Raw genomic sequence first — 228,760 nt, forward strand, 5'->3', positions numbered from 1 at the left:
GAGCGGCCTTGGTTTGATCTACAGGGGGTGACACTTCGTAGCTCAACCCTTCCCCTTGCGCACTGTCGGTGCCACCGGCAGGCGGCTCTGCTGCACTGGCAGCCATTGCACACAGTGCCCAACCCAGCCCCAGGCAAACGTTTGCTTGTTTACGTCCTTTGTTCAACCCCACTGCCCTGCTCCTTCACTGTTTTAGTTTTTCTAACGCGCGCAGCCGTCCGTCCCCGATAACTTTCGGTGGAAAACACGGGTGTGGCTGTACGATTTCCCCTGGAGGGAATAACCAGTCACTGCCCTGAAACCGCTCTCTGTCGCGGATGCTCAGGTGGATGAGTGAACGCTGGGCGTTGAGTTAGCAGGTTGTATGCCATGTGATTATTGTCATTGGATTCATTGGCTTGGGATGCGGACAATGCCAGAAACTGACCAATTGATCCACTTCAGAGCACCTGATCTGTGCAGCGTGCGCAATTTGGGAGCGCTGCCAAGCCAAACGCCTGTATTGGCAAACGCTCTGCATCAGGGGTGTGACTGGCCGGCAAGCCATTGCACGAAATCCATGACCCAGTATTCATCCGCGTGATGAGGCAATACCGCCACATATCCTGTTTGCGCCACGCGTATGTGAGGCAGGGGTGCGATCAGCTTGCCGCTGGCCAAGTCAATGTCCAGCATAGGCAGAGGGCCTATGCCGATGCCCAGCCCATCCTCAACGGCCTGCCGGGTGATAAAAAAGTGGTCAAACACTTGCCGAGGGTGGCCCAGCAGATGATGAAGCCCTGCGGCATCAAGCCAATGCTGCCATTCGCCAGCGCGGGTTTCAGTGGCCAGCAAGGTATGGCCTTCCACATCAGCCGGTGTGAGCACTGGCCTTTGTGCGAACAGCGCGGGGCTCATGATGAGGGTATCGGCCTCTTGCAGCACCGGAATTATCTGGTGGCCTGGCCAGGCGTGGTGCCCTGCGCCTCCTCGGCGAATGGCCACGTCCACGCCACCGCGCAGCGCTTCCAGCACCGTAGAGACGGTAGTGACCACCACCTCGGTCTCAGGGTTGGCGGCATGGAAGGCTGGAAGGCGTGGAATCAACCAACGCATGGCAAAGCTGGTCGGTGCGCTGACCCTGAGAATACGGCGCACGTTCGGGCGACCACAGGCTTGCAGCGCCACGGCAACACGATCGAAGGACAGCCGCACCTCCTCCGCCAACACTTTGGCCATGGGCGTAGCAACCATACGCCGCCCCTCCTTGATAAACAGGCGCTGCCCTAGCCAGCGCTCCAAGGTAGCGACCTGACGGCTGACAGCGCCGTGTGTAATGCGCAGTTCAGCGCCCGCTTCGGCATAGCTGGCCGCACGGGCAGCCACTTCAAAAACGCGCAAAGTGTTCAGCGGGGGCAGGTCACGCATGGCAGGTACCCGTGAGAAAAAGGAACGGTACCCGTGATTCTAAAGGTTCTGGTTCGTGGACGCTCACGGGTATAGCCTTTTGCGTGCAGCGACGGCCTCAAGCTGCGAACACGCTCAGCCCGGAGGACACCTTTGCCTACCCTCGCCCCCACGCTCGATAACACTCAGAAAAAGCGCAGTTTAGGCGGGGCCTGCCTGGCTCACGCGCTGCACGATGGCTATACCGATGGCCTCTATGCCTTTCTACCGCTGTGGCAGGCTGAGTTCGGCTTGTCGTATGCAGCCTTGGCGATGGTAAGGGCGCTCTACTACGGCACCATGGGTGGCCTGCAGATTCCGGCGGACCGTGCCCTGCGCAAGGTGTCGTCCCGTGCGGCGCTGGTGCTGTCTACTCTGGTGGCGGCGGCCGGCCTGGCCATGATGGCGCTGCCGTTGGGCTTCCTCGGCCTGTGTGTAGGGCTGCTCCTGGCGGGGGTAGGTTCCAGCATCCAGCACCCGCGTGGGTCGATGCTGGTCAGCGATACCTACGGCCAAGACGCACGTCGCCCATTGGGGCTTTACAATTTCGCCGGGGACCTTGGCAAGGCCATTGTGCCAGCGGCGGTGGCGCTGCTGCTGCCGCTGCTGGCGTGGCGCCCGGTGTTGGGGCTCATGTCACTGCTGGGGCTGGTCGTGGCAGCGTTGCTGGTGCCCCTGGCGCCCGCTACCCCGGTGCACCCTGTAGCTAAACGTAGTGCTGCGCCAGGCGGCCGAGGCGGCTTTCGGCTGCTGTCTGCGATCGGAGCGCTGGATACCGCCACCCGTATGGGTTACCTGCTGTTCCTTCCTTTTCTTATTCAGGGGCTGGGTGGCGGCTCGCCCACGGTGGGCATAGCATTGGCACTGCTGTTCATAGGCGGGGCACTGGGCAAGGCCACCTGTGGCTGGCTTGGGGAACGGTTGGGTGTGGTGGGCGGTGTGATGCTCACAGAAACCGCCACGGCCTTGTTGATCATGGCCACGTTGTACACGTCGCTGCCTGCCACACTGGTGGTGCTGCCGCTGCTGGGTGTCGTGCTTAACGGCACCTCGTCCATCCTCTACGGCACGGTGCCGGAACTGAGTGATGGCGACACGGGCCGGGCGTTCGCGGTGTTCTATACCAGCGTGATCGGTGCCGGCGGTATCGCCCCCATTTTCTACGGCGCCATCGCCGACCACAGCAGCCAGACCACCGGCCTGCTGGTAACCGCTGCCACCGCCGGGGTGATTGTGCCCCTGGTGCTGCTGTTGCGCCCAGCGCTACAGGCCGCGCAGGCCTTTACGACCACGAGTGCGTTAAATGGATAGCCCACTGATGTTGGTTACCGGAGGCAGCCGCGGTGTTGGGGCCGCCATCGCCCGGCTCGCCGCTGCACGCGGGTATGACGTGGTCATCAGTTATGTGTCGGACTCGACGGCCGCCGAAGGTGTCGTGGCTGATATCCATGCGCTGGGTGGTCGTGCGCTAGCGGTGCGCGCCGACAATGCCGTGCCAGACCAGATCCACGCACTGTTCGCGGCCATCGACCAGGCATTCGGCCGCCTGGACGTACTGGTCAACAATGCGGGGGTACTGGCCCGCCAGTCCCGGTTCGAAGACCTGGCCCACGACCGTATGCAGCGGATCTTCGCCGTCAACGCCATCGGCCCTATGCTGTGCGCCCAGCAGGCCGTCAAGCGTATGTCCACGCGGCATCAGGGCCAGGGCGGGTCGATCATCAACCTCTCTTCGGCCGCCGCCCGGCTAGGCAGCCCGAACGAATACGTGGACTACGCCGCCTCCAAGGGCGCCTTGGAAACCTTCACCACCGGCCTGGCCAAGGAGGTGGCCCGCGAAGGCATACGGGTAAACTGCATTAGGCCAGGGCACATCTACACCGACATGCACGCCAGCGGCGGCGAACCCGGGCGCGTGGACCGGGTGAAGGACTCCATCCCCATGGGCCGGGGTGGCCAGCCTGAAGAAGTGGCACAGGCCGTGCTGTGGCTGGCCAGTGCCGAGGCTTCGTTTATTACAGGGACATTTTTGGATGTGACGGGGGGGAAGTAGCGTAACGGCACACAGCAGAGCGTTCGTTATACCCCGTCCTCAACCTAGCGAGGCCGCTAACCACTTCAGTGCGTCGATGCGAAGCTCCAATGGCAGTTGCCGCGTTACATCGATAAGGTGGTTTCGATGTACACCTTCCATGTTGGCAAGCCCTTGAATGGTCCCGCATTTCAACTGTGGATCGGTCAGCGTGGCTGTTGCCATCACCAGCTTATTCAACTGCTTCTCCATCAAGGCAGGAAGTACCGGACCGAAACTCCGGACAACAGCACTTCTGTTTTCTTCAGAGTTCATCCCCACGGCCTTGATTACCAATACATCAAGCTGGTCAGGGCTTAGTGCGCTGGCGCCCTCACCTTCCAAGACCGTGGCCATCGCACGGCTTTGGATTGTTTCATCACGGGCATCCAAAAGCGCTTGGAACATGAGCGCTGCCTGGTCGACAGTGAGCGATTTCCAGCCATTGCTTAATGTCGCTATGGCTTGGAGAGCATTGTCTTCTTGGGCGCGCGCTGAATCGAGCGCAGAGGTGACCACCCTATCTCGGCTTTCATCGCTCAAGGCGTGAAGGCTGGCCCCAAAACTACCTACGACATGGACACGTCCTTCATGTACTGCAAGCGCCAAGGCATCGCTTACCAGCCTTTCATGCAGGCTCCTCACATTGTCATTGTCCGACGGCTGCAACGCCGAGGCGCAAGTAGCCATAAGGTTGGCCTTGCTAGGGCTGGAGAGCTGGGGCATGGCAGATACGAGCTTGCTCAACACACTGGCATAGTCATCAGGGGCCAGGCTGGACATACCCCTGGCCACGGCATCCAATGCCAGCACTTGGTGTTCGTCGGTGTCTCTCAGAGCCAACGCGCCATCTACGAGCGCCATCTGCACAGCAGCGTCGAACCTGTGTAAATGCGGGCCTAATGCGGCAATAGCATTGTCCCGGTACTCGTCTTCCTGAATGCTTAAAGCGGCTTGGGCGAGCTGCTTGCATTGGCCTGGCGTCAGGGCATCCATGCCTTCAGCTATCCCGCAAATCGCGTTGCTCTTGGCCTCATCGCCTGTCATCTGTACAACTGCATCAACCAGGTCTTTCACGCAGTCGGCATGTAAAGCTTCCAGGCCCTGACCAAAGTTCTCTAAAGCCTGGCTAATGCCCTGAGCACTCATATCCGTTATCGTATCGACTAGGCCAACGTGCTGTTCATGGCTGAGCCTATGAAGCCCTGGCCCCATAGCGCCTATCATCATACTCAGATTTTCTTCCATATTACGGTCGTTGAACGTTACAGCGAAGTCCACCAGATGGTCTGCCTGGTGCTCGTCCAACGCCGATAGCCGCTCTGACCAATACGTGAACTGCACCAGTTTATCGAGGTCATCTTCGAGAGCCGAATCAGCATTGAATGCAGCTTTCTTTGCTTCTGCAGCGACCATTCTCAATAACTGAACAGGCAGGAACTTTACGTCTGATATGGGCAACTGATGCACCTCAGCGATCATCCGCCGTAGCTTCATATGGCTTCGTGCAAGTTTTTTGTCGTTATTCAGTACAGCATGTGAGTATGAATTAACGGTATGTTGCTCTCGGTTGGCTATGAGAGCGTCCATCGACCGCGTGGCTTCTGCTCGATCAGGGTTATTATGAATCTCACGCATGATTGCCAGTTGCAATTCAGGAGGTAACCGCATGAGCTCAAAATTGGACGGGGGCATTGGCCGTCTTGGTGTTCCCTGTGGTGGCGCCTGGTGAACATACCCTGGAGCGTTTGGTTGCGGCCCCTGATGGCCTGCGCCAGTGGCCACAGGCTCTGCCGGCTGATCTAGCAAGATCTGGCGATCACCGGGAAAGCGGGGGAACTGAACAGCCATTTGCCTGCCTCTTGTTTCAATAGTGATGGGGCTAACCGGTGTAGGTGGTTATTGGACAAGATGCAGTTCCCTGACGCTACCTATAAGCTTTTTACAAACCGGTAAGCACACAGCAACCCCAGCGCCCTAGGTCCATCGCCGTAACAGCACGCCCTGCATGATGGGTTGCTGGTCAATGGTTTCCAATGACTGAAGAAACGCTGGCCGCATGTTAGCCAAGTACTCCCGTGTACCGCTCCATCGGGTCACCACCGCTGCCAGCAGTTCTGGCCCACCCGGTGCCTGAGGCTGCCAATCGTCACCGCTGGTAAACAGGTCGCTGAATACGGCCCACTGCTGATACAGGCTCTGACGTGCGCCTTCTGCCAGCAGGGCCAAGGTGGCCTCGTCCGCCGCCGGCAACCATCGTTCCGGGTAATCGATCACGCCGATGGCCGAATAACAGTTGCTTGCAATAAAGATCAGGCTGCGCACCTGCTGAGCGCGGGTGGGACCATGGGCCGATAGCAGGCCGGAGCCAGAGTATTTCAGGCCCAGCCCTATGAGGATGGCGGCACTTTCCGTCAGCACCTCGCCCTCGGGTGTGAGCAGTGTAGGCACCTGGCACAACGGGTTGACCCGCTTGAGCCAATCCGTGCCTGTGCCCTGCTCCCATGAACTGGCAGCTACCCATTCGTAGTGAACCTGACACTGCTGCAACGCCGCCTCGATGGCCACAGCGCCCGAACGATTTGCGCCAAACAGTGTGTACATGGAGGTCACTCCGGCGTGAAAACCTGAAGCATAGAACAACGTGAGCCCGAGCCCGTGTTGCTGCTTCCTGCCCACGCATGGCAGAAACCCCTGTGGGCGTTCGCGCAGCGCGGGCGTAGCGCGGGTGCAGCGCGGGGGCAGCGAAGCGAAGCGGGCGAACCGGACAGCCGCCACACCGCAGCGCTCACAGATTCCCGGCCTCCGCCTTCGGCTGCGACCAGTCCTACACCCTTCTACGCACGGCAAGGTTAAGCGCCGACAGCCTCCGCATGAGTGCTCAACAGCTCAGCCAACGCTTCGGCAGCCGGCCCCAGGGCTCGCTCACTGCGCGAGATAATACCGATACACCGGTTCAACGCCGGTTCCTCCAAGGGGATACAGGCCAGGGTTTCGTGCCCTTGCACAGCGGACTCTGGCAGTAGGGTCATGCCTAGCCCCTGCTGTACCAAGGCGATGGCCGTGGACATGTAGTTGGCTTCGATCTGACGATGCAACCGCAAGTGGCGGTCCTCGAACAACCGCTCCACCTGCATGCGCACACTGCTGTCGCGCCCGGTCAGGATCATGGGCTGCGCGTCCAGGTGTGCCAAGGTAAGAGGCCGGCCATCGTTAAGCGGATGGTCCAGCGGCAGCAATAGGCAGATACGGTCCACGAGCAACGGTTCAAACCGGAGCCCGGCGGCACTTCGGGGCGCCACGCTGAGGCCGAAATCCACACCACCGGCGCGCACCTGGTCTTCCACTTGCTGGGCGACCACATCGCGCAGGCGTACCTCAATGCCGGGGTGAAGGTGGCCGAAATGCTTGAGGGCCACGGGCAGCAGGCTGGAGCACAGCGAGGGTAAGGCCGCCAGTTCAACCGTTCCCCGCCTGAGCGCCGCAAGGTCACGGTTGCTAGCGACCAGGTTGTCCAGGTCCAGCAGCAGTTGCTCCATGTGCGGCAGGTTCTGGCGGCCGGCTTCGGTCAGCTCCAGGTGGCGAGGGCCGCGGTCCAGCAGGGCCACGCCCAGCCACTGTTCCAGCTGTTGAACCTGCACGGTCAGTGCCGAGGGCGAGAGATGAAGCTGTGCGGCGGCTTTGGCGAAGTGGCCTGCGTGAGCCACGGTGACAAAGGCACGAATGGACTGGATCGCGTTTTTCATTTTGTTTTCTCGAACGTGCCGGGCTGCATATTTCAATTTACAACATGGCAGTGGCGTTCCAATACTCGGCACACAACAATAAACCAGCCTTCGGTAGCCCAGCGCCCGCAAGGCCTTACGGAGAGCTGCCATGCTCGCGTTCGCCGGTCTCGTGACCATTGTCTGCCTGCTTGTGGCTGTGATGAGCAAGCGCCTGTCCCCACTGGTTGCCCTGATCGCGCTACCGATCATTGCCGCCCTGCTTACTGGCTTCGGCCTTCAGACCAGCGCCTTCATCATTACGGGCATCAAGAACGTGGCGCCTGTTGTAGGCATGTTTGTGTTCGCCATTCTGTTTTTCGGGGTGATGACCGATGCCGGCATGCTAGATCCCATCATCGACCGCATTCTCAAAACCGTTGGCACGCGGCCCACGCGCATTGTGTTTGGCACCGCCCTGCTGGCCTTGCTGGTGCACCTGGACGGCTCGGGCGCAGTGACCTTCTTGGTGACCGTACCGGCCATGCTGCCCCTGTACACCCGCCTGGGCATGGATAAGCGCATTCTGGCCTGCGTGGCGGCCATGGCGGCCGGGGTCAACTTCCTGCCTTGGACGGGGCCGGTGCTGCGTTCGTCGGCAGCGCTGCATGTGCCTGTGAGCGAGCTGTTCCAGCCGCTGATTCTGGTGCAACTGGTAGGGCTAGCGTTCGTGTTCGCCTGCGCCTGGGGATTAGGGTTGCGCGAAGAGCGCCGCCTTGGCCTGGGGGCGGGCATGTCGGCCAGTGAGGTGATGCCACAGCGCACCCTGACACCGGAAGAAGAAGCCCTGCGCCGCCCCACGCGGTTTGTGGCGAACCTGGTGCTGACCGTGGTGGTGATGGCCGTAATGATCGCGGGCTGGGTGGACCCGGTCGTGATGTTTATGGTGGGGACAGTACTGGCCCTGTGCCTGAACTACCCCAATGTGGACGCCCAGCGTGCCCGCATCGATGCCCACGCCAAAACGGCCCTCACCATGGCCAGTATCCTGCTGGCTGCGGGGGTATTCACCGGCATCATGCAAGGCACCGGCATGCTTAAGGCCATGGCCGAGGTGGGCGTAGGTGCGATACCGCCGGGCCATGGTTCACTGATTCCGGCGGTGGTGGGCTTTATCTCCATGCCCCTGAGCCTGCTGTTCGACCCAGACTCCTACTACTTCGGGGTAATGCCGGTGATCGCAGAGGTGGGGCGCTCGCTGGGTATCAGCCCACTGCAAGTGGCGCAGGCGTCGTTGCTGGGGGTTCACACCACCGGCTTCCCGGTCAGCCCGCTCACCCCGGCGACCTTCTTGCTGGTAGGCCTGTGCAAGATCGACCTGGCCGATCACCAGCGCTTTACCATCCCGTTCCTGTTCGCCGCTTCAGTGCTGATGACCCTGACGGCCCTGCTACTGGGAGTGTTCTGAATGAAAACCCTGAGAATTGGCTGCGGTGCCGGCTATTCCGGCGACCGTATCGAGCCTGCAGTGGAACTGGCTGAAAAAGGCGACCTGGACTACCTGGTGTTCGAATGCCTGGCCGAACGCACTATCGCCCTTGCCCAGCTGGACCGGCTGAGCAACCCCAAAGGCGGCTACGACCCCCTGCTACTGGAGCGCATGCGCCGGGTGCTGCCGTTCGTTCATGGCTCGGCCGGGCGCGGACGCCGCTTGCGAGTGATCACCAACATGGGCGCGGCCAATCCGGCCCAGGCGGCCAAGGCCGTGGCCGAGCTGGCCACGTACCTGGGTTTTACCGGCCTGCGGATAGTGGCCCTGCGTGGTGACGACGTACTGGCCACCTTGCAGGCCAACCCTGAGTACAGGCTGGACAATGGTCAATGCCTGGCCGACCTGGGCAACCGACTCGTCTCTGCTAACGCTTACTTGGGTGTCGACGGCATCGTAGGGGCGCTGGCAGCGGAGGCTGACATCGTGATCACTGGCCGTGTGGCCGACCCGTCCCTGTTCCTGGCGCCTCAGATATTCGAGTTCGGCTGGGCGCTGGATGATTGGGCAAGGCTGGGCCAAGGCACGTTGACCGGACATCTGCTGGAATGTGCGGGCCAGATCACCGGTGGCTATTTTGCCGACCCCGGCCGTAAGCACGTACCCGACCTGGCCCGCCTGGGCTTTCCCATCGCCCAGATTGATAGTAGTGGCCAGGCCACCCTTACCAAGGTGCACGGCAGTGGTGGACGTATCGACCGGGCAACCTGCACCGAGCAGGTGCTGTACGAAGTGCATGACCCAGCGTGCTACCTCACCCCCGACGTGAGCGCAGATTTCAGTACGGTGGACTTTCGGGAAACCGGTGAAAACCAAGTGCTGGCGTTTGGTGCAACAGGCCAGGCCAAGCCTGAGCACCTCAAGGTGTCGGTAGGGTTTCTGGATGGCTGGATCGGTGAAGGGCAAATGGCCTATGGCGGTCCCAATGCTGTAGCGCGTGCCCAACTGGCTGGGGAGATTGTCCAGGAACGGCTTCGTTTGATGGGCGTGCCTGTTCAGGAAGTGCGGGTAGACCTCATCGGCATGAATGCCCTCTATGGCGATACATTGACCAGTGGCTGTGAACCCAGCGAAGTCCGCCTTCGGGTAACGGCTCGCTGCGCGACGCAGGACCAAGCAGGGCAGATCGGTAATGAAGTGGAAACGCTGTACACCAACGGCCCGGCCGGCGGCGGCGGTGCCAGCAAGCAGGTGCGTCACGTGGTGGCGGTGGCGTCCTTGCTGCTGCCACGTTCGGCGGTTGCGCTGGAACTAATTGAGGAGGTGTCCTGATGAAGGTATCAACGCTGGCTGACTTGGCCCATGCTCGAACGGGCGACAAGGGCGACACGTCCAATATTTCGGTGATTGCCTACCGCGCCGAAGATTACGCATTGCTCCGGGAGCGTGTGACCGCAGAGGCGGTGGCCGCGCATTTCAAGGGCCTGCTGGGCCCAGCCGCTTCCCAAGTGAGGCGTTACGAGCTGCCCCAGCTCAATGCGCTGAACTTCGTGCTACCAGGCATGCTCAAGGGCGGGGTAACCCGATCGCTGGCCCTGGACGCCCACGGCAAAACCCTAGGCGCGGCGTTGTTGGCGCTGGCGTTATAGCGAGCGCTCAGGCTCAGATGCCACCCCCGCCAAGCGAAGCGTGTCTCGCCCGCCTCGCTTGGACGCATACAAGGCGGTGTCGCCCTCCTCGATCAAGGCCGCCAGGCTGGCTGGGGGCGACAGAAACTGGCTGGCGCCAATGCTCAAGGTCACCGCCGCCGGAGTGGCATGGGCCTGCAGCGCGGCCTGGTTGAACTGGTCGCGCAACCGGTTGCCCACGGCCAGTACCTGCTCCAGCGAAGCCTGCTGCCACAGCAAAATGAATTCATCACCGCCCAGGCGTGCCGCCAGGCCGCCCTGTGGTAATACCGTGCGGATCAATTGGCTGAGCGTTACCAGCAGCCGATCACCTGCCGCATGGCCGAACAGGTCGTTCACCAGCTTGAAGTTGTCGATATCGATCAGCAGCATGGCGCCGGGGCTAGCATCACTGGCCTTGCTTAGCTGCGCGGGCGCCTGCGTCTCTAGCGCCCGGCGGTTGTACAGCCCTGTGAGAGGGTCATGTGCCGCGATTCGGGCCATCCGGGTTTCCCGGCGGTAGCGCTCGGTACCGGTCATGGACAGGGCGATGAGCATGATCGCCATCGCCCCTTCTACCAAAGACACCTGAATGATCAGGCCACCAAAAGTGGCCAGGTCGATCAGGGTGCCAGGCGTCAGGGCAATGACCACCTTGAGGCCATAGAACAGGCCATGGCCCAGCAACACATAACGCAGTTGCACGGCCCCTTCACTCAAGGAGCGACCGTGGGGGCGCAATAGCGCGCTGGCGCGCAGCATCAACACGGCCACCAGGGAAGAGTTCGCTGCCAGCATGAGCTTGGACCACCACGGTGCAGCGGGGAGCAGCAGCAAAGCGCACCAGCCCGCAAAGATGAGGTACCAGGCCCGAGACAGGCGCGTGCGCGTGAACCGTGCAACGCCCAGCAGAAACAGCCAGTGGGCCACGACCAGCAGGCCATTGGCAAACCAGATGCCCAGGGTCAGCAGCCCGCTGAGGCGCAGCAGCGCCAGGGTCGAACCTACCGTGATCGTGGCAAACCCTGCGCTCCAGAACAGCAGCGACGGCTGGCGCACGGTGCGCCACTCCAGCCCTAGGTACAACGCAGCGGCGGCTGCCAGTGCGACAGTCAGGGTCAACAAGGTTGGGGGGTCGAGCAGCATGGAGGGCGTGCCTGATAGCGTTGCGCTTGAAAGCAGCAGTGTAAGCGTTCAGGCGAGGTTTTCAGAGAGGTAATCGTCGAATGGATGTCTATGTGCCACTACTTATCCACTTCCCCTCCCAAGGCCTGCCTGGACCCTGCGATGAGCAGGGCCAAGGGAGGCACAGTTGCCGTCAGTATTTCCAGGTCACTGAAGCGGTGAGGTTGCGCGGTGCGCCGTAGCTGGCAGCCGTCTGGCTGTAGAGCGAGCGCAAATACTTGCGGTCGGTCACGTTGTTGAAGTTCAGCGCAGTGCTCCAGTGACTGTCGATGTCGTAGCTGGTCAACAGGTCCACCACGGCGTAGGCATTCTGGCGAATGTCGCTGTTTGCCGTGTTCTCGATACCACTCTGCCAGCTCACGCGGGTGCCCACGTGGGCCTTGGGCAGCCAAGGCAGGCGGTAGCTGGCCAAACCGTGGAAGCTGTGGGTGGGCACGTACTTGCGGGTGTGATCGCCGTCTTCGTCGTCGATGCGCACGTAGGTGTAGCCGGCCAGCAGATCCAAGCCGGGGTAGGCTTCGCCGGAGGCTTCCAGTTCGATGCCGTGGCTCTTGTAGTCCACGGGGTTATATACGCTTTGGCCACCAATGAAGCCCAGGTACTCGCCCACATGTTGCTGGCTGGTCTTGAACACGGCGGCAGTGAGGTCCAGCCGGTTGTCCAGCAGGCTGCCTTTCACGCCCGCCTCCACGCTCTTACCTTCCATGGGCTCAAGCAGCGCGTTGTCTACGCCCACTACATACTGCGGGGTGAAGATCTTGGTCCAACTGGTGTAGGCCGCCCATTCCTTGTTCAAGTCGTACACCAGGCCGGTGTAAGGAGTGACCTTGCCGTGTTCACGCGTGTCATGGGCCGCGCCATAGTTCAGGCCCGAGCCGTCGGCACTGAGCATGCGCGCACCCACGATCCAGTGCAGGTCATCCGTGAGGCTGAATCGCGTGCCGGCGAACAGGCTTTTCTGGGAGTCCTCGAAGTTCTGGGTGTTGCCATCGCTGGTGAACGTAAATGAAGGGTGCGCTGACTGGCCAGCCAGAATGCCTGCGAAGGAGGTGTTGAAATAGCCGCCGTCGACCGAGTCGTATTCACGCGCCTTCTGGTGAGTACGCCCATAGCTGGCGCCTAACGTGAGCGAGTGCTCGCGCCCGAATAGCGTGAATGGGCCAGACACTTTCGCCTCGCCTACCAAGTGGTGAGCCTTGCTGGAAGTATCTGCCGCGAACACCAGTGCATCGTCATCCTGCACACCGGCCACGTAGAACATGTTGGTGTCCTGGTATTCGGTAATGCCCGTGGCGGTCAACGTTGCGTTCCAGCCATTATCGAAGGCGTGGGTCAGCTCAGCGAACACCCGTTGAGTGTGCATGTTCCAGTAGGTCCAAGGCTGGCCTACGTTGGAACTGCGGCTGCTGTAGTGGATGGGGTTGCCACTGTCATCGACCAGGGGCAGGTTACCCCAGGTGCTGCCGTTGGAATCACTGTTGTGCTGGGAAAAGCCCACGGTGAGGGTATCCCGCTCGCTCAGGTCGAACGCCAGCAGGCCGGCGGCCACGTTGCGTTCGTGGCTGTAGCGGTCCATCCATGAATTGCCTTTGTCGTGGGCATAGATAAAGCGCCCACGCACATTGCCTGTGGGGGTAAGCGGCCCGGATACGTCCACATCTACCCGGCGACTGTCCCACGAACCCACGCTGGTGCCCACCTGGGCCTGGAACTCCCGGGTTGGGCGCTTGCGCACAAAATTGACCGTGGCCGAAGGGTTGCCGGTGCCGCTCATCAAGCCATTGGCGCCGTGCAACACGTCGATCTGCTCATACTCGGCCAGGTCCTGCTCACCGATCAGGGTGAACTGCGAGAACGGCATGCCCACCCCATCGTATTCGAACGTGGTGATGTCAAAGCCCCGCGAGGTGAATTCTGTACGGTCGCTTTCGCTCTGCTCCACCGTCACCGACGGCGCCGAACGCAGGGCGTCCTTGATCCCGTTGATCTTGAAGTCGTCCATCTGTTGCCGGGTGACGGTGGTGATGGCCTGGGGGGTCTGCTTCTTGGTCATCCCCAGCTTGGTGGTGCTCGAAGACGGCGCGCCGCGATAGCCTACGGTTTCAGTGTCGTCCTGGGCAGAGGAGTCTTGAACCTGTGTGGTGGGCAGGGTAACAACGTCATCATCGGCAGCGAAGGCCATAGGCATGGCGCTGCAGGCACCTGCAAGCAACAGAGTGGCACGGAGGCAAGGTTTCAAGGGCGCGGGTCTCAAGGGCGATAAGGTAGGCCGCGATTCTGAAACAAAATGTGAATGAGAACCAGATACGTTAGCGAATATTTTTACATTTTTTTCACATCCGCTTTCCGGGAGCATTAGCTGTACTGCAAAGGCGACATCTGGCCTATCACAGGACGACAGGTCATAGGCTTACACGATCTACATAAGCTTCAAAAAACCAGTCAGGGATAGCTTCTGCTCGGTACTTGGTGCCGTTCACCGTTCAGCTCTTGAGTTCCGCTTATTCGGCGAACCGCAATCACTTCCCCTACCGTTACTTTGCGCCGAGGCTTTGCTTTAGCAACGATCGTTTTGACGCCCGTTGATGACATTCGGACAAGATCTCCGGCAGCCACGCGTAAGACCTCACCACGGCTACCAAGCGCACGGACATACGCGACCAGCGTAGCCCTCTGCGCAAGCTCTGGGACGCCACGCTCTAATGCGTCCATATCCGACTCGGAGAGATCGATAGGTAGCACACTCATAAAAGGTTTCTCCCAACCAGAGGCATCAGCATAACGCCAAGTTTTTTCTTGCAAAAGGCTGCCCATGTTACTTCAAAAAACCAGGCGCTATGCCAAACGTGCTAAACGCCTTCCACCACCACAATCCTCGCCACCCCTGCCCCCTCGCGGTAACTCAAAGCTTCCTGATATTCAGGCGAGTTGTAGCACGCCACCGCCTGCTCGTAGGTATCAAACTCGATTACCACTACACGCTGGGGGGCAGGGCCGTTTTCCATCGCCTGGGAACGGCCTCCTCTGGCAAGGATGCGACCGCCATATTTAGCGAAGGCGACGGGGCCACGGGTGGTGTATTCCTTGTATTGCTCAGGGTCGGTCACGTCGACCTGTGCGATCCAATAGCCTTTCATTAACGGTGCCTATGCGTTTTGTCTTGGAACAGGGTATGCCAGAAAACAGCACTTCTGGCACGTCGGAACGGCCATGTCGTCCGATAGCATAGACACTCTTCTCAATGATTACCCCCCCTCGGCATCTGGGTGCTGATACCGAGGGGAAAGGGCTCAAGTCTTGAACCGGCGCACCAGCCCGTTCAATTCATCAGACAGCGACGTCAGGTGAGTAGCCTCGCCGCGTGTGGCTTCAGCCAGTTCTGCAACGCGCTGGGCGCCGCCGTGGATGTCGCCGATATTGCGGTTGATGTCTTCAGCCACCTGGTGCTGCTCCTCCGCCGCCGTTGCAATCTGGGTATTCATGTCCCGGATAACGTCCACCGATTCACGGATGCGCTCGAAGCTACCCCTTGCTTCACTGATCGATTGAACAGTGTCCTTGGACATGCGCAGGCTGGCATCCATCTGATCGCCCATGGACTGGGTACGCCGGGCGAGGTTGCCCAGCAACGTGTCGATCTCGCCAGTGGAATCGGCCGTGCGCCGTGCCAGCGCTCGAACTTCATCCGCTACCACGGCAAAGCCCCGTCCTTGGTCGCCCGCTCGGGCCGCTTCGATGGCAGCGTTTAGCGCCAGCAGGTTGGTCTGCTCGGCAATGGAGCTGATGGTGCTAAGGATGGACTGAATGTCACTGCTTTCTTGGCGAAGCTGGCGCATGGCATCGGCAGACACTTCAATCTCGCCACTCAACCGCCCTACCCGTTCCACGGCCTGGTCGATCTGCATCTGCCCGTCCCGCACCTGGCGCTGGCCGTTGTCCGCCGACTCCGCTGCCTGGCTGCACGAACGCGCCACTTCGTTGGACGTGGCAACCATTTCGTGGAACGCCGTGGACACCATATCGACCGCTACACGCTGCCGGTCGGCCGTCTGCGCCAGGTCTTCGGCCACCTTGATCGAATCTTGGGAGGACTGGTGGATCTGCCCGGACGCCTGGCCAATGCGCTGGATCATGCTAGCAATGGCGCCAAGGAACCGGTTGAACCAACCGGCCAGCTGGGCCGTTTCATCCTTGCCTCGCACCTCCAGGCGCTTGGACAAATCCCCCTCGCCCTGGGCAATGCCTTCCAGCCCTGTGGCTACCGCATGGATCGGACGTACCAGCAGGCCGGCGAACACACCGCCCGCGATGGCAAAGGCCAGTGCACTCACCACAGCGATGACCACAATCAGCCAAGTCAAGGACACCGCGCTTTGCATCACCTCAGCTTTGGGCACTAGGCCGATGAAGCGCCAGCCCAGCTTGTCCGACGGGAAAATATTAGCCAAGTAGGGCTGGCCGTCCAGCGTCACCTCCGTCAGGCCCCTTCCCTGCTTGTCCAAGGTTTCGTAGGCGCCGCCCAGCGCCGACAACTGCTTGAAGTTGTGATCCGGCTGTTTAGGGTCTACCAGTACGGTACCGTCTTGGGTGGCGAGCATCACGTAGCCGTTGTCACCCAGCTTGATCTGCCCAACCAGGTCGGTCAGCTGGCGAAGGGACACATCGATACCGACCGCGCCCATGGGCACCCCTTTCGGCCCGTCGACCGTGCGCACAATGCCAAGCAGCACGACTTTGTCAGGCGCCCAGTAATACGGCGCGGTGTGCACCACCTGGCCTGGTTTGGCCATAGCTGCCTGGTACCAAGGGCGCTTGCGAGGATCATAGTCGTCCAGTTGCCCGTCCGGTTTGGAGGCATAGCCACCGTCTACGCTGCCCAAGGACGCGTATGCGTAGGCTGGATGGGACTTGAGCATCTGGTCCAGTATCGGTAATGCCTGGCCATCCTGATCACCTACCGTGCGATCGTTGGCCATGTAGCGTGACAAATGCCCCTCAAGCCCCTGGAAGGCAGGGTAGTTCGCCAGCAACGTGATGTTCTGGTCGATGCCTTCGAAAAACAGCTGCATTGCTGTTTCGACCTGGCGGATTTCCCGCCCGCTGTTGGTTTCGAACCCCTCACGCGCATTGTCCCGAAGGTTGAACACCACGACCGCCGCGACCAGTACTACAGGTAACGCGGCGATCATGGCAAACGCCAACACCAGCTTCTGCTTGATTTTCATGCAGCCATCCCCAAACGTGCAAAGGCCAACCCCTTGCGCTAAACCCTATTGCGGTAGGCCGATAGGCCGGTGGTGAGGTTCTTCTGCCACCTCGGGGCTGGGCACATCCCTTGTGTCGCTTGTTAACGCCATCGGCGGCACACGCCAAAAGCATAGGTAAGCCGAGATGAAATTTGTCAGCTTTCGTACTTGAGACCGCGGGATAAATCGGCCAGCTCTTGGCAATTGTTCCAAAAACACAAGCGCAACACGGCCGTGCAGACCGGCGGCTATTGAGGCGAACAAGATGCCGCGCTAATATTTAGCGTGAAAAAGGCACTTTGATATCACGCTCCTTCTTTTGTCCGCCTGCCCCGGATGTGCACCGATGACCCAGCCTGCTCCTACCCCTATCAACGAAGCCGCCCGGCTGCGCCGCCTGGCGAGCCTGTGCCTGAACGAGCAGGCCCAAGACCCTGTGTTCGAGGACCTGATAGACCTGGTACAGGCTTACTTCAAGGCACCTATTGCGCTGATTTCAATCCTTGAAGGCCAGCACCAGTGGTTCAAGGCCAGCCGGGGTACGTGCGTAAAGCAGACACCAAGGGAGATGTCTTTTTGTGGCTACGCCATTCTGGACGACGATGCCTTTGTGGTGCCTGATGCCACGCTGGATGAGCGCTTCCAGGGCAACCCGCTGGTAACGGGCTCGCCCTATATTCGGTTTTACGCCGGCATGCCTTTGAAAACCGAAGACGGCTTGGGCCTGGGTACGTTGTGTGTGATCGATACCCAGCCACGGCCCCCTTTGAGCCCCACCGATATCGGGGTATTGAAACGGTTTGCTTCACTGGTAATGCACAGAATCACCGGGCTGCGGACCACTACCTTCTATGACCAGCACACGGGGTTGCTGAACCCGTTGCGCCTGGAGCAAGACATTGCGGCCCGGCGCCACCAGCCGCTGCAGTCGCTGGTGGCCATCGATATGGTGGCGCCGCAGATGCTCAACGACATTGTGAAAGCCTTGGGTTATGAGTTTTCACTGCACTTGATGCGGGCGATGCATGCCGAACTCATCAAGCTGCTACCGGCTCAAACACCCCTTTACCGGATGAGCCACACCCGGATCGGTTTTTTCATGGAAGGCGGCCCCAGCGCTGCCAGCAATGCGCTATTTAACAGTATCGCGCAGCGCTTCAAGCGGCCCTTGATGTGTGAGGGCATTCCTATCCAGACCCAGATCGGCATCGGCGCTATTGAGCTGGATTACCAGCAACCCGGCATGCCTAACTGGGTACGCAAGGTGATTGGGGCTTCGGATGACGCCCGTGTTAATGGCAAAGGCTGGGCCTGGTATGAGGCAGGCCTGGGCCGGGCGCAGCAGCGCACATTCCTGCTGCTGAGCGCATTGGCAGAGGCCTTGCAAAGCCCGGATCAACTGCGCCTGGCCTACCAGCCACGCTTCGATACACACAGTGGCCAGATGCTTTCGGCTGAGGCATTGCTGCGCTGGGAACACCCGTTCCTAGGCGAGGTAAGCCCCGGGGAGTTCGTACCGCTGGCTGAACGAACCTCCATGATTCGCCCTTTGAGCCTGTGGGTCATTCGCCATGCAGTGGCCCAAGCCCTGAAGTGGCACCGGGCAGGCAACAGCTTGAAGGTGTCAGTAAACGTGTCCGCCGAAGACCTGGATGGCCCCCACTTCACCGACACCTTGCTAGGCCTGCTCGCCGAGAGTGGCTTGCCGCCGCGCCTGCTGGAGCTGGAGTTTACCGAAAGCGCTTTGTGCAGAAGCCCCGAACAGGTTAGAGAGCAGCTGGAACGGCTGCGCTTGATTGGTATTGATGTGGCCATTGATGACTTCGGGACGGGCTACAGCAACTGGACCTACCTGCGACAACTCCCTGCCACGGCCATCAAGCTGGACCGCTCGCTGATCTGCAACATCACCCAGGATGAAACAGACCGTCGGCTCGTGGAAACCCTTATTGGGCTGGGGTCACGACTGGGGTATCGCATTGTGGCTGAGGGCGTTGAGACTGCTGCCACCCTGGACCTGCTGCAGCAGGTAGGCTGCCACGAGGTACAGGGCTATCACCTGGCGCGGCCCATGGAGTTGCAGGCCTTCGAACGGTGGCGGGCCCAGCGTGCATACCGCGCCACCAGCGCCACTGCCCTATAAAGCCTGCCGGTCGACGCCGTTAGCCCTGAACAGCCACGAGAACGCCTGCTCAAGGGTGGGGGAAGCCGTCTCCAGAGGGGCAGCGGCCATCTGCTCTGAGGTTCGTTGAAACAGGGCCTTCACACCTGGGAGCACCGCCACGGGCATATGGGCGGCCTGAAGCTGACGCTCGGCCTCCTCGACCTCCTTCAGGCGGCGAGGCGCGTGCACCACGTGGGTACGGATCAAGGTGCCTAGAAACGACCGGAGGCTGGCCTGGTCAATGTCGCTCAGTGCTTCGTGCAACTGGTCCGTCACGCCCTGCTTTTCCGCCGCCATGAAACACTCTATGGTCAGTGCTTCCAGCCCCTTGGTGAACACGCTGCGCAGAATCTTCAAGGCCGCCGCATCGCCAGCCGCGCCGCCTTCAACCTGCTTTAAGGGCGCACCTGCGCAGGCATAGAGGTCCAGGGCCTGGGCAATTCCGGTACCGGCCCCGAGAAGGCTGGTCTTTTCATGGGTCAGGGCGATCGCCCCCAGGATGGCAACGTCCACATAGGCAATGCCACGCTCAGACGCGATGCCAGCGGCCTGCCGGATCTTGGCAGGGTCCGCCGTTGTCATGTCCACATACAGGGCCCCTGCTGGCATAGCTGCAAAAGCCTGCTCTGCCACGGCCAGCGACACGGTCCCAAATACGCACGACACCACCGCCTCGCAGCTAGGCACCGCCTCGGCAATCGATGTAAACAGCGCCAGCTCATGCTCGTTAGCGAATGCCACGGCCCGCGAGGAAGGCTTAAGGTCGCACAGCACAATCTCATAACCCGCAGCTGCCCATGGGCGTGCATAGGTCAGGCCGACTTCGCCAGCACCGATGATTGCAATCTTCATTGTTTATCGTCCACTTCAATGGGCGGCATAGGCGCCTTTGTAGGTTCCGGCAGCAATTTGCGCCAGCATGTCGGCTTCTTTGCGCTCTGTTGCCAGGCATTGCTCCAGCAGGGTATGCGCCTGGGCTGCGGGGAAGGCCACGATCCCGTCATGGTCCCCTACCACGATATCCCCCGGTGAAATGATCAGGCCGCCGATGCTGACGGGTACATTGATATCACCCGGCCCGTTTTTATAAGGCCCCCGATGGTAGCCCGCACGCGCGAACACCGGGAAACTGCCCCGGCCAATGGTCGCCAGGTCGCGGATAGCGCCATCCACCACTACACCCACCGCTCCGCGCTTCTGGGCGATGGCGGCCATGATGTCCCCCATCAGCGCCCGGCTCACATCCCCCCCTCCGTCTACCACCAGCACGTGCCCAGGGCCTATGAGTTCGAGGGCCTGGTGAATGGCACGGTTGTCGCCCGCAGGCACTTTCACGGTCAGGGCGATGCCTGCCATGGTGCCCTCGATGCGGTGGAACGGCTGCAAGGGCGCCCCCGGCAGCCGATCCAGGCAATCGCTAATGATCGAAGTGGACGTGCGAGAGAACGCTGCCACCAGTGTATCGATATCGGGAATTGAAGCAGTCAGGGTCATGGGTACGCCTCGGGTAGCAGATAGTTCGAGGATAGAGCCGTATGGGAATAGAAAAAGCGATATTATGGGATGCCCATACATGCCCAGCAGGAATGAACATGATCAACTTGCGGCAGCTCCTGACACTTCACTGGATCGAGCGGCTAGGCACCTTTGAACGCGCCGCTGAGCAACTCAATACCACGCAGTCGGCCATTTCCAAACGCGTGCAAGAATTGGAGGCCTCCACTGGGCTCAAGCTGTTCGACCGCTCACAGCGTGGCGCGCGGTTGACCACTGCCGGAGAAGAGCTTCTGGTCATTGGGAGGGAAATGCTCGGCCTAGCCGACCGCATCACGGCCTTGAAAGACGGCACTCACGTCACCACACGCCGGCTCAGGCTTGGCGTGACAGAACTGACTGCCTGGACGTGGCTGCCTCGGCTGGTCACCCGGTTAGTCGCTGATTACCCCGGCCTTACGGTGGCACCTGAAGTGGACATGAGCCGTAACCTTCACGAGCGGCTGATGGATGACCTGATAGACCTGATCATCATCCCCGACACGTTCACGGCACCTGAGGTAACGAGCCTGCCCCTGGCCCATGTGGAAAATGCCTGGATGGCCGCCCCTGGGCTTATCCCTCATTCAGGGACGGTATCACTGGCCGAGCTGGCCCGATACCCGATGCTGGTGCAGGGTAAAAAGTCCGGCTCTGGCCTGTTCGTCAACACCTGGCTGAGGGCACGGGGCATTGACCTGCCCCAGACGCTGTCCTCAGACAGCCTGATGGCCATGCTGGGCCTGACCAGCGCTGGGCTGGGCGTGACCTACCTGCCGCTGGAGTGCTTCCGGCCGTTCGTGGATGACGGCAAACTCACTGTCATCCACACTGAACCCGAGCTGCCGCCTGTTCCCTACATGGCCATGTACCGCAACGACCGCCCCTCGTCTTTTGTAGCAGAGGTGGCGGCTTTAGCAGCAACGCTGTGCGACTTCTCTACCCAGCTGCAGCGCTAAGCTCCTTGGGCATCGCTTCTGCGCGTATTACGCCTGGGCAGGCGCTGTTTTTGCAGCCGGTTCGGAAATGGTCAGTACAAAGGCCAAAGCAGCCAATGAGCATACGCCCAGGAACAGGAACACGGCGGTCCAGCTATAACTGTCCAACAACAGGCCGGCCACCAGCGGCGCCATGGCACCACCAGCCTGGCCCGCCGTATTGACCACCGAGGCGGCTACCGGGTATGTGGTGCGTGTGGTCAGGCTCATGGAATAAACGGAAAAAGACGAATACCCCACGTTCAGCAAAAAACCGGTCCCGAACAGTAGCAGGCTCACCGCGAGCAGGCCATTAGGCGCGTACACCAGAGCGATCATCATGGCGCAGGTGGCCACGGCACTGATCATCATGGTGGGCTTTCTACGGCGGGCCAGCAGGGTGTCAGACAGCCAGCCGCCTACGATATTGCCCAGCACGCCGCCTACAAAAGGCAGTGCAGCCACAAACCCTACCTGCATCAGTTCAAAATGCTTCACTTCGCCCAGGTATTTAGGCAGCCAGGCCAGCAGCACGTTGACCACACCTGTCATCAACAGGTAGCCCAGGCCGCAACCCCACACGTTCCAGGACCTGAACACCGAGCGCGATGTTTCCAAGGGGGCAACCGGTTTATAGCGCAAGGCTTTGTCCCACGCACCGAAGTCCTTGGGTGCCTGCACTGGCCCGCTGCGCGCTGCGGCCTGGCCTTCGATATGCTCGGCTTCGGCCTCGTTGACGCGCTTGGATGAGCGCGGCTCGTTGGGCACCATCCACCACCACACCAGGGTCATGATCACGCCAGGGATGGCAAAGGCGATGAACATGGTGCGCCAGCCGTCCAGCAGGATCAGCGCCGCCCCAATGGGCGGGGCAATCACTGCGCCCATTTTGGCCGCCGATAGAAACGCACCCGTGGCCGTGCCCTTCTCTCCTGGCGGGAACCAGCGATTGATGGTGCTGAGCATGGACAAGGGCAGCGCCGCTTCCGCCAGGCCAAGGGCTGACCGGTAGACCTTTAGCAACAGGAAATTATGGGCTGTTCCAATCAGCAGCGTGACCACGGAGGTGGCTGCGATAGACACCGGCGCCACTAGCCGAACGCCCAGGCGGCTGAGCACGAAGCCTGCTGGAATCTGCCCTAGGGAATAGAACAGAAAAAAGGCACTTACCAGCAACCCGGCCTGCGCATTGGTGGCCCCAAACTCTTTTTGTATGTACGGCAATGCGATGCCGATATTGGCACGGTCTGCCGCAGCCAGCATGTACACCAGCACAATGACCCCAAGCACCACCCAGCGGTATCTGGACTGCTTGACCTGAGTTACCGCTGCCGCTTGATCAGTTACCTGAGTGGTCGCAAATTCCGCCATAGGGCCCTCCCTTTCTTATGTTTATTGGACCCCGCTATAGTCAGCGTTTGCCGACAATATAAAAGCGATAAATAAGCACAGTTTTCTATTCCCCTCTGGAATAAGAGTACGGTGCTTGTGGTGCCTGGGTAGGCGCATCTTCTGGCCAGCGCGGCATCAATGAAGGCGTCCGGGGCTGCCGCCAGCAAGCACTCGGGCAAGTCCGCCTTTTTGGGCGAACAGGAAACAGTGAAACGCCTTGGCCGCAGTGCGATAGTTGATCGCGGCCATGGCGTCTAGGGCAGGCACCACGGCCAGCGAAGCGCGCGCCATCACCGCTCCAGGAGGGTCCAGTGCCAGGCGATAGCCCACCCTCATGCCTCGGTCATGGCCGACCATGGGAAGTGGACGCCGCCCGTCCATATACGCCTCCGTGCTTGCAAGGTTGTCAGAAAGGCCCTGCCCGCGCCTGCTTTTGACACGGCAGCCGCGGGTAGGTTATCCAGTAAAGGGCCTTCCTGCCTATTACACTCTGGAGACGCTGGATGCTAACGCTTGCCACCCTGCCCAAGATCATTACCTTCGACTGCTACGGTACCCTGGTTCAATGGCACCATGCCGTGCAGCAGGCCGCCGCTGCCCTTCTCGAAAGGCACCAGGGAGCCACGCCTCCACACGCGCAAGCTTTGGCATTAGCTGACCGGCTACGGGCGATCACAGTCGAGCGCCAGCAGCAGTCCCCGTTTTGTACCTATGACAATGTACTGTGTACGGGCCTTGAGCAGGCGCTTGAGGAAGCCGGGCACACGGCCACGGCCCAGGACATGAACACCCTGCTGGCAATCCTAGGTAGGATCCCCCCTCACCCGGAGGTGCCCGATGTGCTGGCTTGCCTGCGTGAGCGTTACCAGGTCGCGATCATCAGTAACACCACTGACCAACTGATCGGCGGCACGGTGAGCGCTTTGGGTACGCCTATCGACTTTGTGATTACGGCAGAGCAGGCACAGGCGTACAAACCCGACCACCGACTGTTCCTTCATGCGCACGAAGTGATGGGGGTTACCAAAGAGCAAACGATCCATGTCGCCATGGGCCAGTTCTCGGACTTGAAAGTGTGTAAGGAACTGGGCATCCGCTGCGTGTGGATTAACCGCAAGGGCGAACCGCTCAATGCGGACTGGCAGCCTGATGCTGTCTTGAAAGACTTGTCCGGGCTGCCAGCACTGCTAACGCCATGAGCCTGTGCCCAACCTAGCCACAGATGATTTTCGGGCACTGGCCAATGCCACTATGGGGCCCGTCCGCGTAACTGGCGCCAGCACAGGCCATCAGCACTGAGAAAACTACGATGCTTACTTTTTTCATGATGCACCTCATGTTTAGGTAGTGGTAAGGCACACAACCGTGCCTGCTCACTAGGTGGCGAGGCCCTCCTATTCAGTTCCCTCAGAGTTAACCCTATGCTTCACAGACAGCTGATCCGGCGCTTGGACCTGCTCACTCTCCAGCTTTTCGTGGCGGTCCACGAGGAAGGCACGCTCACCCGTGCAGCGTCGCGTGAGGCCATTGCGGTGTCGGCCGCCAGCAAGCGCTTGATGGAGTTGGAGGGCGCCCTGGGTATCGCCCTGTTTTCGCGTACCGCCAAGGGCATGGCGCTGACAGCTGCCGGAGAAACACTGCTGCACCACGCGCGTCGCATGCTGGCCGAGGTAGACAAAGTAGGCATCGAAGTTGGCGAACACCTCCAAGGCCTGAGGGGGTATGTGCGCATGTTGGCCAACCTTTCGGCCATTATCGAGTTTCTGCCCGAGGACCTGCACCGCTTCGTGTCGACCCATGACCAGGTTAAGGTCGACCTGGAGGAGCGCCCCAGCAACGGCGTTGTGGACGGGATCATCGACGGCGTGGCCGACCTGGGTATCTGTTCCATGGACAGCGACACCCAAGGCCTGTGCAGTGTGCCGTATCGCACTGATCGGCTGGCGGTGGTCATGCGCGGCGATCACCCTCTGGCCCATCACACCCAGGTGGCCTTTGCCGACACCCTGGCGTACGACCACATCGGGCTGCATGCAGCCAGTTCAATCAATCAGCGGGCTCACGCAGCCGCCAGAGCGCTGGGTACACCCCTACGTGTGCGCATTCATGTACCGGGGTTCGATGCAGTGTGCCGCATGGTCCAAGCCAACATGGGCATCGGGGTGTTGCCGCACAGGGCCTACGAGCTGTTCGGCCAAGGCCTGGGGCTGACGATGGTGGGGCTGAGTGACCCTTGGGCCCACCGCACCTTGATGTTGATAGCCCGGGAGCGCCATGGCCTGTCACCGGTGAGCCGCCTGCTGTTCGACCACCTGCAATCACCGCAACCTCTTTGAGGGCGTTCGCAAAGCGCGAACGCCTTTTTCCAATGCACGGTTGGCACCTTGCGCGTAGAAACCTCTAGGCTTGGGTCAAATTCCAAGAACCATCGAGGTTGCGCCATGACTGCACTGAGCGGTATCCGTGTGATTGAAATCGGCACGCTTATAGCGGCCCCCTTCGCCGCACGCATGATGGCCGAGTTCGGGGCCGAGGTGATCAAGATCGAAGCCCTTGGCCAAGGCGATCCCCTTCGCAAGTGGCGAAAGCTGCACGAAGGCACCTCACTCTGGTGGTACCTGCAATCGCGAAACAAGAAATCCCTGGCACTGAACCTTAAATCGGCCGAAGGCATCGAGATCGTCAAGCACTTGGCTGAAAGCGCTGATGTGCTGATCGAAAACCTGCGCCCTGGCGCCTTGGAAAAGCTGGGCTTGGGCTGGGATGTATTGCATGCGCTGAACCCCAAGCTCACCTTGGTACGCATCTCTGGCTACGGCCAGTCCGGCCCCTACCGTGACCGACCGGGTTTTGGGGCCATCGGCGAAGCCATGGGCGGTATTCGCTACACCACCGGCAACCCCGATACGCCCCCTGCCCGTGTAGGCGTGAGCCTAGGTGACTCGCTGGCCTCCATGCATGCAGTGATGGGCGCACTGATGTCCTTGCTACGGGTCAAGAGCGGCCAAGGCGACGGCCAGGTCGTTGACGTGTCCCTGGCCGAGAGCGTGTTCAACGTCATGGAAAGCCTGGTACCCGAATACGCCATGCTGGGCCACGTACGCGAGCGCAGTGGTGGTGCCTTGCCCGGCATCGCGCCTTCCAATACCTACCCCACCGCAGATGGTGGCTACGTGGTGATCGCGGGCAACAGTGACCCCATTTTCAAGCGTTTGATGACCGCCATTGGCCGCCCGGACCTTGCCGAGCGCCCGGCCTTTGCTCACAACGATGGCCGCGCCCGTGAAAGCGACCTGCTGGACCAGGCCATCAGCGAATGGAGCGCCAAGCGCCCTGTCACCCAGGTGCTCGAGGCCTTGGAACAGGCACAAGTGCCTGCTGGGCGTATCTATTCGGTGGCCGACATCGTGGCCGACCCCCACTACCAGGCCAGGGGCATGATCCTGGACACCGAACTACCGGGCGGTGCAGCGGTGAAAATGCCCGGCATCGTACCTAAGCTGTCGGCCACACCAGGCGTTGTGAATTGGCAGGGGCCAACTCTGGGGCAGCATACACAGGCTGTACTGGCCGACTTGGGCCTAAGCGACAGCGCTATTCAGCGGCTGAAAGACGAAGGGGTGGTGCAATGATCACCGATTATTCAGAGCGCCTGATCGTCCAGGAAGTTGCACCGCGGGACGGCCTGCAAATCGAACCAACCTGGGTGGGCACTGCAGACAAGATCAAGCTGATCGACCAGCTTTCATTGGCCGGCTTCACCCGGATCGAGGCCGGGGCCTTTGTGTCGCCCAAAGCTATTCCGGCCCTGCGCGATGGTGAGGCGGTGTTTCAAGGCATTACACGCCGGCCAGGGGTTGTTTATGTGGCGCTGATCCCCAATCTGAAGGGCGCGCAACGGGCGCTTTACGCCAAGGCAGACGAGCTGAACCTGGTGCTTTCGGCCAGCCAGAGCCATAACCTGGCCAACATGCGCATGACCCGAGAGCAGTCGATGACAGGGTTTGCAGAGGTAGTGGCCCTGGCGAAGGACCAGGGAACGCGACTCAATGGCACCGTCGCCACCACCTTTGGTTGCCCGTTCGAAGGGCCCATCGACGAAACCGTGGTGCTGCGCCTGATCGACGCCTACCAGGCCTTCGGCCTACAGGGCGTGACCCTGGCTGACACCACCGGCATGGCCAACCCGCGCCAGGTGTATCGGTTGGTCACGCAGGTGCTCAAGCAACTGCCCTCAGCGGCATTGACCCTGCATTTCCACAATACCCGCGGCCTGGGCCTGAGCAACGTGCTGGCGGCGTACGAGGCAGGCGCCCGGCGGTTCGATGCCTCCCTGGGGGGGCTGGGCGGTTGCCCGTTTGCACCGGGTGCCTCTGGCAACATCTGCACCGAAGACCTGGTGAACCTGTGCGACGAAATGGGCATCGAGACGGGCATCGACTTGCCGCACCTGATCGAGCTCTCCCGCACCCTGCCCGCCTTGCTCGGCCATGACATGCCAGGGCAAGTGGCGAAGGCCGGGCGCAATCAAGACCTTCACCCGCGGCCCTCAGCAGTGGCGTGAGCGGGGCCAGGCGGCCACAGCCGCCTACCAGACAACAACAAAAATAGAGCAGCCCACCGGGGGCTCGCCTGGAGAACACCCATGTCCGCATCTCTAGTTTCAGAAGGCCGTGGCGCCGCTGCCGTGGCCGACAATGAGAAAGCACTGATCGCAAAAGTGGCGTGGCGCCTGATGCCGCTGATCATGGTCTGCTACCTGTTCGCCTTCTTCGACCGCATCAACATCAGCTTTGCCAAGTTCCAGCTGCAAGCTGACCTGGGCCTGAGCAATACCGCCTACGGCCTGGGTGCAGGGCTGTTTGTGGTGGGTTATGTACTGTTCGAAGTGCCGAGCAATATCATGCTGTACAAGGTGGGCGCCCGGCGTTGGATAGCGCGCATCATGATGTCCTGGGGCGTCGCTACGGCACTAATGGTCTTCGTTACCGCAGAGTGGCAGTTCTATGCGCTGCGCTTTTTGATCGGGGCCATGGAGGCCGGTTTTGCCCCAGGTGTGCTCTATTACCTGACCCTGTGGTTTCCCCAGCATTATCGCGGCCGCATTACCTCCACGCTGTTCCTGGCCTCCGCCTTCGCCGGCCTGATCGGTGCGCCGGTGTCGGGGCTGGTGCTGGGCCATATGGACGGTTTGCTGGCCCTGCGCGGCTGGCACTGGCTGTTCCTGCTCGGTGGCCTGCCCTGCCTGGGGCTGGGCCTGCTGGTGCTGTTTACCCTCAAGGACCGCATCGCAGATGCCCACTGGTTGACCGACACCGAAAAAGCCTACCTGGCCAGCCGTATCAGCGACCACGCCCCCCAGCAGCACGGCTCGTTGCTGTCAGCCGTCAAGCTCCCAGGCTTTCTGATGCTGGGCCTGATCTACTTTCTGATTCAGGTGGCCTCCTATGGGCTTAACTTCTGGGCACCCCAACTGATTCGCAGCGCCGGCACAGAAAGCCCTACAATCATTGGGCTATTGACCGCCATCCCTTACATTTTCGGCGCCGTGACCATGGTAGTGGTTGGGCGGTTATCCGACGCGACCGGCGAACGGCGCAAATTCGTGGGCGGCCTGGTGGTGATGGGCGCCTTGGGCTTCTTCAGCGCCGGCGTGTTCGCCAGCCATACGGTGTCGCTGACTGTGTCGCTGGCGCTGCTGGGCAGCGGCATCATTGCCTCTATCCCAGCCTTCTGGGCCCTGCCCCCTAAGCTGTTGGCCGGTGCAGGCGCAGGGGCGGCCGGCGGCATCGCGCTGATCAATACCCTGGGCCAGTTCGGCGGTATCGTCAGCCCCGTGATGGTGGGTTACATCAAGGACCTCACAGGCAGCACAACACCGGCGCTGTATGTGATCGGTGGCACGTGCCTGCTGGCCGGCGCCCTGCTGATGTGGGGGTTGCCGCAGGCGTTGAGGTCGCTGGACAACCGATAGCGGCGTGATTTTTGACCAGGCCGGCTTGCCGTGCGCTGCCCTGAGCTTGCCAGCCGCACCCTAGGCGGGGGCTAGCCGAACGTCCAGCAAGACGCATGTGCTTACGGCCTCACCTTGAAGGGGGCACAGCATAGTTTTATGAAAGCCTCATGAAAATACTCGAAAAATGGGAACCGGTTCGCGGAAATCGCCATACAGGGACTTCTAACGGACGAGATTTTCCAACATGACAGTGACTGATCACAGGCTGATAAATAGCAATAGGCTTCTCCTCGCCCACCCTGTACAGGCCTAGCCATTGGATTCGATCACGACCCCTCAGGTCCGGGCCAACTACACCGACGCACTGACAGCCAGCTCACAAACTGGTCAGCCGACGGCCGCTAATGGAGCGATGCCTTCATCAATGCCGTAACGCCTGGGCAACACGTTTGTGCCTATGCACTTACCCAGGGACACCTCACGGCTATTTTTACAACCTGCCAGCACTCAGGCTACCTGTCCCCGCCTGCTGCTCAGGAATAGACAAAGCAACAACCCAGTGAGCGAACACTTATGAATTACCGCAACCCCCATTCGTTTTCACAGCCTTTTGCTGGCCGTACATTCTTTAAGCCAGAACATGAGGTTTCTCACACACCAGCCGCGACAGAAACGCCACCTCGCCTTGAGGGTACATCTGTGGCACAGCCTGCCAGGCATGTTGGGGCTACTGGAACCTCTTTAGCCGCGCGCGCGTACGGCAGACGCCCAAATCAAATTGGAAGCGTTTCGGGCAGGGCGAGCACTGAGCGAAGCCGACCGTGAACGCTTCGATGGCGTGCGTAGCACTGTTGATCATGCTTACAACCGCTGGCGCACCGCGTCAGAAGATGTGGATCTACCTGCCTTCGACGATGATGTCGCCAATCGAATCATCGAGTTGACTGAGCACGGTTACACGGGCAACCGCTTGGAAACACTGGAACAGAAGGGCAAGAAACTGGATGAGTGGGCTGATGCGACTGTAGGAGCGGCCAAGTCCACGCCTTTTGCCATAGCAAGCGCACTAACCGACTTGGTGCCTGCCCTCAGTGGCGGCGCTCTAGTGACAGACACCTTTACCAAGGGTTACATCGTAGGTAGCATCAGCGCGATCTTCGACACGGCCGGTGGTGAAGCCTTAAGCCGGGCAATACACGATGCCTACTGGTTACGTATCAACAAAGCGGACCAAACCCCTTCGCTCAGTTATGACCCAGAAGCCAATAAGGTGCATATCGTTCACCACCAAGGTGAAATGTCCACAGCCATGCAAAAGGCCGTGGAGAACCTTGATGCCGAGATTGGCTTGGGCAAAAAGGTAGGCCAGGCCGCTTTGTCCTTCCAAATCAGCTATACCGCGCGCAACGTGGCCCGCATCTTCATATCCCCGCTTGCATCGCTTGTGCTAAGTGAAGCCACCGTGTCCAAGATTGACACAGGCGTGGCGGCTGCTGGCGGCATGATGGCGGGCGCCGGTGCCTACCTGGGGCTAGGCCATTTTGCCCATAAAAACGGGATAGCCGATTTTTCAGCGCTTTTAAGCCGACGTGACTTCATTGACCGCCTGGATCAGTTGGAGAAGACCAGCCTGAACCATCAGGCCAAAAATGCCTTGGTACGGGCCTCGAAAGTACCGATCGACATCATGACCGATGGCACTAGCGCTTTGCAGGCGGTATTCGCTCTGGAAAACCTGCTGGCCGGAGCCGTCCCATTAGCAGGTGGCATCGCCTCGATCTTTATTACCAAGACCAAGCTCGCCACGTCTCTTGCGCTTCAAAACTATTCGACGGCGAGCAGGCTGGCGCTGACTCAACTAGGGGGGGCTGTGGTTATGTTACCGGTACTGGGGCTGTGGCCAGCGGCCTCCATTATCACTAACCATTACAAGAAGCCGGCGGCTGACGTGATCCACAAGCGGTTCCACCAACAACCTGTAGGTGTCAGCGGGTCCGGGGTGGTCGACTTTGGGGCGGGAGAGCTATCTGGCCCGCGCGCCAAAGGGGCAGTGCCGCGTACTGCCATGAAACAGCAACGCAGAGACGCTGTGGCGTTACCTCCCCAGCTAAGCCGGCGTTCATTCGAGTTATTGCCACGCGAAGAGGTATAGGCTCATGCCTTAAAGCAAGACGCTGACCCGCCTGGAACGCTTATGTGTTGTCTATCCAGAGCTGGGTCAGCCTAATAGACGGGCTGCCTCCATGGCTGCCGCAATGCGCGCGGCAGGTAAGGCCCGTTAAAGGCCTAGGTCGCTCAAGCCAGGGTGGTCATCCGGCCGCCGCCCCAACGGCCAGTGGTACTTGCGCTCGGCCTCGGTGATCGGCAGGTCGTTGATGCATGCAAAGCGCCGCTGCATAAGCCCGTTAGCGGCGAACTCCCAATTCTCGTTACCGTACGAGCGGAACCAGTTGCCCGAGTCATCATGCCATTCGTAGGCATACCGCACGGCAATACGGTTGTCCGTAAACGCCCACAGCTCCTTGATCAGCCGGTAGTCCAGTTCCTTGCGCCACTTGCGCTCAAGGAAGGCTTGAGCTTCGGCACGGCCGTTGACGAACTCGCTACGGTTGCGCCAGTAGGTATCTGGCGTGTAGGCCAGGGCTACCTTGGCGGCATCCCGTGAATTCCACCCGTCCTCGGCGCCTCGCACTTTCTGGAGCGCGGTTTCCCGAGTGAAGGGTGGCAACGGCATGCGTTTTTCTTCTGTCATGTCTAGGCCTCAGAATGGCTTGTACGGCAGGAATTTGCCGTCCAGGGTGATCACGGCACGCGCCCCGCCTTCCGGGTCTTCGACCTTCTTGATATCGAGCTTGAAATTGATCGCGCTGATGATGCCGTCGCCAAATTCTTCATGCACCAGGGCTTTAAGGGTGGTGCCATACACCTGAATCATTTCGTGAAAGCGGTAAATGGTGGGGTCACTGGAAACGTCTTCAGCCTTACTACGCATCGGTATGCTTTGCAGTTGGCCCACAGCATCGGCGCCTAACCCAAGCCGCTCTACCACTACTTCGGCAACGGCGTGCGGCAAAGGATGCTTGCCGAGTAAAGCGGCGGTCACGTAGACCACGCTCAACCCCGTGCCCTCGGCCAGCGAAGCCCACGTAAGGTTTTTCGCAACCTTGGCTTGCAAAACGTGTTGGGTAAGGGTGTCGCGTGGTGAACTGGAGCTATCGCTGTGGGGCATGTCCATTCTCCTAGGCTATGTACGAAATATTCTGACACTCGGTGATGCTGCGTTGAGCACAGCATCATGCTTGCGCTTTATAATAGCCAGGACTCATTTGTGATGATCTCCATAACCTGACCTTATGGTGAAACGGTGCTGTTACGTCATGTCCGATACTTGCTGGCTATCGCCGAACACGGCTATTTCACCCGTGCTGCCGAAGCGCTGCATGTCTCCCAGCCTGCCCTTTCACAACAGGTTCGGCAGCTGGAAAGCAATTTGGGCGTAATGCTCTTTGATCGGAGTGGGCGAACCATTGTGCCCACCGATGCAGGGCGCGTGTACCTGGAGCACGCGCGCCGTGCTCTTATGGAGCTGGACGCCGGCAGCCGTGCGATGCTGGATGTCAACGACCTGTCCAAGGGCCAGCTGCGCCTGGGCGTGACGCCAACCTTCAGCGAATACCTGGTAGCGCCTTTGATTGACCGCTTGGGTGAGCCTCCCGCTAGCTTCCAATGACCTGCCACCCTTGCGATTTGCCTTGTTGGCAAAGGGCTTCGCCACGCGCACGTTGATAGATGCCTGGTGCCAGGCGCTGGCGTTCAAACCGCAGGTTATGCTGCAAGCCGATTCCATTGCCATCGTGCTTAAGGTGGTCAAGCAAGGCCGCCTGGTGACCATTCTTCCTGAGGCAATAGTGCGTCATCAAACCGGTTTGCGCACTATGGCTACTCTCCCACCGCTTCCAAGCCGCGCCGTGGCGCTGTTACGCAGAAAAGGCGCCTACCAAAGCACGGCTGCGGTGGCCTTTGCGAAACTGCTTGATGAATGGGTGACGCCTGGGGAAAGCCCACCCCGACGGTAACGTTTCACCTGGAGGGTTTATCCATCAGCTCAAGCAAGTCGTAAGCCGCATCCACCCGTGCAGCAATGGGATAATTGCGGTTGGCCAATATCACCACGGCGACCCGGCGTGTTGGTACAAACAGCGCATAGGCCCCGAAGCCATTGGTAGAGCCTGTCTTGTTGAACAAGCGAGCGTGGTGCGTTGATACCGGCGATGGCAGCCAGTCGACCCGATGGGGTTCCAGTGCCATGGCAGGCGTGTTGCCGGCGAGCAACGTGGCCTTGGGGAGCGGGTAATCATAGCTTTCCCATCCCAGGCCTTGCGTCATAGGGCCACTGCGATAATACCCCTGTTGGGCGATGAGCATCGCTTGGGCCAGAGGCATTGGCAACGCGCCTGGGTCGAGGTTGGCTTCTACAAAGCTCAGCAGGTCACCTGCGGTGGTCTTGATGCCATACGCCTGTTCGGAATAGACGCCGGGGTTCACGCGCAGGGGTTCATCCTGTTTGCCGTGCCCCCAGGCGTAATGGCTTTGGGCGGCTGCTGGCACTTGAAGGTAGGTGTGCTCCAGCTTCAATGGCGTGAGCACCCTGCGTTGCAACGCCTGAGCATAGGGCGCGTTCAAACGTTGTGCAGCGAAGGCACCAAACAGGCCGATGCTGGCGTTGGAATAGAGCCGCTGGCTTCCAATAGGGAACCGTGGCTGGAACCCCTTGTAGAACGCAATGGCCTGGCGCTCGTCATCAATGCCCTGAGGAAACTGCAAGGGGAGCCCGCCAGCGCTGTAGGTGGCCAATTGGAGTAATGTAGCGCCGCCAATAGGGCTGCCTGCCAAGGCGGTGTTTACCTGCGCTGTCGGCGCCTGCAGTTGCAGGTGGCCTGTCACCGTGGCATAGGCACCCAGCGTAGCGGCGTAGGTTTTACTCAGGGAGCCAATTTCAAACAGGGTGTTGGCATCCACGGGCTGGCCGCTGCGGCGGTCGGCTACACCGAAGTAATAAAACCGGCGGGCGGTTCCCGGCCCGCTGAGACCTATGGCGAGCCCCGGCAGGTCTTGAGCCTTGATGAGGGCGCGAGCGATCGCTGTGACCTGGGTGTCGATGCCCGGCGTGCCCTCGCTGGCACCCGCAGTTAGCGGCACAAGCAGCATAAGCTTAACTAGCAGAAAGCGGTTCATGAACAGAGGATTCCAAAGGTTTCAGGCCGCCGTACTGAGGCGCTTTCAGGGGTACTGCAGCACGGCCTTCAACCTATCCAGGTTGTGCTCGACCCAGCTCCGGTCGATGGCGCCCCAGTCACGGATTCGGTAGCAGCCGCTGTGATTGCGCGCCCCTTGGGCCTGCTCGAATTCACACACAATATCCAGCTCTGCCAGGGCGGCCAAGGTGTCCTGGGCGGTGCGCCTCGGCATACCCGTTACCTCTGTGAGCGCAGGGATGCTGCTCGCCATGCCACTGTCGATCAGATAAGCCACGTACAGGCGGCGATAGAAACTGGTGCGGGTTTTACTGGCATCCATGGGCAACGTCCGGTCAGGTGGCGAGGTCACGCCAGGTAAGGTAGACCCGCAGGTCGAATTCCAGCTGGTGGTAGCCAGGCTGCATGTGTTCACAGAGCTGATAGAACGCCTTGTTGTGGTCGGATTCCTTCAGGTGCGCCAGCTCATGCACCACAATCATTTTCAGAAACTGTGGTGCGGCCTCCTTGAACAAGGCGGCAATACGAATTTCTTTCTTGGCCTTCAGCTTGCCGCCCTGAACACGGGAGATGGCCGTGTTCAGCCCAAGGGCGCGATGGGTGAGGTCCAGACGGTTATCGAACAGCACCTTGTCAGGACTCGGCGCGTTGCGCAGGTACGCCTGTTTGATGTCTAGCACATAGCCATACAACGCCTTGTCGCTTTGTACCCCATGCCGTTCGGGATAGCGCTGTTGCAGGTAATCACCCAGGCGTTGCTGGTCGATCAGCTGGCGCACCTGGGCTTGCAGGGCGGCGGGATAGGCTTGCAGGTATTTAAGCGGGGGCATGGCGGCAACGGGGCTTGAAATGGCAGGTGCTAGTGTATCCCAGGTGTTCACACGGCCCTAGCCAAAGTGGCGTAGGCGGCTCTGGGCTGCCCACGCAAAGCCTTACACTACTGAACAACATGCACTCAACAATCGCACGCCACCCCAGTGCCGGAAGTGCGCCCACTGTCGCTGTCATGTGCCAATGGGAGCCCTTCGTCCAGCCAGCCGGTCACGCCGCCGATCATTTCCTTCACCGCGTAACCCAGCTGTGCCAAGCGCACGGCGGCCTTGTGTACGCCATTGCAATGGGGCCCGGCGCAGTACACCACAAACAGCGTGTCGCCCGGGAACGCGGACAGGCGCTCGGCCGTAAGGGTTTGGGTAGGCAGGTTGATAGCCCCCGGCACGTGCCCCGCCGCAAAGGCTGCAGGGTTGCGCACATCGACCAGCACGTAATCAATGTCGCCCGCCTGCTGGCTGTGGTAGACATCCGAGCAATCGCTTTCAAAGCGTAAACGGTCGTTGAAGTGTACGTAGGCTTCAGCCGGTGAGGCGGCAAGGGTTTGCGAAATCAGGCTAGGCATTGTGGGGCGTTCCTTGGGCATGGATGTGGCGTTACCTTAGCGCTGTGGCATGCCGTGAGGCATAGGCCCACTGGACATTAACCGGTAGTTTCACGCCAACAGGCTTTACCTAGGGCGGCGGCACACGGGACGTGCTCTGCCGCCGCCTCACAGACAGCCCAACGGCTAAACGTTGTGCTCAGCCGTCATTGCCTTATGAAAGCGCCCGCGCAGGCGAGTGGCTTCCAGCTCCGTTTCCAGTAGCATGCCACGCAGGTCCCGGTAGCGTGTGGGCGCCTCGTCGAGCAGATGATGGGCCAATGCGCGATGGCGCTGCTCCAGCGGTACAGGTGCCTCGTCATACGGCTTGCCCATTTGCACCGCAATGAAGCGCCCAATCCGCTCACTGCGCTGGTCTTCATTTCCCGGTTGTTCGAGGCTGTAGCGCAAGTGAGTGAGCTGCCGGTACAGCAGGTCGTCCTGCTCCAGGTCCTTGTCCAAACCGACCAGCACATCGCGTAGTTTTCGACCATCTTCCAGCGACAGCCCCCCCTCCCCCTGCACCTTGACGGCAGCATAGGTGCGCAGTTTGATGTCCAGCCGCTTTTGCACCATGGCCAAGTGCGGGTCGAGCATGGTCTTCATCATGTTCTCTGGCTCGCCGGCCTCGTTCTGGGCAAACCACTGCGCCACATGGGTTTTACTGAGCGCGGTGCGCTGAGCGTTCCAGGTGTCCCGGCTTGCCTGAGTTGCACGTTTAACGCTACCGCTCGCCAATGAGCTGCCAAACGCTTTGGCCGCTGACAGCCTGGCAGCGGTGTTTTCCCTGCGCTGGGTAAGCTGGGCTTTGATGCGCTCACGTTTGCCGGGCTTTTCCCCACGCTTTTCCCGTGTAGCTTCGGTATCGGCGGTGTAGGTATAGCGGCCAGTGAAGCGCTTACCGGTTTCCCCAGCAATACGCTCAAGCAGGTCCTGGCGGCAGGCTTCGCGGTGGTAGAGGTGTTGGTGGAAATCGGTCCGCAGCTCCAGGCCTGCCAGCGGCCCGGACTGGGCATCGTTCAGGCATAGCAGGTCCGCGCTGGCCAGAAAGTGGCGGTCCAGCTCCAGGTCGTCTTTCTTGAAATACCCTTCATAGCGGTGATGGCGGCCGTGCCCGGATAGAAACTGGTGGGAGCTGGCCCCCATCATTGCCCCACCCACGGCCCCCAAAGCGATGACTGTGCCAAGCGTAGCGGGTTCGGCCAGGGCCACCGCGCCGGCCCCAACGGCCGCTACCATGCCCACCTTGGCCAGGGTGCCGGCCGTGTAAATGCCGCTGCCAGCCAGAAAACCTTTATTCCAGTCTCGGTAGTTGTCGTAGAAGCGCTGGTGCTGGTTGAGCTTTTGTTCGAGAAAGTCGCCGTAGTGCTTCAGTGGTCCTGTGCGCTGTGCTTCACTCAGGCCCTGATGGGCGGAGAGTGTTTCCTCCCTTTCAGCCCTGAATGCTTTGGCCTTGGCCGCTGACTTGTGCACCATGTAAGCGCCCAGGCCCACGGCGCTGCCGGCGGCCAGCGGACCAAGCGCAAAGGTTCCGGCAATGCCGGCGGCAGCAGTGGCCGCTGCTGGCCCTGCGGCACCACTGGTTGCGATGAACGCCGACTTAGCCCCGGTTTCCAGCCCTACCTTGGCGGCGATGGCTGCGCCGGAGGACAGCGAAAACACACCCACCTTCCCACCATCGGCGTTTTGCTGCCGCGAGAAAGCCAGTGCGTCCAATTGCTGTTCCACCTGCAAACGCTGAATGCCTTCCGGCCCTTGCACCCCCTCACTGTGCACAGGCTTGAGTTGATCTAGGCGTTCAAGCAACTGCGCCTTGAGCTTACCCAAACGCTTGTGCTCATGGCGTGCGCCGTGAATTTCTTCCACACCGGCTTTCATGGCCAGCAGTGAAAACGGCAACAGTGCCCCGCCGACACTGACGCCCATGGCGAAATCGGCTACGCCATGTGGAGTGCCCTGCTCTTTGACCCATTCCAATGGGGCATGAGCCAGGGCCTGTGCCTCTTCACTGAATTGCTTGGCCACTTCCTGGCCACCCCCCTTCATGGCCTGTACCAGGTAACTGATCGCGGCATAAAGCCCATGGATGGCCTCGTCCACGTCCACCACAATGGCGCCGCCACCATGGTCATGGCCGTGGCTGTGACCTTCCTCATGCACATGGGCCGCAGGGGCCGCGGCCTGCGGGCCCTTCCACACGGCGTGCAAATCGTCTGCGCCTCGCAGAACGCTCTCGCATGCCCCACGAAGCGGCCAATCCCGAGGCGCTTGTTCAAGCAGCCGGTGAATGTCCTCAGCCAAGATAACGCTGCGATTAAGGGCATCAAGCCCTTCTTCCACTAGGGGCTGCTGCCCGCAGGCCCTGGTCGCAGCGTTTACAGGGCGAGGGCGTTGAAGGTCGGCCCGGCGAGCATTGATCAATTTGCCCAAAGCGAAGGCCAACTGTCGCGAGTGAAGGTTGCGTGCCCATTCCTCACCCAAGGCGGTGCCCAAGTGGGCCCCACGGGTGGTAAAGCCTCGCACCTGATCGAAGGTGGCCTCGCCAGTGTGGGCAACGCCCGAGCTGGTGGTGGCTTCGAGGGTGAGCTGGGGGGCTTGGTCAGGGCGGTCGATATGGTGGTTGAGCCGCTGAATGAAGTCGGTATTTGAGGTGAGGCGCATGGCAGAGAACTCCAGCCAACAGGGGCATGAGATGCAGTTAGCGAACACCTCTGTGTTGTTACTATATAACATATAGTTCCATTACTTTTTTGCAGGGGCCTAGCCGAGCACGCCTGGAACACTTGTGCTAAAGCTGTACTCAGCCGAGTGGGAACCAACTTCTAAATGCCGACCACACACCCTGCGCAAACGGTAACAATTCTCATTAATAAGTAGAAGGTATCCGTTGTGCACGTGGTTTTGCCTATTTTCTCTAGGCCATTCAGGACGACACATGAGCATCAAAGCCATCAACCACCTGCTTCACTCGCTGGGCCAGCGTGACCGCGTCGGCAATCTTGCCTTAGGCAACAACGGCTGTGCCGGCATGGCCCTGGCAGACGGCACGTCCCTTTATTTCGAATGGTGCGAGCCGCAGCAAGCCCTTCACCTGTACACGCCCTTGAGCAGCCACGGGCGACTGGGCGCTACCAGTGTGGACGAAGCAAAACTGTACCGGGCCTTGCTGAGCTTGAATTGCCTCTCACCGGGCCCTGTTGTAGCCATGCATCCCCAACACGCACAGGTCTATCTCCAGATGCGGTTTTCAGCCCAAGAGCTGGACACAGAAACCCTCGATGCTGCCATCAATGAATTGACGGCCTGCCGTAATAGCGCGCGTCAGCACTTGGCGAGCCAAGGCATGCGGCTGTGACAACAGTATTGATTCAAGGAGATGCATTTTGACGTACACCTTCAACCTGGCACGCCTCGTACGTACCCAACCTACCGTGGTCAATGACCCTGAGCTAGGCCATCCACTCATAGGCGCACGTGCCGAACCCAGCCAGCCTATCGGCCAGGCCAGCCGCACTCACCGGCAGGCAGCGCCCTCTTCCAGGCTAGGTGCTCAGTTGATAACGGGCAGTATTCAACGCCTAAGCGACGCCGCCGCAGGCGTGGGCCAATGGCTACCAATGATGGGGCGACAGCACGCGCGCTCCTATCGCCCGGTAGGTGGCGAAGCGGGCGATCTCGAGCTGGCTGAACGCCCTGCTACACCGGCACAGGCCGCCGCCAGCTACGGCGAGCTGGATCATGCGCTCAAACAAGACGTGGATGACGTGCTGGCCAACAGCTTCAACTGGCACAAAGCCGGAACCGAAACCGGCAAGGCCCTTACCCGAGGCGCCGTAGCTGGCGTGGCTGTGTACGGTGCCTACACCGCAGTAGATGCCCTTATCCAGGCCAAGGCGCCTAGCGACCAGCAGGGCACTGCGCGGGGCCTGACCGCCATGGGCATGCTCACGCCGGTGTACCAGGAAGGCAAGGAGCTGCTCAATGGCGTGCGCGAGGCCGTCACCACCAAGGCTAAGCTCAGCTACCCTGAAGCCCTGGAAAAAACCCACCTACGGCGACAGGCGCAGAATGCGGCCTACCTCAAGACACTGCCCGAACACATCCAGACGAGTTGCCGCAAGATCGACATCTTCTTGCTACAGGCCTTCGCCGCCGCCAAAAAAGGCGACAAGGTCAATTACGGGCTGATCCGAGGCATGATGCATTGGCGGCAGGACTTCATGATTGGCCGGCCTATGAAGACCCAGGAGGTCCAGGCGGTCAAGACCGATGCAGGGCGGGCCGACCTGCTGGCACGCATGCAGCACCAGCTGAACCGTTACCCCCCGGAACTGCGCGACAAGCTCAGCGGCTTTACCTTGGGTATTGCTGCGCGCTCCCTGGAGCGTGAGCTGCCCACCGAATACACGGCCGACGCAGGCTTCAACGTGCTTACCCTTAAAGACAGCGACGACTGGCACCGCTGGGCCGAAGTACCTTCGGTGAACAAGCAGATGATGATGTTGGCCGGCGCACCCGGCACGGGCAAAAGCCGCTATGCCGAGCATGTGCTGCCCGAACTTCTAGGCCTGCCGGTGCAAAGCCTGGTGATGCCAGACAAACAGGCCGGGGGCATCAATGCCCTGATGGCCAAGGAATGGTCCGCCTTGGAGCAAGACGAATTCGTGACCGCCGACACCGATGCCATGGGCAAGATCGGTCTGCTCCTCAACCGTGCCAACTGCACCAACCCGATCCTGTTGCTGGACGAAGCCGACCTTGACGACATGGACGGCATCAAACGCCTCACAGACCCTAGCCGAAAGCAACTGGAAGCCATCGCCCTCGAAACCCTGCTGGATTTTTCCAACGTCACCATCCTGATGGGCACCAATGCGCTGCGCCGTGGTGCCAATACGCCCGTGGACGGCGGCGCTGGCGAACTGGAGCCGGCACTGGCCGACCGCCTGGAGATGGCTGTGTTCGAGGGCACCGATGCCCTCACCAAACGCGAAGCGGCCATAGGCGCCTACCACGGCTGGGCAGGGATGTATTGCTTGCCGGTCAAAGGCGGGGATGGTGCCCTGCTGGACCGTGATCAGCAAAACCGCCTACAGGGGTTGTTCAAGGGCTGCCTGGATTACATCGTTGAGTCGCACCACAACAAAGCAAAGATCCCTGGTGCGCGGATGCAGGTACCCGTGGCGTCCGTGGTCAACTTTATTGCGTGGCGCCTGATGGGCGAGAAACATGGGCAGATGCCACCGCTACAGCCCGACCAGATCCGCACCTACATCGACCAGTTCTACAGTTTGCGCATGAGCGGCCCACGGCAGCAGCCTGTTGCTGATCAGGACCTGGAAACGGTCGCAGAATCCTCACAGATGGCCGAGCAACGGGCAGCTTTGGTGCGCGATCAAGCCCAGCATTAAGCACGGCTGCCATGAGCCATTAAAACCACAGCCAGGGAGCAGATGTGTTGCCTGCCGCAACGCTCAGCTTCCTGGCCTTACAGGCCTTCTCCTCTCCTCTAGCTCCCGCACACTTACCTCTCCCTTTTCGACCGGCGGCCCGCCCTCATCTCGCACTTGCCTTACGCCTGGTGTAGATTTCGAAATATCGTTTCATAAATACAAAAACCGCCGCGAGACAGCGGCTTCAGGAAGGCCAATGAGCTTCTTTCCCGCCCCGCCCATCACTGAAACAACGGTGTTCACACGGCTACCGGACCGTTACCGCCAGCCTCGCCAAACACGCTGGGCTGATGCCAACCGCCAAGGGCGGATTATCGATTCGTTTCTGGAAGGCCCGTCTTTTGACCGGGACGGCAACCTGTATGTCACCGACATCCCCTATGGGCGGATCTTCAGAATCAGCCCATCAGGCGATTGGGATTTGGTCTGCCAGTACGACGGCTGGCCCAACGGTTTGAAAATCCACCGCGACGGCCGGATTTTCATTACTGATTACAAGCGCGGCATCATGGTGCTGGATGCGCGCAGCGGTGAAATCAGGCCGTACCTGGAGTCGGCAGGCTCAGAAGGCTTCAAGGGTGTAAACGACCTGGTATTTTCCCCAGCAGGCGACCTGTACTTCACCGACCAAGGGCAAACCGGCCTACAGGATCCCTCCGGGCGGGTGTACAAATTGGACAGCGGCGGCACCCTCACCTGCCTGCTCAACAACGTACCCAGCCCCAATGGCATTGTGTTCGACCCCGCGCTCAACCATCTGCTGATCGCCGTCACACGGGCCCAGCAGGTGTGGCGCATTCCCTTGGGCAATGGCTCGATCATCGGCAAGGTGGGCCTGTTCGCCCAGTTGCATGGTGGGCTGGGCGGCCCCGATGGCCTGGCCTTGGATGCAGACAGCAACCTGTACGTAGCCCATACCGGTTTCGGGTCCGTTTGGCGGCTTTCAAAGGTAGCCGAGCCTCTTGCCAGGCTCGTGTCATGCGAGGGCATCAGCAACACCAACCTGGCCTTTGGCGGCCCTGGCCATTCCACCCTTTACATCACCGAATCCGAATCCGGTTCGATATTGAAGGCACCTGCCCCTGTCGCGGGCCTACCGATGTTCTCCCACAGCTGATGCTCCCTCACAGCTGACGCCCCGTGTTTGGACAATAACCATAAGAGAGTCGACCATGACCCAAGACGTGACGCTACTCCCCCCGCTGACTGACCAAGAGGGCGAACAGGTGCTGCGGCGTGTGCTGCTGCGCATCGTGCCCTTTATTTTCGCGTGCTACGTGATCAGTTACCTGGACCGCACCAATGTTGGCTTCGCGGCCATCAGTATGAACAAGGACCTGGGCCTGACGGCCACCATGTTCGGCTGGGCGGCAGGCCTGTTCTTCCTGGGTTACTTCATGTTCGAAATCCCCAGCAACCTGCTGATGCAGCGCTTTGGAGCACGTATATGGATCGCGCGCATCATGATCACCTGGGGCCTGATCTCCATGGGCACGGCGTTCGCCACAGGCCCGGTCAGCTTCAGCATCATGCGTTTTTTGCTGGGCTTGGCAGAGGCCGGCTTCACGCCCGGGGTTTACCTGTACTTCACCTATTGGTTTCCCGGCAAATGGCGCGCAAAAGCCACTGCAGCCTTCCTGCTGGGGATTCCCACGGCCAATATCTTCGGCTCACCGCTGTCGGGCTGGTTATTGGACATGCATGGGGTGCTGGGCCTGAAGAACTGGCAGTTCCTGCTGGTGGTCGAAGCGCTTCCAGCGCTATTGCTGGGGCTGGCCTGCCTGTTCGTGCTGGTGGACCACCCGGCCAAGGCCCGGTGGCTGACGGACCGCGAAAAGGCCTGGTTGTCTGACCGCCTGCGCCGCGAGCAACAAACCATCAGTGCATCCCATGGCAGCAGCTTGCGTAGCGCGCTGACCAACCCCAAGGTGTTCGTGCTGGCCGCCATCAACTTCTGTTGCATCGTAGGCTCCATCGGGATCGGCCTATGGATGCCGCAAATCATTAAGAGCTTGGGCATGGCCAATGGCACCGTCGGGCTAGTCGCTACCCTGCCCTATATCCTGGGGGCGATTGCGATGACGGTGTGGGCCCGCCTGGCCAATCGGTCGCAACAGCGCCTGCCCTATGTGGTAGGCGCCCTGGCGTTCGCGGCGCTGGCATTGGTAGGCGCCGCCCTGGCTGACGACCCAGTGCTGAAGATCGCCTGCCTGGCGGGCACGGTTGCCAGCATTCTGGCGTTCCAGGCCACGTTCTGGGCTATCCCTTCTACGTTCTTGACTGGCCGCGCGGCAGCAGGCGGCTTGGCGCTGATCGTGTCTATCGGCAACCTGGGCGGGTTCGCTGGGCCGTTCCTGATCGGGATGATCAAGGATGCTACCCAGTCCTTTTCAGCACCGTTCTACGCGGTGGCCGCCGTGTTGCTGCTGGGTACATGCCTGATGCTGTGGCTGGGAGACCCGGCGCGCCAGCAGCCTGTGACATCGGGCACACGCCAACCCAAGGGCAACGTGACAGCCGGCTAAGGCGATAAAAGTAACGTATCAATAGGCGAACAACTGTCGCCCGGCCTTGCCTTCAGGCATCAGCCGGGCGATTGGCGCACATTGGAACAGGCGGCCTTAATCTTCGAACTCGCAGCCTGTGTGCTTCAGCGATTCCAGTACCCAGGCACGGCTGTTGGTACCGTCGGCGATCTGCTGCATCTGCTTGAGCTCAGCCTCGTGCTTGGCAGCGGCCCGCCCATACACGGCCTCTACATGGTCGTAGGGCACGCACAACAGACCGTCGTCATCACCGATCACCAGGTCGCCTGGTTCGATCACCATGCCGTCAATGGCAATGGGTACGTTGATTTCCCCTGGCCCATCCTTGTACGGCCCGCGGTGGGAGATACCGGCTGCAAACAACGGGAATGTCCCGGCGCCAATGCTCCCAGCATCCCGAATGGCCCCATTGATCACAATGCCAGCCACGCCACGTTTCTCGGCATAGGCCACCATCATTTCGCCAATCAGCGCATTGCTCAGGTCCCCGCCAGCATCCACCACGATGACATCGCCAGGTTCGGCGATATCAATGGCGTAATGCAGCATCAGGTTGTCGCCGGGGCGGGCTTTAACGGTCAGTGCAGGGCCTGCCAGAACACCCTCACGGTGCATGGGGCGCAGGCGGGCGCCACCGGCGGTCATGCGGTGCATGGAATCGCTCACATTGGCGACAGGCACATCGCGGTAGCGCGAAACCCACTGTGCGCTGACTTTACGTTCGGCTTTGAGGACGCGGAATCCGATAGGCATGGGCATTTCTCTTGAAGTTATAGGGTGCCAATGAGCTAGGCTCAGGATTTTTAGAATGGCATTTCATTTAATCCACAGCAAGCACCTTGCTCGCGGTTTCATCCCCGCCGGTCATGGAAAAAACTTCTTTGTTGAAATGGCGTTTCATTATGCTAGGTTAAAGCACAGGCCTTTCACTAGCTCAGGTGAGCCTGCGCTCGTCGCCATAACAACAAGGTGAACACCCTATGACCCGCAAGATATTGATCACTGGCCCCGCGCTTACCCAGGACGCCATTCAGCACGCCGCGAGCCTGGATATCCAACTCATACCCACCACACCTTACCTACCAGTTGATGAGCTTGTTGCGATCATTGCCCAGGAACAGCCCGATGCCATCATCGTGCGGCAGGGCAAGCTGACCAGGGAGATGATCCAGGCGTCTTCGGCGCTCAAGGTTGTTGCCAAGCACGGGGTGGGTTACGACAGCATTGATATCCAAGCCGCTGCCGAGCGCGGCGTACCTGTGACCATCGCCTTGGGCGCCAACGCGCAGTCGGTGGCCGAGCAGGCCTTTGCGCTGATGTTCGCCGTAGCGCGGCAGACAGCGACCCTCGATGCGCGCATGCGCCAAGGCCACTGGGACAAAGCCACGGCCAATGGCATGGAGCTGTCGGGCAAGACGCTGGGCCTGGTGGGGTTAGGGTCCATTGGCGGTATCTTGATGGACCTGGTCGCCCCCCTGCGGATGAAGGTCAGGGTATACGACCCTTACCTGCAAGCCTTGCCGGCGCGGGACCACGTGGAACGCGAAACCAGCTTCGAGCAGTTGTTGGAAAGCTGCGATGTGATCAGCCTGCACTGCCCGCTTACCGAGCAGAACCGCAACCTTCTGAGCACCGAGCAGTTCCAGCGCATGCGCTCCAATGCCATCCTGATCAACACTGCGCGTGGGGAACTGATCGACACCCCAGCACTGGTCGAGGCGCTGCGCACTGGCCAGATCGCCGGTGCCGGGCTGGATACGTTCCACCCAGAGCCGCCTGCCGCAGACAGCGCCCTGTGGGGCCTGACCAACCTGGTCGCGACACCTCACATAGGGGCTAATACCACCGAAGCCCGTGACCGGGTGGGCCTGCTGGCCGTGCAGCAGATTGCAAGCCTGTGGAACAACCAGGCCCTTGACCCACGCTGCATCGTCAACCGGCACTTGCTATAGGCCCCAGCCCCTGAAACCCGTGCCAGCCCTACCTGCTGCACGCTTGATCTCCAGCAAAAACAACTATAGGAGAACACCATGGCCCTACAACAGGCGCCCCACGCCGTCAGTGAACTGGAGCGCACCACCATGCGCCGCGTCGCCTGGCGGCTGCTGCCCTTCCTGATCCTGTGCTACCTGATCGCGATCATCGATCGCGGAAACATCGGGATGGCCTCGCTGCAGATGAACAAGGACCTGGGCCTCACACCTGCCATATTCGGGTTCGCCAGCAGCTTGTTTTTCGTGTCCTACTTTCTGGTGGAGGTGCCCAGCAACCTAGCCTTGCAGAAATTCGGCGCCCGTATCTGGATCGCGCGAATCATGATCACGTGGGGGCTGATCTCAGCGGGCACGGCCTTCGTGCAAGGCGCCAATTCGCTGTACGTGATGCGCTTCCTGTTAGGCGCGGCAGAGGCGGGCTTTTTCCCAGGGGTGCTGCTGTATATGACCTACTGGCTGCCTTCTGCCTACCGTGGCCGCATGGTTGCCATTTTCATGGTGGCCATTCCCGGCGCCAACTTCATCGGCTCCCCCCTGTCCGGGCTATTGCTGTCTCTGGATGGGTGGATGGGCATGCGGGGCTGGCACTGGCTCTTCCTGCTCGAAGGCATTCCGGCTGTGCTGCTGGGTATCGCCTGCCTGTTCGTGTTGACGGACCGGCCTGAACAGGCGAAATGGCTCACCACCGAACAACGCCAATGGCTGACAGGCCGGCTGGATGAAGAGCGCCAGCGCAAATCCAACATCGGCCACCTGTCTTTGTGGAAACTGCTCAAGCACAAGGACATCTGGGTCATGGCCCTGATCTATTCTGGCGCCTCGGCAGCGGGCAGCACCATGAGTGTATGGGCGCCTCAACTGCTCAAGACCTTTGGGCTGAGCAACCTGGAAATCGGCCTGGTGAATGCGATTCCCTACGGCATTGCGTCGGTGGCGATGATCCTGTGGGGCCGCAGTTCCGACAAAACCAACGAACGCCGCTGGCATACCTCTGCGACCTTGTTACTGATTGCTGCAGGATTGCTGTTGGCCTTGGTTACCTCGTCGCTGCCTGCCACGGTAGTGCTGCTCACGATGGTGCTGGTGGGGGCCTATTCCATGAAAGGCCCGTTCTGGGCACTGGTATCCACCTGGCTGTCGAGTACTACTGCAGCGGCGGGCCTGGCGGCCATCGGCGCACTGGCCAACCTCATTGGTGGCGGCCTTATGGTCAACGCCTATGGAGCCATTCATGAGGCTACCGGCAGCTACGCCATCGCCATGCTGCCGCTGGCTGTGCTCTGTGCAGTGGGCGGGGTCGCCGTGCTACTGATGGGCCGCCATCGCCAGCGTACGCCGGCCGAGCACCGTGAGCCGCTCAAGGCAGGCTGATGGGACAGCGCAGGTTGCCCTTCAGCACACCTCGCATTTAACGGGAGTGGCCCACTACGCATGGGCTCACTCCCTTTTTTTTAAGTCCAACCTTGCCCTGTGCCAGGGTAAGGTGAGCTACGAACGGACCTTGACCCATGCCCATCACCCGCCGCCGTTTTGTGCTAGGCGCCGCCTCTGCGGGCGCCCTGGTTTCACTCAACGCCCTGGCCAGCTATCGGTTCTCCAGTGGAGACAACCTGTCTAGCCTGGTGCCACCGCCTGGCAGTGTGGATTGCCACATGCACCTGTATGACGACCGTGTGCCTGCTGCGCCAGGGGCCACCTTGCTTCCTCCCAATGCGTCTTTGGAAGACTATGGCCAGATACAGGCACGCCTTCACCTCAAGCGCATGGTGATCGTCACGCCTTCCACTTACGGCACAGACAACCGCTGCATGCTGGAAGGCTTGCGAAAGGCAGGCGGCAACGCGCGGGGAGTGGCGGTGGTAGATGCGGCAGTGTCGGACGCCACCTTGCAGGCCATGCATGCTGAGGGTGTGCGAGGCATTCGCTTCAACCTGAGCTACGGCGGCGCCAGCCTTGATGACCTTGAGCCTTTGGCAGCCAGGGTCAATGAGCTGGGCTGGAACGTTCAGGTAGTGGCACCTGGCACCCAGCTGGTAGACCTGGAACACCGGCTGGCCCGATTGCCCTCGCGGCTGGTGATCGACCATATGGGCCATGTGCCACAGCCCGAGGGCACAGCATCGGCCGCCTTCGCCACCCTTACCCGGCTTTTGGACAACCAGCGCACTTGGGTCAAGTTGTCTGGCCCCTATATCCGCTCTAAGGAAGGCCCGCCCCGCTACGCAGATGTAAGCCAGGTGGCGATGGAGCTGGTGCGTATCAACCCACAACGGATGCTATGGGGCAGCGACTGGCCTCACCCCACCCTGGCCACGGATAAACCCAACGACGCTGGCCTGCTCGATCTACTGCTGCAATGGGCGCCAGACGCACACCCGCGTGAACGCATACTCAAGGACAACCCGGTGGCCCTGTATGGGTTCACATGACCTTGGCGCAAGCATCATCCTGGGTTAGGCCGAGATTCCATAGCAGGCCTACCCCCCAAACTGCGGGTGAGGTCTTCGGCAATTTCGACAAAGGTGTCGCGCAAGGTGTTTGCATACTCGGCCGTTAACCGGGTAGAAGGGCCTGACAACACGATCGCCCCCACCAGTTCCTTCAGAGGCCCGTAGATGGGCAGCGCCATGGAGGACGCATGGGGGTCTGTGGCACCAGTGGAATAGAAAGGCTCCAGCCCCTCCACAAAGCGGCTGTAAGGGGTACGCAATGCTTCGGCACTGGCGGCCTTGTCCATGGGGCGCATGTCGCCGGGCTGCAGGTGCAAGCGTAGCCGGTGCGGGGAGTTGACCCGGTACTGGCACAGCCGGTAGGCCCCGTGACGTACGTAGAATGAAGCGGTTTCCCCTGTTTCATCCGTGAGCCGGTGAAGCCTGGGCACCACGTGCCTTTCCAGGTCCAGTGCATCCTGGTACACCGCATTCAGCCGCATGACCTCACTGGCAAGCATGTACCGGCCATCTGCCAGGCGCGTGATAAAGCCATGGGTTTCCAGGGACACCATCAGCCGCATGATGGTGCTCTTGACCAGCCCGGTACGCTCGGTGAGTTCCACCAGGCCCAACGCCGAATCCCCCAGTTTGAAAGCACAAAGCACGGTCAGCACCCTGTCAGCTGAGGCGACGCCGTTGAGTGCGGGACGGGGGCGGGTCTTGACCATCGATAGCTCCAGGCAGCAGCAGGCAGGATCGCAAAGGCTGCCATTATCCGATAGCACTGGGCGGATAGCTACACAACGCGTGCCCTAGGCCTCGGCGGGCGTATGTTCCCGCTCGGCCTTGAGGGCATCAAACGCCTGCTGTGCCTGCTCTACCTGCTGTTGATGCAGCACCGACCAGTTGAACAGTGCCGCAAACGGCTCCTGTAAAGACCGCCCTAGCGGGGTAATTGAATACTCCACCGCGATGGGCGATGACGTAATCACCCGCCTGGCCACCAGCCCATTTCGCTCCAGCCGCCGAAGTGCTTCGGTCAGTGCCTTGTGGGTGATGCCACCTAGGCGTCGCTTGAGCGCATTAAACCGCGAGGGCTTGGTGCATACCACGGTCAGGATAAGCACCGACCATTTGTTCGCGATCTGCTCCAGCACCGGGCGAGTGGCCAGCACTTGGGCACAGAGGTGGTCGGGTATATCGGTCATCGGAGTTTCCATGGGTATACCTAGGCTCTTCAAAGTGCGTAATTGACACTTAGTATACGAAATATATCGTAGTCGTCTGTACACACTGGAGGATGACCCATGGCTAGGTTGAGTGGAAAAACAGTATTGGTGACTGGTGGTAACAGCGGGATCGGCTTTGCAACGGCCAAGCGTTTTATCCAGGAGGGGGCACGGGTATTTATCACCGGTCGCAACCCGGACTCGCTCAACAACGCCCTGGCTGAACTGGGCGAGCAGGCGCAGGGCATACAGGCGGACGTGACCCGGCATGAGGACGTGGGCCTGATTGTCCAGGCCCTTGAGCACGCTGCGACGCCCCTGGACAGCCTGGTGATAAGCGCCGGCATGTCCGAATGCGCATCGCTGGCCGACACCACGGCCGAGCATTTCGATAAAACCTTCAATGTGAACACGCGCGCGCCGCTGCTTATCCTGAAAAGCGTTCTACCGCTGATGACCCAAGGCGCCAGCGTGGTGCTGGTAGGGTCGATCGCTGGCTTTATCGGTACACCGGGGTATGGCACCTACGGCGCCAGCAAGGCCGCGCTGCGGCGCCTATGCCCGAACCTGGACAAACGAGTTGGCCGACCGGGGCATTCGGGTAAACGTGATAAGCCCCGGCCCTATTGATACGCCAATGATGGCGGCCGCGTCTGACGAGATCAAAGGGTCACTACTGAACCTTATCCCTCTCAAACGCCTGGGCAAACCAGAAGAAGTGGCCGCCGCAGCGCTCTTCCTGGCCAGTGATGAAAGCAGCTTTGTAGCAGGTTCCGAACTGTGCATCGATGGCGGTATGGCCCAAGTGTGACTCGACAGCCCTATAGATGCTGGAACGCCCGCTGCCAGGCCGCGGGCGTTTAAAAGCAGCGGTCATTACCCGTGGGCAATCCCAGCTTCAGGCACCTTGCCCCACCCCCCTATGTGCTCTGCCAAGCCGCTGCCATTTGATCGTTGAAGTCCTTGAAAAACGCTCCGTAAGCGCCGTTCTGTTCGGCGTAACGCAAGGGCTTGACCCGCTCTACCAGAATTTCATCCGCCTCAGGCGACTGTTGGAAAATAGCCATAACCTCTTCTATGAACGCCTTCAACGGCATGGCCTGAGGGTCACTGGCCTGGTGTTCACCCGTTAATTCAGTTTGTACATAAGGCGGTGCCAGTTCGTGAACACGTACAGCAGTGTCTTTCAACTGGTAACGCAGCGACTCTGTGTAGGAATGCAAACCCGCTTTGGTGGCGCAGTAGCTAGGCGTAAGGGCCAGCGGCAGGAAGGCCAGGCCTGAGGTAACGGTCACAATGGTGGCATGGGGCTGTTGGAGGAAATGCGGTAGCAGCCACCCGTCCAGGCGAATGGGGCCCAGCAGGTTGGTGGCCACCGTGTCTTCAAGGGCCGTAGCGCCTTCGCGCAAGGATTCTGTACGCATGATGCCCGCGGAATGAATCACCCCATTCAAGCGTGGATAGCGAGCGATCAAGTGCTCGGCCACGCGCTGGGTGTCTGCCGCATCGGTGATATCGAGCACTGCGTGCTGCAACCCTGGAGCGGCCTCCACAGCCTGCTTCAAGACCGACTCGCGGCGCCCGGCGATAATCACCTCGTTGCCCAAGGCCAGGAACGCCTTGGCCAGTTCATAACCAATGCCACTGCCGCCACCGGTCACCAGAAGGGTATTGCCTGTTGTTTGCATGGGGGTTTCCTGTGTGAGGAAGAACGATACGCTCTGTGCCGAGCGACCTGAGCTACCATAGGTTTCTTTGCCGCAGCCGAGAAGTACGCACCCAAAAGTGCCCTACTTACCGCCAGGAAACCAAGCCCATGAACACCCCGTTGAAACCCGCTTCCCGCCCTCCGCAATGGCCCCACGGCAACAACAAGGCCGACCCGCAGCTGGATCAATTGGTGCGTGAGGTCATCAGCCGTATTGCGGACAAATGGACGATGCTGGTGATTGAAGCCTTGGCTGAACAGGGCTGCCTGCGGTTTACCCAGCTGGCGGCCGAAGTGGGCGATGTCAGCCAGAAGATGCTGACTAAAACGGTACGCCAGATGGAAGCCGATGGGCTGCTGCTGCGAACCGTATACCCCGTGGTACCACCGAAGGTGGAATACCGGCTGACCGAGATGGGCATGAGCTTGGCCGAGGCGTTTTGCGGCGTATGGTTATGGGCGGAGCAGCACCGGGAGACCATAGAGGCGTCGCGTAAGGCCTACCAGGTGCAGGTTGAAGCACAGGCGGCTTCGGGGGCGGTTTAGATAACCGCCCTTTGGAACAACGGCCGGATTCAGGGGCGCCGCACCTAAATGCGGAAGCCACCCACCAACCGCTGCAACCGCGCGGCCTCGGCCTCCAGCGCCGTGCACGCGGCCAGCGTGGCCTCCAGGTTATCCACGCCCTGCTGGTTAAGCAGGTTGATTTCGCTAATATCGACGTTCAGCGTTTCAACGACCGAGGTCTGTTCTTCGGTGGCAGTGGCCACCGATTGGTTCTGCCCGTCGATTTCGCCAATGCGTTCGGTCACATTGCCCAGGCGCTGGCCGGCCTGTTCGGCCACCTCCATGCTGTGAGCGCTCTGGCGCTGGCTTTCCTGCATCAGGGCCACGGCGTCGCGTGAGCCGTGTTGCAGCTCCTCGATCATCTGCTGGATCTGCTGTGCCGAACTCTGGGTGCGGCTGGCCAGCGAGCGCACCTCATCGGCCACTACCGCAAAGCCACGGCCGGCCTCACCGGCACGGGCGGCCTCGATGGCCGCATTGAGCGCCAACAGGTTGGTCTGCTCGGAGATCCCTCGGATCACGTCCAGTATCTGGCCGATGTTGGCGGTCTTGCCGTTAAGGGCTTCGATGTGTTCGCAGCTGGTGCCGATCTTGGCCGACAGCGCTTGCATGGCCTGCATCGCCTCGTCAAGCACCTGGCGGCCCTCCTCGCCCTGGGTGCGGGCAATGCTGGCCTCGCCTGAGGCGTGAGCGGCATTGCGGGCGATTTCCTCGGCAGCAGCGCCCAGCTCGTTGATGGCCGCCGCCACGCTGGTGGTGCGTTGCGCCTGCATGTCGGACTGTTGCATGGACGACTGAGAGGTTTCGAGCACCCGTCGGGTACCCTGGCTCAGCTCACCGGTACTATGGGCAACATCACGGATGGAGGTATGGATACGCGTCACGAACTTGTTGAAGGCCTTGGCCAGGGCGCTGAACTCATCACGGCCTGTTACCGGCAGCCGACGGGTCAGGTCACCTTCGCCTTCGGCGATATCATCCATGGCCCGGGTGAGCTCATGCAGTGGGCGCAGTAGCACCCGGATCAACAGCCCCAGCAGCAGGATGATAGCCACCACGGCAACCAGCGTGGCCACGATGGCAAGGTTGCGTGCTTGAGTGACAGGGGCATAGGCCTTGGCCTGGTCGATGGACAAGCCCAGGTACCACTTCACCGAGGGCAGGCCTTGGACGGGTGTAAAGCTCACCAGGCGCGCGTCACCGCCCTGGGTAGTCTCGTGAAGCCCCTCCCCCAAGTCAGGCGTTTGCTCGGGGAACACATCCTTGAGGTTTTTGAGCACTTGGTCGGCGTGGCTGCTGACCAGGACCTTGCCATCGCCATCGACCAGGAAGGCCTCACCCAGGCCACCCACGTTGAGCGAGGTAATAATGGCCACCAGGGCGGACAGGTCGAGGTCTCCCCCCACTACGCCGGCCAGCTGGCCCTCCCGTATCAACGGCGCGGCGATAGTTACGCCCAGCTGTTTGGACGAGGCGAAGATGTAGGGCGGTAGCAGCACCGTCGTGCCGGCTGCAGTAGCTGCCTGGTACCAAGGGCGCTTGCGTGGATCGTAGCCGGCCGGAAGCGGCTGAGCGGGCCGGTTGGTGAAGGTGCCGTCTGCGGTACCCAGGTAGGTAGATTGGAAGTTACTGGTGTAGGCCTTCTGCTCAAGCATGCCGACCAGTTGTTCAGGCGAGCCATCCCGCGCCAGGGCCTGGGTTTCAGCCTCGATGAGCTTGATTCGCGCGTCCAGCCAGTAGGCAATATTACCGGCGGTGACGCGACCGGTTTCGGAAAGGTTGGCCCGCAGGCTCTGGTCGATCGCTTGGCGCTGCAGGTAGGCATTGAAGCCTGCGGAGGCGGCCAGGGCGATGATAATGACGATGGCGGCAACGCCGAGAATCTTCTGGCTGAATTTAAGCTGTTTGGTCATGGTGCGCCTTGAAGCGTAGAGCAGGCTCGCCAATACATGGCGCGATACTGACCTGTCGGCGGCCTTTGAATTTTCTTGAGAAACCTCCTATGTAGAGGATTTGGGCGGCCCTTCGGAGCAGGCCGCCGTGAACATCGCGTGAGCTTGCCTACCTGAGCAATAGACAAACCCACGCTCTACGCCTAGGTGGTTAAACGGTATGTGATGACGTGTCGGCAGGTACGCCCACCAACTCCACTGCTTGATGTGTGTCTGCTACCGCTGGCGTATCGGCTACTATCAGGTTCTCGGCACTGAACACCTTCGCAAAATTCCCTTCCAAGCTGATCTCGAAACGATGGCCCTGGGCATCGGCATCGAAGTCCTTCAGGTACGTGCGATCGTTCCCCTTGTCGTACACCAGTTTCAGCGTGCCATCAGTGCCGTCGCCCAGCCCGGTATAGCCTAGCGCCGCCACATCAACCTTATCTTGCGTGGTGTCGAACCCCTTGATCAGATCGTTATCGCCACGGACGCTATCGCTCTTGTCCAGGTAGCGGAAGGTATCCGCTCCTTTTCCGGCTATCAACAAGTCGTCGTCACCGTGGCCGATCAATATGCCCCCCTCGCTACCGGCGATGAACGTATCGCGGTAGTCATTGCCGGTCAGGGTAGCGTTTTCTCGGTCGACCGTTTTATCACCTGCAAAGATGAAGCGGTCCACATCCAGCAGGCCGTTAACGCCGCTGTCATAGGTCGTCAAGTGCAACATAAAACGGTTGCCCTGCTCATCGGCCTCAAATGACTGCACAACAACCTGCCCCAAGGCTTTATCGAAGGTATAGCTCAGGGTGCCGTTGTAACCGTCGCCTAGCCCTGTGAAGCCCAGGCGAGACACATCCAGCAGGTCGCTGCCGACTTTGAAGAACCTCACCAGGTCCGTGCTGGCGGTGCCATTGGCATCGTTGATGAAGCTATCGCTGACCTGATCGAACTGCACTGTGGTGCGAGACTGGCTAGCGTAGACCGTGTCTGCCCCGGCACCGCCGTCGAAGGTATTGGCATATTTGGCTGTAGAGATGACGTCATCGCCGTCGGTGCCGGTCACGTGCCACTCTTTTTCACTTTGAAAGTAAGGAAACTTTGCGCCCGGCGCGATCGTGTAGTTGAGCGCGAAGTTGCCCGTATTCAGCGCCGAGTGATCGCCCGCCAGGCGCACTTCGAACGCGTTGCCGTTGGCGTCCTTGTCCAGTGAATAAACGTAGGTCACGTCTTCCTTTGCGTCGTAACGCACGGCCAGGTCACCGTTGCGCCCATCGCCCACCCGTTCCAGGCCCAGAGCGGTGAGGTCGAGCACGTCACTGTCGTCGCTGAAGTGCTCGATCAGGTCGGAATGCGAGCCCGACGCGTCGTAGTAGCTGTCGGAAAGCGCGGTGTAAACAAACTGGTTGTGTGAAGAAAGGTATACGCCGGGGTGCGAGATCAGCGTGTCGGCGCCCGCACCACCGATGAAGGTATCGGAACCGCCCACGCCGTTGATCGTGTCGCTGCCGGCGCCACCGATCAGGACGTCCCGCTCGGCGGTGCCAGTTATGGAGTTGTCACCGCTGGTACCGATGAAGGTGGTGTACACAGGGCGGTTGATCTGCTGAATGTCATCGTCGTTTACAGTGGGCATGGGAGGGCTCTTTGATCTGCTAAGGGTGGCCGAAAGCGACTGCCATGCATGCAGGTGGCCAGGAAATTCGCGCGCTGCTGCTCAAGCAGCTTTGCCCGCAAAAAGGCTCGTTAGTTCCTCTGGCCGGTGGTCTGACCTTTTGGTGCAGCACATGCAGGCCGATGGCCGGTACGGAAAAACCTTGCCGAACCGCAACTCATGTAATACTGTAAAAATGTACAGTATAAAACCTGAATTCACCTGACGCCGCCCCTGAGCGGTTTTGACCGGCTATTTGCGGTGACACTATGTCCTTTACCATCCTCGGCTCCCTGGCGTCCTCTACCATTCCCCTCCCGCTGTTCGCCTGCCGCGTTCCTGCAGGTTTTCCTTCTCCCGCTGCGGATCACTTCGAAAAGCACATCTCCTTGGATGAGTTGTTCGACATTCGTGCCCCGCACATCTACCTGGTGAAGATCGAAGGCGACAGCATGAACGGCGCCGGCTTGTTTACGGGTGACCTGGTGATTGTGGATCGAGGCCGTGAGGCCCGGCATGGTGACATCGTGATTGCGGCGCTGAACGGGGAACCGGTATGCAAGCGACTGCACCATAAGGGCCGTGAACTGATTCTCCAGTCTGAAAACGCGGCCTACCCCGCGCGCTACATCCTGGAAAGCGATGAAATGACCATTTGGGGCGTGGTTCGCTACAGCGTGCGCGACCATGCGTACGCCTGAACCCACCTTTGCCCTGGTGGACTGCAATTCGTTCTATGCATCGTGTGAGAGGGTTTTTCGGCCGGACTTGGCCAAGACGCCGATTGTGGTGCTTTCGAACAACGATGGGTGTGTAATTGCGCGCAGCTACGATGCCAAGCCCTTCGTCAAAATGGGTGCGCCCTACTTCCAGATCAAAGACACGCTGAGCCGGCACGGAATCAAGGCGTTCAGCAGCAATTACGCGTTGTACGGGCAGATGTCCGAGCGCGTCATGACCCTGATCGAAAGCATGGTGGCCGGCTGCGAGGTGTACAGCATCGACGAGATTTTCTGTGACCTCACTGGCCAGCCCGGCGACCTGACAACGTTTGGCCGCTCCATCCGCGAGCGGGTAATGATGGCGACGGGTATTCCGGTAGGCGTGGGCATCGCACACACCAAGACCCTGGCCAAGCTTGCCAACCACACGGCCAAACGCCTGCTGCAGCATACGGGCGGTGTGGTGGACATTTGCGACCCGTTCAAGCGTGATTGGGTACTGCGCAATACGGCCGTTTCCGAGGTATGGGGAGTCGGTGGACGTCTAACCGCTCACCTGCAGGCAATGGGTATCCAGTCGGCCATGGACCTGGCCAAGGCCGATCCGGTCACGCTTCGAGCGAAATTCAGCGTTGTACTGGAGCGCACCGCCCGCGAGCTGGCCGGTGTCTCCTGCCTGGCCCTGGACGACCCCGACCCACCCAAGCAGGAAATCTGCTGCAGCCGCATGTTCGGCACCCGGCTCACCGAGCTGGCCCCCCTCAAGGAAGCGGTGGCCACCTACACCGCGCGGGCTGCTGAGAAGCTGCGTGCTCAAGGGTCCCTGTGCAAGAAAATGCGCATCAGCATCAAAACCGGCATGTTCAACCCGGATGAGGCCAAGTATGCGAACGGCGTACTGGTTGAGCTGCCCTACCCTACGCACGACACGTTGCTGATGACCAACGCGGCCACCTATGCCGTGGAGCGCATTTTTCGTGACGGGTACAGGTACAGCAAGGCCGAAGTGCTGTTGCTGGACTTGCGGCAGCCTGGTGAATATACGGACGACCTGTTTGCACTCACCCAGCCGAAGAAATGCGAGCAGTTGATGAATACGCTGGACAGCATCAATGCGCGCTGGGGCCGGGGTACGTTGCGGGCGGCTACGGTGCCGATAGCGCCGGACTGGGGAATGCGTCGTGAGTTTATGAGCCAGAGCTATACGACGCGGATGGACCAGTTGTGGACGGTAAGCGCGCACTAATATCGCAGCAGCCCAGTGAAGGCGCAAATGGACCAAGTGTGGAGGGTATTCCATCCATGAATCGATGGCCCCGTATCTATGTGAGCTAGGCCGTGTACGAAATGTTCTGACGCGAAGATCAGGCCGAGCCGCGTAGGTCGATGGGTGATTTTGAGTGGTACGCAGTGGACAGCACTTAAAATTTATAGCTCATGCTTTATCCGGCTAACAGCAAGCGTAGCTTGCGCTTTATCTATTTCATTCCTATTGGCTGATGCCTGACAAGCACCAACTTCATTGGCAATAACTTGCCTAACGCTGCCAGCCTTATGCAGCATTCTCTCGAACAAGGCAATAAGTTCAGCAGGATTCAACTGACCCAACCGTTCCCTACACCACAGCATCAACATATTATTAGACTCGACAATCGAAACCAGAATAGGCGGACCCACCTCATCAATATCGTTTTTCGCAAGTAGCTTCCAGCCTAGCAAAGGATATATGTCAACAGGTAAAACCCCAAGGCTCGCAGCCATCAATAGCTCACGGTCATTCAGCGGCGTCAACTGCAACCGTAAATACTTTAACTCAATTAAAATTGCCTGACCATTACCCATGCTCGGCATGCTTACATTCAAATATCTCAACAGTGGGCCAACCAGCGTTTCGAATTCTTTTATGCTCACAAATCGTACCCCAATAACTTTAGTTAACCTGCGATATTCCGAGCAAAACTACCTCCATTACAATATCCATTTAAAAAAACGGCACCAAAACATGAAAAACTGGCTTTCCCGGAATTCAACGCCCTCAACATTCAACTTCTACGGTTCCAATTGCTGTCGTGCCAAACGAACTCCCTGTGCTTGCCGCTCATAATGATCACGGTCTACTGTGTTCTCCACAACATCGTTTGGCTGGTCCTCATTCTGATACCTCACTCCCAGATTCCTGATGCCGTGGTGTTTATTTCGCAATCCAATTTCGGGGCGTTGCGAAATAACCTCTTGATACGAGGGCGTATTGTGCAGTTGATTGATTCGCGCTACGCGATGGCTATCCAAAGCTTGTACATCGCCGATGTCCTCTATTTTTATCCTAGGGCTCATCCCGGGATAGTGCACATTCAATACGCTGTTTGGCAAAGGTAGAATTTCAGCATTGTTAACAAGGTGTGCTTTAGCGAAAGTAGGCCAGGCATCAACGACCACTGCCGCCCTAGGCTCCCGGATATCACCAATGATATTAAATTGATGGTCGGGCTCATTGGCGGCAGCGTAAGTGAAGACTGGACGTTCGAGGCCCATATTAGAGAGGTATACCATCGCCAACGCTGAGTATTCAGAACAGGCGCCGGCTTGGGCTGACAACGCAGACTTCGCAAGGCCGTTATTGTCCCCGCGGAAATCCGTGTTCCTGACATGTCGTGCGGCTATGGATCTGTAATAGCTTTCCCCAGCCGAAAGCATGAAATCGTTTTTTAGATTCCCTGCACCATAAGAAAGATTTTCTTTTACGGCATCAATTACGCTCTGCGCTGTGCGCAAATCACTCATGGTTGAAGATGAAACAATGACGGTCTCGCCACGGTGATTTCCTGGCATTGCCTCCCAAAGCTTTACGGTTTGAGGATCATTTTGACATACCGCTGCCGGTCGTACGGGTATTGTAGGAAACATTGTAGCTCCATACTAAGTGCCACATTGACTGAGTGTTTGAATTGGACATTGGATGCTAAGCGTCAAGCCTTTGTGTAGCCTACAGTGGAAAACAGGTTCCTTAATCAAAAAAGCAGCAGACCGGCGGTTGATTTTCTATGCCACATAAATTGGCAAATTCAAAGCGCGTCATGAGCCCTATCAAAGGCATGGCGGCCGGTTTCGAGGTGTACAGCATCGACGAAACCTTTTGCAGCCTCACCGGCCAACTGATTGACCTGACCGTGTTGGGGTACTGCACAACACGGCTGTGTGCGAGATATGGGGCATCGGTCACCGCCTGGCGGCTCACCTGTAGTCGATGGACATAAAGTTTCCACATGAAGTCGGCGTCAAGCGCAAGGACGCGCGTCGTGTGTTCTGGTCTGGGTGCGACTACAGTGTGCGTTAGGTAAGCTGAAAAAAACATGTTCATGCAAGCTATTTATCAGGCTGAATCTGCAGAGGTGTCATATGGATATTTTGAATACGCTTCGTTCATTTATCAAGGTTGATGATTCAGCGGCTCAAGCCACTCAAGAAGCCGCTCAAAAAGATGTTAAGGATTACTTGGATATTCTCATGCGATTAGGCGAAATCAAAGCTGAGTACCTGAAATTGAAAATAGTCGAGGCGCTGCGTTCATTAGCCACCTCTGAAAACGAGGCAGTGCCAATTGAAAGTATACTCGAAACCTCCTCTAAAATTTACGCCACAACAAAAATAGAAATTGACGCAGTAAAAACGTGATTACTCCTCTTATTTCGGAAATATCACCAGGCTTGGAAGGTGATCGAAAAAAAGCATGGATTCGTTGATCGAGAATTTAATCTCAGGTTTTCTGGGTGGACCAAAAAGCCCTGAGGATACCAAGGAACACTTTTTTGTATATGCTGAAGGGCTCTCGCTAATAAGGCTTGACGTGTATCTGTGGGAACAAAAAATTAATTTTTCCGCACTTGGTCAAAATAGTCTCGGCAGTGTGCTAGTGATGACCTACTGTAAATCTGCGATTAATGCAGAGAAAATAAATTTGAATACATTTATTACTCTATACCAATATCAATTCGCCGGAACTGAAAGCGCCATGGATGCGAATGAGTTCAACAGAATCAAACAAATCTTTTATTTTCTTCGTACCGGAAAAAGCGGGCTGATCCCTGGACTGAAAAATTAGCGATGCCGGCTAGGCCATCTACGAAAATATCCTCCGAGTTTCTTGATAGCCTGCCATATAGTGTGGTCGCCATTGTCTTGGACCGCCTGCGGCTCCATTAGCCCGGGCGGGGCTTCGCGGACCCGCGGTTTCGTCAGCTCAGGTACTGCCACCTTTCGACGCGATCAGGTGTACACGGAAGTGAAGGTGGGTGACCTTCTGTCTGTCCCTGCGGGTGTCGATCACCGCTTTGAACGGTTTAGCGAAGACTTTAGGACCTGGGTAATTTTCTTTGGTCAGGTGCACCCCGTGTCAGGTTCTGCCAAATCGGATGGTGCACCATGAGTCCTGCCGTTCTGGTACTAAGCCCAACCATGCCAGCGTTGGTTGGTCAGGTCGGTATTCGTGCCCACTGGGCGTCTTTTGATGTTGCAACAATCAGCAACCGAGTCATGTCAGCGGGCGACAACCATAACGTTCGTTGGCTTTTTAGCGTCAGGCCAAAGGGTCATCAAAGGTCAACACTCAATTTGGGTCCTCTTTAAAGCGAGCGCCTATGAATAGGAAAGCTACCCAATTAAAGAAATAAGGATCCAATTCGTAATTGCTCAATAATCTATACACCCGCTGGTTGCAGAACAAAGCCGCACTACACTGGGCTCTGCATGAAATTGGCCGAAACCATTTCAGCCCGCCACCAATAGAACCAGTAAGGTTGCGCCCATCAAGGACTGATGGACGGCGTGAATACCCCGACGCTACATGGCGGCGCTCGTAGAGCCTGCAGGTGACTGCTTGCCAATGAAGGTCAAGACTGCGAAGCACTATCCCAGTGCTACACCTGTAACGACCACGCTACCGCGTCGGCACCCGCTGGCAACATCATTGGGCATTCAAGGTCCGAGGCCGCACGAAAAATCGCCTCGGCCACATCCTGCTCCTCGGTCACACCACCTGAAGCCGCTTGTTTACGCAGGTTCGCCATGGCCTGTTCGGCGAAGCCTGCATAGGCAGCCGGGAAGCCTCCACCTGCAGCGATCTCGGCGCGGGCGGTATTGCCGAACTCGGTACCGGGCGCCTGGCCCGGCAGCACGACCCGCACACGAATACCCAACGGTTCAAGTTCCAAGGCGGCGCATTCACTCAACGCATTAATAGCAGCCTTGCTTGCACGGTAGATCGACAGCAAGGGCAACGGTCGATAGGTGGTACTGGACCCTACATTGATAATCACCCCCGCCCCCTGGGCGCGCATACCCGGCAGCACTGCCTGCATCATTGCCACTACGCCAAAGGTGTTGGTTTCGAAGACCTGGCGTACCCGTTCCAGCGGCGTGCCCTCAATGGCGTTAGCCCAACCAATACCCGCGTTGTTGACTAGCACATCGACCGCACCACTGGCCTCAATAACGCTCGCGATACTGTCGGGATTCGTGACGTCCAGTGGAAGGACTTGCAACCGATCGCAGGGCGCTAACGTATTGGCAGAAGGGTCACGAAGGGTCGCGATCACCCGCCAACCTTGCGCCAGGAAATAAGCAGCCGTCGCTCGGCCGAAGCCTGTGGAACAGCCTGTGATCAGTACAGTTTTCATAGTGAGTGTGCTCGTTTCAAGGGAGACCCTACGATAGGTCCGCGCCCCTGAGCGTGCTAGCATCGAGCGTCCGCCTTTTATGGGTGATAGTCCGACAGTGAACGACCCTCTGGCTCAAGTAATTGAGTTACTCCGCCCCCGCGCGGCCTTTTACAAGCTGGTGACTGGCCGTGGCGACTGGGCGGTACGGCCACCCGCTGGGCAGCCCTTCTATGCGGCGGTCCTGGACGGCCAGCCACAGCTATCAGTCGCCGGCGAACGCCCCGTTCTATTAGGGCGCGGTGATTTCGTGCTCATCCCGGCCGCACGGCATTTCTTGATGAGCAGTTCAGCGCAGGCAGACGACCAAGCGTTGAGTGACCCTGCGGAGTTGGGCCCTGGTGTTTTTCACATTGGCGAGCCCGGCCCGTTCGACACCCGCCTGCTGGTAGGTTACTGCACCTTCGACTCCGACGACACCGCCCTGCTGATGTCATTACTGCCCGGTTTGGTGGTAGTGCGTGGCGACCCTCGCTTGAGCACCCTGGTCGAGTTGCTGGACGAGGAAGCCCGTGCCGAACGCCCTGGGCGTGATGCCATCCGCTCACGCCTGCTGGAAGTGCTGCTGATCGAAGCGTTTCGCGCAACCACCGCAGCAGCGCCACTACCCGGCCTGCTCCGTGGGCTGGCGGATGCCAGGCTCGCCCAGGCATTGCGCTGTGTGCATGAGCAACCTCAGCGCCCTTGGACTGTTGCAGACCTGGCGCGCGAGGCCGCCCTCTCCCGCTCAACCTTTTTTGAGCGGTTCAATAGAGAAGTCGGCATGGCGCCCATGGAGTATGTGCTCAGTTGGCGCATGGCGTTAGCCAAACGGCTACTGCTGGAGCGCGTGCTCAGCCTGGACGAGGTCGCCCTTCGCGTCGGCTACAGTTCATCGAGCAGCTTCAGTGCGGCCTTTATCCGCCGTGAAGGGCAGGCGCCGGGGCGTTACGCGCGGCAGAAGGCGCACGCTTAATGTCCGGTTAAGCCCCTTCAGATCAGGCGCCGAACGCACCGTCAATGGTATGCATGGCGCCTGTCACAAAGCCTGCTTCTGGGCCTGCAAGCCAGGCGACCATTCCAGCGACTTCTTCAGGGCGGCCATGGCGCTTGATTGCCATAAAGCTGTGCATCAGGTCCCTCATCGGGCCGTTCTCGGGGTTGGCATCCGTGTCAATCGGGCCCGGCTGTACGATATTGATCGTAATACCGCGGGGGCCAAAATCCCGAGCCAGCCCTCTCGCCATGCCTTGCAACGCGGATTTGCTCAAGGCATAGGCGGCCATGCCCGGCAATGGCATACGGTCGCCGTTTACCGAGCCGATAACAATAATGCGCCCGCCTTCGGGCATGTGCCGCGCGGCTTCCACTGAGGCATGGTAAGGGGCATGCACATTGATGCGAAGCAAGCGATCAATGGCGTCGGAGTCCTGTTCCAGGGCGTCGCCAAAAATAGCGATCCCGGCGTTGACTACCAGTATGTCCAGAGGGCCGCTCTCCCGCACTCGGTCAATCACTGCATCCCGGTCAGCGCTGTCAGTTACATGCGCGCTTGCACCAGTTTCGGCAGCGAGCACGCTCGCAGCGTCAGGCGAACCTGAGTAGGTGAACGTTACCTTTGCCCCCTGCGCTGCAAACCGTTTTACGATCGCCGCGCCGATACCCCTGCTCCCGCCCAGCACCAGTACTGTTTTGTTTTTGAAAGCTGACATGGACATGCTCCTGATTAATGTAATTCATGCTACAGTAATCGCCCATTACGCTGTCAAACACTTTTGTAAGAATGACTACAAAAAAAGTATCCACCCGTGGCCGCCCCCGCCAATTCGACCCTGATCACGCACTGGTCACCGCACAGCGCCTGTTTCATGCCAAAGGGTACGATGGCGTTGGCGTCGCAGACCTGACCAAGGCCTTGGGCATCAACCCTCCGAGCTTCTATGCAGCGTTTGGCAGCAAGGCGCAGTTGTACCTGAAGGTACTTGACCGGTACGCCCTGACCGGCGCCATACCGTTAATGCATATTCTCGAAGCAGACCGCCCCCTCGCGGTCTCACTCTCGCAACTGCTTGAGCAGGCTGCCCACAGCTACGCTGCGGACCCCTTAGCCGCAGGTTGTCTGGTGCTGGAGGGCACGCGAAGCAATGATGTGGAGGCGCGAGAGGCTGCCTGCGGCTTTCATCGCGCCGCCCAGGAGGTCATTCGAAACAGCATTGCAGCGCATTATCCGATGGAGGCAGACCGCCTGGCAGACTTCGTCTGCACCACCATGGTTGGGCTATCCGCAAGTGCACGCCATGGGCAGAACCTGGAACGGCTTCTGGCGACGGCACGGCTCGCGGCTGTGGCCATTACGCAGGTTCTTCCTGCCTAAACCACTTCGAAGTGGAGAAGGCTGATGGCCAACCTGGCCTCACGCAACGCATCAACGGGTGCTGAGGTTGCGTGTAGGGTAGTAAAACCCAAACCAGGGAAACTTTCAGCAGGTTCAGCCCCTGTTTGCCCCCTGCTCAACCATCAGTTTCGCTCGCCATTGCCGCCAGTTCAAAGGCAGGCCACCTGGGTTGTTCGCGGCATAGTTGTGGAAGGCATGCAAGAACTCCAACCGGTCCTTCAATAGCGGCCGTTTGGGACCTGCGCCTCGGTCCACATCCGTCATGTTGTAGTCGTAGCCCAGCTTGGCCATACGATCGATGATGGTCTGAGCAGAATAGTGCTGTGCGTTCTTGAGCATATCCATCATGGTCATAGCGGTAGTGGTACGGCCGCGCCCTCCCAGGCAATGCACCACAATGGCTTCGTTCGCCTGCAGGCAATGGCGCATGACGTCTACCAACTGGTCCGTTGCTTCGGGGCTGGGCCGGTTGTGGTCGGTAACGGGCACGCGACGATAGGTGGCGCCGGCCGAATTCACTATTTGTTCTTCGGTCTGAATATGCAAACCCTTCAACGTTGTCGTTTGCGGGTCATCCTTGGTCCCTTTCACATAGGCGGCATCCACCAGTGTTACGGCGTCTTTTTGCTCAAGGTCCTTAAAAAGGGCTTGCTCGCGTGCGCTTTGCTCCGCCTTGCCCAAGCCTGGATGAGCCCAGTCCAAAGGCCCACGGAACGTGACGGGCAAACCATTGATCACGGCATGGGGCTCTTCGCGCAAGTCCAACACCGTAAGCGGCCCACTTCCCAGCGCCTCGCGAATAATGTTGACCTGCTGTACAGAAGAAATCCGCTCACAACCTGCTAACTTCAAGTCGCTCAGCCCACCTTTTTCCATCTCCTCAGGCAGCGAGCTCAGGTCAGCCGTTGTGCGGAAATACGCCATTTTGCCGTTCTTGGGCGGTGGCATTTTGTCGATGGCCATCACGCATTGGTCGTCGGCTTCTCGGGCGGGCACTGCATAGTTCAAAAAGGTGCGGTTAAGCCCCGAGGGTGCCCGCCCACCTGCCGCAACCGGGTGCTGAGTTGAGGTGGAGGTAGGTTCAGAGCGAGCCAGGTCTACGGAGGCCTCACCTTCAGGGCCCTGCAGTTGAGCGCTTAGAAGGTCAAAGCCGGACTTACCCGTGGGCCGAGCCTGAAGGGTCAAGGTACTGGCTGGCAGCGGGTTTCCCTTGGTCACATTTGCGCTGGCCGACGGCTTGATTGACGCCTTGTAGACCACGCGCTCAGGGCTGGTGGAGTGGAGTTGGAAGGTTTCATGGCGCAAAGCGTCGCGCACCAGTGAAATAATTTTCTGCCCGTTTTTATCGGTTCGGGCTTCGGCATCCCTCAATCCCAGAATAGCGTTGTCACTGAGCCGGGAGGGTGAGAGTTTGGAGGGGTGATCAGCCTGGGCCTGGGCGGTTGCCCCTTGGGCAGGCTCGGGGTTGTTTAGCGTTAGAACGGCGGGGGCAGGGGTACCTTTTAAAGAAATCATTATTGGACCTTTTTTCTTATGAGCATACGGGCCGCGTGTAGCGGCTGGGGTCCATGTGTGGTCGTCAGGCTTCGTGAGTTCCAATTGAGGTTTAGCAACCTGTCAGAAGCATTGCAGAACCCTGGCTTGTTAGGCCAAGCGCCTTGTATGAGCGCGTTCCAATTCAAGCAAACCTTAACCAACTTAAACTAACTTAATAAAATTTAGTATGCGTAAATTTCAGAACCACACATTGCCCTAAAATGGAAAAAATTAGTTAACGCGCTGTTTACTTCTATATTAACATTGACACCGAAAGGCCGAGGAAGGCCGCTCACACATTGCAACTAAAGCCTAAACTCTAATTATTGACAAGGACGCAAACACTTATGCAACAAACCACCCAGCCTGCCCCCTTAGCCACTGGCGAACTGATTGAAACGTTCCGCCAAGGCAAGGCGTTCCTGATCTTCGTTCTGATACTGGCCCTTGCGTTTTTGGGTATCGCCGCATTCGTATTTTATTTGAGCATGGCCTTTCCCATGAGCGACAGCGGTTCGGTCAGCCTTCACACGGCCCAAGGCATCGCGCTCAACTTCGATTCAAGGCAGGCACTGCTGTATTTCACAACAGGCTTTTTGATTGTTGTAGGGTTGATCCTGCTCGGTATGTACGCGTGGCAGAAAAAGCTGCGCAATACGGATTACGAGGTGTATGAGCATGGCCTTGTACGTATCACCAACGCACAACGCACCTACACCCCCTTTGCTGAAATAGAAGACCTGTACCTGTTCAGTTCCGGGCAAGTGGCCTTTACCGGGGCGATCACGAACCTGGCCTATCGCCGTAATGCCGTCGAGCCGTTTCATCGCGTCATCCCAAGCCTCAAAGGCTTTTACAGGTTCCAGGCGCTGGTTCGTGAGCTGCATGTACGCGCGCGGCTACCGCGGGTGGTGCAAACCCTGGAGTCCGGCGGCTGCGCAGTGTTCAACTGCATTGACTCAAAACAGGTGTGGCGCAAGCGAATGGGCGGCAACTTCCTCAACATCACCACGGCACCCATTTACGTGAGCCGGGATTTCATTGAGTACCAAGGCAACAGCGTGCCCCTGTCATCGCTGCGTACCGTTGACCTCAACGCATGGACTGAAAAGGTGGTAATCCAGGCCGAGAATGGCAAGCCTATCCTGTCTACCATCGCTACCGGCATCTTGAGCCATGACGTGTTTCTCAATACGCTCGATGTATTGATGGCTGCCGAGGCGCCTGCGCCCCTCACGTCCGCCCCGCGTAATGATCAATCAACCTGTTCAGCAGAATTGCCAGCACAATGATCACGCCGGTGATTGCCATCTGGTAGAACGACCCCAGCCCCAGCAGGTTGAAAATATTGCGCAGCACCTGCAACAGCATCACCGCCACCGCCGTGCCCAGCACGCTGCCCCGGCCGCCGAACAGGCTGGTGCCGCCCAGCACCACGGCGGCGATGGCGTCCAGCTCAAGGCCCTGGGCGGCAGTGGGTTGGCCTACGTGCAGGCGTGAGGTCATCAGTACACCGCCGAACGCCGCCAGCACTCCGCAGATGGCAAACACCCCGATGGTCACCGCCCGTACGGGTACGCCGGACAGCCGTGCAGCCTCCAGGTTGCCGCCGGTAGCCAGCACGTATTCCCCGAACACGGTGTAGCGCAGCACCAGCCAGGCCACCAGGGCGATGGTCAGGAACACCAGCCCCAGCACTGGGAAGGCAATGCCGGCGCTGGGCAGGATGTCCACCATGGCCGAGCCGATGCGGGTAAAGCCTTGGGGCAGCCCGCCGATGGGTGCGCCATCGGACGCCAGGAAGGTCATGCCACGAAGGGACACCAAGCCGGCCAGGGTCACGATAAAGCTGGGCACTTTGCCAAACACGGTGATGCTGCCCATCAGGGTGCCGATCAGCAGGCCTGCTACCAGTGTGGCCGGCACGGCGAGCCAACCGCTCACCTGCTGCTGGAGCAGCACCGACACCAGTATGCCGCCCAAGGCACACAGGCTGCCCACGGAGAGGTCGATGTTGGCGGTGAGAATTACGAAGGTCATGCCAATGGCCACGATCCCCACAATGGCCCCTTGCTGGAACAGGTTGGCGATGTTGCTGAACGTGAGAAAGTCCTTGGACAGAAAGGTCGCCACGGCCACGGCAAACAGGAAGATAAACACGAAGTTGTAGCGCATGCCCCACGCCAGCACGGTGTTGCGCTGGAATGCGGGCAGCATGGCAGGTGATGACGGCAAGTGTTTGCTGGTGGTGGTCATGATTCAGGCCCTTGTTCCCATGAGAATGGCATGCTCGATCTGATCGCGGCTGGCTTCGGCGGGGTCGAAGCAGGCTACGTTGCGGCCTTCGTGCATCACCCAGATGCGGTCGCAGTTCACGTACAGCTCTTCCAGTTCGCTGCTGGCCACCAATACGGCGGCGCCCTCCTCGGCCAGGGACCGGGCCAGCGCGTACAGGTCGGCTTTGGCGCCTACGTCCAGCCCTCGGCTGGGTTCGTCGAGCAACAGCAAGCGGGCGCCATCGATCACCCACTTGGCCATTACCACCTTCTGCTGGTTGCCCCCCGACAACTGCCGCACCGGCTGCTCCAGCTGGCCAAACCGCGTGTTCAGCCGCTTGAGCACTGGCTCGCTGCGCTGCCGGGCCTGTGTATGGGAAAACCAGGTGAGGTGGCGGGTGTGTACCAGGGTGGCGTTTTGGTAGATGGAAGCATCCAGCAACAGCCCTTGGGTCTTGCGGCTTTCCGGCACCAGGCCTACCCCCCGGCTGATGGCCTGCCGTGGGCTGTGAACGCTGTAAGGCTGGCCGAAAAGGTGTACCTGCGCCTCCACCTTGCTGGCGCCAAACAGCCCCATCAACAGGCTGCTGCGACCGGCACCGTTCAGGCCGGCCAGGCCTACGATCTCGCCCTCGCGCACCTCCAGCCCTTGCACGTCCAGGCCTTGTGCCCCCTGCAAGCGCGTGACCTGCAGGGCCAGCGCCGGGCGAGGTGGCGTACGTGCGGCCCGCTCCAGTAACTCACGGTGTTCTCCCACCACGGCCGCTACCAAGGCAGTGTCGTCCACTTGGCTCAGCGCCAAGGTTTCCAACGTGCGCCCGCCCCTGAGCACCGTTACTCGGTCACCGATCTCCCGAATTTCGTTCAGCCGGTGGCTTACATACAGCACGGCCACGCCGCTGGCGGTGACCTCACGAATCACCTGGAATACCTGTTTCAGCTCGGTCTCGTTCAACGCTGCGGACGGCTCGTCCATTACCAGCACCCGCGCTTCGCAGGTCAGCGCCCGGGCAATGGCCGCCAATTGCTGGTTGGCGATGGACAGGGTTTCCACCCGGGCCGACGGGCTGAACGTGGCGCCCACCCGGGCCAGTGCCTGCTTGACCTTGGCCGTGCGACGGGCACGTGACACCAGGCCGAACCGGTGCGGCGTATACCCCAGCATCAGGTTTTCTTCCACGGTCATCTGCCCCACCAGGTCCAGCTCCTGGTAGATCATGGCAATGCCCGCCTCCCGCGCCTGTTGCGGGCGCTTGAACGAACGCACGTGCCCGCCCACGCACAGCTCGCCGCCGTCCGGGCGGTGGGCCCCGGCCACGATCTTGAGCAAGGTGCTCTTGCCCGCACCGTTGGCGCCTAGCAGGCAATGCACTTCACCAGGGGCTAGGCACAGGCTGGCATCGGTGAGCGCCACCACGTTCGGCGGAAAGCGCTTGGACAGGTGCCGCAGTTCCAGGGCCAGTTCAGTCATGGGGCTGCTCCAGCAGAAAGCGGGCGGTGGCGGCATCCGTGGCCAGCACATTCACATAACCGGCCCGCAGGCAGGCCAGTGCCACCCGGTGCTTGGCTTCGCCCACACAGACCGCCATGGACCACGCCTTGTCACGCAAGGCCTCGGGCCGCAGCCCCAACGTGCGCGCATCCAGCTCGGGCATCACCACCTGGCCGTTGGCGTCTACGAAACGGCCCATGATGTCGCCCACGGCCCCGCGTTGGGCGAGCGCTTTGAGCATGGCTTCGTCCACGTAGCCGGACTCCAGCAGCACCGAGCGGTTGGACAATGCCCCTGGGCTGAAGCACGCCAGCGGCGCTTGCTCGCCCAGGCGCAGCACGCCAGCAATGATCGGGTCCTGCTCCAAGGCCTCGCGGGTATGGGCGTTGCCCAGAATGGCAGGCACCGGCAACAGGGTGGCACGGCCCCGGGCCGCCTGGGCGAAGCGTTCGGCCACGTTATGGCTGGGCTCGCCGACCGAATGGGTACTGATGGCGCCGTTGAGCAGCACCACGTTAAGGGCCTCGTTCCAGCAGGGGGTGAGCCACTGGGCCATCTTGGTGAGGGTACGCCCCCAGGACACACCGATCAGTTCGGGCGCGGGCTGCAGGTTGCACAGGTAACGGGCTGCGGCCTGGGTCACGGTATTCAAGGCGCTGGCATCGTTGTCGTCCGCGACCACCAAGGCTTCGCGCAAGCCATAGCGGCGTTGCAATTCCGCTTCCAGGGCGGGCAGGCGGGTGGTGCGGGCCACGATTTCAATGCGCACCACGCCGGTATCACGGGCCTCCCGCAACAGCCGGCTTACCTGCCAACGGGTCAAGCCGGTTTCCCGGGCAATGTCGCTCTGGTTTTTCTCCAAGTCATAGAACAGCTTGGCCACCTGCACCATCAGGTCCTCGCGCTGGGTCTCGTTGGGCATGCGCGGGGCTGCGGTATCGGCCTCGGGGGCTTTGGTCCAATCGTTCATGCGGCGGGCCTCACACTGCTCACGGCGGCCGGCAAGGACCGGCACGTAATAGGCGCCACGCTTTCCGTGGCCTGGCGGTAACGCGCCAGCAGCTCCACATAACAGTCGTGGGCTGCAGGGTCTGGCTCAATCAAGGTGCCTTGGGTGGTGAAGGCCGTGGCTGCTTCTTGCAGGGTGCCGAACAGGCCGAGGGCGCAGGCAGCCGCGGCGGCGGTGCCAATCAACGTCAGGTTGTCATGGCTCACCATCTCAAAGGGCACGCCGGTGGCGTCCACGGTGGCTTGCAGCCAAAGGGGGTTGTTCTGAAAGCCGCCCGCCGCTACCACGCGGGTGATGTCGATGCCCTGGGCGCGCCAGGTCTCGAACACGTTGGCCGAGCCCAGGGCAATGGCTTCCACCGAGGCACGGTACAGGTCCTGACGGCCATGGTTCAGGGACAGGCCCAGGATCGCCCCGCGCATATCAGGGGCACGATAGGGTGTACGGTTACCCATCCAGTAGTCCAGTACCAGCAGGCCGGTGGAGCCAGGCCGCAACGCCTGCGCCTCTCGGATCAACGCCTGGTGCCCCGCCGCGTCCAGGCCAAACATGCTATGAGCCAGCCAGTGCAGGATTGAACCGGCAGACACCTGCCCGCCCTCCATCAGCCACTGGCCGTCCAGCAAGGCATTGGGGTAAGGCCCCCAGATGCCCGGCACGTCAATACGCTGGGGGGTGTGCATCAGCTGCACCACCGACGTACCCCCAATAAAAAGCAGCTCGCCCGCGCCAGTGGTGCCCGCGCTGAGCATCGCCACATGGGCGTCGATGCCGCCTTGCGCTACCAGGGTATCGTGGCTCAGGCCCAGGTGGCGGGCGGCGTCGGCGCACAGGGGGCCAATGGGGCCGCCTACCGGGATCACCTCCTGAGGCAGCTTGGCCCCCAGTTCCGGCACGCCCAGTTGTTCGTACAGCTCCAAGGGAAAACGCTCACGCTGGGTGTCGTAGTTCCATTTGCAGCTGGCATTGAGCCGTGAGGCGACCCAGCGCCCGGTCAGGCGGAAATTGAGCCAGTCCACCGCTTCGCAGATACGCTGTGCCGAGGCATACACCGTTGGTTCGTGGCGGGCCAGCCACATAGCCTTGGGCACCAGCCACTCCACGGCATCGCCGCCATGGTTGACCATGGGATGGCGCACCTGCGCGGTGTAGGCGGACTCCTCGCCTGCACGGCAGTCCATCCACAGCAGCGCGGGCCGCAGTGGCTCACCGCTGGCGTTGGCCGCCACCACCGTGGACGCCGTGGTGGCCACACACACGGCGCTCACCTTAGGGTGCCCGGCCTGGGCCATCAGCTGCCGGCAGGCATGCCCCAGGGCGGCCCACCAGTCCTCGGGGGCCTGCTCCGCCCAACCAAGCTGCGGGTAGTGCGTGGCGTACGGCGCTTGCGCCACCTGTACCAGTTTGTGGCTGTGCAGGTCATACAGCCCGGCCCGTACACCGCCGGTGCCGAAGTCCAGGCCCAGTAATAGGCTCATCGATAACACTCCTGCAGTGGCTGCTTGTTATTGTTCAAGGGCGGAAAATCACCTTCGCCGCCACCTCGCTGCGGTCTGCATACCGCTTGAACATACCAGGCAGTTCGGCCAGGGGCAGGTCGTGGGTGACCATGAACTGCCATTTCAGCTCACCCGACGCCAGCTTGGCGATGGAGGCTGTCCACTCATCCCCTGGGAACGGCGCCGAGAACGAATTCCAGGCCCCATGCAGGGAGATTTCCTGGCGCAGGAACCAGGAAAAAGTGGCAGTACTGATAGGCACATCAGCCACCGGAATACCAATAAACACCACATGCCCACCCGCCTTGGCCAGCTGCACCGCCTGGTTGATGGCGCTGGGGTGGCCCGCGGCCTCAACCACCAACTGGCAGCGCGGCAAGGCAGCGTCGGCCGTACCGCTAAGCAGGGTGTGCGTGGCGCCGGCTTCCCGGGCCATGGCCAGTTTTTCTTCCGCGATATCGATGGCCACGATTTCATTGGCGCCCATCAGCCGCAGCCACTGGATCACGAACAGCCCGATGGGCCCGCACCCCACTACCGCGCCGTTCTGGCCGGCCTTGAAATCACTTTTCCAGATGGCGTGCAGGGCGATGGCGGCCGGGTCCACCAGGGAGGCGGCCACCGGGTCCATGCCCTGAGGCACCTTGATCAGGTTGGTAAGGGGCACGTTCACGAACTCGGCATAGGCCCCATCCCGGCGGCTGCCAAAGTAGTCGTACTGCTCGGAGCGTGAGGGGAAGCCTCGCTGGTACTGGTCGCTGGACACGTCCGGAATCATGGGTGGCACGGTAACCAGCTCACCCACGGCATAGCCTTCCACGCCCTCCCCGATCTGCTCGATAAAACCGGCGAACTCATGGCCGCAAATCAGCGGCATGCGGTGCGCGCCTTTGCTCAGCATCCGCGGAATGTCCGAGCCGCACACCCCGCAGGCCGCCACGCGCACCAACGCATGGCCCGCTTTCACTTCTGGCTTGGCCACCTCTTCCACACGGATATCACCTGGCTTGTACATGACAGCAGCTTTCACATTGAAACCCTCTTGGTTGAACGGCGTGTCACCGGTGCACGGTCATTGGGCCGGGCGGTATTCGCCGAAGGTGGACGTGTGGTTGACCTGGCCCGCGTTGGCCTTGGTGAGCACCTGGGTGCCGGCGTCCACAAAGGGAGGAACAGCCTGGCCAGCGACGAGCTTGCGGGCGGTGTCGATGGCGACCTGGCCCAGGTAGGTGGGGTCATTCAAGGCAGTGGCCACGTACTGATCGCCATTGCCGATGGCCTCGATGGCTTCAGAGAGCCCATCCACTCCCGCCACCAGCACATCCTGGCGCCCCCGCTCCTTCAGCACCTGCAAAGCGCCCATGGCCATGTCATCGTTATGGGCAACCACCGCGTTGACATCCGGGTTGGCCTGGAGCAGGTCCTGCATGGCCGTTACCGCGTTGGCGCGCATGTATTCGCTGTAGGGGCCTTCAATAAGGGTGAAGCCGCTGCCGTCGAACGCCTGGTGAAAGCCCTTGCGCCGCTGCTGCATCACCGTCCCACCCGCATCCCCCTGAATCTCGATAACTTCGCCGCTGGTAACGCCCTTGGCCTTAAGGGCAGCCAGCAAGGCACTGCCAGACAGGTTCCCCATCTTCACGTTGTCTCGGCCAATGGTAGTCGCCACCTCGCCGTTGATGGCCCGGTCTACTGCGATCACCGGCACATGCCGGGCCTTGGCAGCCTCCAGTGATGCACCGACGGCGTCCGGGTTCACGGGGTTGATGATGAGCACGTCGACTTTCTGGGTGAGCAAGTCTTGAACGTCGTTGTTCTGCTTGCTGATGTCCCCGTTGGCGTCGAGGAACACCAGGGTGTCACCGCCCTGTGTGGCCGCTTGCCGCGCGCCATCGCGCAGTTGAACGTAAAAGGGAGATTGCAGCGTGACCTGGCTGAACCCGATTTTTAGATCCTTGGCCTGGGCAGGCAGCGACCCGGCCAGGGCAGCAGATAACACAAGGGCCAAGGCCGTAGCGCGACGAATATGAGCGGTACCGCGAGGGAGCAGCAGCATAGTGAAAGCCTCTTTTTTATTGTTGTAGGTCGGCAATGGCCCGGCTAGGGGCCTGCACATGTGATGTGTATTCACATTTGTGAAAGGAGCCTAGTCGCGGTGTTGAGGGTGGTCAAGGCGAAGGGTGCGGGTTTTTTGGGGCTTGGCTAGAACGGGGGATTACCGAGCAGGGTAATCAGATCACCTCGGCGGGTGTCCGCTGTCCATACCGCAGAAGCGTGAAAGGGCTTTCAAGGTGTCAGCAAAGCTGTGCTGACACTCATCAAAGTAGACACTCAGTTTCGGGTGAGCGGCCCTCCCCCATTCGAAGGCAGGCACCGTGTGAACGATCATGTGTTTGAATTCGCCAACGGTTTCTGTGCCTGAAAACTCGCAACGAAAGACGGGAATGCACATGAACAGGCGTTGCCGTTTTACGGCAGGGATGGCGCCCAAGAGTGAATGATAGGTGCTAGGCACCGCCATAGCGTGCGTGAACCCGTAGTGGTTTTGGTCAAGCTCGTAAACGGTTGGCCTGCTTGGCTCTAAACATTTGGGTGCTTGATCCATCACGGCAATAGCAAAATCGCGATCTACTCGATTTTCGGCTGCAACTGTAAGGTCTTGTGCAAAACCGCTTTTAAGTGAGTAGTGATAGGTTTTCTTGGGTAACGTATGCTGAAAAAAATAATAACCCCCCTCACGCGTTTCGATAGCGTGAAAGCACAGGGCGATGTCTTGTTTGCTGAGCATGGAATTCCCTTTGGCGTTTATTCTAAAAAACTGCTGAAGCGGATTATTGCTGAATTCGGAGCCTAATCTGGAATCATTATTCATCGCTCTCCCGATTCAGGAGATAGGCGAAGAAATCTGAATAGCGGCCCCATACATCCGGTGCATTGTGAAAGCGCATGTAATTCAGGTTCTCGACTTCAACAGCGTCGCACCATATCACAGCTGGGGTATTGAAAACGTCTAGTACAATAATGCTCACCGGCGGTTCAGCCAGCACGACAAGCCCCTTCCTAAGGCCAACCGCATTTCGTATTCTTAATGTTTCATCGACAACATTCGTAGCAGCACCAGCCGCTGCAATTTCATGGTGGCTTATACCTCCAAGCGAACCACCGCTGTAAAATTCTGCTATCGACTTGAAGTCCTGGGGGAGTTCCAAACCGAGGGCAGATTCGATGGAGAGCAGAGTGTTTTGAGTACAGCCTTCGTTGCCGTACAAACTCAGGTATTGGCTTTTCAATCTCTCAATATCGGACATAAATCCACTTGATTACTGACAGCGTGTGACGCCTATAACCTAGGCTATAGAATTTATGATTCAGGCTAATATAGGTAGCCCCTATCGTTTACCTGCACCCTACTCTCACAGTTTTTCAGAGGGCAGCCACTCTGTTTCTATTCTATATTCGTTACCCAAACCCAATAGACCAGGACACATGCAAATCACATAGACATTAATTCGACAATATGCACTAGCAATTGAGAAAAGCAAGAAAATTCATCATACACATTATCGAATACTTGCCGATCCCTTACCTGAAAAACGCCAGAGCGCTTCTCGAAGACATATATATCCATATCGCTGTCCCCAAGAATCAGGTAGTCTTTCATCCACTCCAAATCCCTCCAATTTAGATTGACTTCCACAAATCCCAGGTTTTGGCCGGAACCGTCCAATAGTTGGGTACGGCAGGTTGAATATAAAAACACACCGTTTTCTGCAAGCCCATTGTGAATTTTCAGAAAATCCAATTAGTCGGAGGGTGGTAAGCTTCCCAGTTCTTTCTGGCACTCTTCAGAAAAGCGCAATGTTTCATCGAGGCCTGCACCTTCAGGAAGGGGTAGGAAATTTTGCAAAATATTCAATACAGCATCAAACTGTGCCATTATAGAACCCCAACTGGAGGCGCAATATCAACGTCATTTATCGGGCGCTTAAATATCTCAAAATCAGCGTGAGCAATACGGCATACATCGAGAATGTGCCTAGCGCTTATTGAGATGACCAAGCGGTGATTTTTGGCTAGGCCAAAGTCATGAACCCCTGGTTCTCCGGTGACTTTCAGCCATAGAAAAGCCGGAAGCACATCCAGGTTATTGAGTTCGTCAAACAGGTCGGATCTTGAGACCTCAACCTTATCCAGTTTGAAGCCAGACAGGTGGGCACTGATGAGCTTATCACCTAGGCTTTTTGAAACAATAAAACAAGGAAAGGCTTCAAGAAGCTCATCACCGAGCCAGCCTTGAAATTCGTATTCCAGCTTATGTACAACGGGTGGGTGCTGGGAAGTGTCCATGACGGTATTCTCGCCAAGCCCACCCGCAACTTCAGGATCAACATAGTAAAAAATACGTCCTCCAAGGCTATGATTAGTCACGTAAGCCTGCAAACATTAAGGCACCCTGAGAATCTATTAGTATTAAACTTGAGCATTTGATAAAACCTTCAAAAACTATTTGGCCCTTTAGCACTTCAACTTTTTCAAACTACTAAGCTCCACCTGTATGTAAAACGGCCGAATAGCAAGGTTACTGAGAGTTGCCAGGATCTCGAAGCTTGGTATCCTCTAAAAATATGGACATCCATGTATCCATTGTTTCAAATATATCCATGCCACGTTCCGGGGTAAACGGCTCCTCGTGCCACCAAATAAGTCCGTTATTTTTTGCAGTGCTGTCGATATCAAGCGCAATATAATCGCCACCGCCATTGGAAAACAAGGCAAGCCAACTTTCCGCAAACTCTGTATCCTCTTCGTCCATGCCATCTGAAATAAAAAACATGTCCTCTAACGCGGCTGGCCCCATCGATCTGGCCGCATAGAAGGTGAACCCATCATGTACACTATTGTAAAAATCCGCCAACCTTCCCTGTATTCCAAACTTGCCTAGCATTTTCTCCTTCGGCGTAGCGCTAATCGGTGCACCGCCCATGGAGTAATAGAGGCCATTTGAGTCATGGAAAACATAAATCAAATTGACTGTACTATCCTTTAGAATTGCAGTGCCCAACAGCCCTACATCTAAAAGAGAAGTCACCCAAGGAAATTCGTTTTTAAAAAGATGCCAAGTATCCGGAAATCTAGGGGGGTCTGTACCGCGAATGCCAAACCCCTCCCAACCCTCAGGGATCACTAACCCTTGTGGTAGTTCGCTAAGGGAGAGATAAACGTCCTTGCCAGCGAAATCGGCTTTAAATTGCTGGACTATCTCTTCTGTGTTCATAACTGCGCTCCAGCCTATTTATCGACTTTCAAGATCAATACCAGTACAAAATACAGCTTCATACTGCTTGAAATAACCATTCGTTGGAATTAGAGTTTTCTAAAAAAATCCCCATCCACGCATCCATAACAGGCCAGACTTCCACATCACAATCTGGAGAATTTTGATCCTCATGCCACCAAATATAAAAATCAGTAGACGAGTCATTCCTTACCATAGTGATATAGTCGCCCATACCGTTAGAAAATATGCCGACTTGGTTATCAATATCATCTGTATCATCTTCACGCAAATCGTTGATACTTGCGAAATCCTTGATGCTCGATGGACCCATGGATCGATCTACATAAAAGAAAAATCCATTGTGCAACTCATCGTAAAAATCCTTTAGCTCTGAGGGCAAATTAATATCACTGCTCACCTCAACATACTTAAGCGACAACCCACCAAAATATATACCAATATTCTCATCTTCTGCGTAAATGTAAGCCAAGTAAAAATCATTATTATCTGATATAACTGCCGTACCTAAAACACATTCTCTTAGCCATTTGAGCACAGTTGGTAGTCTTGAGGCGTAATCATTCCATTTTGCCGGAAACCATGAACTGAGCGTATCACCAACACCAAAACCACTCCATTCATCAGGGATTACCAGGCTGGATGGTAAATCTGAATGGCTAAAATATATCTTATGATTTGGAAGCTTTGAAATGACCAGCTTTTTTAGCTCATCAATTAAATCTGCTTTAGCCATATCAGTGCTCTCCGAGTAAACCATAAATATAATTTTGTATCTCCGGCATTAGCTTTTAAGCTCTGACGATCATACCAGACTTGAAGTCCGGATCAACTTCGATATAGCCTTTTTTGTATAGCTTACATTTGGGAAAAGAATTTGCACTCTTGGATGTATTCGCGGTTCCGCTTAGCCCGACAAGATTAGGTTCATAGTTCAAAACTAAGACCTGATCCTCAAATGAAAGCCTAGCGAATCCATCCATTTTAGTTATTGTCTTTATAGGAACAATATGATCAGCATGTAGCGAACTGGTAATTTTAAGACCGGGAAGCCTGGATCATCCATAGGAAGCATCACTTCTTCGTTCACCTTTTGTCTAATGTCCATCGTTACCAATACCCCGTTTTCTGCCCGTGTCGGTGGGCTCGCGGTGTATCGAAAGCAGCCGGTCGCCCTTGCCGTAGTCGTACGTCTGGCGTCCGTCCTCGTTTACCTTGGCCAGCAAGCGGCCAATGGTATCCCGCTCACACCCAGTCACCCGCTCGGGTCGATTGTCCCGCTCCCCAAAGTTGATCTCTTCCATCTCGGTCAGGTACCCGCCTGCGTTGTAGGCAAAGCGCCGGGTGAGCTGGTCGATGCGCTGTTCCTCGATCAGGCGGTCGGCTGCATCGTAGGCAAAGCGGTAGGTGGCGGTGTTCTCGTTGCGCAGGCCTATGAGGCGCTGGACCTCAGGGTGCTGCAGGCTCAGTACCTCGCCTCAGGCTTACGCTCAGGGTGGTGGTCTGGCCCAGGACGTCGGGGATCGCTGGTGACAAAAATCAAATAATGTTTCATCCACTCCAAGTCCTTTCAATATTCGGAGGGAACGAGCTTTCCTGTTCCGGTTGGCAGAAAAACGCAAGATTTGGCTAGGGTCTGTACCACTAGGCAAAAATGCGCATCTTAGGCAACTTGATATAAGGCTGTAGACAGATACCACTCCCAAAAACTACGACGCTGTTCGGGATCTCCGTTTCTATCCAAACCGCCGGCGAATGCAGAGGCCACTAAGTAACTAGGCTTAAATGCTTCAGGATCTAGCTCATAGTCATCTGTATCATCTGACAGGTCTAAAAATAAATCATCCGTTGCCGTCACAATGGTATTTGCAGCGGCATGCCCAATAAACATGGCGGGGTACTCATGCGGCTCATACGATTGGTTTTCTACAATATCGACGTAAAACTCATCTCTTATAGCAAGCCCGTCGCCTTGAGAAATTATGCCTGTTGCAACCTTGTTAGCTACATCCAAAATTTCTTTGAGCTCATTGTCGCTACTGAATTTTGTTAACCATATGGATGCACCATAAATCACGCAAAGAGAGTCTAATTTCGTGAGTTTTAATTTTTTCTCATCAACAGTAGAGTCTTGCGTAATGCTTCCCCATAATAGTCCTCTTGATTTTAGAGAGATTTCTCCAGCGGGCGAATTTTGCAACTGCTCAAGCGCCTTTTTAATAAGGGCTTCTGATTTTTCGTTCATTCTGACCTCGTCATTCTATTGATCACTCCTTCGGATTTAAAATTATCATTACCACGGAAAATTACTAAGAACAGGATTATATAAGCCGGCAGAGTTACTGTAAATACCAATACTAATCGTCTAGCCCGCTTTCAATACAGACTTATTAATAAATAAATACTTACCAGAAAACTCCGACTGATCTCAATCGTGCAAACCGTGATCATCCAAGATATTCAAGGCCATGTCCGCAGCGCCTCTAATATCCTCATTTTTCGATTTTTTCGAAATGCTAATTCCTGGCCGCAATAACTCATCAGCAAATGCCGCGGCTGATTGAGTACACCAGTATCTAACCCCATCAGAAACGTGCTCATCTTCGAGAACAATTTTCAATGACTCAACCACATCACTTTTTTGCATTTATAAAAGAAGCCCTCTACAAGTTGATAAACACCCAAACCGTCTCCATCACCGAAAGATCTCAGAAAAAGCATAATCGCTTTTTCATCGGGATCAGAAATAAAATAACGTCTTGCGCTATCGTATCTATCTATTAAATCCTGCGTGATATTTTCGTCATTAGGCATTGGCTGATGCTGCTGTAGAAAATTTAAAGCTTCGCTTTTATTCATTATTAATACCCCAAAATCTTTTATCTTTAGCTATCAACTCACTAAATTTCCTAATTATAATAGTTTCTTTCGTAATTCGCATTGGGTGAAATTTGCCTAACGTCATACGCATCTCTAGCTAGATATTGCCTTTTTAATCTTACCAAGCATAGGCGGTCAGGCCTAGGACATCAATAACAGCGACTAGGTGGTGGCGGTTGACGTGGCGGTAGTAGGTACTCTTGTTCGAGTAGTCCAATAAGCGTTCCAACTGGGCCAGGGTGTTCCACTACAGGTATTTGCGCTTGAAGGTGGAGTGCTATCGGGTTTAGCTCATAAGAAAGTTGAGAAACCTGAATCAACTTAAACTAAAATTCAGAACCCTGCTGTTTTTCAAATTCATCATCAGTTGCCTCAAGTATTTGTTCTACATCACGCAACTCAATTTTAAATTTTTCAATATCTGCTCCCTGAGAATAACTCGAACCAAATGGGAGCTCATAAAAATCAGCTTTTAGATTTTCGTCTTTAACAACCTTCAACACTGACCTTATCAAATCTGCATGAGCTTGATAATCTCCGTCAAATATTTCAGTCTCCAACAATGGGTGTGCGGTGCTACAAGCGCTTTTTATAGATTGCAGCGAAACATTGAAATCCGCTGAAAACGCAACAGATTTTTTGCGCTTGGCACTTCATCAAGGACCACCACAATAACAGACATTACCACTCCTCAGTACAATTGGGCTTATAGCTTAACCAAGATATTTTTCTCCAATTTACGCCATGCCATCATTCGAATGCTCAGCACGGGTAGCAGGATAATTTTTTTATAGGTTGTGCATACATCAAAATGTAGACCTTTTCGCGACAAACGGCCCTAGGTTAAATATTAGAGAACCCTATGGCGCTGAGCTTGCCGCTAATTTACAGATAGGGGAGAAGCTTTCGCAATAGATAGGCGAACAAGTCTAATACCTTACTGACAGTCATCAATTCGCGTACAGTTTCATCGGTAGCATGGCGACGGCGCATGTGCTAGGCCAGCATGACTTGCCAAGAAGGCCGCAGGGGATCGGCATCGCTGACCAGGCGGGCGAACTCGTCGTCCACGAAGGTGAGCGGGTTGCCATCGGACAGGGCCGACTTGGTTATGTTGCCTTTTTCGTCCAAATCGATGACACACCGATCACCCCTGTACTGGCTCTGCAGTCCTTGGCGCAGCCCTGCCACAATGACCAATGGATCTTCATGAAACACGATCTAGCATAAGGTCGACCATATATTCAAAAAGACCCAAAAAACTATCAAATTCTTCATACACATTATCAAATGCTTGTTTATCTCTTACTTGATATGAATTGCTGGCAATATCTAGGACATATACATCTTGGTCACTATCCCCGAAAAAGACATATGCACTCATCCACTCTAATTCTCGGGACAAAACATTCATCTCAACAAAGTCCAAGGAGCACCCATTATCCCCTGCAATTTCGATTGGCCTGGTGGAATAAAGAAATACACCTTCAACAACTAAACCGTCAAATTTTTTCAAAAAAAACAAATATTGATCTGGAGGTGTTAGGCCAAGGTCATTTTTACATCTAGCCAAAAAAATTGCGAGGTCAGCTTCAGTTGCCCCTTCAATGAATCCATAGCCATACTCCTTGCATTTGGAGGCTATTACATTTAACTTATCAAAAAAGTCATTCATGCTATTATCCTAAATTGGCGGCGGTGGATATACTTCGACGTCGATCATTGGCCAACTTTCACTTTCACTTTCCCCATGCTTTAGACTTCTCTACAGCACGCTCTTCATAGAATCTTACCTGGCAACCTACATTATTTACGTACAATGATTCCTAGAAAGATCTCTTCAAAGCCATATCAAAATAGTACTCTAAAAAATCGTTAAAATTCTTCCACTGTGGGATTAATTTTCCGCTTTTGAAATCTAATAACTCTTGTCCTACTGATAAGCCAACCACCTCTTCAGTTTCCTTGTTATAGAAAAATCCGTTTTCGCCCTCAAAACTATCCAATGGAATATATTCGCGCGGCAAACCTAGTACTTCATGAGTACTTTTTATTGCAATATCAAAATTGGTATTTTTCGAAAACCAACCAATATGGTAAATCTCCTTGCCACGACCTATGAATGTAGGCCCATCTTCTACGTGCATATAAAACTGAGAGAAATCCGAATCCAAATCTACGTTAAGGTTCACTAATTCACTTTTATATTCCGTACTTTCATCGTCACACCACCAACCTTTGGCTTTAAAAAAACATACAAGATCATTAGATATCATATTTTTATCCAGAGTTTAAAGAAGGGTTAATATTTCTGAAATTTCTTTTGTAGTCATTGATTGACCACACTTCTTCCATTAAACGTTTTAGTCAATATAAAAATATTCTTTGCTTACCGGGTTGATCTGCCATGCACCACTTGGTGGCTCACAGCTACGCAGGCCAATTTCTGTAGCCGGATCGCAGGTGGACTCTTCACCTTCGCCGATCTGGCCCTAATGCCAGTCTACGTAAGGCTGTTGTTTGCATAGGTGTATGCTGATTTCACCGCACACCCTGTTCACGATGCAAATGAGACTCGAGGCCTAAATAAATTACTTCCTATATAAACCTTCACCCGGATCTGCTCTCAAGTAAAATCTCCCTACACTCCTTGATTTTGGGCCTTTTCGATAAAAATATCCATCAAATCTCCTTGAATACTATCTCCATCATAGGTGAGAGAAAAATCTCCATCTATATTGTCTGGAAAATGCACACCGTCTATTGTTCCAAAAATCACTGAAGCCGTATCTGCAATCACTAATTTTAAGAAATTTATCACTTCGTACTTATCTTTATCTGAAAGCTTTGCGAGTGCAGCCCTCGCCTTTCCGTAAGGGCCATTATCAGAATTTACCGGTTTGCTTAAAGAAGCAGAATATTGATTAAAATTTCTCTCTAGAAGCTCTGCATATATAGCTTCAATTAATTTTTGATCAGCGTCCATTGAGACTTAACTCTTTTTTGGAGATTAGCAAACAGTGCTATTCTAATTAGTCTTACTCCCCTCGGGCATAATTACAACTAAAGCTTATTTCTATGACATACCATTATAAATATCGTGCAAATCAGCGCCAGCTGTTAATTCTGCTGAATTTTCTCCTTTATACAGCAAAGATAGTTCTCCTATTTTCTCGCCGCTCTCAATTGCCCGCACTCCATCCAGCACACAGAAAAATCCAAAAACCGCTTCCTCTACTGATTTTTTTATAATCAAATCAATCATATCTTTATCAGCTTGCTTTTGTCGATTATAGTATTTTGAGATATATACGAGCTTTTGATCCGGCTTTCTACCAGGCGGAGAAGTTATGACGTCAATGGTATCCGATATGGCGGCATCGCTCACAACAAGCTTGATCAATGATACAAATTCTTCAGAAGTCATTTGATTCCCTTATTTCAAAAATGCTTTCGGGAAAATCTTTTACTTAAGCTAATTAGATTCTAATTTTAGAACCAAGCAATTTATTATAAACCCCAAGGCTTTAATATGCCTCACTAAAAGTCCCTCTGCGCGCCCATGAAACTTCCTATAATCAGAGGTACCAACCTATGCACTGTATCATGTAGCGCAATAGACTAAGATATAGCTGAGCTAGCCTTGCAGAGTTTAAATAACGTAATTTAACCGCTGCGCCCCTCGAAACCAATAGCTAATCCATACTAAAAATCCATTAACATTCCAGCTCTTCTAAAAACCCCAGAAAACTTTCCGCAACAGGCAGATACTCTTCTGTATCCATAAGCCAAAGCCCAATCTTACCTTTATCAGACCCCACAGTTTCTAACAAAAATAATCCCCTCCCTCATCAAAAGCGAATGATATTTTCCCCGACAAAAGTGGAAAATCGCTTATCAGCTCTTCATAAGCCAATTCGACAGGAATTTTACCGTACCTAATAGGGACGAAACCTGAAAGCAGTAATGAGTTAGGCTCATTTTCCTCCAAGTCCCCACCATTCTGGCCATATAAAAAGAAACAAAATCATTTGGCAATTTAATTTTAAGATTTCTTCCAGATTATTGATATCAACAATCGCAAGATCAGGTTGCGAATGTTTTAGATTTACCAGCATGGATCGTGCTTACCAAACCGCATAAAATTCTCATTCTCTCCGAAAAACAGAATATTGTTTTTAATTTTACGAATCGGCGCTATTCTCTTCAACAAACTCTGGAGCCGTTTCAAAACCCTTTGTTAAGATATCTAGAAAACTGTCAAAGCCATGGCATATAAAATACAGATTGCCAGTATCATTCTCTTCAACAATATCGTGCGACCTAATTTTGCTATTTACATGAAGATGAGTTCTATCCCAATAATACATAGTACTTTTCAGCCCATTCAAAATCACGTATGGGTTACCGCCTCCATCTTCCCCAACAATTATAGCACCCGGCACATAACCTAAATCACTTGCAAACTCCTTATTGGAGCTAACTAAATCATTAACTTCATCATCAGGCGAAAACCCAAATAACCTATCAAAAGCCACAATACCTTCATCTGCTACATCTAAATCTATCTCACAAAAATCCGGATGATCCACAAAAAATCCATTCATTTTTTTTAAGAAATTTTTATAGTCCTCAGGAAGCACCCGACCAATTTCTTTTTCGACGAACTCTATCTGGGATTTATCTAAACCTTTTTTGTACAAAATTGCCATAACTCACCGCTTAACATGTAGCTTTAATTTTTTTCACGTCACCAAAATGGATAAATCTCTTGGGAATCTCTTTAGGACACTTGCATTGTGCGCATGTTTCCGTATGGTGCCATGTATTTTTAATATAATCGGCCACCCCTCTAGGGCCTGAAGCATCAGCTTTTCTGAAATCATCACTAGGGTTTTTCCATGATTTCCTTTAAGGCCCATAACATCAATTTTTTGACGTTCAAGTGGAATGAAGTCTGGACAACCGCCTGGATATCTTACCTCATTCCCTTCCTAGTCCTAATAAACCCAAGTCCTACCATTCATTTCCGAATTCACACTTCCTCCTCGTTCTGGCCATTTCATTGACTCAGGGGAATACCGAGGTTTAGCATTCCACTCCAGCGGATCCACCCACCCCACGCGACTCGGCGCATGCTGGTACAGATTCTCCCCACCCAACAACTTAATCGAGTCCTGCGTGGAAACTGCTCTACCTCCGGGTTGTTACCGGAACACATTGTGGTGCATTCCCGTCTCGTCGAAGTACTGGCGCTGAAAACATAGGTTCTGATCCGCCTTGTTAGCCATCAAGGCATCAATGGTACTTAAGGGCGGCAAATCCACAATTAGCTGCCAATACTCCTTACATAAAGTCTGTGATCCTATTTTATAAATATACACACTTATAACGGCATTTCACCCCAGGGATCAAACGAGAAATCAGGTGTTATAGGTATAAATGAAAAACCTAAGAGTTCTTTATCAGCACGCTTTTTGAAGTCGCTATTGCAAACCCACTTCATCAGCTCAATACACATGAAAAAGGCAGAATCTGCATTTTCTTTCGTAAAAAATCTCTTGATATAACTATATGCTGGAACAGAAGGATAGTACCTATTATAAATTACCTCGCCAGTCTCGATATCTTTATCTAAACTATAGCTAGACTTTTGCGCATCCAGCAATTGAACACCTTCTAGTGGAGTAAAAATCGAGTACCTTTTATGAAATTTATTTTCTTCCGCTTGACTCAAATCTACAGGAACTGAGAGATAACGCACTCCTAACTCATCGCAAATTTTTATAAAATCGTCGGAAACAATATTATGCGGAAAGCCAAGAAAATCTAATGTACTTATTTTTCTATTTTTTACCTTTATATAGAACTCATATTTTTTTTCGATATCTACTCCAGCTGCGTTAGGGTCAAATTCGTCCCACTCCCATTCGTCAACGTTATACTCACCAGATATGAATTCTGGAAAACCACCTGATTCGCCACAAAACTCGACTAGAAAAAAATCACTTTTACTCATAGAAGCCTTCCTGTTGCCAGATCAGTAGCAAATTTTCCGCTTTCCAAACCATTTTTAGCATTTAGCTGTATCTTTCCTATACCTAGAACCAGTTGAGTATCACTTAGCCTGTTAGCCTTGAATGCCGCGTTTAGGCTGGCAAGCTCACTGTTTACTGCCTTTGTATACGCAGCATGATTTGACCAATGCCCAGGCAAGTCTACTTTCTTAGCTAGATTGGAACTACCTGGTAGGAATATTCCATTTGAGGCTCCATCTCTATTGAAGCCCATGGACCGCAACTTATTGAACATCTTTGAGTATGCAGGGGCTTTCATGAGCTCTTCAGGAATAAGGTGATGGTTTGCCATCCCATCACCCTTTCTAGCGCCCATATTTTTGCCTAGCTTAGTGGAACACCAACCCAGCGGATCCACCCACCCCACCGGGCTCGGCGCATACTGGTACAGGTTCTCCCCACCCAACAACCCAATCGGGTCCTGCGTGGTAAACCGCCCCACCTCCGGGTCGTAGTATCGGAACGTATTGTAGTGCAGCCCGGTCTCGTGGTCGAAATACTGGCCCTGGAAGCGCAGGTTCTGTTCCACCTCGTTTACGACCATGGCATCGATAGCGCCCCAGGCTCGGTACTTGGCCTGCCATACGATCCGCCCTTCGGCGTCGGTCATTTCCAGCGGGGTGCCGATCTGGTCGGTGTGGAAGTAATAGACGTTCTGCGCGCCGTCTTCAGTGGCATCGACACGGGCCAGCGGTGCATAGCTGTCCGGCTCGTACAGGTACAGCCTGCTGTGCCCCGGCCCCTCCTCCCGCAGCAGCCTCAGGCCCTGCCAGAGGAAGTGTTTGTGTTTGGTGGTGCCGTCCTTTTCGACACTTTTAGCTATCCGGCGACCAAGGCTGTCGTAGCGGTAGGTGTCGATACTTTCCAGTTTGCCTTGCACATAGGTCTGCACCTCGACCAAGCGGTTTTCACAGTCGTAAGCGAGCGTCTGCAGCCGGCTGTGGCCGCTGGTTTTTTCGATCAGGTTGCCCCAGGGGTCGTAGGTATACGTCTGGTCGCGCCAGGTGCTGAGGCGGTTGTCGCGTACATGGTCGAACTGGCGGGTGTTGAAGTTCAGGCGGTTGGCGGCGGGGTCGTAGCGGAATTCTTCGCTGTCGATTAATTGGCCGGTGCCGCTGCTGTGCAGCCGGCCGTTGGCTTCGTAGGTGTAGCTGATCTCCCCGCGCAGTTCGTCTACGGTGCGGCTGAGTTCACCGGCCGGGTCGTAGTGGTAGCGGCGGTGGATGGGGTTGTAGGCGTGTTCCACGTAAAGAAAAGGCTGGACCGCAGGCGTGTGGATCTTGGACAGCTTCTCGCTGGGCAGGGTCGTGGCGTACTGCCAGGCCCTGCGGCCCCTGGCGTCGTAGCCGAAACAGCTGGTGAGCCGGCCCTGGGTGCGGTGGATTTCCCGGTGCAGGTCGTCGCGCTCCAGGTCGCTGATGACCTGGCCATCGAGGTTGAGCTGGTGCAGGTGGCCGCTGCCGTAGTACAGGTGGTTGAGGTGCTGGCCGGTGGGAAGTACCAAGGTCGTCAAGTTGTCGAGCGGGTCATACTCGTAGGCGACCGTGCCCTGCCCAGTCGTTTCGCTGACCAAGCGACCGAGTATGTCGTAGGCGAACTCGATTGTTTCGTTGCCAATACCCCGTTTTCTGCCCGTGTAGGTGGACTCGCGGTGTATCGACAGCAGGCGGTCGCCCTTGTCGTAGTCGTATGCCTGGCGTCCGTCCTCATTGACCTTGGCCAGCAGTCGGCCAATGGTGTCCCGCTCAAACTCAGTCACCCGCTGGGGCCTTTCGCTCCGCTCCCCAAAGCCGATCTCTTCCACTTGAGTTAGGTGCCCGCCTGAGTTGTAGGCAAAGCGCCGGGTGAGCTGGTCGATGCGCTGCTCCTCAATCAGGCGGTCGGCCTTGTCGTAGGCAAAAAGGTAGGTGGCGTTGTTCTCGTTGCTCAGGCCTATGAGGCGCTGGACCTTGTCGTAGGCGTAGCTAACGGTGTGGCCGCTGGCATCCTGGCGGCGTGTGGGCAGGCCGCGGCTGTTGCGCTGCAGGCGTGTGGTCTGGCCTTTGCCGTCGGTGTGGGTGAGCACCTGGCCTAGGGTGTTATAGGTGAAACTTTCTTGAGTACCATCCGGGTGCTGCAGGCTCAGCACCTCGCCCTCGGGCTTGCGCTCGAGGGTGGTGGTCTGGTCCAGAGCGTCGGGATCGCTGGCGCTAAAAATCAGATAATGTTTCACCCACCCCAAATCCTTTCAATATTTGGGAGGAGCGAGCTTTCCTGTTCCGCCCGGCGCTCTTCAGAAAAACGCAACATTTGGCTAGGGTCTGTACCGCTAGGCAAAAGTATGCATCCTAGGCAACTTGATATAAGGCTGTAGACAGATACCATCCCCAAAAACTACGGCGCTGTTCAGGATCTCCGTTTCTATCCAAACCACCCGCGAATGCAGAGGCTACTAAATAACTAGGCTCAAATGCCTCAGGATCTAGGTCATAGTCGTCTGTATCATCTGTTGGATCGAAAAATAAATTATCCGTTGCCGTCACGATGGTATTTGCAGCGGCATGCCCAATGAACATGGCGGGGTATTCATACGGCTCATACGATTGGTTCTCAACAACATCGACGTAAAACTCATCTCTTATGGCAAGCCCGTCGTCTTGAGTAATTACGCCTGTTGCAACCTTGTTAGCTACATCCAAAATTTGTTTAAGCTCGTTGTCGCTATTGAATTTCTTTAACCATATGGGCGCACCATAAATCACGCAAAGAGAGTCTAATTTCGTGAGTTTTAATTTTTTCTCATCAACAGTAGAGTCTTGCGTAATGCTTTCCCATAATAGCCGCCTTGATTTTAGAGAGATTTCTCCAGTCGGCGAATTTTGCAACTGCTCAAGGGCTTTTTTAATAAGGGCTTCTGATTTTTCGTTCATTCTGACCTCGGTATTATTTCAATTACACCATCGACCTTAAAGACCCTTACGACCTTAGGATCTGCGACCACCTGCTCTACCTTGGTATACTGTGCCAATTTAGAGAAATAACCCTGGCAATCATTACACATAGGCTTAGATACGCCAATAGGATGATTTGGGCTGACAATTGACAACTGTTTTTCTGCATGCGAAGAAAAATATTGGCCTTTGTACGCTCTGTCGTAAGGATGAGACTTTATCTCATGCCCAATTAATTCAGACTGGTCTCGAACTTTCTCAGCTGACACAGGCTCATAGCCTTGCGGTTTCTTGGCACTCCACCCGCTCATAGTCTTCACATCATTAGAAGATACTGTTTTAACTTTGTATTGTTTACTTGGGGGCAGGTCCTTTTTAGCGTTCTCCGCACGAGCTAGTGCGGCCTCTGATTCGGTAATCCGGTCAATACTAGCTGATTTTTTTGGAACAACCTTGACGTTCCCAAAATTCGACCCCAACTCTTGAGTCTTGATCTCATACCGCGCATCAAACCATTTCCCGCCTTTCGCACCCAGCCCCCCACCTAGCAAGCCGGCACCGAAGGTCATGAGCTTTTGGCCATCGGAGCCAGCCCCAAACAACTTGCCGCCTGCCCAATGACCTGCCGCCCCGCCAGCAATCCCCCCCACTAGCCCTGCAGCCACTACGATGGGGCTGGCCAGCACCAAAGCGCTGCCCAAGCCTACAACAAGCAAGCTTCTTTCAAGCCATTCCGGCACTTCCGGCCGGATGCTGTCGGTGGTTTGCGTTCCGCCTCCGATAACAACGTTCCCTGAACCTGAGCTTATCTTGGCGTCGCAGACGGTGCGGTCGCCAACGCGGGCGGCGGGCACCCCGTTTATGTAAACCGTATCGCTGCCTTGGGCGAGCAATTGAGGGGCGGGGCCATGTTCATCGCACAGGGCAGTATCCAAGTGCGCCCTGGCGGCAGGCTTACCATTGATAAACACATTGGCGGAGCCGCTTTGGATCTGCCCGGTGCTGTGATCACATACAGACAGGCTACCGATCAATTGGCCAATACCCGCCCCAGCAGTTGCCGACGCACCAACGATTGCTACAGCGGCCAAGCCGCCGGTTCCCACAATCAGGGCAGCGCCTATGGCGCCGATGGCCAACCCGGCAAGCAGGCCAGTAAGTGACCCAGTATGCTCAATGGGGTCACCGAGCCGTGCCGCCTGACTCATGCCAGTATCACCGGCTCATCCTCAGCGGGGCGCTCGCGTAATTCCAGCGTATCGACCAGCGAATAAAACGCCGTTCTTTCTTGCTCGGTCATACCGCTGGTGGCATTGCTGGTGCCGGTTACCTGTAGAAGAATTGGCTGTTGATGCTCGTCTTCATGTAGAAACAGCAGTTGAAGCTGGTGAACCGGTTGCCCCTGCTGCCGCCATTTGAACTCGACGCGTCGCGCTTCCACGCCTGCCACTTGAGCGGGGCATAAGGGCTCTATCCACTCCAAGTGTGAAAGCCCCTTTTTGAGGTCTTCCAGAAGCTGCTGGGCCATGGCCTCCAAGCCCTGGTCAGCCTCAATAGGCGTACGCCCTATCACAACAGACAAAGGGCTCGGCCCAATGTCCGTCAACGTAAACACGTGGAACGTCTTGTCCTTGAAACCCTGGGGCCGAACAAAACTAAGTTCGTTGGTGTGATAACGGTCGGGCGGGGGTGGGGGCGCCTCTTGCGCCTCCTTCAACAACCGTTCCTCTTCCGACCGTTGCTCATCGCGGAGGCGCTGCTGCCACAGGCGATCATAGATATTTCTGCGCATCGGGTAATTCCTTCTCCGTCTGCTATTTGTTCAGGTTGATAAGGGTCTGGCCTTCCACGTCGACCACTATGCCGGACAAGGTGATGGTGCCGTCAGCGTTCATCTTCAATTTGCTCGCCCCCACTTCAAGGGTGATGGAAGTGGCGGATTTGATCTGGACCTCACCCCGATCCACAGTCACGAAGTAGCTGCCCTCTTCAACGGCAATACTGGTTTCCAGTTTGATCGTTTCTTCGTGTTTGCCTTCAACCTTTATGGTGCGGTTTCCCCCAACGGTGTGGCTTTCGCTTGCTTCAATCTCCGTGTCCATATTGCGCTCTGCATGGACAATGATCTGCTCAGCCCCGGCCTTGTCCTCAAACCTGAGGAAGTTGGCGTTGGCGTGTTTACCTTTGGTTGAGCGCGTAAGGAAGCCGCTTTGCGTTTTGTTGGCCGGTAAGGACCACGGCGGCGTGTTATGGCCGTTATACAAACTCCCCATCACCAACGGCCTATCCGGGTTGCCGTCCAGGAACACCACCACCACTTCATCCCCTACGCGGGGGATCTGGATGCTGCCGAAGCCGCCGCTGGCAGCGGATTGGGCCACGCGTACCCAGCACGAGCTATGGTCGTTGAACTGGCCGTAGCGGTCCCAGTGGAACTGCACTTTTACCCGGCCCATCTGGTCGGTGTAGATCTCCTCCCCCGGTGGGCCAACGATGATGGCGGTCTGAGGGCCGGGAATGCCGGGCTTGAGCAGGTCCATCTGGGGGCGGAACAGGATCTTCTTGCGTACGCACGTGAAGGTGTTGGTGTAGTACGCCTGCTGGCCGGAGGTGTAGTTATTACTGCCCCGGTGCTCAAGGCCCATCACCAGGAACTGGCGGTCTTCGGCGGCGCCAAGGTCGTGTTCGTAGTGCTGCGTATTGTTTCATCCACTCCAAATCCTTTCAATATTCGGAGGGAGCGAATTTTCCTGTTCCGGGTGGCAGAAAAACGCAATATTTGGCTAGGATCTGTACCGCTAGGCAAAAGTGTGCATCTTAGGCAACTTGATATAAGGCGGTAGACAGATACCATTCCCAAAAACTACGACGCTGTTCGGGATCTCCGTTTCTATCCAAACCGCCGGCGAATACAGAGGCCACTAAGTAACTAGGCTCAAATGCTTCAGGATCTAGTTTATAGTCATCTGTATCATCTGACGGGTCGAAAAATAAATTATCCGTTGCCGTCACAATAGTATTTGCAGCGGCATGCCCAATAAACATGGCAGGGCATTCATGAGGCTCATACGATTGGCTTTCAACAACATCGACGTAAAATTCATCTCTTAGAGCAAGCCCGTCGTCTTGAGCAATTACGCCTATTGCAACCTTGTTAGCTACATCAAAAATCTCTTTCAGCTTATAGTCGCTATTGACTTTTTTTGACCATATGGACGCATCATAAATTACGCAAGCCGAGTCTAGCCTTGTAAGCATTAATGTTTTCTCATCAACAGTAGAATCTTGCGTAATGTTTTCCCATAATAGCTGCCTTGATACTAGAGTGATTTCTCCAGTGGGCGAATTTTGCAACTGCTCATGCGTTTTCAATAAGGGCTTCTGATTTTTCGTTCATTCTGACCTCGACATCGTTCATCACCTCATCGTGTTTAAATATCACTTTTTCAGGGAGACACCAATTATATTACAAGATAAACTGAGCACTAACTAAAATTAAAAAAACTAGCTAATTAGCCAAATCTTGCTCGATACAACATCACACGGATCAGTTAGCTCCGAATAGGCCTCGGTTACTTATCTTATGATTCATGAACTCATCACACTATCGATCGATTTTCTCAAAGCCCCCAACGTGAGCTCCCTCACAAAAAGGCAAAGCTATCCCGGTATCTTTTTAAGCCTTCAATATTCACAACAAAGTGAATATTTTTATGTATGCTTTTTGCAGTTTTCTCTGCAGCACGCTCATCTATAAATAACAGTGGCTCCATAATTCGCCACTTTCATGTTATTTGCCATCACTATGCGCACACTTTACGCGCTTACACAGCGAACAGATTATACAATCTAACAACTATCTGCCAAACCTCAATTCATGCGAATTTATTGCAGCAATATGATTCAAGGCTCGATCAACAACTGAAGCTTTCAACACATTGCAACGAGGCTCACGAATGATGGGTGAGGGGCTAAGATCACGCATCTTGGAAAACTCCCGTACGCTCAACTCGTGAAAATAAAAAATCTGGGGGTGAGTATGCTTTTTAAATATTAAGCTTTTGATAGCACATGGCAACACTCTCACCAGTGAGGTTAGATATTCTACTTAGTTTCCACTCTGCCCTTTCCAATAGCCACTTCAACCTATTCTAGTAGCTACCACTCTTACCGTATTTAGGAACCCTGAAAGAAATAGGAAAACTTTCAGGGCTATCCACTTGAATCCTCAGAGCTCCTCAATCGCATCTTGAATAGACTGAGTAAAAAACTCTTCAAAGCTTGGCGACACCGTGATTTTTTCTTTATCACGTTTGAATGAAAGCTCTGTTTCTATGATTGGTGACTCCCCATTACTATCTACTATTGAAGTATCTATCGAATAAATTGGACCATAGCCTGAAGCCTTTATCACAACCATATTATCATCGGCATCATTTTGAAACCTGGCCTTCTGTGTTGCAAACGCAACGCATGGAACAGATTTAGAATCCAATCCATCTTTCGTAATACCATAATAGGTATCACCAGCAAAAGATAGCGCGCCGAATCTTTTTAGAAAAGCTTTATACGAGGGAGGAAACTTTAAATTCAGTTTCTTCTCGAAAGCTTCTATGATTTCCTCTCTCGCCTCGCCAGCATATGCTGGCTCCTCTCCACTTTTTTCCATTTCGCTGTTTACTAGGTCTAAATAACTCATACACCACCCATTAGAAATCTAGTGATCGAGCCTTCCAATAACCTTTCTTCCATTTATTGAAAGGCCGCCTATTCATACTCTTTGGAGCACTATTATAAATTCGTCTAACGCCGTCTGGTCCTAGCCAGCTTTTATCCCATTGGTTAGAATAAATATGTAAAATCCTGTCATTTTTTGAATGGAAGCTACTTAGAACTTCTGCCATAGGCCCCGGCTCGTCCTGTGTCAGATGATGTAGGTTTATTTCGCTTCCGTCCTTGCCAATAGGTGCATCACCCTTCTTCATCCTTTGAATATTTGTACGACCCAATGTATCAAGCCCATTAGGATCAAAAAGATCGTTTCGCTGGTAAACCTTTCTTCCAGCAACTGATTTTGGCGTCCAACAGCTCCACCCCAGCGGATCCACCCACCCCACCGGACTCGGCGCATACTGGTACAGGTTCTCCCCACCCAACAACCCAATCGGGTCCTGCGTGGTAAACCGCCCCACCTCCGGATCGTAGTACCGGAACGTATTGTAGTGCAGCCCCGTCTCGTCGTCGAAGTACTGGCCCTGGAAGCGCAGGTTCTGTTCCACCTCGTTCACGACCATGGCGTCGATAGCACCCCAGGCTCGGTACTTGGCCTGCCATACGATCTGCCCTTCGGCGTCGGTCATTTCCAGCGGGGTGCCGATCTGGTCGGTGTGGAAGTAGTACACCCGGTTTTCGGTATCACCTTCGGCCGTGTCGACACGGGCCAGCGGTGCATAGCTGTCCGGCTCGTACAGGTACAGCCTGCTGTGCCCTGGCCCCTCCTCACGCAGTAGCCTCAGGCCTTGCCAGAGGAAGTGTTTGTGTTCGGTGTGACCGTCCTTTTCGACACGTTTGGCCACCCGGCGACCAAGGCTGTCGTAGCGGTAGGTGCCGATACTTTCCAGTTTGCCTTGCACATAGGTCTGCACCTCGACCAACCGGTTTTCACAGTCGTAAGCGAGCGTCTGCAGCCGGCTGTGGCCGCTGGTTTTCTCGATCAGGTTGCCCCAGGGGTCGTAGGTATACGTCTGGTCGCGCCAGGTGCTGAGGCGGTTGTCGCGCACGTGGTCGAACTGGCGGGTGTTGAAGTTCAGGCGGTTGGCGGCGGGGTCGTAGCGGAATTCTTCGCTGTCCACGAGTCGGCCGGTGCCGCTGCTGTGCAGCCGGCCGTTGGCTTCGTAGGTGTAGCTGATCTCCCCGCGTAGCTTGTCCACGGTGCGGCTGAGTTCGCCGGCCGGGTCGTAGTGGTAGCGGCGGTGGATGGGGTTGTAGGCGTGCTCCACGTAAAGAAAAGGCTGGACCGCAGGCGTGTGGATCTTGGACAGCTTCTCGCTGGGCAGGGTTGTGGCGTACTGCCAGGCCTTGCGGCCTCTGGCGTCGTAGCCGAAACAGCTGGTGAGCCTGCCCTGGGTGCGGTGGATTTCCCGGTGCAGGTCGTCGCGCTCCAGGTCGCTGATGACCTGGCCATCGAGGTTGAGCTGATGCAGGTGGCCGCTGCCGTAGTACAGGTGGTTCAGGTGCTGGCCGGTGGGCAAGGTAAGCGTGGTGAGGTTGTCGAGGGGGTCGTACTCGTAGGTAAGCGTACCCTGTGGGGTGGTTTCGCTGACCAAACGGCCGAGGATGTCGTAAGCGAAGGTCAGCTTCTCCGGGGTGATGTCGCGTTTCTTGCCGGTAAAGGTGACATGGCGCTCAATGGAGAGCAGCCGGTCGCCCTTGTCGTAGTCATACGCCTGGCGACCGTCCTCGTTTACCTTGGCCACGAGTCGGCCAATAGTGTCGCGCTCGAATACTGTGATCCGCTCCGGCCGTTCGCCCCGCTCCCCAAAGCCGATCTCTTCCACTTGGGTCAGATGCCCGCCTGCGTTGTAGGCAAAGCGCCGGGTGAGCTGGTCGATGCGCTGTTCTTCGATCAGGCGGTCAGCTGCATCGTAGGCAAAGCGGTAGGTGGCGTTGTTCTCGTTGCTCAGGCCTATGAGGCGCTGGACCTTGTCGTAGGCGTAGCTGACGGTATGGCCGCTGGCGTCCTGGCGGCGGGTGGGCAGGCCGCGGCTGTTGCGCTGCAGGCGCGTGGTCTGGCCCTTGCCGTCGGTGTGGGTCAGTACCTGGCCCAAGGCATTGTAGGTAAAGGATTCACTGCTGCCGTCCGGGTGCTGCAGGCTCAGTACCTCGCCCTCGGGCTTGCGCTCAAGGGTGGTGGTCTGTCCCAGGGCATCGGTGATGGCGACCAAATGGTGGCGGTCGTCGTAGCGGTAATAGGTGCTCTTGCCCGAGCAGTCCTGGAAGCGTTCCACTTGGGCCAGGGTGTTCCACCACAGGTATTTGCGCTTGAGGGTGGGGTCGATGATGGTGTGCGGTACGCCGTCGTCGCCGTTGAGGTACTCGGTCATCTGCCCCAGGGCGTCGGTCTCGTCCAGCAGGTTGCCCAGGGCGTCGTAGTGGGCCTTGACGGTACTGCCGTCGGGGTAGTCCACCTGGGTCACCAGCGTGGTGAGGTGGTGGTAGCGGTAGCGGGTGGTGCGGCCCAGGGGGTCGGTTTCGCTGACCAGGCGGGCGAACTCGTCGTACACGAAGCTGAGCCGGTTGCCATCTGGCAAGGCCAGGCCGGTCATGTTGCCGCTGTCGTCCAAGTCGATGGCGTAGCGGTCGCCGTTGTAGTCCTGGCTGGCGATCACCCGGTGCTCGCGGTTGTACTGCACCTGCAGTTCGCGGCCCAGCACGTCGGTGACCCAGGTGGTGCGTTTTTCCAGGTCGTAACGAAACTGGAAATGCTCGCCATCGCTGGTGCGGTGTTCCACCACGCGGGGCTGGTCGCCCAGGGTGTCCCAGCGGTACTCGCAGGCCAGGCCCAGGGCGTTGCTTTGGCGGGTCATCAGGCCATCGGTGTAGCTGAACTGGCGCACCGAATCGCCGTTGCGGTTGATCACCTCGGCCAGTTGGCCCTGGCTGTCGTAGCGGTAGCGCACCAGGGTTTCCACCGCCTGGTTGTTGACGATGCGCTTGACCGTGCTCAGCCGCCCGTTGAATTCGTCGTAGTGCAGGTGCACGCGCAGGCCGCCGGTGCTGCAGATGTCGGTCAGCGTGCCGTCCGGGGTGCGGGTGAAATGCAGGAAATGGCCCAGGGCGTTTTCGATGCGGTCCAGGGGTACGCGGGTGTTGTTGGCGGGCACTTCGCCGAAGTAGAAGAACACGTTGTCCAGGGTCTGCAGCAGGTAGTGGCCGCCCTGGGTGCACACCAGGTACACCTGCTCGTGGGGGTTGTAGATACGCTGGCCGGGGGCGATGTCCATGAACGGCACCGTGCGGCCCTGGTTGTCGGTGAGGTACACGAACTCGCCATAACGGCGCAGGGTCTGCTCCCACGGCAATATCCAGCCTTTGCCCAGCACGCTGTTCACGTCCAGGTTGCTGGCATAGAAGCGGGTCCATTCCAGGGGCATGAAGCCTGGCAGGCTGAAGTCCACTTCGTCGGGGATCAGCTTGCGCCCGGTGGTGGTGTCGACGGGGTGGCCAATAAGCCCACCCACAACACGGCGGATCACGGGCTCGGCCACGTAGCGGCCTGCCACCTCCCCGGTAACAAAGCCGGCGGTGAACCTGAGGGCGCACGGCAGCATGGCTTTCATGCCCGCCTGGGTACCCATCTTGAGCACGTTGACGATACCGCCTGCGGCGCCGGCGATGGCCATCAGCACGCCGACGGTGTCGCGCAGCCAGGAAGGCACCTCGTCGCTGACGGGCAGGTAGCGGTACTGCCCGCCGCCGATAAAGACGTTGCCCGAGCCGGTATTGATGACGGCGCCACAGGCGAGCTTGTCGCCCTTGCGTGCCGCAGGCAGGCCATTGATAAAGACGTTGGTGGAGCCTTCGGCCACCTTGATCGGGCCGGGATGCTTCTCGCAGGCGCCAATGCTCTGGTCCACGTAGGCGGCCTTGCGCCCATTGATAAACACGTTGGGTGAGCCGGTGATCAAGGTGCCGGAGGGCGAGAGAAACCCACTGCCGATGGTTTCACCCAAGGAAGTGATCAGGCTTCCCCCTATTCCGGCAGCGAGCCCGGCCAGCAGCGCGGCGCCAAACCCGCAGGTGAAGGTAGTCACCGCCACGGCCGCTACCAGCCCAATACCAATGACAGCGCCCAACACAAAGCCGCCCATTGCGCCGGAGTGGGCGATCTCGTCGCCAAACCGTGCTGCCTCGAACATGGGCGTTACTCCTGTTCGAGGGTGGCGGGGGTCGCTGGCAGGCGAGGCTGGAAGCTGGCCAGCAGGTCTGCCCACCCTTGGGTCTGTTCAGGGCTGAAATCAGCCGCAGAGGTGGTCGAGAACACCAGAGCGCGTGTCGGCTCGATCAGAAACGCGGCCTGGCGCTGATAGTAGGGCCGTCCTTCGCCCATGTAGTACGCATCGATCTGCACGCCCTCCATGGGCGCCTCGGTCGAAAGAAACACGGCTTTGCGGCCAAGGGCGGTATAGCCGCGCAGCTTGGAGGCCATCAGCTTGACCTGCCGGTCCACATAGGCCTGCAGCGTTTCGGCCGGCAACAACGTGTCCCTGGACACCGTAATGCTCAAGGGCGCCGGCAGCACTGAACCCAGCACGAACATGTTGACGGTACGGTCCTGAAAACCTTCTGGCAGCGTGATATTGCCTTCTTGCAATGCGTATTCCATGTAACAGGAACTCCTTGTATCGAAAATCAGCCAGCGGCCAAGTCGGCCACCAGGCTATCGAAGTGTGTCAACCAGCCGCTAAGCTCGGATTGGGTAGGGTCGATCTGGCAGGACACTTCCAGCCATTGCAGGGCGTCACTGCCTGCCTGGGGCACCAGTGCCCCCACCAGCCGTGCGTGCTGCGCCTTGCCCTGCGCGTTGATATGAACATCCACTGCCTGGGCATCACATCCCAGAAGCGTACAGCCCTGCTGACGGATCACCCGCAGGCCCGGCGCTTGCGCACTGAAGGCCTGCAGGGCGCGTTCGAAGAGCACACCGAGCGCGTCACCTTCCCGCACCGTGCTACGTTTGATCGTCACCGTAAGCGGCTCGCCGTTGTAGTCCACCGTGGCCTGGACGGCGAGCAGGCGGGCGCGTGCCGGGAAACTCACCTGCAGGCCCCCAAAGCTGAAACGGCTGGGTGCCTCCTGCAGGGGTGTAACGGCCTGGGGCTCAGGCTCGGGTGCCGCTTCCACCACCGGGGTTTGAAGCGCGGCAAGGCGGGCCGCTTCTTCGTCGGCAATACGTTTGGCGGCAATGCGGTCGTACAGGCTTGGTCTGGCCATGGGCTGTTGTCTCACTGATTGATATCGACCCGGTCGCCTTGTACGAACGTGTTTTCGCCCAGCACACTGATCGACTTGCCCTTTATCTGAATACCTTCGGGTGTGATGGAAATGCTGCTGTCCCCCACTTTCAGAAGAATGTATTGCTCGGCCTCGACCTGAATGAACTGGTTATCCACTTTGATCGTGAAAGACCCCTGCTGCACGTTCAGCACGGCATCTTTCTGAATGATGTCCGCGCTGGTACCGCCAACGGTCATCCGGCGGTTGTTACCCACATCATGCCGTTCATCCAGCTCAATTTCGGTGTCCATGTTGCGCTCGGCATGAACAATCACCTGTTCGGCACCGGGCTTGTCTTCAAAGCGGAAAAAGTTGGCCGTACCGCCATCGCCCTTCATGGATCGGGTGAGAAAACCGCTTTGGGTTTTATTCGCAGGCAAGGCCCAGGGTGGGGTGTTCTGGCCGTTATACAAACTCCCCATCACCAGCGGCCTATCCGGGTTGCCGTCCAGGAACACCACCACCACTTCATCCCCTACGCGAGGGATCTGGATGCTGCCGAAGCCACCGCTGGCGGCGGATTGGGCTACGCGTACCCAGCACGAGCTGTGGTCGTTGAACTGGCCGTAGCGGTCCCAGTGGAACTGCACCTTCACGCGGCCCATCTGGTCGGTGTAGATCTCCTCCCCCGGTGGGCCAACGATGATGGCGGTCTGCGGGCCGGAAATGCCGGGCTTGGGCAGGTCCATCTGGGGGCGGAACAGGATCTTTTTGCGTACGCACGTGAAGGTGTTGGTGTAGTACGCCTGCTGGCCGGTGGTGTAGTTGTTGCTGCCCCGGTGTTCAAGGCCCATCACCAGGAACTGGCGGTCTTCGGCGGCGCCAAGGTCGTGTTCGTAGTGCTGCGTGAGTTCGAACGTATACCCCGGCCGCAGGGCGCGGCAGTTGCTCTGGCCGGCAAAGGTCTTGCCTTTGAGCTCCAGCGCTTCGATGCGGTTGCGCACCAGTTGCTCGCCGTCTGCCGGGGTGCCATGGGTGTATTGGCCCATGTAGTCATACAGCTCCAGGGCAGGCGCCTCGCCTTGCTGGTTGAGGCTGTTCATGCTCACGGGAATGCGGTAATTGGGCTGGCGGTAGTCGAAGGTTTGCACCGATACCTTGCCCGCCTGAAACTCCCGTGCAGACGTCCAGCGCGTGATCGAGTCGGCGGTTTCGGTAACAGCCGCGCGGTGAAAGCGTATCTGCGGCTGCTCGGGCAAGGGCGTGAGCACGCTGGAATCGTCCATGATCACCAGCGTGTGGCTGTCTGCTGTGTGTTCGAAGTAGTAGAACAACCCCTCCTGCTCCAGCAGGCGGCGCACGAAATGGCTATCGCTTTCCCGATACTGGGTGATGTAGCTGTGGGGTTTGAGGGCCCGGTTTACCCGAAACTCGTACTTGGCCAGGCCTCCGTACTGGCCGAATACCTGGGTGATGACCTGCTCGACGGTCTGGTCCTGGTAGATATGCGAATCGAACCGCTGCTCAAGGAAGCCCAGCCAGGACCCAAGGTACGCCGTATAGCGAGAAATGCCTTCGTCGCTGCCGTTGGCGCCGAACCCAAACACGTGGCCATTGATATAACGGCTGCCACCAGTGGCCAGTTCGATTTCGACCGTGGCGGGCTGGCCAATAGCGGATTTGAGTTTTACCCCGGCGTCCGTAGAAATAAGTTCAAGCTGGAAGTTGAAATCCCTGGAAAGCCCTTCCTGCCCTGCAAAGGATTCAAGCAGCAACTCCTGGCCACCGGACAGTGCCAGGGTTAGTTTGAACAGGCGCCTGTTTTGCGGGGTAAACAACGCAGTAAGGTCCATCATCGGGCATATCTCCTTGGGCAGGCCCGGCAGGCTCCTGCCATGCCCGGTAATCACTGGCCACACAACTAAGCGCCTATCTAAACGCCTATGTACGCGAAGGCGCGATGGCACTGAAAAAGTGTAAAACAGCCTGTTCAATAAGTTGATGGGCGACAGCTTGGGAACTGTTTCACCATTGACGACAGGCTTCGTGGCGTGAAAGGAGACACCCTCGCGCGCCGCTCTGTCAACCCACGGAATTATTTCGCGGCGGCCCGGCCGGTACTATGCGGACCTGCCATAGGCTGGGCACGTTCGGTGAAATTCGGTTTAGCTAAGGGCCTGCCAAGGTCACGCCTGATAAACCCCGTTTCCGAACCACCACTGCGAACCTCCCGCTGCGCAAGATTTTTTTACAATTGAATACGCGACGCCATTAACCGTCCACCTCAAAGCGCTGAAAACAGGTGCAGAGCGGCTGGAAGAGGGTTAAAAACCATTCGATTGCGTGAACCAGTTCACTTTTCTAAACATTTTTTTAGCTTTTTTTCGGGGATCCAATAGGGTGCTTAGAGGCCCGTGCTACGGCGCTTTGGAGCCAATCGGGGATGGTTCCAAAAGCGATTGATATCACAGTGCCACTGTTGCGATGAGAATCATAATCAAGGAAAAATTGTACTAAGTGGATTGCCAAATAGTAGAAACCAACGGCATTCCGAGTACCGCAGGCCGCTAACGATTAGCGGCCTGTAACTGCGCACGCAGTGTTTTAAGGCGCCCAGCCAGGTAACTAACGGCAGCACTTTCAAACCCCTGCCCGGCCAAGCCATTACAACCCCGCATTCCCCCGAAGGGTCGTGTGAAGAAGGGTTCAAGGACGATGTACCGATGATTCAGACGTTTGACGTAGAGGCACTGATCACGCTGCGAAGCCAGACCCGGGCCGTTTCGGACGTGTTGAAGGCCTTGGCATCGGATTACTTGGCCACCTTGGCCTTGCTGATACGCCCTCAGAGCCTGTTTGGTGAATACCTGCAGGGCGCACAGCGCAGTAGTGGCCGGGAAACGCAATACCACTTCAAGGAGCTTAAAGCCCTGTACGACCGCATTGGTGCGGCGGCCCCGTTTCAACTGGTGAATGAGATGGAAGTGCCGCTGAACCTCATCAGTACCAGCCCGGAATTGTTTGCGCTCGAATATGACAAGCCGCTGGCAGACGGCGGCCAGGCCGTCCGCATCATCAGCCCCACGCGCTGGGTGATCGGGTTCAATTCGTTCGACTTGGAGCATTTTCGCAAGCTTATCAAGGACCCAAACCGCAGTAGTGCTGAGCTGTACCGTTTCGTGGTGCATTACCTGGTGCTGTTCTACTGCGTGAGCAAATTGCCAGGGCTTGGCCGCTTGTTCGAAGGCCTGCGCTTCCCGGTGAGCTTCGAGAAGCTCAAAGGGTTCGGCGACCTGCCCTTCTGCGTGATCAGCGCGCCGGTACAGTCCGCGTTACCGGATGACTCGGTCATCCGCAGCAGCACTCAAATTGCCGGCAACGCCAGCTTCGAAGAACTGGTAGGCCGGGACAGCATCATGACCATGGGCGATGACATGCGTGAGCGCCTGTTAGCTGCCCTTGACCCCTTGTAGGGCGCCGGGCTTGACACTGGCCGGCGCGCAAACGACTTGAAGCGAGTTGCTCGCACAGGAGAACACCGTGGCGAAGAAGGAAAGTACCCAGCACAAACTTGACCGCGTTCGTGCGCCCCGGGTGCATATCACGTACGACGTGGACATCGGCGATGCTCAGGAAAAGAAAGAGCTGCCGTTTGTGGTAGGCGTGCTGGGCGACTTTTCCGGTACGCCCCTGGAGCCGCTGCCCAAGCTCAAGGACCGCAAGTTCGTATTCATCGACCGTGACAACTTCAACGGCGTGCTCAAGGGCCTCAAGCCGCGCCTAGCCTACCGGGTGGACAACACCCTGGCACGGGACGGTACGCAACTGGGCGTGGAGCTTAACTTTAACACCCTGGAAGACTTCGAGCCCCAGAACGTGGTGCGCCAGGTAGAGCCCCTGCGCAAGCTGCTGGAAGTGCGCAACAAGCTGGCAGACCTGCGCAACAAGATGGGCGGTAACGACAAGCTCGAAGAGCTGCTGATGGACGTGCTGCAGAACACTGAAAAGCTGAAAACCCTTGGCAAGGAGTTCGGCCGCGAAGCCGCCGTGCCTGCCACTGACGCCAACGACTGAGCCGGAGCACGACCATGAACGAGAAACAGACCGTGGCCCAGCAAGGCAATGACCTGGTGGAAGTGGAGAACTTCGCGCCCCAGGCCTCGCTGCTCGACAGCATCATTTCCGAAAGCCGCGTAGCCCGCTCCGACACCGAGCGCACCCGCACCCGTGACCTGATCGGTGAGCTGGTGGGCCAGGTGCTGGAAGGCGAAATGACGCCCAGCAAGGACCTGATCGCGGTACTGGACGCACGCATCGCCGAGATCGATTCGATGCTGTCGGCGCAGATGAACGAGATCATGCACGCCCGAGAGTTCCAGCAGCTGGAAGCGTCCTGGCGCGGCCTGAAGTACCAGGTAGACCAGACCGAAACCAGCACCACGCTGAAAATCCACCTGCTCAATGCGTCCAAGAAAGACCTGGTGCGGGACCTGAAGGCCTCGTCGGAATTCGACCAGAGCGCCCTGTTCAAGAAGATCTACGAGGAAGAGTACGGCACCTTTGGTGGCGCGCCTTTCGGCATGCTGGTGGGCGACTACGAGTTCAACCGCAGCCCGGAAGACATGTACCTGCTCGAAGAAATCTCCCATGTGGCCGCTGCGGCCCATGCCCCGTTCATTTCGTCGGCCTCCTCCGAGCTGTTCGGGTGGGACTCGTTTACCGAAATGTCCGGCCCCCGCGACCTGGCGAAGATTTTCGACACCGTGGAATACGCCAAGTGGAAGTCCTTCCGCAACTCGGACGACTCCCGCTATGTGGGCCTTACCCTCCCCCACGTGCTGGGCCGCCTGCCCTACGGGCCGGATACCACCCCGGTGGAGGAATTCAACTTCGTTGAAAGCGTGGATGGCCGCGACCACAACAAGTACCTGTGGATGAACGCCGCCTACGCACTGGGCACCCGCGTGACCGATGCCTTCTCCCGTTATGGCTGGTGCGTGGCCATCCGTGGCGTTGAAGGCGGTGGCCTGGTGGAGGGCCTGCCGACTCACACCTTCAAGACCGATGACGGCGAAGTGGCGCTCAAGTGCCCGACCGAAATCGCCATTACCGACCGCCGCGAGAAAGAACTGTCGGACCTGGGCTTCATCCCCCTGGTGCACTGCAAGGGCACAGACTATGCCGCCTTCTTCGGTACCCAATCTGCCCAGAAGCAGAAGCAATACAATACGGACATCGCCAACGCCAACGCCAAGCTGTCGGCGCAGCTGCAGTACATCTTCGCCACGTCCCGCATTGCGCACTACATGAAAGCCATCATGCGCGACAAGGTGGGCAGCTTTGCCTCACGCAAAGACGTGGAAATGTTCCTGAACAAGTGGCTCTCCAGCTACGTGCTGCTGGACGACACCGCCAGCCAGGAAGCCAAGGCCAAGTTCCCGCTGCGCGAAGCCCGGGCCGAAGTGTTCGAAGTGCCCGGCAAGCCTGGCGTGTACAAGGCGGTGACCTACCTGCGCCCTCACTACCAGCTGGACGAGTTGACGGCGTCCCTTCGCCTGGTGGCCGAGTTGCCGCAGTCTACCCGCGGTTGATGGTACGTATTGCCAAGGAGGCACCATGACCAGCCAACACAGACTACTGCCCTCCTTGCTGGACCGGTTGTTGGACGATCGTCCCCATCAGGCCAGCGAGGTGTCGTCGCAGCAGCTGTGTTCGCTGGCCGATTACAAGGCCAGCATCGTTCGGGACCTGGAAATCCTGGTCAATACGCGCCGCTCGCTGGTGGCTGAAGAACTGGGCCCCTTTCCGGGGCTTAACGGCACCCTGCTCGATTACGGCATGCCGGATTTCACCAGCAAGAGCGTGTTGGCACCCGAGGACCGGCTGTTGATCCAGCGCCAGCTGGAAAAGGCCATATCCGAAGGAGACCGGCGCTTTCGCAGTGTGAAGGTTCAGGTACTGCCACAACAGACCGGCCAACGCATGCTCACCTTCCGCATCGACGCCGTGTTGCACCTGCGGGATATCGCTAGGCAGGTGTCCTTCGATGCCGTGCTGCAAGTGAATACCCAGGAATACACCGTACAGAACCTCAACTGATGCTCGACGACCTGCTGCCCTACTACGAAAAGGAACTGTCGCACCTGCGCTTTCTCGGCCAGGAGTTCGCGAGCCAGTACCCGAAAATCGCCTCGCGCTTGCTGATCGAGGGCGACCACTGCGAAGACCCGCACACCGAGCGGTTGATCGAAGCGTTTTCGTTTCTGGCCGCCCGCGTGCATAAAAAGCTGGACGATGAATTCCCGGAAATCGTCGAAGCGTTTCTGGAAACGATGTACCCCCACTACCTGCGCCCTACCCCCTCTATGTCCATCGTGGAGCTGAGCCCGGGCAGCCAGGAAAAGGTCACAGAGGCCTACCACGTCCCCCGGCATACCGAACTGCACGCCAATGCCGTGGACGGGGTGGTGTGCAAGTTCCGCACCTGCTACCCGGTGGCGCTGTGGCCTGTGGCCGTGGAACAGGCCACGTTCGTGGAAATGGAACGCTCAGCGTTCAATGGGCATAGCGCGGACCTGGTGGCGCACCTTCGGCTGACCCTGAGCGCTGGCACCAATGCACTGTTTGGCCAGATGGACCTGGACAGCCTGCGGTTCTTCCTGGATGGGGAAAGCACCTTGATGCTGCAGCTGTACGAGCTGCTGTTCAACAACGTGGCCAAGGTGACACTCAGTTTCGAAGACGAAGGTCGTACGCGGGAAGTTCAGTTGCCCGCCCACGCCCTGAGCGCCGTGGGCTATGGCCTGGAAGAAGGCCTGGTGGACTACGCCGAACGTTCGTTCCTGGGGTACCGCCTGCTGCACGAGTACTTCACCTTCCCGGACAAATTCATGTTCTTTGACCTGGCCGGCCTCAAGCGCCCGCTGGCCGGCAAAGCGCTGGAGAGCGTGGTGGTGAATGTGTACTTCTCCGACTACGACCTCAACGACCGCCTGGCACGGCTTACCCAAACCCTGGGCCGCGGCAACTTCAAGCTCAACTGCACGCCCGTCATCAACCTGTTTCGCCAGCAGGCCGAGCCCATCAAGCTTAGCCATGCCAAGCATGAGTACGCGGTCATCCCCGACGTTCGCCTGCAAAGTGCGGCCGAAGTGGTGTCCATCGACCAGGTGCGGCGGGTGCGGAAAATCCGCGGCGTGGACCAGGTTGCCACGTGCCCTCCGTTCTTCGAACCCCGTGCCGAACATGGCCAGGGCCAGAGCTTCTGGATCGGCCGCCGGCGGCCGGTGCAGGCCCAGCACATCAATGGGTCGAACATGTTCATTCGAGTGGTGGACCGGGACCTGGAGCTGATCGAAGGCGGCGACGACACCCTGAGCATCGGGCTCACCTGCAGTAACCGGGACCTGCCGCTGATGCTGCCCATGGGTGGGGAGCATGGTGATTTCATACTGCCGGGCAACTCCGTGGTCACCCACATCCGCTGCCTGCGCAAACCGACGGCGTCGGTGCGGGTACCGTTGGGCAACGGGGTGATCTGGCGGCTGATTTCGCACCTGTCCCTGAACCACATGTCCTTGGTGAGCCAAGGCCGTGAGGTGCTGCTGGAGCTGCTATCGCTCTACAACTATCGCCACACCTCGGCCATTCGCAAACAGATCAACGGCATTACGTCGGTGGGCAGCGAGCCGGTGGTGGCGCGTATTGGCCACCCTCGGCCCAATTTCGTGCGCGGCACCGGCATCACGCTCACCTTCGACGAAACCCAGTACATCGGCAGCGGCGTGTTCCTGTTCGGCAAGGTGCTGGACCATTTCTTCGGCCAGTACTGCAGCCTCAACAGCTTTACCCAGTTAACCCTGCGCACCTTGCAACGTGAAAAGAGAGTGGTCCAATGGCCCCCGCGAACCGGCGATCAACCCCTGGTCTGATCGACCAGGCCCGGGCTGAGCCGTACCGATTCGAATTTTTCCAATTGGTGCGCCTGCTCAGGCTGCATTACAGCAGAACAGGCCGCATGGACCTGCACACGCGGCCGCATGAAGACCCGTTGCGGTTTCGGTCGCTGCTGTCGCTCAATTTTCCGGCCAGTGAAGTGAGCGACCTGCGGTTCGAGCACGAAGGCCGGGTGTCGGCGGCAGGGCTGCCCCTGTCGGACGTGCAGGTGACGTTCATGGGCCTGGTGGGGCCGTCTGGCGTATTGCCGCGCCCCTATACGGAGCTGCTGCTGGAGCGGCACATCCAGTACCGCGACGACGCGGCCCATGCGTTTCTCGATGTGTTTTCCCATCGCATGACCACGTTGTTCTACGAGGCCTGGCAGAAATACAAGTTTCACATCGAGTACGAGCGCAATGGCAGCTCGCGCTTCGACCGCTACCTGCTCAACCTGGTGGGCTTCGGGCCACAGGCCCAGCAGCGGCAGTTCACCCAGAACGGCTCTTCCCTGCGCCCTTCGCTGTTCACCTATTTCGCTGGGCTGTTCGCGCAAAAGCCGCGTAACGCGCTCAACCTGGAACGCATGCTGAGTTTCTATTTCTCGCTGCCGTTCAAGGTGAAACCTTTCGCAGGGCGCTGGCTGAAGCTGGACGTGAGCCAGCGCACACAACTGGGCCGCCGGAACGCTGCTCTTGGGCAAAGCACAGTCGTGGGCCAACGGGTGTGGGACTACCAGTCCTGCGTGCGTATCGAACTGGGGCCGTCGGCCCTGGCGGACTACCGCCGCTTCCAGCCCAACACACCGGGCTACCGCAAGCTGGTGGAACTGGTGCGTTTCTACGCCGGCCCGGAACTGGACGTGCAGCTGTCCCCCATCCTCAGGCGCGAGGCCGTACCCCTGGCCCAGCTCGGCCGCGAGGGGGGTGTGGCCTTGGGCTGGCTGGGCTGGCTCAAGCGCCCAGGCCGCGATGTCGCGCCCTCCCGTTGCGCCCTTTTTTCTATTCCTTTCGATGGGGTTTCCCTGTGAACCTGAAGTCGCTGTTCGCCAAGCTGAACGACACCAGCCGCACCGCCACAGAAGCCGCCGCGGCCTTGTGCCTGTCCGAGCGCCATTACGATGTGGAGGTGGAGCACCTGCTGTTGCAGTTGCTCGATGGCGAGGGCAACGACCTGCCGGCGATCCTGCACCACTACGACGTGGTGCCGGAGCGGCTGCAGGCTCAGTTGGTGACCGCGCTGGGCACCTTCAAGACCGGCAACACCCGCACCCCCGCGCTGTCGCCCCATATCACCCGCATGATCGAGCAGGCCTGGCTGCTGGCCTCCATCGAGTTCGGCCAAAGCCAGGTACGCACGGGTCACCTGATCCAGGCCCTGCTGGACGATGACGCCCTGCGCCGCGTGGTGGTCGCCTCTGCCCCGGAGCTGGACAAGATCAATGCCGATGACCTGCGGGTCAACCTGGCGGGCTTGCTGGAGGCCAGCCCTGAAGCCCGCTTGGCCAGGCCCGAGGCCCAGGCCGCCGGTGGAGCACCCATGGCCAAGGGCAACGGCAAAACCCCGGCCCTGGACCAGTACACCGTCAACCTGACCCAAAGCGCCCGCGAAGGCCGGATAGATCCCGTGCTGGGCCGCGAGTTCGAGGTGCGGCAAATGGTGGATATCCTCACCCGCCGCCGCCAGAACAACCCCATTCTCACGGGTGAGGCCGGCGTAGGGAAAACCGCGGTGGTCGAAGGGCTGGCGCTGCGTATCGTTCAGGGTGAAGTGCCGTCCGTGCTGCGTGACGTTGCCATTCACACTCTGGACCTGGGCCTGCTGCAAGCGGGCGCGGGCGTGAAAGGCGAATTTGAAAACCGCCTCAAGTCGGTGATCGAGGAAACCAAGCGTAGCCTGCACCCCATCATCCTGTTTATCGATGAAGCCCATACCCTGATCGGCTCCGGGGGCCAGGCCGGGCAGAACGACGCGGCCAACCTGCTAAAGCCTGCCTTGGCCCGTGGCGAATTGCGCACCATCGCGGCCACCACCTGGGCTGAGTACAAAAAGTATTTCGAGAAAGAGGCCGCCCTGGCCCGACGCTTCCAAGTGGTGAAAGTCGAAGAGCCAGACGAAGAAAAAGCTATCTACATGCTGCGTGGCTTGCTGGCCAAGATGCAGGCGCACCACAAGGTGACCGTGCTGGATGAAGCGCTGGTTCAGGCCGTGCGCCTGTCCAACCGTTACATCACCGGCCGCCAGCTGCCGGACAAGGCCGTGAGCGTGCTGGACACCGCCTGTGCCCGCGTGGCCTTGGCGCAGTCCGCCCAGCCCGGCCGGCTGGAAGACAGCCTGCGCCTGATCGAGAACCTGCACGCGGAAATCGCCGTGCTGGAGCAGGAAACCGCCCAAGGCGCCGACCATGCTCGCCGGCTGGCGACCCTCCAGGAACAGGCACAGGCCGCCCAGCTCACCAAGGCTGCCCTGGAACAGCAATGGCAACAGGAGCTGGAGCAGGTGCAAGCGCTCAAAGCGCTGAGCGAGCACGCCACGCCTGATGCGAACGCCATCGCCGCCGCCCGGGCCGACCTGGCCGCCGTACAAGGCGAGCAGCCGTTGGTTCATGCCCAGGTGGACGCCGGCACCATCGGCGAAGTGATCTCCGGCTGGACGGGCATTCCACTGGGCAAGATGCTGCGCAATGAAATTGATACCGTGCAACGCCTGCCTAGCCTGCTAGGGGAGCGCGTACTGGGGCAGGACCATGCCCTGCTGGAGATCGGCAAGCGCATCAAGGTGTCCAGGGCGCAGATGGAAGACCCGAACAAGCCCATTGGCGTGTTCCTGTTGCTAGGCCCCAGCGGGGTGGGCAAGACCGAAACCGCCCTGGCCTTGGCCGACACCCTGTACGGCGGCGAGCGTAACCTGATCACCATCAACATGTCCGAGTACCAGGAGGCCCACACCGTCTCCAGCCTCAAGGGCTCACCCCCCGGTTACGTGGGCTATGGCGAAGGTGGCGTGCTGACCGAAGCGGTCCGCCGCAAGCCTTACAGCGTGGTACTGCTGGACGAAGTGGAGAAAGCCCACCCGGACGTGCTGGAGCTGTTCTTCCAGGTGTTCGACAAGGGCGTGCTGGACGACGGCGAAGGCCGGGAGATCAACTTCCGCAACACCGTGATCATCCTCACCTCCAACACCGGCACCGACCGCATCATGCAGTGGTGCCTCAACGCCACCGAGCAGCCGACGCCCGAGGCCATCGTCGAGGGCCTGCGCGATGAACTCAATCAGGTGTTCAAGCCGGCGTTCCTGGGCCGCTTGACCATCGTGCCGTACTACCCGGTGCAGGACAGCGTACTGGAGCGCATCGTCGCCCTGAAGCTGGCGCGCATCGCCCAGCGTTTCGAGCGCAATCACCACGCCGTTCTGGGCTACGACGCTGCACTGGTAGCGGCCATCGCGGCGCGCTGCACCGAGGTGGACAGCGGCGCCCGGAACATCGACAACATCCTGTCCAAAACCCTGATGCCCGAACTGGCGCAGCGGGTGCTGGCGTGCATGGCCGAAGACACACCCATCCACCGCCTGGACATCGAACTGGGCAGCGATGGCGACTTCGCCTATCACCTCAGTTGATCGGGCATTTCCCTGGCAAGCGTTCATAGGTAGCAGTCATGAATAGGCAATACATGGGGCGGTTTCACGAGCAGGCGTGCTGGGCACGAGGCCTGACCGTGCTAATAGTAGCCACCGCGTTGGCCGCCTGCGGTGTCACGGACCGGGCGAGCAAGCGCGTGGATGACACCTGGGCAGGCGACATGCTGTTCGGGGACAAGGAAAAACTGATCCTGACCGCCGATGGCGGCAACCAGCTGAACCTGGACGCCACCGGCAAGCCGCTGTCGGTGGTGATGCGGGTGTACCAGCTCACCACGCTGGAGCGCTTCGCCTCCATCGATGCCGATACCCTGTGGGATAACGCCCAGCAAGCCTTGGGCAACACCTTGGTGGAGAGCCAGGAAATCACTCTGCTGCCGGGCCTGGGCCAGGTGGACCAGTGGCCGCTGCAACCGGCTGCCCAGTATGTGGGGGTGGCCGCCTTCTTCCGCAACGATGAGAACAGCCGCTGGAAGGTGGCGTTCGATGCCAGGTCCCTGCGCAAGGACGGTATCTGGTTCTCCTCCGAGGGCCTGCGGGTACTGGTCGACAACAACCAGGTACTGGCCGCCCGTGGCGTCGATGTGTTGAACAAGCCACCCACCGAGGCGCAACTGTCCGCCAGCAACGCCCTTCCCGTACATGCCGATTCACCCGTGGACAGCCAGCATGAGTAAACACAGCCGCGTGATGTGGTCCGAGGGGATGTTTCTTCTGCCACAGCACTTCCAGTACCAGGACGAATTCCACCAACACCAGCTCGCCGAGGCGACCCTGCGCAGTACGCCGTTCCATTGGGGCGTACAGGCGTTGAGCATCGATGAGGAAGCGCTGGCCAGTGGCTCGCTGCAACTGAAGCGCCTGAAGCTGGTGTTCCCCGACGGCACCCTGTTCGATGCGCCCCAGCACGACCCCCTCCCCGCCGCGAGGGATTTGAAAGCATTGGTAAAGGGCACCGATCTGAAGGTGTATGCCGCGCTGAAGCTGCCCGAACCCTTTGGCTTGAACTACGTGGAAGACGGCCAGGCGCAGCAGAGCGCACGGCGGTTTCGCAAGCAGTTCGATACCTTGCCCGACCTCAACGAAGGTGACCTGGAAAACGAGATCACCAGCCTGCGGCTGAACGTGGTGATGCTGGTGGACGGCGACAGCCTGGACGGTTACAGCTATTGCCCCGTCGCGCGGCTGTCTCGCAACAGCCTGGGTGGTTTCATGCTGGACACCCACTTCGTGCACCCCACGTTGCACCTGGGTACCCACGACACCCTGGCCAGCCTGAGCCAGCGCCTGCTGGGCGCACTCCAGACCAAGAGCAACGTATTGTCCGGCCGGCGCCGTGAACGGGCCGACCAGATCGCCGAGTTCGGCTCCAGCGACGTGACCCTGTTCTGGCTGCTCAACACCGTGAACCGGGCGTACCCACAGCTGGCTCACCTGTTGTCGCACCCGCGCCTGCACCCCGAACGCCTGTACCTGTTCCTGGCAGAGCTGGCCGGCGGCCTGCTCACGTTCTCACTGGATACCGAGCTCAAGGACATTCCCGAGTACGACCACCACGACCCGGCGGCCTCGCTGGTCAAGCTCGACACCATGATTCGGGTACTGCTGGACAACGTGATTCCCAACCAGTGCATCACGGTCCACCTCAACCAGGTCAAGCCGTCGTACTGGCAAGGGCAGCTCCAGGACCCGCGCCTGGCCCAGGCCGATTTCTACCTGTGCGTGCATGCCGACATGCCCGGCTCCACCCTGCTGGAGCTGGTGCCGCGCGCCATCAAAGTGGGCTCGCCCGAAGACATCGAAGTGGTGGTCAACAGCGCCATGCCAGGGGCCACCCTGGTTCACGCGTCCCGGCTGCCCAACGCCATTCCCGTGCGGCTGGACAACCACTATTTCGCGATCGAGCCCCATGGGCGCGTGTACGAACGGATGATGGCCGCGCAGGCCCTCTCCTTCTATACCCCTAGCGCATTCACCAACCTGCAGCTTGAACTGATGGCGGTACTCAAATGACTGAAGCCGTGCTTCCGGGCGCCATGGCCGCGGCCCCTGCAACACCCACCTTGAAAGCACTGGTTCAGGACTTCATCAGCATGGTGCTGATTGTGCGCCGTGGCCGCGAGGTCTCGTCCGTTCAGGCCTTTGAAGCCAGCGTGGACAGCTTTTTCACCACCCTGGAGCATGAGGCACGCCGGGCCGGCTATAGCGTGGAACAGGTCAAAGACACCCAGTACGCCCTGTGTGCTTTTCTGGACGAAAGCGTGCTGCGGTCCGGCGACTCCAACTTGCGCGCCCACTTCGAGCTGTCGCCGCTGCAGTTCCGTTACTTCGGCGTACACCTGGCCGGGCAAGGCTTTTTCGACAAGGTGGACGCCCTGCGCGCCGACGTGAAAGGCAACCTGGATGTGCTGGAGGTGTATCACCTGTGCCTGGCCCTGGGCTTCGAGGGCAAGTTCGGGCTGGCGGAAAAAGACCAACTGCGCTACCTGGCCAACACGTTGGGCCAGGACATTGCACGCTACCGCACCGCACCCAAGGCCCTGTCACCGGACTGGGCCTTGCCCGACCAAGTGTCGCAGATGCTGCGGTACGACATACCTGTGTGGGTCTACCTGGCCCTGATTGCCCTGGTGTGCGTGGGGGTGTACCTCACCCTGGACTGGTTGCTGGGCCGCGACGTAGCGGCGCTTTCCGAACACATCAGCCAGCTGTTCAGCGCCTGAGTGGCCAGGTAACGAGTCCAGGACGACATGAAAAGACTTCTCCGCGCATTGAAAAGCTTCTGGTTCCTTATTCCAGTGCTATGGCTGGCAAGCCTGCTGGTCTGCGGCCTGCTGGCACCCCGCCTGCCGTGGTGGCGCCACCATGTGCTGGAAGCCATGGCCATTGTGACCGCGTTCTTCGTGCTGCTGATCGTACTGCGCCAATACCGGCGCATTCGCATCGAGCACAACCTTGAGCACCTGGTTCAGATCGAAGTGGACCGCTCGCTCGCTCCCCACACCGAGTTGCGGGACCAGCAAGTGCTGCGCGACCGGCTCAAGCACGCCATTGCTCTGTTGCGGGCCGACCGCTCCGCAGGCGGGGGTGGCGCCTCGGCCCTGCATGACCTGCCTTGGTACCTGGTGATCGGGCTGTCTGCCGCGGGCAAAACCTCATTGCTTACCCGCTCTGGCCTGTCGGCCAGCATTGCCAGCCGCTACAACGAACACGACAGCGGCACCCAGCATTGCGACTGGTACTTCAGCCCGGAGGCCGTGCTGATCGACACCGCTGGCCGCTATGTGCAGGACGACCCGTCTGCCAACGAATTTGCCGCCTTCCTTCAGCTGTTGGCCAAGCAGCGCAAGAAAGCCGCCGTAAATGGTTTGGTGCTGGTCGCCAGCCTGCCGGAACTGCTGGCGGCCACCCTGTCGGAACGGGCAGAGATGGCGGCGCAGCTGGTGGCGCGCATCGAGCAGTACACCCGTGCCCTGAATGCCCTGCCCCCGATCTACCTGATGCTGAGCAAGACCGACCAGTTGCCAGGCTTCCAGGAAACCTTCGACAGCCTGGACCTGCACGGGCGCCAGCAGCCGCTGGGCATGACCTTCGCCCTCTCGGAGTTCCAGGCCCACGGCCTGCGAGCCGTGCTAGACCGCAAATTCGCCAACCTGCACGCGGGCATCCAGCACCATGTGGACGCCCACATGGCAGCGCTGGGCGCCGGTGCCAGCAGCGCCCTGCTGAACTTCCCCAACTACTTTGCCGAGCTGGCAGGTGTGCTGGAGCAGTTCCTGGGGCACTTCGTACAGCCGGGCCACGGGCACAACCCGCTATTGCTGCGGGGCCTGTATTTCACCAGTGCGCTGCAGACCGACCAGCAACTGAGCCGGGTGTACGAAGACGACCTGGCAGAGTCCTTCGCCTTGAAGCCTGCGGCTGTGCCAACGCAAACCCAGGACGAGGCGGTTGCCCGTAAGGTGGGAGACCGCAGCTACTTCATTACCGACACGTTCCGGCAGGTGATTTTTCCCGACCGTGACCTGGCCCTGCACCAAGCCCGCACCGCACACAGCCGTGCACTGGCACCCGCCCTTATCGGCGCCGGCGCGCTGGCAGGGCTGGCCGTACTGGGCTGGCAGGCGCTGGCCTTCCAGAACAACCGGGACTGGATCGCCTCGGTACAGCACCGGGTGCACGGCCTGGTGGATGCGCCGGACCGCACCGAACGCCTGGCCTCGGGCGAAGGCCTGGAACTGCTGCGCACCGAGCTGTTGGCCATCGAGAAGTACCGCGCCAAGGGTGTGCCGTTCCGCCTGGGTGCCGGGCTGTACCGTGGGGATGACCTCTATGCCTTGGTCCAGCCGGCTTACCTCCAGCAATTGCAGACCCAGGCCTTGTCGCCTGTAGCCCTCAAACTGCAGTTGCGCCTGCGGGCGTTCAACGAGTTCGCCGACGCGGTGAACCCCCAGGAGGCGTTCGCGCCCGCCAACACCAAGCCGGCGGGCAAGCCCTCGGCACGTCAGGCGTACGTGGACGGCGCGGTCAAAGCGTTGAAGCCTTCCGGCACCCCTAGCCTGGGTAGCTTGCCTCGCAGCCTCGGCAGTGCGAGCAACAGCGCCAAAGGCCTGGCCAGGCAAGGCGTGTCCCAGGCCCGTCAGGCAGCCCTTGACGGTGTACGCAACCCCGCCACGGCAGGCGACGCCGCAGAGCTGTCCGCGACTACCGGCGGGCTGTCGCTGTCCGAGGAGATGCTGGGGCGCCTGGATGAGCAACAAGTGGCGTCCATTATCGAAGCGTACAACACACTCAAGTTGTACCTGATGCTGACCCAACCCAGCAGCCACCCGGACCCTGAATTCATCAGCGCTGCCCTCCCCTTGGCCTGGGCCGAGACCGTGGGCGATCAAACCCCTGCCACAGAAGACACCCTCCGAGGGAACACGGCCCTGTATGTTCAGTTGGTCAGTAACGGCCAGGCCCCCACGCTGCCCCGTAACGAACCTTTGATAGAGGCTACGCGCAAAAGCCTGAAAGGGTTCATGATCTCCAGCTCACTGGTGGACCGTGAATACCTGCGCCTGCAACTGGAAGCCAGCCGGCAATTCCCGGCCATCGGCCTCAATGACCTGGTGCCCCCACCGGGCCGGGACCTGCTCTACGGCGGGGAAGCCGTGCCGGCCCTGTACACGCGCCAGGGGTGGGACGCTTTCGTCAAACCTGAACTGATCAAGCTGGTGTCCACCAACCTGCGCAATGAATCGGACTGGGTACTCGATGGCGAAGGGGGCGACAGCCTGGTGCAAAAGGCTAATTTCGTTCGCGAGTTCATGGGGCGCTACAAGCGCGACTACGCACAGGCCTGGTACACGCTGCTCAAGGCCGTGGGCGTACGCCACTTCACCGATTTGGGCAATGCTACCCAGCAACTGTCCTTGCTCAGCGACGTGGTGAACTCCCCGGTAAAGGCGCTGCTGTCGGCCGTGAACGAAAACACCCAATGGGATGTACCGGCCCCACGCCAGCCGGCGCCTGCCGGCAAGCTTCCAGACGACTCCTTCTGGGCTCAGGTAACCGGCCTTTTCGACAACGCCCCCAAGGCCGCCAATGCCTTGGCCTCGCCCCTGCCCCAGGTGGATGACGGCACGCTCGCCAAACGCTTCGAACCCGTATCGCGGCTGTTCGCGGCCCAGAACGCCGAGGGCGCCGACAGTACCGTGATGGACCGCTACCTGGCGGCGCTGCGCAAGTTGAAAGTGCGCATGAACAATATTCAGCGCTCCCAGGATGTGGGTAAAAGCAGTAAACAGCTGATCAGCGAAACCCTCGAAGGCCAGCCCAGCGAAGTCACCAACGCCCGCAACTATGTGGAAACCACGGTGGATACCAGCCAGGGTGGGCTATCAGCCTCCCTGCAAGGGTTGTTCAGCCTGCCCATACAATTCGCGTGGGAAACCCTGCGCGACCCCGCAGGCCAGCAGATCGCCAAAGCATGGGCCCAGCAGATCGCCAAGCCCTGGGAACAGGTGATGGCGCACCGGTACCCTATCGCACCGGGTAGCCGCAACGAGGCCTCGGTCAAGGACCTGCAACGCTTCGTGGACCCGGAATCGGGCCTGCTTCCCGCGTTCAAGCGCAATGAAATCGGCAATCTGTCGGGCGGTGAAGGCCTGGGCATGGGCAGCAGTTCCCGGCAGGCGCCGCTGGTCAACCCGTCCATGGTCAACAGCATCGACAAGGCCAGCTCGGTGGGCCAAGTGATTGCCAGCCTGTCCGACAAGGACAATGGTTTCGAGATCATGCTGGAGCCCTCCGGCAGTTTCACGGACCTTATTTTCACCCTGGACGGGCAGGCCCAGCACTACCGCAACGGCAAGACCAGCTGGAGCCGCTTCTCCTGGCCAGGCACCACCACCGCGCCCGGCGCTCGCCTGGACGTGATCACCTTGGCAGGCGAGCGCGTGACGGTGTTTGACTACCCCGGCCGGTGGGGCCTGTTGCGCATGAACGACAGCGCCCGCGTAGAAGACCTGGACGGCATTCAGCAGCGCTTCAGCTGGAACACCGCCAATGGGCCGGTGAGCCTGACCGTTCGCAACTATGGGGGTGTGAAGCTCACCGACCTGGCCAATGTAAAGGCGCTGAGCGCACTTAATTCACCAAGCGCGCCTGCCTCACCCCAGGGGCGTGACAAGTGAAGCGCCTGTGCCTGCCCCGTGGGTGCGGCCTATGATCGGCTGCTTTGGCAAGATACCGGCCAGTTCGGACTTCGTGAGCTTTCATGGCTCAACGGCCGAAGCCTGTGAATTTGACAGCTGGTTGCAAACGGCCCTGGCGGGCTTGCAGCACCACGAACACTGGAAAACCGTGTTCGACCAGCTGCCGGTATGCTTTTTTGCCTATCGGGCGCGGTCAGGCATCACCCTGCTCGGCGGCTTGATCAGCTCCCGGGATGCCAGCGCCCGGCGCTACCCGTTCTTTATCTTCCAGGCCGTGAAGCCCAAGAACGCCGCAGCGTTCATCAACCCCTTCACCTTGGGCGAGCTGTTCAGTGCGCGCATCAAACCCCTGCTGCACTTGGCCCTACAGGGTGAGCCACAGGCTGTGCTGTTCAAACGGATAGAAGCGCTGCGCCCCTTGCAAAGCCAGGACTTCGCCTTGTTTGACCAGGTGCACGAAAAATTCCTGTGGAACTTCACCCTTACGGACATCAGCACCGCCCTGAACAGCGCCGCCCCCGTACGCGCCACCGAGGTGATGCTGGCGCGCCTACAGGCCACCCTCCATGCGCGTTCCCAGGCCGAAGCTCCGGTGGCCTGCCTGCCCTTGCCGGCTGAGCGGGGCCTGAAAAACCCGACTGCCGACCTGTGGGTGGACTGGCTGTCCCGGCTCGATGCGCACCAGCAGGCGCCTGCGGTAAGCGTGCTGGCAGACGACTTCATGCACCCGCGGCTCTACTGCTTTGGCTCCAGGGCAGCCACTGGGCTGTACCAGGCCCTGGCCCAGGCGGAGACACCCGAACAGCGTGCGCCCTTTACGGCGCCCGATACGGCGCCCGCTACGGCGCCTACGGCGGTCGGGCGCCAGTTGGCCGAGGCCATCGACCCGGACCGCCCTCTATTTAACGTTATGCACCAATTTGCTGGCGCGCTGGATGTGAAGCCCGTATGAACACGATCAAGTATTACTGCCTGCGCTACCAACCCTACTTGCTGGGGCTGTGTTTCTTCCTCTGCATGTTCCTGGTGTGGGGCGCTGGCGCCGCGCTGGGCTTCAGCTCGTTGAACAGCCTGCTGGCCGGTATCGGTGTGTTCATCGTGCTCTCGGCCGGCTATGTGCTGCTGCTCTACCGAGGTGTGTCTCGCCACCCTAACCTAGAGCACCTGCTGCGTGAGGATGCGGACCAGGCCGTGCTCAATGCCAGCCCTGCAGACCGTGAAGAAGTGAGCCTACTGCGCGAGCGTTTGCTGCAGAGCATCGAACGCCTGCACGCCAACAAGCCCCGTACAGGTAACAAGCAGGATGCCCTGTACGCCCTGCCCTGGTACCTGGTGGTGGGCCAGCCGGCTGCTGGCAAAAGTACGATGCTGTACCAGTCTGGCCTGAACTTCCCCTATGCCGAACGAGAAGGCGTGCGGGTCGCTGGGCTGGGCGGCACCCGCAACTGCGACTGGTTCTTCAGTTCAGAGGCCGTGCTGCTGGACACGGCCGGGCGCTACATGGACAGCCCTGAAGAGGCCGGAAAATGGCGCGCATTTCTGCAGTTGCTGCGCCAGCATCGTCAGCGCCGCCCTTTGAATGGTCTCATTGTCACCGTGAGCATCCATGACCTGATGCAGGGGTCGTGGGAGGAACAGGAGCGCCTCGCCAAGCGCCTGCGCGAGCGTATCCAGGAAACCCATGCCCTGCTGGACGTTCGCCTGCCGGTGTACCTGGTATTTACCAAGTGCGACCTGGTCCCTGGCTTCAGCGGGTTCTACCGCCACCTGGATGACGCAGGCCGTGGTGAGGTGATGGGCAAGACCTTTGCCCATGCCGACTACGCACGGGCAGATTGGGGGCAGCGGTTCGACAGCGCCATGGATGAGCTGGTGCGGTACTGGCAGGCGGTGGCCGAACAGAAACTGGTCAACCAGGACATTCAGATCACCCGGCAGGACGCGACCGTTTACCGTTTCCCTCTGGAGCTGGCCGCACTCAAGCCCCGGTTGAGCCAGTTCGTGCAGGCGCTGCTGCAAGCCAACCCCTACCAAAGCGCCGAGCTGCTGCGTGGGTTCTACTTCACGAGTGCGCTGGATGCCGACGCTCCCGACACCGGCGAATACACCCGCCAGGTTCGGCAGCGTTTTGGCCTGCACACCGAGCAGGCCGCCGTGACCCCCAACCCCCTGGCGCAACCGCTGTTCATTAACAGCCTGTTCCGCAAGGTCATCATTCCCGACCAGCACCTGGTGGCGTTGTACACCAGTAACCGCCGCGAACACCGGCGCAAGGCGCTGTGGGTGGGGTCGGCCATGGTCATTGCTCTGATGGTGTGCAGCCTGTGGGGCTGGTCGTATTGGAACAACAAGGCCGAGCTGGACAGCCTGGCAAGTGAGCTGGCGGCGGCAGAGGCGCTGGATGCGGCCCAGCCTGACCATTACACCCCTTGGCATACCCTGGACCGGCTTCGCCTGCAGGCCAGCGACTATTACCAGCGCCATCACCAGCAGGGGGTACCGCTGCGCCTGCGCCTGGGCCTGTACCAGGGCTACAACGTAGAACCTGCCGTACGCGAGCGCTACTTCAGCCGGCTGGAGACGGTGATGCTCAAGCCCACGGCGGACAACCTCACACGCTCGCTGTACCTGCTGACGACTATCAAGGTGTACCAGCGCAACGCCAAAACCCTCACACCGGTAACGGGCGTGGACAGCGTGGAGCCCCGTGCGCTACCGGCAGACAACCGTGCGCAATCCATTGCCGACTTTGGCAAGGCCACGCTCACCACGTACCTGATGCTGTCGCGGGCGCAGCGGGAAACCGCCGACCCTGCCGTGCTCAAGGCCCGGATGCCGGATTACTGGTACCCCGCCATCGCCGAGAAAACCGGCCGTGCCATGAACTCGGGTGACACCACGCCAGCCGAGGGTAGCGACTATGAACTGGCCAGCCGCCAGATCACCTTCTACAGCGACCAGATCCATGAGCCCGACGTGCCCCACATCCTGGAGAACGCGTTCCTGGCCTCCAGCTCGCGCAACTACATCGACAGCCTGCTCTCCCAGTCACTGCGGTCCATCGAAACCATCACGCTGGAGTCCGACACCCTGTTCGCCTTTGGCCGCGCCGATTTCCAGAGCCTTAAAACCGAGGGCCAGGGCCAGCTCAGTGCCATCGCGGGCAAGCTGCTTAGCACCCCGAACATCGGCCGCATCATCATCGGCGGCCATGCAGACCAGTTGGGGGACCGCCAAGGCAACCTTCAGGTGTCCCAGCAGCGTGCGCAAACCATCAAGACCTACCTGATCGGCAAGGGCGTGCCCGCTGCCCTGATCGAAGCGGTGGGTGAAGGCAGCGAGAAACCTTTGGTCAAGTGCGATATGCAGCTCCCCAAGGCCCAATTGATTCAGTGCCTGGAGCCCAACCGCAGGGTGGAAATCGAGGTGCGCGCGCTCAACTGACATTCAGGTTCAAGAACACTGAAGCCTTGGCGCCTGAACAGGCGCCAGGGCCTCTAGGCCCGCTGGAGGCTCAGCGAGGTCAATCAACGGGCCGCTACTGTGCCCGCCATGCAAGAAAGGAGAAGTGACAAATGGCATTTGATGCATATATCCAGATCGAAGACATCCCAGGTGAAGCGCTGGACGCAAATCACAAGGACTGGATTGAAATACTGGGTTTTGAATTTCAGGGCACCCAGGCCACGTCTGCTACGGCCAGCTCTGCAGGTGGCGCGTCTTCCGAGCGCGTAGCGCTGAGCGACTTCAGCATTCGCAAAAGGGTCGACAAGGCCTCCGCCAAACTGTTCGAGGCCTGCTGCAAAGGTACGCACATTCCAAAGATCCAGCTGAACGTCAACCGTGCTGGCGGTGACAAGGTAACGTACCTGACCTATAACCTGGAAGAAGTGGTGGTGTCCTTGGTGAAAGCACAGGCCGGCAGTTACCTGACCGGTGAAAACGAAGCCATGGGAGACTTGCCTACCGAGGAGATCCGCTTCAACTATGCGCGTATCAAGACCACCTACACCCAGCAGAGCCGTGCCGACGGCCAGGGTGGCGGTAATGTAACCGGCGGCTGGGACCGCACGGCGAACAAGCCTTTCGCCTGATCAGGTAACACGGGTGGGCCATTGCATTCGGCAATGGCCTGCTACCGACACCCTGCCAGCACCTTCGGCAGGGTGTTTTTCCCTCGCTTGCAGAGTGCCCTATGGCTGAATTTCTCGACGACCTTTCCCTTACCGACCTTGTTGCCCCCATCAACGGTGGGAGCGGCGAGGACCTGAGCTTTTCCCTGCTGTTCGATCAGATCAAAGAGGCGCGCCGAGCCGACGCTGATTACCTTACTCAGGGCGACTGGCAAACCGACCTGAAGCGTTCGGATTGGGACCTCACCATTACCCTCGCCGCCCAGGGCCTGGCCCATGACAGCAAAGACCTGATGCTGGTCGGCTGGCTATGCGAAGGGCTTGCGCAGAAACACCATTTCACCGGCATTACCTTCGGCCTGACCGTGGCTGAACGCGTAGTGGCCACATTCTGGGACGGCCTTTACCCAGGGCTGGAAGAAGGCCTGGAAGAACGCGCCGCCCGCTTGACCTGGCTAAGCACAACATTGGCCGCCGTGGTGGGCGCGCTGCCCATTACCCAGGGTGATGCCTTCGGCCTGATGCACTACGACGAGTCCCGCCAGATGGAAAACCTGGCGCTGCAAAACCCCCAGGCCATGACGGCCGCCCTGAATGAAGGGAAGATCAACGCTGAGCGGTTCCAGCGGTCGGTGGTGCTGACCGACAACGACCACTTGCTGACCAAGGCTGCGCAGGTCAACGACAGCCTCCAGGCCTGCCAGAAGTTGCAAGCCACAGTTAACCGGTTGTTTACCGCTGAAGCCCCTGGCTTTGCCGGGTTGGCCGGGGTACTGGAACGTGTAGCGCAGTTGGTAGAGAAACTGCTGAAGGACCGCGGCGTGGCCCTTGACGTACCGGCTGACGAGCCCCTTTCCGCTTCCCCGACTACGGATGCAGGAACCACCGCTCAGAACGCTGACACCGTGGTGGCTACCAGGGACACGGCCCCTGCCCCCCTGCGCACCACGCCGCTGACCCGCGACGAGGCCTTTACGATGCTGGCCAGCATTGCCCAATTCTTCAAGCACACCGAACCCCAAAGCCCGGTGCCCTACCTGATAGAACGGGCTATCAAATGGGGCAACATGCCGCTGGAAGGCTGGCTGAGTGACGTGATCAAGGACAGTAATGTGGTGGACAGCATAAGGGACGTACTGGGCACCAAAACGCCGAAGGCTTGAGGCCCAGGCGCTGGTGAGGGCGAAAGCCGCGATAGGCAATCCGGGCCGTTCAATCGACCCGTTTGGCCTGGCGCGAGATCATCACATCCCCTACACAGGGCCACCGAGGCGAGTGTAGATCGGAGGCGTCGTGTACCGACATGCCTAACTCAACCTCCGTATCCCCTATTTCCCATACCCAGCCCAATAATTGTTTGGAAGCGCCTTCCGGGGAACACAACGGCATGTTCTTGAGCGGCGGTCGGCCTTTATTTTCTTCGATACGGGCTCGGACAGTGAGGCTTTCGGACTCTTCATCGAACTCGCCTACCTGAGTGATCACGACCCGAAGCGGCTCGCTGCGCAATAACCGCCTCAATGCCACAGGAAACGCCTCTAGAGGGGGCACCGGCTGGTTTTCAACATCTTTGGGTATCCAATGGTCGAACGCCACTTTGCGCATGGGGTATTCGGGATCTTCGACGGAACCGTCCCAATCCAGTGCGCTAGCGACACCTTCAAGGTCTTCATCGCGAATTAGCATGGCCGCATCCCCAGGCACCCAATAAAATTGCTGGTCGGGGGCGACTTCGCGGTCCACAAGAGCATCTTTCTCAAGGTCTAGCGTCACGCGAGTATCACCGTCGTCGGTCAGTTGCTGCCACCAAGTCCCTTCGTAAAAGCGCGGAGGATTGGACTTCATATCGAGGGGATGAGTGGTCCAGAATAAAAGCTGGCACCGGTGATCTGGCATCAACACAAGCAAGTGATAGCAGCAGATACACGCGCTCAGGTAAAAACCCGGCAGGGTACTACCGGACAATGCACCGATTACTTCAGACGCCGCCTGAAACTGGATGTTGAAGGGTTCAGGCAGCGCCTCTGACAGTACGCCAGGAGAAGGGTAATCAAAATTGGACGCGGTTTGCGCTATTTCAAACTGCGTTTCAAACACGCTCAACGCTTCTTCACGCCCGTAGAGCGTGACCACATCTTTCAGGGTCTGGTCCAAGGTGTATATCTGGCCAGGTTCCAGCTGCCCTGCTCGCGCCTTTGCACGCTCCAGGTCCTCGGGCGGAATGAGTTCGTCCAGCCAGTAAGCCTCAGTGAGCGCTGTGTTGAAGAATTCCACAAAGTTTTCAGCCACCACCCATACATCACGCTCGAAAATATCAATCGCTGACACGGTTTCTTCGCCTGTGTCATCCTGGCGGTAATACAGCAAGATACCCAGTGGCGTCATCAGAAAGGGAATGCGCTGCACGCCATCGTCCGAGTTGGAAAGCCATTTGTTCAACACAGGCTCCCAGGGCGCAGGGTCTACCAGCCAAAGGCGCAATTCGCCATAGTAACCAAGGCCATGGGTTTGCCAGAGTTCAACCAAGGCCTGAGGTACCAGCGACGCGTAGCGCTCAAACCACTCAGCGCCCGGCCGAATGTTACTTGGATGAGATGGATGCGCCTGGGCAAACATACTTAGCTGAACAGGTTTGTACATAATTGGACTCTTTTAAAACAGATGAGGTATTGAGCGCTGGGGGCTGCTAAAGGGCCATTGATCCCATCGATCTTGCCCGGAATATATCAAGGCAAGATCCCTTTGGGCATACGTTGATTAATTTCCATATTTCAGCCATGTGCATGTAGAGGTATACCCTGCCACTCATCCTGCCCAGTAGGCCTATGTCGCTAACATTAAATATCTGCAAAGCTGTACGGCTCAAGTTCTGCCAGTTGCGATAGCAACATCAAATGCTCCACTGCTTTTACTTTTTGTAAATGATCAAATGTATCCGACCCGCCAAGCATTAACGCAGGCACGAAACCGTACATCTCATCAGGCTTCAAGACACCAAGCTTTTTTTTAGCCCGGTTGAACATGCCTTCAAAATCATTCCCTTCCTTATCAAAGGATAAGATAAAGTTCTGCACCGCCTTATCCATCTCTTCGCCGGAATTTCCAAACTCAATAATGGAACTTCTTGAAAACACACTGGTTATATCAAGGGACGGCCCTGTTTTTTCACCCCAAAAATACAAGTCGCCGAAGGCCCCACGTGCGAGCAGATGATAGGTGTCACGCGTTTCGAGCTTTGTCCCTTCAATCCAGGATGCAACCACTCCTTCATAATCGCGCGGATTGACAAACCATAAAAGGCCGTCACCGTACCCACTCCAACCGTGTTCCGCCCAGTATCCCAGCAAGCGCTTGGGAAGTTTGCCTCTGTAGTGCTCAAGGCTTTCTGCCGGTACTACCTGGTGGTGTGTCGGCTGGCCGAGTTTCTCAATGAAAACAGCGAAAGCTTCGTCCATTTGGCACCTTTTATAAAAAATGTGAATCTATACCGCCTTGAAGATCCGGAAAATTATAGGGTTCTAGCTCCGCAAGCTGCGAAAGTATCATCAGGTGTTCAACTGCCTTCACCTTTTCAAGGTTATCAAATTTTTCTGACCCGCCAAGCATAAGCGCAGGAACAAACCCATACATTTCGTCATGCTTTAAAGCACCAAATTTTTCTCTAGCCCGCCTGAACATATTCTCAAAATCGTTATCTTCCACCTCCTGAGATAACAAAAATACTTCTGCCTCCTCATCCATTTGCTCATCAGCAATCCCAGGATCATCGATATCGTATCGGGCATATACACTCACTATGGTGACACATGCGCCTGTTTTCTCTCCCCACAGGTACAAATCGCCAAACGCACTACGAGCAATAAGGTGGTAGGTATCACTGGCCTCAAGCTCTGTGCCTTCTAGCCACGACTGCACTACTGGTTCGTAATCTTGCGGATTCACGATCCAAAATAGCCCGTTACCGAACCCGCACCACCCATGCTTTGCCCAATACTCCAGCCAACGGTTAGGGAGCTTGCCTTTATAGTGCTCAATACTGGACCCTGGAACCTTCACAGGGTCAGTGATGCCACCGAATCGTTCCAGGAATATATCAAAAGCGTCATCCATTCAGGTGCACTCCCCAAACAATCGTGAAACCTTATCCATGATGGCGCGCAAATAGAATTTTCAACTATAGACAACCTTAAAGAATCTATTTTATCTACGCTTAAAGATCCGAAAAACTGTAGGGCTCAAGCTCGGAAAGTTGCGATAGCAGCATGAGATGCTCGACCGACTTTAGCTTCTCCAAATGATCAAGCGTATCTGGGCCACCAAGCATTAGAGCAGGAACAAACCCGTACATTTCATCATGCTTCAGAGCACCTAATTTTCTCTTCGCACGTTTAAACATATTACCCAGATCGTTATATTCCAACTCATTAGCTAGTAAGAAACTTTGTAATTTCCTATCCATATCCTCACCATCGCCACCCAAGTCATGTATAACGCACTTGGAGAAGACACTTTCGATCTTGATAGAAGGCCCCGTTTTTTCTCCCCAGAGATAGAGAACACCAAAAGCACCTCTAGCTATTAAATGATAAGAATCACGATGCTCAAACACTGTTCCTTCAAGCCAGGATGCTACTACCCCTTCATATTCTTCTGGATTCACAATCCAAAAAATACCTTCTCCATAGCCACACCAACCATGCTCCGCCCAATAGGTGAGCAACTGATTTGGCAGTTTTCCTTTGTACCGCTCAATGCTTTCTGCCGGCACGACCTGGTGATTTATAGGCTGACCAAACACCTCGATAAAACTAGAAAAAACTTCGTCCATTGCAGACCTCAAATAAAAAGTCGAAATCTATAAAAACCCTAAACATCCGGAAAATTATAGGGTTCTAGCTCCGCAAGCTGTGACAGTATCATCAGGTGTTCCGCTGCTTTGACTTTTTTCAAATTATCAAATGCATCCGATCCTCCTAGCATAATCGCAGGAACGAAGCCATACATTTCATCATGCGCCAGCGTTCCAAGTTTCTTCCTTGCACGACTGAACATATTACCGAAGTCGCTGAACTCTGGATCATGGGATAATAAAAAATTTTGCACTTCTTTAGTCATTGTTTCGTCACTTAACTCAAGCTCCTGAACATCATACCGCGAGTATGAGCTGACTATGCTGACAGAAGGCCCTGTTTTTTCCCCCCAAAGATACAAGCTGCCGAAGGCGCTACGTGCCACGAGGTGGTACGTATCACGATGCTCTAACTCTGTACCCTGGATCCAGGAGGCTACTACACCCTCATAGTCTTGAGGATTAACTATCCAAAAGAGTCCGTTGCCGTAGCCACACCAGCCATGCTCACGCCAATACTCAAGCCAGAGATTTGGTAGCTTTCCTTTGTAGCGTTCAACGATAGATAATGGCACTTCAATCCGATCGGTGACACCACCAAACTTCTCTACAAACCTAGCAAAAACCTTGTCCATAGCGCTCCCTTTAGCTCTTCAACATTTACTTAATTGTACATTCATCAAAGTCGAAGCTCTCATTTTTTCTGGCACGGCTTCTGCTGCTTTTTTTATTTCTTGAATTTTAGTTCTCCATTGAGCACCAATGCTTGAATTAATCCGACGATCACCGAACCCTCCAATAATATCATTGCCGCCTGCGCTTAAATCGGGATTATGTAAGCCCGCAAGATTTGACATTATCTCTTTTGCTTTTTCCGTCGCTGCTACCTCCGCCTGACCAGGATCCATTTCTTTTGAAAATTCCTGCTGGAAGCGTTGTTTCAATCTCCGGCTAAAAACTGCTCTTGCTTCTTTTGCAGCCGAACTACTGCGCTTCACTGGATTAGCAATATTCCTCAAATACTCTTCAACCGTAAGCTGGTTCAGCCCCGCCTGTTGGCCCTCTAATTGCTCACCGAACTCTTCCCACTTCGATGAAGGCAACCTACCTGCCTCAAAACAATGCACCTCATGCAACGGCATCGCATTCGCCCTACCCTTGAGCGCCTCTTTTTCCTTATCCGCCGCATGCTTGGGCCGTGGCTCTGGCGTTTCCGGCGACACCACGCTGCGGCGGGGTTCGGGGGCTTTGAGGTCGGGGTGTTGCTTCAGGGCGTCTTCGTGCTTGACCATCCATTGCCCAAGGGAGGCGCCCCGCTCGCTGCGGCGCATGTCACTGGCTAGCGCCTGAGCGGTGCCGCGGCCTCGGGTGAAGTAGGCCACCATGGCACCGAGCAGTAGCACCACCACCGCTTCATGGGACTGGGCGATGTCCACCGCGCCCTGCTGGGCGGCCATTTCGTCGTTGGAGAAGGAGCCCAGCGGGTTGCCGTTGCGCTCCTGGGGGCCTTGCCAGGCGATGCGAGCGCCCCTCAGGTAGCCCATCACAATGGGCTTGAGTTCGTCGGTGAAGAACTCGGCCAATGACCCCAGCCCAAGAATGCCCAGCAGCCAGGTGCCGGCTTGTACGCCCAGCAGTGCCCCGGCCAGGGCACCGGGCGCTGCGCCTACGCCCGCGGCCATAAACCCCAGCCCTCCACCCACAGTGGCCCCAGTGAGCGCACTGCCCACGACGATCATCGCCATGTCGGTGACCACGCCCATGAGGTCTGCCAGGATGCTGCGAATATCCAGGTCACTGAAGCGCTTGAGCAGGCTGGCACCGGCTTGCTGCTCGGCCAGGTCACAGGCGCGCCGTACACATTGGATACGGCGGTTTATCAAGCCCAGGCTTGGCATGGACAGCATGCTTAGGGCGCTGATGGGGCTGGTGCTGCCACTGCGTTCGCTCATGGCCCGCTGGCCGAACAGGCGTTCGGCATAGGCCTGGATATCCAGCCAGCTAGGTCGGGGATTCCATAAAGGCATTCATCGCTCCTGCGGTGAGGGAAGCGGGAAAACTAACCGCTGAGCTGCCACCTGTCAAAAGCGGATCCGAACCCGGCAGCCCCGCTTCCGATGCTCTGAACGTCAATATCAAGGTTTATGGGTCATGGCGCGCAGGGTGCCATCGGCTTTCATGGCGGCGATGGCCCGGTTGAAGCCTTGCACGATTTTCTCGTGGTCCGGGTTCTTCAGGCTGACCAGAATGTGCAAATCCGGCTCTGCCAAGGGCACGGGCATGGGTTCTACCTGGTACTGCAAGGGCACGGCCTGCTGCCCTAATACGTAGCGCCCCACCCGCTCGTCTTCAACGGCCAGGTCCACGCGACCAGCCACCAGCATTTCCAGGCCCATGGCAAAGTTTCGCACCGGCACCTTGTGGAGGTGCTCATCCTGGGTGAAGGCTGGGCTGTAGGCGTAACCCCGGCTCACGGCAATGGAGTAGTCCTGCAGCGCCGCCAGGTCACGATCGAAATGAATATCGGCCCCGCGCTTGCGCCAGAACAGGATGCGGTTGAGCAGGTAGCCATCGGAGTACTGGCCGATCTGGGTACGGGCCGGGTCGTACCATACGGTCACCAGCACGTCATAGCGCCCGTCACCCAGGCCCTGGATGGCCCGTGCCCAGGGGACCTGCTGGAACTCGCTGGCGAAGCCGGCACGCGCCAGGGCAGCCGTGACGATGGCGGTGGCGATGCCGCTGTCTGGTAGCAGTGAGTCTACGTACGGCGGCCAGCGGTCTGCCGCCAGGCGCAGTGTGGTGGCACCACTGCCGGGTGCTATCGCCAGTATCACCAATAGGCTTACGCCCCGTAATAAACCTTGCATGCACTCCCTCGCCTACCTTGGCCAGCCAATCGCCGAAAACGCCCCTGCCGACGATAGGCTTCACCGCGTGCCCTGACCAGCCCTTGGGGAAGAAATAGTGCCCAATGGCAGTGCTGGCGATCACACATCGCACCACGCGTGCACCACGTTTGCTTTCCGGCGCCAGGGTGGGTTCAATGGGGCCAGCGCAATTTATATGGATCCCCAGGGGGGTTTAACCCCCTTGGGGTCGCTCTAAAGGAACCCACTATGACCGCACGAGCCGTAATCAACGCCTCCATCAGCCCTAAGGGCAGCCTGGAAACCCTGTCACAGCGTGAAGTGCATCAACTGAGCGAAGCCGGGTCCGGTAGCATCTATACGCTGTTCCGGCAATGCGCCCTGGCCATTCTCAATACTGGCGCCCACGTGGACAACGCCAAGACGATTCTGGATGCCTACAAAGACTTCGAAGTCCGCATCCACCAGCAAGACCGTGGGGTGCGCCTTGAGCTGCTCAATGCACCGGCCGATGCCTTCGTGGATGGCGAAATGCTCGCCAGCACCCGGGAAATGCTGTTCAGCGCCCTGCGCGACATCGTGTACACCAAGAGCGAGCTGGACAGCCAGCGCATCGACCTAAGCAACTCCGTAGGCATCACGGACTACGTGTTCCACCTGCTGCGCAACGCCCGCACCTTGCGGGCCGGTGTGGAGCCGAAAATGGTGGTGTGCTGGGGTGGCCACTCCATCAATACCGATGAATACAAGTACACCAAGAAGGTGGGCCACGAGCTGGGCCTGCGCAAGCTGGACGTGTGCACCGGCTGCGGCCCGGGTGTGATGAAGGGCCCCATGAAGGGGGCGACCATTGCCCACGCCAAGCAACGGCTTACCGGTGGGCGCTACCTGGGCTTGACCGAACCGGGCATCATCGCCGCCGAAGCGCCCAACCCCATCGTCAATGAGCTGGTGATTCTGCCGGACATCGAAAAGCGCCTGGAAGCCTTTGTGCGCGTCGGCCACGGTATTATCGTGTTTCCCGGTGGCGCTGGCACCGCCGAAGAGCTGCTGTACCTGCTGGGCATTCTCATGCACCCGGACAACCGCGAGCTGCCCTTCCCACTGCTGCTCACCGGCCCACAGAGTGCGGCGCCCTATTTCGAGCAATTGCATGCCTTTATCGGTGCCACGCTGGGGGCACAAGCCCAGGCGCTGTACAGCATTGTGATCGACGACCCTGCCGAAGTGGCCCGGCAGATGGCCCAAGGCCTGAAGGCGGTGAAGCTGTTCCGCCGCGAGCGCAACGACGCGTTCCACTTCAACTGGCTACTGCGGATCGAGGAAAGCTTCCAGCGGCCCTTCGAGCCTACCCATGAGAACATGGCAGCCCTGGAACTGAACCGGAACATCCCGCCCCATCACCTGGCCGCCAACCTGCGCCGTGCGTTTTCGGGGATCGTGGCCGGCAACGTGAAGGCGCAAGGCATCCGCCTGATCGAGGCACATGGGCCTTACGAAATCCATGGGGACCCGTCCATCCTGCAGCCCCTGGACCAACTGCTGCGCGCTTTCGTGGCACAGCACCGGATGAAATTGCCGGGCGGCGAGGCTTACGTGCCTTGCTACCGCGTGGTGCAATAACCCTTGCCTTTGGCGCCTTGTTCATTCAAGGCGCCTCCTGACTTTCGGAATACCCCCATGATTTCAATACGGCCTATGCGGCCTGAGGATTTCCCTGCGTTCTGGCCCACTTTCCAGGCGGTGATCCAGGCCCAGGAGACCTACGCCTACGACCCGTCACTGACCCAAGCCCAGGCCCACGCACTGTGGCTGGACTACCCCCTGCACACCCTGGTGGCCGAGGAAAACGGGGTATTGCTGGGCAGTTATTACCTCAAGGCGAACGCGGCAGGCCCCGGCAGCCACGTGTGCAACTGCGGCTACATGGTGACCGAGGCGGCGCGTGGGCGTGGGGTGGCGCGGCTGATGTGCGAGCACTCCCAGCGCCTGGCTCGCGATAGCGGGTTTCTGGCCATGCAGTTCAATTCAGTGGTGGCGGTCAATGAAGTGGCCGTAGGCCTTTGGAAAAAACTGGGGTTCGAGGAAGTGGGCCGGTTGCCCAAAGCCTTCCGGCACGCTCGCCAGGGCCTGGTGGATTGCCTGGTGATGTACAAATGGCTGGAAGCCGAACCCCGCGTACCCCTGATCGGCCGCAAGAACATCGAGTCGGTTGTCTCGCGCCCGCGCCGCCCTTAACCCTACCCTTTCCGTGCGTCGGCACCCTATGCCGGTGCGCTTTAGTTTACCCAGCGTTTGCCGATGTGTAGGGCCATCGGCAGGCGGTGCCTGTGCGTTCTCTTCCGCGTACGAAAAGGGTAAACCAACATGGGCTTCATTAATAACGCCAAGCTGGCCACCAAGTTGCTCACGGCCTTCCTGCTGTGTGCGCTGCTGACGCTGGCCATCGGGATCATCGGGGGCCGCGGTATTGGCGAGGTAAGCGACAACCTGGACAGCGTGTTTTCCAACAACGTGGTCTCCATCCTGAACGTCACCAAAGTACGTAGCAACCTGATTGCGCAGAACCGCGATCTGTACCGTTATGTCTCCCTGGTGGCGGCCAACGCAAGCCCGGAAGCGCGGCGCGAGCTGATTACCTCCATGAACACCAGCCGGGATGACGCCTGGAAGGCGTTTATGACCTACCGTGCCACGCCTCTGGCAGACGATGAGCGCGCGGCGGGTGATGCGCTGCAGCAGACCGACTGGCCGGCCTTCCAGGCGTTGGTGGACAAAGCCGTCACTGTGATCGACTCCGGCGACATTGATGCTGCACGTACCGTCCTCAACGGGCCGCTGCTGGACAGCTACCGCCGTGTGCTGGGTGAAGTCACCACCATCACGGATTCGAACACACGTCAGATCGATGAGGCCGCCAAGGACTCCCGGAAAACCTCTTCGCAAGCGACCTACCTGCTGCTGGGCGGCATTGTTGTAGCCTTTGTGCTGGCCATTCTGCTGGGCCTTGTAATTACCCGCTCTATCGCTCGGCCTATCGCAGTAGCGGTGACGACAGCCCGGCGCGTGGCGGACGGCGACCTTACCGTCCCTATCCAGGCGGACCGCAAGGACGAAATCGGCATGCTGCTCACAGCCTTGGGCGGTATGCAGACCAACCTGAAAACCACCATCGAAGAAATCGCTCGGGCCTCCGACCAGTTGGCGTCAGCGGCAGAAGAGCTGAGCGCCGTCACTGACGAAAGCACCCGTGGCCTCACCCGCCAGAACGACGAAATCCAGCAAGCGGCAACCGCCGTTACCGAGATGACCAGCGCGGTGGAAGAAGTGGCGCGCAACGCCGTGTCTACCTCCGAAGCCTCGCGCAGCACCAGTGAAGCTGCCGAAACAGGCCGCAATCAGGTTCAGCAGGCCGTAGGTGCCATCAACGGCATGGCGCGCGAACTCAATGGCTCCACCGCCACCGTACAGACCCTGGCCGACCAGGTACGCAATATCGGCAACGTGGTGGACGTGATTCGCGGCATTGCCGAGCAGACTAACCTGCTGGCGCTCAACGCCGCCATTGAAGCTGCGCGCGCTGGCGAACAGGGCCGCGGCTTTGCGGTGGTCGCTGACGAAGTACGGGCACTGGCGGCCCGCACCCAAACCTCGACAGGTGAAATCGAAACCATGATCGCCACGGTACAGGCCACGGCGGATAAAGCCGTGCACGCCATGGGCAACAGCCAGTCGCTGGCACAGAACACCCAGCAACTGGCCGAAGCGGCGGACCAAGCCTTGGAACATATCACCGTAGCGGTGGCTGGCATTAACGAGCGTAACCTGGTGATCGCCAGCGCCGCTGAAGAGCAGGCTCAGGTGGCCCGCGAGGTGGACCGCAACCTGGTGAACATCCAGGACCTGTCCAGCCAGACCGCCGCTGGCGCCAACCAGACCAACGCCTCCAGCCAGGACCTCTCCCGGCTGGCGGTGTCGTTCACCCAAATGGTGGCAAGGTTCAAGGTGTAGTCAGGCCCTGTTGGACCGGGCGCAGCCCGGGAACCGCTCAGCGCCGAGGCTTCAGAAGTCCAGCGTCAGCCCCAGGTTCACCCCTTGCTGCACGTTGCCATCGCTGCCCCGCCAGTTGTAGGCACCGCTAACGGCCAGCCCCGGCGCCAACTGGTGGTGCAGGCCCAGGCTGGCACGGTTCAGGTCACGCTCGGGGCTGTACCCTTGCAGGGTAAAGCTGTTGGCGGGCAGGCTGCGCAGCGCCAAGGTCAGCTGTTGCGCATCGTCATTGAACTCGCGTTCATGGGCCACCTCCCCGAACAAGGTGGTGGCACTGGACAAGGTGCGGCTGGCTTTCAGCCCCGCCCCCAGGCGCTTGGAGTCCCGGCGTTGGTCGTCGATGTCCAGCGCGGTGGCGCGGTCTGACCGTTCCGAGTACCCGTCCACTTTCACGCTGGCGTAGTCCGCGCTCAGGAAGGGAGACACCTGCCAGGGGCTGCCCGGCTGCATCAATTGAATACCGAGCCGTCCACTTATGGCCCAGAGGTCGCCTTGGCTATCGCCTTTTTCCGACCGTTTGCTTACGCCCAGGTCGAACGTGCGCTTGAGGTTGTCGTAATCCAGGCTACCCGCCGTGGCGGCCAGGTCTGCCCACCACCGGCCTTGCTGGTACTGCGCGAAGGCGGTGCCCAGGTAGCTGTCCAGGCTGTAGTCCGAATCCGCCACGCCAGCTTCCATCTGCTGGCGGTAGTACCCCCCGGCCACGCCCACGCGCCAAGACTCGCTCAGCCGGTAGCTGCCGCCCACCGTCAGTGCATAGCCGTGGCCATCCCCCTTGGCGCCGCCGTGCTGGTCATCGAAGGAAACCTGCTGCCCACCGGTATCAAGCATGGCCTGCCACTGGCCCACCGGCTGCCAGGCCTGCTGCCATTGGTTGCGCAGGGCGTCCTGGTGGCTGCGCAGGCTGCCGTGGGCCATTTCTGGCAACAGGGTCAGCTCCCAAGGCGCAGACAGAATGGAATAGCCATAGTCGGCAATCAGCCTCTGGCCGGTGGTGGTGGGGTGCACCTTGTCATTGAACAGCAATTTGCTGGCATCGGGGTTGGTGCCGTTCTGGCCGTATTTCGCGCTTTCCTTGCACTGGTCGCCATTGAAGCAGGCAGCTACCAAGTTCACATCGGTCGCCAGGCCATAACGGGCGGGGTCGGCTACCACTTCCGAAAGCAGTTGGGGCACATTGAGGGGAATGATCTGGGCGTCGATCTGGGCCAGCTGGGCGACAAGCGCCTGGTTGAACACCTTGGACAGGGCTGAAACCCCCGCCTGCCGAGGGTCGCCATCGAAGAACGGCGTAAGGCCCAGGTCTGGGAGCAGCCATACCATCATGTATTTTGCGCCGGCCTGCTGAAGGGCTGCCGCACTGCTGGCCAACTGGCCTGCCGCCACGACCGCCGTAGCCGGTGACGTGACCTGCTGCTGCAGGAAATCGTTACCACCCCCGGTGATGTAGTACAAGGCCTTGGGGTCGGCGCGGTTGCCGTTGGCCAGGTATCCCGGGCGGGTGCGCAGCGTGAGCCCGAAGGCTTCCACGGTGGACTGGCCGGTGATGGAGTCCAGAATCTGGTCTGTGCGGTAGCCCCCCACCGCCCAGTTGTTGCCGTCTGGCAGGCCGATCGCCGCATTGATCACTGAGGTAGAGGCACCTAGGTCCAGAGAATCGATGCCCAACCGGTTACCTAATAACGTGGGTGACACCGCGCCATAAATTCCGCCATCTCGGTTGGTAGCGCGCAAGCTGGCACCCTGGGGCCCGGCCAGGTCCGGGAACTGCCCGGCATCGCTGAGGCTGTCACCGAACACGATCATGGTGGAGTAAGGCGAAGGATTGGCCGAGGCAGGCAAGGCTGCCATGCCCAACGCGAAGGCAATGGCTGAGGCCAGTAGGGTCTTTTTATTCATGCAGGTATCGTCCTTGTAGTGTTGTTGATACGGATGAGGACGATAGTACTAATTGCCCGGCATTTACACCCTGCCGGGGTCAATAAACAGCATTTTGTATCCAATTGAATAGATTGGACTTATTGGAACGGCCAGGCCTGGATAGGCAGGTACTGACCCTTCCTGGATTCGAACAGTGTGAAGTGCGTGGCTGTCAGCCAGAACTCAGGCGGCTCGATGGTCTCGGGCGCCTGGTTGCGAAAATCCCGCGTCAGGGTCAGGTGGGGGCGATAGCCCTGCAGTTCGGGCAACAAGCCCAGCGGCTGCATGGCCTGCTGCAGGTCGTAGGCCAGGCGCGGCAGCGCAGCGGGAGGCTGGTCGGCAGTCAGGGCTAGCACCGATGAGCGATGCCAGGCTTCCAGTGTGTCCAGCACCACCCTGAGTGACCCGCCGGGCCGCTTCACTACGTTGGCTGCTGCCATCACGGAAGGCAGCAACTCAAGGCCTACGTCACCCAGAAACAGCAACGTGATGTGGAAGTTGGCTGTGGGTACTCGCCGCGCAGTGCCCAGGTTCAGGCTGTTGCGCCAGCGAGCGATGGCCTTGGCCTGGGGACCTGAGCAAGCAATGGCAAAGAACAGCCGTTTGAAGGGCTGCCCCGGTGGCCGTGCGTACAGGCTCATCAAACGGCCTGGTTAATGGGCACTGTTAAGCGTCCATGTCGAAGGTTTGGGGGTCCGGGCCCAGGCGCTGGTTGTCTTCCAGGCGTGCGATCTGCTCCCGGTCCTGGGCGTCCAGCTCGAACTCCAGCACGTCGAAGTTGGCGGCGATACGCTCCGGCGTTACAGATTTGGGGATCACGATCACGCCGTTATCCAAATGCCAGCGCAGTGTGACCTGTGCCGCCGTCTTGCCGTATTTGGCCGCAATGGCTTGCAACACCGGGTCGTCAGCCACTTTGCCCTGGGCCAGCGGGCTCCAGGCTTCGGTATGAATGCCCAGCTTCTCATGCACCGCGCGCAGGTCGGCTCGCTGGAAGTACGGGTGCATCTCGACCTGGTTCACGGACGGGGTAACGCCTGTTTCTTCGATCAACCGCTGCAAATGGTCAGGGTTGAAGTTGGATACACCAATGGACAATGCACGCCCTTCGTCACGCAAGGCGATCAGGGTTTTCCAGGTGTCCAGGTAGGCATCCTTCTGCGGCAACGGCCAGTGGATCAGCAGCAGGTCTACATAGTCCAGCTTAAGCCGGTCAAGGCTGCGTAGCGCGGCTTCACGGGAAGGCTGGGCACCTTGGTCAGCGTTCCACACCTTAGTGGTCACGAAGTAGGATTCGCGTGGCAGGCCGGCATCTTCGAGGCCCTGGCCTACGCCGGTTTCGTTGTTGTAGATAGACGCCGTGTCGATGGCGCGGTAGCCGGTTTCAAAGGCGGTGCGCACGGCCTGACGTGCCTGCTCGTCGCTGGCTTTCCACACGCCCAGCCCCAGTTGAGGCATCATTTTGTCGTCATTGAGGGTGACGTAAGGGACGGACTTGCTCATAGCGGCTCCTTCAGGAAAATAAACAGGCACTGGGTTAACGACAGCGCTAACCCCGCCTGGGTTCGAACATTCACGGCCAGCCCCTAGGTTGCGAAACCATGGTTTTGACACCACACTCAGCCTTTCAGTAGTTCGGTGTGCCGCCTATGACCCCGCTGCCTTTCGACGAAAGCACCTTGAAAATTCGCAAGATGTTCCCAACGCCACTGGTAAGTTGCAGGCTCCCGGAAGCCGAAGCATTGAACGCGCGATTGATGGCAGCCATCTTCGCCGAAGAAGCGCGGTCCCGTGGCGTGCAGCACAGCAACCAAGGGGGTTGGCAATCGGACGCCGACTTTGCCACCTGGTCGGGCGAGGCCGGCGCCCAGCTGCTCGCCTTTGCCCAAGACATGGCTCGCAGCCTCACGGCGGTGCACACCCAGGACAACGCGTTGGTGCATGCCACCTTCGACTGGCACTTCAACGCCTGGGCCAACATCAACCGTGCGGGGGACAGCAACGGGGTGCACGGCCATGCAGGTGCGTTCTGGTCTGCTGTGTACTGGGTAGACAATGGCGGGCGTGCCGAGGATCCCACGATCGGGGGCGACCTGGAGTTCCTGGACCCACGGGGCCTGGTGGCGTCGGCCTACCGGCCTGAACTGCGCATGCGCATCGAAGAATGCGTGGCGGCCGGGTGCGCTACCACCGAAGCAGCCAGCAGTGGCACGCTGATCATGTTCCCCTCCTGGCTGTTGCACAGTGTTCGGCCCTTCAAAGGCACGCGGCCACGGGTGTCCATCGCGTTTAATTTCGGCCTTTAACCCCTCTCATATCCTCCCTTCTACCCTCCTGAACGCTGCCTTTTCTACAAGGCAGCAAGGTCGCCTGCGCGAGCGGCAGTGAACCATTCAAAAATGTGAAAAAAAGTTCAAAATTTTGATAACAGTTTGCAATCACTGCTGATAGCATTTCCCGCCTGATATTCATTCCTATTGCCACGGAACGGCGCTCCCCTGACCTGACTTGCTCCAGGAACACTTCCGATGGCCGTTCGTTTCCCGTCCCGCCCCACCCTGCTCGCGCTGTGCTGTGCCCTGAGCGTTACCGCTCAAGCGGCTGACAACAGCGTTGACCTGGGCACCATTGCCGTCACCGCGCAGCAATCCGAACAAAAAGATGCCCTGCCCCCGGAACTCCCTGGCGGCCAGGTGGCACGCGGGGGCCAATTTGGCCTGCTGGGCAACAAGGACATCATGGACGTGCCGTTCACCATGACCAGCTATACCGCCAAGCTGATCGAAGACCAGCAGGCCGAGGACGTGGGCGATGTGCTGATGAACGACGCGTCGGTACGGCAGGCGTATGGCTATGGCAACAACGCGCAGCTGTTTGTGATTCGCGGGCTCACCCTGAACGCGGACGATATTTCCTATAATGGCCTGTACGGCGTATTGCCACGGCAAATCCTGTCCACAGACGCGTTGGAGCGTGTGGAGTTGTTCAAAGGCCCCAACTCATTCCTCAATGGCGTATCGCCCACAGGTTCGGGCCTGGGCGGTGCAGTCAACCTGGTGTCCAAGCGCGCCGGTGATACCCCTGTGCGTCGCTACACCCAGGATATTTCCACAGACGGCCGCGTGGGCGAACACCTGGACCTGGGCCAGCGCTTTGGCGAGGACAACCGCTTTGGCGCCCGTGTGAACCTCAGCCAGCGTGAGGGCGAAACGGCCGTCGACGATCAGGATCAGCGCAGCAAGCTGTTCGTGGCAGGGCTGGACTACCGCGGTGACCGCTTCCGGGTATCCACGGATTTCGGATACCAGAAGCAGCGGATCAACCACACCCGCAACTCGGTGCAATTGGATAGTGGCTTGACCGGTATCCCCCACGCGCCCGATGCCAGCAAGAACTATGGCCAGGATTGGAGCTATACGGAAACCGAGGACACCTTTGCCATGCTGCGGGGGGAGTATGACCTCAATGAGACCTGGACGGCTTACGTAGCCGGTGGCGGGAAGCACACGCGGGAGACGGGGTTCTATGGCACCCCCGTGCTGACCAATGCCGCAAGCGGCGCGGCCACCATTGGGGGGTCGAACATCAACCATGATGAAGACAACCTCAGCCTGATGGCGGGGCTCAATGGCACCTTCCAGACAGGGCCGGTCAGCCATCAGGTTGCCATTGGCGCGGCGGATATCTGGACACGCCAGGAAAATGCCTTCGCGTTCTACAACGGTAACGGTGGCGCCACTAATCTGTATCACCCTGTGGCACTGGCAAAACCTACCAATGCCTGGTTCACCGGTGGGGACCTGGGAGACCTGTCGGTCACGGGCAGAACCAACAACCGCAGTATTGCCTTCTCCGATACCCTTGGGTTCTTCGATGACACCCTGCTGGTTACAGCAGGTGTGCGTCGCCAGGAAATGGTGGTCAAAGGGTATTCCTACGAAGGCGGAAGCTCACCAGACTATACCGGTGACCGGAACGCCACCTATGACAAAGCCATCACCACGCCAGTGTACGGTGTGGTGTACAAACCCTGGGAGCGCGTGTCCTTCTACGCCAACCGTATCGAAGGCCTGGCACAAGGCCCTAGCGCACCTAGCACAGCCCTCAATTTCGGCGAAGTGTTCTCACCCGGCCGTACCAAGCAGCTGGAAGCCGGCGTGAAATTCGATGGGGAAACCTACGGGGCCACCCTGGGTGTATTCCGCATCGAGAAACCCACCGATGGCTACCTGGATGGCTTGGTGTATGTGGTCAAGGGTGACCAGGTTAACAAAGGTATCGAGCTGAACCTGTTCGGCGAACCTGTGGAAGGCCTGCGCCTGATGGCGGGCGCCACGCGGGTGTTCACCGAGATGCAGGATACGGGGGATGACACCACCGAAGGCAACAAGGCCGTAGGGGTGCCGACCTTCACCCTGAACGCCAGCGTTGACTGGGACGTGCCTGGCCTTGAAGGCGTGGCATTGAACGCACGCATGCTGCGCACGGGCGGGCAATACGCCAATGCGACCAATACCCTGACGCTCCCCACCTGGAACCGCTTCGATGCCGGCGCCCGTTACAAATTCCGGGTGAGCCAGAAGGACATCACCCTGCGTGTGAACGTGGAGAACATCACTGATAAAAACTACTGGGCGTCGGCTTACGGCGGTTACCTGACCCAGGGCGAACCGCGGTTGGTAAAGCTCTCCGGCACGGTGGATTTCTGATCTACCGCTGGGCCTGATCTACCGCAGCCGTCAGACACCATCAACCCACCTTGCGCAGCGGAATATACGAGGAATTCTGCTGTTCAAGGGCGGCCTGGATCAGCGCGCCGGTCTCCTCCAGGCGTGCGATCAGGGCCTCATCCGGGGCCAGCAGCGACCAAGGCTGCATACCCGCCGACGCCGCCAAGCCCAGTGCTTCTACCCGTTGAGCCGCTTGGGCGAAATGACCCATATCCGGCAGGAACGCCGCAAAGCCTTCCCCCTTCACCGCCATGGCATGAATACCCAGCACCTTGCAGATCGCGGCCTTGGCCGCGATGTCATCCCGGTCGGCCTGGCGGGAACGTTCGATCAGCTGTTCCAGCTCGGTGGCTACGGGCTTGCCGCCATGGATCAACACAGGCCCTTGCTCCCAAGCCTGGGGCGGGCAATCCTTGTTTTCAGCACGCAGGGGAATGTGCGGGTTGATCTCAGCGGGGTAGATACGGCACACCAGCGGCCGACGGTCGTAGATACGGCACATCTGGTTTTCGTCCAGGTTGCGGCAGGGCCCCACGTTAAAGGCCGCGAACGTAACGGCCACATGGGCATGGGTGCTGCCGCAAGGTACGCGCAACGAACGCCGCTGGGCGTGTTGCAAGGCCGGGTCCAACGCCAGGCGCTCGTCTTCCAGAAAGCCTTCCGTCAGCACAATCACCTGCCCCCCATCCGCAGCCCATTGCACGGCTTCGCTCAGGGTGAGCGGAACATGATGGTCATTACAGCACTTGCCACAACCCACACAGGAAAACCGCATGCGCTACCTCGGCCGATGGGCCCACCGCTGGGAAATTGGCGAGTGGGCGAGACAGGAAAGGTAGGAGCAGGATGTGTGCCATTCGACATAGCCTAGATACAGATTACTGACAAACAGTGGCCTATTGATTCATTGGCGCTTTCCGACGACCGTGGGCGTCAACGTAGACCTCATAACTGTCAACCGAATCACGTGATGTCAGGGTGGAAATGTCGTCTAGGGTAGGCCCGAGTTTCTTAGGGGGACTACCACTAGGAGATAACTGGGGAGAATTAAGCGCTCGCAAAGAGCGTGCACGCGACTCAGGACCAAAGGAGCGGATGATAGCTATTTGTTTGCCGCGGTTGATAGCTCCGTCGGTGACCACTGAAGGCAAGCTCATTGTTCTCTTCAATGGCCGAGCCTTCTTTAACTGCTTCAAAAGAAGCTTCACAAGTCCGCTCTCTAAGGACATCCGCCCTTCAGCGTCCTCTCGGTTCACAGGGTCCGCCAGACAATAGGCATAACTGTTCATCCCACCGGCGCCAAAGGGGCTAAGAGCATCTGGCTGCCCAAAGCGCAATAGTTCAGGCCAGTACCCACGGTGCCCATTGCCCAGTAGCAACATGCCCGCCGGTTCATGAAGTAGCCCGAGATACCCGATTGAGCCAGCGCTTGCTGAACTGTAGCCAAACGCCGTATGCGATAGGGAGCAACTGGGCGGCAGACGTTTTGATATAGAACGCTGGAGATCGGTAGCCAGTAAATTTCCAAACATACATTGCATAGTTTCGTCCAGGCCATTTCTAAGCCCCGATGGTCGTTTATCGCCACAGGTGCTGCCTAGCTGGCAAATGATGAGGTTTTTCCAAAACGGCAATTCACATAGCCGCACGGCGCAGGCGGGTTGCTTCAGAAGCGGGCTAGATCGCCCTACCTCACGTCGGAAAACGAGTGCCATACCTGTGCCATCTCCGCTTCGCCTGTGTCTATCCCACAGCCTACAAGGAGGAACCGCCTGCCATGGACAACCCATTGACCGCGCTGGACTCGTCGTCCCGCGACCGCACCATCGCTATCAACTCGTACACCACCGTACTGCGCCATCCCAAAGTGCCCTATCCGCTGTTCGCCGATTACTGGCGCGACGTGCATGGCCCGCTGTGCTCACGAATTCCGGGGTTGGGCTGGTATGTGCAATATCACTTCGCCCGCGAGCATGATGCGCACCTGTGGCCCCAGGTGGAGGGCATTGCGCCCTTGCCAGGGTACGTACTCGATGGTGCGGTGGAAATCGGCTTCGGCGGTGCCGCGGACCAGCAGCGTTTCAAAGCCGCCAGCTCGTTGCTATTCACAGACGAACAGAATGTGTTTGAAGAAACCCTGTGCTACGACCTGCCCCAGGGCTCCACTACCTATGTGGACTACCTGGCAGACCCCTGCCCGAACGACACCTACCCCTTGGACCGAGTACATGTGCATTTCCATGGGGAGGCGGGCGAGAGCGATGCTTTCCACGCGTTCCTGAGCGAGCAGCTGGCACCCACCATCGCGGGTGACCCCGCCATTATCAAGCTGCGCCTGCACCTGCCCTCTCCGTATGACAACGCCCGCCCCAGCCCACCGGCGCCGGGTGTGAAGCATGAAGCCCCTGCGGCACGGCTGCACCTGGCCATGCTGGAACTGGTGTTCGAGTCCGCGTTGGCACGGCGGCAGTTTTTCAATTCGGCGGCGTTTCGCCAGGCCACCCAAGGGTTGGCCAAGCATGCGCGCTACGTCACGCCCTTCTCTGTCAGCGGTGTCTTTACCTATGTACGAAACGGTGAACTGACCCTTGCCGGCCGGCGCGGGAGCCGTTCTGCTCAGTTGATCTACCAGTTAGGGGCCATCAACCAGATCGCCCCCGAGGTGCTGGAGTTGTTTTGACGCCTTTGGCCTACAGCAGCAGCAATAACGAGGCCCCATACACGATAGCGCCCACCAGGAAGGTGGCAAAGGTAAAGCCCAGTACGCGCTGCACGCCTACGCCGGCCATGGCAACGACCGGCGCTGCCCAAAAGGGCTGCAGCATGTTGGACACCTGCTCACCCATGGCCACTGCCATGGTGGTGCCCGGCAGGGACGCGTGCAAGGTCACCGCTGCGGGAATCACGAACGGCCCTTGCACTGCCCAGTGGCCACCGCCGCTGGGGATGAGGAAAGTCACCACCAACGAGCAGACATAGCTCCAGAACGGCAACGTGTGCGCGTTGGAAATCGCCACAAAGGCATGGGCGATCACACCTGGCAACCCCGTCGCCTCCATGATGCCCATCAACCCGCCGTACAAAGGGTACTGAAGCATCATGGAGCCGCTTTGACGGGCTGCATTCTTGACCGCATTGGCGTAGGCCAGAGGGTAGCGGTGCAGCACGATACCTGCGGTGAACATCACCAGAATCACGGCATTGACGCCTGCGAACGGCACCTGCCCCAAGTAGGCGAACACCATCACCAGCAACCCGACAGCGCCCATCATGGCGCTGCCTAGCCATGAATACTCCAACCGTTGCGCGAACGTCCAAGGCCCTTGCGGAACGCTATCCAGGACGGGATCTGGGTGTTTGGCAATGTCCAATGCGATCACGCTGTCCCCACGGGGGCGAAGCACGGCCAGCACCACAGGGATCACCAGCACCATCACCAGGTTGGGCACCAGGTTGAATGGCGCAAACACCATCTCGCCCAGGCTTAATACCTGGCCTGTCACCTTCTCCACCACGTTCATGGGGCTACCGGCCGTGCTCTGGGCCAGCACAATGGAGCTGGACAACCCGCCGGCCCACACTACCCACCCAGAAAAGCCGGCGGCTACGATCCAGGCGAAATCCACGTGCATGCGCTTGGCGATTTCACGGGCCAGTAGCGCACTCATCACCAGCCCAAACCCCCGATTGAAAAAGGACGTGACCGCTACGCTCACGAAAATCAGCGCCCCGGCCTGGGCCGGGGTGCGCGCCAGGCGGATCAGCCGAGTAAACAGCCGCTGGATGACCGGTGCGTGGGCCAGCGCGTGTCCCAATACCAGCACAAGGGTGATTTGCAGTGCAAAGGTGAAGATGGAGAAGAAGCCTTTGTACCACCCTGACACGATGTTAGCCGCAGACGCCTGTGGCCCCCAGATGGCAGCGCCAACAGCAATCAGGAAGGTAAGAAACACGGCCAGCACAAAGGGGTCGGGAATGGTGCGCTCGAACACCCGAATGGTAGTGTCGGTCAAGCGGGTGCGCAGGCTGCGGGGAGCTGTCGCATGGGAGGTCATTGTGGCGCCCTCCCTAGCAAACGGCGCAGCGTAAGGTAAAACGCCAAGAGCGTTGTCATGGTGGGCATCCTGTTGTGATTGTTATGGACGGTGCTACTGGGTTAGCGCGTTTCTGGAGCGGCGCTCGCTACTGCAGCGCGCCGCTGGCTCGCAACTGGCTGATCTGCACAGGGCTGAAGCCGTGCGCGAGTAATACCTGGTCGGAGTTCTGCCCCAGGGTGGGCGCTGCGAACGGTGCAGAACCTGGCGTGCGGCCAAAGCGGATTGGCCCGGCAAAGCCCCGGTAATGCCCTACCTGTGGATGGTGGTAGTCCGCGATCAACGCTTCGGCCTGGCATTGCGGGTGGTCGAACATGGCGTCAACTGGGCGAGCAGCCGCGCACGGTACATCGTCACCAAAGGCTGTTTCCCATTCCAACGCGGTGCGGGCCTGCAAGGCCGCATGCAAGCGCGGCACGATTTCGGCGTGGTGCTGGGCACGCTTACGTACGCTGTCATAGCGCTCATTGAGCAAGGCCTGCAACCCCGTGTGCTCGCACAGCGCCTGCCAGAAGCGCGGGGTGTTGGCGGACAGGTACAGGTGGCCTTCGCGGGTGGGATGAATGCCTGTGATCCCTCCCGAACGCATGTCGCGGTCCACGTCCGCCGGTTCGCCTTCGGCCCACACCAAACGGGCAGACTGCATCGCCAGGGCGCTGCGTAGCAAGGACACGCCTACGTACTGCCCTTCACCGGTAGTTTCTCGTTCGAACAAAGCCGATGCCACGCTGCCTGCCACCAAGGCGGCCGCGTAATAATCCACCACCGAGCCGTACAACACCTCGGGTGGCCCACCCGGTTTGGCCTGTGCGGCGCACATGCCGGTCAGGGTCTGTAGCACCTGGTCGTAGCCAGCCTTGTCTTTCAGCGGCCCGGTTTCGCCATAGCCGGTCACTGCGCAGTAGATCAGCCGGGGGTTAAGGGCTTTGAGCTGCTCGTAGCCAATGCCAAGCCGGCCAGGCACATTCGGCCGGAAGTTATGCACCAGCACATCGGCATCACACACCAGCCTGTACAAGGCCTGAAGGCCTTCAGGCCGCTTGAGATCCAGCACCATGCCCAGCTTGCTACGGTTCACCCCCAGAAACGCACGGCCTTCGGCAGCCAAAGTAGAGGGGTATTTACGCAGGTTATCACCGGCAGGCGGCTCGACCTTGATGACCTCGGCCCCCTGGTCAGCCAGTAAAGCGCACCCATAAGGCCCTGCGATATACGCGCTCAGGTCCAGTACCCGTACACCGGTCAGCGGCCCGCGCGGCCCTTCGGGAAACAGACGGGCCGAGGGAGTTTGGGGCTCATTCATGAAAGGTCTCCACAGGCTTTCTTGTTGGAACGGGTCGACCCGCTGAGGCGCGTCACCCGTTATGGAGGCCAGTCTGCGTGGAGGCAAAGCGGATTAAAAATAGTTTTCAATGGGTTCAGAGTGAAATAAAAACGAAGTCTCACTCGTCGAGGTTGGTGGCATATAGCACGTCGCAAAACACATTGATCAGTTTGATCTTGGCCGAGTTACGCTTCCACAGCAGGCCAATGGGCCGATGCAGGCCTGCGCCCGGTAGCGCCAGTTGCGCCATGGCGCCCAAGTCGACGTGCAGGGGGTGCCAGCGTGGCACCATGGACACACCCAACCCACCCGCCACCATGGCAGCGATGGCATCCAGAGAGTCGATCTCGAACCGCTCTTTTGGCGCGATCCCTTCTTCCAGCAAATACCGATCCGCCAGCAGGCCGCCCCAGGAACGGCGGTGGTAGCGAATGAACGGCTCGGTGGCCAGTACCTGATGGGCTTGGTGCCCGGCCAGGCGGGCGGGCACCAGCACCATGAACGGCTCGTTCTGCAAGGGCCGCCAGGTGAATTCCTTGGGCACCTCGAATGCGGGGCGCACCATCAACCCCACGTCAATGTCCCCGTCGATAACCTTTCGGTACAGCTCGGTGGACACCGCCGGCTCCAAGTGGGTATGCAGGTGCTTGTAACGGTCAATCAGGGTCGACAGCACCCGTGGCACCACATACGCCAAGGCTGTGGAAATACAGCCGACCCGCAGGTCCCCGGCGATCACATCCAAGGCCGCAATGGCACTCAGTTCCTGGGTTCTGCGGACCAGTTCAGTGGCAGGGCCGATCAACGCCAGGCCCGCCGCAGTGGCCTGCATGTTACGGCCGGCGCGGGTCAGCAAGGGCGTGCCGATTTCGTGCTCAAGGGCTTTGATGCGCTGGGCCACTGCCGTAGGCGTGAGGTTGAGTGCGCGGGCGGCAGCAGCGGTTGAACCCAGCCGAGCCACGTGAAGAAAACTGTCAAGGTAGCGGGTGTCCACAGTGAACCCTTTTTGGACTTTGAACGAAGTAATACGCACTTTAGTTATGTTCCTGCGGTTTGCACTATAGGGCCTGCCGATCAGCCGGCGCAGCAGCGTCACAACAAGCACCCCACAACAAGAACCGAGGACCGACCATGCGCAGCAAACTATTCGTGCCCGCGTCCCGCCCGGAGCTCTTTGCCAAAGCCGTGGCCTCCCAGGCCGATGCCGTCAGCTTTGATTTGGAAGATGCCGTGGCACCCAGTGCCAAGGACAGCGCGCGCGATCAGCTTGCCGCGTTTCTCACCACGTTGGCACCCAGTGTGGTGCCCGATACGGCGCCCGGTACGGCGCCCGGTACTAAAACGCTGGTCGTTCGTGTGAACGACCTGGCGTCCCCTTATTTCCACAAGGACCTGGCTGCCGTGGTCGGCACGGGCATACACCAGGTGAACCTGCCAAAGGTCGAGTCGCCCGAACAGGTTCATGCCCTGGCCCACCAATTAGAGGTGTTGGAAGCGCAGCACGGGGTGACCCTACCCTTGGGCATTCTGGTCACCATCGAGTCCCCACTAGGGTTGCGTAATGCTGCCGCTATCGCAGCGGCCAGCCCCCGTATCACTGGCTTGCAACTAGGGCTGGCCGACTTGCTGGAGCCGCTGGGCATCGACCGCACCAATGCGTGGACCCTTCACCACCTGCGCCTCACCTTGCGGTTGGCGGCCGGGGAAGCCGGGGTTACCGCCTATGACTCCGCCTTTGCCCGCGTAGACGCCCCACACGCGTTTCTGGAAGAAGCCCAGGCGGCGCGGCAACTGGGCTACGCGGGCAAGTCCTGTATTCATCCTTCCCAGATCGACCTGGCAAACCAGGCCTTCGCTCCAGACGCCCAGCAGATCGCTCGGGCATTACGGGTGGTGGCCGCTGCCCAGGCGGCTGAGGCCTCGGGCACCGGTGCTTACCTGGTGGATGGCCAGATGGTCGACGCCCCCTTTGTTCGCAGCGCCCAGGCCACGCTGGCACAGGCACGACACACCGGGCTGCTGCCAGCAACCTGACGAGCGCCTACGTTCCCGGCCACCCTGCCACTGGGGAGCCCTTACCGTCTTCATCATCACAACAATAAGAGGTGGTTATGCGCAACGCCGCGCCCTTCCCCACACCCACATCCCCTTCACCGGCTGCCCCAGCGGCCTTATGGCTGAGCGTACGCATCAGCTTTATACCCTTGATCATTTATATCCCGCTGGCCTTGCTGATTGCGAGCCTGATGCTGACCGGGCAACTGAAAGCCGACCTACCGACCATGGTGGCAGTCATCGGCATGGGCGGCGCTACCTGTGCCGAAATCGGCAAACGCCTTCCGCTGCTGGGCAGCATGGGTGGCGCCGCAATCGTGTCGGCGTTCCTGCCCTCCTACCTGGTCAGCCTGGGTTGGGTACATGCCGACCTAGTGAAAACGGTGACTGATTTCACTAAGGCCAGTAATTTCATCTACCTGTTCGTATCTGCCGTGGTAGTGGGCAGTATCTTCACCATGGACCGCGACCTGATCATTAAAGGGTTCGCCAAAATCTTCCTGCCGCTGGCGGTGGGCTCAGCTCTGGCACTGGCAGCAGGTGCGGCGGTTGGGGTGGCCTGTGGCATGCCCCTGCGGCAAGTGCTGTTCTTTGTCATCATTCCAGTGATGGGTGGCGGCCTGGGAGAGGGCGCCATTCCACTGTCTGTGGGCTACGGGGAGATCATGGGCGTGGAGTCGGGGCGCATTCTGGCGCAGCTGCTGCCGGTGATTCTGCTAGGCAACCTCTGCGCCATCCTGTTCTGCGGTTTGCTGGACCTGATCGGCAAACGCTACCCGCAGCTGACGGGCAATGGCCGTTTGCAACCCAGTGACACCACAAAGCCCAACCAGCCCTCTCCTGCCGCAGCCGCTGCACCGGACACCGGCGAGGTGATCAACAATGTGATCGCCGCAGGTATGTGCGCCATGGCGCTCTACCTGGCCGGCGTGCTGATGCATGCCCTGTTTGGCCTGCCTGGCCCCGTGTGTATGCTGCTCCTGGCCGTGGCGCTGAAGCTGGCCAATGCCATTCCCGCACGCCTGGAAAGCGGCGCCCGCACCCTGTTCACGTTCTTCACCACAGCGGTGACCTACCCGTTGCTGTTTGCCAACTCCATCGCCGTGACCCACTGGCATGAATTGAGCTCGGCATTCCATGTGGGCAACCTGCTGACCATTATTACTACGGTGGGCGTACTGGTGCTGACGGGCTGCGTAATGGCCCGCAAGCTGGGGATGTACCCAGTTGAAGTCGGGATCGTGAACAGTTGCCACAGCGGCCTGGGCGGCACGGGGGACATTGCCATCCTGACAGCGGCCAACCGTATGCAACTGCTGCCCTTCGCACAGATTTCCACACGCATCGGGGGCGCCATCACGGTGATGCTAGCGTTGCTGTTGTTCTCTCAATTGCCACCGGCCTGACGGGGAGCCTGCCCATGACCATTTCCCGTGCGCCCCATTCCACCCGTACCGAGCGCCCTGTACCGCCGTTGCCGCCCAATGCCTGTGACGCGCACTTGCATATTCTCGACAGCCGGTTCCCGGCGGCCAACCCTGACGCGGTTACACCACAGGGCATGACCTGGGCCGACTACGGGCACGTTCAGCGGCACCTGGGCTGCCAACGTGCTGTCATTGTGCAGGCCAAGCATTACGGCTTTGACAACCGTTGCCTGTTGGATGCCTTGGCACGTAGCCAGGGCCAGGCCCGAGGCGTGGCCGTGGTAGCCAGTGATGTGAGCGAAGCCGCGCTGCAGCAGCTTCACCACGGTGGTGTTCGGGGGGTACGGTTCAGTGTGTGGAACAGCCACAACGCCATTGCCAGCTGGGACACTCTGGCGCCGCTGGCAGAGCGCATCGCCCGCCTGGGCTGGCATGTGCAGTTGCATGCCACGGCCGACCAACTGGTCACGCACGCTGCTTTGATAGAAGGGCTGCCTACCCCTGTGGTGATCGACCACATGGGCCGCCTGCCACCTGATCAGGGCCTGGCCCACCCCGCTGTACCGCTGTTGCGCCGCTGGCTGGCGCAGGGCACCACCTGGATCAAGCTGTCCGGCGCCTACCTGAACAGCACCCACGGCGGCCCCGACTACCCCCCAACGCTGCTCACCGCACAGCAGCTGGTGCACTGGGCACCTGAGCGGCTGTTCTGGGGCAGCGACTGGCCCCACGTCACCGAACACCACAAGCCTGACGATGCCCACCTGGTCAACCTGCTAGGCGCTTGGGCAGGCGACCACTGGCAGGCGATTCTGGTGGACAACCCCGGGCGGTTCTACGGCTTCGATGATTGAGTGCCACCTCCCTCCCTATAGACTTCGAGCGTGCCTATGCCCTACTTGATCAACCGACGGCAGCTGCTAGGCGGCCTGAGCAGCCTGGCACTGATGCCAGCCTTGGCCTGGGCCGATGACAGGAAGCCCACCCCAACGGGGGACACGGCCCCCTCCCTGGCACAACAACTGGCCCGGTACACCACTTCGCTTACCTACAACGACCTGCCCCCAGCCATCGTCGAACGGGTCAAGGCCCAGGTGATCGATGCCATGGGCTGCGCCATCGCTGCCCTGAAGGCGCCAGACGTGCTGAAAGTACGCCAAGTTGCTCAGGCCTTGAGCGAGGGTGTGTCCACACTGGTCGGCACTGACCGCAAAACCAGCATGGACCTGGCCTCGTTTGCCAACGGTGCAGCTGTACGCTATTTCGACCTGAACGATACCTACGCTGGTAAGGAAGTCGGGCACCCCAGTGACAACATCACCCCTTGCCTGGCGGTGGCAGAAGCGCAGCACTGCTCGGGCCAGGCCCTGATCCTGGCCATTGCCCTGGCGTATGAACTCGATTGCCGCCTGCTCGACGCCGTGCAGATCAGCACGCGAGGCTGGGACCACCCCAATTACAGCCTGCCCGCAGCGGCCCTGGCGGCAGGTAAATTGATGAAGCTGTCGCCCGAACAGCTGGAACAAGCGGTTAATCTCTCGCTGGCGGGGCACCTGGCCGTGAATCAGACGCGCCTGCAGGTGCTGTCCAACTGGAAGGGCCTGGCGGATGCGGAAGCGGGCCGCAATGCCATTTTCGCGGCCCAATTGGCTAAAGCAGGGCTGACGGGCCCTGCCCCGGCCTTTGAAGGAAACGCCGGGTTCTTCAAGCAGGTATCTGGGCCTTTCATGCTGGACACGCGCCAGTTCGGTGGGCAGGGCGGCACCTTCAAGATCGCCGAGTGCCAGGTCAAGCCCTTCCCGGCTCAGGCCTTGTTGCAAACGGCGATTGCTGCCGCCATCAAGGTTGGCAAGGCTGTACCCAATACCGAGCAGGTGGCCTCCATCCTGATCGCCACGTCCCACGCCGGGCTGCAGTACTCGGCCGAGTCCCCCGAAAAATTCGCGCCTACCACACGGGAAACGGCGGACCACAGCCTGCCCTACAGCGTAGTTCGGGCCATGCTGGATCAAGGAATAACCCACGCCAGCTATGCCGATAGCGCACTGAAGGATCCGCGCCTAGTGGCGCTGCTGAAAAGGGTAAAGGTGGAGGAAGATGAAACGCTGACCCGCTTGTCGCCACAGCGGCTGCCCAACCGAGTCACGGTTACGTTGAAAGACGGTCGCGTGATCACCGAACAGGTGAATGACTTGCCAGGGTTTGGTGGAAAGCCCCTAGACCGGCAAGGTACCGAAGAAAAATTCCTTCGCATCACTCAGGGCCTGTGGCCTGAGCAGCAGGCCCGGGCGTTCCTGGACGTAGCGTGGGCGCTGGACCAGCAGCAGGATTTGGGCGAGTTGTTGCGGCGCCTGAGGCTTTCTTAACCGCTTGTTGAGCGCAATGAGCGCAATAAAAAAGGCGAACCCGTTAAGGTTCGCCTTCTTTAACAGCTTCAAGGGCGTTCAGTGACCCTTGAAGCAAATATGGCGCAGCGGACGGGACTCGAACCCGCGACCCCCGGCGTGACAGGCCGGTATTCTAACCGACTGAACTACCGCTGCGCGATACACTGAGCGAGTGGTGGGTGATGACGGGATCGAACCGCCGACCCTCTGCTTGTAAGGCAGATGCTCTCCCGGCTGAGCTAATCACCCTCTGTCTCTCGGTGTGGGGCGCATTCTACGGACGGCTTTCCCTACTGGCAAGCGTTTTCTTAAAAAAATTTTTCAAGGGTTCCAAAGACTTAGACTGCCCTTGGCCTGACCGCCAACACAGAGAATAATGCGCGCCTTGTGCATTAACAGAGACACCTGCTCATGTGGTTCAAAAACCTGCTTGTCTACCGCCTTACCCAGGATGTGCCGTTCGACGCCGAGGTGCTGGAAGCCGCACTGGCCAGCAAGCCGGCGCGCGCCTGCGCCAGCCAGGAACTGGCGACCTATGGGTTTGTGGCGCCCTTTGGCAAAGGTGAAGATGCCCCCCTGGTGCATGCCAGCCAGGATTTCCTCCTGGTAGCTGCCCGCAAGGAAGAGCGCATTCTGCCCGGCAGCGTGGTACGCGATGCCGTTCAGGAAAAGATCGAGGAGATCGAGGCCGAGCAAATGCGCAAGGTCTATAAAAAGGAGCGGGACCAGATCAAGGACGAGATCATCCAGGCCTTCCTGCCACGCGCCTTTATCCGCCGCTCCAGCACCTTTGCGGCCATCGCGCCCAAGCAGGGCCTGATTCTGGTGAACTCGGCCAGCGCCAAGCGCGCCGAAGACCTGCTTTCTACCCTGCGCGAAGTGATGGGCTCGCTGCCGGTTCGCCCGCTGTCTGTGAAAATCGCCCCTTCCGCGACCATGACCGAGTGGGTCAAAGGCCAGCAGGCCGCCCAGGACTTCTTCGTGCTGGATGAATGCGAACTGCGCGACACTGCCGAAGACGGTGGCATCGTGCGTTGCAAGCGCCAGGACCTCACTGCCGATGAAATCCAGCTGCACCTGAACACCGGCAAGCAGGTCACGCAACTGGCCCTGGCCTGGCAGGACAAGCTGTCCTTCGTGCTGGACGACAAGATGGTGGTCAAGCGCCTGAAGTTCGAAGAGCTGCTACAGGACCAGGCCGAGGAAGACGGGGGCGAAGAGGCCCTGGGCCAGTTGGACGCCAGCTTTACCCTGATGATGCTCACCTTTGGCGAATTCCTGCCGGCACTGTTCGAAGCCCTGGGCGGCGAAGACATGCCACAAGGCATCTGACCACTACTCTAATAAGGAACGCACCATGCGCGCTCTGGCCACCCTCAGCCGCTTCGTAGGAAATACCTTTGCCCTGTGGGTGCTGGTGTTTGCCCTGCTGGCCTTCCTGCAACCCCAGTGGTTCATCAGCTTGAAGGTGGCCATCGTGCCCTTGCTGGGGCTGGTGATGTTCGGCATGGGGCTTACCCTCAAGCTGGACGATTTCGCCGAGGTGTTTCGCCACCCCTGGCGAGTCGGCCTGGGCGTGGTGGCGCATTTCGTGATCATGCCGGGCGTGGCCTGGGTGCTCTGCCAGCTGTTTCACCTGCCACCGGAAATCGCGGTGGGTGTGATTCTGGTGGGCTGCTGCCCTAGCGGCACCTCTTCCAACGTGATGACCTGGCTGGCCAAGGGCGACCTGGCGCTGTCCGTGGCCATTGCGGCGGTCACTACCCTCCTCGCTCCGCTGCTCACGCCCACGCTTATCTGGCTGCTGGCGTCGGCCTGGATGCCCGTCAGTTTCTGGGACATGTTCTGGTCCATCCTGCAGCTGGTGATGCTGCCCATCGTGCTGGGTGTGGTTGCCCAGCGGCTGTTGGGCAAAGCGGTAGCCGTGGCGGTGGAAGTACTGCCGCTGGTGTCAGTGGTCAGCATTGTGATGATCGTGTGCGCGGTGGTAGCTGCCAGCCAGGCAAAAATCGCCGAATCCGGGCTGCTGATCATGGCGGTGGTGATGCTGCACAATGGCTTTGGTTACCTGCTCGGCTATTTCACCGGCCGGCTGTGCGGGCTGCCCCTGGCCCAGCGCAAGTCGTTGGCGCTGGAAGTGGGCATGCAGAACTCGGGGCTAGGCGCTGCACTGGCCGCCGCTCATATTTCCCCTATCGCCGCAGTGCCCAGCGCGCTGTTCAGCGTCTGGCACAACATCTCCGGGGCGCTGCTTTCTACCTATTTCAGGCGGATGAAGGAATAGGGTGCCCCCTGTGGGCGCTGACAGAGCCTGCGAACTGACTTTAAACCCTAGTTCATTCGCTGGCTGTCGCCAGCTCCCACAGGGTTTGTGCCGTTGGGGGAACCACCTCATCCTACTGATCCTTGTCATGTCGTGCCCCTTGCCCCTGCCTTAATATCGGGGTACGTCGGCTTGAGAAAACAATAATGAGTAGCGACAACGCCACCTTGATCATCAAAAACCTGACCTTGCGCCTGCCAGACGGCAGGCCGCTGTTTCTAGGGCTTAACGCGACGTTCTCTAGGCAGTTCACCGGCATTGTCGGGCCCAACGGCAGCGGCAAATCGATGCTGGCGCAGATCATGGCCGGGCGCTTGGCGGCGAGTGAAGGCAGTGTGCAATGCACCGGCACGGTCGGTTATCTGCCGCAATGGCTCGGGCCCATCAGCGGCACCGTTGCAGACCTGCTAGGCGTACGGGATGTTTTGCAGGCCTTGGCTGCGGTTGAAGCAGGCGCCTGCGACCCTGCACTGTTCGACCTGATCAACGACCGCTGGAGCCTGCCGGGCGATATCCAGGCCTGCCTCACGCGCCTCGGTCTAGCTCATCTTCCCCTTGATCGCCCCAGCGAAGCCTTGAGTGGAGGCGAGACGGTGCGCCTGATGCTCGCCGGCCTACAGCTTGGCGGCGCGCGGGTATTGATACTCGACGAGCCCACCAATCACCTGGATCGCCAGGCGCGCGAGCAGTTGAGCACAGCGCTGTGCCACGGTAAGGAAACCCGGATTGTCATCTCCCACGACCGGGCGCTGCTGGAACACGCGGATCGCATTCTTGAGCTTCGCGGCGACGCGCTGGTTCACTACAGTGGTGGCTATAGCCACTATCGAGCGCAACGCCAGGCCGAGCAAGACAACGCTCAGGCCGCACTGGTCAGGGCGCGGGCAGCACGGGACAGCGTCGAGCAGCGGATCACCCTGGCCCGTCAGCGCGAGGTGCAAAGTGCCAGCCATGGCCGCAAGGTGGCGCGTGCTACCGGTACACCCGCCATCGTCGCCAATGCGCGGGCAGAGCGCGCCGAACAACACAGCGGCCATCAGCGCATCCAGCAGGGGCGCCTGAGTGAGATGGCGCGAGAGCGACTTGACCAGGCCAGGGCGGAGGTGGAGCCGGTACGCCCAAGCCACCTGATCGCCCCGCCCGGCCTCATCGCTAATGCCACACAGGTGGTTACGCTCGAACACTGCGAACTCCCCTACGGCCCGCCCGACAACCGCTTTATTGATCTCACCCTGCACGGCCCGGTGCGGGTTGGCGTGATCGGGCCAAACGGCTGCGGAAAATCCACGTTACTGAAGGTGATGGCTGGGCAACTGGCGCCCGCCAGCGGCGTCGCTCGGCCTGTCTTGCGCACTCACCTGATCGACCAACATGCTCAAACCTTCGATCCCGAGCACAGTATCGAGCAGGTGCTGCGCCATGAGCTGGGCACCGCCGAAGAAGGCCGTTTTCGTCAAGCCTTCGCCAACGCCGGGCTCGACGCTCGGCAGATGGCTACGCCCTTCGGGCGGCTTAGCGGTGGCGAACGCCTGCGCGCCTCACTCGCCTGGCTGGCGGGCGGCCCAGAACAGACACAGCTGTTGCTGCTCGACGAAGTAAACAACCACCTCGATATCGCTGCCCTGGAAGCGGTTGAGCAATTGCTTGGCCAGTTCAAGGGCGCGCTGATTGTGAGTGCTCACGACCCTGCTTTTCGTATATGCCCAAGGTCTTCTGTAAAATCAAGGCTATCAAACTCCGTACCTCTTGTAGAGATGATATATTCGCCGGTCTGGAGATTTTGGAAAACTATCCCTTGAAAACCTGATTCAGTTATATCAGGTGACACTGCCACAACCCTGTAACTATTAGCAAAATCTTTTGCCTTTTCTGATGCAAAACCAACCTCAGTCAAAGCTTCAATATAGTCTAAAGACCCCACACCCATTGCAGCATTTAAATTTCCATATGCAGCATCCGCCAATTCTGAGTAAGCTGTCAGCTCATTATAACTCACTATTTTCTCTCCACTTTATGATTAATTGCAGCAGTAACCAAATTACCATTAAGATCAGCCTTGTCGCTAGGGCCTCTACATGACTTATTGCTATTGTTGAGAAATATCCTAGCTCTTATTATGCGAAGCAGGTAGCCGCCTTGAGTCCACGCAATCGCTTCCCGCGCTATAATATTGTATTCATTACGATCTACAATATTAACTTCGAAAATTGAACTTTTATACCCCCAATTTCTGGTATGACTTTCTACCTCTATGGCACTTTGAGGGCTTTCAATTTTCTCAAAGCCATTAGAACCATACTTGAAATAACCATCTTTTTTATTACCGATTTCTACGTAGGAATATCCATCATCAACATATGACTTTGCCTGTTTTTCACTCCAGTCAGGCGCATAAAAACCCTGATCATCAAGGCGCTTTATAATTTCAGAACCTGTTTTTGTACAAGCTATGTTGAAGCTCAGCATAGCCAATGTATCGTCACCTATAATTATTAAAAATAAAATCAAAAGGATTATTTTAGCCCTCCCCCTTACTTCGAGTTTTTCAATGAAGAGCCATTTTAATCCACAGGCTATAAAGCAAAAAACAATAAGCAGCAACATTATATCCATTTTACACCCACTTAAATTTCAAAACGACGTAGAGATATAGGAACTATTTCAATCAAGAGCCTAGCTTAAAAATTAACACCTATAGAAAACAGCATCAGCCATCGTCATTGAGAACCGAAAAAATGACGCCTATCCATTTTTTCACCCCATTTTCCAAAGAGTAACTACAAGCAGTTTTTCTTGCTTCGATCTTGGTCGAATCATTTTCTTTGGACTTTATAAGCGCTTTAGAGACTGCTCTTCCAATTGAATTTTTATCAAAAAAATCTACTAAACTGCCATTCTTATTATTTTGAATAACCTCTGCTACTGGCGGTGTATTCGAACCTATTATATGGCAACCTGCCGACATCGCTTCAAGCGCTGACCAGGAAAGAACGAAGGGATACGTGAGGTATACATGCGCACTTGAAACTTGAAGTATTCGTCGATAATTGGCAGTTGGAACCTTTCCAAGAAAGTGTACATTTGCAGTGTTTATTGACTTTTCAGATAGCAGCTTTTCCTTCCAGCTAGCATATCCGCTAGGCTTTCGCCCATAGCTCACGCCATCCCCACCCACAATTATTATCTTAGCCTTCGGGGCTATTTCTTGAATCGTAGGTATCGCTCTCATAAAGCTATGAAACCCTCTATAAGGCTCCAGGTTTCTGGCGACGTACGTTACTATTGGTTGCCCTGCCCGTATAACTTCCTTCGTGGGCAGCTCATAACTGGCTTCTGGATCTGGACGAATATTTTCAGTATCTACCCCTTCGTGAATAACCCTTATCTTCTCTCGATACGCTTCAGGATGCACACTTAGTTGCCACTGAGTAGGAGTTACTCCAGCGTCGCACTGTTCCAAGTTCAGGAGATGAAGCGCATTCGCACTTCTGGCTCGTGCTTTATCATCGGCTTTTGTAGGAAACTCAGGGTCGAACCCAATATCAGCTCCATTCGTTTGATAATAGTATTCGCAAAAATGTATCAATGGCACCGAAGGATATAGATCCTTGATAAATAGGGTCTCACCCCAACCAGGATGTGCTACTACCACATCTGGTACGTAGCCGAGACCTTTCATACGCCTTAAAATCCTAAAAACCTCTTGCCCATGGAGAACTGCTTCTTCGTAGGTTTTAAGGTAAGGGTGTGAATTGCCATTAACGCTACGCCGTGGCTTATAGCGTTTCAAGTTCACTCCAGGCATGCCCGGTGCTGTGTCTCGTCCTATTGCAGTGACTTGCCATCCCAGATCATTCGTAGCATGCCTAGCTAAATGCAAAAACTGCCCAGGAAAGTTTTGATGTATGATCAGCAACTTCATGAATACCCCTGCCAACTGTGTAAAACCGGGCTTTATCGTTCGCCTAGGCTTTCAGAAAAGTGCTGCTCAAGCGGACTCAGGAAATAATCAATAATCCGTCTCTCATCCGTTTTAACCTCCACCGTCACCGCCATCCCCGGGCTTAGCGCCATGGCCTCTGCCCCACCGGACAAATGATTCGCATCCAACTTGACTTTCGCACTGTAGATAAGCCCTCGCTTCTCATCTTCGATGGCGTCATTGGACACACTCTCAACTTTCCCTGTCGCGGTGCCATACTTAGTGAACGTAAATGTTTCAACTTTTACGGTAACGCTTTGCCCCGGGTGTACAAACCCAATGTCTTTGTTCTCAAGCATCGCTTCAACTTCAATAGGCTGGTTTTCTGGAACCAGGGTAAGCAGCGGTTGCGCGGGCGTGACTACGCCACCCACGGTGTGGGCGTTCAGCTGCTGTACTGTGCCGTCAACGGGTGCTTTAAGCGTCGTGAGCAGGTCTTGGTATCGAGCTTTGGCCAAGTCCTGATCCAGTGCATTCACCTTTTGCTCCGATTGCTGCAACAGGTCCAGCATGGCCCGCCGGGTTTGCGCGACGATACCGTCCACACGGCGTTCTGCTTCTTGTTTGGCAGCGGAAGATTGAAGCAGGCTGGCTTGCTGAACACTCAACTGCCGCTCTAGCTCTAGCCGTGCTTGCTCCTTTTCCAAATAGGCATGCCGGGCGATGTATTGCTTTTCCAGCAGGTGCTGGTAGTCCTCGGCTAATTTAGCCGCAATAGGAAGGCTTTTTTGCAGCCCTGCTACCTGAGCACGGGCAGACTGAATATCCGCCTGGCGTTGCTGAACTTCGGCGGCAGCGGTGTCCAGGCTGCTGCGGTATTCAAGGTACTGGCCTTGAACCCAGCGTTCAGCAGCCAGCACTTGAGCAGGTTCAGCACCTTTGATCATGCCAGCCAAAGCCTTTGGCGGTTGTTTTCCATGGATGGCTTCCAGCATCGCAGCCGCCCGTGCTTTATCGATACGGGCAGCCATAAGCTCACTGGTTACCCGCCCAACGTCGGCTTCGGCTGCTGTAGCGTCCAGCTCAAGCAACACGTCCCCAGTTTTTACGTGCTGGCCGTCAACCACGTGAATGGCTTTGACGACAGCAGTCTCGCTAGATTGAATCACTTTGCTTTTGCCGCTGGGAATAACCTTCCCGCTGGCCGTAGCCACAATGTCTATTTTGCCTAAGCAGGCCCAGACCAAGACCAGGGTCGCGAACAGTACGATGCTCCATAACATCACGCGCGGAGCTGGGTGCGTGGGCTTTTCCTGTAGCTCCAGCGCGGCTGGTAAAAATTGAAGCTCATGCGCTACCCGAGCTGGCGCCTGCATGGCATGCCTGTGCTTCCACGATTGCTTCCACGCGCGCCTATAGCGTTGAGCCAAGCCGTTTTTTTCAGGTTCAGACATGGCTCCCTCCCTGTTGCAGGCGATGCAGCCGTGAGTAATGCCCGGCCTGGTGGGTCAATAACTCGGCGTGATTACCTTGTTCTACGATCTGGCCCCGGTCTACAACGATGATCCGGTCCGCGTCCCTTACGGCTGAAAGCCTGTGAGCGATGATGATCACCGTGCGCCCTTTGCAGATTGATTTCATGTTCTGCTGGACGATGCGTTCTGACTCATAATCCAGCGCACTGGTCGCTTCATCAAAGATCAGCACACGTGGGTTACCCATCAGTGCCCGTGCGATGGCGATGCGTTGCCGCTGCCCGCCAGACAATGAGGCGCCATGCTCACCTACAACGGTGTCATAGGCTTCTGGCAGTTCCATGATGAAGTCATGTGCGCCGGCCAAGGTGGCCACCCGGATAACGGCGTCCATGGGTGCGCCGGGGTCTACCAAAGCAATATTCTCTCGAATGCTTCGGTTGAAGAGCATGTTGTCCTGTAGCACTACGCCAATCTGGCGCCGTAGCGACGAGACGTCGGCCAATGCCAGGTCCATGCCATCCACCAGCACGCGCCCGCGTTCCGGCACATGGAGCCTTTGCAACAGCCGGGTCAATGTACTTTTGCCGGAGCCTGAGCGGCCGACGACTCCGATAACTTCACCAGCTTCGATGGTGAGGCTGATGCCACGGAGAATTTCGGAGCCGTCCGGCCGGTACCGGAAATGTACCTGGTCAAACTCAAGTCGGCCTTTGATGGGTGGTAGCGTGCTTTTGTTGGTTTGGCTCAGTTCGTTCTTCGTATTGAGAATATCGCCTAGCCTTTGTACGGATACGCCAGTTTGCTGGAAGTTGGTCCATAGCTGAGCCAGGCGCATGATGGGCTGTGCTACACGGCCGGCCAGCATATTGAACGCTATCAGTTGGCCGACTGACAGGTGGCCGTCTATCACCAGCTTTGCGCCAAACCATAATGTGGCGACCGTCACCAGCTTGCCTACCAGCGCGACACTTTCATTGGCGACAGTGGACAGCGTTTGGCTTTTGAAGCCTGCGGCCACGTAACCCGCCAGTTGGTTGTCCCACTTCCTGATGGCTTGGGGCTCTACCGCCATGGCCTTCACTGTATCGATACCGTTTACGGTCTCCACAAGAAAAGCCTGGTTCTCTGCACCTCGTGCAAAGCTTTCATTCAGCCGTGCCCGCATGAGCGGGGTAATAAAAAGTGAGACAGCAAGGTAGAGCGGAAGGGATAGCACAACGATAAGCGTGAGCCAGCCACTGTAGTAAAACATCACCGCGATAAACACAACGGAGAACAATACGTCCAGTACCAGGGTGATCGCGTTGCCTGTCAGAAAGCTTCGGATGTTCTCCAGTTCACGCATCCGCGCTACGGAGTCCCCCACTCGCCGCGCCTGAAAGTACGCCATGGGAAGCGTAATCAGATGACGGAACAAACGTGAACCTAGCTCGACATCGATACGGCTGGCGGTGTGAGAAAAGATGTAGCTGCGTAAGCCAGATAAACCGGATTCGAAGAGCATTACCCCCGCGAGCCCGACTGCAATGACATCCAGAGTCGTCAGCCCATGGTGTACCAGTACCTTGTCCATCACGACCTGGAAGAAAAGCGGTGTGACCAGGGAAAACAGTTGGAGGATGAATGAAGCCAGCAGCACCTCACCCAGTAGTTTTCGGTATTTCACAATCGCTGGGATAAACCAGGTGAAGTCAAAACGGGACGCTTCCGCACCATTGGGCATCTGCGTTTTCACCAGAATAAGTGCGCCGCTCCAGCGTTCATTCAGTTGCTCTAAAGTAATGACCTCGGGCCGCTGTGAGCGTGGGTCATGGATCAGCGCTTTACCTTGATCCAGCTTGGCGAGCACAAAGTAATCGCCGTTCACATGGCACGCGATTGCAGGCAATGGGGTGCGATCTAGCCGGTGTACCGAGGTGTGAGCGGCTTTAGCTTTTAGCCCTATTTTTTTGGCGGCTAGTAGTAAAGAGGTTTGCGGCAGTGGCCCGTCCGAACTACCAAACTCATGAAGAATTTGATCTGGCGAAATGGGACGCTGGTTCACACGTGCCAGCATCACTAGGCAGGCTAGGCCAGTGTCCAATGTAGGAGGGGCTTCTTGAGGTACTACAGGTTCAAGCATTCTGGCTCCTGGCGGTACAGCGGGGCACCGCGCCCTAAACGTGTTACGTTGCAGAACGCTCAACGGGGCGCATGAGTAGCAACCTTGGAAAGCTGCAGTGATCCGGGGGGAAGAAAGTCGCGGTCAGGGTCATAGCTGGGCAGCAAATACCTTGCCAGCGCTTGAAGATCAGTTGGGGACAGGCTACCAGCGGCCTGTTTGAGCTTGAGCGTGTCGATGATGTAGTCGTAGCGCGCATTGTTATAGTCGCGTACGGCGGCATAGAGCTGACGCTGCGCGTTGAGTACGTCAGCGATGTTCCGTGATCCTAGGTCTACGCCTACCTGGTTCGCCTCGACGGATTTAAGGCCAGAAAAAATGCTCTGTCGGCGGGCAAATATCTGCTCGATGTCCGCACTGATGCCACGCAAGGCATTGCGTGTGTTAAGCACCACTTCACGGCGCTTGTCTTCTTGTTCATCCTGGCTCTGGTACAAACGCTCGGTGGACTCGCGGACCTGCGAGCGCGTCATGCCGCCGCTGTACAAGGGAATATTGAGTTCCACACTTACGCTGCTCTGGGCAACACTGCCGCCGTAGCCGTTGGTACCGAAGTCGGTGGGGTTGTTGTACCCGAAACTGTCGTTGTCTCCTTTGCGGTACGAGGCTACGACATCCACCGTGGGCGCATACCCTGCCTTTCGCTGGGCGATTGTTTGCTCGGCAGCATTCACTGCTCTGGCGCTCGCGAGCAACTGAAGATTTTGCCCCACCGCTTTCTCAACCCAGTCGTTTGGGTTGGCAGGGACTGGAGGTTGGGTCGGCAGCTCATGCCCAATGGCGGCAATGGACTCATAGTCTATGTGGGTAAGCCGCGACAATGCCTCAAAAGCATCGTCTACTTTGCGTTGAGCCAGTTGGCGGTTGGCTTGAGCATTATCGAACGCGGCTTGTGCGTCATAAACATCAGTGATGCTTGACGCCCCGTCATCCAGCTTGCCCTGGGCCTGGTCACGTTGGCGGAGCAGTGCGGCCTCTTCTGCTTTCGCCGCGGAGAGCGAGTCAAGGGCACGCAACGTCTCAAAGTAGGCCTGGGCCGAGGACAGAATCAATGTTTGTTCTTTGGCTGCAAGCTCAAGCTCGGCTTGATCGACAGAGGCCTGCGCAGCCTTGAGTTGATACCACCGGTCTGCGTGGAACAGTGGTTGGCTCAAATTGGCCTGAAAAGTACTACCGCTGCGCTCACGTGTAAGCGAAGGGCGATCGCGATCAAGCCGCGTGAGTTCAGTTTTAGTGCCCGCGCTGAGCGTTGGCAACAGCCCTGACATAGCCTGTGGAATGGCTTCAACCTGCCCTTTGAATGCGTGACGGGCGGCGGAAATCTGAGGGTCGCTTTGCACTGCGGCCTGATACACGCCGAGCAAATCAGCCCTGTGGCCTGGCTCAGCCCTGGGAACTGCAAAGGCCGCTTCGGGCAAACTCGCCACGCACACGACAACCATAACGCTAATGTGCACAGGGTTTAGCATTTCCAATCCTTTGCGGAGTTCCAAATATGGCGCTGTGCGCTGGAGACGGGATGGCCTCCGGGATACTTTCGGCATAAAAAGTTTGAACTTAAATATATTTACATCGAGAAAAATTTGGCGAACCAAATTATTGACCACTCCCTAAATTGGATTTTCTAGGGGGTGGTCCTGTCTGTCATTGCTTCAGGCTCAGGGTCAAAGAGGCCTGTTGTTTATTCGCTGACTACCATCAGCTCCCACAAAAGCAACACCCCCACCCCTACTGCGCTTCCCCTCTCAACCCCTGCACCTTTTCCCGCAGTTGCCGTGGCGTGCACTGCCCAGCACCCAGGGCCGGGCCGGCCACCACGGCGACCCGTGACCAGAACCGGCGGAAGAAGCCTTTGTGGGGGGCGCGGCTGAAGAAGCTGCCCCACAGGCCTTTCAGGGCCATGGGGATCACCGGTACGGCCGTTTGGGCAAGAATGGTGGTGGTGCCGCTTTTGAACGTGTCAACTTCGCCAGTGGTGGTCAACTTGCCTTCGGGGAAGACGCATACCAGTTCGCCTTCGGCCAGGTAGCCAGCAATGTCCCTGAATGCTCGTTCGTAGATTTGCAGGTCTTCGGAGCGGCCAGCGATGGGGATGGCGCCTACGGTGCGGAAGAAGAAGTTGAGCACCGGCAGGTTGTAGATGCGGTAATACATCACGAACCGCACCGGCCGCCGTACGGCACCGGCAATCAGCAGTGCGTCCACGAAGGACACGTGGTTGCACACCAGCAACGCGGCGCCTTCGTCGGGAATGTGGTCCAGGCCTTCGTGGCGTACCCGGTACATTGAATGGCTGAGCAGCCATATCAGGAAGCGGACGCTGAATTCGGGAACGATCTTGAAGATATAGGCGTTCACCGCGATGTTCATGAGCGACACCACCAGGAACAGCTGGGGAATGCTCAAGCCCGCCCCGCTCAGCAGCCCCACTGCCACAACGGCTGACACCACCATAAACAGCGCGTTGAGAATGTTGTTGGCCGCGATCACTTGAGCGCGCTGGTGCTCAGGGGTGCGCGCCTGGATCAACGCATACAGCGGCACAATATAGAAGCCACCGAACACGCCCAGGCCCAGAATGTCCACCAGCACCGGCCACACCGGGCCTATGCCCAGCAACTGCAGCCAGGTATACCCGGCACCCGCTTCCGGCGCCGGCACATTTCCTGAATGCCACCACCACAGCAGGCCAAACAGGGTGAGCCCGAACGAGCCAAAGGGCACCAGGCCGATTTCTACCTGACGGCCCGACAAGCGCTCGCACAGCACAGAGCCCAAGGCGATGCCCACGGAAAACACGGTAAGCACCAAGGTGACGGCGGTTTCATCCCCGTGCAGCCACGCCTTGGCATAGGTGGGTATCTGCGTGAGGTAGATCGCCCCTACAAACCAGAACCACGAGTTGCCCAGTAATGAGCGGGACACGGCTGGTGTCTGCCCCAGCCCTAGCCGCAAGGTGCGCCAGGTTTGCACCGGCACGTTCCAGCTGATGGCCATGCCGGGCGCCGACGCCGGGGCGGCGGGGATCGCGCGGCTGGCCACATACCCCAGCGCGGCCACAATCACGATGGCCACGGCCACCCCCGGCGCGTATACCTGCTGGGCCATCAGCATACCGGCGGTAATGGTCCCGCCCAGGATGGCCAGGAAGGTGCCCATCTCCACCAGGCCGTTGCCACCTAGCAACTCACGGGGGTTGAGGGCCTGGGGCAGCAGGGAATATTTAACCGGCCCGAACAGCGCCGAGTGGGTGCCCATGGCAAACAGGGCCACCAGCAGCACGGGCAACTGGCTGTAGAAGAAGCCGACCGCACCCACGCCCATGATCAGGATTTCCGCCAGCTTGATGGCCCGGATCAGCCGATCCTTGGCAAAGCGCTCGCCTATCTGCCCTGCCAGTGCCGAAAACAGAAAGAACGGCAGAATGAACAGCAACGCGCACAGGTTGATCCAGAACGTGCGGTCCCCTTCCATGCTCAGTTTGTAGAGAATGGCCAGAATCAGCGATTGCTTGAACACGTTGTCATTGAACGCACCCAACGCCTGGGTGATGAAAAACGGCAAAAAGCGCCGGGTGCGCAGCAGCTGCAACTGTGAACTCATCGTCCTTGGCCCTTGTGGTCGACTGGCGGTGAGGAATTGGAACGCCCCTGGGAGAAAAAAGCCACACCGTTGCCGAGGATAGACCATGGTCTTGCCTGACTAACCGCCAGCGCCGTGCCAGACTGCTTGCCCTGCTCGTCTGTTCCTGTGCCGGAGCCTCAATGTCGCTTTCCAGTGGGCTGATTGCCGCCGTTGCCCTGGCCTATATGGCCGTGATGTTTGCCATTGCCTATTGGGGGGACCGCCGCCAGACCTCCCTGCCCCCGCGCCTACGGGCCTGGGTGTACAGCCTGTCCCTGGCGGTGTACTGCACCAGTTGGACTTTCTTCGGTGCCGTGGGCCAAGCGGCCGAACAGCTGTGGGCCTTTCTGCCGATCTACCTGGGCCCGGCCGTGCTGTTGCTGGCCGCGCCTCGCGTGCTGCAGAAGATGGTGCTGATCAGCAAGCAGGAAAACATCACGTCTATCGCCGACTTCATTGCGGCACGCTATGGCAAGTCCCAGGCCTTGGCTATTGTGGTGGCGCTGATCTGCCTGATCGGGATGCTCCCCTACATTGCATTGCAGCTTAAAGGCATCGTGCTAGGGGTGAACCTGTTGATTGGTGCCAGCGCGGATGCCACCGGGGGGCGTGCCCAGGACACCGCCATGGTGGTGTCGCTGGTGCTGGCACTGTTTACCATCGTGTTCGGCACCCGCAGCCTGGACGTGACAGAACACCACCGGGGCATGGTGCTGGCCATCGCTTTCGAGGCGTTGGTGAAGCTGTTCGCCTTTCTGGCCGTGGGCGCCTTTATCACCTACCACCTGTATGACGGTTTCGGTGACCTGCTCACCCGGGCCAGGCAGGCCCCGGCCCTGGATAGCTACTGGAGCGAAACCATCAACTGGCCGTCCATGGTGGTGCAGACCGGGGTCGCGATGATGGCCATGATCTGCCTGCCGCGGCAATTCCAGGTCACCGTGGTAGAGAACATCCAGCCACGGGACCTGCGCCTGGCCCGCTGGGTGTTTCCCGGCTACCTGTTGCTGGCGGCGCTCTTCGTGGTGCCCATTGCCCTGGCCGGCCAGATGCTGCTGCCCGGCACCGTCTTACGCGATTCCTTTGTCATTAGCCTGCCCCTGGCCGAAGCCCACCCCTCCCTGGCGTTGCTGGCCTTTCTGGGCGGTGCCTCGGCAGCCACCGGCATGGTGATCGTAGAAAGCGTGGCGTTGTCGACCATGGTGTCCAACGACATTCTGCTGCCCTGGTTGCTGCGACGGCAGCGCACCGAGCGGCCGTTCGAAGCCTTCCGCCACTGGATGCTGTCGGTACGCCGGGTGAGCATTCTGGTGATCCTGCTGTTGGCCTATGTGAGCTACCGGCTGCTGGGCTCAAACGCCAGCCTGGCCACCATCGGGCAAATCGCCTTTGCCGCCGTGGCCCAGCTCACGCCTGCCATGGTGGGCGCGCTCTACTGGAAACAGGCCAACCGTCGTGGTGTGTTTGCTGGCCTGGCGGCAGGTAGCTTCCTGTGGTTCTACGCGCTGGTGCTGCCCATCGCCGCCCACAGCCTGGGGTGGTCGCTGGAGGTGTTTCCCGCTTTGAGCTGGCTGCATGGCAATCCACTGCATCTACCCATTTCACCTCTTACCCAAGGGGTGGTGCTGTCACTGGCAGGCAACTTCATCCTGTTCGTGTGGGTGTCGGTCCTGTCCCGCACACGGGTGTCCGAGCACTGGCAGGCCGGGCGCTTCGTTGGCCATCAGCAGGACCTAAGGCCCAACGCCAAGGGCCTGCTGGCGGTTCAGCTCGATGACCTGCTCAAGCTGGCCAGCCGGTTCGTGGGCGAGGACCGCGCGCAGCAGAGCTTCAGCCACTTTGCCTACCGCCAAGGCAAAGGGTTCAACCCCACCCAGACCGCCGACCCTGAGTGGATTGCCCACACCGAGCGGTTGCTGGCCGGCACCCTGGGCACCTCCTCCAGCCGTGCAGTGGTAAAAGCGGCTATTGAAGGCCGGGACATGCAGCTCGAAGACGTGGTGCGGATTGCCGATGAAGCCTCCGAAGTACTTCAGTTCAACCGCGCCCTGCTGCAAGGCGCCATCGAAAACATCACCCAGGGTATCAGCGTGGTGGACCAGCACCTGCGGCTGGTGGCCTGGAACCGTCGCTACCTGGAGCTGTTCAACTACCCCGAGGACCTGATTGCCGTAGGCCGCCCCATTGCTGACATCATTCGGTTCAATGCCGAACGAGGCTTCTGCGGGCCAGGTGAGGCCGAGGTCCACGTGGCGCGCCGCCTGCACCACATGCGCCAGGGGCGCGCCCACACTTCCGAGCGCGTGTTTCCCACGGGCCAGGTGATCGAACTGATCGGCAACCCCATGCCCGGCGGTGGGTTTGTAATGAGCTTCACAGACATCACGGCGTACCGTGAGGCTGAGCGAGGGCTCAAGGACGCCAACGAACGCTTGGAGCTGCGCGTAGCCGAACGCACCGGCGAGCTGTCCGCCCTTAATCACGCCCTCACCGCCGCCAAAGCCCATGCAGAAACCGCCAACACCTCCAAAAGCCGCTTTCTGGCGGCCGTAGGCCATGACCTGATGCAACCCATGAACGCTGCCCGGTTGTTCTGTGCGGCATTGGGGCACCACAGCGAGGACCTGCCCGCTGAGGCCGCCACGCTGGTCCGGCACATGGACAGCGCCCTGCGCTCAGCCGAGGACCTGATCAGCGACCTGCTGGACATCTCACGCCTGGAAAACGGCCGGGTGACCCTTGACCGCCAACCGTTTGCCCTTGACGAGTTATATGGCGCACTGGGTACGGAGTTTGCTGCACTGGCCCAGGAGCAAGGCCTGGATTTCCGGGTACGCGCCAGCCACCTGCGCATAGACAGCGACATCAAGTTGCTAAGGCGGGTGCTCCAGAACTTCCTCACCAATGCGTTTCGCTACGCCAAGGGGCCAGTGCTGCTGGGTGTGCGACGCAAGGGGGCGCAGCTTCGTTTGGAAGTCTGGGACAAAGGCCCTGGCATCGCCCCAGACAAGCTGGGCATTATTTTCGAGGAATTCAAACGCCTGGACAGCCACCAGACCCGCGCCGAAAAAGGCCTGGGCCTTGGGTTGGCGATTGCCGACGGGCTGTGCCGATTACTAGGCCACCCGTTGAATGTCCGCTCGTGGCCGGGACAGGGCAGCGTGTTCAGCGTCACAGTGCCACTGGCCAACGCGGCAGTCGCTCAAGCGGCGGCCAAACCCGTAGGGGCGTCCCCGCTGAGTGGGTTGCGGGTGCTGTGCGTGGACAACGAGGCCAGCATTCTGGCAGGCATGGCCAGCTTGCTGAGCCGTTGGGGGTGCACGGTATGGACAGCGGCCGACCGCGGCGAGTGCCAGCGTTTGCTAGCTGAAGGCGTGAGGCCCAACCTGGCCTTGGTGGATTACCACTTGGACGGGGGCGACACCGGGCCTGCACTGGCCGCGTGGCTACGCACCCAAGTCGGCGGCCCGATCCCAGGCATTGTCATCAGCGCCGACGGCCGACAGGAGACTATCGCCCATGTGCATGCAGCAGGCCTGGACTACCTGCCCAAGCCGCTGAAACCTGCGGCCCTTCGGGCTTTACTGAATCGGTACCTGAGCAGCCGACACCTGACGGGGGCCTGAGTCGGCCTCCACGGGGCCGGTAGCGGCCTCGTCTACATTACTGAACGCACGGTCGAGCAAGTCGCCCGGCAGGCTCTTGCTGGCCCTGGCGCCCAGTAGCTTAAGCTGTTCACTGCGGCTCACCAGGTTACCGCGCCCATCGGTGAGTTTGTTGCGCGCGCTGGCATAGGCTTTATCCAGCTGCTGCAAGCGGTTACCCACTTCGTCCAGGTCTTGGATAAACAGCACGAACTTGTCGTACAGCCACCCGGCGCGTTCAGCGATTTCCCGCGCGTTCTGGCTCTGGCGCTCCTGCTTCCACAGGCTGTCTACCACCTTTAGGGTGGCCAGCAAGGTGGTAGGGCTGACCACTATGATCTGCTTGTCGAAAGCTTCCTGGAACAGGCCAGGGTCGTATTGAAGGGCCGCCGAAAACGCCGCTTCGATCGGCACGAACAGCAATACGAAGTCCAGGCTGTGAAGCCCTTCCAGGCGGCTGTAGTCCTTGCCGGAAAGCCCCTTGATATGGGAGCGCAGGCTTTGCACGTGCTGTTTGAGGGCCGCCTGGGCCACGTCGGTTTCGGCCGCGCCTATATACTGCTGCCACGCCGTGAGGCTCACCTTGGCGTCTACCACCACCTGCTTGTCGCCAGGCAGCGTGACCAGCACGTCCGGCTGGAATCGTTCACCGTCGGCGCTCTTGAGGTTGACCTGGGTGCGGTATTCACGCCCTTTCTGCAGCCCGGCGTGTTCAAGTACCCGCTCAAGCACCAGTTCGCCCCAGTTGCCCTGGGTTTTCTGGCCCTTGAGGGCCTGAGTGAGGTTAGTGGCCTCGTCACTGAGCTTAAGGTTGAGCTGTTGCAGGCGCTCCAGTTCCTTGCCCAGTGAAAACCGCTCACGCGCCTCATTGCTGTAACTGTCTTCAACACGCTTTTCGAACGCCTGAATGCGATCTCGCAGCGGATCGAGCAATTGGCCGAGTCGCTGCTGGCTATTCTCGGCGAAGCGTTGCTCACGCTCTTCGAAAATCTTGCCAGCCAGCTCTGCGAACTGTGCCCGTAATTCGTCACGGGCGTTTTGCATGTCCTGCAACCGCTGGGCGTGCCCCTCCTGCTGTTCGCGTAATTCAGCGTTCAGCCCCGCACAGCGAGCCTCCAGCTGGCGAAGCTCGGCTTCGCGTTGAGCGCGCTCGTGGGCCCAGGCGTGGGCCGCATCGCGGCTATTGTCCACCTCCATGCGCAGCAGCTCCAGCTCCCGAGCCGCCGCCGACAGGTCTGCCCTGGCTGCGCTTTGCTGCTGAACCAAGGCGGCCACCTCCCTACCCTCGGCCTCCAACCGCTGTTCCAGCACCTGCTCGCTGGCCTGAACAGCTCGCAGCCGCTCCTCCAGCACGGGTATGTCGCTACGGCTAGCGGTCGCCAGCCGGTAAAAATGCCAAGCCAGGCCCAGGCCAGGCAGTGCGCCTAGCAAAGCAGTTAACAATAAGCGTAACGCGTCATCAGGCATCGTGGTTTCCGGTCAGCAGGCTCGCCTGCCAGCAAGCATTGGCGTTTGTCACAGCAGGCATTATGCCGAAAAAATTGGACAACGTTCCTTGACACCAGCGGGTTTGTACAACCTGTGAACAAGGGCAATTCTCAAGAAGGGCGGACTAGAGCAATTTCTGCTCACAATCCACAGAAGCTGTGGATAACTCAGTGGACAACGCCTCTACGACGTCCGCAAACCCCTATGCCACGGGGCCTGTAGACAAACTGTCCATTTTTTCACCAGCTCTAAAAACTGTTTTTTTTCATTGACTTAAAAAATAATGCTGCAGTATGACTGTCGTCAGGAATACCACGGCAGGAATATGACAATTCAGGTACGCGGTGTGCACAACCCTTCGGCACGATGCAAGCATTTCCGTTATACAAAGCAAAACCTGTGGCTGCCGTTCGTCGCGTGTGCACAATAGCGCTTGCCGACGTTGTAATGAACCTGTACCTTCGCCGGCAGTTTGTACATAAGCTGAAAGCAATTTCGGCCGCTCAAGTCCTTCCAGCCTTTCCGCAGACCCCTCAGGGTTGTGCATCCGCTCCGGACCCTATTCGGCCTTCAGGCCAGCGCAACGCGTCCTTCATCGTCACGCCTCGCTGTCTCGCTTCCCACAGGTATAGCCTCTGCCCTTCGTCACCTGGGGTATCAGGTTGCCTCTCGTCTTGCGTACCGACCGCCCGCCTGAGCCACATTCACATTGGCGTCACAGGCGCGCTGTACTGTTCCGGCAGGTCTCCCGCTAAAGATCATGCGGGCCGGAACAAATCCAATGCCGCACGGCTCTGATCCGTGTCAATCGCAGGAACATAATAAATGAACGTTAACACCCAGGCTGAAACCGCTATCCATACCCTGTCCCAAGCCTTTGCACCGCTGCGCTGCGTTATTGTAGCCACACGCAACAACAGCTTCAGTTTCTCTATCGTCAATGAACATGGCGTGGCTCGTCACACCGAGCGCCTTTACTCGGAACAGTATGCCGCCCCTGCCCCGCTGCAGGCCGTGATCAACCGTGCTCGCCAGTCCCTGGCGGCGTAAACGCACACGGCACCCCGTAGCACCTACGCTCAGTAACACCTTTAGCAACGCCCTCGCTTTACTCGCGCCCAGGTATCAACGCCAACACCCGTTTCACGGTGTGCGTTGAACCAGCGGCACGGCAGGTCAGCCCGCCAGTACCCACTCTCCTCCCCCGGCCTCCTACGCTTTTCTGCGTTGTTACAAATATTTTGGAGCGCTGACATCTTAATTTTCAAGTAACTGTGCCCGAGGCGGCGTCACAGCTTTATCGCCGCGTACCATCTGCGCGTCATCAGTGCTCACCTGTCAAAAAAATTACAGGCTTCAAAAGCCCCGCGCCAGGGCTATTTGTTCGGTCCAGACGATGCCGATTAGGATAGGCCTGTCAATTTTTTGTTGTCAAAGCGTTCTAAACGAACCGATCTTGCCAGAAAAATGCCCTTGCAATGGCGCTGATAAAGTCAGATTGTCCTACAAGATCGCTCTATTCTGCAGGATACGGGCTATAGCGCCGCTCCCGATTTATTGGTAATTTGCGCCGATGATCACCCACGGAGTAACAACAACAATGAAAAAAGTCATGATCAGATCAAGCCTTGGCCTCGCAGTCACGCTTGCCTCCACTCAGCTCCTTGCCTCCGGTTTTGCCATCAACGAACAAAGCGTAAGCGGCATGGGTGTAGGCTTTGCGGGCCGTTCCTCGTCGGCTGAGGATGCCAGTACGGTCGCCGGCAACCCGGCAGGTATGGCACGGCTCAAGCGCGAGCAGTTCACGGTCGGCGCTGCCGGTATCTATGCTGACACGGACATCAATCACTCCAAGTCCACCCTGGGCGGTAGCAGCAAGGGGGACATGGTGCCCTTGGTCGGCGTGCCCATGGGCTATTACGTCAAGCCGCTGAATGACCAATGGGCCGTCGGTTTTGGTGTCTATGTGCCCTTCGGCCTAGCCACTGACTACGAAAGTGGCTTTGCTGGCCGGTACTGGGCAGACAGGAGCGAAGTAAAGGTCATCACCTTTCAACCCACTGTCAGCTATGCCTTCAATGACAAGGTATCGATCGGTATCGGCCCTACCTTCAACCGTATAGAAGGTGAACTGACTTCGCGCACCATCAACGCGGCCAACCCGATCTCCGGTGGCGATGGGCAGGTGAAGATCAAGGGCGACGATACGGCTGTGGGGTTCAACGCTGGTATCTTGATCCAGGCCACCGACAGCACTCGCCTGGGCCTGACCTACCACTCGAAAGTAGATTACCACCTAGATGGCAATACCAAAGTGCGCAACCTGCGCCCTAGGGCTGCGCTGCCTGCCTTCAACTTCAAGTCCGACGCGTCGCTGGACCTGACCACGCCCGAATCGGTGGACCTCTCCTTCACCCATGAGCTGAACGACCGCTGGACAATCTACGGTGGCAGCACCTGGACTCGCTGGAGCCGGCTGGAAAACATCACCGTGGAAAACTCGGGTAACCGTACCGCAACCGCACTGGGGTTGGGCACTATTACCGAAGAGCAGAACTGGCACGACACCTGGGCCCATGCCATTGGCGCAGCGTACAAGTTGAACAAGCAATGGACCCTGCGCACCGGGTTTAGCGTGGACCAAACCCCCACTAACAATACGGACCGCTCGCCACGGATTCCTACCGGTGACCGCCGCATCTTCAGCCTGGGTGCCGGCTACAGCCCCACCGACAACCTCACGCTGGACTTCGCCTATTCCTACCTCAAGGAAGAGAGCGTGGACGTGAACCTGGCCAGCGCGACCAAAGGCGCCTACAGCTCCACATACCACAACAGCGCACATGGGTTCGGTAGCTCGTTGACCTACAAGTTCTAAGCCATGTAGCCCCCTATGAAAGCCGCCCGATGAGGCGGCTTTTTTGTAGGTGGTTCACTACAGCGCACGCTGCAAACCCGCTAGTTACCCAACTGCAACCAGAGGGAAAACACGCCCAATATCGACCACACACCTGTGAAAATCCAAGGGGTGCGCATGGAAAACAGCAGCGACTTGCGAAAAGCGGTTTCATGGCCTTCGTGCTTGCTAAACAGCGGTGAGTCGTCATAGGCAGCGCCCCACGCCGGCTCGGAACGTAGCAGCTGGTATTGCTTGAAATGCCAGTGGGCGATGATGTCATAGGCGGCCCGGATGCCCGGCCAGGCATGTACCGAACTCACAATCCCTAGCACTGCCAGCAGTGCTGGCACTACCAGGGTGAAAATGTGCCCCCAGGCCGGGTTGAGGTTGGCCATGGATGACGCATAGGCAATTACCAGGAAGGATTGTGCTGATAAGTAGGCGTTGGTGCGGTTGGATAACAGCGAGGTTTCGTACTGGATTTCGTTGCGGTAGAAATCCAGGCGTGCTTTGGGCGAGCCGAACATAGCGGTTTCGCTGCTCTGCTGGGCGCGGTCAGCGTCAGGCAGTTGAGTGATGATCTTGCTCATGTGTCTCCAGCGGTGTGGCTGGCCTGAAGCCAGCGCCACCGGCCTAACCTTTCATACCCAGTTTCTTGCGCATGGCAGCGGTCAGCGTTTGCCGTACTGCCCCATAACCTGCCCAAGGGTCATTGTCCTGCATCTGCTCAAGGCGCTCATGGATGTTATGAATGTTCCAGCGGTCAGCCCCCTTGAGTTCGGCCACCTCTTCACGTGCTATGGGCACAGAGACCGGCAGCCCTTCTCGAGTACGTGCAGCGAATGCACACACCGTGGTAGCACCTTGGCCATTTCGCAAATAATCCACGAATACCTTGCCCACCCGATTTTTCGGGCCAGCAATGGCTGAGAACCGATCAGGCAACAAGGCTGCCAAGTGGTTCACAATGGCCTGCGAAAACGCTTTTACATTGTCCCAGCCATCTTTGGGTTTAAGGGGCATCACAATATGAATGCCCTTCCCTCCACTGGTCTTGAGGAAGCTCTTGAGCCCTAGCTCATCCAGTACGGCCAAGGTGAGCTGTGTGGCTTCTGCTATGGCCTTCCAGGGAAGCGCAGGGTCCGGGTCCAGGTCTAGTACAAACCGATCAGGGTGTTCGGCATTTTTGCTGGTCGCATTCCACGTATGAAACTCCACCGTGTTCATTTGCACCGCACCGATTAGCGCTTGTGGCGTGTCCACAATCATCACGGGCTGCCCCGAAAAGGCCGAGTCAAGTGTGACAATACCTGGGATATTCAGCCGCTCAGCATGTTTCTGGAAGAACAATTCCCCCTCCACGCCTTCCGGTGCCCGCACCAAGGCCACGGGCCGCTGTTTGAGGTGAGGTAATAGCCAGGGCGCTACTTGGGCGTAATACTGGGCCAGCTGCATCTTGGTGGTGCCTGAGGTCGCGTCTATCACCCTGTCCGGGTGCGTGATCCTTACCTCGTCGGCAGGCTTGTCCCTTTTTCTCGCTGACGTCTTAGCGGGTGGCTTGGTCGACGCCTTGGGCGTTGGGCGAGCTTTCTTTTCGGGCACGGCATCTGGCTTCAAGGTACTGGCCTCCATAACCGTTTCTTGGGTGATCGATGCAGCAGGCTTGTCTTGACGAAGCCCATGAAACACCGCATGGCGTACCAGGCCTTCGTGGGTCATTTCCGCATAGGCCACCTCCGCCAGAAGAGCGGGCTCTACCCAATGTACACCACGCGCCTGGGCGCCTTTGGGCGGGTTGGCGACAGTAGGCTTTTTCACCTGCCTAGGTTCCAGCTCGGCCATCAAGCTGCGCAATGTGCTTTCATTGAAACCGGTCCCTACCCTGCCCGCGTAGTTCAGCTGGCCGCTGTCGGCATCATGCAGGCCCAGCAACAACGCGCCCAAGCCGCTACGGGCGCCCTGGGGGTCGGTATACCCCACCACCACGAACTCCTGACGGTTTTTGCACTTGAGCTTGATCCAGTCCTTGCTGCGCCGGTTCACGTAAGTACTACCCAGGCGCTTGCCAATCAAGCCTTCCATCTTCATGGAGCACGCTGTCTCAAGCAGGGCCGGGGCGGACGCTTCAAGGCTGGCGGAGTAACGCAGGCCCTCGTCCTTGTTCTGTGCCAGGACGGTTTCCAGCGCAGCGCGACGCTGTTCGAGTGGCACCTGGGACAGGTCCATGCCATTGAGGTACACCAAGTCAAAGAGATGAAACACGATGCGTTCGGCGTTCTGCGCCTCAAAGGCATTTTGTAGCAACTGAAAGCGCGGAACGCCGTCTTCATCCATCACCACCACTTCGCCATCCAGCCAGGCGGACTCCAGCCCCAGGGCTGCAATGGCACGCGCTTGACGGGGCATCTTGGCTGTCCAGTCATGGCCATTCCGGGTCAATAATTGCACTTGTCCCTGGTCAACACGCGCCAGAATACGGTACCCATCGAACTTGATTTCGTAGCTCCACTCGCCCTCTGGAGCCGCTTCCACCAAGGTCGCCAGCTCGGGCTGCAATGCCTCGGGCAAGGGAGCAGCTGTAGCACCTTTGAGGGTGACGCTTTTGCCCTTGGCTCCCGCCTTAGGCTTGGCCACGGCTTTGGGTTTTACCGCCGGCTTAGCCGGGGCGGCCACCTTGGCTTTGGCCGCCTTACCCCGCACTTTCGGCACCAGGGTGCGGTCACTGAGTACACTGTCAGGGCAAGCTTCCAGCACGTTGTATTCGTCATGGTCACGGGCGGCGTCGTCCCGGGACTTGATCAGAAACCATTGGGCCTTGGTGCCACTCATGTGTGTGCGCACCAGGTTCCAGACACCGCTGAGCTTCTCACCTTGCAAACGAAATTTCAGGCGGCCTTTTTCCAGGGCTTTCTGCGGAGCCTCTTCGGGTTCCCACACCCCACGATCCCACACGATCACGTCGCCAGCCCCGTAGTGCCCTTCAGGGATATGCCCTTCGAAACTGGCGTAATCGAGGGGATGGTCTTCAACCTGAATGGCCAGCCGGCGGTCGCGGGGGTCTAGTGATGGGCCTTTGGGAACAGCCCAGCTTTTAAGTGTGCCGTCCAGTTCCAGGCGAAAATCGTAGTGAAGGTGGCTGGCATCGTGTTTCTGGATGCAGAACTGCAAGGCCTGGGCTGCCTCCTTGGCCCCATGGGCCTTTGAAGCGCCAGAAGGCTCAGGCGTGGCCTGGAAATCGCGCTTGCGGTTGTACTCCTGCAGGGCGTCGCTCATGTCATGGCTTCCTTCGATCACCTACGGTTGTGAAACAGCGGCGACGAAGGAGTTCCCCCGGCCGGCGTCCGGTGGCCGGCGCCCGGCGACCAGCAACCGTACCGACAAGCTGAAACAGTTGAACGCTAGCGCCACGGCGCGGACCAACCTGAACACCTGATCGAATGACCGTGCCAACGCCCGCAGAGGCGCGCCCTGATGGAGAACCCCCATGCCGAAAAAGCCTCTGCCCCCGCAAGAGGGCAACGCCGGGCACTTGCCCTTTTCCCGCCGTACCTTGCTGCAAGCCATGGGCGTGAGCGGCACTGCCGCTGCGCTGGGTGGTGGCCTGGTAGCCGCTGCACAGGCGGCAGGTACTGTGGCGCCGGCCACCAGCGAGCCGGGCGAGCAATCCCTTACGCTCAAGGTCAACGGCCAGCCCCACACATTACAGGTCGACCCGCGCACCAGCCTGCTAGATGCCCTTAGAGACAGATTACAGCTCACAGGTACTAAAAAGGGCTGCGACCACGGCCAGTGTGGGGCGTGTACGGTTCATGTAAACGGGCGCCGAGTAAACAGCTGCATGAGCCTGGCATTGATGCATGAAGGTGATGACATCACCACTATCGAAGGGCTCGGTACACCGGACCAGTTGCATCCCATGCAGCTGGCCTTTGTGGAGCAGGACGCTTACCAGTGCGGCTACTGCACCAGTGGGCAGATCATGTCTGCTGTTGCCCTCGCCAACGAACCCTACGGTGACTCGGCTGGTGAGATCAAGGAAGCCATGAGCGGCAATATCTGCCGCTGCGGTGCGTATTCCCACATCCTTGCCGCCATCGAACAGACGCGCAAAGCCTGAGGCCGACACTATGCAGAATTTTACCTTTACCCGCGCTGGCAGCGCGGAACAGGCTGTTCGCTTGGCTGCGGCCTCACCTACCGCCCAGCAAGGCGCTCAAGTGCGCTTTATTGCCGGCGGCACTACCCTTACTGACCTGATGAAGCTGGGTGTCGAGCATCCTAGCCAGGTGGTGGACATCAACCGCTTGCCACTGATGGATGTCACCGACACAGCAGAAGGTGGCTTGCGCATCGGCGCACTGGTACGCAACAGCGACCTGGCCTGGCACCCACGGGTCACCAGCGAGTACCCGGTGCTGTCTCAGGCTTTACTGTCCGGTGCCTCGGCCCAGTTGCGCAACATGGCGACCACCGGCGGCAACTTGCTTCAGCGCACGCGGTGCATGTACTTCCGCGACAACCTCAGCGCCTGCAACAAGCGTGAGCCCGGCAGCGGCTGTGCAGCCATCGGAGGCGCCAACCGCAACCTGGCTGTGTTCGGCACCAGTGACCATTGCATCGCCAGTAACCCCTCGGACATGAACGTGGCGCTCACTACGCTACAGGCGCAGATCCACATTCAGGGCAGCACGGGTGAGCGCACAGTGCCCATCAGCGATTTCTTCTTGCTGCCCGGCAATACGCCCCACGTGGAAACCGTTTTGAACCCCGGCGACCTGATTACCGCCGTGACCCTTCCCGCGCCGGTCAAAAACGCGCATTCGGCTTACATGAAGCTACGGGATCGGGCCTCTTACGAGTTTGCCCTGGCCTCGGCGGCCATTGTGCTGAAGATAGAGGGCGGGCGCGTGGCCGACGCGCGCATTAGCCTGGGCGGTGTAGGCACCAAGCCCTGGCGCGCTACGGCAGCGGAGCAGGTGCTGATAGGCCGCCCTGCAACAGCCGCCAGTTGGCAATTGGCCGCCGAAGCCGCCGTGCGCGATGCCAAGCCTCAAAGTGAAAACGGCTTCAAGGTCGAACTGGCCAAGCGCTGCGTTGCGCACTGCTTAACCACCGTAGCGCTGACGGCGCAAACCGCATGAGCGAGGGCACCTCCATGGCACAGACATCCGACCGTTTCATCGGCCAGGGCCTGCCACGTATCGACGGCCCCAAGAAGGTCAGCGGCGTAGCAAAATACACCTCCGACCACCACTTTCCTGGGCTGGTGTACGCCGTGCCTGTCACGGCCAGCATTGCCAAAGGCCGCTTGACCGGGTTGAACACCCAGGCTGCTGAAGCTTCGCCTGGAGTGCTGGCTGTGTATCACCAGGGCAATCTAGCCGGCAAGATGTTCCGGCGTCAGCCCAATAAAGGCAAGAATGACGAGGCCCGCCCGCCGCTCTCGGACGACAAAATCACCTATTACGGGCAGTACATTGCCCTAGTGGTTGCCCGTACTTATGAGCAGGCACTGGCGGGTGCAGCGGCAGTGAAGGCTACCTATGCGGCAGAACCGGTGGATGTGAGCACCCGTCTCAGCCCGGAAGCCCCTGAAAAAGTGGACACCGAGCGCGGCGATGTAGACGCTGCCTTCGCTGCTGCCCCTGTAAAGGTGGACTACACCTATACCACTCCGCCTCAGACCCACAACCCTATTGAATTGCACGCCAGCGTGGCCGTGTGGGACGGCCAAGGCTTTACCCTGTACGAAACGTCCCAAGCCATCATGAACCACCAGTTGGTGATGGCGCAGATGCTAGGCGTGGGTCCGCAGCAAGTACGGGTGATCACTGAATACCTAGGCTCGGGCTTTGGCGGCAAGCTCTGGCCCTGGACCCATTCCCTGCTGGCCGCTGCGGCTGCGCGAGAGCTGGGCAAGCCGGTAAAGCTGGTGGTCGACCGGCGCATGATGTTCCAAACCGTAGGCCACCGTGCCAACACTCAGCAACGGCTCCGCCTGGGTGCCAGCGCTGACGGTAAGCTGAACTGCCTGCGCCACGACTACCTGTTCCACAATGCGCGGCTGGACAGCTACAAAGAAAACTGTGGTGAAGCCACTGGCTTCCTGTACAGCACGCCCAACCTCAAAGCGGCGTGGTCTGTGGCCAAGCGAGACGTAGCACCGCCAACCTCCATGCGTGGCCCTGGCGCAGTACCTGGCCTGTATGCCCTGGAATCGGCCATGAACGAGCTGGCCATCGCTTTGAAGATGGACCCTGTGCAATTGCGCCTGGCCAACCAGCCCGATCACGATGAAAGCACGGGCCAGCCCTTCTCGTCTCGCCACTTGGTGGAGTGCCTGACCACGGGTGCAGAGCGCTTTGGCTGGAAATCCCGTGATCCTCAGCCGGGCAGCATGCGCAACGGTGCTGGCGAAGTGATTGGCTGGGGCATGGCCGCCTGCTCGTGGATGGCCAAGGCGCTCCCCGCCAAGGCCACTGTACAACTAGGTACCGATGGGCGCGCCAAAGTATTCTGTGGCACCCAGGATATCGGCACAGGCACCTACACGGTGATTGCGCAGATGGTCGCTGACCTTATCGGCCTGGACCTCAAGTACATCGATGTCATGATCGGCGACACCCGCCTGCCCCCTGGGCCGATGTCTGGCGGCTCCATGGCCACGGGCTCGCTGGTGCCTGCCATTCAACAGGCCACCCGTGAAGCCATGGATGAAGCCATTGAGGCGGCATTGCGCGGCCACCCTGCCTTTGAAGGCAAGGCCAAGGAAGACCTGGTATTTGCCGACATGAAGGTCTCTGTCAAAGACGGTTCAGGTGAAGCTGTGGCCTTGCCTACGGTGCTGAAAGCGGCAGGTATGGACCATGTGAGCGGTGATGGCGAGGGCAAGGGTAGCGAAGAAGCAGCCAAGAAAGTGTCTTTGCATTCCTATGGCGCGCACTTTGTGGAGGTGGTATGGCAACCCGAAATCGCTCGGTTGAAGGTGAACCGGATCGTGACAGTGATAGACGCCGGGACCATTCTCAATACCCGCACCGGCCGTAACCAGATCGAAGGCGCGCTGATGATGGGCGTGGGCATGGCACTCTTCGAGGCCACTGAGTATGACCATCGCAATGGCGCCCCGGTGAACGCGAACTTGGCCGATTACATCGTCACCACCCATGCCGATGCCCCTGAGGTGGATATTACCTTCCTGGACTATCCCGACTACGCCCTCAACCCACTTGGCGCGCGGGGTATCGGAGAAATAGGGCTGGCAGGTGTAGCAGCGGCCATTACCGATGCCGTGTATCACGCCACCGGTGTTCGAGTGAGGGATTTGCCCGTACGGATCGAAGACCTGCTCGGCACCCCTCAGGTCAGAGCCTGACCAGGGCTACGCCCTACCCTTGTTGGACCGGTCGCAGCCAACGGCGTAGACCGGGAATTTGGCGCATTGCATCCCTGGCCAAGTTCGCAGGATGCTCCTGCTCCCATAGGGGGGTGCTGAAGCAAACGCCAACTTGGCCCTAGCCTACGCAGGGCACGCCGCACCCTGTTGGACCGGTCGCAGCCGACGGCGTAGACCCGGAACTTGGCGCACGCTAGGTATGTGCCCAAGTTCGCAGGATGCTCCTGCTCCCACAGGAGGGTGTGCTTAGGCAAACACCAGCCCAACCCCCAACCCACGCAGGGCGTCCCAATAGGCCGGGTAGGTCTTGCCTACGCAGGCAGGGTCCTGAATGCGGATGCCGGCCACTTTCAACCCGGCCAGGGCAAAGCACATGGCCATACGGTGGTCGGAATGGGTGTCGATCACCGCATCCGTCACTGTACCGGCCAGGGAAGGATCAGCTGCCACAAGCAAGTCGTCACCCTCCACCGTCGCCAAGCCAGGGCGAATGGCATTGAGGCCATCGTGAAGCGCCTGTACCCGGTCGCATTCCTTCACACGCAAGTTGGCCAACTGGGTGAACCGCACGGGTGTCGTGTTGAACGCCGCCAGTACGGCCAGGGTGGGAATGGCATCCTGCATCTGCGAGCCATCGATCACCGCGTCCATATGGGGGAAGCGGGCAATATGTGCCTGGGCTTCGGCGTCTGGCTGGGTAAAGGCGTCGTTGGCCACCCCCAAGTCGATACGCCCCTCGGTCAGCGCCTCGGCGGCCCACAGGTAAGTGGCGGCGGAGGCATCAGGCTCGATCAGGTAGTCCGTGGCGGTATAACCGGTGGCAGCAACGCGCCAGATACTGTCATCCAGCACCTGCACCTTTGCTCCGAAGGCCTTCATGCAAGCCAGGGTAAGGTCCACATAGCCACGGGCACCGATGTCCTTCCCGGTCAGCGCCACCTCAACGCCCGCCTCTCCCAATGCCGCCAGCATCAGCAGTGCCGACACATACTGGCTGGACAGCCCACCGTCAATTTCAAGCCTGCCCACACGCAGCGCACCCTGGCCGTGCACGGTGACCGGCGGGCAGCCTGTGGGGCTGGTAGCCTCCACACCTGCGGTGCACAGGGCTTCAAGCAGTGGGCCTATGGGGCGCTTCTGCATATACGCATCCCCGTCGAGCACCACCTCACCCTGCACAGTAGCCACAGCAGCCGTCAGGAACCGCACAGCCGTGCCGGCATTCCCCAGGAACAAAGGCCCCGTGGGCGGTTGAAGCTTGCCACTGCCGGTAACTACGAAAGTGGTCGCGTCGGGTTCTTCAATGGTCACGCCCATCTGCCGCAGCGCTTCGGACATGTGCCGGGTGTCATCACTTTTCAAGGCACCACTCAGGCGGCTGGTGCCCTTGGCCAAAGCAGCCAGCAGCAATGCCCGATTGGTGATGGACTTGGACCCTGGAGGTGCCACCCGCCCTTGCAAGGGAATGCCAGGCGGGACGACAGTGACAGTGGGCAGGCTCATGGGCTTCTCCAGAGGGCAATGGGGAAAAGCGCCGATGATGCCACAAAGCGCCTGCTCTAGGCATTACGCCTGGGCAGGGCGCCCGTTGCGCAGAGCCCATAGCCGAGGCCCGAACACGTTGACCAACAACCCCACCATGACCAGCGCCCCGCCCACCCATTGCAACGTGCCCAGGCGTTCCCCTAGCAGCAAGGCCGACGAGCTTAACCCGATCACTGGCACTAACAGGGAAAACGGCGCCACTTTGCCGGTGGGGTAGCGTGACAGCAGGGTACTCCACAGGCCATAGCCCAGCATGGTGGCAATGAATGCCAGGTAGGCCAGGCTCAGGATGGAGCTAAGGTGAATATTCATCAGGGACGTGACTATCAGCTGCTGCCCCTCCAGCCACCAGGACAACGCTAGGAAGGGTAATGGCGGGATCAGTGCGCCCCACACCACCAGGCCCACCAGGTTCACGTTACCAAAACGTCGGGTGATGATATTGCCCATGGCCCACATGGACGCTGCGCACAGGGTCAGCAGCACGGCCAGCAGCGGTGTAGGGTGTGCCCCCTCGAACCCGATCAGTGCCAGGCCCCCTGCCGCTACCAGCAGCCCCAGTACGCTGGCCGGCCGCAGCCGCTCCTTGAGGAACACCGCCGCAAAAATCATGGTAAAGAAGGCTTGGCTTTGCAGTACCAACGACGCCAGGCCCGGCGGCATGCCATTGCCCATGGCTTCGAACAGAAAGGCGAATTGGCCCAGGGAAATGGTCGCCCCGTATGCGATCAGCCAGCGCCAGGGCAGGTTCGGGCGCTTGATGAACAACACCGCCGGGAAGGCGACCAAGGCAAAACGAAGGGCGCCTAGCAACATGGGTGGCAGGCCGTCGAGGCCGACCTTGATGACAACAAAGTTCAGGCCCCAGGCCACGATTACGACGAGTGCCAGTAATAAATCCTTGGGTGACATGCTTGCTCCTGATTTGAGGTCGGGCACTTTGGTCAGCGGAAAGAAACCTTGGCGGCATGGCTGGGTCGATTGCTTCAAGCGAGCAAACGCCGTACATGCGCCGGGAGATGCTTCCCCTGCAGGATGGTACGTGCAACGCCCTCACACCGCCAACCACCGCTTGGTTTTCTGTTTCCGGAGCCTACGCCATGACAGCCCCTACCTTGAACACTACGGCCGCCATAGCCCCGGCGCCCGGGGTTCATGTGATCACTCTGGTTCACGGCCGCCGGGCCCACCTGGATAACCTGTTGACCGGGCTGGAGCATTCGACCCTGCTGCCACAGAGCGTGTGGGTGATCCACATGAACGAGCCGGTAGCGGGCCTGCACAGCGACCGCTTCCCTATCCATGAGCTCAGCCTTGAAGACACCACCGGCCTACCGCTGGCCCGGGCACGAAATGCGGTAATCGGGCTACCCGCCAGTGGCCCTTGGGTGTTTATCGACGTGGACTGCATTCCCTCCGAACACATGCTGGAGTACTACCAGGCGGCGCTGACCGCCCACCCCCACGACCTGCACCTGGGTGCCGTGCGCTACTTGCCTGAAGGTGCCAACGCGCCCGGCTGGACCGAAGCCAGCCTGCAAGCCCAGAGCGTTGCCCACCCGCTGAGTGTGTACCGGGGTGAGCCAGGGGATGAAATGGAGCATGCACTGTTCTGGTCGTTGAACTTCGCCTGCACCCGGGCGGTGTTTGAACGCATCGGTGGGTTTGACGAGGGCTACACAGGCTACGGGGCTGAAGACACGGACTTCGCCTTCCGCGCCCAGGATCGCAAGGTTGCCCTGCGTGTGGCTGAGGCGATGGCTTTTCACCAGTACCACCCCACCTACAGCCCGCCCTTGAACCACTTCCACGACATCATCAGCAATGCCCGCCGCTTTCATCAGCGGTGGAGTGTGTGGCCCATGGAGGGCTGGCTACGCAGCTTTGCCGAGCGGGGCCTGGTGCATTGGGAAGGCACCACGCTGGATGTGCTCAGAACCCCGGAACAAGAGGAAGTTGAGGCCTGCTTTAACACGGCGCGCCAAGGCTTTTGACAAGGGCCTGCGCCTGTTCCTGAATGATCGCTGCTGCCCGTGCACTGGCGGCAACGTCTGCCCACTGGCGCCACCGGTTGCCGTCCAAGGCAAACGCTTGATCCAGTACGGCGGGCCAGCGTTCAGGTGCAGGCCAAGCGTCCAGGCCGATGGCTACCCCTAGCTCATTCAAACGCCGGGCCTGATGCAGCTGCTCATCGAAGGGCCGGTCCTCCGCCACTGCCACAAACCGGCACCCCAGGGAGGCCGCCTCAGACACCAGGCTGTCACTGGCACTGCCCAGTACCACGCCTGCGTGGCGTAGCTCATCCAGAGGGTTCTCCAGGTGCCCCAGGGGCACCAGGTTGGGCGGCCCGTCTGCCAGCAACGCCGCGTCCACACCTGCAACCCTTAACTCGAACGCCGGGCAGGCCAGCGCCGCGGCCTTGAGCAATGTAGGTGTCAGCCCATTGCCCCCGCGCCCACAGATCACCAGCACACGGCCAGGCTGGGGCTCGGCGGGGCTCTGCTCGGCAAAGCGCGACAGCCAGCCGCTGTAATAGGTTTTGGCGCGCCAAGCCTCAGGCAGTCGCGGGTCTTCCATCTCCTTCGGATAAGGCGCAAGCAACGCAGTAGCACTTTCATAGGCCAACCGGTGGGCCGCGTCGTCACGCTCGCCCTGCTGACGCAGGTAAATCACGGGCACCGAGCACAACCGAGCGAATACAGCCACTTCGACGGACACATCCACCACCATCAAGCAGGGCCAATGGGTGCTGAACCACTGCGCCATTATGGCCATGCGTTCGCGCAACCCCTGTACGCCCAAGGGTGCGTAGTGCAGGCATGACAGTTCACCCTCCTCGGCACCCTCCGCCGTATCCATCGGCAAAGGCAACGTCTGTATATGGGAAGCAAAGGGCCCTGCAGGCAATTGACTGCCCATCAGGGTAACGGGATACCCCATTTGAGCCGCAATGGTTGCTGCCCGCACCCCATGCCCAGCGCCGTGATGATGCACGTAATAGGCGATATGCACGTCACCCATGGCTGGCTGCCACCTTCGTCAACAATTGCTCGTAGCGGCTGAGCATCAAGCCGTAACCCCAATTACGTTCGGCCTGTTCGCGGCAAGCTTGGCGCGACTTGCCCGCGGCGCTCATCATGGCCTTGGCCAGGGCCGCTGTGTCGTTGGCAGGCACGACCACGCCCGTGTCTTCAGTCACCAGGTCTGCAATAGCGCCTCGGTCGAAGGCCGCTACCGGCGTACCACAGGCCAGTGCCTCAGCCACCACCAGCCCAAACGGCTCATCCCAACAAGGTGTTACCAGCGCCACTTTGGCATGGGCCAGGGCTTTGGCCAGCTTGTCCCGGGACAGATGCCCCAAGTGATGCACCTGGGGGCCCAGCAAGGGTTCGATATGGCTGCGGAAGTATTCATCGTCCGCCATGTTGCCGGCCAGGTGTATTTCCATGCCCGCCAACCGCGCGGCCTCGATAGCCAGGTGCGCGCCCTTTTCAGGCACCAGCCGGCCAAACCAAAGTGCGTGGTCCCCGGTAGGCTCCGTACTCGGTGCCCAGCCGTCCAGGTCAATGCCATTGGGGATAACGGCGCAGTCGGGCAGCAGGTGTCGCCAGCTCCGCGCATTGGCAGCCGACACCGTACAGAAGTGGCCGGCCGCGCGGCCATTGCCATAGGCATTGATCAACTCAAAGAACGGTGGCGTATGCAGCACCGTCAGCATGGGTGTACGCAGCAGGCTGGTCATCGTAGCCGGCACATAATGCAAGGCGTTGTTGAAGATCACATCGAAACCCATGGCATCGATGCGTTGCATAAGCCCCAAGTAGGCGTGGTGCTCTGCCATGTAGCCTTCGCTCAGGCTGATGGGTTTGCACTGGTACTCAATAATGGGCACCACGTTCAGCGCTTCTGCGCTGCCATCACGTGCGAACAGCGTCACGTCGTGCCCGCGTGCGCGTAGGCCCAGCACGATATCGTGGGTAAACGCTTCCAGCCCCCCTGCAAAGGGTTGGCGAATAGGAAACTGGATATGGGCGATCACACCAATGCGTAACGGGCGCACAGGTGGCAGGCTAGCAGTACTGGCAGAATGTTCAGGCTCAGGCATCGAGGGTCATCCAGTGACAAAGAAAACCCCGGCGCTTGGGTTGTTCACTTCCAGGCCGGGGCGATACGCGGGGGTTAGACCACTGTTAGCTTATGCGAGCACACCACTGCCTGTAACAGGCTCAGGGATCACGACGTCTGGCGTACCGGGGGTAAGGATCACCTTGCGGCAATCTTCTTCCTTCTTGTCGAAAATCTTGTACCCCTCGGCAGCCTGCTCCAAGGACAACCGGTGGGTAACAATGGCCTCTGGGGCCAGTTTTCCTTGCTCAATATAGCCCAGCAGCTCGGGCAAGTATTTCTGCACATGGGTCTGGCCCATGCGGAAGGTGAGGCCTTTGTCGAAGGCGTCGCCAAACAGGAAGCCGTGGATAGGCCCGGCGTACACGCCCGGCACGCTGACAACACCCCCACGGCGAACGGCCGCGATGCACTGGCGCAAGGCCTTGCCGCTGCTGCCTTCCAACTTGAGGTTGGTCAGGATGGTTTCAGTGGTGCTGCCTTTGGCCTCAAAGCCTACTGCGTCAATGACACCATCGACGCCACGGTTCCCCGGGGTCTGTTCCAGAATGGTCTCGGCAGGGTCATCATTTTCATCAAAGTTGATGGGAATTACGCCGTAGGTCTGTTGGGCATAGGCCAGACGGTAGGCATGGTGGTCGACCATAAAGATCTTTTCCGCGCCTAGCATTTTTGCGCAAGCAGCCGCCAACAGGCCTACTGGCCCAGCACCGTAGATTGCCACGCTCGAGCCTTGGCCAATGCCTGCATTGGTGACCGCCTGCCAGGCCGTAGGGAGAATGTCACTAAGGAACAGTACTTTCTCATCGGCCAAGGTGCTGGGTACCTTGAACGGCCCGGTATTGGCCTTGGGCACCCGCACGTACTCGGCCTGGCCGCCAGGAATGCCGCCATAGAGGTGGCTGAAACCGAACAAAGCAGCGCCTGGGGGAACAATCTTCTTGTTCACAATCGCGCCGCGGCCCGTGTTAGTGGTTTCACAGGCAGCGAACAGGTCATGGTTGCAGAAGAAGCAGGTACCGCAGGCAATTACGAATGGCACTACGACCCGGTCACCCTTCTGCACAGAGGTCACCGCTGAGCCGGCTTCTACCACAATGCCCATGAATTCATGGCCGAAGATGTCACCGTGCTCGGTTTTCGGAATCTTGCCCCGGTACAAGTGAAGGTCTGAGCCGCAAATGGCAGTGGCCGTAACCTGCAGAATAATGTCTTCAGGGTCCTGAATCACCGGATCTGGAACAGTATCGACTTTTACGCTGTGGGCGCCGTGATAGGTAAGTGCACGCATGATAATGACCTCAGAGTGGTTCCTAATGCTGAGCGAGGCGCCAGGGCAATGGTTCATAAATCGAAAGCAATGGCGGATGAGTGGCACTCAGGCATTTTGGGTCGAACCAAGCAAGGGCCGTGCACTCGAACCCTTGCCTGCCCTGCGTTGCGCTAGGGCGTGTTTTTTTGCCAAGCCTGGAGACGTTGATGAACAACCAAGAGACCCAAGATCACCCCGAGGCCCTGGTAACCGATACCCAAGGCAAGCCGGTCGATGTGGTAAAGCGTGATATCACGCAACCTGAAAACACGGATACCGATGATGTGGACAAAGTGATCACGCCCACCTCCATCAAGCGCATGGAACAGGACGCTGAAACGTTGGAGCGCAAGAATGCTGAAGTAGAGCGCCAGCTGGGTAAGTAATCGGTTTATCACATAACGATTCGCCCACTGCGTAGGCTTCTACACGCGTGTCGTCGGCACAATACATGTAGGAGCCTACGCAGTGGGCGAATCCGTTTCACCCTCGCTAACTCGCGTTATCCCCCTCTGACGACACCGACACCGCCGATTTAGGCTCATGAATAGGGCACCCTCGGTGCTGCCCTCTGAAACCTGCTGAATGTTCATAGGCAGGCTTGCGAACCCGCATGACACCACCCAGTGGGCGGTGTGCCGCCAAGCCGTGCCATGGGCTGAAAGACAAGCCCTCATCTAGTTGTTTTACCCGCTCAGGTGTCCAGGAGGGCTGTTGCGGCACCCGTACGGTGGCGACTGTAATGTAAGGGCTTTCGTCCTCGGGCCATTCCACCGAAGCGTCCTCGATGGGCATCCTGTCAATAGACGTTGCCAGCTGCACGCGTACCTCCCATATGCCTTCATGGGCTGCGAAAAACGTGCCTACTGCTTCACGCAGGCCATCTGGCTTGCCGTCTAGGTCGACAGGCTGATCAGTCAGTGCGGTAAGGCTGGGCGACACCGGCGCTACGCTAAGTTTGGCGTAGTAAGCGCCATACAGAAACGGCACCACCGTATAAAAGGTTTCACCTAAAGGGTGCGTGAGAGGATGGCCACCCAGGCTTTTGAGCGTACCACTCTCCCCGCCCATGGCTTCCAGCGTGGTCTCTATTCCACGCAGGGCAGCCGATAGCGCCCTCTTGAGGGCGGCAGCTTTATCAGTGGTCTTGGCCAGTAACTTGAGGGTTTTCAGGAATGCCTTGGGCGTGGCTGCCGTAAACGCCTTGGCGTTCTGCATCACAAAGTCTTGTGTGGTATCACCTTCGCTGCCCGGCAAACGTTCGCCGTGCACCCCAATGACCTTCAGTGCCATGCCCCGTGGGGTAGAGACCTTGTCGTCAAGGATATCGCCTGGGTTGGTGGAGATGCGCAGCACCGCAGGGTAGGTGCCAGGCGTAGCAAACATGCCCTGTGCCAGCGCAGCGGGCAGGCCTTCGGCCACGGTCAGGGTGCCTGTGAGCAAGCCGTGGGCCTTGGCATGCACACTGCGCACCGCCTGCCCGTAATCGGCAGCGGTGGTTGCCAGAATGCTATGCATGGTGGCGACCAGGGCTTCGCTGGTTTGGGCTTCATCGTCAGGTACCTGCTCGAACGCAGGGTCGAAGGGTAGCGGCGAAACAGCAAGCGGGGCTGCGGTCATGGTGAATGCGCTCTGATGGCTGATAACGGGTGCGCGCCCTGTCGGGTACGGCCGACCCGTTTGGGCAGACGCACCCTCTATCGACACCGCCAGTGCCTATGGTGTTCAGCAACCTCTGCCCTGAATCCTTGCCGTTCAGCTCAACCGAAATTGAGCAATCTGCTGCTGCAGTTGCCCGCTCAGCGCTGCCATTCCGGCACTGGAATGCGCCGTATCATCACTGGCTCGGGACGTTTGCTCCGCGATGTCACGCACGCTCAAAATGCTGCGGTTGATCTCTTCGGCAACTGAGGTCTGTTCCTCAGCAGCCGTTGCGATTTGCAGGTTCATTTGCTGAATGCTGGAGACTGCTGAGGTAATGCGCTTCAAGGCGGCGCCGGCGTCATTACCTAAGGCCAATGTGTTCGCGGTCAAGTCCCGGCTGCTGCTGGTCAAGGTGGTGACATTGTCCACGCCTCCTTTCAATTTTTTGATCAGGGTTTCAATTTCGGTGGTGGACTGCTGGGTCCGCTTGGCCAGGCCGCGCACTTCGTCGGCCACTACGGCAAAGCCCCGCCCCGCCTCACCGGCACGGGCGGCTTCAATGGCGGCATTGAGGGCCAGCAGGTTGGTCTGCTCGGCCACGGCCTTGATCACGTCCAGTACGCTGCCAATGTGATCACTTTCCTGCTGCAGTTGCTGTACCGCTTCAGAGGCCAAGGCCATTTGCCCCACCAGCCGGTCCATTTCGCTCACAGCCTGGTTAACCTTGCGGTCGCCTTCCTGAGCTTCCCTATCAGCAGCTTCTGCCGCTGAGGAGGCCTGGGCCGCATTGGCGGCGACTTCCTGTACGGTGGCAGCCATCTGATTCATGGCCGTGGCCACCTGGTCGGTTTCAGTACGTTGCTGGGAGATACCCGCCTTGCCTACGTCGGTGATCTGCAACAGCTGCCGAGACACATCATTGATCTGCTCCGCACCTGCACCGATGTGGCCGATCAGGCCGCGCAGGCTCTTCACCATGGCCTGGGTGCTGCGTTGCAGCTGGCCGAGCTCATCGGCGCGGTCGGTGGCCACGTCTTCACTGAGGTCGCCTTTGGCGATTCGATTGGCCGCCCTCACCACGGCGTTAAGCGGCGAGACGATCTGCCGGGTGATCAACCACGCCGCTAGCACCGCAATCACCAGCGCGACGCCCAGGCCGATAAACAGCTGCGCCTTGGCGCTGCCTTCGTCCTGATCACGGATGGCCTTCTGGCTTTCCTGAATGCGATGGCTGGCCTCGCGCATGGCAGCGCCCTGTTGGGACATGTCACGGGCAGCGGTTTGGCTAGCGACAATGCCTTGAGTAAAGGCTGTAAAGGCGGCGCGGTATTGCCCTAGGAAGTTGTCGGCCGCGATCAGCGCGTCGCGTTGGTCCACGGGCGTATCAGCGATCAGCTGTTTGAGGTCAGTGCCCACCTTGTTCAGGGCTTCATTCGCGGCGGCAAGCGACTTGTCGCTTTGCTCGAAAATATAGCCGCGCACCAGGTACCGGATATGAAGCAGTTGCTGATAGGTTTTGCTTAACCGCTGTACCTGTTCAACCTGCTGGGTGCCAGGCGTGCCTAAGGCCACCTTGAACAGCGCTTCTTGAAGGGTATCGAACGCCTTGAACGCATTATTGCCGTTGGTGACCAAGGTGGCGCGAGCACTGTCCCGGCTGGCCTGGGCTGCGACCAGTTGGTTGAGGGCTTTTTCGTAGCGCTGGGTGGCGGCCTGCATCTGCGTCAACTCGGGGCGCTGGCGCTCGGGCAAGGCGCCAAGTGCATCGGCGATCTTCCCGTTCAGCTCCACAATGTAATGTTCAAGCCATTGCGCATCGGCTTTCTCGCCTTGGGCAATGAAACGCTCGCGGACCATTCCAGCTTCAAGCAAGGAGCGCTCGATCTGGCTCACGCTCTGAAGGTCGTCGGCACTGGCGATCATCCGGTCGGTACTCTTGAGCCCAATGGCGGTCGTGATCACTGTCAGCACCAAAACAATCCCAAACCCCACTGCCAGTTTCCTACTGACAGACAGGTTGGCAAACATGCCCTGTATCGCATTCATTATTTTTATCCCTGAACCGGAAAGAGTCGCCCCGCATAAGGCACCACTTCAGCCATCGTGTGCGCAGTGGGCAGCCACGTTAACGGCCTGGCGGGAAAAAAGATGAGGGGGTATGGATCCTATGCAGATAGACGGTTTGAAAACGCTGACACGGCCTTAAGGCAACTTCACAGCCAATTCCGGGCCCTATAAAGGTGCACGCGCGTCTGTAGCGCGCCACGCTCCACGTTTTCAACCTACGCCTAAGGGATACACAATGGCCTCGACTTACAACACCACGACCGACACCCATACCGTCCGCTCCAGCCCGGGCAGTGTCGTGGTCGACGTGAATGCGCTCACGGATACCGCCCGGAGCATGACGCTGCTGCCGGATGGCAAAATGCTGCTGGCCGGCTTTAGCCAGCATAATTATGTGGGTTATTCGGGCGCCCCTGGGGATGAGTCCTATGGCACTCGCTCGGACCGTACCGTAGTGCGCCTGAATGCCGATGGCAGCCTGGACACCACCTTCGGCAACAGTGGCATTGCAGTACTACCCGCCAACCTGGACCGCGAAGACGCCACCTTCATCATGGCTGCGCAGGCCGATGGCAAGGTGCTATTTGCCGACCACACCGCCGCAGGCTACACGGTGCAGCGTTTCAACCTGGACGGCAGCCTGGACAGCAGCTTCGGCACCAACGGCGCCTTGGTGTTAAAGCTGGATTACTACCCAGAGGGCACGGCCCTGGACGTCAACCCGGACGGCACTTTCTATATCAGCACGCGAGGTGAACACGAGACGGAGCTGTACAAAAGCAGTGAAGACGGCCAACTCGTAGACAGTTTTGGTGACCACGGCCGCCAGGCGTTGTCCCCTACCGGGGACTATGAAAACGGCAACATCACCACGGCTGTGCAAGCCGATGGCAGTGTGGTGATCGGCAGCTGGCTGTATGTAGGCGGCTATGACGTGCCAGGCAGCACTATTTCTGTACCTGGCGACCCTGTGTACAGCCTCCAGCGCCTCAAACCAGATGGTACGGTGGACACTCGCTTCGCAGACAACGGTACGCTGCAGTTCAACCCCGCCCTGGGCCTGAATTACTACTCGGACGTTGCCGTTCAGGCCGATGGCAAGATCATTGTGGTAGGTGAAGGCACCAATCATGCAGGGACCATTCTGCGGCTCAATACCGATGGCTCGTTCGATACCACCTTCGGGAACAACGGCATCACCACGTTCGCCCCGATCCCCGAGGCGACGGGTTACGCACATTCGAACGGTGCCAGCGCCGTTAGCGTGCAGCCTGATGGCAAAATCGTAGTCACCGGCACCAGTTCCTTGAACGTGAACGGAGCCTTCAGCGCCGTTCGCCTGAACGCCGACGGCTCACTGGACACTACCTTTGGCAGCCAGGACGGCACTGCCCACCTGGACGGTTCAAATGGGCAAAATACGCTGCTGGGCCTGAACACCGCTGAAGTCATCCACGGCCTGGCCGGCGATGACCTCCTTCAAGGCAATGGTGGCCGCGATGTGCTGGCTGGCGGGGCTGGCGCGGACATCTTCCGCTATGCCCAAGTCAGCGACAGCTTTCGCACTGCAACCCAAAACAGCAGCGACCGTATTGTGGACTTTGACCCCTCCCAGGACCGCATCGACCTGACCAAGCTAGGCTTCACTGGCATTGGCGATGGCCACAACGGCACCCTGGCGGTGGTGGAAAACGCCGAAGGCACCCGTACCTACCTCAAAAGCTACGACGCCAACGGCGACGGGCAGCGCTTCGAACTGGCGCTTGACGGTGACCTGGCGGCCCGCTTGACCAGCACCCAGTTGGTGTTCAGCACCCCTACCGTGTACGGCACCGACAAGGGTGACGTGATCACGGGCAGCGCTTTCTCGGAGGTCATCCGTGGCCTGGGCGGCAATGACACCATCAACGGCGGATTGGGCTCCGATGTGATCATCGGTGGCGCGGGTGCAGACCGGCTGAATGGCGGTGACGACTTGTCTGTACAGCTGTTCAACGGCAAGCACGAAAACGATGACACCTTCCTCTACACCGCAGCGAGCGACAGCTACCGGACCGACACCAAGAGCATGGTGGACCTGATCATCGACTTCGCCGACTACAGCGACAAGATCAACGTGTCCGCCTTGGGCTACACCGGCTTTGGCGATGGCACCGATCACACACTCAAGGTGGTGTACAACCAGGCCCTGGACCGTACCTACCTTAAGGACATGGACGCCGACGCCCAAGGCCATCGGTTCGAAATCGCCATGACCGGTGACTGGTCGCAGGAACTGGACAACAGCAACATGGTGTTCGCCCCCGCTCATGAAGAGGTGAAACTGGTGGGCGTGGCTGCCGACACTTCCCACGACGGAACCGTTGGCTAGGCCGTTTAAAACCTGGGGGGTAGCGCAACGCTGCCCCCCTTCCCACACGTTACCCCCCTTCTCTTAGTGCCGTTCAAAGACAGACGGCTACCGGTTTTCTCAAATCGTGATCCAACCGGGCCAACTTGAACTACTGTTGTATCCGCCCCCATACAAAAGCCAGGATGCGCGGTTGGGCGGGGGCACATGCACCCTGGGATCAGCTCGCATCTACAGGAGTTTCTATGACCACTGTCTACTTCAATGTTCGTGATTATGGCGCCGTCGGTGATGGCGTCACCGACGATACCGCCGCCATTCAGGCCGCCATCAATGCCGCCGGCACCGCTATTGGATCGGCTGACGAACTCATCAATGCCCAGGTTTACCTGCCTGAAGGAACCTACATCGTCAGCCCCCAGCCGGCCCGAAATGTCTGCGTGTGGCTTGGGAGCGATATCATCCTTAAGGGTGATGGGGCCGGCGCGACCAGCCTCAAGCTGGCTGACGGCTCGGAACGGGCCATTTCGGGTATCGTGCAAACCGGTGGTGAAACACTGCGTGCCGGTTTGCAGGACCTCACCATTGACGGCAACAGCGCACACACTAGCGGCCGTGTGGATGGCTTTACCACGGGCGGCGAAACCTACCGGGACAACCCGGACACAAACATTACCCTTAGCGGCGTAACCCTGGCTAATTGCAGCGGGAACGGGCTCAACGTACAAGAGAATACGTATGGCCTGAACGTGACCGATTGTGTGGCCAGAGGAAACGGCCTGGATGGGTTCCATGCTAACTTGGTGGGCGTGTTCAACCCGTACGTAGACGCTGGCGGCTTCCATGACAACCTCAGCGAGAACAACGGCCGCAACGGTTTTACCGTGGTGTTGGACAACTACCAGACAAACCTGGCCGATAACGACGCCGTGAACAATGGTGACCGCGGTATTCTCGTCCAAGGCGCAGAGGGCGAAGAAACCGATGACGAGGTGCAGATCACCGGTGGCGAGGTGTATGGCAACGCAAACGAAGGCGTGGCGCTCAAACTGCTCGAGTCCAGCAGCGTAAACAACGTTACCGTGCATGATAACGGCGGCGCTGGCATAGGCCTGATTAGTAGTTCAGGTACCAATGTTGCCAACAATACCCTCTACAATGATGCCGTAACCCACGGCAACGCGGAGGTGACCATACAAGCCTCCGAAGACACGGACGTTACCGCTACAGACTCCACCTACGGCAACAAGGTGCACAACAACACCATCACGGGTGGCAACGCCAGCTACGCCGTGGCCGAGAGCAACGAATCCGAGTTGGGCTACACCACTGTGTCCGACAACGATTTCCGCGGCCTCAACGACCCCGCCACGTTGTTTTATGCCTCTGACAGCAGCGCCTTCAATAACCATTACAGCTTGGTGGCCACAGGCACGGCCGGCAATGACAGGCTCACCGCAACGGATGGGGCAGACACCCTGCTCTATGGCAATGCGGGCACCGACCGCCTGGTCGGCGGCGCCGGTGCTGACCTTCTTGATGGCGGTGCAGGCATTGACCGCCTGACCGGTGGTGCCGGGGCCGACACCTTTCGGTTCGTTCATACCGGCGATAGCGTGCGCGGCGCCAGCGACCTGATCACGGACTTCATGCCCGGCGAGGACCGGCTCGACATGACCAGCCTAGGCCTTTCCGGCCTGGGCGATGGCCATGACGGCACCTTGCGCGCTATCTACAACGCCAGCCTGGACCGTACCTACCTGCAAAGCCTCGATGCCGACAGCGATGGGCAGTACTTCCAACTGGCCCTGGCGGGGAATTACCTGAACCGCCTACAGGCCAGTGACTTTGAAACCTTTGTGCAAGGCACCCGTGGCAGTGACACCCTGGTTGGCACCGATGCCAGCGAAACACTGGCTGGCCTGGCTGGCGCCGATACCCTCAATGGCGGCAGCGGCAACGACTACCTGATTGGGGGTGCTGGTGCTGACACCCTGAATGGCGGCAGCGGCAACGACACGCTGCTGGGCGGCAACGGCAACGACCGGCTCAATGGCGGCTCCGGCGATGACAGGCTTGTGGGCGGCGCGGGGGCAGACAGGCTCAGTGGCGGATCAGGCGCAGACACGTTCTACTTTGGCAGCAGCACTGACAGCGTGCATGGCGCCAGCGACCTGATCACCGACTTCTCGGCTGAGCGGGACCTGATCGATGTGGCGGCGCTGGGCTATACCGGCCTGGGCAATGGCACAGGCACCACCCTCAAGGTGGTGTACAACCAGGCGCTGGACCGGACCTACCTCAAGGACGTAGACGCCGACGCCCAAGGCCACCGCTTCGAAATTGCACTCAACGGTAACTGGTCGGACAAGCTGGACAACAGCAACATCGTGTTTGCGGCAAGCGACAGTGAGGTGACGCTGGTGGGTGTTGCGGCCGACACCTTACACCATGGGGCGGCGGGCTAGCCTTTGAAACGAACTAGGCCCATGGCATAGGCAAAGGGACCTGGCCGGGCGCCTGACTTACAGCAGGTTCCCGGCCTCCCCCTTCGGCTTCGACCAGTCCTCATCAAGCCGTACACAACACGCTGTGTACGGTAAGCCCCTCCTGAAATGCGCCCTGCCGGCAAAATGACAAGCGGCCGCCTAACAAATGTTAGGTAGACACTTGACTGCACGCCGATCAGCACCTATGGTTTATCTACCTAACGGTTGTTAGGCAGGATTTTTTCCTTTCTCCAGGACAGCCCCCATGACCTCCAACTTACAGCTGTTTACCTCGCCTTCTGCTTTTCCCAACCCTCAGCGGCTCCGCCTGTTCATGCATGAAAAAGGTATTGCCGATCAGTTTGATGAAACGGTCTATGACATGACGCCTGGTGGCGAGCAGCGCGGCTGGCGTCACTTGAACATGAACCCATGGGGTGAAACCCCTACCCTGCAGTTGGCGGACGGCAGCTTCATTTCTGAAACGCCGGCTATTGCTCGTTTTCTCGACCAGTCCTACCCAGGCCGCAAGATCATGGGAGAAAGTGCTCTGGAGCAGGGCCTGGACACCATGTGGGATAACCGCATTTGGGTGCATATCCTCTATCGGATCGTCACGGCGTTTCATGTGCTGCATACGGGGCTTGGCTTTAAGCTGGAGCTGACGAAGAACGAGGCTTGGGGTGAGCATTGCCGCAAGGAGGCCTTGATGCATGCAGCCTTGGTCAACCGTCATCTGGCAGACGGCCGTGAATGGCTGCTGGGTGGGGCTGAGCCCACGTTTGCAGATATCACGCTGGCCACCGCGATTGCCTTTTCCAAGTTCCCAGTCAATGCCACGCCACTGGACGAGCGTTTCGAGCATTTGGATGCCTACTGGCAGCGCTGGAAGAAGCGCCCAAGCTTCCAGGCAGCGTATGCGGACCGTAGCAGCGGCCTGCCAGAACTGGATGAGCCAGCGGCCTGATTTCTCCAAACCGGTATCAACATCAAGGCTGCCATCGGTAGGCGGCCTTTGCCCATGTTTGGCGGGAGGGCAAATCAAGCGAAGCAGGGTGTGTTTGAGGCGTGTTGGTCAAGTAAGTGGGTAGCAGTTACCGGCTGCGCCTTCAACTGAAATAGGCGGTACTGGCGTCTTCTGCTTTAAGATAGCCCTGATTTTCCAAAACCGCGTCTGACGCATCAAAGGCATGACAATGAGCACCAACGCCCGCGAGGCCATACTCCTGGCTGCCCGAAACATCGCCCAGTCACAGGGTTACAATGGCTTGAATTTCCGCGACCTGGCGCAGGCAGTTGGCATCAAGGCTGCCAGCATCTACTACCATTTCCCTAGCAAGGCTGATTTGGGCACCGCTGTTGCAAAGCGCTATTGGCAGGACGGTGCTGCAGCCCTGCAGGCGCTCTCTGAGCAAACGCCAGGCCCCCTCGAAGCCCTGCACCGCTTCCCCGAAATCTTCCGGCGTTCGCTTGAAGCGGATAACCGGCTTTGCCTCGGCAGTTTCGTAGGTGCTGAAACCGATAACCTCCCCCCGGCGATGGTTGAGGAGATTCAAACTTTCGCCCAGGTCAATATCGCCTGGCTCAGCCAACTTCTTGTAGCCGCACACTGCTGCGACGCAGCGGATAGCGACGAACGCGCCCGCGCCATCTTTTCTGCAGTGGCCGGTGCTCAGCTCATCGCCAGGAGCCGTTCAGACATTGCGCTGTTTGATAGCCTGATTCAGGCCTACCGCTTGTATGGGCCGCTACCAGCCCAGCAATTACTCTGAGTGAGAAGCTGTTTGCACAGTTTCGGTCGTTAAAACAGGCTTGGGAGCAGCAGGGCGTACTCAGAACGTTAGCTCGTAGCCGACGGTTCCCCAATAGGTCGGGGCCTCGCCTCCGGTGGTGGCGTTCAACATGAGGCTTGCGACACCTGCACCCAGTTTCACCTCGGCGCCAGTCCCTGCACGCAGCCAGTGTGCAGCGTAATCCGTGCCTGGGAGGTCAAACGCCCTCCCTCCGGCACCCAGCAGCCTACCTTTCACAGCGGGGCCACGGGACTCGTAACGCTTGGCCGTCTCTACTCTGCCCAGCAACGTGAGCCTTGGGTTAACCGAATGTACAGCGTCCAGCCCTGCGCGGGAGGTGTTGGTACGGCTGTTATTGCCTTCCCAAGCTACAGGAAACCCTCCACCTGACTCAGTGTAGTGATCGAGCGCCGTATGCAAATACGTATGGCTTACGTAAGGCGTGAAACGCGTAGCACCCACCTCGAAGGCGTCAAGCCAGTCCATACGAACCCGGCTGCCCCAGCTTGTGGTGTTAGCATCACCAGACGAAGTGTTTTGAACACCGGCATTACGGTAGCCGCGGTCAATGTCGCTGGTACCGTGGTTATACAAACCGCTTAACGTCAAGTACAGAGAAGTGTCCGGCAGGCGCGCAATCATCTCTGGCAGTGCATACACCCCACGGACCTTAACGTCGCTGCCATTGCTGCCTTTCTGCTGGCTCCCGGTCAAGCCAAAGGCCATATTGAATTGAAGGCCATCGGTGACACCCACGCCATATCCAATTTCGCCGACTCCCGCGTCACCCTCGTAGGCATTATGCGAATGACGGCCTATATCCCCTGACACCCAAGCACGCTGCTTCCCAGCTTCCAGGCGGTGCCGCATGGGGTCTCCGTGCAGGCCGTTGAGTGTCAGGTCGGCATCTTTTGCGGCCATGGTCGAAGCCTGCACGCGCACCTGTGCAATACCCGCCATGAAGTCGCTCATATCAATCAGCCCACCGCCGGTGGCGGGAGCAGTGGTTGGCAACGGGTCGACAGGGCTCTTCACCCCACCTGCAGACGGGGCGAGTTCAGGCGTTTGTACACTGGGCACAGGCGTCGACACAGGCGCAGGTTCCAGGGCAGGCTGGGGCACGCTTACCGGCTCTGATACGGGCGTTGTAACAGCGGGAGTGGTAGGCGTTGTGGCTATTGGTACAGGTGATGGCGTTATCGGGGTTGGGGTTGGCGCTGGGGTTGGCGTTGGGGTGGTCGGTACCGTGGTAATGGGTGTAGGTGTAGTAGGGAGAGGTGTAACCGGTGTACTGGTTACCGGATCAGTGGCAGCCGGAGTAACCACACGGGCCAGATAATTATGCCCGTTACTGAGCTGCCCAATCACAACATTGCCGTCGTCACTGACCGCAGTAGCCTTCACGGCCCTGGCATTATCCATGTTCACCGCAAAGCCATTGTCACTGAGCCAAGCCTCCAACGTGCGCATCCCTTTAGCCGTGTTCCAATAAAACGCTTGGTGTTCGTTGGCCGCATTCAAGCCATCGCCTACCACGATCGCTCCGCTGGGGCTCATATCACGGGCATACACGGCCGTGCCGCCCAAGGTGCCCAAGTCAGTAAGCGTTCCATCCTCCCAACGAAATGCACGGGTATTGAGGTTATCGGCCAATATGGAACGGCCCACTACCACGCGGCCGTCAGCGCTGACGAACTGCGCCACCGAGTAATGTCCTCCCAGGGTGCCAAGGTCGGCCATTGTTCCGCCGGACCAGCGGAAGGCGTGCCCAAAGCCGTTATCGGCCAGCAATGAGGTGCCCACTACCACCGTGCCGTCAGCGTTCACGCCCACGCTTTGTGAGTAATCGCCGCCCAACGTACCTAAGTCCAGCAAGGTATTATTCTTCCAGAGGAAGGCGTGCTGATTGCCTGAGGCGATAGTGGAATCCCCTGCTACGGCCTGGCCGTCGGCACTCACTGCCCGCGCATAGGCATTCTGGCCACCCAGCGTACCGAGTGCTTGCAGGTAACCGTTCTGCCATCGGAACGCAAGGGTTTGGCTATCCGTGGCGACAGTGGAATAGCCCACCACCACCGTACCATCGGCACTGACCCCTTGCGCATAAGAGGTGGTACCGCCCAGGGTACCCAAGTCCTCGATAGCGCCGTGCTCCCAACGGAAGGCGCGGGTTGCACCACCCACGCTCTGCTGATAACTACCCACCACCACCTTGCCGTCGTCACTCAGGCCATGGGCCTGGGCTGTAGCGACATCTGTTAGCGTATCGAAGGTACCGGCCCGCCATGTGGCGACGTGAGCAACCCCCTGCTCGTCAACCCGGCTGCCTGCAGCGGTGGCACCGTCTGCGCTAAGATAAGCCGGTATGAAATCAGAACCGGTTGAGGCGGAGAAATCCACTACATCAGCGGCCCGGGCTAGGTGGGCATAACCACTGACTATCGCCACACACATGACAATTTCCAGCGATACCCGTGCGCCAGTGGTTGTACGTGTTGTGAGCCGTCGGGCATACGGAGGCATAGCGGTGCTCCACGCTGGATAAGAGTGAGGTAAAGCGTTCAGCAACTTATCGGCGAGGTAAAAGCAAGCTTTAGACAGGCTGATGTGCTCTAGGGCTAGGCTTACGTAAACAACCAGCCCATAAAACGCCTTGGCAAGTTCATGGGCTGCAGGTAGCCGAAAAACGCCCTGGTTGGCGATTGAAGGTGCACAAGTTGATGATCAAAAAGAAAAAAGTCAGCGCCCGAATGATTATGTACGCAGGTGCTAGTTAAAATGGCTTTGATCGATTTCCTATACAGCTGATGAGCCCGACCTATTATGGAAGACCACAATGTTGCCCTTCAGGCCTGGACCATCACCCAGGAACACCTCGCCACCGCAACGCCATGGGAATGGCACGTCTATGCCGATGGCTCGAATTACAGCGACAACCAGCAGGGCTTGAAGTGGTTACTGGATCAACCTTCGCTGGAGCTGGCAACCGCGCTTATGATCTATTGGAACCTGGGAGCAGCCTGGTATGTTGCCTATGAGACCGTACAGCAGGCAGACGACCCGGAGACCTTTGAGCTACTGCGTCTCATTGAAGACCGGGTCAAGCGCGACTTCTATCAGGGCCGTAGCCTATGGTTCGACCCAATGCAATCGGAAAGCGCGAGGCCCGACGACTATCCCAACCAGCCTGTCAATCGTCCTACTCCTCCTCATATGCTCCAAGTAGTGGACGGTACTGAATACTACGACAGGGATCTGGTACAAGATGAATACGAAGAAGGCTTGCCGCCTGCCGTCGCTCAGCGGATCTATGATCTATTTGATTAACGGTTTTGGCCTACTTCGGCAGCGGTGGTTGTCGAATAGGAGAAATAGAACGACCGTCGCCCTAGCTGGCCTGCTATCAGGCTGCATTAGTAGATGAGAAGTGCGTAATGCCACACGTTTGCACTAGCCACCGGCTCCAGCACCGTTCAAAACGTGAAGGGGTCCTCAAGCGTTGCCCACCCTTGGGGGCCAAGCATCCTTTCCTCGTCTGTGAGCAGGCAGGCGTCCAGCATTCGAGTGAGTTCACCCTGGTTCATGCCCATGCCAATGAGCACCAGTTCCTGGCGGGCATCACCTACGTCGTCGTGCCATAGGCTTCGAATGGCCGCTAGCTCCTGTGGGTCCTCCGGCCACTGCTCGGTGGGTACAGCCACCCACCAATGGCCTGCGGCTTCGTGCCGGCAGATGGCCCCGGCCTGGGACCAGCCACACGCGAGCGCCGGTCGGCTGGCCAGCCAGAAGTAGCCCTTGGAGCGCACCACACCTGGCCATTCCCCCGTGATGGCGGCATAAAAGCGGGCCGGATGAAAAGGCCGACGCGCTCGGTAGACAAAGCTGCTGATGCCATAGGCTTCGGTTTCCGGCACATGCGTACCGCGCAGCTCCTGCAGCCAGCCAGGGGCGCTGGCCGCTTCATCGAAATCGAACAAGCCAGTGTCCAGCACTTTGGCCAGCGCGACTTGGCCGAACTCGGCCGCCTCGATACGCGCACGTGGGTTAAGCCCTTTGAGGATGCCGTAGAGCTGGTCACGCTGCGGGGCACTGACCAGGTCGAGCTTGTTCAGGACGATCACGTCACAGAACTCCACTTGCTCGATCAGCAGGTCTACCACGGTGCGCGTGTCGTCTTCACCCATGGATTGGCCACGTTCAGCGATGCTGTCCTCGCTGCTGTAGTCGCGCAGGAAGTTGTAGGCGTCCACCACCGTAACCAGAGTATCCAAGCGCGCTACGTCTGATAGGGACGCTCCTTGTTCATCGGTGAAGGTAAAGGTTTCAGCAACGGGCAGCGGTTCGGAAATGCCCGTGGATTCGATCACCAACTGGTCGAACTTGCCGGCCTTGGCCAGGCGGCCCACTTCTTCCAGCAGGTCTTCACGCAAGGTGCAGCAAATGCAGCCGTTGCTCATTTCCACCAGTTTCTCATCGGTTCGCGACAGGCCCGCGCCCCCGTTTCGAACCAGCGCTGCATCAATGTTTACCTCCGACATGTCATTGACAATGACAGCGACTCGCCGCCCCTCGCGGTTATTGAGGATGTGGTTGAGCAGCGTGGTTTTCCCAGCGCCCAGGAAGCCGGATAAAACCGTTACGGGCAGGCGATTGAAAGCGTTCAGGGAAAGGGATGGCGAGAGAGTCATAAGTGCAGGGCTCACGGCTAAGGTTCAGTCTTGCATTAAAACGTTATACTATAACAATTACAACAGGCATACTCACTGGGTTCTAGGGGACCACTGATTCAGCCCTTTAGGCTGTGGTACGTTGTGGCATTCGCCGCTCAGGCGCCCTGCAAGCACAAAGGCGTGCAGGGGGCTGACCCAAGCAGTTGACATTAACAGGAGGTCGACCAGTGATACGTAGCGTGTGGCCAGCGGCGTTATCGCTTTTGTTCATGTTGCCTGGCAGTGCCCCGGCGCAGGTTCAACTGGATGCCTACAGCACGGCGCTGATTACACAGGCGGTGGCTGACCAGAAGGCACGCATGGCGGACCCAGAGCGCAGGGCGGAGCGCATTACCTCGCCGTTCCTGGGTACGCCTTACGAAGCGAATCGACTCCAGGGTTCGTACACCACACCCGAGCAACTGGTCATTGACCTTGAGCGGCTGGACTGCTTCACCTTCCTGGACTATGTGGAGGCGCTACGGAAAACAAGCCATGCGTCAGCCTTTCAGCAGAACCTGATACTCACGCGTTATGCCCAAGGCATCGTCAGCTACCCCAACCGCCGGCACTTCTTCACCGACTGGGCCGCGGCGCTGCCACGCAACGCGGTAGACATCACGCCCGAGCTGAGTTTGGATAGCCGTACCGTCACTAAAACGCTGAATGCAGGCAAACAGGGTGTGCCGCTCATTCCCGGTCTAGCCGTGGTGGCGCGTGACGTGCATTTCATCCCGGCCAGCCGCGTGGGCCCGGCGCTCATCAGCAAGCTGCGCCCCGGTGACTACGTCGGCATCTACAGCCCTGCCCCAGGCCTGGATGTCACGCATGTGGGTGTGTTTCTGAACACGGAACAGGGCCCGGTGCTGCGCAATGCGTCGTCGCGACCCAGCCAGCACAAAGTGATCGATTCACCCTTTCTCGAATACGTGAGCAAAACGCCTGGCATTGTCGTGCTCAGGCCCATCGCGCCCTGATGGTGCCTGCCGCGCCAGTGTTCCAGGCGAAGCAGGCGCGCTCGATCGAAGCCAGCCTTAGGCCGCGCTGCCTTTCAACTCGGCGGCGATTTTCATCACGCTGTCGGCGTACTGGCTCGCGTGAATAGGTCGGTTGTAGTCATCTAACCCAGCTACCCCAGCCTGTTTCCAGTTGGGCCCGCCGTTATAGGCCGCCAGCTTATCCTGGTCACTGCCTTTCAAGCGGCTCATGATCACGGCGGCCATTTCTACTTGGTCCGCCTGGCTGGCATGGTTGTACTCATGCCCTGCCTGCTCACGAAATGCTTGAGCATTGTCCGCACGGGTACCTTCCTGCACCTGCATCACACCATCCTTGCCACTGTCTCCGCTCAAGTCAGCACCAAACTGGCTCTCCTGCTTGGCCTGTGCGGCCAATATGTAAGGATCAACTCCGTGCTTGTTTCCCGCGGCTACACAGTCCTGCCATAAATCCTGGGGCATGCCCTGGGGCGCGTTGCCGGCACTGGCAGTGGAATCTACGCCACCGGTACTGCCGGTGCTGCCCGCTTGGCCTACTGGCTCACCACCCCCATTGCCGCCACCCGCAGGGGCACCACTGGGCTCGGCACTTGAAGGTGCTTGTGGGGCTACGACTTGTTTATTGGACAACGGGCCTATCGCGCCATTGCCAGAGGAGGATTTATCACCCTTGCCTTTGTTGCCATCCGTGTTGCCCATCATCTGGTTGAGCATGTCGATCAGCTTTTGCAGCAACGACATGATCTCGGCCTGGAGCCCACCGCCCGCCGCCTCCTGGCCACCCTGTGTATCGGACGTGGGGTTAGCCTGCAGCGCACGCTTTTCACTGGGCGAGGAAAAGTCCACCTCTTTGTTGCCCAGGGCACCAAAGGAGAGGCCCTGCCCAGTACCCTGTTGCCCTGCCCCTTGGGAGAAAGGCTTTTCGGACAATGAAGGGTCTGGCTGTAGAAGAAAACTCGTAGGGTTGGGGTTAAGGCTATTGATAGGTAGGTTCATGGCAGTTTCCGGTCACCGCGCTGTAGGCCAACCCCTGGGTGGTAGCAGGTGGCTTCCGGTTCCCTGGCAGACATCCCCTTGCACCTACACTGCCCTTCGAAGTTACGCTTCGTACGAAATCGCGAACTTGGCCTGTTGATTATCGGGAACCTACCCTGCAGCAGGTTCCCGGCCTCCGCCTTCGGCTGCGACCGGTCCCACAGCATGGACTGAGCTCGCCGATCAGGCTCATGGCGGGTTGCGGCCCTTTGCTTACAACCTGGGCGGCCCAAGCAAGCGCCCTGTGCAACTAAACCGCCTTTGCCCCCAGCAACCGCACGCCCAACCCTACAAACAAAGCACCCGTCACCCGCTTGAACCACAGGCTCCAGCGGCTAGCGCGCAGTGTGCCGTTCAAACGGTAGGCGCTGTAGCAATACACCGAATGCACCAGCATTACCGTGGCCGCAATGGTGAGGTACATGACCGCGAACTGCGCCCACAGTGGCCGATCGTGCGCTACAAACTGTGGGAGAAAGGCGCAGAAGAAGATGAGGGTTTTAGGGTTGGTCGCAGATACGAAAAACGCCTGTGCAGCGATCCGCCAGCGGGCGGCTGGCAAGGTGTGCCCTGCAGGCGTTGCAGGCAAGGCTGGGCGCTCACGGGCTAACACTTGCCGTACCCCCAGGTAGATCAAGTAGCCTGCGCCTAACACTTTCAACGCCAGAAATGCCATGGGCAGGGCCAGCAGCAGCGCCCCTACCCCCGCGGCCACGGCGCTGACCACCAGCAATTGCGCAGCAAGGTTGCCCATGAACGAGGCGCCCATGCCGGCGGGCCCATGCCGAAGCGTGTTCCTTACAACCAACAACACGTTGGGCCCAGGCGTGAGGGTAGTCGCCAGATAGGCCAGAGCAAACGTGAACCACAGGTGAAGTGCCATAAAACGCTCCTTGTCAACGCAATGGGTAAACCCGCCCTTCAGTTACTCGCCCACTCCACCACATTCACCTCTTTGCCCACGTAGATACGCATCAGGTCCTTGCCTAGCAGAATATGCCCCTCAGGCCAGGCCTTCTGGGCACGGGCGACCAAGGCCTCGTCGGCGTTGGTTTCGTCCTGCGGGCCGGGGCGGGAGATGTGGGAGAACACGGCCAGCTTGGGCTGTGCCTTGGCAAACACCTCACCTGCCTGCTCGGGTGACGTGTGGTGCGCAACGCTAGGCTTGGCCCAGTCTTCGGTCAGGTGGTGCGTGGACACTGCGCCCACCTCGTGCACCAATACATCGGCACCCTTGGCGTTCTCGCTCACCTTTGGGTCATAACGGGTATCGCCCGACAGGGCCACCGTATGCCCGTTGTACTGCACCTTGTACCCATAGCTGGGCTTGACGAATTCCCCGTGGTTGACCTCGAACGCCGTCACCTTCACGCCTTTATGCTCATACACCACACCGGCATGGTGGAAGGTATGGGCCGTAATATGCTCGGCGTCAGCCTTTACACCGTTTTCATCGTGGCGGATGCGCAAGTCAGCGGTGAACATCATCTCCATGCCTTCCACCACGTTGTCCAGGCCAGGCGGGCCGTAGAGTTCGAAGGGCGTCGCGCGGCGGTTCTGCACGGTAGGGAGAAAGCCGGTGGCCCACAGGTCGGGCAGCCCGTTGATATGGTCCGAGCGATACTGCGTAATGAACGTGGCGGTCACCTTGCCCAAGGGGATGCCTAACTGAGCCAAGCGGATGGTATTGCCACGGCCTGCATCGAACACCAGGTTCAAGCCATTGGCCTGCACCAGCGTAGAGTAGCCAAAGCGGTTAGGGTCCAACGTGGGCGAGCCGGTGCCCAGCAAGGTGACCACTAGGCTGGCCTCCTTGGCCAAGGCCTCGGTAGTGGCCGGGGTGTCAGCGTGTGCAACGGTACCGGCCAGCAGCGCGGTGATTAAACAGGCAACCTGCGAGAGGTGTTTCATGGCGAATGGCGCGTCCCTTCAGAATGATCAGGCCTATGGGCGACAGCACGCTACCGCCCCACTCTTGAACACAAAAGTATAATTTTCTTCGCCCAGCCGCTGATTTATTTATCCACGCACCGCCGTGTCAGTTTCCACGGCTGGCGCGCATGAAGTCCGCCCACTTGCGCACCAGGTAATTGTGTTCGTCCATTACCGCATTCCATACGCCAATATGCCCCATACGCTGGGCATAGGTGCCACCTTCCCGTACTTCGCCCGGCTCGATCAGCGGTTGGCCATCGCTGCCAGGCAGTGCCTGGGCAGCGGGCTTGCCGTCATACCAGTAATCCCATTCGGCGGGTGTGAGGTGGTCCCGTGCACGGGGCGGGTTGGAAATATAGAAACCTTGCCGCGCCATCACCGCACCCGGCCAACCGGCCAGCCACCAGTTGAGGTAGGCGTAGGCGGCATCCTTGGCCCGCCCTTCCAGGCAGCGGGACAGTGACAGGCCGCCAAACCAGGCCCGGTACCCTTCCTGGGGAACGGCCAGGCGGTAGTGCAAGCCTGCCCGGTGCAGTTGCATCAAGGTGGGTGACCACAGGCTCTGGATATGAATATTCGGCCCCAGCATCAGCTCCCCCGCCTCCCGGTCATCCGACCAGAAGGCCGCGAAGTGCCCTTGGCGCTGACGCGCGATCAAGCAGCGGGCCAAGGTGTCGATTTCTTCCAGGCGCAGGTTGCCCAGGTTGTGGAACTGCGCCAGCCCACTGGCCTGTACTGCCAGGGCGGCATCCAGCGCGCCAATGGCTGCATCGCTTTGCAGGGCGGCATGGCCACACCACCCTTTGGCCAGCAGCCAGGCCCAGCTTTGCGGCTGGTTCGCCAGGGCCGCCGGCAGGTGCTCGGGCCGGTACGCAAAGCTGTCGGCGTTATGGGTCAGGGGCAGCATGCTGATGAAGTCGCTACGGCGGCTGCCCAGGCTGCCATCGTGCTGCACATACAGGCGGTCGCACGGCAGGCTGCCTTGTGCCAGGCGATCATCAGGGCGCAGGCGACCCAGCTTGGGCAGGTCGTTGATCTCGTCCCACAGCGCTACCCGGCGGGTGTCGATAGGCTGAATAGCCCGGGCGGGCCACACGAAATCCACGTTGTGAAACCATTGGTCGTAGAGGTCGTAGCTCTGTGGCTGCATTACGGCAATGCGCTGGGCCGCCTGCATGTCGTGGATCTGGTACTCCAGCCGAATCCCCAACTCCTCTTCGGCACGTTGCCGAATGGGCTCCAGCAACGTGACAGACGTGCCCAGTACCCGCAGCGTGATGGGTTCACTCATGCCGCGTGCCCGATGTCACCCAAAAAGGCGCGGAAGGAGCGACGCAATTGCGCCGTATCCAGGTCTCGCACAATAAAGACCAGCCTCGATTGCCGCTTGCCCTCGGGCCAGGCACGCAGGTGAACCGGGGCATGCAGGCAATGCTGCACGCCGTGGATAACGATCGGCTGGGGAGAATCAATCACGTCGAGCAGGCCCTTGACCCGGAGAATGCGTTCGCCATGGCATCTTAGCAGCATCGACAGCCACACCCCAAAGGCCACCCAGTCCAGGGGCTGGTCGAAGGCCAGGCAGCACACCTCGGCGTTGCCATGACGGCTGGCATTTACTGACGAAAACAGCTGCCAGCCCGCGACTTCCCGTTCCGGGTGGGCGCCGCGCAGGCCCTCCCCCAACAGCAGCGCATCGCCGGCGGTGATGTCTTGAACCAAGGCCTGACTGGCAGAAGGGTTAAGCGCGTGAAGCTGTTCTTGCACCTGGTTGAGAACCGCCTCTGGCACCCGGTCCGCTTTGCTCAGCAGCAAGCGGTCCGCCGCCGTGACCTGCCCCAGCCATTCCGGGTGCAGCCGCTGCTGCAACTCGGCCTGCTCAGCGTCTACCACCGTCACCAACAGGCCTAGGTGATAACGGCCTCGCAACTGGGTGTCACGCAGCAACGTGGCCAGAATGGGCGCCGGGTCTGCCAGGCCGGTGGTTTCCAACAGCACCCGCTTGAAGGCTGGCACCTCGCCGCGTTCGCGGCGGGCGTAGAGGTCCAGCAGGGCCTGGCGCAGGTCACCATTAACGGTGCAGCACACGCAGCCCCCGGGTAGCAGCACCGTGCCCGGCGCCACCTCCTGTACCAGCAGGTGGTCGATGCCTACGTCCCCGAACTCATTGATCAGCAGCGCACTGTCGCCCAGGGTTTCGCCGGCCAGCAAGCGGTTGAGCAACGTAGTTTTACCACTGCCCAGGAACCCTGTGATCACGCTGATCGGCAGGCTCATGGCCGAGCTTCCAAGGCATCCAGAATACGCGGGTCGAGAGGGTCCAACGGGCGGGCGATCAGCGCTTCAGCCTGCTGCCAGAGTTCGTCCAGCCCAGTGGCCAGCGCCTGGCGACCTGTGGCGCCCTGGAGCAGGTAAGACGCGCCTTGCACGTCGCTGATAGTCAGCCGAAACGGCGCTACCACCCGGTTGATGGCCGCGATCCGCCGCAGCCGCTCCCGCCGCCGCGGCAGGCTGTTACCCAAGGGGTCGCTCCAATGGCCGTCTTCACCGATCAAGCCGCATAACCCACACATGTTTCACCCCTCCCCTTACGGCATCACATCGCCTGAATTTGGCCCCAGCGTCTGGCCCACGAACAGGTTACCGCCAGGCTCAGAGGCCAGCAGCACCGCCACGGGGGCCACCTCATCGGCGCGGCCAAAGCGGCCCAGGGGCAGCTCCTTGGCCTTGGCGGTTTTCCAGGCCTGGCTGATGCCGTCCACCAACGCCGTTTCAATAGGGCCTGGGGCGATGGCGTTGACCAATACGTTGTGGGCGCTGACTTCCAGCGCCAGGGATTTGGTGAAGCCGATGACCCCAGCCTTGGCCGCCGCGTAATGGCACAGCTCGGCGCCGCCTTTGATCCCTAGCTGGGAGGCCACGTTGATGATCCGGCCCCAACGCTGGGCCAGCATGTGGGGCAGCGCCCGCTGGCTGGCGATAAACACGCTGGTAAGGTCGACCCGTAGCATGTCGTCCCACATCTGCTGGGTAAGGTCTATACAGGGTGCCTGGGTCAGCATGCCGGCGTTGTTCACCAGAATGTCGATACCGCCGAAGGCCTGCACGCAGGCATCCACACCTGCCTGGGCGCCTTCGCGGGTGCCTACATCCGCCACCGACTCCACCACCTGTGCGCCTAGGTCTCGACACTGGGTGGAAACCGCCGAGAGCTGTGCGGCGTTGCGGTCACATAGCACTAAGTGGGCACCGGCCCGGGCATAGGCGTGGGCAATGGCGGCACCGATACCACTGGCGGCGCCGGTAATCACGGCGCGGCGTTCGTGCAAGGGGTTCATGGGGCCTCCTTATTCTGGCCAGCGGACAGTCAAACCACCGTCCACGATAATGCTCTGGCCGGTGATATAGCTGGCCAGGTCGCTGGTGAGAAAACGCACCAGCTCGGCCACTTCACTGGCCTTGCCCACCCGGCCCAAAGGGATGGCCCTTGCAGCCTGGGCCAGCCCTTCAGGCCCTAGGGAATTCTTGGCGTCCAGCGATTGCGGGGTTTCGATCAGGCCGGGAATCACCGCGTTGCAGCGGATGCCCTGGCTGGCCAGCTCCACGGCCAGCGAGCGGCACAGGCCAGGCACGCCCGCCTTGGCGGCCGCGTAGTGGCTGTGGTCCTGCCAGCCATACACGCCCCCGGCAATGGAGGAAATGGCCACCAGTGCCCCGCTTCCGTTCATGTGGCGCACGGCACTGCGGAAAGTGCGCATCACCCCGGTAAGGTCCACGTCCAGCATGGCGTGCCAGGCCTCGTCGGTCATTTCCAGCAAGGGCGCACGGCGCAGCAGGCCGGCGTTGGCGACGGCGTAATCCAGCCGGCCAAAGCGCTCCACTGCCGCAGCGGCCAGTGCATCCAGGGAGGCGCCATCAGTCACGTCCGCCGGTAGCAGCAGGCATTGCCCACCGGCGGCTTCCACCTGCTGGCGGGTGTCGTCAGGGTTGTGGGGGTCGCCAGGGAAATAGCCGCCAGCCACATGAATGCCGTGCCGTGCGTAGGCCACGGCCAAGGCCTGGCCGATGCCGCTGGCGGCCCCGGTGATCAAGGCTACAGGTTGGGCAGAAGTCATCAATGGTCTCCAATCATTTGATATGGGTAGGGTCCACATGGCGTGCGGCCCACATCACTACGCCAGACAGAAAGCACGGCAAGGCGCCGAACCACAGGGCCGCACTGTGCCAATCGCCCCCGGCGGACAGCACCCCGGTAATGCCCAGGCCAGCCAGGATCGCACCCACCGGGCCCATGGCATGCACGATGGCGCCCCCTGTGGCGCGAATGCTGGTGGGGAAGCTTTCGCCCATGAAAAACAACATGGCCGAATAGGGGCCGGTGAGGAAGAACAGCCCCAGGCTGTAGAGGGCCACCACAATGCCTAGTTGGCTGGGCGCCTGGACCATGGCGAAGAAGCTCAGCCCGCCCAGCATCCAGCCGATGGCCACGGTGTTGCGCCGGCCAATGCGGTCCCCCAGCCAGCCGTGGAACAGGTAGCCGATAAAGCCCACCAGGTTGGACAGCACCAGAATCCACAGGGAATTCTCGAACGACAGACCATGCACGCTTACGATCACCGACGTACCCAGCACGCTGAACACTTGGATCGCCGACCAGTTCAGCAGAATCGCCAGGCTCAGTACCAGGGTCGGGCGCAGGGCCGCGCCGCGGAAGGCTGCCGCTACGCCCGCCTTGGCGTGGTCGTCGTAGTCCACGCTGTGGGCCTGGGCCAGGGCACGGGCTTGGGCGTCCTGCCCGCTTTTGCGCAACGCACCGATACGCTGGTGCACTTGGAACTGCGGGCTTTCCTTGAGCTTGCGCGCCAGTACTGCAATCACGAACGCGGGCACGGCGGCAAACACGAAACACCCTTGCCAGCCAATGTGAGGCAGCAGCAAGGCGGTAAGGCCTGCCGCGATCAGCGCGCCCACCGGCCAACCGCTTTGCACCAGGCTGTAGATAAAACCACGGCGTTTGACCAGGCGGGGGTCCTCGGACGCCGCATAAATCTCGGTGAGGTAGGTGGCATTCACCCCTTCCTCCGCATACCCCAGGCCTGCCACCGAGCGCACGCCGATCAACGCACCCTTGCCCATGCCGGCGCACACCGCGGTCAACGCCGAGCACAGGGCCGCGCCGCCGATGGTGAACATGATGCCGCCACGGCGGCCGATACGGTCGACCAGTGGCCCGATGGCAAACGCCACCACAGCGCCGCCCACGGCCACCCAGGTGGCGATTTCTGCTTGTTCAGCCTGGCTCCAGCTGAAATGCCCACCCATCACCGGCAGCAGCGTTCCGAACAGGATGAAGTCGTATACGGCAAATACCCAAGCAAAGAACGCGATCCAAGTGGCGTATACCACGTCTTTGGTCGCCAGGGGCACCGGCGCCCAATCAGTAGGGGTTGGTGTGTGCAGCGGCGTGCGCAGCGGCATTGCGGTTGGCGTCGTCATGGCGGTGGTCTCGCAGGTAAGGGATCAGCGTTGCCGTGGCTGGCGGGCGATGAAGTCGTCGGCGATCTCATCCATGGTCACAAACCGCACCCCTTCATGGCTGCGGATGTACTCGATCAACCGCTCCAGCATCAGCAGCACCTGCGGGCGGCCGGAGACGTCGGGGTGAATGGTGATGGGGAACACGGCGTAGTCCATTTCCCGGTACACCCAGTCGAACTGGTCCCGCCACATCACCTCGATGTCCCGTGGGTTGACGAAGCCGTGGCTGTTAGGGGCCTTCTTGATGAACATCATCGGTGGCAGGTCATCCAGGTACCAGTTGGCCGGAATCTCCACCAGGTCGGTTTCCTGGCCACGCACCAAGGGCTTCATCCAGGTATCGGGGTGGGCGCTGTAGTCGATCTTGGTCCAGCTGTCCTTCACCCGAACGTAATACGGGGTGAAATCGTTGTGCATCAGGCTGTGGTCGTACTTGATGCCTTTTTTGAGCAGCAGCTCATTGGTCACGTTGCTGAATTCCCACCAGGGCGCCACATAGCCGGTGGGGCGTTTCCCGGCCAGCTGGGTGATCAGCTCGATGGCTTTGTCCAGCACCACCTCCTCCTGCTCCGGCGTCATGGCAATAGGGTTTTCGTGGCTGTAGCCGTGAATGCCAATCTCGTGGCCTGCCTCTGCTACAGCCTTCATCTGCGCGGGGAAGGTTTCGGCCGAATGCCCTGGGATGAACCAGGTGGTGCGCAGTTGGTATTTGTCGAACAGCTTGAGCAAGCGTGGCGACCCTACCTCCCCCGCGAACAGCCCGCGGGAGATATCGTCGGGTGAATCCTCCCCGCCATAAGAGCCTAGCCAGCCTGCTACGGCATCCACATCCACGCCGATGGACACCAGAATTTCTTTAGCCATTGTGTTGCTCCTCCAGGTTGTCAGGGATCAGGCGCTGCGCACCAAGGCCTCAATGGCCAGCGCAGCCCGTAACAGATAACAGTCGTTTCCACTGGGCGCAGAGAGCAGCACACTGGTGGCCAGCCCCTCGGCATCTGTGCCGCTGGGCAAGGCAATGCCGGGCATGTCCAACAAGCTGCCGGGCATGGTCAGGCGCAGGGTGGCCAAGTTAGTGCGTGCAAACAGGTCCGGGTCTGCCTCCAGCGGCTTGAGCAAGGGCGCCACGTGGGCCACGGTAGGGGTGATCAGCAGTGCACCGTCCAATTGTTCAGCGAGCTGCTGGCGCAGGTCGTCGGCGGCCTGGTACAGCGCCACTTGAGTGCTGGCCGGAAAGGCGCGGGCGGCTTCCAGCCGCGTGCGTACACGGGGGTCCAGCTGTTCGGCCAGCGGGCTGTCCAGCAGCGGCTGGTGCAGGGCGAAGGCCTCTGCACTGCCCAGCCAGCCACGGGCTTCAATCAGGCTCAAGGCGGTGGCGAACGCCGGCACAGGGCGTTCTTCGATCACCGCACCGGCCTGCGCCAGGCGCTCTACCGCCGCCAGCAGGTTAGTGCGCACGGCGTGCTGAATACGGGTATCAGCCATCAGTTGCGGGTCCAGCCGCAGGCGCAAGCCGGCCAGGGGCAGCGGCCGGGAAACGGCGCCCCCGCCTAATAGCTGGTCCACGCACACCACATCACGCACACTGCGGGCTATAGGGCCCAGTGCATCGAGGGAGCGCGCCAAGGGGAACACCCCACTGAACGCGTAACGGCGGCGACTGCTGCGATAGCCCACCAGCCCATTGAGGGCTGCAGGAATACGAATGGAGCCGGCGGTGTCCGTCCCCATGGCCAGCGGTACTACCCCTGCCGCCACTGCGATGGCAGACCCTGAAGATGAACCACCAGGCACCCGCGCCTCTGCGTAGGCCGGGTTAGTGGGCGTGCCAAAATGAGGGTTGAGGCCAAGCCCTGAATACGCCAGTTCGCTGAGGTTGGTTTTGCCAAGGCTGACCAGCCCGGCCTTAGCCAGGGCATTGACCAAAGTTGCATCCTGGGTAGCGGCCGTACGATAGCGATAGGCCTGAGCACCTGCCGTGGTGACAGTGCCGGCCAGATCGAACAGGTCCTTCCAGGCCATAGGCACACCGTCCAGGGGAGACACCGGCTCACCAGCTTCCCAGCGCGCCTTGGACGCTTCCGCTTCACGCCATGCACGGGCTGGAGTCAGTGTGATGAACGCGGCAGGCACCGTGTCGGCCTGGGCCAATGCCGCTTCCAAGGCACGCACGGGGTCATCTGTACCCGCTTGAAAGGCTGCGGCAAAGGCCTGTGCATCCTCGAACATGGCCACTCCTTAAAACGTATTCATTATAAATATGTACGTTTTATTCATAGCAGCGTTCGTGCCAATCACACAGAACCATTATCCAATGCCAGTTAAAGGTGAACTATGCCTGTCCTAGAGCGCCGCGCTTGTTAGGATCCACTAATGTACTATTTTGTAAATGATCCATTATTGGGCATTCCTGTAACACGTGCACTGCCAGGTATCACTGGGGTGTTACGGCCACCCCGCTGCTGAGCGCCGCAGGCTATGAGAGAATCAACCGCTGCCGCACTCTGGACCGAGCCCATGCCCACTGCTGTCCCCCAAGACCGTTCCGCGTCACGCTACGAAATGATCCGCGACACCTTGCGCAGTGCGATCCTCAAAGGCGTCGCAGTGCCGGGCCTGGTGCTGGTAGAAGCGCCCTTGGCACAGTTGTTTGGCACCAGCCGGGTGCCTGTACGGCAGGCCCTTGCCCTGTTGCACGAGGAGGGGTTGATTCAGCGGTTTGAAGGCCGAGGCTACGTGATCGGCGGCCCAGGGCAAGACGCAACGCCCTGCCGCCTGCCCCTGAGCCGAGCGTTACTGGGCCTGGAGCCCTTGCAGCACTTGATCGATACCCGCGCGTTGGGCGAGCGGGTCTACGATACGTTGGCCAGGGCCGTCACCCATGTGATGGTGTTCGGGCATTACCGTATCGATGAGCAGCAGGCAGCCGAAACCCTTCACGTGAGCCGCAGTGTGGTCCGCGAAGCCCTGATGCGGCTGCGTGACCGTGGCCTGGTGGAAAAGGAGCCCTACGCGCACTGGCTGGCGGGTCCGCTGACGGCCCATGCCATCACCGAAGACTACGAATTGCGCGGGCTGCTGGAGCCCGATGCCCTGCGCCAGCGCGCCGGTGCCGTGCCACGCAACGAGCTGCAAGCCATGCTCACGCGCATCACCACGGCACAGCAGGCCGGTGCAGAGGTGACACGGGCGGCCATCGAGCACATCGAGCAGGACCTGCACGTGACATGCCTGGCCGGCCTGCCCAATGCGCGCATGGCCGCCATCATTGGCCAGTGCCAAATCCCCATGAGTATCGGCCGCGTACTGCACGAGGCGCTTCACACCAGCATGGATGACGCCATGCTGAACGAGCACCGGCTGGTGTTTGAATCGCTGCTACACGGGACCGTGGAATCGGCCGCACTCAGCCTGCGCGAACACCTGCTGCGCGCGCGGGAACGCACGCTGCAACGTCTCAAAGTGTTGTCTGTGCTGCCTGAACCGGCATTACCCCTCTACATGGAACGGCTGGCATAACTATTTTAGCGTACGTTGCTCAAGGCGCTGGCTTACCAATGCACAGATGTCGCTTAGCGACCAGGGCTTGGCTACAAAGGTAGCATTGGGCGGAAGATCAACTGTCTGCCGGAGGCTGAAGCCACTGGTAACGATCACTTGCAACTCCGGGCGATGATGGTAGGCCCAGGCGGCCAGCTCCCACCCAGAGGTACGGCCCGGTGTCACCACGTCGGTGATCAATAGGTCTAGCTCCGCGTGGGCCATCATGGCGTCAACGCCCTCATCTGCCGTTCGGGCGGTGTGGACTACGGCGCCCATGTCCGCAATCACTTCAGCCAACAACTCCCGAAGGATCATGTCGTCTTCTACAATGAGGATAACGGGCGATTCTAAGGGTGGTGTAAAGTCTGGGTGCCCCATGAGTACACAAGTCTCGTCATCAGGTCATCCTACGACAACGCGCATGCGCCATCCTTCCCACCTATTCGACGAAATAGCAGACTTGTACAGCTTCAGCCTGCTTTTCAGGTCAGCCTGGGCGCTTGGTACAAGCCCTGGAGCCGTCTACAAAAAGCTTTTCAGGAGCCGAAATCTGTAGCGTCCATCAAGCGGCCGTCCACCAAGGGGAGCTTCTTCAACAGTGCATGTGAGCCTTTGCGCTGAAGCTCGTTGATGGCATGCAGGATAATCACTTGAAACAAATCCCTGTTCTGGTATTGCCACGGTTCGATGTCCCTTACAGCCGTGGCGTTGATGGCCGGGTCCGTCAGCACCACATGCATCACTCTTTCTCTGAACTCTACGGCTGTGTCCAGTGGAGGGTTAAGTGTGGCCAAGGCCTTTTTAAAGTCTTCCATTCTCAAACCTCGTCTGCAGGGCACGGGGCTGCCCAACCTTGTCATTGCAGAGGTTGAGTACCCTTCATGAGCAGTTGACAACGGGAAGTCAGGAGGGATCCGTTTGTAAGCAAGCCGTTACTGACCTGGACCCGAAGGCCAGGATCAGGACCCTCGGTACGTGCTGAACCCGTACGGGCTCAACAGCAACGGAATATGGTAGTGCTGGGTGGTCTGGGTCACATCGAATACCACAGGAATTTCCGGGAAAAAGCTGTCACGGCCTTGGTGGCGATAATAATCCCCGGTCTTGAACACCACCCGGTATTCCCCTTTCAGAAAGGGGACGCCTTTGGGAAACAGCTCGGAAATTCGCCCCTGCTCGTTGGTGACGCCCTGGCCAAGCGGCTTCCAGCGCTCACCCACCTGCTGCTCCAGGGTAACCTGCACGCCTGCCGAAGGCACGCCGGTTTCCAGGTTCAGCACATGGACGCTCAGGGGGTTGGTGTTCGGGTTAGAGGTGGGCTCGGCCAGGGCCAAGGTGGACACGCTGGCAAGGCCAAGGGCCAGAATCCATTTAGATCGTTTCATAAGTACTTCCTTCAAGGGTGAGTGAGAAGGCCAACTTTGGCCACGGCGTCCAGTGCGCATTGTTCGTCTTGCCGTGCGCCACCTGCGCCCGCCACGCCCAAGGCGCCGACCAGCGCGTCGCCTTGGTACAACGGCACGCCGCCGCCCAGGAGCAACAATTCAGGCACGGTGGCCAGGTTGGCCGCGTCGGGATTCTGGTGGGCCATGTCGGCCAGTTGCCGGGTAGGCGTTTTCGTGGATAAGGCGGTGTAGGCCTTGCGCCGTGCAGCATCGGCGTTGTGGGGGCCGGTACCATTGCTACGCTGGATCAACAGCGGGTTGCCGCCTAGGTCCAGTGCTGCAAATGCTGCCTTGCAGGGGGCGGCGTCCACCAACTGCCGGGCAGTGGGCAGGTCCAGCTCGGGATGCTGCGGCAGGGCGGCGTGCGCCTGGCAGGCAACCAGCAACAGCAAGGCGGTACACAATGGCTTGACGGTCATAAGGGCTCCTTGGTTGACGGAGCACACCCTACTCCACGGCCCCGCTCACCTTGGCGTCGCAGGCATTACAACTTTGTAATGGGCAATGAGGCCTGGGAGGCTTAGCCTGTGCGCAGTCACTCTGGAGCGAACCATGCGCGTGCTATTGGTGGAAGACGAGGCCAAGACCGCAGGGTTTCTGGCCAAAGGGCTGAGGGAAGCGGGCTATACCGTAGACGTGGCCCTGGACGGGCTCGACGGGCGGCATTGCCTGGAAGAGGAGGCCTACGACCTGTTCATTCTGGACGTAATGCTGCCTGGGCTCGATGGCTGGCAACTGGTCAAGCTCATTCGCCAGCGGGCCGATACACCGGTGTTGTTCCTGACCGCACGGGATTCGGTTCAGGACCGGGTCAAAGGCCTGGAGCTGGGCGCGGACGACTACCTGGTCAAGCCCTTCGCCTTCGCCGAACTGCTGGCCCGTGTGCGCACGCTATTGCGTCGGGGCCCGCCCCGGGAGCTGGAGCACTACCGCATCGCAGACCTGGAACTGGACGTGCTCAGCCGGCGGGTCACCCGCGCCGGGCAACGCATCGTGCTCACCAACAAAGAGTTCGCCCTGCTGCACCTGCTTGCCAGCCGGCGCGGCGAAGTGCTGCCGCGCACGCTGATCGCCTCCCACGTGTGGAACCTGAATTTCGACAGCGACACCAACATGGTGGACGTCGCCGTGCGCCGGCTGCGTGCCAAGCTGGACGACCCGTTCATGCCTCGGTTGATCCACACCGTGCGTGGGGTGGGGTATCAATTGGAAGCCCCCGATGCCTGACCGCTCGCGTTCGCCTTCACTGACATGGCGCGCTGCCCTAGCCTTCGCGGCCACCTGTGGCATCGTGCTGGGTGCCACGGCGCTGTTCCTGTACCGCAGCCTTGAAGCTGAGGTTGCCTACCGTGACGATATCGCCTTGATGGGCCGGCTGGAACAGGTGCGGGCGCTGTTGCAGGACAGCGACAGCCTCAGTGCCCTGCAACAACGCCCTCGCCTGTACCAGAACATGCTGGGCAATCAGGAAAGCCTGCTGATGGTCGGTCGCACGCAAGTGGCTGACGTGATCGCCATCAATCCGCACAATGACACCTTGCCCACGTTAAGCGCTTTGCCATTGGGCACCGCCCCTCGGCGCGAGGACGTGGTGCTGTGGGCACCTGATGGTGCACTACCCCTGCTGTTACTGGCGGGCCGCGCACAGGGGCGGCAAGGTGAAGCCCTTTACGTCACCGTCGGCAAGCGCCTGGACGAACGCACTGCCATGCTGGCCAGCTACCGCCTACGTGTGTACCTGGCCGTCAGCCTCGGCACGGTACTGGCCTTTCTGCTCGGGCTATTGTTGCTGCGTAGGGCCTTGAAGCCCCTTGAGCAGATGGCAGCCAGCGTGGCCCGGATCACGTTGAGCAGCCTCGATCAACGCCTGGACCTCCACCCCATGCCTCGGGAACTGCACCTGCCGGTGCAGGCACTCAACGGCATGCTGGACCGGCTGGAAAGCAGCGTCGCGCGGCTCTCCCAGTTTTCTGCCGACCTGGCCCATGAGATGCGCACCCCCTTGCATACCTTGCTGGCCAGCAACGGGCAGGCCCTAAGCCAGGCGCGGACGCTACCCGACTATCAAGAACTGTTGGCGTCCAACGTGGAGGAATTCGAACGGCTGAACCGCATGGTGACCAACCTGCTGTTTCTGGCACGTGCCGACCATGGCGACTGCCCGCTGGCCTGGGCACCCATCGACCTGGCCACGTTAGGCGAGGAGCTGTGTGGCTACTTCGAGATCCTGGCCGAGGACCGCGGGCTGGCCCTGCATCACCAGTTGAGCGGCACCGTGCACGCCGACCAGGCCTTGCTGCAGCGCGCGTTAGCCAACCTGCTGGCCAATGCCGTACGCCACGGGTCGCCAGGCTCCCGCGTGGCGTTGCGCCAGCGGTTATTGCCGGGCGCATTGGCACTTGAGGTGGTCAACCAAGGGGAAACGATCGCCGAACACCACCTGCCGCAGCTGTTCGAGCGCTTCTACCGCGTAGACGCGCACCGCACCGACCCCGGCGACTCTGGTGGGCTGGGGCTGGCCATCATTTGGTCCATCATGCAGATGCACGGCGGCACTGTGCAGGTCGCCAGTGCGGAGGGGCAGACAGTGTTTTCGTTGGTGTTCAGGGAGCCTGGGCGGGCTGGCGCTAATGCTTGATCAGCCGGGAATCCAGCGAGGACTCATCGGAGAATCAAAATACAAAACCCTCTGCAAGTTGCACCAGCGCTTCCTCTACCTGGCGGGTTCCCTGAATGGTTGACAACATTGCCACCGGGGTCTTGCCTGCAAAGCGCTCTTTGGGTTTGGTCAGCCAGCGATGCGCTTTGCCGCTATCGCCAAGCAGCGCTTCTGTTAGCGCAGCAATGTGCGCCGATCGAAACAGCCGATCGCTTTCGTCCACCGTGAGAGCTTGGCCTCGACTCAAGCGATTCTCAAGCATTTCCAGTGGAATGATGTGATCACGCTCAAAAGGGCTGATGACGCCCTCATCAGCCATAGCCTTCAGCCGCACAGCTAGAAACCCCACCTCGATCAATTCGTGGATACGTTGGTCCGACGCATCGATGGGGATTTGAAGCAGCGTATAAAGCCGGCTGCGGTAAGCTCGATAGGCCGGCGCCCGAAGAACTTCGGCATACATGGCAACAACTCCTTTGAGCATTTACCGGATATTTTCCGGCACCTGCCGCCGTTTGCACAGTGCTCTATGGTTGTCTGCTGGCCAGGTACGATCACGTGTGCCCTCTCAGGCTACTACGCTGTGTACGAAATGTTTTGACGCGAAGGTCAGGCCGGGCCGCGTAGGCCGGCCGCGCAGGCGAGGAGGCAGGCTGGCCTATTTTCAACGCAGCATCACCGAGTGTCAGGACTTTTCGTTCATGGCCTACAGGCTAATCTGCGCCTGGCAAGCCAGCAGCGCCTGCTTGTTCGCCGTTTCATGGGCGCGGATGCGTGAGGCGGGGCCTACCAGGCTCAAGCCGTACATACCCTGGGTCGTCGCCAGGCCTACGGCCATGGCGCCTACGCCCGGTATGTGCTCCTCGTAGTCGCATGAGAACCCGGTGGCGCGTATCTCTTTGAGTTGCTCGATCAAGGCGTCCAGGCCCAGGGTGTTGGGCGTAAGCGGGCGCATGTTGCCCTCCAGCAGCTCCCGCACGCTACGTTCAGGCATTTGCGCGAGAATCACCTTCCCGCAGGACGTGGCATAGATGCTCAGCAGGCTGTTCACCCCAGGGGCTACCCTTAGGGTCTGGCTCGACACCACGCAGTGCAGGATCATCATGTCCAGCCCACTGGCGTGTGCCAGTACCACCGTTTCCCCAGTGCGTTGTGATAAGGCTTCGAGGTGCGGCCTAGCCTTGGCCGTCAGGTCGAAGTGGCTGCGCGCCGCCAATCGCATCAAGGCCGGCCCTAATCGCACCCCGACGCCCCCACGGGTTTCCACCAGTTGCTCCACTGCCAACGCGTCCACCAGCCGCTGAACGGTAGAACGGGGCAACTCGATACGCTTGGCAATCACGCCAAGGCTCAGCCCGAGAGGCTCGGTTTCAAGGCAACGGAGAATCGCCGCTGCGCGAGAGATGATTTGAATCCCGCCCCGTTCGGTGTCTGGAAGTGACATGCGCGTTGCTCCTTGTATTGCTGGCCGGTACACTGTACCGAAATTTCCTACACGAAGCTTTCTCTTTTCTGAACATTTCCCTCCCTCAAGGCCATTCGTGAGCGCACCTACAACCCCACCACCGCCCTCTCCAGCCCCCTTTACTGGGCGGTTGGCGCTTGGCTTGGTAGGCGTGCTACTGGCAGCGTTAACCTCAGGCATCAATGACCGGGTGACCGACATTGCGCTGGCCGACCTGCTTGGGGCGTTCGGCCTGGGCCATGACGAAGGCACCTGGTTCAGTTCGGTATATGCCGCGGCCGAAGTGTCGGCCATGCTGCTAGCGCCATGGTTTGCGGTCACGTTTTCGCTGCGCCGGTTTGCCGTGGTGGCCACGGTGGCGTTTGGTGTGCTGGGGGTATTGGCTCCCTTGGCGCCCAACTTTTCCACCCTGCTGGTGCTGCGCGTGCTTCAGGGCCTGGCCGGGGGCGCGTTGCCGCCACTGCTGATGACGGCCGCCCTGCGCTTCCTGCCCTGGCATATCAAGCTGTATGGGCTGTCTGCCTATGCCCTCACCGCCACGTTCGGTCCCAACCTGGCCCTGCCCTTGGCGGCCCTCTGGACCGAAAACGCCGACTGGCGCCTGCTGATGTGGCAGATCATTCCCCCCTGCCTGCTGGGCGGCGCCCTGATTGCCTACGGCCTACCCCAGGACCCCCTTCGCCTTGAGCGCCTGCGCCAGTTCGATTGGCGTGGGGCACTGCTGGGTGCCGGGGGGTTGACCTTGCTGATCATTGGGCTTACCCAAGGTGAGCGACATGACTGGTTCAACGCCCCGCTGATCACCTATACCCTGCTGGGCGCAGCGGTCTGCCTGCCTTTGTTCGTGCTCAACGAGTGGTTCCACCCCCTCCCCTTGTTCAAGCTGCAACTGCTGGGCCGGCGCAACTTCGCGTTTGGCATCTGCACCCTGGTGCTATTTATGTTTCTGGGCCTGGCCGGCAGTGCCATTCCCTCGGCGTACCTGGCCGGCGTACAAGGTTACCGGCCCCTGCAGACCATGCCGCTGGCCCTGACCATTGCCTTGCCCCAGTTGGTGATTGCGCCGTTGGTGGCTTTCGTGATCAACCGTAACTGGGTAGACGCCCGCTACGTGATAGGCCTGGGGCTAGTGCTGCTAAGCACCGCCACTTTGCTGGCCTCCCAGGTGACCAGTGAATGGATACGGGATGATTTCTATCCGCTGCAAGTGCTGCATACGTTCGGGCAACCCATGGTGGTGGTCCCCTTGCTGATGCTGGCCACAGGGGTGATTCATCCCTTGGAAGGCCCCTTTGCGTCTGCGATGGTCAACAGCCTACGCGGGCTGGCCTCGGTGGTGGCCGGGGTAGTACTGGAAAACTTCATCACGCACCGCGAACACTTGCATGCCAATACCCTGCTGGACCAGGCCGCCCAACGCCTGCCGTCACTGCCGCCCGGGCAGGCGCTCAATATCGCTGAGCGTGTGCGCCAGCAGGCGTTCACCCTTACCTTTGCTGACGCCTGGCTGGCCGTAATCGCGGTCGCCATGGCAATGGTGGTGATTCTGGTCATCCTCCCCGTGCGTGCCTACCCACCACAACCTCCGGTACCGACATGAAACACAGAACCGCTATTTCCCTGGCCGTATTGGCAGTGATCGCCTGCGTGGCCTATGCCGGCTGGCGGCTGACCGCTACCGCCTCGGTTGAACGGACCGACGACGCCTATATCCGCGCCGACTCGGTGCTGATTGCCCCTCGCCTGCCGGGCCAGATCGTTGAAGTGGCTGTAGACGATAACCAGAACGTGAAGGCGGGTCAGTTGCTGGCGCGGCTGGACGACAGCGAATACCTGGCCGCTCAGGCAGCGGCCCGGGCCAATGTGGCTGGCGCCGAAGCCGAGCTTAAACACCTGCAAGCCGGTATCGCCCGGCAAGTGGCCGTCATCAATCAGGCCGGGGCCACGGTGCGGGCCGCCGACGCCTCGCTCAATTATGCCCAGGCCAATGCCCGGCGCTATCTGAACCTGTCCAACAGCGGTGCCGGTACGCAGCAGGAGCGTCAGCGCTCAGAGGCGGACCTGCTGGGCGCCCAGGCAGCCCGTGATCGCGATGCTGCCGCGCAAGTGGCAGCGGCGCGCAGCCTGGATGTGCTCAAGGCACAGCTGGAGGTGGCCCAGGCCACGCTGGACAAGGCCCGAGCGGACCTGCGCCAGGCGGACCTGAACCTGTCATGGACGCGCCTGGTAGCCCCGGTCGACGGGCTGATCGGCCAGCGTTCGGCGCGCGTGGGTGCGTACGTGCCCCTAGGTACGCCGCTGATGGCTGTTGTGCCCACGGACCTGTATGTGATCGCCAATTTCCGTGAAACCCAACTGGCCCACATGCGTGCAAACCAACCTGTGAGCCTTCGGGTGGACAGCCACCCAGACCAGCCCTTGCGGGGCCACCTGGAGAGCCTGGCCCCGGCGACCGGGCTGAGTTTTTCCGCCATTGTGCCGGACAATGCCACCGGCAACTTCACCAAGGTGGTGCAGCGTATTCCCGTGAAAATCCGCTTTGACGAGACACCGGACGCTCTGCAGCGGCTGCGCGTGGGCATGTCGGTGGTGGTGGACGTGGACATTAGCGAGGGTGGCCAATGAGACGCTGGGCGTGGGCCGTGGGCGTGGTGCTACTCACAGGCTGCACGGTCGGGCCGCGTTTCGAGCCGCCTCAAGCGGCGCTGCCCTCGCAGTGGCGTGCGGACCAGGGCCACGGCAACTTCGACACCCACGGGTGGACACAACTGGGCGACCCGCAGCTTGACCGGTTGGTAGAACAGGTCGCAGCCAGCAACCTGGACCTGCAGCTGGCGGCCAACCGCTTGGCGCAGAGCCGCCTGGTGCGCACCATCAGCGCCGGCGACCGCCTGCCAACCCTGTCCGGGCAAGCCAGCTACAGCCGGGAGCGCAACAGTGGCGAAGGCCTGAACGACCCCTCCGGCCGGGCTGGGCAGGCCCCGTTCGAACTCTGGACACTGGCCGCAGACGCCAGTTGGGAAGTGGACCTGTGGGGCCGCGTGCGCCGGCAGATTGAAGCCGCCGACGCTCAGGTCGAGGTGAGCCAGGCCGAGCGTAATGGCCTGCTGCTGAGCCTGACGGCCGAGACCGCCAGTGATTATCTGCAACTGCGCGGCGTGCAAGCGCAACTGGCGGTCACACGCCAGAACCTGGACATCGCCCAGCGCAGCCAAGCCCTTACCCAGAGCCGCTTTGACAATGGCGTGACCACTCAGCTGGATGTGGCCAACGCCGCCGCACAGGTTGCAACCATTTCTGCACGGCTGCCGGTGCTAAGCGCGCAACAGGCACGCTTGATCAATGCCTTGAGCGCCCTGCTGGGGCAACCCCCCCGAACGCTTCAGGCTCAACTGATCGAGCCAAAGCCTTTGCCCGCGCCCGACGAGGCCATTGCCTTGGGCATGCCATCGGAACTGGCCCGCCGCAGGCCGGATATTCAGCGTAGCGAAGCCGCACTCCACCGCGCGGTTGCCGCCACCGGTGCCGCACAGGCTGATTTCTATCCGCGCCTGACCCTGGGGGCCAGCGTGGGTACGCAGGCGCTAGGCAGCTCTGACCTGGGCGACTGGGGCGCACGCGACTGGTCCTATGGCCCTAGCCTGTACCTGCCGATTTTTCAGGGTGGACGCCTGACCGGCACGTTGGCATTGCGCGAACAGGAGCAACAGGCAGCCGCCATCGACTACCGCCGCACGGTGCTGGCCGCCTGGCATGAAGTGGACAATGCCTTGATCGACGCTGCCGCCGAGCGCCAGCACCAGCAGGCCTTGGCACAAGCGGTAAGCCAGAATGAACGTGGCTTGGCGGTGGCCCGCCAGCGTTATCAGGAAGGGGCCATCGATTTCCTGAATGTGCTTAATGTGCAGCGCGCTTTGCTAGAGACCCAAAGCGCGCAAGTGTCCAGTGCCACTCAACGGTTGTTGAATCAGGTTCAGCTGTACAAGGCCTTGGGGGGCGGGTGGCCGAGCAATGCGAGCATGGGCACGTTGCCTTGACACATTTGTTAACGTACCGTCCGTCGGCCTTAAGGCACCTCGCCCTTAGTACCGCGCCCAAGTAAAGGTAATCCCCACCCTGCGGAGATTGACCATGAACATGAAAACATTGGCTGGCCTGGCACTGGCCGGCCTGTTGGGCGCTTCTTCTCTTGGCGCTATGGCGGCTGAATCCACCAGCACCACACCGCCTAGCAGCGGCAACCAAACCAACCCCGGTACCACGGGCGGCGGTAACGGCAGCGATGCGGCTGGCATGGGCCAAAGTACGCCTGGCACCCCGGGTACAGGGGCCGGCGGCATGAGCAATGGTACAGGCGGCGGCGGTGCTAGCGATGGCGGCGCGGGCGGCGGCGGTGCCGGTGGTGGTGCAGCTGGCGGCGGCGGTGCCGGCAAGTGACACGTTGCGTGCAGTGAAGACCGGCCCATGTGGCCGGTTTTTCATGCCCGGCGCATCAACCCCCTGTGGCAGATTCCCGGCCTCCGCCTTCGGCCACGGCCAGTCCTACAACACCAGTGCACGGCCTACACCTGTGGGAGCTGGCCATAGCTAGCGAATGAACGGTAGTACAGATTATTGCTCAGCGTCCCACCCTCCCCCCAGGGCAACAATCAGGTTCACGCTGGCCACCAGGCGGCTTTGAAGCAGGCTGAGTACGCTGCGCTCATTGCTCAATGCCGTGGCTTGCACTGTCACCACATCCAAGTAGCCAATCAGCCCTGCGCGGTATTGGTTGGTGGTCATGCGCAGGGAGTCACGCGCGGCAGCCAGTGCCTCATCACGCAAGGTCGCCTCATTGTCATACACCTTCATCTGGCTGAGGTAATCCTCGACTTCACGCATGCCATCCAGCACGGTCTGTCGGTATTGGGCCACGGTCTGGTCGTAGGCCGCTTCGGTCCGCTCTACCTCTGCCGAACGCTGCCCCCCATCGAACAACGTGAGAGCCAGTTCCGGCCCCACCGACCAGAAGCGGTTGGGTAAGGTGAACCAGTTGGACGAGGTGCTGGAGCTGTAGCCACCGCTCATGCTCAGGGTGAAGTCCGGGTAGTAAGCGGCCTTGGCGACCCCAATCTGTGCATTGGCGGCGATGACAGAACGCTCGGCAGAGGCGATGTCCGGGCGCCTTTCCAGCCATTGTGAAGGTACACCCACCGGCACCTCCGGCAAGGCAGGCACCTGCTTGACCTCAGCCAGGCTAAAGGTGGCCGGGGCCTGCCCCATCAATACAGCAATGGCATTTTCAAGCTGTGCACGCTGCCACTGCAGGTCTACCAGGTCCGCCTCGGTGGTTTTGAGTTGAGTGCGGGCCTGTGCCGTGGCATCGCTGCCCGCCACCCCGGCACGGTATTGGTTCTGCGTCAGCGTGAGGGAGCGCTGGTAGGCGTCCACAGTGGCTTCGAGCAACCGTTTCTGTTCATCCAGCACACGCACCTGCAGGTAGTCCTGCACCAGCTGGGATTGCAGGCTCAGGCGCATGGCGGCCAGGTCAGCCTGGCTGGCACCGGCATTGGCTTTGTCCGCTTCCAGCCCGCGGCGCAGCTTGCCCCATAGGTCGGCTTCCCAGCTCACGCCTAGCTGGGCATTGTAGGTATCGCGGATGCCGCTGCTGGCATTGCTCAGGCTCGACCCACTGCTGCCACTGCCTTGAGCGGCCCGGGTCTTGCCCACGTTCAGCCCCAGGCTGGGGTAGAACGCCCCACGGGCGCTGCGTACCAAGGCCTGTGCCTGGCGGTATTGGGCTTCATATTGGGCCACCGTCTGGTTATTGCGATTCAAGGCATCGACCAGGGCATTGAGTTGAGCATCCTGGTACACCTCCCACCAATTGCCCCGGGCACGCTCGTCCGCCGGGGCGGCTTGGCGCCAGCCCTCGGCCTGCTTGAACTGCGCAGGTGTTGCCAGCGCAGGGCGCTGGTAGTCGGGGCCTACGGCACAACCGGCCAGCCAGGCTGCGCAGCAGGCCAGCGCCAGGCGACGAACGCGAAGGGATACAGGCACGGTCATAGCGGTTTTTCCAAAGCAGCATCGGTACGTACGCCGCGCCAGCGGTTGAACCGGTGGCGCAAGCGGTCGAGGGCAAGGTACACCACAGGCGTGGTGTACAAGGTCAGCACCTGGCTGAGCAACAGCCCGCCGATGATCGCCACACCTAGCGGCCGGCGCATTTCCGCGCCATCGCCGCTGCCCATGAGCAAGGGCAAGGCGCCCAGCACGGCTGCCAGCGTCGTCATCAGGATAGGCCGCAGGCGCAGCAGGCAAGCACGGCGGATGGACTCCAGGGGGGCCAGCTGGGCTTCGCGCTCCAGTTGCAGTGCCAGGTCGATCATCAGAATGGCGTTTTTCTTCACCACCCCTATCAGCAGGAACAACCCCAACAGAGAGATCAGGCTGAATTCGCCACCGGTAAGGTAGATCGCCAGCAACGCGCCCACGCCGGCCGACGGCAAGGTGGACAGGATGGTCAGCGGGTGAATATAGCTTTCGTAGAGAATGCCCAGAATCAGGTACACCCCCACCAAGGCGCCCAGGATCATCCAAGGCTGGCCTTTCTGGGAATCGATAAAGGCGTTGGCATTGCCCCCCGCCTTCACGATCAGTTCGTCCGGTATGCCCAAACCGGCCAGCCCTCGTTCGATGGCCGCCGTAGCGCGGTCCAGGGGTACGTTTTCGGCCAGGTCGAAGGAGATGGACTCGGAGGCAAACTGCCCGTCATGGCTCACACTGTCATTGGCCAAGCTGTTTTCGTAGCGGGCGATGGATGCCAGGGGCACGCGTTTGCCACTGCTGGTGATCACTTGCACCTGGTCCAGGGTAACCGGGTCCTGGGCGTAGCGGGGGTCGATTTCCATCACCACCTGGTATTGGTTCAGGCTATCGTAAATGGTGGAAATCTGCCGTTGGCTATAGGCGTTGTTCAGCACTGTCATCACAGTACTCATGTCCACACCCAGGCGCTTGGCCTGGTCCCGGTCCACCACCAGGGTGACCTGGGCGGTGCCTGCCCCGTCGCGGGCATCGATGGACGTGAGTTCCGGCAACGAACGGAACAGCGTCACGATCTTGGGGAACCAGGTCCGCAGGCTGGCCAGGTCCCCGCTTTGAATCACGTACTGGTACTGGGAGCCAGCGCTGTCTCGGGCACCCCCGAACTGCAGGTCCTGGTCCGCGAACAGCACCAGGCGGCCACCGGCGATCTTTGGCACCTCCCGGCGCAACCGGTCGATCACTTGCTGGGCGGACACCTTGCGTTCAGCCAGGGGCTTGAGCCGCACTAGGATTGTTGCGTTGTTGGTGCCGTTGTTGCCGCCCAGGGTGGCCGCCACGCTTTGCACGGCGGGGTCAGCCAAGATCGCATCGCGGAAGGCGTGCATCTTGGGTTGCATCACCGTGAACGACAGCCCGTCATCGCCCCGGATAAAGCCCATCAACTGGCCAGTGTCCTGTTGCGGCATAAAGGTTTTGGGCACCACCACGTACAACGCCACGTTCAGCACGATGGTGGCCAGCAGTGACAGCAGGGTCAGCACCGGGTGGCGCAGCACCCAACCCAGGGTACGGTCGTAGCCCGCCATCAGCCGCTGGTTGCCGGCTTCGCTCCAGCGCTCCAGCCGGTTCTGCGGGCCGGGCGCCCGCGGCTTTAGCCAGCGTGCGCACAGCATGGGCGTGAGGGTAAGCGAGACCACCAAAGACACCACTACCGCCGCGGCCAACGTGATGGAGAACTCCCGGAACAGGTTGGCCACAATGCCGCCCATGAACAGGATGGACAGAAACACCGCCACCAGGGACAGGTTCATGGCCAGCAGGGTAAACCCGACTTCCTTGGCGCCCAGATAGGCCGCTCGCAGCGGCGCCACGCCTTCATCGATGTGCCGAGAGATGTTCTCCAGCACCACAATGGCGTCATCCACCACCAACCCGGTGGCCAGGATCAACGCCATCAAGGACAGGTTGTTCAGGGAAAAGCCATACAAGTACATCACCGCAAAGGTGCCAATCAGGGACACCGGCACCGCCAGTGTGGGGATCAGCGCCGCGCGGCCATTGGCCAGGAACAGGAACACCACCAGTATCACCAGCACCACGGCAATCAGCAGGGTGCGTTCAGCTTCATGTAGGGTGGCCTTGATCACCGTGGTGCGGTCCATGGCCACGTCCAGTTGCGCGCTGGCGGGCAACAGCGAACGCAACGCAGGCAGGTGGGCCTTGATCGCTTCCACCG

General features: G+C 59.1%; 195 protein-coding genes, 2 tRNA genes and 9 pseudogenes (2 of these 206 only partly in view). 84 read left to right on the forward strand and 122 right to left on the reverse strand.

The window, feature by feature from the left end; all coding sequences use genetic code 11:
- Together ACSAMW_RS04705 and ACSAMW_RS04710 are read right to left on the reverse strand one after the other, a co-directional pair.
- Positions 1-106, reverse strand: partial view of a nucleoside-specific channel-forming protein Tsx gene (locus ACSAMW_RS04705; RefSeq protein ID WP_500592896.1) — the beginning only. Its footprint begins 776 nt before the window's first position; 106 of the gene's 882 nt are visible here — the first part of the coding sequence; it begins with the start codon at positions 104-106; the stop codon falls past the left edge of the window.
- 413 nt (positions 107-519) lie between these two features.
- The gene (locus ACSAMW_RS04710) at positions 520-1,407 is read right to left on the reverse strand and encodes a LysR substrate-binding domain-containing protein (RefSeq protein WP_500592897.1); all 888 of its coding nucleotides are present in this window, start codon (positions 1,405-1,407) and stop codon (positions 520-522) included.
- A 132-nt stretch (positions 1,408-1,539) separates the two neighbouring features.
- Here ACSAMW_RS04710 and ACSAMW_RS04715 point away from each other — a divergent pair, with 132 nt between their 5' ends.
- A complete protein-coding gene (locus tag ACSAMW_RS04715; protein ID WP_500592898.1) occupies positions 1,540-2,736 on the forward strand; it encodes an MFS transporter in 1,197 nt (398 codons plus the stop codon).
- Complete coding sequence (locus ACSAMW_RS04720) at positions 2,729-3,478, forward strand: SDR family oxidoreductase (RefSeq protein WP_500592899.1); 750 nt, start codon at positions 2,729-2,731, stop codon at positions 3,476-3,478. Before ACSAMW_RS04715 ends, ACSAMW_RS04720 begins: the two co-directional genes overlap by 8 nt.
- A 39-nt stretch (positions 3,479-3,517) precedes the next feature.
- Here the strand turns inward: ACSAMW_RS04720 and ACSAMW_RS04725 are convergent, their stop codons facing one another.
- The 3 genes from ACSAMW_RS04725 to ACSAMW_RS04735 all read right to left on the reverse strand — a co-directional run bounded on the left by ACSAMW_RS04725 (position 3,518) and on the right by ACSAMW_RS04735 (position 7,242).
- Positions 3,518-5,191 carry a hypothetical protein gene (locus ACSAMW_RS04725; RefSeq protein ID WP_500592900.1) on the reverse strand — a complete coding sequence of 558 codons (1,674 nt, stop codon included), beginning with the start codon at positions 5,189-5,191 and terminating at the stop codon, positions 3,518-3,520.
- Between the two features lie 282 nt (positions 5,192-5,473).
- Entirely contained in the window at positions 5,474-6,100 is a 627-nt protein-coding gene (locus ACSAMW_RS04730) for a glutathione S-transferase family protein (protein ID WP_500592901.1), read from the reverse strand.
- 248 nt (positions 6,101-6,348) lie between these two features.
- Positions 6,349-7,242 carry a LysR family transcriptional regulator gene (locus ACSAMW_RS04735; protein ID WP_500592902.1) on the reverse strand — a complete coding sequence of 298 codons (894 nt, stop codon included), beginning with the start codon at positions 7,240-7,242 and terminating at the stop codon, positions 6,349-6,351.
- A gap of 130 nt (positions 7,243-7,372) precedes the next feature.
- Between ACSAMW_RS04735 and ACSAMW_RS04740 the strand changes: the two genes are divergently transcribed.
- The 3 genes from ACSAMW_RS04740 to ACSAMW_RS04750 are packed head-to-tail and all read left to right on the forward strand — an operon-like array spanning position 7,373 to position 10,338.
- Positions 7,373-8,668, forward strand: a complete 1,296-nt coding sequence (locus ACSAMW_RS04740) for a CitMHS family transporter (protein ID WP_500592903.1) — start codon at positions 7,373-7,375, stop codon at positions 8,666-8,668.
- Positions 8,669-10,021 (forward strand): acyclic terpene utilization AtuA family protein, encoded by a 1,353-nt coding sequence (locus ACSAMW_RS04745; protein WP_500592904.1) that lies wholly within the window; start codon positions 8,669-8,671, stop codon positions 10,019-10,021.
- Positions 10,021-10,338, forward strand: a complete 318-nt coding sequence (locus ACSAMW_RS04750) for an AtuA-related protein (protein ID WP_500592905.1) — start codon at positions 10,021-10,023, stop codon at positions 10,336-10,338. The genes ACSAMW_RS04745 and ACSAMW_RS04750 overlap by 1 nt, the downstream gene beginning before the upstream one ends.
- Here ACSAMW_RS04750 and ACSAMW_RS04755 read toward each other — a convergent pair.
- The 5 genes and pseudogenes from ACSAMW_RS04755 to ACSAMW_RS04775 all read right to left on the reverse strand — a co-directional run.
- Entirely contained in the window at positions 10,333-11,502 is a 1,170-nt protein-coding gene (locus tag ACSAMW_RS04755; protein ID WP_500592906.1) for a GGDEF domain-containing protein, read from the reverse strand. The genes ACSAMW_RS04750 and ACSAMW_RS04755 overlap by 6 nt on opposite strands.
- 172 nt (positions 11,503-11,674) lie before the next feature.
- Positions 11,675-13,729 carry a TonB-dependent siderophore receptor gene (locus ACSAMW_RS04760; RefSeq protein WP_500592907.1) on the reverse strand — a complete coding sequence of 685 codons (2,055 nt, stop codon included), beginning with the start codon at positions 13,727-13,729 and terminating at the stop codon, positions 11,675-11,677.
- Between the two features lie 661 nt (positions 13,730-14,390).
- Positions 14,391-14,678, reverse strand: a complete 288-nt coding sequence (locus ACSAMW_RS04765) for a DUF1330 domain-containing protein (protein WP_500592908.1) — start codon at positions 14,676-14,678, stop codon at positions 14,391-14,393.
- A gap of 153 nt (positions 14,679-14,831) precedes the next feature.
- Positions 14,832-15,335, reverse strand: a pseudogene (locus tag ACSAMW_RS04770) (methyl-accepting chemotaxis protein); the annotation flags it as partial.
- A 357-nt stretch (positions 15,336-15,692) separates the two neighbouring features.
- Positions 15,693-16,766: pseudogene (locus ACSAMW_RS04775) on the reverse strand (cache domain-containing protein); the annotation flags it as partial.
- Positions 16,767-17,133: 367 nt separating this feature from the next.
- Between ACSAMW_RS04775 and ACSAMW_RS04780 the strand changes: the two are divergent.
- Complete coding sequence (locus ACSAMW_RS04780) at positions 17,134-18,930, forward strand: EAL domain-containing protein (protein WP_500592909.1); 1,797 nt, start codon at positions 17,134-17,136, stop codon at positions 18,928-18,930.
- On the opposite strand, the gene ACSAMW_RS04785 is transcribed toward ACSAMW_RS04780, so the two are convergent.
- Positions 18,925-19,803 (reverse strand): NAD(P)-binding domain-containing protein, encoded by an 879-nt coding sequence (locus ACSAMW_RS04785; RefSeq protein WP_500592910.1) that lies wholly within the window; start codon positions 19,801-19,803, stop codon positions 18,925-18,927. The genes ACSAMW_RS04780 and ACSAMW_RS04785 overlap by 6 nt on opposite strands.
- A 15-nt stretch (positions 19,804-19,818) precedes the next feature.
- Entirely contained in the window at positions 19,819-20,445 is a 627-nt protein-coding gene (locus tag ACSAMW_RS04790; RefSeq protein ID WP_500592911.1) for an RraA family protein, read from the reverse strand.
- Positions 20,446-20,543: 98 nt separating this feature from the next.
- Here ACSAMW_RS04790 and ACSAMW_RS04795 point away from each other — a divergent pair, with 98 nt between their 5' ends.
- Entirely contained in the window at positions 20,544-21,443 is a 900-nt protein-coding gene (locus ACSAMW_RS04795) for a LysR family transcriptional regulator (protein ID WP_500592912.1), read from the forward strand.
- Between the two features lie 27 nt (positions 21,444-21,470).
- Here the strand turns inward: ACSAMW_RS04795 and ACSAMW_RS04800 are convergent, their stop codons facing one another.
- Positions 21,471-22,832 (reverse strand): MFS transporter, encoded by a 1,362-nt coding sequence (locus ACSAMW_RS04800; RefSeq protein ID WP_500592913.1) that lies wholly within the window; start codon positions 22,830-22,832, stop codon positions 21,471-21,473.
- A gap of 156 nt (positions 22,833-22,988) precedes the next feature.
- Positions 22,989-23,234 (reverse strand): hypothetical protein, encoded by a 246-nt coding sequence (locus tag ACSAMW_RS04805; RefSeq protein WP_500592914.1) that lies wholly within the window; start codon positions 23,232-23,234, stop codon positions 22,989-22,991.
- Positions 23,235-23,356: 122 nt separating this feature from the next.
- On the opposite strand from ACSAMW_RS04805, the gene ACSAMW_RS04810 reads away from it, so the two are divergent.
- The 6 genes from ACSAMW_RS04810 (at position 23,357) to ACSAMW_RS04835 (ending at position 30,961) form a co-directional block, all read left to right on the forward strand.
- On the forward strand, positions 23,357-24,052 hold the full coding sequence (locus ACSAMW_RS04810) for a haloacid dehalogenase type II (RefSeq protein WP_500592915.1): 696 nt from the start codon (positions 23,357-23,359) through the stop codon (positions 24,050-24,052).
- A gap of 222 nt (positions 24,053-24,274) precedes the next feature.
- Positions 24,275-25,189 (forward strand): LysR family transcriptional regulator, encoded by a 915-nt coding sequence (locus ACSAMW_RS04815; protein WP_500592916.1) that lies wholly within the window; start codon positions 24,275-24,277, stop codon positions 25,187-25,189.
- A gap of 105 nt (positions 25,190-25,294) precedes the next feature.
- On the forward strand, positions 25,295-26,485 hold the full coding sequence (locus ACSAMW_RS04820) for a CaiB/BaiF CoA transferase family protein (protein WP_500592917.1): 1,191 nt from the start codon (positions 25,295-25,297) through the stop codon (positions 26,483-26,485).
- Positions 26,482-27,417 (forward strand): hydroxymethylglutaryl-CoA lyase, encoded by a 936-nt coding sequence (locus ACSAMW_RS04825; RefSeq protein ID WP_500592918.1) that lies wholly within the window; start codon positions 26,482-26,484, stop codon positions 27,415-27,417. Before ACSAMW_RS04820 ends, ACSAMW_RS04825 begins: the two co-directional genes overlap by 4 nt.
- Before the next feature lie 81 nt (positions 27,418-27,498).
- Complete coding sequence (locus tag ACSAMW_RS04830; RefSeq protein WP_500592919.1) at positions 27,499-28,827, forward strand: MFS transporter; 1,329 nt, start codon at positions 27,499-27,501, stop codon at positions 28,825-28,827.
- Positions 28,828-29,587: 760 nt separating this feature from the next.
- Positions 29,588-30,961, forward strand: coding sequence for a hypothetical protein (locus tag ACSAMW_RS04835; RefSeq protein WP_500592920.1), 1,374 nt, complete (start codon positions 29,588-29,590; stop codon positions 30,959-30,961).
- 126 nt (positions 30,962-31,087) lie between these two features.
- On the opposite strand, the gene ACSAMW_RS04840 is transcribed toward ACSAMW_RS04835, so the two are convergent.
- Positions 31,088-31,561 (reverse strand): nuclear transport factor 2 family protein, encoded by a 474-nt coding sequence (locus ACSAMW_RS04840; protein ID WP_500592921.1) that lies wholly within the window; start codon positions 31,559-31,561, stop codon positions 31,088-31,090.
- A 9-nt stretch (positions 31,562-31,570) separates the two neighbouring features.
- The gene (gene cynS / locus ACSAMW_RS04845) at positions 31,571-32,038 is read right to left on the reverse strand and encodes a cyanase (RefSeq protein WP_500592922.1); all 468 of its coding nucleotides are present in this window, start codon (positions 32,036-32,038) and stop codon (positions 31,571-31,573) included.
- A gap of 135 nt (positions 32,039-32,173) precedes the next feature.
- On the opposite strand from cynS, the pseudogene ACSAMW_RS04850 reads away from it, so the two are divergent.
- Positions 32,174-32,885: pseudogene (locus tag ACSAMW_RS04850) on the forward strand (LysR family transcriptional regulator).
- A gap of 4 nt (positions 32,886-32,889) precedes the next feature.
- Here the strand turns inward: ACSAMW_RS04850 and ampC are convergent.
- From ampC to ACSAMW_RS04875, 5 genes are all read right to left on the reverse strand, one after another.
- Complete coding sequence (gene ampC, locus ACSAMW_RS04855) at positions 32,890-34,044, reverse strand: class C beta-lactamase (RefSeq protein WP_500592923.1); 1,155 nt, start codon at positions 34,042-34,044, stop codon at positions 32,890-32,892.
- A gap of 45 nt (positions 34,045-34,089) precedes the next feature.
- Entirely contained in the window at positions 34,090-34,386 is a 297-nt protein-coding gene (locus tag ACSAMW_RS04860) for a winged helix-turn-helix domain-containing protein (protein ID WP_500592924.1), read from the reverse strand.
- A 13-nt stretch (positions 34,387-34,399) separates the two neighbouring features.
- The gene (locus tag ACSAMW_RS04865; protein ID WP_500592925.1) at positions 34,400-34,894 is read right to left on the reverse strand and encodes a M48 metallopeptidase family protein; all 495 of its coding nucleotides are present in this window, start codon (positions 34,892-34,894) and stop codon (positions 34,400-34,402) included.
- Positions 34,895-35,019: 125 nt separating this feature from the next.
- The gene (locus ACSAMW_RS04870; RefSeq protein WP_500592926.1) at positions 35,020-35,460 is read right to left on the reverse strand and encodes a rhodanese-like domain-containing protein; all 441 of its coding nucleotides are present in this window, start codon (positions 35,458-35,460) and stop codon (positions 35,020-35,022) included.
- A 165-nt stretch (positions 35,461-35,625) separates the two neighbouring features.
- Positions 35,626-38,139, reverse strand: coding sequence for a hypothetical protein (locus ACSAMW_RS04875; protein WP_500592927.1), 2,514 nt, complete (start codon positions 38,137-38,139; stop codon positions 35,626-35,628).
- Positions 38,140-38,413: 274 nt separating this feature from the next.
- Between ACSAMW_RS04875 and ACSAMW_RS04880 the strand changes: the two genes are divergently transcribed.
- From ACSAMW_RS04880 to ACSAMW_RS04895, 4 genes are all read left to right on the forward strand, one after another.
- Complete coding sequence (locus tag ACSAMW_RS04880; protein ID WP_500592928.1) at positions 38,414-38,833, forward strand: type III secretion system chaperone; 420 nt, start codon at positions 38,414-38,416, stop codon at positions 38,831-38,833.
- A 28-nt stretch (positions 38,834-38,861) separates the two neighbouring features.
- Positions 38,862-40,889: a hypothetical protein gene (locus tag ACSAMW_RS04885; protein ID WP_500592929.1), complete on the forward strand. Its 2,028-nt coding sequence runs from the start codon at positions 38,862-38,864 to the stop codon at positions 40,887-40,889.
- Between the two features lie 238 nt (positions 40,890-41,127).
- The gene (locus ACSAMW_RS04890) at positions 41,128-42,048 is read left to right on the forward strand and encodes an SMP-30/gluconolactonase/LRE family protein (protein ID WP_500592930.1); all 921 of its coding nucleotides are present in this window, start codon (positions 41,128-41,130) and stop codon (positions 42,046-42,048) included.
- Positions 42,049-42,103: 55 nt separating this feature from the next.
- On the forward strand, positions 42,104-43,456 hold the full coding sequence (locus tag ACSAMW_RS04895; RefSeq protein WP_500592931.1) for an MFS transporter: 1,353 nt from the start codon (positions 42,104-42,106) through the stop codon (positions 43,454-43,456).
- A gap of 96 nt (positions 43,457-43,552) precedes the next feature.
- Here the strand turns inward: ACSAMW_RS04895 and ACSAMW_RS04900 are convergent, their stop codons facing one another.
- Positions 43,553-44,230, reverse strand: a complete 678-nt coding sequence (locus tag ACSAMW_RS04900; protein ID WP_500592932.1) for an RraA family protein — start codon at positions 44,228-44,230, stop codon at positions 43,553-43,555.
- Positions 44,231-44,457: 227 nt separating this feature from the next.
- On the opposite strand from ACSAMW_RS04900, the gene ACSAMW_RS04905 reads away from it, so the two are divergent.
- The 3 genes from ACSAMW_RS04905 to ACSAMW_RS04915 all read left to right on the forward strand — a co-directional run bounded on the left by ACSAMW_RS04905 (position 44,458) and on the right by ACSAMW_RS04915 (position 47,900).
- Positions 44,458-45,429: a hydroxyacid dehydrogenase gene (locus ACSAMW_RS04905; protein ID WP_500592933.1), complete on the forward strand. Its 972-nt coding sequence runs from the start codon at positions 44,458-44,460 to the stop codon at positions 45,427-45,429.
- 78 nt (positions 45,430-45,507) lie between these two features.
- Entirely contained in the window at positions 45,508-46,842 is a 1,335-nt protein-coding gene (locus ACSAMW_RS04910; RefSeq protein WP_500592934.1) for an MFS transporter, read from the forward strand.
- Positions 46,843-46,979: 137 nt separating this feature from the next.
- A complete protein-coding gene (locus tag ACSAMW_RS04915; RefSeq protein WP_500592935.1) occupies positions 46,980-47,900 on the forward strand; it encodes an amidohydrolase family protein in 921 nt (306 codons plus the stop codon).
- 14 nt (positions 47,901-47,914) lie between these two features.
- On the opposite strand, the gene ACSAMW_RS04920 is transcribed toward ACSAMW_RS04915, so the two are convergent.
- Together ACSAMW_RS04920 and ACSAMW_RS04925 are read right to left on the reverse strand one after the other, a co-directional pair.
- Entirely contained in the window at positions 47,915-48,631 is a 717-nt protein-coding gene (locus ACSAMW_RS04920) for an IclR family transcriptional regulator (protein WP_500592936.1), read from the reverse strand.
- 84 nt (positions 48,632-48,715) lie between these two features.
- Positions 48,716-49,111 carry a winged helix-turn-helix transcriptional regulator gene (locus ACSAMW_RS04925; protein ID WP_500592937.1) on the reverse strand — a complete coding sequence of 132 codons (396 nt, stop codon included), beginning with the start codon at positions 49,109-49,111 and terminating at the stop codon, positions 48,716-48,718.
- Positions 49,112-49,210: 99 nt separating this feature from the next.
- On the opposite strand from ACSAMW_RS04925, the gene ACSAMW_RS04930 reads away from it, so the two are divergent.
- Entirely contained in the window at positions 49,211-49,762 is a 552-nt protein-coding gene (locus ACSAMW_RS04930) for an SDR family NAD(P)-dependent oxidoreductase (RefSeq protein ID WP_500592938.1), read from the forward strand.
- Complete coding sequence (locus tag ACSAMW_RS04935) at positions 49,650-49,943, forward strand: SDR family oxidoreductase (protein WP_500592939.1); 294 nt, start codon at positions 49,650-49,652, stop codon at positions 49,941-49,943. The genes ACSAMW_RS04930 and ACSAMW_RS04935 overlap by 113 nt, the downstream gene beginning before the upstream one ends.
- A 109-nt stretch (positions 49,944-50,052) precedes the next feature.
- Here ACSAMW_RS04935 and ACSAMW_RS04940 read toward each other — a convergent pair whose 3' ends face one another.
- Positions 50,053-50,820 carry an SDR family oxidoreductase gene (locus ACSAMW_RS04940; RefSeq protein ID WP_500592940.1) on the reverse strand — a complete coding sequence of 256 codons (768 nt, stop codon included), beginning with the start codon at positions 50,818-50,820 and terminating at the stop codon, positions 50,053-50,055.
- Between the two features lie 128 nt (positions 50,821-50,948).
- On the opposite strand from ACSAMW_RS04940, the gene ACSAMW_RS04945 reads away from it, so the two are divergent.
- Complete coding sequence (locus tag ACSAMW_RS04945) at positions 50,949-51,386, forward strand: winged helix-turn-helix transcriptional regulator (RefSeq protein WP_500592941.1); 438 nt, start codon at positions 50,949-50,951, stop codon at positions 51,384-51,386.
- Positions 51,387-51,430: 44 nt separating this feature from the next.
- Here the strand turns inward: ACSAMW_RS04945 and ACSAMW_RS04950 are convergent, their stop codons facing one another.
- From ACSAMW_RS04950 to ACSAMW_RS04960, 3 genes and pseudogenes are all read right to left on the reverse strand, one after another.
- On the reverse strand, positions 51,431-52,195 hold the full coding sequence (locus ACSAMW_RS04950) for a methyl-accepting chemotaxis protein (RefSeq protein WP_500593980.1): 765 nt from the start codon (positions 52,193-52,195) through the stop codon (positions 51,431-51,433).
- Positions 52,196-52,288: 93 nt separating this feature from the next.
- A pseudogene (locus ACSAMW_RS04955) lies at positions 52,289-53,320 on the reverse strand (HAMP domain-containing protein); the annotation flags it as partial.
- 190 nt (positions 53,321-53,510) lie between these two features.
- Positions 53,511-54,977, reverse strand: a complete 1,467-nt coding sequence (locus ACSAMW_RS04960; RefSeq protein WP_500592942.1) for a M10 family metallopeptidase C-terminal domain-containing protein — start codon at positions 54,975-54,977, stop codon at positions 53,511-53,513.
- A gap of 287 nt (positions 54,978-55,264) precedes the next feature.
- Here ACSAMW_RS04960 and ACSAMW_RS04965 point away from each other — a divergent pair, with 287 nt between their 5' ends.
- Together ACSAMW_RS04965 and umuC are read left to right on the forward strand one after the other, a co-directional pair.
- Complete coding sequence (locus ACSAMW_RS04965; protein WP_500592943.1) at positions 55,265-55,696, forward strand: LexA family protein; 432 nt, start codon at positions 55,265-55,267, stop codon at positions 55,694-55,696.
- A complete protein-coding gene (umuC, locus tag ACSAMW_RS04970) occupies positions 55,683-56,963 on the forward strand; it encodes a translesion error-prone DNA polymerase V subunit UmuC (protein ID WP_500592944.1) in 1,281 nt (426 codons plus the stop codon). The genes ACSAMW_RS04965 and umuC overlap by 14 nt, the downstream gene beginning before the upstream one ends.
- A gap of 182 nt (positions 56,964-57,145) precedes the next feature.
- Here umuC and ACSAMW_RS04975 read toward each other — a convergent pair whose 3' ends face one another.
- Complete coding sequence (locus tag ACSAMW_RS04975; RefSeq protein WP_500592945.1) at positions 57,146-57,628, reverse strand: CesT family type III secretion system chaperone; 483 nt, start codon at positions 57,626-57,628, stop codon at positions 57,146-57,148.
- A gap of 138 nt (positions 57,629-57,766) precedes the next feature.
- Positions 57,767-58,621 carry a hypothetical protein gene (locus ACSAMW_RS04980; RefSeq protein ID WP_500592946.1) on the reverse strand — a complete coding sequence of 285 codons (855 nt, stop codon included), beginning with the start codon at positions 58,619-58,621 and terminating at the stop codon, positions 57,767-57,769.
- 170 nt (positions 58,622-58,791) lie between these two features.
- On the opposite strand from ACSAMW_RS04980, the gene ACSAMW_RS04985 reads away from it, so the two are divergent.
- From ACSAMW_RS04985 to ACSAMW_RS04995, 3 genes are all read left to right on the forward strand, one after another.
- Positions 58,792-58,971 carry a hypothetical protein gene (locus ACSAMW_RS04985; RefSeq protein WP_500592947.1) on the forward strand — a complete coding sequence of 60 codons (180 nt, stop codon included), beginning with the start codon at positions 58,792-58,794 and terminating at the stop codon, positions 58,969-58,971.
- Between the two features lie 142 nt (positions 58,972-59,113).
- On the forward strand, positions 59,114-59,389 hold the full coding sequence (locus ACSAMW_RS04990; protein WP_500592948.1) for a hypothetical protein: 276 nt from the start codon (positions 59,114-59,116) through the stop codon (positions 59,387-59,389).
- A 55-nt stretch (positions 59,390-59,444) separates the two neighbouring features.
- Complete coding sequence (locus ACSAMW_RS04995; protein WP_500592949.1) at positions 59,445-59,816, forward strand: hypothetical protein; 372 nt, start codon at positions 59,445-59,447, stop codon at positions 59,814-59,816.
- Positions 59,817-60,630: 814 nt separating this feature from the next.
- Here the strand turns inward: ACSAMW_RS04995 and ACSAMW_RS05000 are convergent.
- Positions 60,631-61,389, reverse strand: coding sequence for an SDR family oxidoreductase (locus ACSAMW_RS05000; RefSeq protein WP_500592950.1), 759 nt, complete (start codon positions 61,387-61,389; stop codon positions 60,631-60,633).
- A gap of 79 nt (positions 61,390-61,468) precedes the next feature.
- Here ACSAMW_RS05000 and ACSAMW_RS05005 point away from each other — a divergent pair, with 79 nt between their 5' ends.
- Positions 61,469-62,383 (forward strand): AraC family transcriptional regulator, encoded by a 915-nt coding sequence (locus tag ACSAMW_RS05005; RefSeq protein WP_500592951.1) that lies wholly within the window; start codon positions 61,469-61,471, stop codon positions 62,381-62,383.
- Positions 62,384-62,405: 22 nt separating this feature from the next.
- Here ACSAMW_RS05005 and bdcA read toward each other — a convergent pair whose 3' ends face one another.
- Complete coding sequence (gene bdcA, locus ACSAMW_RS05010) at positions 62,406-63,119, reverse strand: SDR family oxidoreductase (protein ID WP_500592952.1); 714 nt, start codon at positions 63,117-63,119, stop codon at positions 62,406-62,408.
- 71 nt (positions 63,120-63,190) lie between these two features.
- Here bdcA and ACSAMW_RS05015 point away from each other — a divergent pair, with 71 nt between their 5' ends.
- Positions 63,191-63,781, forward strand: coding sequence for a TetR/AcrR family transcriptional regulator (locus ACSAMW_RS05015; protein ID WP_500592953.1), 591 nt, complete (start codon positions 63,191-63,193; stop codon positions 63,779-63,781).
- 114 nt (positions 63,782-63,895) lie between these two features.
- Here the strand turns inward: ACSAMW_RS05015 and ACSAMW_RS05020 are convergent, their stop codons facing one another.
- Positions 63,896-65,317, reverse strand: coding sequence for a phosphatase domain-containing putative toxin (locus ACSAMW_RS05020; RefSeq protein WP_500592954.1), 1,422 nt, complete (start codon positions 65,315-65,317; stop codon positions 63,896-63,898).
- Positions 65,318-65,685: 368 nt separating this feature from the next.
- On the opposite strand from ACSAMW_RS05020, the gene ACSAMW_RS05025 reads away from it, so the two are divergent.
- Positions 65,686-66,630 carry a hypothetical protein gene (locus ACSAMW_RS05025; RefSeq protein WP_500592955.1) on the forward strand — a complete coding sequence of 315 codons (945 nt, stop codon included), beginning with the start codon at positions 65,686-65,688 and terminating at the stop codon, positions 66,628-66,630.
- Here the strand turns inward: ACSAMW_RS05025 and ACSAMW_RS05030 are convergent.
- The 12 genes from ACSAMW_RS05030 to ACSAMW_RS05085 all read right to left on the reverse strand — a co-directional run bounded on the left by ACSAMW_RS05030 (position 66,572) and on the right by ACSAMW_RS05085 (position 77,646).
- Positions 66,572-67,594, reverse strand: coding sequence for an ABC transporter permease (locus tag ACSAMW_RS05030; protein ID WP_500592956.1), 1,023 nt, complete (start codon positions 67,592-67,594; stop codon positions 66,572-66,574). The two genes, ACSAMW_RS05025 and ACSAMW_RS05030, sit on opposite strands and share 59 nt — an antisense overlap.
- Positions 67,595-67,597: 3 nt before the next feature.
- Positions 67,598-69,085 carry a sugar ABC transporter ATP-binding protein gene (locus ACSAMW_RS05035; RefSeq protein ID WP_500592957.1) on the reverse strand — a complete coding sequence of 496 codons (1,488 nt, stop codon included), beginning with the start codon at positions 69,083-69,085 and terminating at the stop codon, positions 67,598-67,600.
- Positions 69,078-70,076 (reverse strand): sugar-binding transcriptional regulator, encoded by a 999-nt coding sequence (locus ACSAMW_RS05040; RefSeq protein WP_500592958.1) that lies wholly within the window; start codon positions 70,074-70,076, stop codon positions 69,078-69,080. Before ACSAMW_RS05040 ends, ACSAMW_RS05035 begins: the two co-directional genes overlap by 8 nt.
- Entirely contained in the window at positions 70,073-71,593 is a 1,521-nt protein-coding gene (locus tag ACSAMW_RS05045) for an FGGY-family carbohydrate kinase (RefSeq protein WP_500592959.1), read from the reverse strand. The genes ACSAMW_RS05040 and ACSAMW_RS05045 overlap by 4 nt, the downstream gene beginning before the upstream one ends.
- Positions 71,594-71,627: 34 nt before the next feature.
- The gene (locus tag ACSAMW_RS05050; RefSeq protein WP_500592960.1) at positions 71,628-72,644 is read right to left on the reverse strand and encodes a galactitol-1-phosphate 5-dehydrogenase; all 1,017 of its coding nucleotides are present in this window, start codon (positions 72,642-72,644) and stop codon (positions 71,628-71,630) included.
- Between the two features lie 42 nt (positions 72,645-72,686).
- Positions 72,687-73,670, reverse strand: a complete 984-nt coding sequence (locus tag ACSAMW_RS05055) for a substrate-binding domain-containing protein (RefSeq protein WP_500592961.1) — start codon at positions 73,668-73,670, stop codon at positions 72,687-72,689.
- Between the two features lie 180 nt (positions 73,671-73,850).
- Entirely contained in the window at positions 73,851-74,486 is a 636-nt protein-coding gene (locus ACSAMW_RS05060) for a hypothetical protein (protein ID WP_500592962.1), read from the reverse strand.
- Positions 74,479-74,922 (reverse strand): SMI1/KNR4 family protein, encoded by a 444-nt coding sequence (locus tag ACSAMW_RS05065; protein WP_500592963.1) that lies wholly within the window; start codon positions 74,920-74,922, stop codon positions 74,479-74,481. The genes ACSAMW_RS05060 and ACSAMW_RS05065 overlap by 8 nt, the downstream gene beginning before the upstream one ends.
- Positions 74,923-75,107: 185 nt before the next feature.
- Entirely contained in the window at positions 75,108-75,416 is a 309-nt protein-coding gene (locus ACSAMW_RS05070) for a YrhA family protein (RefSeq protein ID WP_500592964.1), read from the reverse strand.
- 134 nt (positions 75,417-75,550) lie between these two features.
- Positions 75,551-76,042, reverse strand: coding sequence for a hypothetical protein (locus ACSAMW_RS05075; protein WP_500592965.1), 492 nt, complete (start codon positions 76,040-76,042; stop codon positions 75,551-75,553).
- A gap of 151 nt (positions 76,043-76,193) precedes the next feature.
- Positions 76,194-76,889 (reverse strand): hypothetical protein, encoded by a 696-nt coding sequence (locus tag ACSAMW_RS05080; protein ID WP_500592966.1) that lies wholly within the window; start codon positions 76,887-76,889, stop codon positions 76,194-76,196.
- A gap of 58 nt (positions 76,890-76,947) precedes the next feature.
- The gene (locus ACSAMW_RS05085) at positions 76,948-77,646 is read right to left on the reverse strand and encodes a hypothetical protein (RefSeq protein ID WP_500592967.1); all 699 of its coding nucleotides are present in this window, start codon (positions 77,644-77,646) and stop codon (positions 76,948-76,950) included.
- 364 nt (positions 77,647-78,010) lie between these two features.
- On the opposite strand from ACSAMW_RS05085, the gene ACSAMW_RS05090 reads away from it, so the two are divergent.
- Positions 78,011-78,457: a hypothetical protein gene (locus tag ACSAMW_RS05090; protein ID WP_500592968.1), complete on the forward strand. Its 447-nt coding sequence runs from the start codon at positions 78,011-78,013 to the stop codon at positions 78,455-78,457.
- A gap of 116 nt (positions 78,458-78,573) precedes the next feature.
- Here ACSAMW_RS05090 and ACSAMW_RS05095 read toward each other — a convergent pair whose 3' ends face one another.
- From ACSAMW_RS05095 to ACSAMW_RS05200, 22 genes and pseudogenes are all read right to left on the reverse strand, one after another.
- Complete coding sequence (locus ACSAMW_RS05095) at positions 78,574-79,155, reverse strand: Imm5 family immunity protein (protein WP_500592969.1); 582 nt, start codon at positions 79,153-79,155, stop codon at positions 78,574-78,576.
- Positions 79,156-79,526: 371 nt separating this feature from the next.
- Positions 79,527-79,769: a hypothetical protein gene (locus ACSAMW_RS05100; RefSeq protein ID WP_500592970.1), complete on the reverse strand. Its 243-nt coding sequence runs from the start codon at positions 79,767-79,769 to the stop codon at positions 79,527-79,529.
- A gap of 347 nt (positions 79,770-80,116) precedes the next feature.
- Positions 80,117-80,353: a hypothetical protein gene (locus ACSAMW_RS05105; protein ID WP_500592971.1), complete on the reverse strand. Its 237-nt coding sequence runs from the start codon at positions 80,351-80,353 to the stop codon at positions 80,117-80,119.
- Between the two features lie 433 nt (positions 80,354-80,786).
- A complete protein-coding gene (locus ACSAMW_RS05110) occupies positions 80,787-81,008 on the reverse strand; it encodes a hypothetical protein (RefSeq protein WP_500592972.1) in 222 nt (73 codons plus the stop codon).
- The gene (locus tag ACSAMW_RS05115) at positions 80,998-81,465 is read right to left on the reverse strand and encodes a YrhA family protein (protein WP_500592973.1); all 468 of its coding nucleotides are present in this window, start codon (positions 81,463-81,465) and stop codon (positions 80,998-81,000) included. Before ACSAMW_RS05115 ends, ACSAMW_RS05110 begins: the two co-directional genes overlap by 11 nt.
- Positions 81,466-81,616: 151 nt before the next feature.
- Positions 81,617-82,066: a hypothetical protein gene (locus ACSAMW_RS05120; protein ID WP_500592974.1), complete on the reverse strand. Its 450-nt coding sequence runs from the start codon at positions 82,064-82,066 to the stop codon at positions 81,617-81,619.
- 365 nt (positions 82,067-82,431) lie between these two features.
- Positions 82,432-82,776: a hypothetical protein gene (locus ACSAMW_RS05125; protein ID WP_500592975.1), complete on the reverse strand. Its 345-nt coding sequence runs from the start codon at positions 82,774-82,776 to the stop codon at positions 82,432-82,434.
- Between the two features lie 90 nt (positions 82,777-82,866).
- Positions 82,867-83,217, reverse strand: a complete 351-nt coding sequence (locus ACSAMW_RS05130; protein WP_500592976.1) for a hypothetical protein — start codon at positions 83,215-83,217, stop codon at positions 82,867-82,869.
- A 757-nt stretch (positions 83,218-83,974) separates the two neighbouring features.
- Positions 83,975-84,502, reverse strand: coding sequence for an SMI1/KNR4 family protein (locus ACSAMW_RS05135; protein WP_500592977.1), 528 nt, complete (start codon positions 84,500-84,502; stop codon positions 83,975-83,977).
- 674 nt (positions 84,503-85,176) lie between these two features.
- Positions 85,177-85,809, reverse strand: a complete 633-nt coding sequence (locus tag ACSAMW_RS05140) for a hypothetical protein (RefSeq protein ID WP_500592978.1) — start codon at positions 85,807-85,809, stop codon at positions 85,177-85,179.
- Positions 85,806-88,043, reverse strand: a pseudogene (locus ACSAMW_RS05145) (RHS repeat-associated core domain-containing protein); the annotation flags it as partial. The pseudogene ACSAMW_RS05145 and the gene ACSAMW_RS05140, both read right to left, overlap by 4 nt.
- A gap of 151 nt (positions 88,044-88,194) precedes the next feature.
- On the reverse strand, positions 88,195-88,776 hold the full coding sequence (locus ACSAMW_RS05150; protein ID WP_500592979.1) for an Imm5 family immunity protein: 582 nt from the start codon (positions 88,774-88,776) through the stop codon (positions 88,195-88,197).
- A complete protein-coding gene (locus ACSAMW_RS05155; protein WP_500592980.1) occupies positions 88,773-90,005 on the reverse strand; it encodes a PAAR domain-containing protein in 1,233 nt (410 codons plus the stop codon). Before ACSAMW_RS05155 ends, ACSAMW_RS05150 begins: the two co-directional genes overlap by 4 nt.
- Positions 90,002-90,589, reverse strand: coding sequence for a DcrB-related protein (locus ACSAMW_RS05160; RefSeq protein WP_500592981.1), 588 nt, complete (start codon positions 90,587-90,589; stop codon positions 90,002-90,004). The genes ACSAMW_RS05155 and ACSAMW_RS05160 overlap by 4 nt, the downstream gene beginning before the upstream one ends.
- A 22-nt stretch (positions 90,590-90,611) precedes the next feature.
- Positions 90,612-91,493: pseudogene (gene tssI / locus ACSAMW_RS05165) on the reverse strand (type VI secretion system tip protein TssI/VgrG); the annotation flags it as partial.
- Positions 91,494-91,614: 121 nt separating this feature from the next.
- On the reverse strand, positions 91,615-92,169 hold the full coding sequence (locus ACSAMW_RS05170) for an Imm5 family immunity protein (protein WP_500592982.1): 555 nt from the start codon (positions 92,167-92,169) through the stop codon (positions 91,615-91,617).
- Positions 92,170-92,441: 272 nt separating this feature from the next.
- On the reverse strand, positions 92,442-92,570 hold the full coding sequence (locus ACSAMW_RS05175; protein ID WP_500592983.1) for a hypothetical protein: 129 nt from the start codon (positions 92,568-92,570) through the stop codon (positions 92,442-92,444).
- Positions 92,571-93,025: 455 nt separating this feature from the next.
- The gene (locus tag ACSAMW_RS05180; RefSeq protein ID WP_500592984.1) at positions 93,026-93,496 is read right to left on the reverse strand and encodes an SMI1/KNR4 family protein; all 471 of its coding nucleotides are present in this window, start codon (positions 93,494-93,496) and stop codon (positions 93,026-93,028) included.
- Positions 93,497-93,506: 10 nt separating this feature from the next.
- Positions 93,507-97,715, reverse strand: coding sequence for an RHS repeat-associated core domain-containing protein (locus ACSAMW_RS05185; protein WP_500592985.1), 4,209 nt, complete (start codon positions 97,713-97,715; stop codon positions 93,507-93,509).
- A 5-nt stretch (positions 97,716-97,720) separates the two neighbouring features.
- On the reverse strand, positions 97,721-98,182 hold the full coding sequence (locus ACSAMW_RS05190; RefSeq protein WP_500592986.1) for a DcrB-related protein: 462 nt from the start codon (positions 98,180-98,182) through the stop codon (positions 97,721-97,723).
- 26 nt (positions 98,183-98,208) lie between these two features.
- On the reverse strand, positions 98,209-98,790 hold the full coding sequence (locus tag ACSAMW_RS05195; RefSeq protein ID WP_500592987.1) for a DcrB-related protein: 582 nt from the start codon (positions 98,788-98,790) through the stop codon (positions 98,209-98,211).
- An 11-nt stretch (positions 98,791-98,801) separates the two neighbouring features.
- Positions 98,802-100,646: a type VI secretion system Vgr family protein gene (locus ACSAMW_RS05200; RefSeq protein WP_500593981.1), complete on the reverse strand. Its 1,845-nt coding sequence runs from the start codon at positions 100,644-100,646 to the stop codon at positions 98,802-98,804.
- Between the two features lie 870 nt (positions 100,647-101,516).
- Here ACSAMW_RS05200 and ACSAMW_RS05205 point away from each other — a divergent pair.
- From ACSAMW_RS05205 to tssA, 15 genes are all read left to right on the forward strand, one after another.
- Positions 101,517-102,266, forward strand: coding sequence for a hypothetical protein (locus ACSAMW_RS05205; RefSeq protein ID WP_168083796.1), 750 nt, complete (start codon positions 101,517-101,519; stop codon positions 102,264-102,266).
- A gap of 67 nt (positions 102,267-102,333) precedes the next feature.
- Positions 102,334-102,867, forward strand: a complete 534-nt coding sequence (tssB, locus tag ACSAMW_RS05210; protein WP_168083795.1) for a type VI secretion system contractile sheath small subunit — start codon at positions 102,334-102,336, stop codon at positions 102,865-102,867.
- A gap of 14 nt (positions 102,868-102,881) precedes the next feature.
- On the forward strand, positions 102,882-104,384 hold the full coding sequence (tssC, locus tag ACSAMW_RS05215; protein WP_168083794.1) for a type VI secretion system contractile sheath large subunit: 1,503 nt from the start codon (positions 102,882-102,884) through the stop codon (positions 104,382-104,384).
- A 25-nt stretch (positions 104,385-104,409) separates the two neighbouring features.
- Positions 104,410-104,892, forward strand: coding sequence for a type VI secretion system baseplate subunit TssE (gene tssE / locus ACSAMW_RS05220; protein ID WP_500592988.1), 483 nt, complete (start codon positions 104,410-104,412; stop codon positions 104,890-104,892).
- A complete protein-coding gene (gene tssF, locus ACSAMW_RS05225; protein WP_500592989.1) occupies positions 104,892-106,724 on the forward strand; it encodes a type VI secretion system baseplate subunit TssF in 1,833 nt (610 codons plus the stop codon). The genes tssE and tssF overlap by 1 nt, the downstream gene beginning before the upstream one ends.
- On the forward strand, positions 106,688-107,758 hold the full coding sequence (tssG, locus tag ACSAMW_RS05230; protein ID WP_500592990.1) for a type VI secretion system baseplate subunit TssG: 1,071 nt from the start codon (positions 106,688-106,690) through the stop codon (positions 107,756-107,758). The genes tssF and tssG overlap by 37 nt, the downstream gene beginning before the upstream one ends.
- Complete coding sequence (gene tssH, locus ACSAMW_RS05235; protein ID WP_500592991.1) at positions 107,755-110,349, forward strand: type VI secretion system ATPase TssH; 2,595 nt, start codon at positions 107,755-107,757, stop codon at positions 110,347-110,349. Before tssG ends, tssH begins: the two co-directional genes overlap by 4 nt.
- Before the next feature lie 38 nt (positions 110,350-110,387).
- Positions 110,388-111,047: a type VI secretion system lipoprotein TssJ gene (tssJ, locus tag ACSAMW_RS05240; RefSeq protein WP_500592992.1), complete on the forward strand. Its 660-nt coding sequence runs from the start codon at positions 110,388-110,390 to the stop codon at positions 111,045-111,047.
- Positions 111,040-112,383 carry a type VI secretion system baseplate subunit TssK gene (gene tssK / locus ACSAMW_RS05245; RefSeq protein ID WP_500592993.1) on the forward strand — a complete coding sequence of 448 codons (1,344 nt, stop codon included), beginning with the start codon at positions 111,040-111,042 and terminating at the stop codon, positions 112,381-112,383. Before tssJ ends, tssK begins: the two co-directional genes overlap by 8 nt.
- Entirely contained in the window at positions 112,380-113,093 is a 714-nt protein-coding gene (gene icmH, locus ACSAMW_RS05250; protein ID WP_500592994.1) for a type IVB secretion system protein IcmH/DotU, read from the forward strand. The genes tssK and icmH overlap by 4 nt, the downstream gene beginning before the upstream one ends.
- A gap of 27 nt (positions 113,094-113,120) precedes the next feature.
- Positions 113,121-117,050 carry a type VI secretion protein IcmF/TssM N-terminal domain-containing protein gene (locus tag ACSAMW_RS05255; protein ID WP_500592995.1) on the forward strand — a complete coding sequence of 1,310 codons (3,930 nt, stop codon included), beginning with the start codon at positions 113,121-113,123 and terminating at the stop codon, positions 117,048-117,050.
- 31 nt (positions 117,051-117,081) lie between these two features.
- Positions 117,082-118,023 carry a type VI secretion system-associated protein TagF gene (gene tagF, locus ACSAMW_RS05260; protein WP_500592996.1) on the forward strand — a complete coding sequence of 314 codons (942 nt, stop codon included), beginning with the start codon at positions 117,082-117,084 and terminating at the stop codon, positions 118,021-118,023.
- Complete coding sequence (gene tssM / locus ACSAMW_RS05265) at positions 118,020-120,515, forward strand: type VI secretion system membrane subunit TssM (RefSeq protein WP_500592997.1); 2,496 nt, start codon at positions 118,020-118,022, stop codon at positions 120,513-120,515. The genes tagF and tssM overlap by 4 nt, the downstream gene beginning before the upstream one ends.
- Positions 120,516-120,646: 131 nt before the next feature.
- A complete protein-coding gene (locus ACSAMW_RS05270) occupies positions 120,647-121,165 on the forward strand; it encodes an Hcp family type VI secretion system effector (protein WP_500592998.1) in 519 nt (172 codons plus the stop codon).
- Positions 121,166-121,266: 101 nt separating this feature from the next.
- Positions 121,267-122,367, forward strand: a complete 1,101-nt coding sequence (gene tssA / locus ACSAMW_RS05275) for a type VI secretion system protein TssA (protein ID WP_500592999.1) — start codon at positions 121,267-121,269, stop codon at positions 122,365-122,367.
- 49 nt (positions 122,368-122,416) lie between these two features.
- Here tssA and ACSAMW_RS05280 read toward each other — a convergent pair whose 3' ends face one another.
- The 7 genes from ACSAMW_RS05280 to ACSAMW_RS05310 form a co-directional block, all read right to left on the reverse strand.
- Positions 122,417-123,844 (reverse strand): GAD-like domain-containing protein, encoded by a 1,428-nt coding sequence (locus tag ACSAMW_RS05280; protein WP_500593000.1) that lies wholly within the window; start codon positions 123,842-123,844, stop codon positions 122,417-122,419.
- A 197-nt stretch (positions 123,845-124,041) separates the two neighbouring features.
- Positions 124,042-124,659, reverse strand: a complete 618-nt coding sequence (locus tag ACSAMW_RS05285) for a GAD-like domain-containing protein (RefSeq protein WP_500593001.1) — start codon at positions 124,657-124,659, stop codon at positions 124,042-124,044.
- 10 nt (positions 124,660-124,669) lie between these two features.
- Complete coding sequence (locus ACSAMW_RS05290) at positions 124,670-125,314, reverse strand: GAD-like domain-containing protein (protein ID WP_500593002.1); 645 nt, start codon at positions 125,312-125,314, stop codon at positions 124,670-124,672.
- Between the two features lie 100 nt (positions 125,315-125,414).
- Positions 125,415-126,032, reverse strand: coding sequence for a GAD-like domain-containing protein (locus ACSAMW_RS05295; protein ID WP_500593003.1), 618 nt, complete (start codon positions 126,030-126,032; stop codon positions 125,415-125,417).
- Positions 126,033-126,070: 38 nt separating this feature from the next.
- A complete protein-coding gene (locus tag ACSAMW_RS05300; protein WP_500593004.1) occupies positions 126,071-126,688 on the reverse strand; it encodes a GAD-like domain-containing protein in 618 nt (205 codons plus the stop codon).
- Between the two features lie 18 nt (positions 126,689-126,706).
- Positions 126,707-128,080 (reverse strand): DUF6861 domain-containing protein, encoded by a 1,374-nt coding sequence (locus ACSAMW_RS05305; protein ID WP_500593005.1) that lies wholly within the window; start codon positions 128,078-128,080, stop codon positions 126,707-126,709.
- A gap of 108 nt (positions 128,081-128,188) precedes the next feature.
- Positions 128,189-128,923 (reverse strand): substrate-binding periplasmic protein, encoded by a 735-nt coding sequence (locus ACSAMW_RS05310; protein ID WP_500593006.1) that lies wholly within the window; start codon positions 128,921-128,923, stop codon positions 128,189-128,191.
- 249 nt (positions 128,924-129,172) lie between these two features.
- On the opposite strand from ACSAMW_RS05310, the gene ppnN reads away from it, so the two are divergent.
- The 4 genes and pseudogenes from ppnN to ACSAMW_RS05330 form a co-directional block, all read left to right on the forward strand.
- The gene (ppnN, locus tag ACSAMW_RS05315) at positions 129,173-130,546 is read left to right on the forward strand and encodes a nucleotide 5'-monophosphate nucleosidase PpnN (protein WP_500593007.1); all 1,374 of its coding nucleotides are present in this window, start codon (positions 129,173-129,175) and stop codon (positions 130,544-130,546) included.
- Positions 130,547-130,603: 57 nt separating this feature from the next.
- Positions 130,604-131,161 carry a GNAT family N-acetyltransferase gene (locus ACSAMW_RS05320; protein WP_500593008.1) on the forward strand — a complete coding sequence of 186 codons (558 nt, stop codon included), beginning with the start codon at positions 130,604-130,606 and terminating at the stop codon, positions 131,159-131,161.
- A gap of 129 nt (positions 131,162-131,290) precedes the next feature.
- A pseudogene (locus ACSAMW_RS05325) lies at positions 131,291-132,076 on the forward strand (MCP four helix bundle domain-containing protein); the annotation flags it as partial.
- 258 nt (positions 132,077-132,334) lie between these two features.
- Positions 132,335-132,934, forward strand: a pseudogene (locus tag ACSAMW_RS05330) (methyl-accepting chemotaxis protein); the annotation flags it as partial.
- A 51-nt stretch (positions 132,935-132,985) separates the two neighbouring features.
- Here ACSAMW_RS05330 and estP read toward each other — a convergent pair.
- The 3 genes from estP to ACSAMW_RS05345 form a co-directional block, all read right to left on the reverse strand.
- The gene (gene estP, locus ACSAMW_RS05335) at positions 132,986-134,872 is read right to left on the reverse strand and encodes an esterase EstP (RefSeq protein ID WP_500593009.1); all 1,887 of its coding nucleotides are present in this window, start codon (positions 134,870-134,872) and stop codon (positions 132,986-132,988) included.
- A 119-nt stretch (positions 134,873-134,991) separates the two neighbouring features.
- The gene (gene thpR / locus ACSAMW_RS05340; RefSeq protein ID WP_500593010.1) at positions 134,992-135,534 is read right to left on the reverse strand and encodes an RNA 2',3'-cyclic phosphodiesterase; all 543 of its coding nucleotides are present in this window, start codon (positions 135,532-135,534) and stop codon (positions 134,992-134,994) included.
- A 25-nt stretch (positions 135,535-135,559) separates the two neighbouring features.
- Positions 135,560-136,396, reverse strand: coding sequence for an aldo/keto reductase (locus tag ACSAMW_RS05345; RefSeq protein WP_500593011.1), 837 nt, complete (start codon positions 136,394-136,396; stop codon positions 135,560-135,562).
- Between the two features lie 146 nt (positions 136,397-136,542).
- On the opposite strand from ACSAMW_RS05345, the gene ACSAMW_RS05350 reads away from it, so the two are divergent.
- Both ACSAMW_RS05350 and ACSAMW_RS05355 read left to right on the forward strand, forming a co-directional pair.
- Positions 136,543-137,199 (forward strand): TIGR02466 family protein, encoded by a 657-nt coding sequence (locus ACSAMW_RS05350; protein ID WP_500593012.1) that lies wholly within the window; start codon positions 136,543-136,545, stop codon positions 137,197-137,199.
- Positions 137,200-137,421: 222 nt separating this feature from the next.
- Positions 137,422-139,602 (forward strand): TonB-dependent receptor, encoded by a 2,181-nt coding sequence (locus tag ACSAMW_RS05355; protein WP_500593013.1) that lies wholly within the window; start codon positions 137,422-137,424, stop codon positions 139,600-139,602.
- 40 nt (positions 139,603-139,642) lie between these two features.
- Here ACSAMW_RS05355 and ACSAMW_RS05360 read toward each other — a convergent pair whose 3' ends face one another.
- Positions 139,643-140,398: a YkgJ family cysteine cluster protein gene (locus ACSAMW_RS05360; protein ID WP_500593014.1), complete on the reverse strand. Its 756-nt coding sequence runs from the start codon at positions 140,396-140,398 to the stop codon at positions 139,643-139,645.
- A 121-nt stretch (positions 140,399-140,519) separates the two neighbouring features.
- Positions 140,520-141,413 carry an RHS repeat-associated core domain-containing protein gene (locus ACSAMW_RS05365; protein WP_500593015.1) on the reverse strand — a complete coding sequence of 298 codons (894 nt, stop codon included), beginning with the start codon at positions 141,411-141,413 and terminating at the stop codon, positions 140,520-140,522.
- Between ACSAMW_RS05365 and ACSAMW_RS05370 the strand changes: the two genes are divergently transcribed.
- Positions 141,401-142,303, forward strand: a complete 903-nt coding sequence (locus tag ACSAMW_RS05370) for an EthD domain-containing protein (RefSeq protein WP_500593016.1) — start codon at positions 141,401-141,403, stop codon at positions 142,301-142,303. The two genes, ACSAMW_RS05365 and ACSAMW_RS05370, sit on opposite strands and share 13 nt — an antisense overlap.
- A gap of 10 nt (positions 142,304-142,313) precedes the next feature.
- Here the strand turns inward: ACSAMW_RS05370 and ACSAMW_RS05375 are convergent, their stop codons facing one another.
- The 3 genes from ACSAMW_RS05375 to ACSAMW_RS05385 form a co-directional block, all read right to left on the reverse strand.
- Positions 142,314-143,678, reverse strand: a complete 1,365-nt coding sequence (locus tag ACSAMW_RS05375) for a TIGR00366 family protein (protein WP_500593017.1) — start codon at positions 143,676-143,678, stop codon at positions 142,314-142,316.
- A 127-nt stretch (positions 143,679-143,805) separates the two neighbouring features.
- Positions 143,806-145,020, reverse strand: coding sequence for a CaiB/BaiF CoA transferase family protein (locus ACSAMW_RS05380; RefSeq protein ID WP_500593018.1), 1,215 nt, complete (start codon positions 145,018-145,020; stop codon positions 143,806-143,808).
- Positions 145,021-145,159: 139 nt separating this feature from the next.
- On the reverse strand, positions 145,160-146,074 hold the full coding sequence (locus ACSAMW_RS05385) for a LysR family transcriptional regulator (RefSeq protein WP_500593019.1): 915 nt from the start codon (positions 146,072-146,074) through the stop codon (positions 145,160-145,162).
- 98 nt (positions 146,075-146,172) lie between these two features.
- On the opposite strand from ACSAMW_RS05385, the gene ACSAMW_RS05390 reads away from it, so the two are divergent.
- The 4 genes from ACSAMW_RS05390 (at position 146,173) to ACSAMW_RS05405 (ending at position 150,889) form a co-directional block, all read left to right on the forward strand.
- Positions 146,173-147,075 (forward strand): HpcH/HpaI aldolase/citrate lyase family protein, encoded by a 903-nt coding sequence (locus ACSAMW_RS05390; protein ID WP_500593020.1) that lies wholly within the window; start codon positions 146,173-146,175, stop codon positions 147,073-147,075.
- A 77-nt stretch (positions 147,076-147,152) separates the two neighbouring features.
- Complete coding sequence (locus tag ACSAMW_RS05395) at positions 147,153-148,502, forward strand: 2-hydroxycarboxylate transporter family protein (RefSeq protein ID WP_500593021.1); 1,350 nt, start codon at positions 147,153-147,155, stop codon at positions 148,500-148,502.
- Between the two features lie 14 nt (positions 148,503-148,516).
- A complete protein-coding gene (locus ACSAMW_RS05400; protein WP_500593022.1) occupies positions 148,517-149,377 on the forward strand; it encodes an amidohydrolase family protein in 861 nt (286 codons plus the stop codon).
- A gap of 36 nt (positions 149,378-149,413) precedes the next feature.
- On the forward strand, positions 149,414-150,889 hold the full coding sequence (locus ACSAMW_RS05405; RefSeq protein ID WP_500593023.1) for an MmgE/PrpD family protein: 1,476 nt from the start codon (positions 149,414-149,416) through the stop codon (positions 150,887-150,889).
- A 100-nt stretch (positions 150,890-150,989) separates the two neighbouring features.
- On the opposite strand, the gene ACSAMW_RS05410 is transcribed toward ACSAMW_RS05405, so the two are convergent.
- Both ACSAMW_RS05410 and ACSAMW_RS05415 read right to left on the reverse strand, forming a co-directional pair.
- Positions 150,990-151,066: transfer RNA gene (locus ACSAMW_RS05410), tRNA-Asp, on the reverse strand.
- A gap of 17 nt (positions 151,067-151,083) precedes the next feature.
- A tRNA-Val gene (locus tag ACSAMW_RS05415) sits at positions 151,084-151,159 on the reverse strand.
- 162 nt (positions 151,160-151,321) lie between these two features.
- Here ACSAMW_RS05415 and rdgC point away from each other — a divergent pair.
- From rdgC to ACSAMW_RS05430, 3 genes are all read left to right on the forward strand, one after another.
- Positions 151,322-152,242: a recombination-associated protein RdgC gene (gene rdgC, locus ACSAMW_RS05420; RefSeq protein ID WP_500593024.1), complete on the forward strand. Its 921-nt coding sequence runs from the start codon at positions 151,322-151,324 to the stop codon at positions 152,240-152,242.
- Positions 152,243-152,267: 25 nt separating this feature from the next.
- Complete coding sequence (locus tag ACSAMW_RS05425; RefSeq protein ID WP_500593025.1) at positions 152,268-153,194, forward strand: bile acid:sodium symporter family protein; 927 nt, start codon at positions 152,268-152,270, stop codon at positions 153,192-153,194.
- A 185-nt stretch (positions 153,195-153,379) separates the two neighbouring features.
- On the forward strand, positions 153,380-155,032 hold the full coding sequence (locus ACSAMW_RS05430) for an ATP-binding cassette domain-containing protein (RefSeq protein WP_500593026.1): 1,653 nt from the start codon (positions 153,380-153,382) through the stop codon (positions 155,030-155,032).
- Positions 155,033-155,228: 196 nt separating this feature from the next.
- Here ACSAMW_RS05430 and ACSAMW_RS05435 read toward each other — a convergent pair whose 3' ends face one another.
- From ACSAMW_RS05435 to ACSAMW_RS05460, 6 genes are all read right to left on the reverse strand, one after another.
- Positions 155,229-155,846 carry a hypothetical protein gene (locus ACSAMW_RS05435; protein ID WP_500593027.1) on the reverse strand — a complete coding sequence of 206 codons (618 nt, stop codon included), beginning with the start codon at positions 155,844-155,846 and terminating at the stop codon, positions 155,229-155,231.
- 94 nt (positions 155,847-155,940) lie between these two features.
- Positions 155,941-157,155 carry a glycosyltransferase family 4 protein gene (locus ACSAMW_RS05440; RefSeq protein ID WP_500593028.1) on the reverse strand — a complete coding sequence of 405 codons (1,215 nt, stop codon included), beginning with the start codon at positions 157,153-157,155 and terminating at the stop codon, positions 155,941-155,943.
- A 32-nt stretch (positions 157,156-157,187) separates the two neighbouring features.
- On the reverse strand, positions 157,188-158,609 hold the full coding sequence (locus tag ACSAMW_RS05445; protein ID WP_500593029.1) for an HlyD family type I secretion periplasmic adaptor subunit: 1,422 nt from the start codon (positions 158,607-158,609) through the stop codon (positions 157,188-157,190).
- Entirely contained in the window at positions 158,602-160,755 is a 2,154-nt protein-coding gene (locus ACSAMW_RS05450; protein WP_500593030.1) for a type I secretion system permease/ATPase, read from the reverse strand. The genes ACSAMW_RS05445 and ACSAMW_RS05450 overlap by 8 nt, the downstream gene beginning before the upstream one ends.
- Before the next feature lie 59 nt (positions 160,756-160,814).
- Positions 160,815-162,263: a TolC family outer membrane protein gene (locus ACSAMW_RS05455; RefSeq protein WP_500593031.1), complete on the reverse strand. Its 1,449-nt coding sequence runs from the start codon at positions 162,261-162,263 to the stop codon at positions 160,815-160,817.
- Between the two features lie 259 nt (positions 162,264-162,522).
- Positions 162,523-164,397: an MFS transporter gene (locus tag ACSAMW_RS05460; protein WP_500593032.1), complete on the reverse strand. Its 1,875-nt coding sequence runs from the start codon at positions 164,395-164,397 to the stop codon at positions 162,523-162,525.
- 161 nt (positions 164,398-164,558) lie between these two features.
- On the opposite strand from ACSAMW_RS05460, the gene ACSAMW_RS05465 reads away from it, so the two are divergent.
- Positions 164,559-168,044: a hybrid sensor histidine kinase/response regulator gene (locus tag ACSAMW_RS05465; protein ID WP_500593033.1), complete on the forward strand. Its 3,486-nt coding sequence runs from the start codon at positions 164,559-164,561 to the stop codon at positions 168,042-168,044.
- Here the strand turns inward: ACSAMW_RS05465 and ACSAMW_RS05470 are convergent.
- Positions 168,000-169,529, reverse strand: coding sequence for a DNA recombination protein RmuC (locus ACSAMW_RS05470; RefSeq protein WP_500593034.1), 1,530 nt, complete (start codon positions 169,527-169,529; stop codon positions 168,000-168,002). The two genes, ACSAMW_RS05465 and ACSAMW_RS05470, sit on opposite strands and share 45 nt — an antisense overlap.
- Before the next feature lie 846 nt (positions 169,530-170,375).
- Here ACSAMW_RS05470 and ACSAMW_RS05475 point away from each other — a divergent pair.
- Together ACSAMW_RS05475 and ACSAMW_RS05480 are read left to right on the forward strand one after the other, a co-directional pair.
- Entirely contained in the window at positions 170,376-170,600 is a 225-nt protein-coding gene (locus ACSAMW_RS05475; RefSeq protein ID WP_168083752.1) for a hypothetical protein, read from the forward strand.
- A gap of 550 nt (positions 170,601-171,150) precedes the next feature.
- A complete protein-coding gene (locus tag ACSAMW_RS05480) occupies positions 171,151-172,428 on the forward strand; it encodes an OmpP1/FadL family transporter (protein WP_500593035.1) in 1,278 nt (425 codons plus the stop codon).
- 80 nt (positions 172,429-172,508) lie between these two features.
- Here ACSAMW_RS05480 and ACSAMW_RS05485 read toward each other — a convergent pair whose 3' ends face one another.
- Entirely contained in the window at positions 172,509-173,039 is a 531-nt protein-coding gene (locus ACSAMW_RS05485) for a hypothetical protein (protein WP_500593036.1), read from the reverse strand.
- A 43-nt stretch (positions 173,040-173,082) separates the two neighbouring features.
- The gene (gene ligD, locus ACSAMW_RS05490) at positions 173,083-175,722 is read right to left on the reverse strand and encodes a DNA ligase D (RefSeq protein ID WP_500593037.1); all 2,640 of its coding nucleotides are present in this window, start codon (positions 175,720-175,722) and stop codon (positions 173,083-173,085) included.
- On the opposite strand from ligD, the gene ACSAMW_RS05495 reads away from it, so the two are divergent.
- Genes ACSAMW_RS05495 through ACSAMW_RS05510 form a run of 4 tightly spaced genes read left to right on the forward strand, consistent with a single transcriptional unit; the run spans position 175,721 to position 179,824 of the window.
- Entirely contained in the window at positions 175,721-175,882 is a 162-nt protein-coding gene (locus ACSAMW_RS05495; protein ID WP_500593038.1) for a hypothetical protein, read from the forward strand. The genes ligD and ACSAMW_RS05495 overlap by 2 nt on opposite strands.
- A gap of 51 nt (positions 175,883-175,933) precedes the next feature.
- A complete protein-coding gene (locus ACSAMW_RS05500; protein ID WP_500593039.1) occupies positions 175,934-176,566 on the forward strand; it encodes a (2Fe-2S)-binding protein in 633 nt (210 codons plus the stop codon).
- 10 nt (positions 176,567-176,576) lie between these two features.
- A complete protein-coding gene (locus ACSAMW_RS05505) occupies positions 176,577-177,590 on the forward strand; it encodes an FAD binding domain-containing protein (protein ID WP_500593040.1) in 1,014 nt (337 codons plus the stop codon).
- A 14-nt stretch (positions 177,591-177,604) separates the two neighbouring features.
- Positions 177,605-179,824: a xanthine dehydrogenase family protein molybdopterin-binding subunit gene (locus ACSAMW_RS05510; protein ID WP_500593041.1), complete on the forward strand. Its 2,220-nt coding sequence runs from the start codon at positions 177,605-177,607 to the stop codon at positions 179,822-179,824.
- A gap of 267 nt (positions 179,825-180,091) precedes the next feature.
- Here the strand turns inward: ACSAMW_RS05510 and aroA are convergent, their stop codons facing one another.
- Positions 180,092-181,348 carry a 3-phosphoshikimate 1-carboxyvinyltransferase gene (aroA, locus tag ACSAMW_RS05515; RefSeq protein ID WP_500593042.1) on the reverse strand — a complete coding sequence of 419 codons (1,257 nt, stop codon included), beginning with the start codon at positions 181,346-181,348 and terminating at the stop codon, positions 180,092-180,094.
- Between the two features lie 63 nt (positions 181,349-181,411).
- Positions 181,412-182,302, reverse strand: a complete 891-nt coding sequence (locus ACSAMW_RS05520) for an EamA family transporter (protein ID WP_500593043.1) — start codon at positions 182,300-182,302, stop codon at positions 181,412-181,414.
- A 188-nt stretch (positions 182,303-182,490) separates the two neighbouring features.
- On the opposite strand from ACSAMW_RS05520, the gene ACSAMW_RS05525 reads away from it, so the two are divergent.
- Positions 182,491-183,384, forward strand: a complete 894-nt coding sequence (locus ACSAMW_RS05525) for a glycosyltransferase family 2 protein (protein ID WP_500593044.1) — start codon at positions 182,491-182,493, stop codon at positions 183,382-183,384.
- Here ACSAMW_RS05525 and ACSAMW_RS05530 read toward each other — a convergent pair.
- The 3 genes from ACSAMW_RS05530 to ACSAMW_RS05540 all read right to left on the reverse strand — a co-directional run bounded on the left by ACSAMW_RS05530 (position 183,359) and on the right by ACSAMW_RS05540 (position 186,806).
- Positions 183,359-184,411: a hypothetical protein gene (locus tag ACSAMW_RS05530; RefSeq protein WP_500593045.1), complete on the reverse strand. Its 1,053-nt coding sequence runs from the start codon at positions 184,409-184,411 to the stop codon at positions 183,359-183,361. The genes ACSAMW_RS05525 and ACSAMW_RS05530 overlap by 26 nt on opposite strands.
- Positions 184,404-185,495, reverse strand: a complete 1,092-nt coding sequence (locus ACSAMW_RS05535) for a glycosyltransferase family 4 protein (protein WP_500593046.1) — start codon at positions 185,493-185,495, stop codon at positions 184,404-184,406. Before ACSAMW_RS05535 ends, ACSAMW_RS05530 begins: the two co-directional genes overlap by 8 nt.
- Before the next feature lie 90 nt (positions 185,496-185,585).
- Positions 185,586-186,806, reverse strand: coding sequence for a zinc-dependent alcohol dehydrogenase (locus tag ACSAMW_RS05540; RefSeq protein WP_500593047.1), 1,221 nt, complete (start codon positions 186,804-186,806; stop codon positions 185,586-185,588).
- 188 nt (positions 186,807-186,994) lie between these two features.
- On the opposite strand from ACSAMW_RS05540, the gene ACSAMW_RS05545 reads away from it, so the two are divergent.
- Positions 186,995-187,213, forward strand: coding sequence for a hypothetical protein (locus ACSAMW_RS05545; protein ID WP_500593048.1), 219 nt, complete (start codon positions 186,995-186,997; stop codon positions 187,211-187,213).
- 106 nt (positions 187,214-187,319) lie between these two features.
- On the opposite strand, the gene ACSAMW_RS05550 is transcribed toward ACSAMW_RS05545, so the two are convergent.
- From ACSAMW_RS05550 to ACSAMW_RS05560, 3 genes and pseudogenes are all read right to left on the reverse strand, one after another.
- On the reverse strand, positions 187,320-188,447 hold the full coding sequence (locus tag ACSAMW_RS05550) for a catalase family protein (RefSeq protein ID WP_500593049.1): 1,128 nt from the start codon (positions 188,445-188,447) through the stop codon (positions 187,320-187,322).
- Between the two features lie 135 nt (positions 188,448-188,582).
- Entirely contained in the window at positions 188,583-189,449 is an 867-nt protein-coding gene (locus ACSAMW_RS05555; protein ID WP_500593982.1) for a methyl-accepting chemotaxis protein, read from the reverse strand.
- Positions 189,444-190,517 (reverse strand): annotated as a pseudogene (locus tag ACSAMW_RS05560) (methyl-accepting chemotaxis protein); the annotation flags it as partial. The pseudogene ACSAMW_RS05560 and the gene ACSAMW_RS05555, both read right to left, overlap by 6 nt.
- A 256-nt stretch (positions 190,518-190,773) precedes the next feature.
- Between ACSAMW_RS05560 and ACSAMW_RS05565 the strand changes: the two are divergent.
- The 4 genes from ACSAMW_RS05565 to ACSAMW_RS05580 all read left to right on the forward strand — a co-directional run bounded on the left by ACSAMW_RS05565 (position 190,774) and on the right by ACSAMW_RS05580 (position 197,149).
- Positions 190,774-192,909 carry a M10 family metallopeptidase C-terminal domain-containing protein gene (locus tag ACSAMW_RS05565; protein WP_500593050.1) on the forward strand — a complete coding sequence of 712 codons (2,136 nt, stop codon included), beginning with the start codon at positions 190,774-190,776 and terminating at the stop codon, positions 192,907-192,909.
- 224 nt (positions 192,910-193,133) lie between these two features.
- Positions 193,134-195,356: a glycosyl hydrolase family 28-related protein gene (locus tag ACSAMW_RS05570; protein WP_500593051.1), complete on the forward strand. Its 2,223-nt coding sequence runs from the start codon at positions 193,134-193,136 to the stop codon at positions 195,354-195,356.
- Between the two features lie 286 nt (positions 195,357-195,642).
- Entirely contained in the window at positions 195,643-196,344 is a 702-nt protein-coding gene (locus ACSAMW_RS05575) for a glutathione S-transferase family protein (RefSeq protein ID WP_500593052.1), read from the forward strand.
- 229 nt (positions 196,345-196,573) lie between these two features.
- A complete protein-coding gene (locus ACSAMW_RS05580; protein WP_500593053.1) occupies positions 196,574-197,149 on the forward strand; it encodes a TetR/AcrR family transcriptional regulator in 576 nt (191 codons plus the stop codon).
- Between the two features lie 60 nt (positions 197,150-197,209).
- Here the strand turns inward: ACSAMW_RS05580 and ACSAMW_RS05585 are convergent, their stop codons facing one another.
- Positions 197,210-199,693, reverse strand: coding sequence for an autotransporter domain-containing protein (locus ACSAMW_RS05585; RefSeq protein ID WP_500593054.1), 2,484 nt, complete (start codon positions 199,691-199,693; stop codon positions 197,210-197,212).
- Between the two features lie 300 nt (positions 199,694-199,993).
- On the opposite strand from ACSAMW_RS05585, the gene ACSAMW_RS05590 reads away from it, so the two are divergent.
- A complete protein-coding gene (locus ACSAMW_RS05590) occupies positions 199,994-200,497 on the forward strand; it encodes a DUF4274 domain-containing protein (protein ID WP_500593055.1) in 504 nt (167 codons plus the stop codon).
- A gap of 146 nt (positions 200,498-200,643) precedes the next feature.
- On the opposite strand, the gene zigA is transcribed toward ACSAMW_RS05590, so the two are convergent.
- The gene (gene zigA / locus ACSAMW_RS05595; RefSeq protein WP_500593056.1) at positions 200,644-201,858 is read right to left on the reverse strand and encodes a zinc metallochaperone GTPase ZigA; all 1,215 of its coding nucleotides are present in this window, start codon (positions 201,856-201,858) and stop codon (positions 200,644-200,646) included.
- A 209-nt stretch (positions 201,859-202,067) separates the two neighbouring features.
- Between zigA and ACSAMW_RS05600 the strand changes: the two genes are divergently transcribed.
- Positions 202,068-202,856 (forward strand): N-acetylmuramoyl-L-alanine amidase-like domain-containing protein, encoded by a 789-nt coding sequence (locus tag ACSAMW_RS05600; RefSeq protein ID WP_500593057.1) that lies wholly within the window; start codon positions 202,068-202,070, stop codon positions 202,854-202,856.
- Positions 202,857-202,913: 57 nt separating this feature from the next.
- Here ACSAMW_RS05600 and ACSAMW_RS05605 read toward each other — a convergent pair whose 3' ends face one another.
- The 11 genes from ACSAMW_RS05605 to ACSAMW_RS05655 form a co-directional block, all read right to left on the reverse strand.
- On the reverse strand, positions 202,914-203,873 hold the full coding sequence (locus ACSAMW_RS05605; RefSeq protein WP_500593058.1) for a transglycosylase SLT domain-containing protein: 960 nt from the start codon (positions 203,871-203,873) through the stop codon (positions 202,914-202,916).
- Positions 203,874-204,162: 289 nt separating this feature from the next.
- Entirely contained in the window at positions 204,163-204,795 is a 633-nt protein-coding gene (locus ACSAMW_RS05610; RefSeq protein WP_500593059.1) for a LysE family translocator, read from the reverse strand.
- A gap of 38 nt (positions 204,796-204,833) precedes the next feature.
- Positions 204,834-205,823 (reverse strand): MBL fold metallo-hydrolase, encoded by a 990-nt coding sequence (locus ACSAMW_RS05615; protein WP_500593060.1) that lies wholly within the window; start codon positions 205,821-205,823, stop codon positions 204,834-204,836.
- A 127-nt stretch (positions 205,824-205,950) separates the two neighbouring features.
- Positions 205,951-207,138 carry an ABC transporter substrate-binding protein gene (locus tag ACSAMW_RS05620; protein ID WP_500593061.1) on the reverse strand — a complete coding sequence of 396 codons (1,188 nt, stop codon included), beginning with the start codon at positions 207,136-207,138 and terminating at the stop codon, positions 205,951-205,953.
- The gene (locus tag ACSAMW_RS05625) at positions 207,135-208,124 is read right to left on the reverse strand and encodes a CobW family GTP-binding protein (protein ID WP_500593062.1); all 990 of its coding nucleotides are present in this window, start codon (positions 208,122-208,124) and stop codon (positions 207,135-207,137) included. The genes ACSAMW_RS05620 and ACSAMW_RS05625 overlap by 4 nt, the downstream gene beginning before the upstream one ends.
- On the reverse strand, positions 208,121-208,420 hold the full coding sequence (locus ACSAMW_RS05630) for a hypothetical protein (RefSeq protein WP_500593063.1): 300 nt from the start codon (positions 208,418-208,420) through the stop codon (positions 208,121-208,123). Before ACSAMW_RS05630 ends, ACSAMW_RS05625 begins: the two co-directional genes overlap by 4 nt.
- Positions 208,421-208,435: 15 nt before the next feature.
- Positions 208,436-209,185, reverse strand: a complete 750-nt coding sequence (locus ACSAMW_RS05635; protein ID WP_500593064.1) for an SDR family NAD(P)-dependent oxidoreductase — start codon at positions 209,183-209,185, stop codon at positions 208,436-208,438.
- Between the two features lie 9 nt (positions 209,186-209,194).
- On the reverse strand, positions 209,195-209,962 hold the full coding sequence (locus ACSAMW_RS05640) for an SDR family NAD(P)-dependent oxidoreductase (protein WP_500593065.1): 768 nt from the start codon (positions 209,960-209,962) through the stop codon (positions 209,195-209,197).
- 13 nt (positions 209,963-209,975) lie between these two features.
- The gene (locus ACSAMW_RS05645) at positions 209,976-211,343 is read right to left on the reverse strand and encodes an MFS transporter (RefSeq protein WP_500593066.1); all 1,368 of its coding nucleotides are present in this window, start codon (positions 211,341-211,343) and stop codon (positions 209,976-209,978) included.
- A 24-nt stretch (positions 211,344-211,367) separates the two neighbouring features.
- A complete protein-coding gene (locus ACSAMW_RS05650; protein ID WP_500593067.1) occupies positions 211,368-212,249 on the reverse strand; it encodes a polysaccharide deacetylase family protein in 882 nt (293 codons plus the stop codon).
- 27 nt (positions 212,250-212,276) lie between these two features.
- The gene (locus tag ACSAMW_RS05655) at positions 212,277-213,614 is read right to left on the reverse strand and encodes an amidase (RefSeq protein WP_500593068.1); all 1,338 of its coding nucleotides are present in this window, start codon (positions 213,612-213,614) and stop codon (positions 212,277-212,279) included.
- Between the two features lie 288 nt (positions 213,615-213,902).
- Here ACSAMW_RS05655 and ACSAMW_RS05660 point away from each other — a divergent pair, with 288 nt between their 5' ends.
- The gene (locus ACSAMW_RS05660) at positions 213,903-214,904 is read left to right on the forward strand and encodes a GntR family transcriptional regulator (RefSeq protein WP_500593069.1); all 1,002 of its coding nucleotides are present in this window, start codon (positions 213,903-213,905) and stop codon (positions 214,902-214,904) included.
- Here ACSAMW_RS05660 and ACSAMW_RS05665 read toward each other — a convergent pair whose 3' ends face one another.
- From ACSAMW_RS05665 to ACSAMW_RS05680, 4 genes are all read right to left on the reverse strand, one after another.
- Positions 214,905-215,306, reverse strand: a complete 402-nt coding sequence (locus ACSAMW_RS05665) for a response regulator (protein ID WP_500593070.1) — start codon at positions 215,304-215,306, stop codon at positions 214,905-214,907.
- 158 nt (positions 215,307-215,464) lie between these two features.
- A complete protein-coding gene (locus tag ACSAMW_RS05670) occupies positions 215,465-215,743 on the reverse strand; it encodes a hypothetical protein (protein WP_500593071.1) in 279 nt (92 codons plus the stop codon).
- Positions 215,744-215,887: 144 nt separating this feature from the next.
- On the reverse strand, positions 215,888-216,313 hold the full coding sequence (gene uraH / locus ACSAMW_RS05675; protein WP_500593072.1) for a hydroxyisourate hydrolase: 426 nt from the start codon (positions 216,311-216,313) through the stop codon (positions 215,888-215,890).
- A gap of 11 nt (positions 216,314-216,324) precedes the next feature.
- Positions 216,325-216,792 (reverse strand): GlcG/HbpS family heme-binding protein, encoded by a 468-nt coding sequence (locus tag ACSAMW_RS05680; protein WP_500593073.1) that lies wholly within the window; start codon positions 216,790-216,792, stop codon positions 216,325-216,327.
- Between the two features lie 133 nt (positions 216,793-216,925).
- On the opposite strand from ACSAMW_RS05680, the gene ACSAMW_RS05685 reads away from it, so the two are divergent.
- Positions 216,926-217,600 (forward strand): heavy metal response regulator transcription factor, encoded by a 675-nt coding sequence (locus ACSAMW_RS05685; protein WP_500593074.1) that lies wholly within the window; start codon positions 216,926-216,928, stop codon positions 217,598-217,600.
- Entirely contained in the window at positions 217,593-219,011 is a 1,419-nt protein-coding gene (locus tag ACSAMW_RS05690; RefSeq protein WP_500593075.1) for a heavy metal sensor histidine kinase, read from the forward strand. Before ACSAMW_RS05685 ends, ACSAMW_RS05690 begins: the two co-directional genes overlap by 8 nt.
- Positions 219,012-219,045: 34 nt before the next feature.
- Here ACSAMW_RS05690 and ACSAMW_RS05695 read toward each other — a convergent pair whose 3' ends face one another.
- Both ACSAMW_RS05695 and ACSAMW_RS05700 read right to left on the reverse strand, forming a co-directional pair.
- Positions 219,046-219,495: an antitoxin Xre/MbcA/ParS toxin-binding domain-containing protein gene (locus ACSAMW_RS05695; RefSeq protein WP_500593076.1), complete on the reverse strand. Its 450-nt coding sequence runs from the start codon at positions 219,493-219,495 to the stop codon at positions 219,046-219,048.
- 243 nt (positions 219,496-219,738) lie between these two features.
- On the reverse strand, positions 219,739-220,476 hold the full coding sequence (locus tag ACSAMW_RS05700) for an IclR family transcriptional regulator (RefSeq protein WP_500593077.1): 738 nt from the start codon (positions 220,474-220,476) through the stop codon (positions 219,739-219,741).
- 97 nt (positions 220,477-220,573) lie between these two features.
- Here ACSAMW_RS05700 and ACSAMW_RS05705 point away from each other — a divergent pair, with 97 nt between their 5' ends.
- The 4 genes from ACSAMW_RS05705 to ACSAMW_RS05720 all read left to right on the forward strand — a co-directional run bounded on the left by ACSAMW_RS05705 (position 220,574) and on the right by ACSAMW_RS05720 (position 224,934).
- The gene (locus tag ACSAMW_RS05705) at positions 220,574-222,097 is read left to right on the forward strand and encodes an MFS transporter (protein ID WP_500593078.1); all 1,524 of its coding nucleotides are present in this window, start codon (positions 220,574-220,576) and stop codon (positions 222,095-222,097) included.
- On the forward strand, positions 222,094-223,122 hold the full coding sequence (locus tag ACSAMW_RS05710; protein WP_500593079.1) for an HlyD family secretion protein: 1,029 nt from the start codon (positions 222,094-222,096) through the stop codon (positions 223,120-223,122). The genes ACSAMW_RS05705 and ACSAMW_RS05710 overlap by 4 nt, the downstream gene beginning before the upstream one ends.
- Positions 223,119-224,534, forward strand: a complete 1,416-nt coding sequence (locus ACSAMW_RS05715) for an efflux transporter outer membrane subunit (protein ID WP_500593080.1) — start codon at positions 223,119-223,121, stop codon at positions 224,532-224,534. Before ACSAMW_RS05710 ends, ACSAMW_RS05715 begins: the two co-directional genes overlap by 4 nt.
- A 94-nt stretch (positions 224,535-224,628) precedes the next feature.
- Positions 224,629-224,934, forward strand: coding sequence for a hypothetical protein (locus ACSAMW_RS05720; protein WP_500593081.1), 306 nt, complete (start codon positions 224,629-224,631; stop codon positions 224,932-224,934).
- A 174-nt stretch (positions 224,935-225,108) separates the two neighbouring features.
- Here ACSAMW_RS05720 and ACSAMW_RS05725 read toward each other — a convergent pair whose 3' ends face one another.
- On the reverse strand, positions 225,109-226,542 hold the full coding sequence (locus ACSAMW_RS05725; protein ID WP_500593082.1) for an efflux transporter outer membrane subunit: 1,434 nt from the start codon (positions 226,540-226,542) through the stop codon (positions 225,109-225,111).
- On the reverse strand, positions 226,539-228,760 hold the 3' portion of the coding sequence (locus ACSAMW_RS05730; protein WP_500593083.1) for an efflux RND transporter permease subunit. 886 nt of this gene lie beyond the right edge of the window; only the last 2,222 of its 3,108 coding nucleotides appear in the window; the start codon falls outside the window, past its right edge; its stop codon occupies positions 226,539-226,541. The genes ACSAMW_RS05725 and ACSAMW_RS05730 overlap by 4 nt, the downstream gene beginning before the upstream one ends.

The sequence above is a fragment of the Pseudomonas sp. AB39(2026) genome, from assembly GCF_059831485.1.

Excerpts from the sequence above, each read along its gene's own strand:
- ACSAMW_RS05370 (WP_500593016.1), top strand. The coding sequence starts at position 141,401 with ATGGACAACCCATTGACCGCGCTGGACTCGTCGTCCCGCGACCGCACC.
- ACSAMW_RS04740 (WP_500592903.1), top strand. The coding sequence starts at position 7,373 with ATGCTCGCGTTCGCCGGTCTCGTGACCATTGTCTGCCTGCTTGTGGCT.
- tssG (WP_500592990.1), top strand. The coding sequence starts at position 106,688 with ATGGCCCCCGCGAACCGGCGATCAACCCCTGGTCTGATCGACCAGGCC.
- ACSAMW_RS05395 (WP_500593021.1), top strand. The coding sequence starts at position 147,153 with ATGCGCAACGCCGCGCCCTTCCCCACACCCACATCCCCTTCACCGGCT.
- ACSAMW_RS04915 (WP_500592935.1), top strand. The coding sequence starts at position 46,980 with ATGCCCATCACCCGCCGCCGTTTTGTGCTAGGCGCCGCCTCTGCGGGC.
- ACSAMW_RS04805 (WP_500592914.1), bottom strand. The coding sequence starts at position 23,234 with ATGGACGGGCGGCGTCCACTTCCCATGGTCGGCCATGACCGAGGCATG.
- ACSAMW_RS05295 (WP_500593003.1), bottom strand. The coding sequence starts at position 126,032 with ATGGACGAAGTTTTTTCTAGTTTTATCGAGGTGTTTGGTCAGCCTATA.
- ACSAMW_RS05205 (WP_168083796.1), top strand. The coding sequence starts at position 101,517 with ATGATTCAGACGTTTGACGTAGAGGCACTGATCACGCTGCGAAGCCAG.
- ACSAMW_RS04810 (WP_500592915.1), top strand. The coding sequence starts at position 23,357 with ATGCTAACGCTTGCCACCCTGCCCAAGATCATTACCTTCGACTGCTAC.
- ACSAMW_RS05100 (WP_500592970.1), bottom strand. The coding sequence starts at position 79,769 with ATGAATAAAAGCGAAGCTTTAAATTTTCTACAGCAGCATCAGCCAATG.
- ACSAMW_RS04925 (WP_500592937.1), bottom strand. The coding sequence starts at position 49,111 with ATGACCGATATACCCGACCACCTCTGTGCCCAAGTGCTGGCCACTCGC.
- ACSAMW_RS05495 (WP_500593038.1), top strand. The coding sequence starts at position 175,721 with ATGTCATGGCTTCCTTCGATCACCTACGGTTGTGAAACAGCGGCGACG.
- ACSAMW_RS05355 (WP_500593013.1), top strand. The coding sequence starts at position 137,422 with ATGGCCGTTCGTTTCCCGTCCCGCCCCACCCTGCTCGCGCTGTGCTGT.
- ACSAMW_RS04795 (WP_500592912.1), top strand. The coding sequence starts at position 20,544 with ATGATCAACTTGCGGCAGCTCCTGACACTTCACTGGATCGAGCGGCTA.
- ACSAMW_RS05700 (WP_500593077.1), bottom strand. The coding sequence starts at position 220,476 with ATGTCACTTCCAGACACCGAACGGGGCGGGATTCAAATCATCTCTCGC.
- uraH (WP_500593072.1), bottom strand. The coding sequence starts at position 216,313 with ATGAAACGATCTAAATGGATTCTGGCCCTTGGCCTTGCCAGCGTGTCC.
- ACSAMW_RS05300 (WP_500593004.1), bottom strand. The coding sequence starts at position 126,688 with ATGGACAAGGTTTTTGCTAGGTTTGTAGAGAAGTTTGGTGGTGTCACC.
- ACSAMW_RS05005 (WP_500592951.1), top strand. The coding sequence starts at position 61,469 with ATGGGTGATAGTCCGACAGTGAACGACCCTCTGGCTCAAGTAATTGAG.
- ACSAMW_RS05125 (WP_500592975.1), bottom strand. The coding sequence starts at position 82,776 with ATGGACGCTGATCAAAAATTAATTGAAGCTATATATGCAGAGCTTCTA.
- ACSAMW_RS05360 (WP_500593014.1), bottom strand. The coding sequence starts at position 140,398 with ATGCGGTTTTCCTGTGTGGGTTGTGGCAAGTGCTGTAATGACCATCAT.
- tssE (WP_500592988.1), top strand. The coding sequence starts at position 104,410 with ATGACCAGCCAACACAGACTACTGCCCTCCTTGCTGGACCGGTTGTTG.
- ACSAMW_RS05715 (WP_500593080.1), top strand. The coding sequence starts at position 223,119 with ATGAGACGCTGGGCGTGGGCCGTGGGCGTGGTGCTACTCACAGGCTGC.
- ACSAMW_RS05605 (WP_500593058.1), bottom strand. The coding sequence starts at position 203,873 with ATGAACCTACCTATCAATAGCCTTAACCCCAACCCTACGAGTTTTCTT.
- ACSAMW_RS05035 (WP_500592957.1), bottom strand. The coding sequence starts at position 69,085 with ATGACTGAACTGGCCCTGGAACTGCGGCACCTGTCCAAGCGCTTTCCG.
- ACSAMW_RS05040 (WP_500592958.1), bottom strand. The coding sequence starts at position 70,076 with ATGAACGATTGGACCAAAGCCCCCGAGGCCGATACCGCAGCCCCGCGC.
- estP (WP_500593009.1), bottom strand. The coding sequence starts at position 134,872 with ATGAATAAAAAGACCCTACTGGCCTCAGCCATTGCCTTCGCGTTGGGC.
- tagF (WP_500592996.1), top strand. The coding sequence starts at position 117,082 with ATGATCGGCTGCTTTGGCAAGATACCGGCCAGTTCGGACTTCGTGAGC.
- ACSAMW_RS04865 (WP_500592925.1), bottom strand. The coding sequence starts at position 34,894 with ATGCCCCCGCTTAAATACCTGCAAGCCTATCCCGCCGCCCTGCAAGCC.
- ACSAMW_RS04880 (WP_500592928.1), top strand. The coding sequence starts at position 38,414 with ATGAGCATCAAAGCCATCAACCACCTGCTTCACTCGCTGGGCCAGCGT.
- ACSAMW_RS05320 (WP_500593008.1), top strand. The coding sequence starts at position 130,604 with ATGATTTCAATACGGCCTATGCGGCCTGAGGATTTCCCTGCGTTCTGG.
- icmH (WP_500592994.1), top strand. The coding sequence starts at position 112,380 with ATGACTGAAGCCGTGCTTCCGGGCGCCATGGCCGCGGCCCCTGCAACA.
- ACSAMW_RS05135 (WP_500592977.1), bottom strand. The coding sequence starts at position 84,502 with ATGGCAATTTTGTACAAAAAAGGTTTAGATAAATCCCAGATAGAGTTC.
- ACSAMW_RS05565 (WP_500593050.1), top strand. The coding sequence starts at position 190,774 with ATGGCCTCGACTTACAACACCACGACCGACACCCATACCGTCCGCTCC.
- ACSAMW_RS04910 (WP_500592934.1), top strand. The coding sequence starts at position 45,508 with ATGGCCCTACAACAGGCGCCCCACGCCGTCAGTGAACTGGAGCGCACC.
- ACSAMW_RS05645 (WP_500593066.1), bottom strand. The coding sequence starts at position 211,343 with ATGACGACGCCAACCGCAATGCCGCTGCGCACGCCGCTGCACACACCA.
- ACSAMW_RS05585 (WP_500593054.1), bottom strand. The coding sequence starts at position 199,693 with ATGCCTCCGTATGCCCGACGGCTCACAACACGTACAACCACTGGCGCA.
- ACSAMW_RS04965 (WP_500592943.1), top strand. The coding sequence starts at position 55,265 with ATGTCCTTTACCATCCTCGGCTCCCTGGCGTCCTCTACCATTCCCCTC.
- ACSAMW_RS05435 (WP_500593027.1), bottom strand. The coding sequence starts at position 155,846 with ATGGATATAATGTTGCTGCTTATTGTTTTTTGCTTTATAGCCTGTGGA.
- ACSAMW_RS05525 (WP_500593044.1), top strand. The coding sequence starts at position 182,491 with ATGACAGCCCCTACCTTGAACACTACGGCCGCCATAGCCCCGGCGCCC.
- ACSAMW_RS04990 (WP_500592948.1), top strand. The coding sequence starts at position 59,114 with ATGGATATTTTGAATACGCTTCGTTCATTTATCAAGGTTGATGATTCA.
- ACSAMW_RS05065 (WP_500592963.1), bottom strand. The coding sequence starts at position 74,922 with ATGTCCGATATTGAGAGATTGAAAAGCCAATACCTGAGTTTGTACGGC.
- ACSAMW_RS05570 (WP_500593051.1), top strand. The coding sequence starts at position 193,134 with ATGACCACTGTCTACTTCAATGTTCGTGATTATGGCGCCGTCGGTGAT.
- ACSAMW_RS05670 (WP_500593071.1), bottom strand. The coding sequence starts at position 215,743 with ATGGAAGACTTTAAAAAGGCCTTGGCCACACTTAACCCTCCACTGGAC.
- ACSAMW_RS05375 (WP_500593017.1), bottom strand. The coding sequence starts at position 143,678 with ATGACCTCCCATGCGACAGCTCCCCGCAGCCTGCGCACCCGCTTGACC.
- ACSAMW_RS05025 (WP_500592955.1), top strand. The coding sequence starts at position 65,686 with ATGCAACAAACCACCCAGCCTGCCCCCTTAGCCACTGGCGAACTGATT.
- ACSAMW_RS05510 (WP_500593041.1), top strand. The coding sequence starts at position 177,605 with ATGGCACAGACATCCGACCGTTTCATCGGCCAGGGCCTGCCACGTATC.
- bdcA (WP_500592952.1), bottom strand. The coding sequence starts at position 63,119 with ATGTCAGCTTTCAAAAACAAAACAGTACTGGTGCTGGGCGGGAGCAGG.
- tssC (WP_168083794.1), top strand. The coding sequence starts at position 102,882 with ATGAACGAGAAACAGACCGTGGCCCAGCAAGGCAATGACCTGGTGGAA.
- ACSAMW_RS05180 (WP_500592984.1), bottom strand. The coding sequence starts at position 93,496 with ATGAGTTATTTAGACCTAGTAAACAGCGAAATGGAAAAAAGTGGAGAG.
- cynS (WP_500592922.1), bottom strand. The coding sequence starts at position 32,038 with ATGCCCCACAGCGATAGCTCCAGTTCACCACGCGACACCCTTACCCAA.
- ACSAMW_RS05680 (WP_500593073.1), bottom strand. The coding sequence starts at position 216,792 with ATGACCGTCAAGCCATTGTGTACCGCCTTGCTGTTGCTGGTTGCCTGC.
- ACSAMW_RS05460 (WP_500593032.1), bottom strand. The coding sequence starts at position 164,397 with ATGAGTTCACAGTTGCAGCTGCTGCGCACCCGGCGCTTTTTGCCGTTT.
- ACSAMW_RS05480 (WP_500593035.1), top strand. The coding sequence starts at position 171,151 with ATGAAAAAAGTCATGATCAGATCAAGCCTTGGCCTCGCAGTCACGCTT.
- ACSAMW_RS05505 (WP_500593040.1), top strand. The coding sequence starts at position 176,577 with ATGCAGAATTTTACCTTTACCCGCGCTGGCAGCGCGGAACAGGCTGTT.
- ACSAMW_RS05550 (WP_500593049.1), bottom strand. The coding sequence starts at position 188,447 with ATGACCGCAGCCCCGCTTGCTGTTTCGCCGCTACCCTTCGACCCTGCG.
- ACSAMW_RS05285 (WP_500593001.1), bottom strand. The coding sequence starts at position 124,659 with ATGGACGAAGCTTTCGCTGTTTTCATTGAGAAACTCGGCCAGCCGACA.
- ACSAMW_RS05365 (WP_500593015.1), bottom strand. The coding sequence starts at position 141,413 with ATGGGTTGTCCATGGCAGGCGGTTCCTCCTTGTAGGCTGTGGGATAGA.
- ACSAMW_RS05660 (WP_500593069.1), top strand. The coding sequence starts at position 213,903 with ATGCCCACTGCTGTCCCCCAAGACCGTTCCGCGTCACGCTACGAAATG.
- ACSAMW_RS05455 (WP_500593031.1), bottom strand. The coding sequence starts at position 162,263 with ATGCTAAACCCTGTGCACATTAGCGTTATGGTTGTCGTGTGCGTGGCG.
- rdgC (WP_500593024.1), top strand. The coding sequence starts at position 151,322 with ATGTGGTTCAAAAACCTGCTTGTCTACCGCCTTACCCAGGATGTGCCG.
- ACSAMW_RS04950 (WP_500593980.1), bottom strand. The coding sequence starts at position 52,195 with ATGCAACAGTCCGACATGCAGGCGCAACGCACCACCAGCGTGGCGGCG.
- ACSAMW_RS04725 (WP_500592900.1), bottom strand. The coding sequence starts at position 5,191 with ATGCCCCCGTCCAATTTTGAGCTCATGCGGTTACCTCCTGAATTGCAA.
- ACSAMW_RS05140 (WP_500592978.1), bottom strand. The coding sequence starts at position 85,809 with ATGAGTAAAAGTGATTTTTTTCTAGTCGAGTTTTGTGGCGAATCAGGT.
- ACSAMW_RS04920 (WP_500592936.1), bottom strand. The coding sequence starts at position 48,631 with ATGGTCAAGACCCGCCCCCGTCCCGCACTCAACGGCGTCGCCTCAGCT.
- ACSAMW_RS05200 (WP_500593981.1), bottom strand. The coding sequence starts at position 100,646 with ATGGACCTTACTGCGTTGTTTACCCCGCAAAACAGGCGCCTGTTCAAA.
- ACSAMW_RS05155 (WP_500592980.1), bottom strand. The coding sequence starts at position 90,005 with ATGAGTCAGGCGGCACGGCTCGGTGACCCCATTGAGCATACTGGGTCA.
- ACSAMW_RS04820 (WP_500592917.1), top strand. The coding sequence starts at position 25,295 with ATGACTGCACTGAGCGGTATCCGTGTGATTGAAATCGGCACGCTTATA.
- ACSAMW_RS04875 (WP_500592927.1), bottom strand. The coding sequence starts at position 38,139 with ATGCGCCTCACCTCAAATACCGACTTCATTCAGCGGCTCAACCACCAT.
- ACSAMW_RS05305 (WP_500593005.1), bottom strand. The coding sequence starts at position 128,080 with ATGCCTTTATGGAATCCCCGACCTAGCTGGCTGGATATCCAGGCCTAT.
- ACSAMW_RS04755 (WP_500592906.1), bottom strand. The coding sequence starts at position 11,502 with ATGCTGCTCGACCCCCCAACCTTGTTGACCCTGACTGTCGCACTGGCA.
- ACSAMW_RS04830 (WP_500592919.1), top strand. The coding sequence starts at position 27,499 with ATGTCCGCATCTCTAGTTTCAGAAGGCCGTGGCGCCGCTGCCGTGGCC.
- ACSAMW_RS05450 (WP_500593030.1), bottom strand. The coding sequence starts at position 160,755 with ATGCTTGAACCTGTAGTACCTCAAGAAGCCCCTCCTACATTGGACACT.
- ACSAMW_RS05020 (WP_500592954.1), bottom strand. The coding sequence starts at position 65,317 with ATGATTTCTTTAAAAGGTACCCCTGCCCCCGCCGTTCTAACGCTAAAC.
- ACSAMW_RS05380 (WP_500593018.1), bottom strand. The coding sequence starts at position 145,020 with ATGAATGAGCCCCAAACTCCCTCGGCCCGTCTGTTTCCCGAAGGGCCG.
- ACSAMW_RS04760 (WP_500592907.1), bottom strand. The coding sequence starts at position 13,729 with ATGCCTATGGCCTTCGCTGCCGATGATGACGTTGTTACCCTGCCCACC.
- ACSAMW_RS04945 (WP_500592941.1), top strand. The coding sequence starts at position 50,949 with ATGAACACCCCGTTGAAACCCGCTTCCCGCCCTCCGCAATGGCCCCAC.
- ACSAMW_RS05280 (WP_500593000.1), bottom strand. The coding sequence starts at position 123,844 with ATGTACAAACCTGTTCAGCTAAGTATGTTTGCCCAGGCGCATCCATCT.
- ACSAMW_RS05085 (WP_500592967.1), bottom strand. The coding sequence starts at position 77,646 with ATGGCTAAAGCAGATTTAATTGATGAGCTAAAAAAGCTGGTCATTTCA.
- ACSAMW_RS05625 (WP_500593062.1), bottom strand. The coding sequence starts at position 208,124 with ATGAGCCTGCCGATCAGCGTGATCACAGGGTTCCTGGGCAGTGGTAAA.
- ACSAMW_RS04735 (WP_500592902.1), bottom strand. The coding sequence starts at position 7,242 with ATGAAAAACGCGATCCAGTCCATTCGTGCCTTTGTCACCGTGGCTCAC.
- ACSAMW_RS05270 (WP_500592998.1), top strand. The coding sequence starts at position 120,647 with ATGGCATTTGATGCATATATCCAGATCGAAGACATCCCAGGTGAAGCG.
- ACSAMW_RS04825 (WP_500592918.1), top strand. The coding sequence starts at position 26,482 with ATGATCACCGATTATTCAGAGCGCCTGATCGTCCAGGAAGTTGCACCG.
- thpR (WP_500593010.1), bottom strand. The coding sequence starts at position 135,534 with ATGAGCCTGTACGCACGGCCACCGGGGCAGCCCTTCAAACGGCTGTTC.
- ACSAMW_RS05665 (WP_500593070.1), bottom strand. The coding sequence starts at position 215,306 with ATGGGGCACCCAGACTTTACACCACCCTTAGAATCGCCCGTTATCCTC.
- ACSAMW_RS05580 (WP_500593053.1), top strand. The coding sequence starts at position 196,574 with ATGAGCACCAACGCCCGCGAGGCCATACTCCTGGCTGCCCGAAACATC.
- ACSAMW_RS04750 (WP_500592905.1), top strand. The coding sequence starts at position 10,021 with ATGAAGGTATCAACGCTGGCTGACTTGGCCCATGCTCGAACGGGCGAC.
- ACSAMW_RS04860 (WP_500592924.1), bottom strand. The coding sequence starts at position 34,386 with ATGGATGCCAGTAAAACCCGCACCAGTTTCTATCGCCGCCTGTACGTG.
- ACSAMW_RS04730 (WP_500592901.1), bottom strand. The coding sequence starts at position 6,100 with ATGTACACACTGTTTGGCGCAAATCGTTCGGGCGCTGTGGCCATCGAG.
- ACSAMW_RS05610 (WP_500593059.1), bottom strand. The coding sequence starts at position 204,795 with ATGGCACTTCACCTGTGGTTCACGTTTGCTCTGGCCTATCTGGCGACT.
- ACSAMW_RS05430 (WP_500593026.1), top strand. The coding sequence starts at position 153,380 with ATGAGTAGCGACAACGCCACCTTGATCATCAAAAACCTGACCTTGCGC.
- ACSAMW_RS05475 (WP_168083752.1), top strand. The coding sequence starts at position 170,376 with ATGAACGTTAACACCCAGGCTGAAACCGCTATCCATACCCTGTCCCAA.
- ACSAMW_RS04710 (WP_500592897.1), bottom strand. The coding sequence starts at position 1,407 with ATGCGTGACCTGCCCCCGCTGAACACTTTGCGCGTTTTTGAAGTGGCT.
- ACSAMW_RS04815 (WP_500592916.1), top strand. The coding sequence starts at position 24,275 with ATGCTTCACAGACAGCTGATCCGGCGCTTGGACCTGCTCACTCTCCAG.
- zigA (WP_500593056.1), bottom strand. The coding sequence starts at position 201,858 with ATGACTCTCTCGCCATCCCTTTCCCTGAACGCTTTCAATCGCCTGCCC.
- ACSAMW_RS05120 (WP_500592974.1), bottom strand. The coding sequence starts at position 82,066 with ATGATATCTAATGATCTTGTATGTTTTTTTAAAGCCAAAGGTTGGTGG.
- ACSAMW_RS05540 (WP_500593047.1), bottom strand. The coding sequence starts at position 186,806 with ATGCGTGCACTTACCTATCACGGCGCCCACAGCGTAAAAGTCGATACT.
- ACSAMW_RS04995 (WP_500592949.1), top strand. The coding sequence starts at position 59,445 with ATGGATTCGTTGATCGAGAATTTAATCTCAGGTTTTCTGGGTGGACCA.
- ACSAMW_RS05255 (WP_500592995.1), top strand. The coding sequence starts at position 113,121 with ATGAAAAGACTTCTCCGCGCATTGAAAAGCTTCTGGTTCCTTATTCCA.
- ACSAMW_RS05055 (WP_500592961.1), bottom strand. The coding sequence starts at position 73,670 with ATGCTGCTGCTCCCTCGCGGTACCGCTCATATTCGTCGCGCTACGGCC.
- ACSAMW_RS04840 (WP_500592921.1), bottom strand. The coding sequence starts at position 31,561 with ATGACAGAAGAAAAACGCATGCCGTTGCCACCCTTCACTCGGGAAACC.
- ACSAMW_RS05635 (WP_500593064.1), bottom strand. The coding sequence starts at position 209,185 with ATGAACCCCTTGCACGAACGCCGCGCCGTGATTACCGGCGCCGCCAGT.
- ACSAMW_RS05115 (WP_500592973.1), bottom strand. The coding sequence starts at position 81,465 with ATGAATGACTTTTTTGATAAGTTAAATGTAATAGCCTCCAAATGCAAG.
- ACSAMW_RS05130 (WP_500592976.1), bottom strand. The coding sequence starts at position 83,217 with ATGACTTCTGAAGAATTTGTATCATTGATCAAGCTTGTTGTGAGCGAT.
- ACSAMW_RS05345 (WP_500593011.1), bottom strand. The coding sequence starts at position 136,396 with ATGAGCAAGTCCGTCCCTTACGTCACCCTCAATGACGACAAAATGATG.
- ligD (WP_500593037.1), bottom strand. The coding sequence starts at position 175,722 with ATGAGCGACGCCCTGCAGGAGTACAACCGCAAGCGCGATTTCCAGGCC.
- ppnN (WP_500593007.1), top strand. The coding sequence starts at position 129,173 with ATGACCGCACGAGCCGTAATCAACGCCTCCATCAGCCCTAAGGGCAGC.
- ACSAMW_RS04985 (WP_500592947.1), top strand. The coding sequence starts at position 58,792 with ATGAGCCCTATCAAAGGCATGGCGGCCGGTTTCGAGGTGTACAGCATC.
- ACSAMW_RS05640 (WP_500593065.1), bottom strand. The coding sequence starts at position 209,962 with ATGACTTCTGCCCAACCTGTAGCCTTGATCACCGGGGCCGCCAGCGGC.
- ACSAMW_RS05655 (WP_500593068.1), bottom strand. The coding sequence starts at position 213,614 with ATGTTCGAGGATGCACAGGCCTTTGCCGCAGCCTTTCAAGCGGGTACA.
- ACSAMW_RS04765 (WP_500592908.1), bottom strand. The coding sequence starts at position 14,678 with ATGAAAGGCTATTGGATCGCACAGGTCGACGTGACCGACCCTGAGCAA.
- ACSAMW_RS04780 (WP_500592909.1), top strand. The coding sequence starts at position 17,134 with ATGACCCAGCCTGCTCCTACCCCTATCAACGAAGCCGCCCGGCTGCGC.
- tssJ (WP_500592992.1), top strand. The coding sequence starts at position 110,388 with ATGAATAGGCAATACATGGGGCGGTTTCACGAGCAGGCGTGCTGGGCA.
- ACSAMW_RS05190 (WP_500592986.1), bottom strand. The coding sequence starts at position 98,182 with ATGGAATACGCATTGCAAGAAGGCAATATCACGCTGCCAGAAGGTTTT.
- ACSAMW_RS05080 (WP_500592966.1), bottom strand. The coding sequence starts at position 76,889 with ATGAACACAGAAGAGATAGTCCAGCAATTTAAAGCCGATTTCGCTGGC.
- ACSAMW_RS05030 (WP_500592956.1), bottom strand. The coding sequence starts at position 67,594 with ATGACCACCACCAGCAAACACTTGCCGTCATCACCTGCCATGCTGCCC.
- ACSAMW_RS04980 (WP_500592946.1), bottom strand. The coding sequence starts at position 58,621 with ATGTTTCCTACAATACCCGTACGACCGGCAGCGGTATGTCAAAATGAT.
- ACSAMW_RS04745 (WP_500592904.1), top strand. The coding sequence starts at position 8,669 with ATGAAAACCCTGAGAATTGGCTGCGGTGCCGGCTATTCCGGCGACCGT.
- ACSAMW_RS05175 (WP_500592983.1), bottom strand. The coding sequence starts at position 92,570 with ATGGAGCCACTGTTATTTATAGATGAGCGTGCTGCAGAGAAAACTGCA.
- ACSAMW_RS05590 (WP_500593055.1), top strand. The coding sequence starts at position 199,994 with ATGGAAGACCACAATGTTGCCCTTCAGGCCTGGACCATCACCCAGGAA.
- ACSAMW_RS05425 (WP_500593025.1), top strand. The coding sequence starts at position 152,268 with ATGCGCGCTCTGGCCACCCTCAGCCGCTTCGTAGGAAATACCTTTGCC.
- ACSAMW_RS05535 (WP_500593046.1), bottom strand. The coding sequence starts at position 185,495 with ATGCCTGAGCCTGAACATTCTGCCAGTACTGCTAGCCTGCCACCTGTG.
- ACSAMW_RS04930 (WP_500592938.1), top strand. The coding sequence starts at position 49,211 with ATGGCTAGGTTGAGTGGAAAAACAGTATTGGTGACTGGTGGTAACAGC.
- ACSAMW_RS05095 (WP_500592969.1), bottom strand. The coding sequence starts at position 79,155 with ATGAACGAAAAATCAGAAGCCCTTATTAAAAAGGCGCTTGAGCAGTTG.
- ACSAMW_RS04785 (WP_500592910.1), bottom strand. The coding sequence starts at position 19,803 with ATGAAGATTGCAATCATCGGTGCTGGCGAAGTCGGCCTGACCTATGCA.
- ACSAMW_RS05555 (WP_500593982.1), bottom strand. The coding sequence starts at position 189,449 with ATGGTGAAGAGCCTGCGCGGCCTGATCGGCCACATCGGTGCAGGTGCG.
- ACSAMW_RS05650 (WP_500593067.1), bottom strand. The coding sequence starts at position 212,249 with ATGGCTAAAGAAATTCTGGTGTCCATCGGCGTGGATGTGGATGCCGTA.
- ACSAMW_RS05060 (WP_500592962.1), bottom strand. The coding sequence starts at position 74,486 with ATGAATAATGATTCCAGATTAGGCTCCGAATTCAGCAATAATCCGCTT.
- ACSAMW_RS05310 (WP_500593006.1), bottom strand. The coding sequence starts at position 128,923 with ATGCAAGGTTTATTACGGGGCGTAAGCCTATTGGTGATACTGGCGATA.
- ACSAMW_RS05695 (WP_500593076.1), bottom strand. The coding sequence starts at position 219,495 with ATGTATGCCGAAGTTCTTCGGGCGCCGGCCTATCGAGCTTACCGCAGC.
- ACSAMW_RS05690 (WP_500593075.1), top strand. The coding sequence starts at position 217,593 with ATGCCTGACCGCTCGCGTTCGCCTTCACTGACATGGCGCGCTGCCCTA.
- ACSAMW_RS05405 (WP_500593023.1), top strand. The coding sequence starts at position 149,414 with ATGCCCTACTTGATCAACCGACGGCAGCTGCTAGGCGGCCTGAGCAGC.
- ACSAMW_RS05160 (WP_500592981.1), bottom strand. The coding sequence starts at position 90,589 with ATGCGCAGAAATATCTATGATCGCCTGTGGCAGCAGCGCCTCCGCGAT.
- ACSAMW_RS05390 (WP_500593020.1), top strand. The coding sequence starts at position 146,173 with ATGCGCAGCAAACTATTCGTGCCCGCGTCCCGCCCGGAGCTCTTTGCC.
- tssM (WP_500592997.1), top strand. The coding sequence starts at position 118,020 with ATGAACACGATCAAGTATTACTGCCTGCGCTACCAACCCTACTTGCTG.
- ACSAMW_RS05470 (WP_500593034.1), bottom strand. The coding sequence starts at position 169,529 with ATGCCTGATGACGCGTTACGCTTATTGTTAACTGCTTTGCTAGGCGCA.
- ACSAMW_RS04870 (WP_500592926.1), bottom strand. The coding sequence starts at position 35,460 with ATGCCTAGCCTGATTTCGCAAACCCTTGCCGCCTCACCGGCTGAAGCC.
- ACSAMW_RS04720 (WP_500592899.1), top strand. The coding sequence starts at position 2,729 with ATGGATAGCCCACTGATGTTGGTTACCGGAGGCAGCCGCGGTGTTGGG.
- tssF (WP_500592989.1), top strand. The coding sequence starts at position 104,892 with ATGCTCGACGACCTGCTGCCCTACTACGAAAAGGAACTGTCGCACCTG.
- ACSAMW_RS05630 (WP_500593063.1), bottom strand. The coding sequence starts at position 208,420 with ATGTGTGGGTTATGCGGCTTGATCGGTGAAGACGGCCATTGGAGCGAC.
- tssA (WP_500592999.1), top strand. The coding sequence starts at position 121,267 with ATGGCTGAATTTCTCGACGACCTTTCCCTTACCGACCTTGTTGCCCCC.
- ACSAMW_RS05530 (WP_500593045.1), bottom strand. The coding sequence starts at position 184,411 with ATGGGTGACGTGCATATCGCCTATTACGTGCATCATCACGGCGCTGGG.
- ACSAMW_RS05445 (WP_500593029.1), bottom strand. The coding sequence starts at position 158,609 with ATGTCTGAACCTGAAAAAAACGGCTTGGCTCAACGCTATAGGCGCGCG.
- ACSAMW_RS05520 (WP_500593043.1), bottom strand. The coding sequence starts at position 182,302 with ATGTCACCCAAGGATTTATTACTGGCACTCGTCGTAATCGTGGCCTGG.
- ACSAMW_RS05545 (WP_500593048.1), top strand. The coding sequence starts at position 186,995 with ATGAACAACCAAGAGACCCAAGATCACCCCGAGGCCCTGGTAACCGAT.
- ACSAMW_RS04960 (WP_500592942.1), bottom strand. The coding sequence starts at position 54,977 with ATGCCCACTGTAAACGACGATGACATTCAGCAGATCAACCGCCCTGTG.
- ACSAMW_RS04790 (WP_500592911.1), bottom strand. The coding sequence starts at position 20,445 with ATGACCCTGACTGCTTCAATTCCCGATATCGATACACTGGTGGCAGCG.
- ACSAMW_RS05725 (WP_500593082.1), bottom strand. The coding sequence starts at position 226,542 with ATGACCGTGCCTGTATCCCTTCGCGTTCGTCGCCTGGCGCTGGCCTGC.
- ACSAMW_RS05090 (WP_500592968.1), top strand. The coding sequence starts at position 78,011 with ATGTCCATCGTTACCAATACCCCGTTTTCTGCCCGTGTCGGTGGGCTC.
- ACSAMW_RS05710 (WP_500593079.1), top strand. The coding sequence starts at position 222,094 with ATGAAACACAGAACCGCTATTTCCCTGGCCGTATTGGCAGTGATCGCC.
- ACSAMW_RS05500 (WP_500593039.1), top strand. The coding sequence starts at position 175,934 with ATGCCGAAAAAGCCTCTGCCCCCGCAAGAGGGCAACGCCGGGCACTTG.
- ACSAMW_RS04905 (WP_500592933.1), top strand. The coding sequence starts at position 44,458 with ATGACCCGCAAGATATTGATCACTGGCCCCGCGCTTACCCAGGACGCC.
- tssK (WP_500592993.1), top strand. The coding sequence starts at position 111,040 with ATGAGTAAACACAGCCGCGTGATGTGGTCCGAGGGGATGTTTCTTCTG.
- ACSAMW_RS05015 (WP_500592953.1), top strand. The coding sequence starts at position 63,191 with ATGACTACAAAAAAAGTATCCACCCGTGGCCGCCCCCGCCAATTCGAC.
- ACSAMW_RS05620 (WP_500593061.1), bottom strand. The coding sequence starts at position 207,138 with ATGAGTGAACCCATCACGCTGCGGGTACTGGGCACGTCTGTCACGTTG.
- ACSAMW_RS05720 (WP_500593081.1), top strand. The coding sequence starts at position 224,629 with ATGAACATGAAAACATTGGCTGGCCTGGCACTGGCCGGCCTGTTGGGC.
- aroA (WP_500593042.1), bottom strand. The coding sequence starts at position 181,348 with ATGAGCCTGCCCACTGTCACTGTCGTCCCGCCTGGCATTCCCTTGCAA.
- ACSAMW_RS05575 (WP_500593052.1), top strand. The coding sequence starts at position 195,643 with ATGACCTCCAACTTACAGCTGTTTACCTCGCCTTCTGCTTTTCCCAAC.
- ACSAMW_RS04900 (WP_500592932.1), bottom strand. The coding sequence starts at position 44,230 with ATGCCTATCGGATTCCGCGTCCTCAAAGCCGAACGTAAAGTCAGCGCA.
- ACSAMW_RS05465 (WP_500593033.1), top strand. The coding sequence starts at position 164,559 with ATGTCGCTTTCCAGTGGGCTGATTGCCGCCGTTGCCCTGGCCTATATG.
- ACSAMW_RS04895 (WP_500592931.1), top strand. The coding sequence starts at position 42,104 with ATGACCCAAGACGTGACGCTACTCCCCCCGCTGACTGACCAAGAGGGC.
- ACSAMW_RS05290 (WP_500593002.1), bottom strand. The coding sequence starts at position 125,314 with ATGGATGACGCTTTTGATATATTCCTGGAACGATTCGGTGGCATCACT.
- ACSAMW_RS04800 (WP_500592913.1), bottom strand. The coding sequence starts at position 22,832 with ATGGCGGAATTTGCGACCACTCAGGTAACTGATCAAGCGGCAGCGGTA.
- ACSAMW_RS05185 (WP_500592985.1), bottom strand. The coding sequence starts at position 97,715 with ATGTTCGAGGCAGCACGGTTTGGCGACGAGATCGCCCACTCCGGCGCA.
- ampC (WP_500592923.1), bottom strand. The coding sequence starts at position 34,044 with ATGAACCGCTTTCTGCTAGTTAAGCTTATGCTGCTTGTGCCGCTAACT.
- ACSAMW_RS05400 (WP_500593022.1), top strand. The coding sequence starts at position 148,517 with ATGACCATTTCCCGTGCGCCCCATTCCACCCGTACCGAGCGCCCTGTA.
- ACSAMW_RS05150 (WP_500592979.1), bottom strand. The coding sequence starts at position 88,776 with ATGAACGAAAAATCAGAAGCCCTTATTAAAAAAGCCCTTGAGCAGTTG.
- ACSAMW_RS05485 (WP_500593036.1), bottom strand. The coding sequence starts at position 173,039 with ATGAGCAAGATCATCACTCAACTGCCTGACGCTGACCGCGCCCAGCAG.
- ACSAMW_RS05350 (WP_500593012.1), top strand. The coding sequence starts at position 136,543 with ATGACCCCGCTGCCTTTCGACGAAAGCACCTTGAAAATTCGCAAGATG.
- ACSAMW_RS05685 (WP_500593074.1), top strand. The coding sequence starts at position 216,926 with ATGCGCGTGCTATTGGTGGAAGACGAGGCCAAGACCGCAGGGTTTCTG.
- ACSAMW_RS04935 (WP_500592939.1), top strand. The coding sequence starts at position 49,650 with ATGGCACCTACGGCGCCAGCAAGGCCGCGCTGCGGCGCCTATGCCCGA.
- umuC (WP_500592944.1), top strand. The coding sequence starts at position 55,683 with ATGCGTACGCCTGAACCCACCTTTGCCCTGGTGGACTGCAATTCGTTC.
- ACSAMW_RS04940 (WP_500592940.1), bottom strand. The coding sequence starts at position 50,820 with ATGCAAACAACAGGCAATACCCTTCTGGTGACCGGTGGCGGCAGTGGC.
- ACSAMW_RS05195 (WP_500592987.1), bottom strand. The coding sequence starts at position 98,790 with ATGGCCAGACCAAGCCTGTACGACCGCATTGCCGCCAAACGTATTGCC.
- ACSAMW_RS04890 (WP_500592930.1), top strand. The coding sequence starts at position 41,128 with ATGAGCTTCTTTCCCGCCCCGCCCATCACTGAAACAACGGTGTTCACA.
- ACSAMW_RS05615 (WP_500593060.1), bottom strand. The coding sequence starts at position 205,823 with ATGAAACACCTCTCGCAGGTTGCCTGTTTAATCACCGCGCTGCTGGCC.
- ACSAMW_RS05000 (WP_500592950.1), bottom strand. The coding sequence starts at position 61,389 with ATGAAAACTGTACTGATCACAGGCTGTTCCACAGGCTTCGGCCGAGCG.
- ACSAMW_RS05045 (WP_500592959.1), bottom strand. The coding sequence starts at position 71,593 with ATGAGCCTATTACTGGGCCTGGACTTCGGCACCGGCGGTGTACGGGCC.
- ACSAMW_RS05440 (WP_500593028.1), bottom strand. The coding sequence starts at position 157,155 with ATGAAGTTGCTGATCATACATCAAAACTTTCCTGGGCAGTTTTTGCAT.